199 protein-coding genes and 2 rRNA genes (2 of these 201 cut by a window edge) are annotated in these 229626 nt (G+C 67.6%); 102 read left to right on the top strand and 99 right to left on the bottom strand.

Annotated features, from left to right (window positions below; translation table 11 throughout):
- The 4 genes from JL100_RS07880 to JL100_RS07895 all read left to right on the top strand — a co-directional run.
- A 23S ribosomal RNA gene (locus tag JL100_RS07880) occupies positions 1–1695 on the top strand; it begins 1048 nt to the left of the window's first position.
- Between the two features lie 130 nt (positions 1696–1825).
- A 5S ribosomal RNA gene (gene rrf, locus JL100_RS07885) occupies positions 1826–1940 on the top strand.
- 189 nt (positions 1941–2129) lie between these two features.
- A complete protein-coding gene (locus JL100_RS07890) occupies positions 2130–2669 on the top strand; it encodes a TRAP transporter small permease subunit (protein WP_228421130.1) in 540 nt (179 codons plus the stop codon).
- A 52-nt stretch (positions 2670–2721) separates the two neighbouring features.
- Positions 2722–4074 carry a TRAP transporter large permease gene (locus JL100_RS07895; RefSeq protein ID WP_202682603.1) on the top strand — a complete coding sequence of 451 codons (1353 nt, stop codon included), beginning with the start codon at positions 2722–2724 and terminating at the stop codon, positions 4072–4074.
- Between the two features lie 13 nt (positions 4075–4087).
- On the opposite strand, the gene JL100_RS07900 is transcribed toward JL100_RS07895, so the two are convergent.
- From JL100_RS07900 to JL100_RS07940, 9 genes are all read right to left on the bottom strand, one after another.
- On the bottom strand, positions 4088–5428 hold the full coding sequence (locus JL100_RS07900; protein ID WP_202682582.1) for an ABC transporter permease: 1341 nt from the start codon (positions 5426–5428) through the stop codon (positions 4088–4090).
- The gene (locus tag JL100_RS07905; protein ID WP_228421131.1) at positions 5425–6108 is read right to left on the bottom strand and encodes an ABC transporter ATP-binding protein; all 684 of its coding nucleotides are present in this window, start codon (positions 6106–6108) and stop codon (positions 5425–5427) included. The genes JL100_RS07900 and JL100_RS07905 overlap by 4 nt, the downstream gene beginning before the upstream one ends.
- Positions 6105–7451, bottom strand: coding sequence for an efflux RND transporter periplasmic adaptor subunit (locus JL100_RS07910; RefSeq protein ID WP_202682581.1), 1347 nt, complete (start codon positions 7449–7451; stop codon positions 6105–6107). Before JL100_RS07910 ends, JL100_RS07905 begins: the two co-directional genes overlap by 4 nt.
- A gap of 82 nt (positions 7452–7533) precedes the next feature.
- Positions 7534–8298, bottom strand: coding sequence for an arginyltransferase (locus JL100_RS07915; RefSeq protein ID WP_202682580.1), 765 nt, complete (start codon positions 8296–8298; stop codon positions 7534–7536).
- A 10-nt stretch (positions 8299–8308) separates the two neighbouring features.
- Positions 8309–9283 carry an alpha-E domain-containing protein gene (locus JL100_RS07920; RefSeq protein WP_202682579.1) on the bottom strand — a complete coding sequence of 325 codons (975 nt, stop codon included), beginning with the start codon at positions 9281–9283 and terminating at the stop codon, positions 8309–8311.
- Complete coding sequence (locus tag JL100_RS07925) at positions 9276–10733, bottom strand: circularly permuted type 2 ATP-grasp protein (protein WP_202682578.1); 1458 nt, start codon at positions 10731–10733, stop codon at positions 9276–9278. Before JL100_RS07925 ends, JL100_RS07920 begins: the two co-directional genes overlap by 8 nt.
- A 379-nt stretch (positions 10734–11112) precedes the next feature.
- On the bottom strand, positions 11113–11433 hold the full coding sequence (trxA, locus tag JL100_RS07930) for a thioredoxin TrxA (protein ID WP_158044606.1): 321 nt from the start codon (positions 11431–11433) through the stop codon (positions 11113–11115).
- Positions 11434–11659: 226 nt separating this feature from the next.
- Positions 11660–12376, bottom strand: a complete 717-nt coding sequence (locus JL100_RS07935) for a terminase small subunit (RefSeq protein ID WP_202682577.1) — start codon at positions 12374–12376, stop codon at positions 11660–11662.
- A gap of 440 nt (positions 12377–12816) precedes the next feature.
- Positions 12817–13410: a hypothetical protein gene (locus JL100_RS07940; protein WP_202682576.1), complete on the bottom strand. Its 594-nt coding sequence runs from the start codon at positions 13408–13410 to the stop codon at positions 12817–12819.
- Positions 13411–16639: 3229 nt separating this feature from the next.
- Here JL100_RS07940 and JL100_RS07945 point away from each other — a divergent pair.
- Positions 16640–17419, top strand: a complete 780-nt coding sequence (locus JL100_RS07945) for a hypothetical protein (RefSeq protein WP_202682575.1) — start codon at positions 16640–16642, stop codon at positions 17417–17419.
- 284 nt (positions 17420–17703) lie between these two features.
- On the opposite strand, the gene addA is transcribed toward JL100_RS07945, so the two are convergent.
- From addA to tsaE, 5 genes are all read right to left on the bottom strand, one after another.
- Positions 17704–21174 carry a double-strand break repair helicase AddA gene (gene addA / locus JL100_RS07950; RefSeq protein ID WP_202682574.1) on the bottom strand — a complete coding sequence of 1157 codons (3471 nt, stop codon included), beginning with the start codon at positions 21172–21174 and terminating at the stop codon, positions 17704–17706.
- A 157-nt stretch (positions 21175–21331) separates the two neighbouring features.
- The gene (gene addB, locus JL100_RS07955; protein ID WP_202682573.1) at positions 21332–24322 is read right to left on the bottom strand and encodes a double-strand break repair protein AddB; all 2991 of its coding nucleotides are present in this window, start codon (positions 24320–24322) and stop codon (positions 21332–21334) included.
- Positions 24323–24427: 105 nt separating this feature from the next.
- Complete coding sequence (locus tag JL100_RS07960) at positions 24428–25156, bottom strand: nucleotidyltransferase family protein (protein WP_202682572.1); 729 nt, start codon at positions 25154–25156, stop codon at positions 24428–24430.
- The gene (locus JL100_RS07965) at positions 25156–26208 is read right to left on the bottom strand and encodes an aminoglycoside phosphotransferase family protein (protein WP_228421132.1); all 1053 of its coding nucleotides are present in this window, start codon (positions 26206–26208) and stop codon (positions 25156–25158) included. The genes JL100_RS07960 and JL100_RS07965 overlap by 1 nt, the downstream gene beginning before the upstream one ends.
- Positions 26205–26687 carry a tRNA (adenosine(37)-N6)-threonylcarbamoyltransferase complex ATPase subunit type 1 TsaE gene (gene tsaE / locus JL100_RS07970; RefSeq protein ID WP_202682600.1) on the bottom strand — a complete coding sequence of 161 codons (483 nt, stop codon included), beginning with the start codon at positions 26685–26687 and terminating at the stop codon, positions 26205–26207. Before tsaE ends, JL100_RS07965 begins: the two co-directional genes overlap by 4 nt.
- A gap of 118 nt (positions 26688–26805) precedes the next feature.
- Here tsaE and JL100_RS07975 point away from each other — a divergent pair, with 118 nt between their 5' ends.
- Together JL100_RS07975 and JL100_RS07980 are read left to right on the top strand one after the other, a co-directional pair.
- Positions 26806–27828: an NAD(P)/FAD-dependent oxidoreductase gene (locus JL100_RS07975; RefSeq protein WP_202682571.1), complete on the top strand. Its 1023-nt coding sequence runs from the start codon at positions 26806–26808 to the stop codon at positions 27826–27828.
- A 64-nt stretch (positions 27829–27892) separates the two neighbouring features.
- Entirely contained in the window at positions 27893–28054 is a 162-nt protein-coding gene (locus JL100_RS07980) for a hypothetical protein (RefSeq protein ID WP_202682570.1), read from the top strand.
- A 21-nt stretch (positions 28055–28075) separates the two neighbouring features.
- Here JL100_RS07980 and JL100_RS07985 read toward each other — a convergent pair whose 3' ends face one another.
- The 12 genes from JL100_RS07985 to purD all read right to left on the bottom strand — a co-directional run bounded on the left by JL100_RS07985 (position 28076) and on the right by purD (position 42160).
- Complete coding sequence (locus JL100_RS07985) at positions 28076–29587, bottom strand: AMP nucleosidase (protein WP_202682599.1); 1512 nt, start codon at positions 29585–29587, stop codon at positions 28076–28078.
- Positions 29588–29594: 7 nt separating this feature from the next.
- Positions 29595–30752, bottom strand: coding sequence for a signal recognition particle-docking protein FtsY (ftsY, locus tag JL100_RS07990; protein WP_202682569.1), 1158 nt, complete (start codon positions 30750–30752; stop codon positions 29595–29597).
- Entirely contained in the window at positions 30746–32005 is a 1260-nt protein-coding gene (gene mtaB / locus JL100_RS07995) for a tRNA (N(6)-L-threonylcarbamoyladenosine(37)-C(2))-methylthiotransferase MtaB (RefSeq protein ID WP_202682568.1), read from the bottom strand. The genes ftsY and mtaB overlap by 7 nt, the downstream gene beginning before the upstream one ends.
- Positions 32002–32850 carry a diaminopimelate epimerase gene (gene dapF, locus JL100_RS08000; protein ID WP_202682567.1) on the bottom strand — a complete coding sequence of 283 codons (849 nt, stop codon included), beginning with the start codon at positions 32848–32850 and terminating at the stop codon, positions 32002–32004. The genes mtaB and dapF overlap by 4 nt, the downstream gene beginning before the upstream one ends.
- A 90-nt stretch (positions 32851–32940) precedes the next feature.
- The gene (locus JL100_RS08005) at positions 32941–34623 is read right to left on the bottom strand and encodes a methyl-accepting chemotaxis protein (protein ID WP_202682566.1); all 1683 of its coding nucleotides are present in this window, start codon (positions 34621–34623) and stop codon (positions 32941–32943) included.
- Positions 34624–34747: 124 nt separating this feature from the next.
- Positions 34748–35587, bottom strand: a complete 840-nt coding sequence (locus JL100_RS08010) for a DUF4344 domain-containing metallopeptidase (protein ID WP_202682565.1) — start codon at positions 35585–35587, stop codon at positions 34748–34750.
- A gap of 80 nt (positions 35588–35667) precedes the next feature.
- Positions 35668–36471, bottom strand: coding sequence for an undecaprenyl-diphosphate phosphatase (locus JL100_RS08015; protein WP_202682564.1), 804 nt, complete (start codon positions 36469–36471; stop codon positions 35668–35670).
- A gap of 71 nt (positions 36472–36542) precedes the next feature.
- A complete protein-coding gene (locus JL100_RS08020) occupies positions 36543–36947 on the bottom strand; it encodes a GtrA family protein (protein WP_202682563.1) in 405 nt (134 codons plus the stop codon).
- Positions 36944–38014, bottom strand: a complete 1071-nt coding sequence (locus JL100_RS08025) for a glycosyltransferase family 2 protein (RefSeq protein ID WP_211113125.1) — start codon at positions 38012–38014, stop codon at positions 36944–36946. The genes JL100_RS08020 and JL100_RS08025 overlap by 4 nt, the downstream gene beginning before the upstream one ends.
- A gap of 23 nt (positions 38015–38037) precedes the next feature.
- Positions 38038–39690, bottom strand: a complete 1653-nt coding sequence (locus JL100_RS08030) for a hypothetical protein (RefSeq protein WP_202682562.1) — start codon at positions 39688–39690, stop codon at positions 38038–38040.
- Positions 39691–39799: 109 nt separating this feature from the next.
- On the bottom strand, positions 39800–40759 hold the full coding sequence (locus JL100_RS08035) for an Rpn family recombination-promoting nuclease/putative transposase (RefSeq protein ID WP_202682561.1): 960 nt from the start codon (positions 40757–40759) through the stop codon (positions 39800–39802).
- A 111-nt stretch (positions 40760–40870) separates the two neighbouring features.
- On the bottom strand, positions 40871–42160 hold the full coding sequence (purD, locus tag JL100_RS08040; protein WP_202682560.1) for a phosphoribosylamine--glycine ligase: 1290 nt from the start codon (positions 42158–42160) through the stop codon (positions 40871–40873).
- A gap of 173 nt (positions 42161–42333) precedes the next feature.
- Here purD and xseA point away from each other — a divergent pair, with 173 nt between their 5' ends.
- On the top strand, positions 42334–43905 hold the full coding sequence (gene xseA / locus JL100_RS08045; RefSeq protein WP_202682559.1) for an exodeoxyribonuclease VII large subunit: 1572 nt from the start codon (positions 42334–42336) through the stop codon (positions 43903–43905).
- Positions 43906–43947: 42 nt separating this feature from the next.
- Here xseA and JL100_RS08050 read toward each other — a convergent pair whose 3' ends face one another.
- From JL100_RS08050 to JL100_RS08070, 5 genes are all read right to left on the bottom strand, one after another.
- The gene (locus JL100_RS08050) at positions 43948–44838 is read right to left on the bottom strand and encodes an LpxL/LpxP family acyltransferase (RefSeq protein WP_202682558.1); all 891 of its coding nucleotides are present in this window, start codon (positions 44836–44838) and stop codon (positions 43948–43950) included.
- Positions 44828–45829, bottom strand: coding sequence for a tetraacyldisaccharide 4'-kinase (gene lpxK, locus JL100_RS08055; protein ID WP_202682597.1), 1002 nt, complete (start codon positions 45827–45829; stop codon positions 44828–44830). Before lpxK ends, JL100_RS08050 begins: the two co-directional genes overlap by 11 nt.
- Positions 45826–47109 (bottom strand): 3-deoxy-D-manno-octulosonic acid transferase, encoded by a 1284-nt coding sequence (locus JL100_RS08060; RefSeq protein WP_202682557.1) that lies wholly within the window; start codon positions 47107–47109, stop codon positions 45826–45828. Before JL100_RS08060 ends, lpxK begins: the two co-directional genes overlap by 4 nt.
- A gap of 78 nt (positions 47110–47187) precedes the next feature.
- The gene (locus tag JL100_RS08065) at positions 47188–48210 is read right to left on the bottom strand and encodes a glycosyltransferase family 4 protein (RefSeq protein ID WP_228421133.1); all 1023 of its coding nucleotides are present in this window, start codon (positions 48208–48210) and stop codon (positions 47188–47190) included.
- Entirely contained in the window at positions 48207–49001 is a 795-nt protein-coding gene (locus JL100_RS08070; protein ID WP_228421134.1) for a UDP-2,3-diacylglucosamine diphosphatase, read from the bottom strand. The genes JL100_RS08065 and JL100_RS08070 overlap by 4 nt, the downstream gene beginning before the upstream one ends.
- 325 nt (positions 49002–49326) lie before the next feature.
- Here JL100_RS08070 and hppD point away from each other — a divergent pair, with 325 nt between their 5' ends.
- The 3 genes from hppD to JL100_RS08085 all read left to right on the top strand — a co-directional run bounded on the left by hppD (position 49327) and on the right by JL100_RS08085 (position 52694).
- Positions 49327–50406 (top strand): 4-hydroxyphenylpyruvate dioxygenase, encoded by a 1080-nt coding sequence (gene hppD, locus JL100_RS08075; RefSeq protein ID WP_202682555.1) that lies wholly within the window; start codon positions 49327–49329, stop codon positions 50404–50406.
- A 273-nt stretch (positions 50407–50679) separates the two neighbouring features.
- A complete protein-coding gene (locus JL100_RS08080; RefSeq protein WP_202682554.1) occupies positions 50680–52311 on the top strand; it encodes a sensor histidine kinase in 1632 nt (543 codons plus the stop codon).
- Complete coding sequence (locus tag JL100_RS08085; protein WP_202682553.1) at positions 52308–52694, top strand: response regulator; 387 nt, start codon at positions 52308–52310, stop codon at positions 52692–52694. Before JL100_RS08080 ends, JL100_RS08085 begins: the two co-directional genes overlap by 4 nt.
- Before the next feature lie 21 nt (positions 52695–52715).
- On the opposite strand, the gene JL100_RS08090 is transcribed toward JL100_RS08085, so the two are convergent.
- A complete protein-coding gene (locus tag JL100_RS08090; protein WP_202682552.1) occupies positions 52716–53552 on the bottom strand; it encodes a polyphosphate kinase 2 family protein in 837 nt (278 codons plus the stop codon).
- 197 nt (positions 53553–53749) lie between these two features.
- Between JL100_RS08090 and JL100_RS08095 the strand changes: the two genes are divergently transcribed.
- The 3 genes from JL100_RS08095 to JL100_RS08105 all read left to right on the top strand — a co-directional run bounded on the left by JL100_RS08095 (position 53750) and on the right by JL100_RS08105 (position 60177).
- Positions 53750–57106, top strand: a complete 3357-nt coding sequence (locus JL100_RS08095) for a maltotransferase domain-containing protein (RefSeq protein WP_228421135.1) — start codon at positions 53750–53752, stop codon at positions 57104–57106.
- Between the two features lie 152 nt (positions 57107–57258).
- A complete protein-coding gene (locus JL100_RS08100) occupies positions 57259–59388 on the top strand; it encodes a bacteriohemerythrin (protein ID WP_202682551.1) in 2130 nt (709 codons plus the stop codon).
- Positions 59389–59565: 177 nt separating this feature from the next.
- Complete coding sequence (locus tag JL100_RS08105; RefSeq protein ID WP_202682550.1) at positions 59566–60177, top strand: DedA family protein; 612 nt, start codon at positions 59566–59568, stop codon at positions 60175–60177.
- Between the two features lie 392 nt (positions 60178–60569).
- Here the strand turns inward: JL100_RS08105 and JL100_RS08110 are convergent, their stop codons facing one another.
- Positions 60570–61202 (bottom strand): TIGR02466 family protein, encoded by a 633-nt coding sequence (locus JL100_RS08110; protein ID WP_202682549.1) that lies wholly within the window; start codon positions 61200–61202, stop codon positions 60570–60572.
- A 249-nt stretch (positions 61203–61451) separates the two neighbouring features.
- Between JL100_RS08110 and lepA the strand changes: the two genes are divergently transcribed.
- Positions 61452–63254, top strand: a complete 1803-nt coding sequence (gene lepA / locus JL100_RS08115) for a translation elongation factor 4 (RefSeq protein ID WP_202682548.1) — start codon at positions 61452–61454, stop codon at positions 63252–63254.
- Positions 63255–63404: 150 nt separating this feature from the next.
- Here lepA and JL100_RS08120 read toward each other — a convergent pair whose 3' ends face one another.
- From JL100_RS08120 to JL100_RS08145, 6 genes are all read right to left on the bottom strand, one after another.
- Complete coding sequence (locus tag JL100_RS08120) at positions 63405–64385, bottom strand: quinone oxidoreductase family protein (RefSeq protein WP_202682547.1); 981 nt, start codon at positions 64383–64385, stop codon at positions 63405–63407.
- Positions 64386–64418: 33 nt separating this feature from the next.
- Positions 64419–64838, bottom strand: a complete 420-nt coding sequence (locus tag JL100_RS08125) for an RES family NAD+ phosphorylase (protein WP_202682546.1) — start codon at positions 64836–64838, stop codon at positions 64419–64421.
- Positions 64838–65269, bottom strand: coding sequence for a type II RES/Xre toxin-antitoxin system antitoxin (gene parS / locus JL100_RS08130; RefSeq protein WP_202682545.1), 432 nt, complete (start codon positions 65267–65269; stop codon positions 64838–64840). Before parS ends, JL100_RS08125 begins: the two co-directional genes overlap by 1 nt.
- Before the next feature lie 82 nt (positions 65270–65351).
- Positions 65352–65546, bottom strand: coding sequence for a hypothetical protein (locus JL100_RS08135; RefSeq protein ID WP_202682544.1), 195 nt, complete (start codon positions 65544–65546; stop codon positions 65352–65354).
- A 114-nt stretch (positions 65547–65660) separates the two neighbouring features.
- Complete coding sequence (locus tag JL100_RS08140) at positions 65661–67001, bottom strand: hypothetical protein (RefSeq protein ID WP_202682543.1); 1341 nt, start codon at positions 66999–67001, stop codon at positions 65661–65663.
- 113 nt (positions 67002–67114) lie between these two features.
- Entirely contained in the window at positions 67115–68026 is a 912-nt protein-coding gene (locus JL100_RS08145; protein WP_202682542.1) for an SDR family oxidoreductase, read from the bottom strand.
- A 50-nt stretch (positions 68027–68076) separates the two neighbouring features.
- On the opposite strand from JL100_RS08145, the gene JL100_RS08150 reads away from it, so the two are divergent.
- The gene (locus JL100_RS08150) at positions 68077–68904 is read left to right on the top strand and encodes a tetratricopeptide repeat protein (protein WP_202682541.1); all 828 of its coding nucleotides are present in this window, start codon (positions 68077–68079) and stop codon (positions 68902–68904) included.
- 200 nt (positions 68905–69104) lie between these two features.
- On the opposite strand, the gene JL100_RS08155 is transcribed toward JL100_RS08150, so the two are convergent.
- Entirely contained in the window at positions 69105–70175 is a 1071-nt protein-coding gene (locus JL100_RS08155) for an NAD-dependent epimerase/dehydratase family protein (protein WP_202682540.1), read from the bottom strand.
- A 49-nt stretch (positions 70176–70224) separates the two neighbouring features.
- Complete coding sequence (locus JL100_RS08160) at positions 70225–71439, bottom strand: glycosyltransferase (RefSeq protein ID WP_202682539.1); 1215 nt, start codon at positions 71437–71439, stop codon at positions 70225–70227.
- Positions 71440–71586: 147 nt separating this feature from the next.
- On the opposite strand from JL100_RS08160, the gene JL100_RS08165 reads away from it, so the two are divergent.
- The 6 genes from JL100_RS08165 to JL100_RS36490 all read left to right on the top strand — a co-directional run bounded on the left by JL100_RS08165 (position 71587) and on the right by JL100_RS36490 (position 76339).
- On the top strand, positions 71587–72648 hold the full coding sequence (locus JL100_RS08165) for an NAD-dependent epimerase/dehydratase family protein (protein ID WP_202682538.1): 1062 nt from the start codon (positions 71587–71589) through the stop codon (positions 72646–72648).
- Between the two features lie 107 nt (positions 72649–72755).
- Positions 72756–74102: a B12-binding domain-containing radical SAM protein gene (locus JL100_RS08170; protein WP_202682537.1), complete on the top strand. Its 1347-nt coding sequence runs from the start codon at positions 72756–72758 to the stop codon at positions 74100–74102.
- A 124-nt stretch (positions 74103–74226) separates the two neighbouring features.
- Positions 74227–75366, top strand: coding sequence for a cell division protein ZapE (gene zapE / locus JL100_RS08175; protein WP_202682536.1), 1140 nt, complete (start codon positions 74227–74229; stop codon positions 75364–75366).
- Positions 75367–75635: 269 nt separating this feature from the next.
- A complete protein-coding gene (locus tag JL100_RS08180) occupies positions 75636–75920 on the top strand; it encodes a hypothetical protein (RefSeq protein WP_202682535.1) in 285 nt (94 codons plus the stop codon).
- 9 nt (positions 75921–75929) lie between these two features.
- Positions 75930–76121, top strand: coding sequence for a PIN domain-containing protein (locus tag JL100_RS36485; RefSeq protein ID WP_202682534.1), 192 nt, complete (start codon positions 75930–75932; stop codon positions 76119–76121).
- Positions 76109–76339: a PIN domain-containing protein gene (locus JL100_RS36490; protein ID WP_202682533.1), complete on the top strand. Its 231-nt coding sequence runs from the start codon at positions 76109–76111 to the stop codon at positions 76337–76339. The genes JL100_RS36485 and JL100_RS36490 overlap by 13 nt, the downstream gene beginning before the upstream one ends.
- 63 nt (positions 76340–76402) lie before the next feature.
- On the opposite strand, the gene JL100_RS08190 is transcribed toward JL100_RS36490, so the two are convergent.
- Positions 76403–79393: a transglycosylase domain-containing protein gene (locus JL100_RS08190; RefSeq protein WP_202682532.1), complete on the bottom strand. Its 2991-nt coding sequence runs from the start codon at positions 79391–79393 to the stop codon at positions 76403–76405.
- 524 nt (positions 79394–79917) lie between these two features.
- A complete protein-coding gene (locus tag JL100_RS08195; RefSeq protein ID WP_202682531.1) occupies positions 79918–80802 on the bottom strand; it encodes a LysR family transcriptional regulator in 885 nt (294 codons plus the stop codon).
- A gap of 108 nt (positions 80803–80910) precedes the next feature.
- On the opposite strand from JL100_RS08195, the gene JL100_RS08200 reads away from it, so the two are divergent.
- From JL100_RS08200 to JL100_RS08220, 5 genes are all read left to right on the top strand, one after another.
- Positions 80911–82023 (top strand): alkene reductase, encoded by a 1113-nt coding sequence (locus JL100_RS08200; RefSeq protein ID WP_202682530.1) that lies wholly within the window; start codon positions 80911–80913, stop codon positions 82021–82023.
- A 105-nt stretch (positions 82024–82128) separates the two neighbouring features.
- Positions 82129–83250 carry a sulfotransferase family protein gene (locus tag JL100_RS08205; RefSeq protein WP_202682529.1) on the top strand — a complete coding sequence of 374 codons (1122 nt, stop codon included), beginning with the start codon at positions 82129–82131 and terminating at the stop codon, positions 83248–83250.
- Between the two features lie 115 nt (positions 83251–83365).
- Positions 83366–83866 carry a thioesterase family protein gene (locus JL100_RS08210; protein WP_202682528.1) on the top strand — a complete coding sequence of 167 codons (501 nt, stop codon included), beginning with the start codon at positions 83366–83368 and terminating at the stop codon, positions 83864–83866.
- 71 nt (positions 83867–83937) lie between these two features.
- Positions 83938–84435 carry a pentapeptide repeat-containing protein gene (locus JL100_RS08215; RefSeq protein ID WP_202682527.1) on the top strand — a complete coding sequence of 166 codons (498 nt, stop codon included), beginning with the start codon at positions 83938–83940 and terminating at the stop codon, positions 84433–84435.
- Positions 84436–84600: 165 nt separating this feature from the next.
- Entirely contained in the window at positions 84601–85560 is a 960-nt protein-coding gene (locus JL100_RS08220) for a diguanylate cyclase (RefSeq protein WP_228421136.1), read from the top strand.
- 196 nt (positions 85561–85756) lie between these two features.
- Here JL100_RS08220 and JL100_RS08225 read toward each other — a convergent pair whose 3' ends face one another.
- Entirely contained in the window at positions 85757–86113 is a 357-nt protein-coding gene (locus JL100_RS08225) for a hypothetical protein (RefSeq protein WP_158044652.1), read from the bottom strand.
- 177 nt (positions 86114–86290) lie between these two features.
- Between JL100_RS08225 and JL100_RS08230 the strand changes: the two genes are divergently transcribed.
- The 7 genes from JL100_RS08230 to JL100_RS08260 all read left to right on the top strand — a co-directional run bounded on the left by JL100_RS08230 (position 86291) and on the right by JL100_RS08260 (position 96948).
- The gene (locus JL100_RS08230; RefSeq protein WP_228421137.1) at positions 86291–89791 is read left to right on the top strand and encodes a UvrD-helicase domain-containing protein; all 3501 of its coding nucleotides are present in this window, start codon (positions 86291–86293) and stop codon (positions 89789–89791) included.
- A 127-nt stretch (positions 89792–89918) separates the two neighbouring features.
- On the top strand, positions 89919–91127 hold the full coding sequence (locus JL100_RS08235; RefSeq protein ID WP_202682525.1) for a hypothetical protein: 1209 nt from the start codon (positions 89919–89921) through the stop codon (positions 91125–91127).
- Between the two features lie 100 nt (positions 91128–91227).
- Positions 91228–92103, top strand: a complete 876-nt coding sequence (locus JL100_RS08240) for a 50S ribosomal protein L11 methyltransferase (RefSeq protein WP_202682524.1) — start codon at positions 91228–91230, stop codon at positions 92101–92103.
- A gap of 337 nt (positions 92104–92440) precedes the next feature.
- Complete coding sequence (locus tag JL100_RS08245; protein ID WP_228421324.1) at positions 92441–94270, top strand: aminopeptidase P family protein; 1830 nt, start codon at positions 92441–92443, stop codon at positions 94268–94270.
- Positions 94271–94545: 275 nt separating this feature from the next.
- Entirely contained in the window at positions 94546–94911 is a 366-nt protein-coding gene (locus JL100_RS08250; protein WP_037452520.1) for a chemotaxis response regulator CheY, read from the top strand.
- A 29-nt stretch (positions 94912–94940) separates the two neighbouring features.
- Entirely contained in the window at positions 94941–96035 is a 1095-nt protein-coding gene (locus tag JL100_RS08255) for a protein phosphatase CheZ (RefSeq protein ID WP_228421138.1), read from the top strand.
- A 142-nt stretch (positions 96036–96177) separates the two neighbouring features.
- Positions 96178–96948, top strand: a complete 771-nt coding sequence (locus JL100_RS08260) for a protein phosphatase CheZ (RefSeq protein WP_228421139.1) — start codon at positions 96178–96180, stop codon at positions 96946–96948.
- Between the two features lie 23 nt (positions 96949–96971).
- Here the strand turns inward: JL100_RS08260 and JL100_RS08265 are convergent, their stop codons facing one another.
- The 8 genes from JL100_RS08265 to JL100_RS08300 all read right to left on the bottom strand — a co-directional run bounded on the left by JL100_RS08265 (position 96972) and on the right by JL100_RS08300 (position 104890).
- Complete coding sequence (locus JL100_RS08265; RefSeq protein ID WP_202682521.1) at positions 96972–97223, bottom strand: DUF4351 domain-containing protein; 252 nt, start codon at positions 97221–97223, stop codon at positions 96972–96974.
- A gap of 130 nt (positions 97224–97353) precedes the next feature.
- Positions 97354–98343 (bottom strand): Rpn family recombination-promoting nuclease/putative transposase, encoded by a 990-nt coding sequence (locus JL100_RS08270; protein ID WP_202682520.1) that lies wholly within the window; start codon positions 98341–98343, stop codon positions 97354–97356.
- Positions 98344–98436: 93 nt separating this feature from the next.
- A complete protein-coding gene (gene urtE / locus JL100_RS08275; protein WP_202682519.1) occupies positions 98437–99132 on the bottom strand; it encodes an urea ABC transporter ATP-binding subunit UrtE in 696 nt (231 codons plus the stop codon).
- A gap of 4 nt (positions 99133–99136) precedes the next feature.
- Complete coding sequence (gene urtD / locus JL100_RS08280) at positions 99137–99958, bottom strand: urea ABC transporter ATP-binding protein UrtD (protein WP_202682518.1); 822 nt, start codon at positions 99956–99958, stop codon at positions 99137–99139.
- Entirely contained in the window at positions 99933–101093 is a 1161-nt protein-coding gene (gene urtC, locus JL100_RS08285) for an urea ABC transporter permease subunit UrtC (protein WP_202682517.1), read from the bottom strand. The genes urtD and urtC overlap by 26 nt, the downstream gene beginning before the upstream one ends.
- Before the next feature lie 4 nt (positions 101094–101097).
- Entirely contained in the window at positions 101098–102804 is a 1707-nt protein-coding gene (gene urtB / locus JL100_RS08290) for an urea ABC transporter permease subunit UrtB (protein WP_228421140.1), read from the bottom strand.
- An 85-nt stretch (positions 102805–102889) separates the two neighbouring features.
- Positions 102890–104188 (bottom strand): urea ABC transporter substrate-binding protein, encoded by a 1299-nt coding sequence (gene urtA, locus JL100_RS08295; protein WP_202682516.1) that lies wholly within the window; start codon positions 104186–104188, stop codon positions 102890–102892.
- Positions 104189–104461: 273 nt separating this feature from the next.
- The gene (locus JL100_RS08300) at positions 104462–104890 is read right to left on the bottom strand and encodes a CBS domain-containing protein (RefSeq protein WP_202682515.1); all 429 of its coding nucleotides are present in this window, start codon (positions 104888–104890) and stop codon (positions 104462–104464) included.
- A gap of 270 nt (positions 104891–105160) precedes the next feature.
- Between JL100_RS08300 and JL100_RS08305 the strand changes: the two genes are divergently transcribed.
- From JL100_RS08305 to JL100_RS08370, 13 genes are all read left to right on the top strand, one after another.
- Entirely contained in the window at positions 105161–105766 is a 606-nt protein-coding gene (locus tag JL100_RS08305) for a MotA/TolQ/ExbB proton channel family protein (RefSeq protein WP_228421141.1), read from the top strand.
- A complete protein-coding gene (locus tag JL100_RS08310) occupies positions 105750–106364 on the top strand; it encodes a hypothetical protein (RefSeq protein WP_202682514.1) in 615 nt (204 codons plus the stop codon). The genes JL100_RS08305 and JL100_RS08310 overlap by 17 nt, the downstream gene beginning before the upstream one ends.
- Before the next feature lie 57 nt (positions 106365–106421).
- Entirely contained in the window at positions 106422–106943 is a 522-nt protein-coding gene (locus tag JL100_RS08315) for a hypothetical protein (protein WP_202682513.1), read from the top strand.
- Between the two features lie 103 nt (positions 106944–107046).
- Positions 107047–108585 (top strand): ATP-binding protein, encoded by a 1539-nt coding sequence (locus JL100_RS08320; RefSeq protein WP_202682512.1) that lies wholly within the window; start codon positions 107047–107049, stop codon positions 108583–108585.
- Positions 108586–108723: 138 nt separating this feature from the next.
- Positions 108724–110316: an ABC transporter substrate-binding protein gene (locus tag JL100_RS08325; protein ID WP_202682511.1), complete on the top strand. Its 1593-nt coding sequence runs from the start codon at positions 108724–108726 to the stop codon at positions 110314–110316.
- A 77-nt stretch (positions 110317–110393) separates the two neighbouring features.
- On the top strand, positions 110394–111407 hold the full coding sequence (locus JL100_RS08330) for an ABC transporter permease subunit (protein ID WP_202682510.1): 1014 nt from the start codon (positions 110394–110396) through the stop codon (positions 111405–111407).
- A 3-nt stretch (positions 111408–111410) separates the two neighbouring features.
- Positions 111411–112322, top strand: a complete 912-nt coding sequence (dppC, locus tag JL100_RS08335; RefSeq protein WP_202682509.1) for a dipeptide ABC transporter permease DppC — start codon at positions 111411–111413, stop codon at positions 112320–112322.
- 9 nt (positions 112323–112331) lie between these two features.
- Positions 112332–113312: an ABC transporter ATP-binding protein gene (locus JL100_RS08340; RefSeq protein WP_202682508.1), complete on the top strand. Its 981-nt coding sequence runs from the start codon at positions 112332–112334 to the stop codon at positions 113310–113312.
- A complete protein-coding gene (locus JL100_RS08345; protein ID WP_202682507.1) occupies positions 113309–114325 on the top strand; it encodes a peptide ABC transporter ATP-binding protein in 1017 nt (338 codons plus the stop codon). Before JL100_RS08340 ends, JL100_RS08345 begins: the two co-directional genes overlap by 4 nt.
- A gap of 190 nt (positions 114326–114515) precedes the next feature.
- Positions 114516–115577 (top strand): serine hydrolase domain-containing protein, encoded by a 1062-nt coding sequence (locus JL100_RS08350; protein ID WP_202682506.1) that lies wholly within the window; start codon positions 114516–114518, stop codon positions 115575–115577.
- Between the two features lie 541 nt (positions 115578–116118).
- Positions 116119–117006: a hypothetical protein gene (locus JL100_RS36495; protein ID WP_202682604.1), complete on the top strand. Its 888-nt coding sequence runs from the start codon at positions 116119–116121 to the stop codon at positions 117004–117006.
- 92 nt (positions 117007–117098) lie between these two features.
- On the top strand, positions 117099–123944 hold the full coding sequence (locus tag JL100_RS08365) for an FG-GAP-like repeat-containing protein (RefSeq protein WP_202682505.1): 6846 nt from the start codon (positions 117099–117101) through the stop codon (positions 123942–123944).
- A gap of 2 nt (positions 123945–123946) precedes the next feature.
- Positions 123947–124489 (top strand): hypothetical protein, encoded by a 543-nt coding sequence (locus JL100_RS08370; RefSeq protein ID WP_202682504.1) that lies wholly within the window; start codon positions 123947–123949, stop codon positions 124487–124489.
- Positions 124490–124501: 12 nt separating this feature from the next.
- On the opposite strand, the gene JL100_RS08375 is transcribed toward JL100_RS08370, so the two are convergent.
- Positions 124502–124915, bottom strand: coding sequence for a hypothetical protein (locus JL100_RS08375; RefSeq protein WP_202682503.1), 414 nt, complete (start codon positions 124913–124915; stop codon positions 124502–124504).
- A gap of 154 nt (positions 124916–125069) precedes the next feature.
- Here JL100_RS08375 and JL100_RS08380 point away from each other — a divergent pair, with 154 nt between their 5' ends.
- Positions 125070–125555, top strand: a complete 486-nt coding sequence (locus tag JL100_RS08380; protein WP_202682502.1) for a YajQ family cyclic di-GMP-binding protein — start codon at positions 125070–125072, stop codon at positions 125553–125555.
- 21 nt (positions 125556–125576) lie between these two features.
- On the opposite strand, the gene JL100_RS08385 is transcribed toward JL100_RS08380, so the two are convergent.
- Positions 125577–126365 (bottom strand): metallophosphoesterase family protein, encoded by a 789-nt coding sequence (locus tag JL100_RS08385; protein WP_202682501.1) that lies wholly within the window; start codon positions 126363–126365, stop codon positions 125577–125579.
- Between the two features lie 224 nt (positions 126366–126589).
- Between JL100_RS08385 and JL100_RS08390 the strand changes: the two genes are divergently transcribed.
- Positions 126590–127504, top strand: a complete 915-nt coding sequence (locus tag JL100_RS08390) for a CHAD domain-containing protein (RefSeq protein WP_202682500.1) — start codon at positions 126590–126592, stop codon at positions 127502–127504.
- A 22-nt stretch (positions 127505–127526) separates the two neighbouring features.
- Here the strand turns inward: JL100_RS08390 and JL100_RS08395 are convergent, their stop codons facing one another.
- Positions 127527–128294, bottom strand: coding sequence for a DeoR/GlpR family DNA-binding transcription regulator (locus tag JL100_RS08395; protein WP_202682499.1), 768 nt, complete (start codon positions 128292–128294; stop codon positions 127527–127529).
- Positions 128291–128968, bottom strand: coding sequence for a TetR/AcrR family transcriptional regulator (locus JL100_RS08400; protein WP_228421142.1), 678 nt, complete (start codon positions 128966–128968; stop codon positions 128291–128293). The genes JL100_RS08395 and JL100_RS08400 overlap by 4 nt, the downstream gene beginning before the upstream one ends.
- A 192-nt stretch (positions 128969–129160) precedes the next feature.
- Here JL100_RS08400 and JL100_RS08405 point away from each other — a divergent pair, with 192 nt between their 5' ends.
- From JL100_RS08405 to JL100_RS08415, 3 genes are all read left to right on the top strand, one after another.
- Positions 129161–130528, top strand: coding sequence for an NAD(P)-dependent oxidoreductase (locus JL100_RS08405; RefSeq protein ID WP_228421143.1), 1368 nt, complete (start codon positions 129161–129163; stop codon positions 130526–130528).
- A 72-nt stretch (positions 130529–130600) separates the two neighbouring features.
- The gene (preA, locus tag JL100_RS08410) at positions 130601–131878 is read left to right on the top strand and encodes an NAD-dependent dihydropyrimidine dehydrogenase subunit PreA (RefSeq protein ID WP_202682497.1); all 1278 of its coding nucleotides are present in this window, start codon (positions 130601–130603) and stop codon (positions 131876–131878) included.
- A gap of 714 nt (positions 131879–132592) precedes the next feature.
- Entirely contained in the window at positions 132593–133120 is a 528-nt protein-coding gene (locus JL100_RS08415; protein ID WP_202682496.1) for a beta/gamma crystallin family protein, read from the top strand.
- Positions 133121–133232: 112 nt separating this feature from the next.
- On the opposite strand, the gene JL100_RS08420 is transcribed toward JL100_RS08415, so the two are convergent.
- Positions 133233–133907: a terminase small subunit gene (locus tag JL100_RS08420; protein ID WP_202682495.1), complete on the bottom strand. Its 675-nt coding sequence runs from the start codon at positions 133905–133907 to the stop codon at positions 133233–133235.
- A gap of 553 nt (positions 133908–134460) precedes the next feature.
- Here JL100_RS08420 and JL100_RS08425 point away from each other — a divergent pair.
- From JL100_RS08425 to JL100_RS08435, 3 genes are all read left to right on the top strand, one after another.
- Positions 134461–134697 (top strand): hypothetical protein, encoded by a 237-nt coding sequence (locus JL100_RS08425; protein ID WP_202682494.1) that lies wholly within the window; start codon positions 134461–134463, stop codon positions 134695–134697.
- A gap of 377 nt (positions 134698–135074) precedes the next feature.
- The gene (locus JL100_RS08430) at positions 135075–135809 is read left to right on the top strand and encodes a hypothetical protein (RefSeq protein WP_228421144.1); all 735 of its coding nucleotides are present in this window, start codon (positions 135075–135077) and stop codon (positions 135807–135809) included.
- Between the two features lie 73 nt (positions 135810–135882).
- The gene (locus JL100_RS08435) at positions 135883–136749 is read left to right on the top strand and encodes a hypothetical protein (RefSeq protein WP_202682492.1); all 867 of its coding nucleotides are present in this window, start codon (positions 135883–135885) and stop codon (positions 136747–136749) included.
- Between the two features lie 181 nt (positions 136750–136930).
- Here the strand turns inward: JL100_RS08435 and JL100_RS08440 are convergent, their stop codons facing one another.
- Both JL100_RS08440 and JL100_RS08445 read right to left on the bottom strand, forming a co-directional pair.
- Positions 136931–137173, bottom strand: a complete 243-nt coding sequence (locus JL100_RS08440; RefSeq protein ID WP_202682491.1) for an HD domain-containing protein — start codon at positions 137171–137173, stop codon at positions 136931–136933.
- A gap of 495 nt (positions 137174–137668) precedes the next feature.
- Positions 137669–138148, bottom strand: coding sequence for a flavin reductase family protein (locus tag JL100_RS08445; RefSeq protein ID WP_202682490.1), 480 nt, complete (start codon positions 138146–138148; stop codon positions 137669–137671).
- Between the two features lie 203 nt (positions 138149–138351).
- Here JL100_RS08445 and motA point away from each other — a divergent pair, with 203 nt between their 5' ends.
- Both motA and motB read left to right on the top strand, forming a co-directional pair.
- Positions 138352–139212: a flagellar motor stator protein MotA gene (motA, locus tag JL100_RS08450; RefSeq protein WP_202682489.1), complete on the top strand. Its 861-nt coding sequence runs from the start codon at positions 138352–138354 to the stop codon at positions 139210–139212.
- Between the two features lie 13 nt (positions 139213–139225).
- The gene (gene motB / locus JL100_RS08455) at positions 139226–140173 is read left to right on the top strand and encodes a flagellar motor protein MotB (protein ID WP_202682488.1); all 948 of its coding nucleotides are present in this window, start codon (positions 139226–139228) and stop codon (positions 140171–140173) included.
- A 27-nt stretch (positions 140174–140200) separates the two neighbouring features.
- On the opposite strand, the gene JL100_RS08460 is transcribed toward motB, so the two are convergent.
- Together JL100_RS08460 and JL100_RS08465 are read right to left on the bottom strand one after the other, a co-directional pair.
- Complete coding sequence (locus JL100_RS08460) at positions 140201–141448, bottom strand: cytochrome P450 (RefSeq protein ID WP_202682487.1); 1248 nt, start codon at positions 141446–141448, stop codon at positions 140201–140203.
- A 61-nt stretch (positions 141449–141509) separates the two neighbouring features.
- The gene (locus JL100_RS08465) at positions 141510–142436 is read right to left on the bottom strand and encodes a DMT family transporter (protein ID WP_202682486.1); all 927 of its coding nucleotides are present in this window, start codon (positions 142434–142436) and stop codon (positions 141510–141512) included.
- 158 nt (positions 142437–142594) lie between these two features.
- Here JL100_RS08465 and JL100_RS08470 point away from each other — a divergent pair, with 158 nt between their 5' ends.
- Both JL100_RS08470 and JL100_RS08475 read left to right on the top strand, forming a co-directional pair.
- Positions 142595–143770, top strand: a complete 1176-nt coding sequence (locus JL100_RS08470; RefSeq protein ID WP_202682485.1) for a hypothetical protein — start codon at positions 142595–142597, stop codon at positions 143768–143770.
- Between the two features lie 74 nt (positions 143771–143844).
- Entirely contained in the window at positions 143845–144066 is a 222-nt protein-coding gene (locus JL100_RS08475; protein ID WP_202682484.1) for a DUF2934 domain-containing protein, read from the top strand.
- On the opposite strand, the gene JL100_RS08480 is transcribed toward JL100_RS08475, so the two are convergent.
- The 5 genes from JL100_RS08480 to JL100_RS08500 form a co-directional block, all read right to left on the bottom strand.
- Positions 144026–144718, bottom strand: a complete 693-nt coding sequence (locus tag JL100_RS08480; RefSeq protein WP_202682483.1) for a Crp/Fnr family transcriptional regulator — start codon at positions 144716–144718, stop codon at positions 144026–144028. The genes JL100_RS08475 and JL100_RS08480 overlap by 41 nt on opposite strands.
- A 119-nt stretch (positions 144719–144837) precedes the next feature.
- Positions 144838–145110, bottom strand: a complete 273-nt coding sequence (locus JL100_RS08485) for a hypothetical protein (protein ID WP_202682482.1) — start codon at positions 145108–145110, stop codon at positions 144838–144840.
- A gap of 138 nt (positions 145111–145248) precedes the next feature.
- A complete protein-coding gene (locus tag JL100_RS08490) occupies positions 145249–146463 on the bottom strand; it encodes a threonine ammonia-lyase (protein ID WP_202682481.1) in 1215 nt (404 codons plus the stop codon).
- A gap of 42 nt (positions 146464–146505) precedes the next feature.
- Entirely contained in the window at positions 146506–148887 is a 2382-nt protein-coding gene (locus JL100_RS08495; protein ID WP_202682480.1) for a penicillin acylase family protein, read from the bottom strand.
- A gap of 16 nt (positions 148888–148903) precedes the next feature.
- The gene (locus tag JL100_RS08500) at positions 148904–150403 is read right to left on the bottom strand and encodes an aldehyde dehydrogenase family protein (protein WP_228421145.1); all 1500 of its coding nucleotides are present in this window, start codon (positions 150401–150403) and stop codon (positions 148904–148906) included.
- Between the two features lie 347 nt (positions 150404–150750).
- Between JL100_RS08500 and JL100_RS08505 the strand changes: the two genes are divergently transcribed.
- The 5 genes from JL100_RS08505 (at position 150751) to JL100_RS08525 (ending at position 155550) form a co-directional block, all read left to right on the top strand.
- Positions 150751–152001: a type III PLP-dependent enzyme domain-containing protein gene (locus JL100_RS08505; RefSeq protein WP_202682479.1), complete on the top strand. Its 1251-nt coding sequence runs from the start codon at positions 150751–150753 to the stop codon at positions 151999–152001.
- 94 nt (positions 152002–152095) lie between these two features.
- A complete protein-coding gene (locus JL100_RS08510) occupies positions 152096–153067 on the top strand; it encodes an Rpn family recombination-promoting nuclease/putative transposase (RefSeq protein WP_202682478.1) in 972 nt (323 codons plus the stop codon).
- 70 nt (positions 153068–153137) lie between these two features.
- Positions 153138–153992, top strand: a complete 855-nt coding sequence (locus tag JL100_RS08515) for an alpha/beta fold hydrolase (RefSeq protein WP_202682477.1) — start codon at positions 153138–153140, stop codon at positions 153990–153992.
- Between the two features lie 15 nt (positions 153993–154007).
- Positions 154008–154469 carry a hypothetical protein gene (locus tag JL100_RS08520; protein WP_202682476.1) on the top strand — a complete coding sequence of 154 codons (462 nt, stop codon included), beginning with the start codon at positions 154008–154010 and terminating at the stop codon, positions 154467–154469.
- Positions 154470–154512: 43 nt separating this feature from the next.
- Positions 154513–155550 carry a YheT family hydrolase gene (locus JL100_RS08525; protein WP_228421326.1) on the top strand — a complete coding sequence of 346 codons (1038 nt, stop codon included), beginning with the start codon at positions 154513–154515 and terminating at the stop codon, positions 155548–155550.
- On the opposite strand, the gene JL100_RS08530 is transcribed toward JL100_RS08525, so the two are convergent.
- Both JL100_RS08530 and JL100_RS08535 read right to left on the bottom strand, forming a co-directional pair.
- Positions 155525–156079 carry a hypothetical protein gene (locus JL100_RS08530; RefSeq protein WP_202682475.1) on the bottom strand — a complete coding sequence of 185 codons (555 nt, stop codon included), beginning with the start codon at positions 156077–156079 and terminating at the stop codon, positions 155525–155527. The genes JL100_RS08525 and JL100_RS08530 overlap by 26 nt on opposite strands.
- 58 nt (positions 156080–156137) lie before the next feature.
- Complete coding sequence (locus tag JL100_RS08535; protein ID WP_202682474.1) at positions 156138–156554, bottom strand: GFA family protein; 417 nt, start codon at positions 156552–156554, stop codon at positions 156138–156140.
- 131 nt (positions 156555–156685) lie between these two features.
- Between JL100_RS08535 and ypfJ the strand changes: the two genes are divergently transcribed.
- Positions 156686–157606: a KPN_02809 family neutral zinc metallopeptidase gene (ypfJ, locus tag JL100_RS08540; RefSeq protein WP_202682473.1), complete on the top strand. Its 921-nt coding sequence runs from the start codon at positions 156686–156688 to the stop codon at positions 157604–157606.
- A 110-nt stretch (positions 157607–157716) separates the two neighbouring features.
- Here the strand turns inward: ypfJ and JL100_RS08545 are convergent, their stop codons facing one another.
- The 3 genes from JL100_RS08545 to erpA form a co-directional block, all read right to left on the bottom strand.
- Positions 157717–158490 carry an exodeoxyribonuclease III gene (locus JL100_RS08545; protein ID WP_202682472.1) on the bottom strand — a complete coding sequence of 258 codons (774 nt, stop codon included), beginning with the start codon at positions 158488–158490 and terminating at the stop codon, positions 157717–157719.
- 463 nt (positions 158491–158953) lie between these two features.
- Positions 158954–159133 (bottom strand): antitoxin MazE-like protein, encoded by a 180-nt coding sequence (locus JL100_RS36790; protein WP_407696968.1) that lies wholly within the window; start codon positions 159131–159133, stop codon positions 158954–158956.
- The gene (gene erpA, locus JL100_RS08550; RefSeq protein WP_202682470.1) at positions 159133–159522 is read right to left on the bottom strand and encodes an iron-sulfur cluster insertion protein ErpA; all 390 of its coding nucleotides are present in this window, start codon (positions 159520–159522) and stop codon (positions 159133–159135) included. The genes JL100_RS36790 and erpA overlap by 1 nt, the downstream gene beginning before the upstream one ends.
- 196 nt (positions 159523–159718) lie before the next feature.
- Here erpA and JL100_RS08555 point away from each other — a divergent pair, with 196 nt between their 5' ends.
- Genes JL100_RS08555 through scpB form a run of 7 tightly spaced genes read left to right on the top strand, consistent with a single transcriptional unit; the run spans position 159719 to position 166810 of the window.
- Positions 159719–160930, top strand: coding sequence for a deoxyguanosinetriphosphate triphosphohydrolase (locus JL100_RS08555; RefSeq protein WP_202682469.1), 1212 nt, complete (start codon positions 159719–159721; stop codon positions 160928–160930).
- Positions 160930–162687 carry an arginine--tRNA ligase gene (gene argS, locus JL100_RS08560; RefSeq protein WP_202682468.1) on the top strand — a complete coding sequence of 586 codons (1758 nt, stop codon included), beginning with the start codon at positions 160930–160932 and terminating at the stop codon, positions 162685–162687. The genes JL100_RS08555 and argS overlap by 1 nt, the downstream gene beginning before the upstream one ends.
- Entirely contained in the window at positions 162684–163724 is a 1041-nt protein-coding gene (locus tag JL100_RS36500; RefSeq protein WP_267133606.1) for an SPOR domain-containing protein, read from the top strand. The genes argS and JL100_RS36500 overlap by 4 nt, the downstream gene beginning before the upstream one ends.
- A complete protein-coding gene (gene nagZ / locus JL100_RS08570) occupies positions 163711–164784 on the top strand; it encodes a beta-N-acetylhexosaminidase (RefSeq protein WP_202682467.1) in 1074 nt (357 codons plus the stop codon). Before JL100_RS36500 ends, nagZ begins: the two co-directional genes overlap by 14 nt.
- Positions 164784–165470, top strand: coding sequence for a site-2 protease family protein (locus JL100_RS08575; RefSeq protein WP_202682466.1), 687 nt, complete (start codon positions 164784–164786; stop codon positions 165468–165470). The genes nagZ and JL100_RS08575 overlap by 1 nt, the downstream gene beginning before the upstream one ends.
- A gap of 6 nt (positions 165471–165476) precedes the next feature.
- Positions 165477–166235: a segregation and condensation protein A gene (locus tag JL100_RS08580; RefSeq protein WP_202682465.1), complete on the top strand. Its 759-nt coding sequence runs from the start codon at positions 165477–165479 to the stop codon at positions 166233–166235.
- On the top strand, positions 166232–166810 hold the full coding sequence (scpB, locus tag JL100_RS08585; RefSeq protein ID WP_202682464.1) for an SMC-Scp complex subunit ScpB: 579 nt from the start codon (positions 166232–166234) through the stop codon (positions 166808–166810). The genes JL100_RS08580 and scpB overlap by 4 nt, the downstream gene beginning before the upstream one ends.
- Positions 166811–166941: 131 nt before the next feature.
- On the opposite strand, the gene JL100_RS08590 is transcribed toward scpB, so the two are convergent.
- The 6 genes from JL100_RS08590 to JL100_RS08615 all read right to left on the bottom strand — a co-directional run bounded on the left by JL100_RS08590 (position 166942) and on the right by JL100_RS08615 (position 174085).
- The gene (locus tag JL100_RS08590) at positions 166942–168003 is read right to left on the bottom strand and encodes a zinc-binding metallopeptidase family protein (RefSeq protein WP_202682463.1); all 1062 of its coding nucleotides are present in this window, start codon (positions 168001–168003) and stop codon (positions 166942–166944) included.
- 133 nt (positions 168004–168136) lie between these two features.
- Positions 168137–168919 (bottom strand): heme ABC transporter ATP-binding protein, encoded by a 783-nt coding sequence (locus JL100_RS08595; protein ID WP_202682462.1) that lies wholly within the window; start codon positions 168917–168919, stop codon positions 168137–168139.
- Positions 168916–169965 carry a FecCD family ABC transporter permease gene (locus JL100_RS08600; RefSeq protein ID WP_202682461.1) on the bottom strand — a complete coding sequence of 350 codons (1050 nt, stop codon included), beginning with the start codon at positions 169963–169965 and terminating at the stop codon, positions 168916–168918. Before JL100_RS08600 ends, JL100_RS08595 begins: the two co-directional genes overlap by 4 nt.
- Positions 169962–170840 (bottom strand): heme/hemin ABC transporter substrate-binding protein, encoded by an 879-nt coding sequence (locus tag JL100_RS08605; RefSeq protein ID WP_202682460.1) that lies wholly within the window; start codon positions 170838–170840, stop codon positions 169962–169964. Before JL100_RS08605 ends, JL100_RS08600 begins: the two co-directional genes overlap by 4 nt.
- Positions 170837–171937, bottom strand: a complete 1101-nt coding sequence (locus JL100_RS08610; RefSeq protein WP_202682459.1) for a hemin-degrading factor — start codon at positions 171935–171937, stop codon at positions 170837–170839. The genes JL100_RS08605 and JL100_RS08610 overlap by 4 nt, the downstream gene beginning before the upstream one ends.
- 3 nt (positions 171938–171940) lie before the next feature.
- Positions 171941–174085, bottom strand: a complete 2145-nt coding sequence (locus JL100_RS08615; RefSeq protein ID WP_202682458.1) for a TonB-dependent hemoglobin/transferrin/lactoferrin family receptor — start codon at positions 174083–174085, stop codon at positions 171941–171943.
- 424 nt (positions 174086–174509) lie between these two features.
- Here JL100_RS08615 and JL100_RS08620 point away from each other — a divergent pair, with 424 nt between their 5' ends.
- Both JL100_RS08620 and JL100_RS08625 read left to right on the top strand, forming a co-directional pair.
- A complete protein-coding gene (locus JL100_RS08620) occupies positions 174510–175913 on the top strand; it encodes a dicarboxylate/amino acid:cation symporter (RefSeq protein ID WP_202682457.1) in 1404 nt (467 codons plus the stop codon).
- 72 nt (positions 175914–175985) lie between these two features.
- Positions 175986–177332, top strand: a complete 1347-nt coding sequence (locus JL100_RS08625) for a sigma-54-dependent transcriptional regulator (RefSeq protein ID WP_228421146.1) — start codon at positions 175986–175988, stop codon at positions 177330–177332.
- 151 nt (positions 177333–177483) lie between these two features.
- Here JL100_RS08625 and folB read toward each other — a convergent pair whose 3' ends face one another.
- The 5 genes from folB to JL100_RS08650 form a co-directional block, all read right to left on the bottom strand.
- Positions 177484–177897: a dihydroneopterin aldolase gene (gene folB, locus JL100_RS08630; RefSeq protein ID WP_202682456.1), complete on the bottom strand. Its 414-nt coding sequence runs from the start codon at positions 177895–177897 to the stop codon at positions 177484–177486.
- A 66-nt stretch (positions 177898–177963) separates the two neighbouring features.
- The gene (locus JL100_RS08635) at positions 177964–179049 is read right to left on the bottom strand and encodes a site-specific DNA-methyltransferase (protein WP_202682586.1); all 1086 of its coding nucleotides are present in this window, start codon (positions 179047–179049) and stop codon (positions 177964–177966) included.
- Positions 179050–179159: 110 nt separating this feature from the next.
- On the bottom strand, positions 179160–179819 hold the full coding sequence (locus tag JL100_RS08640) for a ribonuclease HII (protein WP_202682455.1): 660 nt from the start codon (positions 179817–179819) through the stop codon (positions 179160–179162).
- Positions 179819–180133 (bottom strand): nucleotidyltransferase family protein, encoded by a 315-nt coding sequence (locus JL100_RS08645; protein WP_202682454.1) that lies wholly within the window; start codon positions 180131–180133, stop codon positions 179819–179821. The genes JL100_RS08640 and JL100_RS08645 overlap by 1 nt, the downstream gene beginning before the upstream one ends.
- A complete protein-coding gene (locus tag JL100_RS08650) occupies positions 180130–180561 on the bottom strand; it encodes an HI0074 family nucleotidyltransferase substrate-binding subunit (protein WP_202682453.1) in 432 nt (143 codons plus the stop codon). The genes JL100_RS08645 and JL100_RS08650 overlap by 4 nt, the downstream gene beginning before the upstream one ends.
- A 234-nt stretch (positions 180562–180795) precedes the next feature.
- Here JL100_RS08650 and JL100_RS08655 point away from each other — a divergent pair, with 234 nt between their 5' ends.
- Together JL100_RS08655 and JL100_RS08660 are read left to right on the top strand one after the other, a co-directional pair.
- Positions 180796–181875 (top strand): PA0069 family radical SAM protein, encoded by a 1080-nt coding sequence (locus JL100_RS08655; RefSeq protein WP_202682585.1) that lies wholly within the window; start codon positions 180796–180798, stop codon positions 181873–181875.
- Between the two features lie 124 nt (positions 181876–181999).
- A complete protein-coding gene (locus tag JL100_RS08660; protein ID WP_202682452.1) occupies positions 182000–182305 on the top strand; it encodes an addiction module antidote protein in 306 nt (101 codons plus the stop codon).
- Positions 182306–182510: 205 nt separating this feature from the next.
- Here the strand turns inward: JL100_RS08660 and JL100_RS08665 are convergent, their stop codons facing one another.
- The 4 genes from JL100_RS08665 to JL100_RS08680 form a co-directional block, all read right to left on the bottom strand.
- On the bottom strand, positions 182511–183461 hold the full coding sequence (locus tag JL100_RS08665) for an aminoglycoside phosphotransferase family protein (RefSeq protein WP_202682451.1): 951 nt from the start codon (positions 183459–183461) through the stop codon (positions 182511–182513).
- A 7-nt stretch (positions 183462–183468) separates the two neighbouring features.
- Positions 183469–184017: a molybdenum cofactor biosynthesis protein B gene (gene moaB / locus JL100_RS08670; protein WP_202682450.1), complete on the bottom strand. Its 549-nt coding sequence runs from the start codon at positions 184015–184017 to the stop codon at positions 183469–183471.
- Positions 184004–185680 (bottom strand): lytic transglycosylase domain-containing protein, encoded by a 1677-nt coding sequence (locus tag JL100_RS08675; protein WP_202682449.1) that lies wholly within the window; start codon positions 185678–185680, stop codon positions 184004–184006. The genes moaB and JL100_RS08675 overlap by 14 nt, the downstream gene beginning before the upstream one ends.
- Positions 185681–185973: 293 nt before the next feature.
- Positions 185974–186819, bottom strand: a complete 846-nt coding sequence (locus JL100_RS08680; RefSeq protein ID WP_202682448.1) for a uracil-DNA glycosylase — start codon at positions 186817–186819, stop codon at positions 185974–185976.
- A 193-nt stretch (positions 186820–187012) separates the two neighbouring features.
- Between JL100_RS08680 and JL100_RS08685 the strand changes: the two genes are divergently transcribed.
- On the top strand, positions 187013–188647 hold the full coding sequence (locus JL100_RS08685) for an electron transfer flavoprotein-ubiquinone oxidoreductase (RefSeq protein WP_202682447.1): 1635 nt from the start codon (positions 187013–187015) through the stop codon (positions 188645–188647).
- Between the two features lie 15 nt (positions 188648–188662).
- Here the strand turns inward: JL100_RS08685 and JL100_RS08690 are convergent, their stop codons facing one another.
- Positions 188663–189682 carry a serine hydrolase domain-containing protein gene (locus tag JL100_RS08690; protein ID WP_228421147.1) on the bottom strand — a complete coding sequence of 340 codons (1020 nt, stop codon included), beginning with the start codon at positions 189680–189682 and terminating at the stop codon, positions 188663–188665.
- 95 nt (positions 189683–189777) lie between these two features.
- Between JL100_RS08690 and JL100_RS08695 the strand changes: the two genes are divergently transcribed.
- The gene (locus tag JL100_RS08695; protein ID WP_228421148.1) at positions 189778–191001 is read left to right on the top strand and encodes an adenylate/guanylate cyclase domain-containing protein; all 1224 of its coding nucleotides are present in this window, start codon (positions 189778–189780) and stop codon (positions 190999–191001) included.
- 80 nt (positions 191002–191081) lie between these two features.
- On the opposite strand, the gene JL100_RS08700 is transcribed toward JL100_RS08695, so the two are convergent.
- Positions 191082–192431 (bottom strand): IS1380 family transposase, encoded by a 1350-nt coding sequence (locus tag JL100_RS08700; RefSeq protein ID WP_228421149.1) that lies wholly within the window; start codon positions 192429–192431, stop codon positions 191082–191084.
- Between the two features lie 394 nt (positions 192432–192825).
- Complete coding sequence (locus JL100_RS08705; RefSeq protein WP_202685731.1) at positions 192826–194619, bottom strand: acyl-CoA dehydrogenase; 1794 nt, start codon at positions 194617–194619, stop codon at positions 192826–192828.
- Between the two features lie 184 nt (positions 194620–194803).
- Between JL100_RS08705 and JL100_RS08710 the strand changes: the two genes are divergently transcribed.
- Positions 194804–195724, top strand: coding sequence for a transglycosylase SLT domain-containing protein (locus JL100_RS08710; RefSeq protein WP_202685730.1), 921 nt, complete (start codon positions 194804–194806; stop codon positions 195722–195724).
- 37 nt (positions 195725–195761) lie between these two features.
- A complete protein-coding gene (locus JL100_RS08715) occupies positions 195762–196100 on the top strand; it encodes a DUF1491 family protein (RefSeq protein ID WP_202685729.1) in 339 nt (112 codons plus the stop codon).
- Positions 196101–196122: 22 nt separating this feature from the next.
- Here the strand turns inward: JL100_RS08715 and JL100_RS08720 are convergent, their stop codons facing one another.
- Positions 196123–196434, bottom strand: a complete 312-nt coding sequence (locus tag JL100_RS08720; RefSeq protein ID WP_202685728.1) for a hypothetical protein — start codon at positions 196432–196434, stop codon at positions 196123–196125.
- Between the two features lie 670 nt (positions 196435–197104).
- Here JL100_RS08720 and JL100_RS08725 point away from each other — a divergent pair.
- The 4 genes from JL100_RS08725 (at position 197105) to JL100_RS08740 (ending at position 201870) form a co-directional block, all read left to right on the top strand.
- Positions 197105–197818 carry a glycosyltransferase family 2 protein gene (locus tag JL100_RS08725; protein ID WP_202685727.1) on the top strand — a complete coding sequence of 238 codons (714 nt, stop codon included), beginning with the start codon at positions 197105–197107 and terminating at the stop codon, positions 197816–197818.
- Positions 197815–198288: a GtrA family protein gene (locus tag JL100_RS08730; RefSeq protein ID WP_202685726.1), complete on the top strand. Its 474-nt coding sequence runs from the start codon at positions 197815–197817 to the stop codon at positions 198286–198288. The genes JL100_RS08725 and JL100_RS08730 overlap by 4 nt, the downstream gene beginning before the upstream one ends.
- A gap of 365 nt (positions 198289–198653) precedes the next feature.
- Positions 198654–200012, top strand: a complete 1359-nt coding sequence (gene tnpC / locus JL100_RS08735; RefSeq protein WP_202685838.1) for an IS66 family transposase — start codon at positions 198654–198656, stop codon at positions 200010–200012.
- Positions 200013–200034: 22 nt separating this feature from the next.
- The gene (locus JL100_RS08740) at positions 200035–201870 is read left to right on the top strand and encodes a hypothetical protein (RefSeq protein ID WP_228421150.1); all 1836 of its coding nucleotides are present in this window, start codon (positions 200035–200037) and stop codon (positions 201868–201870) included.
- An 89-nt stretch (positions 201871–201959) separates the two neighbouring features.
- Here the strand turns inward: JL100_RS08740 and JL100_RS08745 are convergent, their stop codons facing one another.
- Entirely contained in the window at positions 201960–203372 is a 1413-nt protein-coding gene (locus tag JL100_RS08745) for an FAD-binding oxidoreductase (protein ID WP_202683474.1), read from the bottom strand.
- 7 nt (positions 203373–203379) lie between these two features.
- The gene (locus JL100_RS08750) at positions 203380–204447 is read right to left on the bottom strand and encodes an L-threonylcarbamoyladenylate synthase (RefSeq protein ID WP_202683473.1); all 1068 of its coding nucleotides are present in this window, start codon (positions 204445–204447) and stop codon (positions 203380–203382) included.
- A gap of 148 nt (positions 204448–204595) precedes the next feature.
- On the opposite strand from JL100_RS08750, the gene parA reads away from it, so the two are divergent.
- Entirely contained in the window at positions 204596–205234 is a 639-nt protein-coding gene (gene parA / locus JL100_RS08755; RefSeq protein ID WP_202683472.1) for a ParA family partition ATPase, read from the top strand.
- Positions 205235–205244: 10 nt separating this feature from the next.
- Here the strand turns inward: parA and JL100_RS08760 are convergent, their stop codons facing one another.
- Entirely contained in the window at positions 205245–205709 is a 465-nt protein-coding gene (locus tag JL100_RS08760) for a peroxiredoxin (protein ID WP_202683471.1), read from the bottom strand.
- 179 nt (positions 205710–205888) lie between these two features.
- Here JL100_RS08760 and JL100_RS08765 point away from each other — a divergent pair, with 179 nt between their 5' ends.
- Genes JL100_RS08765 through JL100_RS08775 form a run of 3 tightly spaced genes read left to right on the top strand, consistent with a single transcriptional unit; the run spans position 205889 to position 209760 of the window.
- Positions 205889–206542 carry a (2Fe-2S)-binding protein gene (locus tag JL100_RS08765; RefSeq protein ID WP_202683470.1) on the top strand — a complete coding sequence of 218 codons (654 nt, stop codon included), beginning with the start codon at positions 205889–205891 and terminating at the stop codon, positions 206540–206542.
- Position 206543: 1 nt separating this feature from the next.
- Entirely contained in the window at positions 206544–207536 is a 993-nt protein-coding gene (locus tag JL100_RS08770; protein WP_202683469.1) for an FAD binding domain-containing protein, read from the top strand.
- 1 nt (position 207537) lies between these two features.
- Positions 207538–209760 (top strand): xanthine dehydrogenase family protein molybdopterin-binding subunit, encoded by a 2223-nt coding sequence (locus tag JL100_RS08775; RefSeq protein ID WP_202683468.1) that lies wholly within the window; start codon positions 207538–207540, stop codon positions 209758–209760.
- Between the two features lie 109 nt (positions 209761–209869).
- On the opposite strand, the gene JL100_RS08780 is transcribed toward JL100_RS08775, so the two are convergent.
- The 3 genes from JL100_RS08780 to JL100_RS08790 form a co-directional block, all read right to left on the bottom strand.
- The gene (locus JL100_RS08780; RefSeq protein ID WP_228421151.1) at positions 209870–210214 is read right to left on the bottom strand and encodes an HVO_A0114 family putative DNA-binding protein; all 345 of its coding nucleotides are present in this window, start codon (positions 210212–210214) and stop codon (positions 209870–209872) included.
- A 365-nt stretch (positions 210215–210579) separates the two neighbouring features.
- Positions 210580–210774, bottom strand: coding sequence for a hypothetical protein (locus tag JL100_RS08785; RefSeq protein WP_202683466.1), 195 nt, complete (start codon positions 210772–210774; stop codon positions 210580–210582).
- Between the two features lie 91 nt (positions 210775–210865).
- The gene (locus JL100_RS08790) at positions 210866–212317 is read right to left on the bottom strand and encodes a magnesium transporter (protein WP_202683465.1); all 1452 of its coding nucleotides are present in this window, start codon (positions 212315–212317) and stop codon (positions 210866–210868) included.
- 432 nt (positions 212318–212749) lie between these two features.
- Between JL100_RS08790 and chlG the strand changes: the two genes are divergently transcribed.
- The 8 genes from chlG to JL100_RS08830 all read left to right on the top strand — a co-directional run bounded on the left by chlG (position 212750) and on the right by JL100_RS08830 (position 220964).
- Positions 212750–213634, top strand: coding sequence for a chlorophyll synthase ChlG (gene chlG, locus JL100_RS08795; protein ID WP_202683464.1), 885 nt, complete (start codon positions 212750–212752; stop codon positions 213632–213634).
- Entirely contained in the window at positions 213631–214842 is a 1212-nt protein-coding gene (locus JL100_RS08800) for a geranylgeranyl diphosphate reductase (RefSeq protein ID WP_202683463.1), read from the top strand. Before chlG ends, JL100_RS08800 begins: the two co-directional genes overlap by 4 nt.
- A 67-nt stretch (positions 214843–214909) precedes the next feature.
- On the top strand, positions 214910–216010 hold the full coding sequence (gene bchI / locus JL100_RS08805) for a magnesium chelatase ATPase subunit I (RefSeq protein WP_202683462.1): 1101 nt from the start codon (positions 214910–214912) through the stop codon (positions 216008–216010).
- A complete protein-coding gene (locus JL100_RS08810) occupies positions 216007–217758 on the top strand; it encodes a magnesium chelatase subunit D (RefSeq protein WP_202683461.1) in 1752 nt (583 codons plus the stop codon). Before bchI ends, JL100_RS08810 begins: the two co-directional genes overlap by 4 nt.
- Positions 217755–218615 carry an alpha/beta fold hydrolase BchO gene (gene bchO, locus JL100_RS08815; RefSeq protein ID WP_202683460.1) on the top strand — a complete coding sequence of 287 codons (861 nt, stop codon included), beginning with the start codon at positions 217755–217757 and terminating at the stop codon, positions 218613–218615. The genes JL100_RS08810 and bchO overlap by 4 nt, the downstream gene beginning before the upstream one ends.
- A gap of 140 nt (positions 218616–218755) precedes the next feature.
- Positions 218756–219655, top strand: coding sequence for an alpha/beta fold hydrolase (locus JL100_RS08820; protein ID WP_202683459.1), 900 nt, complete (start codon positions 218756–218758; stop codon positions 219653–219655).
- A 34-nt stretch (positions 219656–219689) separates the two neighbouring features.
- On the top strand, positions 219690–220733 hold the full coding sequence (locus JL100_RS08825) for a hypothetical protein (RefSeq protein WP_202683458.1): 1044 nt from the start codon (positions 219690–219692) through the stop codon (positions 220731–220733).
- Between the two features lie 84 nt (positions 220734–220817).
- A complete protein-coding gene (locus JL100_RS08830) occupies positions 220818–220964 on the top strand; it encodes a hypothetical protein (protein WP_202683457.1) in 147 nt (48 codons plus the stop codon).
- A 10-nt stretch (positions 220965–220974) separates the two neighbouring features.
- On the opposite strand, the gene JL100_RS08835 is transcribed toward JL100_RS08830, so the two are convergent.
- On the bottom strand, positions 220975–221358 hold the full coding sequence (locus tag JL100_RS08835) for a hypothetical protein (protein ID WP_228421464.1): 384 nt from the start codon (positions 221356–221358) through the stop codon (positions 220975–220977).
- 194 nt (positions 221359–221552) lie between these two features.
- Between JL100_RS08835 and JL100_RS08840 the strand changes: the two genes are divergently transcribed.
- The 5 genes from JL100_RS08840 to JL100_RS08860 all read left to right on the top strand — a co-directional run bounded on the left by JL100_RS08840 (position 221553) and on the right by JL100_RS08860 (position 226535).
- Positions 221553–221981, top strand: a complete 429-nt coding sequence (locus JL100_RS08840) for a DUF2231 domain-containing protein (protein ID WP_202683456.1) — start codon at positions 221553–221555, stop codon at positions 221979–221981.
- Positions 221978–223321, top strand: a complete 1344-nt coding sequence (locus tag JL100_RS08845) for a PQQ-dependent sugar dehydrogenase (protein WP_202683455.1) — start codon at positions 221978–221980, stop codon at positions 223319–223321. Before JL100_RS08840 ends, JL100_RS08845 begins: the two co-directional genes overlap by 4 nt.
- Before the next feature lie 245 nt (positions 223322–223566).
- A complete protein-coding gene (locus JL100_RS08850) occupies positions 223567–225069 on the top strand; it encodes a phytoene desaturase (RefSeq protein ID WP_228421152.1) in 1503 nt (500 codons plus the stop codon).
- A gap of 67 nt (positions 225070–225136) precedes the next feature.
- Positions 225137–226111 (top strand): phytoene/squalene synthase family protein, encoded by a 975-nt coding sequence (locus JL100_RS08855; protein ID WP_228421153.1) that lies wholly within the window; start codon positions 225137–225139, stop codon positions 226109–226111.
- Positions 226112–226361: 250 nt separating this feature from the next.
- Positions 226362–226535: a hypothetical protein gene (locus JL100_RS08860; RefSeq protein WP_202683452.1), complete on the top strand. Its 174-nt coding sequence runs from the start codon at positions 226362–226364 to the stop codon at positions 226533–226535.
- Positions 226536–226730: 195 nt separating this feature from the next.
- Here the strand turns inward: JL100_RS08860 and JL100_RS08865 are convergent, their stop codons facing one another.
- Positions 226731–227570 carry a carotenoid 1,2-hydratase gene (locus JL100_RS08865; protein ID WP_228421154.1) on the bottom strand — a complete coding sequence of 280 codons (840 nt, stop codon included), beginning with the start codon at positions 227568–227570 and terminating at the stop codon, positions 226731–226733.
- Positions 227571–227596: 26 nt separating this feature from the next.
- Positions 227597–229153, bottom strand: coding sequence for a 1-hydroxycarotenoid 3,4-desaturase CrtD (gene crtD, locus JL100_RS08870; RefSeq protein WP_202683451.1), 1557 nt, complete (start codon positions 229151–229153; stop codon positions 227597–227599).
- 125 nt (positions 229154–229278) lie between these two features.
- On the opposite strand from crtD, the gene JL100_RS08875 reads away from it, so the two are divergent.
- A protein-coding gene (locus JL100_RS08875; protein WP_202683450.1) for a polyprenyl synthetase family protein crosses the window boundary here: on the top strand, positions 229279–229626 show its beginning. The gene runs 522 nt beyond the window's last position; only the first 348 of its 870 coding nucleotides appear in the window; its start codon is at positions 229279–229281; the stop codon falls past the right edge of the window.

Here is a 229626-nt window from a genome sequence, read left to right on the forward strand (position 1 = left end):
TAGAAGCAGCCATCCTTTAAAGAAAGCGTAATAGCTCACTGGTCTAGACAAGCCGGCCTGCGCCGAAAATGTACCGGGGCTCAAGCCACCCACCGAAGCTGCGGGTGCACGCAAGTGCGCGGTAGCGGAGCGTTGCCTAGGCCGATGAAGGGCACCCGTGAGGTTGCCTGGAGGTATGGCAAGTGAGAATGCTGACATGAGTAGCGACAAAGAGTGTGAGAAACACTCTCGCCGGAAGTCCAAGGGTTCCTGCGCACGGTTAATCCGCGCAGGGTGAGCCGGCCCCTAAGGCGAGGCCGAAAGGCGTAGTCGATGGGAACCTGGTTAATATTCCAGGGCCTGGCAGAGGTGACGAATCCCGAAGTGCGTACGGCCTTATCGGATTGGCCGTGCGCTGGAGGGGTTCCTGGAAACAGCCCTGCCGACAAGACCGTACCCGAAACCGACACAGGTGGACAGGTAGAGTATACCCAGGCGCTTGAGAGAATGGTGTTGAAGGAACTCGGCAAATTACCCTCGTAACTTCGGGAGAAGAGGGCCCCGTTCCTGCGCAAGCAGGGGCGGGGGGCACAGACCAGGGGGTGGCGACTGTTTACTAAAAACACAGGGCTCTGCGAAGTCTCGCATGACGACGTATAGGGTCTGACGCCTGCCCGGTGCCGGAAGGTTAAAGGGAGGGGTGCAAGCTCCGAACTGAAGCCCCGGTAAACGGCGGCCGTAACTATAACGGTCCTAAGGTAGCGAAATTCCTTGTCGGGTAAGTTCCGACCTGCACGAATGGCGTAACGACTTCCCCGCTGTCTCCAACACCAACTCAGCGAAATTGAATTCTCCGTGAAGATGCGGAGTACCCGCGGTCAGACGGAAAGACCCCGTGCACCTTTACTCCAGCTTTGCAGTGGTGCCAGGGTTCCCATGTGTAGGATAGGTGGGAGGCTTTGAAGCCAGGGCGCCAGCTCCGGTGGAGCCATCCTTGAAATACCACCCTTGGGATCTCTGGCATCTAACCGCGCTCCCTGAACCGGGAGCCGGGACCCTGCATGGCGGGGAGTTTGACTGGGGCGGTCGCCTCCCAAAGAGTAACGGAGGCGCGCGAAGGTTGGCTCAGAGCGGTCGGAAATCGCTCGACGAGTGCAATGGCATAAGCCAGCCTGACTGCGAGACCGACAAGTCGAGCAGAGACGAAAGTCGGCCATAGTGATCCGGTGGTCCCGCGTGGAAGGGCCATCGCTCAACGGATAAAAGGTACGCCGGGGATAACAGGCTGATCTCCCCCAAGAGTCCACATCGACGGGGAGGTTTGGCACCTCGATGTCGGCTCATCACATCCTGGGGCTGGAGCAGGTCCCAAGGGTTCGGCTGTTCGCCGATTAAAGTGGTACGTGAGCTGGGTTTAGAACGTCGTGAGACAGTTCGGTCCCTATCTGCCGTGGGTGTCGGAGTGCTGAGAGGCGCTGTCCCTAGTACGAGAGGACCGGGATGGACGCACCTCTGGTGTACCGGTTGTGGCGCCAGCCGCATCGCCGGGTAGCTAAGTGCGGACGGGATAACCGCTGAAAGCATCTAAGCGGGAAACCCCCCTCAAAACAAGCACTCCCCGAGAGCCGGGATAGACCATCCCGTCGATAGGAGGCGTGTGGAAGCGCGGCAACGCGTGAAGCTAAGCCTTACTAATCGCTCGATCGGCTTGATCCCTCGAGCCCCCTCCGGACGCCATGCGCAGCGGCAAGGCCGCAAGCGGCGGTCCACGAGAAACAATGCATCACTTCCGTCCAAGGTCACTTGAACTCATCCTCGACAGCCCGGCGCCCCTGCGCCTGGCCGACCTGGTGGTCATAGCGAGGGGCCCGCACCCGATCCCATCCCGAACTCGGCCGTGAAAACCCTCCGCGCCAATGGTACTACGTCTCAAGACGTGGGAGAGTAGGTCGCCGCCAGGTCCGCCAGTCGCAGACGCCCAGGGCAACACGATAGATCCAATACGATACGATCCAAACGACAAAGGGCGGGAAGCTTCAGGCTTCCCGCCCTTTTTGTCTGGTCATGCACCCTGCGTTCCGCTACCACCACGGCCAAACCGTTCAACATCATGATGGGGGAGGGCGCGTTTGTCGGCGCTGGCTTTCTTTGTGCGCGTAGTCAATCAGCTCAACGAATGGGTCGGGCGGGCGGTGTCGTGGCTCACCCTGGGCGTCGTGCTGGTCTGCTTCTCGGTTGTCGTACTCCGGTATGTCTTCAACATCGGCTTCATCTGGATGCAGGACATGTACGTCTGGCTCCATGCGGCCGCCTTCACCCTCGGCGCCGGCTACGCTCTCCTCCACGACCACCATGTCCGGGTCGATATCCTCTACCGGCCGGCCGGCGAGCGCTACAAGGCCTGGCTGAACCTGCTCGGCGTCCTCGTGCTCCTGCTCCCCTTCGTGACGCTCCTGGTCTATTGGGGCTGGGGTTACGTGATCCGCTCCTGGGAATTGCAGGAGCGCTCGCAGAATGTCGGCGGCATGCCGGGCCTCTTCATCGTCAAGAGCTGCCTGATCGGCTTCGCGGTGCTGGTCGGCTTGCAGGGGCTGTCCATGGCGGCCCGGAGCGTCCTGATCCTCACCGGCAACGCGGCGCTGCTGCCGGCCAGGGATCTGCCGCCCGCCGAAAACCTGGAAGGGGCGTGATCCCGTGGAGTCCCTCGACCCTGTCCTGATCGGCGAGATCCTCAGCGTCGCCATGTTCTTCGGCGTCATCGGCATCCTGCTGCTGGGTTTCCCCGTCGCCTTCACCCTGGCCGGAACCTCGCTGATCATCGCCGGCATCGGCTGGCTGCTGGACGCCTTCAATCCGGCGCTGTTCGGCACCCTGGCGTCGCGCTATGTCGGCGCCATGACCAACGAGGTGCTGGTCGCGGTGCCGCTGTTCGTTTTCATGGGCGTGATGCTCGAACGCTCCCGGATCGCCGAGCAGCTTCTGGTCACCATGGCGCAGCTGTTCGGCAGCCTGCGGGGAGGGCTCGGGCTGTCGGTCATCATGGTCGGCGCCCTCCTGGCCGCCTCGACCGGCATCGTCGGCGCTACCGTCGTGACCATGGGCCTGCTCAGCCTGCCGGCGATGCTGCGGGCCGGCTACGACCCGAAGCTGGCCTGCGGCATCATCTGCGCGTCCGGCACCCTCGGGCAGATCATTCCCCCCTCGACCGTCCTGATCTTCATGGGCGACATCCTTCAGGGGGCGAACGCCCAGGCCCAAATGGCGCTCGGCAACTTCGCGCCCAATCCAGTCTCGGTCGGCGACCTGTTCGTCGGGGCCTTCATCCCGGGCTTCATCCTGGTCGGCCTCTACATGGGGTGGACCATCCTCCTCGCGGTCGTGCGGCCCAAATCCGCCCCCGCCATGGTGATGTCGGCCGACGACCGGCGCGACCTGCCGAGGAACGTGGCCGTGGCGCTGATCCCGGCGCTGGCATTGATCGTGGCGGTGCTCGGATCGATCCTGGCCGGGATCGCCACGCCGACGGAGTCGGCGTCGGTCGGCGCGGTCGGCGCCATGCTCCTCGCCGCGGCGCGCCGGCAGTTCAGCTACGCGATCCTGCGCCACTGCATGATGGCGACCATGCAAATCACCTCGATGGTGTTCGTCATCCTGTTCGGCGCGTCCATGTTCGCCCTGGTCTTTCGGACGCTGGGAGGGGACGCCCTGCTGGAGGAGTTCTTGACGGCCCTGCCGGGCGGGGCCACCGGGGCGATGCTGTTCGTGATGGGGCTGATGTTCGTCCTGGGCTTCATCCTGGACACCTTCGAGATCATCTTCATCGTCATGCCGCTGACGGCGCCGATCCTGCTCCAGATGGGAGTCGATCCGGTCTGGCTCGGGGTCATGGTCGGCATCAACCTCCAGACCAGCTTCCTGACCCCGCCGGTGGGCTTCTCGCTGTTCTACCTGCGGAGCGTCGCGCCGCCATCGGTGGCGACGGGCCAGATCTATCGAGGCGTCATCCCGTTCGTCCTGCTCCAGATGGCCGGGCTGGCCCTGGTATGGTGGTTCCCGCAGCTTGCCACTTGGCTGCCCGGCATCGTCTTCGACTAGGAAGGAAGGTCGGTCAGACCCGGCGCAGGGCCACGATCGGGTCCAGCTTCGAGGCCTGCCACGCCGGATAGAGGCCGAAGATCACCCCGATCGCGCCGGCGCCCAGGAAGGCGCCGAGCGCGGTCAGCGGATCGACCGCCGGCCCGATCTCGGTCAGGGCATCGACCGCCAGGATCCCGCCGAAGCCCAGCAGCACGCCGAGCAAGCCGCTGACCAGCGCCAGCGCCGCGGCCTCGATCAGGAACTGGGACAGGATGTCGCGCCGGCCGGCGCCGACCGCCAGCCGCAGGCCGATCTCCGCGGTGCGCTCGGTGACGGACACCAGCATGATGTTCATGATGCCGATGCCGGCGATCAGAAGCGACAGCGCCGCGATTCCGATCAGCAGCACCGTGAGCATCCGGGCGGAGGCGGCGCGGGCTTCCGCCACTTCCGACAGGTTCCGGATGTCGAAATCGTCGGGCTCGTCGGGCATCAGGCCATGCCGCTGGCGCAGCAGCTCGCGCACCTCGGCGGTGGTCGCCTTCAGGCTCGCGGTGTCCCGGGCCTGGATCATCAGCGAGTTGACCGCCCCGGCGAACACCACCGACGGGTTGGCCTTCAGCCGCTCGACCTTTTGGAAACCGCTGGTCCCGGTGCCGTCGAACCGCTTCTTGCCGGTGATGGCGCTGACCGCCTGGACCTTGGGCGCCGGCTTGTTGTTCAGTCGCAGCCGCGCCGTCGTCAGGGGAACATAGACGACGTCGTCCTGGTCCCAGCCCTGGGCCGACTGGCCCTTGAGCCCCAGCACCCCGATCACCTGGAACGGCACGTTGCGCAGCCGGATCACCTGGCCGACCGGGTTCTCCCCCGGATCGAACAGCCGGGCCGCCACGGTCTGGCCGAGCAGCGCCACCTTGGCGACCGTCGCGTCGTCCTCCTCCGTGATGGGCCGCCCGGAAATCACCGGCCAGGAGCGGACGTCCAGGTAGCCGGCCGAGATGCCGTGCATGCGGGACCAGGAGTTCCTGTTGCCGTTGATCGACTGGCCGCTGCCCCACCACATGGCGCCGACTTCCCGCACCGACGGGATCTCGGCGCGGATCGCGACGCCGTCGTCCTCCGTCAGGAGCACGTTGGAATCGCCGCTCAGCCGGACGCCACCGGGGCCGATCCGCTGTCCGGGAACCACCATGATCAGGTTGGCGCCCAGGTTCTGGATCTGGGCGATCACCTTCTCCTGGGTGGCGGTGCCGATCGCCACCATCAGGATCACCGCGGCGATGCCGACGGCGATGCCGGTCATGGTCAGGATGCTGCGAAGCCGGTGCAGCCAGAGGGCGCGGATCGCCGTCCGGAGGGCCATCATGTTCATGAAGCGCTGTCCTCGATGACCTGCCCGTCGCGGAAGGCGATGCGCCGCGTCGCATGGTCCGCCACCCCGCGGTCGTGGGTGACCAGCACGATGGTGCGCCCCTCCTCGTTGAGCGACCGGAACAGCGCCAGGATCTCCTCCCCCGTGGCCTGGTCCAGCGCGCCGGTCGGCTCGTCGGCCAGCAGGATGCGCGGGTCGTTGACCAGCGACCGGGCGATGGCCACGCGCTGCTGCTGCCCGCCGGACAGCTCGGCCGGCCGGTGGTGCGCGCGCTCGGCCAGCCCCACGGCGGCGAGATGGCGGAGCGCCCGTTCCCGGCGCTCCCGCTTGCCCACATCCGTATAGGTGAGCGGCAACTCGACGTTCTCCAGCGCGGTGTGGGTCGGGAGTAGGTGAAAGCTCTGGAAGACGAAGCCCAGCTTGCCGTTGCGGATGCGGGCGCGCCGCGCCTCGGACAGGCTGCCGACCTCGTCCCCGTCGAGCCGGTAGTGCCCGTCGCTGGGGGTGTCCAGGCAGCCCAGGATGTTCATGAAGGTGGACTTGCCGGAGCCGGACGGCCCCATCACCGCGACATACTCCCCGGCCCCGATCGCCAGGCTGACGCCGCGGAGCGCGTGGACGGTCTGGCCGGCCATGCTGTAGGTCTTGGCCAGGTCGATGGTCTCCAGGAGCGGGCTCACGTGCCCGCCCCGGCGCGGCGGCCGACCACGACCTGCTGGCCCTCGCTGAGGTCGCCGCCGGTGATCTGGGTGAAGCCCAGGTCGGCGATCCCGGTGGAGACCGGCACGGCGGTGAAGGTGCCGGCCTTGTCGAGCACATAGACCTCCCCCCGGTTGGCCGGTTTCGGAACGCGAGGCTCCGTAGCCGGCGCTTGGCGGGGCGTGGGTTCCGCCGGGGCGGGCCGGAAGCGGAGCGCCGCGGAAGGAACCCGCAGCGCGTCCCGCTGCTCCGTCACCCTGATATCGACGGTGGCGGTCATGCCGGGATAGAGCTGGAGCGCGTCGTTGGACGCGGTGATGATCACCACGTAGGTCACGACGTTCTGGATCACCTGCGGCGCCTTGCGGACCTGGGACACCTCGCCCTCGAACCGCTGGCCGGGGAAGGCGGAGACCGTGAAGCCCACGGACTGGCCGGGCTGGACCGCGCCGATATCGGCCTCGTCCACGAAGGTCTCGACCTGGAGCCGGCGCAGGTCGCGGGCGATGGTGTAGAGCACCGGCGCCTCCAGGCTGGCGGCGACGGTCTGGCCGACATCCACGTTCCGTTCGATCACGACGCCGTCGATCGGCGAGCGGATCGTCGTCCGATCCAGGTCCACCCGGGCCTGGGCCAGCGCCGCCTCCCGCTGAGCCAGGGTCGCCCGGGCGACCAGCACCTCCGCCTCGGCCTCGCCGACCGAGGCGTCGGCCCCCTGGATCACGGTCGCCTGGGCCAGTTCCTCCGCCTCGGCCGCGGCGAGCGCCGCCCGGGCCTGGTCGAGGGCGCTGGCCGCGCGCTCCCGCTCCGCCACCGCGACGAAATCGGCGCGGCCCGAGGCGAAGGCGCGCTGCCGGTCCCGCCCGGCCTGGTCGGCGACCGACCGCGCGCTCAGCACCTTGGCCTTCAGCACCTGCTCGGTCGCCCGCGCGTTCTCCGCCTCCGCGCGGGCGCGGGCCAGCTTGGCGGTGGCCGCCGCGATGCCGGAGGCCGCGACGTCCCGTTCGGCGGTCGCTTCCGCGACTTCGGCGGCGAAGCCCGCGGGGTCGATCTGGGCGACCGTCTGGTCCCGGACCACCGTCGAGTTGAAATCCGCGTTGAGCGACTGTATGCGGCCCGACACGGCGGACCCGACCTGGACCAGCCCCACGGCGTTCAGGGTGCCGGTCGCCGAGATGGTCCTGACGATGGTCCCGCGATCGACCGTCGCCAGCTCCACGTCGGGAATGTCGTGCCGGTCCTCGTCAAGGGCCGCATAGCCGCCGACCGCCCCGGCCAGGACGGCGGCGCCGACGGCTATCCACACTACGACGGCACGTCCCACGCTCTCTTCCTCCGCCTGTTCAGGAGAGCATTATCCTGAAAGAACATGGCGTTGGCATGGCGGTGTCAAGGTATCGGGCCGGTCAAGGTGTCGCGGTCGCGGGCGCCTGGGTCAGGTCATCGAGTCCGAGGCGGAACCAGCCATCCGGCCCCAGTGCCTCCAGAGGTTGGAAGCGCGCCTTGTACGCCATCTTGCGGCTGTTGCGGATCCAGTAGCCGAGATAGACGTACGGGATGCCTTCGCCCAGCGACTGGGCAACCAGCGACAGGATCATGAAGGTCCCGAGGCTGCGCTTCTCCTGGTCGGCGTCGTAGAAGCTGTAGACCGCCGACAACCCGTCGCGCAGCCGGTCGGTCAGGATCGCGCCGACCAGCCGGTCGCGCCGGTCGCGGACCTCGAACAGGCAGGTCTCGGCGCGGCCCTCGTCCACCATGGCGCTGTAATCGCCCAGGCTCATCCGAGCCATGTCGCTGTCGCCGTGGCGTGACGACTGGTAGGCATGGAACAGCCGGAACTGCTCGTGCGTGGCGATCGCCGGCACCTCCGCGACGCTGAGGTCGGCATTGGCCTTCAGGATCTTGCGCATGCTGCGGCCGGGCTGGAAATCCGCCACGGGGATGCGGACCGGCACGCAGGCCGAACAGCCGGGGCAGACCGGCCGGTACACGATATCGTGGCTGCGCCGGAACCCGGCGCGGGACAGGGTCGAGTTGACTTCCGACGCGTAGGGGGTGCTGAGACGGGTGAACAGCTTCCGTTCGACCCGGCCGGGCAGGTAGGGGCACGGCATCGGGCCTGAACGGAAGAACTGCTGCAACGGCCGCGGAGGCGGCGGAATGACGGACATCGCTCCTGACCTATTGCTCCGCCATCGCCTCGGCCGGAACCGCGCCGAAGTAGGCCTTGCTGATTTCCGACGTCACGGCGTTCAGATGCAACTGCAACCAGTCCAGATACTCGTGCAGGCCGGTCCTGATCACGTCTTCCACCGTCCGGGAATGGAGCGCGGCCTGGACCTCGTCGACCCGTTCCATCGCCACGCTGCCCCCCTTCAACATATACCGCGATTTCAGCCTGACCAGCAATCCGTCGATCTGACGGACGCAGGTGGTGACCGACCGGGGGAAGCTCTCGTTGTAGAGCATGAAGCCGGCCACGGCCGCCGGGGTCATGCCGCGCGGGTAGACCCGGCGGAAGGCGTGGTAACCCGCCGCCGAGCGGAGCACCGCGTTCCACTGGCTGACGTCCAGGGCGGATCCGACGTCGTCGGAGACCGGCAGGAGGGTGTGGTACTTGATGTCGAGCAGGCGGGTGGTCTGGTCGGCGCGCTCCAGGTACTTGCCGAGCTGGTAGAAGTACCAGCCCTGGTCCCGGTAGAACGTGCCCTCGGTGATGCCGGTATGGGCCTGGCACGCCTCCTTCACCATGCTGCACAGCCGGGTCAGGTTGTGCGGCGCTATGTCGGACGGGCCGAGCGCCAGCAGCCGGTTGTAGAACACATTGATCTGCGTCCACATCTCCGTGCTGATCAGCGGCCGCAGGGTGCGGGCGTTCTCCCGCGCGGACCGCACCGCCGACACGATCGAGGTCGGGTTCTGCGTGTCGAGCACGTAGAAATTGACGACGTTCTGGGCCGTCGCGGACTGGTACCGGGCCAGGAAGCGCTTCTCGTCGGCGTTGAGCTGGACGATCGACATCCAGTTCTTGGCGCCGCGGGTATCGCGCGAGAAGGTTTCGTGGACGTCGAGGATGCGGGCGAGATTCTCGGCGCGCTCCATGTAGCGCGCCATCCAGAAAATGCACTCCGCGTAGCGGGCAAGCAGACTACTCAAGGACCCACGTGTCTTTCGACCCGCCCCCCTGCGAGGAGTTGACGATCAGCGTGCCCTTGCGGAGGGCGACGCGGGAGAGGCCGCCGGGAAGCACCCAGGTGCTGCGCCCGGTGATGGCGAACGGCCGGAGATCGACGTGCCGCGGCTCGACGCCGTCCTCCACCAGGGTCGGGCAGACCGACAGGGGGATCATCGGCTGGCTGATATAGTTGGCGGGATCCGCCAGCAGCTTGGCCCGGCAATCCTCCAGCTCCGCCTTGGTGGCGCGCGGCCCGATGGTGATGCCGTAGCCGCCGGCCTCGCCGACCGGCTTGACCACCAGCTCGGACAGCCTGTCCAGGGTCAGCGCCAGTCCTTCAGGCTCCCGGCAGATGTTCGTCTCGACGTTGGGGATGATCGCGTCCTGGTCCAGGTAATACTTGATCATGCGCGGGACGTAGCAATAGACCGCCTTGTCGTCCGCCACGCCGGTGCCGATCGCGTTGGCCAGGGTCACGTTGCCCTTGCGGTAGGCCTCCATGATGCCGGGCACGCCCAGGTGGCTGTCGGGCCGGAAGGCGAGGGGGTCGAGGAAGGCGTCGTCGACCCGGCGGTAGATGGTGTCCACCCGCGCCAGCCCGTTGGTCGTCTTCATGTAGACCCGGTCGTCGCGAACAACGAGGTCACGCCCTTCGACCAGCGGCACGCCCATCTCGCGCGCCAGGAAGATATGCTCGAAATAGGCCGAGTTGTACGAGCCCGGCGACAGCAGCACGACCTGGGGGTCCTGGATGTCGGCCGGCGCCACCTCGCACATGGCATCCAGCAGCTTGACGCCGTAATTGTCCACCGGCCGGATGCCGATGTCGCTGACCAGGTCGGGGAACGCGCGCATCATCATGTGCCGGTTCTCGACCACGTAGGACACGCCCGACGGCACGCGGGCATTGTCCTCCAGCACGCGGAAGATGCCCTGGCCGTCGCGCACCAGATCGACGCCCATGATGTGGACATAGGTATTGAACGGCACGTCGATGCCGATCATCTGCGGCCGGAAGTTCTGGTTGCCGGTGACCAGGTCGGCCGGGATGATCCCGTCCTTCAGGATCTTCTGGTCATGGTAGATGTCGTGGAGGAACAGGTTCAGCGCCGTGACGCGCTGGATGACGCCGGCTTCCACCGCGGCCCATTCCCGGGCCGAGATCACGCGCGGAATCACGTCGAAAGGCAGGATCCGGTCCACGGCGTCCTGGTCGGAATAGACCAGGAAGGTGATTCCGAGGTTGTAAAGCTCCCGCTCGGCATCCTTGGCCCGGCGCTGGAGGTCCGCGAAATCGAAACTGGAGAGACGCCCCCGGATCGCCGACGTATGCTCGGCCGGACTTCCCGGTCCGCCGAACAGCTCATCGAAGAATCCACCTGGGTCGTAGTTCGCGAGTAAGTCCGTGGGGACGGTACCGGATGGGTTCACGCTTGTTCCTCGGGGCTTGGACGCACGCAACGGGTGAAAGGCCCGCAGCCGAGCTGTTGTTCCCCGATTATGACCCGATTTTTTTCATATTGACCAGAGTTTCTAAACGGATTCTGCGACGCAGCAAAAGTGCCGCAACCAGCATCGGGAAATGCTGGGCGGGGCGGGCACAAGGTCGGCAGATGAAACCAAGCGCCCGCGCAAGAGAATGCACAGGAAATGTGCAAGACAAAAGAATGTGGCGCCGGGAGTGCGGAACCGGGCGGCGCCGCTCCGAACGGTCCGAGTCGGGGAACCTCGTCCGGCCCGCCAGCCTCGGCTTCCCGCGCCGGCGGTTCGGCGGCCGGCGGGGAAAGCCTCGGGGCGGGCCTGGATCGGTCTAGAGGACCGAGTCGACCCACTGGTACAGGGCGCCCTTCGGCAGGGCGCCGATCTTGGTGGCGGCGACCTTGCCGTCCTTGAACAGCATCAGCGTGGGAATGCCGCGCACGCCGAACTGGCCGGGGGTCTTGGGATTCTCGTCGATGTTCAGCTTGGCGACGGTGATCTTCTCGCCGTATTCGGTGGCCAGATCCTCCAGGGCGGGAGCGATCATCTTGCAGGGTCCGCACCATTCAGCCCAGAAATCGACCAGAACCGGGCCGGGCGCCTTGAGGACGTCAGACTCGAAGCTGGCGTCGGTGATCTTGGTGGTGCTCATGTTACCTCATCTTCGTCAATGGTGCGGCGGCCAGGACATCCGGCAGGGATGGTGGCGGCACCCTCGTCTTCGTTGAAATGTAGGGGTGCCCCGTGCCCCGGGTCAAGCAGCGGGGCGTTCCCCATTTCCGCATGTGTGGAATGCCCTGCCGGCGTGACGATTGTCACTGTGAAAATTCGCCGGGCGGGATTTCGTGCGGCTGGTCTCCTCCTCCGTCGGCGCGGGGTCACCGCGGAGCGGCGGCCGACACCCGGAAGGGCGGCACCGGCGCCGACGGGGCCGACAGAGAGGTGGAGCCGAACAGGGCGGTGGAGCCGAACGGGGCGCCCGTGGCGGGGGAGGTCACTATCGAACGGGCCGAAAGGTCACTATTCCGCCGGGGCGACGGCTTGGCGGCGGGCACGGGGCGGAACGGCACGGCGGCGCCGTTCGGCTTGGGCGGCGTCGGCGCGGACGGCTGGGCCGCCGGCTCCGCCGGGGCGGCGTGGCCGGCCTCTTCTTCCTCCGGGGGGCAGTCGTGGTTCTCCAGGTCGGCGTCGGGGTGGGGCCTGTCGCCGAGATAGTGGTGCGGGATGCGCTTGTCCTGGACCACGCCGCGGAGCTTGGTCCACAGATCGACGGCGCGCAGGGACAGCCCGATGCTCTTCCGCTCCACCGCCTCGTACATGATCGTCTTGACCAGGGCGGCCGCCTCGTCCAGGTCAGCCTGATGGCCGGCCCAGCGGTCGGCGCTGAGCTGGCCGACGCGGACCCGGATCTCCGGCTGGCCCATCAGGACGGCGCCACGCTGCTTGGCCCCTTTGGGCGAGTACCCCGCCCGCCGCGCCGCCTCGGCCGCGCCGACGCCGCAGGCCATGGCGCGGCAGAAGGCTTCCTGGCGGGGCGGCAGGATGATCACGGGCGGAGCGGAGGCGGCGGAGGTCGGGGGCTGCTGGTCGAGCATGGCTGGAGCGCCTTGGCCGGATGGGAACAATACGAGAACATTAGCTTTGATTCGCCGCTGATGCAAGGGATGGGGAGGGGGCGCGTCCCGCGCACCATGGCGGCGGCGGGGCGCCGGCCCTCGGCGTGGTTCCCGCTGACGTGGCGCTGAACCCCCTCACCCCGACCCTCTCCCCCAAGGGGGCGAGGGGGCGCCGCGTGGGAACCGTGCGCCGGATGTTCAAAGCCGTTCAGGACAGGCCGGAACCGGCCTGTCGAAAGCGATCCCGGCGCGCAAAGCTCCCTCGCCCCCATTGGGGGAGAGGGTTGGGGTGAGGGGGCGGGCGGATACCCGTGCAGGCCGTCCCCAGCGCGGCCAAATGTCGGCGCGGAGGTCGCTGCTCCCGGCGGCGGGGAGACTGCCGCCGGGAGCGTCGAGGCGGTCCCCGGAGGGACCCGGACTCAGGCGTTGGCGGCGGTCCCGTCGGGGGCGGTCAGCAGCGCCATGAGTTCGCGCCCGATGCTGGCCCTCTCCTTATTCAACCGGTCGATTTCCCGGTTGAAGGGGGTGAGGCCGGCGCGGTCCAACCAGTCCTTCTGACGGGCCTTGCGCTTCTTGTAGGCAGCGAGGCGGGCCTTGAACTGCCGCGTCAACTCCTCCCGGTTCTCGGGATTCAGGGTGACGGCCCGCAGGCGGTGTTCCTCCAGGTCGGCCTGCGAGAAGCGCGGCGGCATGTCGAGCGGCAGTCCGAGTTGCCTTATCTCCTCCGCCGTCCATTCCGGCCGGCCGACCTGCGGCTTGCCGCCGGACGGACCGCTCCGGTACATGGCCGGCACCGCCCTGTAAGCGGCGGCCCGGGTGGCTTCGGCATCGCGGAGCCGGAGACCGACGGCGCGGTACCGTTCCAGCACGGCGAACACGCCGGCCGGGAACGCCGCCGGCGCCGATCCGGGCGTGAGCCCCGCCGACGCCAGGGTGACCGGGGCCGCCGTGGCGACGGAGAACAAGAAACGACGCGAAACCGCGCCGGGTATGGTAAGGCTGCTTTCAGCCATGATGTGGTCCTCATAGTGTGCATCGTGGTCAGGCCGGGGCGGGGAGGTGCGAACTCTCCGGACCGGCCGCCCTGCCGCGATTGCGGAAGGTGGCGGGAGACTGGACCGAATACGGGCGCAGGTCAAGGCGATAGGCTGATTTCGGGAGTAACCCGGCGGGGATGCGCGGAGTGTGGTGTGTCGAGACAGCATTTGATCGCTTTTGTCGTCTTCGGTAGCGATCCATGGTCTGTTTCGGCTTGTCAAAGCGGTATTCAAAACCGGCATTCAAAATCGTCTTGACAGACTATCGGTTGTGGTGCGTACTGCCGTCTCGCTTGCGAGCGGTTCGATGCCGCCAAAAACCCCGGACCCGCTCGCAAGCCGCCAAGTGCTTGATATGGCACGCGGATCTTTGACATTGTGAAACGCATGCGGTGGAAAAACGCCGCTCCGGAACCCCCTCTCGCGACCCGCTCGAAATGGCGGCGACTCTGGTAGTGATATCAGTGGGTTATGGCGGGGGGGCTCTCCCGGGCAGAAATGCCTGGGCCTCATTGAAACCGTGCAGCCTTGTTCGCTTCTTTCTGTTCCGCCGATAGGGCCTCTCCCAGGCAGAAATGCCTGGGCGTCATTGAATCAAGACGAGATTGCCTCCGCGCATCATGACGGTTCCGATCCTCTCCCAGGCAGAAATGCCTGGGCCTCATTGAAACTTGGATTCAAGTTAGGTTTGGGTTCTGGTTCAGTTCTCTCCCGGGCAGAAATGCCTGGGCCTCATTGAAACAAAAAGAACAGTACGCCAGCGGCGGCGCATTGGCCCCTCTCCCGGGCAGAAATGCCTGGGCCTCATTGAAACGCCGCCTTCAGCACGAAATAATCGTGCAGCATTGGATCTCTCCCGGGCAGAAATGCCTGGGCCTCATTGAAACAGCATTCCGCCGATGTTGCGATGATCCATGACGATTCGGACTCTCCCGGGCAGAAATGCCTGGGCCTCATTGAAACAGCAGGTGGTCGATGTCGTCCATGACGATCAGCCGAGGCGCCCTCTCCCGGGCAAAAATGCCTGGGCCTCATTGAAACATCTGCGGAGTGATCGACGCCGAACTGGTGTGCTTGACTCTCCCAGGCAGAAATGCCTGGGCCTCATTGAGACACGCGCTGGCGGATCAGCAGCTTTCGGTGGGCGGGGCTCTCCCTGGCAGAAAGGACGGGACGGGGACCGAGCCAGCGCTGTGCCCGATCAGGTCGATCCGGCCGGGGGAGCCGGGACGACATCTGATCGCTTTTGTCGTCTTCGATAGCGATCCGTGGTCTGTGTCGGCTTGTCAAAGCGGTATTCAAAATCGTCTTGACAGACTATCGGTTGTGGTGCGTACTGCCGTCTCGCTTGCGAGCGGTTCGATACCGCCAAAAACCCCGGACCCGTTCGCAAGCCGCCAAGTGCTTGATATGGCACGCGGATCTTTGACATTGTGAAACTCATGCGGTCGAAAAACGCCGCTCCGGAACCCCCTCTCGCGACCCGCTCGAAATGGCGGCGAATCTGGTAGTGATATCAGTGGGTTATGGCAGGGGGCCTCTCCCGGGCAGAAATGCCTGGGCCTCATTGAAACGGCGTTGTCCTCGGCGGTCTTGAGCCAGACCTGTTGTCTCTCCCGGGCAGAAATGCCTGGGCCTTATTGAAACAACTCGTCCAGGGTCACGGGGGCGCCGTCGTCGTCGCTCTCCCGGGTAGAAATGCCTGGGCCTCATTGAAACGCATCGCGCCGGGCGCGCGCTTCGGAGTGGTGACCGCTCTCCCGGGTAGAAATGCCTGGGCCTCATTGAAACGCATCGCGCCGGGCGCGCGCTTCGGAGTGGTGACCGCTCTCCCGGGTAGAAATGCCTGGGCCTCATTGAAACCAGACGCGATAGTCCTCGACCGGATGATCGGTGACCACACTCTCCCAGGCAGAAATGCCTGGGCCTCATTGAAACTGTGTGCGTCCGAACCATGCCATAGCAGGTTTTAGCTTAGGCTCTCCCGGGCAGAAATGCCTGGGCCTCATTGAAACACGGCGCTGTCGGAAAGCTGTTCGGTGGTCATGACATGCTCTCCCGGGCAGAAATGCCTGGGCCTCATTGAAACACTGTCGCAAAGGGCATGCAGATGTCCGTGCTGGCCGACTCTCTCGGGCAGAAATGCCTGGGCCTCATTGAAACCACTTGACCATGTCGTCCACGACCTCCGGGAAGGGGGGCTCTCCCGGGCAGAAATGCCTGGGCCTCATTGAAACACCCACCATTCACACCATGGCCGCGGTATCACTGCAACGACCTCTCCCGGGCAGAAATGCCTGGGCCTCATTGAAACAGGTGCAGCGGCCGGGGCGCCTTGTGGAGCGGGTCCGGGGCTCTCCCGGGCAGAAATGCCCGGGCCTCATTGAAACCGGTCGGGCGAAAGCCAGATGCCGCCGTGGGTCTGGGTGGCTCTCCCAGGCAGAAATGCCTGGGCCTAATTGAAACGCGATCATCGGGAAAAAGTGCAGAACCTCGGAGTCCATCTCTCTCCCAGGCAGTAGAGCGAAGCGGCACCCGACAGTAACGCGCCTGCTTTGTCGGGTGCCGCTTCGCTCCACCCGGCCGACGGGGGTACGGGACATTCGTTTTGGTTGTGGGCGGGATTGGTGAGCGTCTGTGTGCGAGCTAGCGTTTTGGAGTTTGCGCGTGGATGCCCGGATCAAGTCCGGGCATGAAGGGAGGGGGTGTTTTCGGCCTGGGGTCAGCGCTTCCGGACGTGGGGCGATTATCGTGTCGGGCGGCCAAGGGGCCGGGTGGGCTTGGGCCGCGTGTTCGCGTGCGGATTGGGCAAGCGTTCAAGGTGCCGCTTGCATGCAGAGGGTGAGCCCGAGCATGGCGGAGGTTGTCGTTAGTCTCGCAGTTCCCGGCCGCGCTCGACGTCGCCGGAGTCGCGCAAGGTGGCTTGGGCTGATCGGGCGCGCGACGATCAAGATCGCCGACGAAGATCTGACGTTTCAGCTTCAATACACGGAAATCAAAGGGCGCAGGACCACGCCTTTGAAAAGAATAGGCTGGCCGAACAGCCACGAGCATAGCAACAAAGGCGTTGGACCTCTTAAGCTTCGCGGGAGGACAACTTACCCTTTGCAGCCCTGTTCCAGGATTCCGGATCTTTCGAGGGGTTATTGACTTTTGCTGGCGACAGAATGAACATCATGAACATGGAGCTGGTAAGTTCACCAGCATGGCCATCCGCATTGGCATTGACACCATGAACGAGGAACGCAAGAACCTGGAGGCGGTCGCCGCGGAAGTCGCAATGCAGCTCGCGACCTCGCTGGCGCGCAGAGACGGCGTGTGCATCAAAACGCCCGTGATGTACCCGAGCGGAACATCCGTGCTCGTGCAGATCGTGGAAGAACAAGGCGGCTTCGTCGTCACGGACTTCGGAGGCGGTGCCGATGAGGCTGACCTGATGGGCGGCCAGACGGTTTATGCAAAGCACGCCGCTTCCCTGGCGAAGAGAACCGGACTCTATTTCGACGACCATTCCTTTTTCACCATGAGGGTGACGCGGGAACAGTTACCGGGGGCGGTGATAACCATAGCCAACTGCGCCCAGCGTGCAGTTCACATCACGGCCCTTAAGCTGGCAGAGCGCCGGGTGGTCGAGGTCGAGGATCGCCTGTATGACCGACTGGTGGGTGTCTTCTCTCGGCCGAAGGTGGTGCGTCACGCCGAACTGGTGGGTAGTTCCGCGACATCTTGGCATGTCGCCGCCCTTGTCGTGAGCGACAGCGACAAAAGAGTGGCGTTCGATCCCGTCAAGAACCATCACGCATCGGTCGCATCGTCGGTGACGAAGTTCATGGATCTCGCTCCCCTGGAATTCGCCCCATCGCTGGTTGCCGTTGTTCAGAAAAAGCATGTGATGGGGACTTACATCAACTTGCTTTCGGCGGCGGCGACAAGCGTAATCGAGGAAGGCGCGCCGGATCATCTTCTGAGGCGGCTGGCCGCGTAGGCTTGGTGAAAGCATTTTCTTGCCCGACCTCCGGGGCTTCGTTTCGCCGCTGATGCAAGGAATAGGGAGGGTGCGCGTCCCGCGCACCTTGGGCGGCGGGACGCCGCCCCTCCGCAGGGTTTCCGCTGACGTGGCGTCCGGACCCCCTCACCCTGGCCCTCTCCCCCAAGGGGGCGAGGGGATCTTGTGTGGGCAGGTTGACGACGGTCGTGGCGAGCGGGGCTCCCTCGCCCCCTTTGGGGGAGAGGGTCGGGGTGAGGGGGCGGGCGGAAGGGTTCCGTGGGTCAGGGGGCGTGGGCGTCCAACAGGGCTTCCGAGAGTTCCATCAGGCGGGGGCCGTCGGTCCACAGAAGGACGCAGCGGACGGGGCGGTCGGGGTAGATCGCGGCGATCGCGGCGCGGTAGGCGGCCATCTGGCGCAGATAGACGGGCGAGACCTGGGATTCCACCAGGGGCGGCGGGCGGTTGGTCTTGTAGTCCACGATCCAGACCTCTCTGTCGGTCACCAGCAGGCGGTCGATCTGGCCGGACAGGGCGCGGCTGGAGACGAGGCCGACCACCGGCACCTCCGCCCGGCTGCCGGGGCCGAACAGGGGGGCGAAGGTGGGGTCGGACAGGACGGCCAGGGTTTCCGCCGTGATCAGCTCCTGTCCCTCGGCCGTCAGGTTGTGGGCCGGGCGGGCGAGGAAGCGGCGGCAGGCGGCTTCGCGCAAGGCGGGGTCCAGGTCGGGCAGGGTCTGGAGCAGGCGGTGGATCAGGGTGCCGCGCAGGAAGCGGGCGCCGTCGTCGTTGCCCAGGGGGGAGCGGACGGCGGGTTCGGCCTCCTCCGGGCGGGAGGGGGTCAGCGGGCGGGACGGGGTCGGCTCCTCCGGGGCGGTGGCGCGCGCCCACTGGGGCAGGGGGGCCGCGTCCAGGGCGAGGTCGTCGTCCCGGTGGTCGTCCTTGGCCGGCACGGTCTGCGGGCCGCGCAGGCGCCAGCCCTCGCCGGACCAGCCGTCCTGGGGGGAGATCGCGGTGAAGTCGAAGGCGCGGGGCTCGCCGATCCCGCGCATCGCCTCTTCGGCCAGCCGGTACCAGCAGGCCTCGGCCGGGTCGCTCTTGCCCTGCCAGCCGCAGATATACAGCCGGTCCTCGGCCCGGGTCAGGGCGACGTAGAGCAGGCGGCGGTACTCCTGGTCGCGCTTCTGGTCGGCGGCGGCGCGGGCCTGGGCGCACATGCCGTCCTCCAGCGCCCGGCGGGGGGCGAACAGGGGCACGCCGTCGGCGCTGTCCGGCCACAGGATGCGGGGGCTCTGCCTTGGCACGCCCATGCTGTCGGGCAGGAAGACGATGGGCGCCTGCAAGCCCTTGGAGCCGTGGACCGTCATGATGCGGACGCGGTCGCCGCCCTGTTCCAGCTCGCGCTTGATCTCCGCCTCGCTGGCGTCGAGCCAGTGCAGGAATGCCTGGAGCGAGGGCGGGTGGCTACGCTCGAACGCCAGGCAGGCGGTCAGGAACTCGTCCAGCGGGTCCTGGGCGTCGGGTCCCAGCCGCTTCAGGATGGCGCGCCGGCCGCTGACCGGGTCGGCCGGGCAGGGCGCGTTGAGCACGCGGGCGAACAGCTCGAACGGTCGGATGAAGTCGGTCTCGTTCTGGAGGGCGCGCAGATAGTCGCGGGCCGGGCGGAACAGCAGGTCGGCCTCGGCGCGCTTGCGCAAGGCCTCCCACAGGTGGCCGCGCCGGCCGTGGGCGATGTCGAAGAGCTGTTCCTCGGTCAGGCCGATCAGGGGGCTCTTCAGGACGGTGGCGAGCGTCAGGTCGTCTTCCGGAAGAAGCAGGAAGCCGGCGAGCGCCATCAGGTCCATGATGCTGAGCTGCTGGGTCAGCACCATGCGGTCCACGCCGGCGACCGGCACCTCGCGCTCCTTCAGGGCGCGCACCAGCTCCTCCACGAAGCCGGTGCGGCGGCGGACCAGAACCATCACGTCGCCGGGCCGGATCGCCCGGCCGCGCGCCGGCAGGTCCTCGCCCCGGGCCAGCCAGTCGCGGATCGTGTCGGCGATCACGGCGGCCAGGCGGGCGGGCGGGCTGTCGGTGCGCTGCCGGGTCAGCGGCGGCTCCCATGGGGCCGGCGCCTCCTGCTCGCGCGGGGCCACGGGCGGCCACAGCTCGACCAGTCCGGCATGGCCGCGCCGGAAGGCGACGTGGCGGATCGTGGTCGCCGTCTCGAAGGCCACGCCGTCGCGGGCGGTCTGGAGCGAGAAGACGGCGTCCACCGCGTCCAGCACGGCGGCGGTCGAGCGGAAGGAGATTTCCAGGTCGATCTTCTCCCAGCGGCCCGCGGCGATCCGCACCCGCTCCTGGAAATGGGAGCGCATGCGGGTGAACTCGGCCGGGTCGGCGCGCTGGAAGCTGTAGATCGACTGCTTCTCGTCGCCCACGGCGAACAGGGTGCGGACGCGGTCCGATCCGGCGGCGTTGGCGAAGAACTCCTCCGCCAGGGCGGCGACCACCTGCCACTGCTCCGGGTTGGTGTCCTGGGCCTCGTCGATCAGGATATGGTCGAGGCCGCCGTCCAGCTTGAACAGCACCCACGGCGCCACGCCGGGCCGGGTCAGCAGGTGCTGGGCCGCCAGGATCAGGTCGTCGTAGTCGAGCCGGGAGCGATCCTCCTTGAGGCGGGCGTAGGTCTCGATCAGGGCTTCGGCGAGCACCAGCAGGGCGGCGGTGGAGTTGGCGACTCCGGCCGACTTGACCCGGTCCAGCACCTCGCACAGCCGCTCCGCCTCGGCCACGAGGGCGGCCAGGGCGGCGGGGTTGGCGGTGGCGGGCTTCTTGGTCAGCAGGGTCTTGCGGGGGGCGCCCTCGTTGGTGAGGAAATGCTTGACGTAGTCGCGGAAGCGATCGACGCGGTCCTCCGCGGCGTCCAGCCAGGATTGGACCGCGATGCCGCGCTCCTGGTCGGTGCCGCTGCCGCCGGACAGGGCGCGGCAGGCATCGCGCAGGCTCGGCACGTCGAGGATGTCGTCGCGGCAGGCCCGTTGCAGGATCGCCGCCTCGTCGGCGCCGGGGGGGACCTTGAGGTAGGCGAAGACCTCGGCGATGGTGGCGTCCAGCCCGCCGTGGCGGTCGATGATGCGGCGGATGCGTCCGCGCTCCATCGCGATGGATTTCAGGATGTCGCCGAAATCGTCCTGCTGGATCTCGTTGGTCAGGCGGGCCAGGGCCTTGCCGAGGTCGCTGTCAGGCTCGAACCGGGAGCGCGCCAGGACGGTGTCGCGGGCGGCGGCCAGCAGCTCGTCGGCGGTGCGCTCGTCCATCACGTCGAACTGGGGCGCCAGGTCGGCTTCCAGGGGGAAGCGGCGCAGCAGCGACTGGCAGAAGGCGTGGATCGTCTGGATCTTCATGCCGCCGGGGCAGTCCACCACCTGGGCGAACAGCCGGCGGGCGCGGGTGCGCATGTCGGCGTCGGGCCGGGCGCCGGTCAGGTCGGCCAGGCGGTCCTCCAGCCGGGCGTCGGTCAGGGTCGCCCACTGGGCCAGCGTGTTGTTGATGCGGATCGACATCTCCGCGGCGGCGGCCTTGGTGAAGGTCAGGCACAGGATGCGGGCCGGCTGGGTGCCGGCCAGCATCAGCCGCAGCACGCGGTCGGTCAGCACCTTGGTCTTGCCGGTGCCGGCGGACGCGCCGACCCAGACCGAGCATTCCGGATCGGACGCCAGCCGCTGCTTGACGTTGGGGTCCATCGGGCGGGAGGGGAGTTCGACGACGTTCATGGGCTGGTGCTCATGCCGGGGGCGGTGAATATCGACGGTCGGCGCCGACGAGGGAAACCGGGGTCAGACCAACATTTCCCCGGAAGGTTGGCGGATCGAAAAGTCGGTGGAAAATGGTGGGCTGACCCCGGCTTCCCGGCTCTGGTTGCCATCGCTGTCACTCCACGGGTTCGCCGCCGCCGGCGGACCATTCCTGGACGCGGGCCAGGTGGCCGTAGTCGGTGTAGCGGGGCGCCCAGGCGGGCCGGGGGCGCGAGCGGTAAGGGGTCGCCGGATCGTCGAAGGTGCGGATCAGGTCGAGCAGGCCGGCGCGGGCCTGTTCGGCCAGCAGGGCGAGGTCGCCCTTGACGGGGATCTCGGCGCCGGCCGGGTCGCCGCCCGACAGCTTCCAGAAGGCGAGGTCGCCGACGGGGGCGGCGTCCACCGTCTCGAACCCGCCGGCCGCCGCCATGACGGCTTCCAGCGGCAGCTGCGGCGCGAAGCCCAGGGCGACCTCCAGGTTCGATGGGGGCGTGCCGGTCTTGTAGTCGATGATGGCGAGGCCGCCGTCGGGCAGCTTGTCGATGCGGTCGGCCTTGGCGCGCAAGGTGAAGGGGCCGGCGGGGCCTTCCAGCTCCAGCTTGCCCTTCACCTCGGTCGTCAGGGGGCGGACCGTGCGGCGGCGCTCCGTCTCGAACTGGACGAACCAGGCGGCGACCCGTTCGAAACGCGGCCACCAGAAAGCCCAGACCTCGGGCTGGCTCAGCAGCTTGCCGAAGGCGTCGCGGCCGAACTCGGTCAGCTTCTCCACGGCGGCGTTGGGCAAGGCGCCGGGATAGGCCTTGGTGAAGGCGTCCAGCGCCTGGTGGATGAACTGGCCGCGCTCGGATGCCCCAGGATCGGCGGCGATCGGCTCCAGCGCCTCCAGCTTCAGGATGCGGCGGGCGTAGATCGCGTAGGGATCGCGCATCCAGGTCTCGATCTCGGTGACCGACAGGCTGCGCGGGCGGGCGGAGAGCGGCGGGCGCGGCTCGGGCGCCGGCAGCGGGAGGACGGCGTCGGGCCGGTCGAGCTGGTCCACCCAGGACAGCCACTGCTCCGACTCCATATCGACGATGCCGTTCAGGTCGAGGCCGCGCAGCACGGTGTCGAGCCGCAGCAGCCAGCGCGACGGCACGGTCGGCGTGCCGTCCACCCGTTCGGCGCGGGACAGGACGACCCGGGCGCCGCCCGCGGCCTGGACGAAATCATGGGCGGCGACGCCGACCTGGCGCTCCGGCACCGGCAGGCCGAAGGCCTTGCGCATCGGCCGCGACAGCCAGGGGTCGGAGGTGGCGTCGGGCGGCCAGGTGCCCTCGTTGAGGCCGCCGAGGATCATCACGTCGGCGTGCTGGAGCCGGGCTTCGAGCAGGCCCAGGATGCTGAGGCGCGGGTGCCGGCCGTAGCGGGGGCGGACCACGTGGGCCGCCATCAGGGCTTCCAGGAAGGCCGGGTACTGGGAGGCCGAGATCGGCGGGAAGTCGCCGGCCGCCTGGCGCAGCTCGTTGACGAAGCCGGCCGCCGCCTCGCCGTCCTCGTGCCGCCACAGCCGGTCGGGGCCTGAGAGGTCGTCGCTGGCGGCCAGCCGTTCGGCGAAGGCGACGTGCAGGGTCAGCCACTCGGCCGGGGGCTGCGGGTCGGGCGCCGCCATGGCGTCGAAGAAGGGGGCGGCCATGGCGTGCAGGTGCTCGACATACTGGACCAGCTCGCTCCGAGTGTCGCCGCCACGGTCGAAGCGGTTGTTCTCGGCCTCGTCCAGGGCGGCAAGGAGGCCGCGGAAGCCGGGCGCCGGGCGGGGGCCGCGCAGGACGGCGCGTTCCAGGTCGCGGGCCTGGGTGCGGAACCACAGCGGGTTGAGCCCGCCGCCCGCCAGCGGGTGCTTGAGCACGGCCAGGAGCGGCAGCGGGTCGGCCCGCTCGACCGCGCAGGCGGCGGTCAGGCGCAGGTAGGTGCCGACGGCGGTGTCGGCCAGCGGCCGGCCGCCGGAATCGTCCACCGCGATGTTCCAGCGCTCCAGCGCGGTGGCGACCCGGCGGGCGAGGTTGCGGTCGGGCGTCACCAGGGCGGCGGTTCGGTCGGGGATTTCCAGCGTCTGGCGCATCATCAGGGCGATGACGGCGGCTTCCTCCTGGGAGGTCGGGCAGTCGATCCGGGTGATGTCCCGGAGCGCCGTTTCGTCGATGCCGTCGAGCGCCCGCCAGGCCTCGGTCGTCGCGGCGGGGCGCATCGTCTCGCTGAGCAGGCGGGTGCGCGCCGGGTTGCCGGGGGTCAGCGGACAGTCCCAAGGCTCGACCCGGTCGCGCGGCAGGTCGAGCTTCCGGAGCAGGCTGGCCATGCCGTGCTGGGGGTGGCCGTCGTCGGAGGCCGCCGCGTCCCAGCTCGTCTCGTCCATGTCGGTGTCGAGGCCGGGAAGGACGACGCAGCCGTTGGGCATGGTCGCGACGACGGCCAGAAGCTCGGCGGTCGCCGGGATGGTGCCGGTGGAGCCGGCGGCGATCACCGGGCCGGGGGGCGGGTTGGCCCGCCACGCCTCGGCCTGGGCCTTGAGGACGAGGTTGCGCCGCTCGGCGGCGTCGATGGCGCCTTCCAGCTCCAGGATGGTCGGCCAGACATGGGTCAGGATCTTCAGGAATTCCAGCGTGACCTGCCAGTGCTGGGCGTATTCCTCCGGCACCAGCCCTTCGAGGCGGTCGAACGGCACGCCCTCGGTCTGCACCTGGTCGAGCAGCCGGGCGAGGTCGGCGGCGAGCCGGGCCGCCTGGTCGGCGGTGATGGTCTTGCCGTCCTTCCTGAGGATGGCCTGGGCCAGGAGGAGCTGGCGGCGCAGGCTGGTCAGGGCGGGAGGCAGGTCGAGCGCGCCGGCGAGGCCGGGGATCTCCTCGATCGCGAGGCTCAGCTCGTCCGCGTCGATGTCGCCGAGCGGGCTCATGCGCGGCAGGAGCTGGGGCGCGCCGCCGGACAGGCGGAGGAAGGCTTCGCGCAGGGTCCGGCAGGCGCGCCGGGTCGGCAGCAGCACGGTGTAGCCGGCGAGCGCCAGCGGACCGCCGCCGGCTTCCACGCGGGCGAGGATGCCGGTCGCCAGGGCATCGACGAACGGCACGCCCGAGGGGATGGTGAAGACTTGCGCCATGGGTCCGGGGCCTGTGGGTTCCTGGTGCGTCGGATGGATCGCCTAGCCGGGAAACCCTACTATAGGTGGGGAGCGGAACGCAAATCTTTCCAAGATATGGTATTGTCAGGACTCGCTGTGGGCCGGCCGGACTTCCAGGCGCTCGTCCACCTCGGCGATGCTTTCCGGGGTGCCGACGTGGAACCACAGGCCGTCGTGGCGCATCCCGTAGAGCCGCTCGCTTTCCAGCAGCCGGTCCCAGACCAGGTTGGTCGAGAAGGCGCCCGAGGGCACGTCGGCGAACAGTTCCGGCTTGAGGATCTGGACGCCGGCGAAGACGAAGGGGGCGATCTCGCCGCTGCGGCGACGGGTCAGGCGGCCCAAGGGGTCCATGTGGAAGTCTCCCTTGCCCTCGTAGCCGACGGCGGCCACGGCGGGGTGGAGCAGCAGCAGGGCGTCCATGGTCTCCGGGTTCCAGGCGCGGGTCAGGCGGTCGATCGCGGGAGTCGGGCCGTCCAGCCACAGGATGTCGGCATTGACCGACAGGAACGGGTCGGCGCCGAGCAGCGGCAGCGCCTGCCGGATGCCGCCGCCGGTCTCCAGCAGGTCCGCCTCGGGCGACAGGATGATGCGGGGGGACGTGCGGTCCGCCAGGTGGTCCGCGATCATCTCGCCCTTGTAGTGGGTGTTCACGACGGCGGTCCCGATACCGGCGGCGGCGATGCGGTCCAGCGCGTGGTCGAGCAGGGGCTTCCCCACCACGGAGATCAGCGGCTTGGGCCGTTCCAGGGTCAGCGGCCGCATGCGCAGGCCGAGCCCGGCGGCCAGCACCATGGCGTGGGTCAGGGTCGTCATTATTCGGGTGCTTTCGAAATGTCGGTGGACGGAATGTCGGTGGGCGGGTTGAAAAGGGGAGCCCGGACAGGGGGCGGCAGGGTGCGGTCGAACCAGTCGCGCACGGGCGCCAGGGCGGGGTGCCGGAGCTTGGCTTCCAGAAGGCGCCAGACGCGGGGCAGGTGGCGCAGGTAATCGGAGCGGCCGTCGCGGAGATGCAGCCGGGCGAAGACCGCCACGATCCGGGTGTGCCGGACGGCGCCCAGCACGGCGTAGGAGCGCCGGAAGGCGGCGCGGTCGAGGTCGGGGAAGGCGTCCAGGTAATGGTCCAGCATGGCGGCTGCCAGGGCGGCCGGGACGTCGCGCCGGGCATCCTCCAGCAACGACACGAGGTCGTAGCTGGTCGGTCCCAGGCCGGCGTTCTGGAAGTCCAGCAGCCCGCAGGCGTATGCGCCGGGGCGGCCGTCGAGCCGCATCAGGTTGTCCACATGGTAGTCGCGGTGCATCAGCGACGTGCCGAATCCTACCGCGTCGGGGACGGCGGACCACCAGGCCCGCTCCAGGTCGGCGCGCTCCTCGGCGGTGGCGGCGCGGCCCAGGGCGGCCGGGATATAGACGTCGGCCAGCAGCATCACCTGCTCGATGAACAGGGCGGCGTCGTAACGGGGCAGGGCGACGGCGGACGCTTGGGCGGGGTCGAAGCGCCGGTGCAACTCGATGATCGCATCCACCGCCAGGCGGTAGAGGTCCGCCGGGTCGGCGCCCCGGTCCATCAGGCGGGTGAAGGTCGCGTCGCCGAAATCCTCGATCAGCAGCAGGCCGGCGTCCGGCTGTTCGGCGACGATGCCGGGAGCCGAGAGGCCGAGGCCGCGCAGCAGGCCGGAGATCGCGACGAAGGGGATCACGTCCTCCGCCGGGTTGGGCGAGTCCATCAGCAGGACGCTGTCGGTCCCGCGGTGGAGGCGGACGTAACGGCGGGCCGAGGCGTCGCCGGCCAGGGGCGTGCGGCCGGCATCGCCCCAGCCGTGCGCGGCCAGGAAGCCGGCGATGGCGTCTTCGCGGGAAGGGGTCACGGCTGTTCCAGGCCCTTGAGGCGGTCGGCCCAGCCGCCGTGGCCGGTCAGGGCGGCGCTGCGCGCGGTCTCGACGGGGCCGAAGGACAGGGCGATGTCGAGGCGTTCCGGCGGCAGCAGCGATCCCAGGCGGTCGGGCCACTCGACCAGGGCGATGCCGCCGGCCCGGACCTCGTCCCAGCCCAGCTCGATCACCTCGTCGGGGCCGCCCAGGCGGTAGAGGTCGAAATGCCAGACGGGGGCGGCCGGCGTGTCGTAGGTCTGGACCAGGGTGAAGGTCGGGCTCGGCACCTCGTCGTCGGGGTCGCCCAGGGACTGGATCAGCGCCCGGGCGAAGGCGGTCTTGCCGGCGCCCAGGTCGCCGCGGAGCGCCACCATGTCGCCGGCGCGGAGCAGGGTTCCGACGCGGCGCGCGAGGTCCGCGGTGGCGGCTTCGTCCCGGAGGTTGACGGTGATGGCCTGCTGGCGCGGTGCGGTCATGGTCGTGAGCTTGCTTCCCTGTGCCTGCCCCTGCGGAAGCGGGGGTTTGATCATGCCCGGAAATCCGCTAATGAGGGGCTGGCGGTGCCACACTCTTCCTAGCTTTTCCGGAGTCCCCATGTCGAGCCCCGAGCAGCATACCGATGTCGCCATCATAGGTGCCGGTCCCGTTGGTCTGTTCGCCATCTTCGAATGCGGCATGCTTCGCATGAAATGCCATGTGATCGACGCCCTCGACATGGTCGGCGGGCAGTGCGCGGCGCTCTACCCGGAGAAGCCCATTTACGACATTCCCGGTTACCCTTCCATTGACGCAGCCGACCTGATCGACCGGCTGAGCGAACAATGCGCCTCCTTCGGGCCGGTCTTCCACCTGGGCCAGCAGGTCACCGGGCTGACCCCGGCGGAGGGCGGACGGTGGCTGGTGGAGACCTCGACCGGCACGCGGATCAACGCCCGCGCCGTGATCGTCGCGGCCGGCGTCGGCGCCTTCGGCCCCAACCGGCCGCCGCTGGACGGGCTGGAGCAGTTCGAGGGCACGTCGGTCCATTACCTGGTGCGGCGGCGCATGGACTATGCCGGCAAGCGGGTGGTGATCGCCGGCGGCGGCGATTCCGCGGTGGACTGGGCGATCAGCCTGGCCGAGGTCGCGGAGAGGATCATGGTGGTGCATCGCCGTCCCAAGTTCCGCGCCGCCCCGGAAAGCGTCGCCCGGATGGAGCAGCTGACCCGGGAAGGCCGGATCGAGATGGTGGTGCCCTACCAGCTCTCCGGCCTGGAAGGAGCCGACGGCCATCTGACCGGCGTGCGGGTCGCGACCCTGGACGGCGAGGAGAAGGTGCTGGACGCCGACGTGCTGCTGCCGTTCTTCGGGCTCGCCATGAACCTGGGGCCGATCGCCGAGTGGGGACTGGACCTGGAGAAGCACCATATCCGGATCGATCAGGCAACCTGCGCCACCAGCGCGCCGGGCATCTTCGCGATCGGCGACATCGCGACATATCCGGGCAAGCTGAAGCTGATCCTGACCGGCTTCGCGGAAGCGGCGTCGGCAGCCCATTCGGCCTTCCCGCTGGTCCATCCGGGCGAAGTGCTGCACTTCGAGTATTCGACCACCAAGGGGGTGCCGGGGACGGCTTGATGGAGGGGGGGACGAAACCCTTGGCTGCTTAAGCTGTTGTCCTACCACGCACTGGAGGATGACCATGAAACAGCCGCATACCGAACAGACGGTCAAGCACACCGAAGACCAGCAGAACACCGGCAACCACCATAAGCCGGACGCTCCCGACGCCGGCGGACCCGACAAGTTCGGCGGCACCCGCAAGGGTGCGGAGAACGTCGAGTCCGAGGGCGGGAAGAAGTAATCTTCCCGCTTACTGGCCCGCTTACTGGAAAGCTGCCTCCGCGAAGCTGCGGAGCTTCCGCGAGTGCAGCTTTTCCAGACCGTTCCTGCGCAGCAGTTCCATCGCCAGCACGCCGATCTTCAGGTGCTGGTCCACCTGGTTCCGGTAGAAATTGTTCGCCATGCCCGGCAGCTTCAGCTCGCCGTGCAACGGCTTGTCGGAGACGCAGAGCAGCGTCCCGTAGGGCACCCGGAAGCGGAAGCCGTTGGCCGCGATGGTGGCGCTCTCCATGTCCAGCGCGATCGCGCGGCTTTGGCTGAAGCGCTGGACCATCTCGCTGTGGTCCCGCAGCTCCCAATTCCTGTTGTCGATCGTCGCGACCGTTCCGGTCCGCATCACCCTTTTCAAGTCATAGCCGGTCAGGCCGGTGATCTGCCCGACCGCCGCCTCCAGGGCCAGCTGCACCTCGGCCAGGGGCGGGACCGGAACCCAGATCGGCAGGTCGGCGTCCAGCACGTGGTCCTCGCGCACATAGCCGTGGGCCAGGACATAGTCGCCCAGCCGCTGGGTGTTGCGCAGGCCGGCGCAGTGGCCCAGCATGATCCAGGCGTGCGGGCGCAGCACGGCGATGTGGTCGGTGATCGTCTTGGCGTTGCTGGGGCCGACGCCGATATTGATCATGGTGATCCCGGAGCCGTCCGGGCGCTTCAGGTGGTAGGCCGGCATCTGGGGCAGGCGCCCGACGCGGGTCCCCTGCGGGTCGGCGGGACCCAGGTTCTGGTTCGGGATGACGAAGTCGCCCGGCTCGACGAAGGCGGTGTATTGGCGGCGGTAGGCCTGCTGCTCCGGATCGTCGGTCGGCGACATCACCTCCATGCCGAGGCGGATGAATTCGTCGATATAGAACTGGTAATTGGTGAACAGGACGAAGTTCTGGAAATGATCCGGCGCCGTCGCGGTATAGTGCTTCAGCCGGTGCAGCGAATAATCGACCCGCGGTCCGGTGAACAGCGCCAGCGGCTCCGGCTCGTCGGCCGCCAGCCGGTGGGTTCCGTTGACGATGCTGTCGTCCATCTGGGACAGGTCGGGCAGGTCGAAGCTGTCACGCATCCGGCCCAGGCGTTCAGGGGTCAGGTCGCCCTCGACGTGCAGCCCTTCGGGAAAGGCGAAATGGACGGGGATCGGCTGCCGGCTGACGCCCACCTCCAGCACCACGTCGTGGTTGCGGCGCAGCAGTTCGAACTGCTCCAGGTAATAATGGTGGAACAGGTCGGGGCGGGTCAGCGTCGTGGCATAGGTGCCGGGACCGGCGACGAAGCCGTAGGACAGGCGGGTATCGACCCGCGCGCTGGTCTCGGTATGGACGCGCAGGAACGGGTAGCAGGCATGGACGCGCTGCTGCATCTCCTCGCCCTTGGCGAAACGGCCGAAGCAGTCGCGCAGGTAGGCGGTGTTCGCCTCGTAGATCTCGCGCACCCGCTCGACCGCCGCGGCGGGGTCGGTGAAGTGCTCCGCCGCGAAGGGAAGGCCGATATGGCTGTACGAGTTCTGCATCGTCACCTCACGCTTCCAGGCCCATCAGGGAGCGGGCGAAGGAGCCCGCCTCGAACGGCCGCATGTCTTCGATTCCCTCGCCGACGCCGATATAGTGGACCGGCAGCTTATACTTCTCCGCCAGGGCCACCAGCACGCCGCCGCGCGCCGAGCCGTCCAGCTTGGTAAGGATTAGCCCGTTCACGCTGACCATCTCGCGGAACACCTCGACCTGGGAGTGCGCGTTCTGGCCGGTCGTGGCGTCGAGCACCAGAAGGACGGAGTGCGGCGTCTCCGGATCGATCTTCTTGACGACGCGGATGATCTTCTGGAGCTCGGCCATCAGGTTGGCCTTGTTCTGGAGCCGTCCCGCCGTGTCGATCAGCAGCACGTCGGACTTCTCCCGCCGCGCCCGCTCCAGCGCGTCGAAGGCGAGGCCGGCGGCGTCGGCGCCGGTCTCCTTCGCGATCACGGGGCAGCCCGACCGTTCGCCCCAGACCTGGAGCTGCTGGACGGCCGCGGCGCGGAAAGTGTCGCCGGCGGCGATGATGACCGACTTGCCCTCCTGGCGGAACTGCTTGGCCATCTTGCCGATCGTCGTGGTCTTGCCGGCGCCGTTGACGCCTACCACCAGGATCACGTGAGGCTTGGCGGCGGCGTCGATCTCCAGCGGTTCGGCGACCGGTTCCAGGATCTGGGCGATGCTGGCCGCCAGGGTGCGCCGGACCTCGTCGGGCGAGACCTCCTTGCCGAAGCGGGTGCGCGCCAGCTCGGCGGTCACCTTGGCCGCCGTCACCGGGCCGAGGTCGGCGGTGATCAGCAGCTCCTCCAGTTCCTCCAGCGCCTCGTCGTCGAGCTTGCGCTTGGTGAAGATGCCGGTGATGCCGTCGGTCAGCTTGGTGGTGGACTTGGTCAGCCCCTCGCGCAGGCGCGACAGCCAGCCCTTGCGGGCGGGCTGCTCGGGTTCGGCGGCCGGCTCGGGAGCGGGGGCGAGCGCCGTGACGGGCTCCGGCTCTGGTTCAGGCTCCGGGACCGGTTCCGGCTCGGGTTCCGGCTCGACCTCGGCGACGGGTTCCGGCTCGGGCTGGGGCTCGGGTTCCGGCGGGGTGTCGAACACCTTGGGTCCGACATCCTCGGTCTTGGTCTCGGCCGGCTCCTGCTTGTTGCGGCGCCAGAATTTCAGCATGAGGTGCTCCGCTCGATCCGGCCGACCAGATGCTCTCCGTCGACGCCGATTATGGCGGTGCGCACGATGGTGCCGGGTTCGACCGGCTGGTCCAGGCGCACTTCGGCGAATTGCTCGGTCCGGCCGATGGTTTCCTTTTCCGCCAGGACGGCGGCGTGGGTTCCGATGCGGCCGGCCAGGAAACGGCCGACGGCGCGCGCCCCGGCATCGCGCAGGCGGGCGGCGCGTTCCCTGCGCAGGCCGCCGTCGACCTGCGGCATCTTCGCGGCCGGCGTGCCGGGCCGGGGGGAGTAGGGGAAGATGTGAAGCCAGGTCAGGCCGCAGTCGTCCACGGCGCGCAGCGTGTTCTCGAACATCTCGTCGGTCTCGGTCGGGAAACCGGCGATCAGGTCGGCGCCGAACACCATGTCCGGCCGCAGGTCGCGGGCGCGGCGGCAGAACTCGATCGCGTCGCCGCGCAGGTGGCGCCGCTTCATCCGCTTCAGCACCATGTCGTCGCCGGCCTGGAGGCTGACATGGAGGTGCGGCATAAGGCGAGGCTCCTCCGCGATCAGGCGCCAGAGGTCGCCGTCGATCTCCACCGGGTCGAGCGAGGACAGGCGCAGGCGCTTCAGGTCCGGTACCTGGGCCAGCAGCCGGCGGATCATCTGGCCCAGCGTCGGGCTGCCGGGCAGGTCGGGGCCGTAGGAGGTGATGTCCACCCCGGTCAGGACTACCTCGTTATAGCCGGACTGGACCAGCAGCCGGACCTGCCGGACCACCTCGCCGATCGGAACGGACCGCGAGTTGCCCCGGCCATAGGGGATGATGCAGAAGGTGCAGCGGTGGTCGCAGCCGTTCTGGACCTGGACGAAGGCGCGCGCCCGGCCTTCCAGCCCGCCGATCAGGTGGCCGGCGGTCTCGGTAACCGACATGATGTCGTTGACCAGCACGCGCTCGGTCGGCGCGGTCAGGCCGAAGCTCTCCGGCTTCAGCTTCTCCTCGTTGCCGAGCACCTGGTCCACCTCGGGCATCGCCGCGTACTTGGCCGGGTCGATCTGGGCGGCGCAGCCGGTCACGATGATGCGGGCGTCCGGCCGCTCGCGGCGCATCTTGCGGATCGCCTGTCGGGCCTGGCGCTCGGCCTCGGAGGTGACGGCGCAGGTGTTGAAGATGACCGTGTCGGTCATGCCGGCGGCCGAGGCGTTCTCGCGCATCACCTCGGACTCGTAGGTGTTCAGCCGGCAGCCGAACGTGACGATATCGGCGCTCATGCTTCCACCAGATCCGGGGCCACCAGGTCTGGCGCCAGTTGCCCGGTGAAGCTGGTAGCGACCGGTCCGGTCATCAGGACGTGGCCGTCTTCCCGCCACTCGATGATCAGGCTGCCGCCGTCGAGGATCACTTCGGCGCGGCGCTCGGTCAGGCCGCGGCGGACGGCGGCGACCTGCACGGCGCAGGCGCCCGAGCCGCAGGCCCGGGTGATGCCGGCGCTCCGTTCCCAGACCCGCATGCGGATCCGGGTCGGAGAGAGGACCTGGGCGAACTCGATGTTGGCCTTCCGGGGAAAGGTGGGGTGGTGTTCCAGCCGGGGGCCGACGCTTTCGAGCGGCACCGCCGCGACGTCGTCCACGAAAAAGACCGCGTGCGGGTTGCCCATGCTCACCGCGACCGGCCCGGCGTAGCCGCCCTCGGAAACATCGAGCCTCAGCGTGTCGGCGGGACCGGCCAGGGGAATGTCGCTCCAGTCGAGCCGCGCCGGCCCCATGTCCACGGTGACCATGCCGCCCTCGGCGGCGGCGGAGGGCAGAAGCCCCGCGATCGTCTCGACCACCGCGCTGGACTGCCCCGTTTCCCGCATCAGGAGATGGGCGACGCAGCGCGTCGCGTTGCCGCAGGCGCCGGCCTCGCTGCCGTCGGGATTGCGGATGCGCATGAAGGCGGTGGCGCCGGAGGTCTTCGGCGGCTCGATCACGATGAACTGGTCGCAGCCCACGCCCGTGCGCCGGTCCGCGATGGCGCGGGCCTGCACTTCGTTCAGGGACAAGTTGCCGCCGCGGGCGTCGATGACGACGAAGTCGTTGCCGAGCCCGTGCATTTTCAGGAACGGGATGGTCATGGTGCGCCGTTATATGGCGATCGCTGCCCTCAAGTCCATGGCCGCAGACCTGATCGGCGGCAGGCGGGGGCTTGACGCCCCCGACCGCGCTTACCCCGCGCGGACCTTGTGCATGAAGGTCCCGACCTCGCGGTTGAGGGATTCCGACTGTTTGGAGAGTTGCCCCGCCTCGGACAGGACTTGGCTGGCGGCCCGGCTCGCCTCGTGGGCGGCTTCGGAAACGCCGGCGATGTTTTCCGAGACTTCCTGGGTTCCGCGGGCGGCCTGCTCGACGTTGCGGGCGATCTCATCGGTGGCGGCACGCTGTTGCTCCACTGCCGAGGCGATGGCGGTGGAGGCGTCGCTGACTGCGGCGATGGTCGCCGCGATGTCCTGGATGGCCGAGACCGCCTGCCCCGTGGCGCCTTGGACCGAGGAGATCTGGCTGGCGATCTCCTCCGTCGCCTTGGCGGTCTGGTTGGCAAGGTTCTTGACCTCGGACGCTACGATGGCGAAGCCCTTGCCCGCCTCGCCCGCGCGGGCCGCCTCGATCGTCGCATTCAGCGCCAGCAGGTTGGTCTGGCTGGCGATGTCGTTGATCAGGCTGACCACTTCCCCGATCTTGTTGGCGGCGTCCGACAGGCCGGCGACGATCGAGTTGGTGCGTTCGGCCTTCGCCACGGCCTCGCGGGTGGTACCGGTCGCCTGGGCGACCTGCCGGCCGATCTCGGCGATGGAGGAGGAAAGCTCCTCCGCCGCGGAGGCGACGGTCTGGACGTTGCCCGAAGCTTCCTCGGCGGCGGCCGCCGCCGCGGCGGACTGGCGGGTCGCCTGCTCCGCGCAGGCGGACATGGAACTGGCCGTCGCGGTCATCTCGGTCGCGGCGGAGGCGACATGCTCGACCACCGCTTCCACATGGGATTCGAAATCGTCGGCAAGCGCCATGATCTGCCGCTTGCGCTCCGCCTCCGCGGCGGCCTTGGCGGATTCCTGCTCGGCGCGCAGACGCTCGACGGCCAGACCGTTCTCCTTGAAGAACTCCACGGCCTTGGCCATCCGGCCGATCTCGTTGGTGCGGTCCGCGTAGGGGACGGCTGCGCCGTAATCCTGCCGTGCCAGCCGTTCCATCGTGTCGCGGAGGCGTCCGATCTGTCCGCTGACGTTGCGGGTGATCGCCAGCGCGATGGCGACGCCGACGGCCACCATGACGGCGAGCGCCCCGAGGATCAGCGTCCAGGCCTCGTTCCCGGTCGTCTCCGCGGCGGCGGCGGCGGCGGCGGCGCGCGTGCGGGCGGCCTCGGTCAGGCTCTCCATCCGCTCGCCGATCAGCCTGACCTGCTCGGCGCCGATGGTGCGGGTGATCTCGGAGGCTTCGGCGCGGTTGCCGGCCTTCATGGCGGCGATCAGGCGCGCCCGGATCGGCTGCCAGTCCCGAACCGATTTCAGCGCGGCTTCCACGTCGGTCCGGTCGCCGAGATAGCGTTCCTGGACCAGGGCCATCGCCGCGAGGACGCGCTTTTCCTGGAGGTCCACCGCCGCGACGGCGGTGTCGATCGCGGCCGCGTCGGGAGCCAGCGCCACGTCCTTCATGGAGCGGTGCATGGCGATGATGCCTGCGTTCGCCTCCAGCGCCGCGGTCGAGACCGCGAAAGAGTTGTGATAGAGCCGCGTCGTGAGGCCGGTGACGGTCTCGAGCTGGTTCAGGGCGAGCAGGCCGAGCAGACACGCCAGCGCCAGGACCGCCGAGAATCCTGCCAGAAGGCGGGTCAGAAGGCTGCTGTTGCTGAGTGTCATGGTCTTTCCCCCGGTTATCGGCCTTTAAGCGGCTTGGTATGGATTGAGGAGCGTGCCGCCCTCCTTTCCGGATTGCGATGATCCATATCAAAAGTAGTAGTTTGCCCAAGCGCCGTTACGTCGGCTAGCGCCTGGAGATATCCCGCAGAATCAGTTCGTTATAGAACGCGACGAGTTCGTAGCAGACGGATACGGCAGCGGCGCCACTGTCGTAGAAGGCGTTGGCACTGCTCCCGCCGCATGCATGGAATCGGACATGCAGGTCGCGCGGCAGTTTGAACCCGGTCCCGATATCGCGGGCGACGGCTTCGATGAGGCCCGACTCGTGCAACAGGGATGCGACATAGTCCTGGCCGGCCGCCGGCGGCTCGAAATCGAGCGTCACGGCGCTTCGCCTGTCGGCACGGGCCTCCGCGGGAAGCAGGTGCGGGGCCAGCAGGCGGCTCCAGCTGGCGCGGGCCTGCTGGTAGTCCCCGGCGCAGGAGGCGCGCCGGTCGGAGGGCAGGTTGACGCTGTCGGCCAGTTCGGCGAAGCCCGCGGGATCGCTGCCGTACATCAGGCAGACGACGGAGTAGAACCGCTGCATGTCGAGCGAGTGCTCACCCCACCAGGACGGCTCGGCATTGCCGGCCTCCTGCTGCCAGAGATTGCCGAGGTACCAGCCGTCGGCCGCGGCTACGATCAACTCGTCCATCACCGGGTCCGGCTCGTCCGGGATCATCATGATGCTGGCGAGGTTGTCGGCGGCGTCCTCCTCGTGCCCCAGCACGGGCAGGCCCAGCAGGTCGATCAGGGCATGGCCCAGTTCGTGGTACAGGATGAAAAGGGTATTGCCGAGGACGAACAGGTCGGCTTCCCGGCGCTCCTCCGCCGTGACCTGGCGGGCGGCGGCGGGGAGGGTGAAGGACAGGATGACGGCGATACACGCAACCAGGCGGCGGAAGCCGCCCCGCACCCCCATCATGTCCGGACCTCCCCAGGGGATGGATTCCCCATACTCCGCCCGGAAGTATTACGTGGAGGCCCGGCTTTACTCAAGCATTCTCAGCGCATCGACAGGATCGCCAGCATCGCGGTGCCCACCGCGATGCGGTACCAGCCGAACGGGGTGAAGCCGTAGCGGCTGACGAAGGCGACCAGGCTCCTGACCACGAGAAGTCCGGCCAGGAACGCGGCGACGAACCCGATCGCGATCACCACCGAACCATCGGACGTCAGGGTGCTGTAGTTCTTGTAGGTGTCGTAGACCACGGCGCCCGCCATGGTCGGGATCGCCAGGAAGAACGAGAACTCGGCGGCCGTCCTGCGCTCGACGCCCATCAGCAGCGAACCCAGGATCGTGGCGCCGGAACGCGAGACGCCCGGGATCATGGCAAGGGTCTGGACGAAGCCGATGCCGAGCGCCAGCTTCGGCGAGAACGCCTCGACCTCGAAATGGCGCGGCTCGGGCAGGTTCCGTTCGATCACGAGGATCGCGATGCCGCCGACGATCAGCGCCACGGAAACCACGTAGGGCGAGAACAGCACGCTCTTGATGAAGCCGTGGGCGAACACGCCGATCACGGCGGCCGGCAGGAACGCCAGCAGGATGGCGATCACGAAGCGGCGCGAGGCGGCGTTGGTCGGCAGCGTCACGGCGATGTGCCAGAGCCGCTGGAAATAGATGACGCACACCGCGAGGATGGCGCCGAGTTGGATGACCACCTCGAACAGGCGTCCGGGCGGCCCCTGGAATCCCAGCAGGTCGCCGATCAGGATCAGGTGGCCGGTGGAGGAAACGGGGATGAACTCGGTCAAGCCTTCGACCACGCCCATCACCAGGGCGCTTATCAGGGTACTGTCGTCCATGATTCTCGCAGATCCGTGTCAGGCCGGCCGGAAGATGCCGGCGTGACCGCGCACCTCCGGGGGGAGGGGCGTCACGCGCGGCGGAATACCAGCTTCTTGGAGGCGGTGAAATTGAAAAAGAGCCCCGACAGGGACCCGGCCGCCACGGCGAGGGCGGGATGGGCGGCGAAGGGATCGCCCGACGCCACCAGCGCCGCGTACACCCCGTAGTTCACGGCACCGCCCAGGGCGTTGACCGCGACGAAGCGGGCCCACTGGTGGTGGATCTTGCCGGCATGGGCGCCCGTGAAGGTGAAGGCGCGGTTGAGCGCCCACGTGGTCGTCGCCGCCGCCAGGTACGAGACCACCCGCGACGCGTAGAGGCCTAGGCCGCTGATATCCAGGCACAGGTACAGGACCGCGATGTCGACCAGCAGCCCGACCACCCCGACGATGCCGAAGCGGATGAATTCCGCCCGGAACAGCCTTCGGATCATCGCCTGTCCTTCGAGTCGCGCGCCGGGTCGCGGACGCCGGGGGCGGGGATCCTGAGATACTGCATGCGCTTGATCTCGCGCCGGCCGCGGGTCACCGTTTCCAGGATGAGGCCGCAGGTCAGGCTGAGGAACCCCAGCAGCATCAGCCCGGTGGACAGGACCGCCGTCGGCAGCCGCGGCACCAGGCCGGTCTGCATGTAGGTCGCCACCACCGGCCAGGCGAGCACGATCGCCAGGAAAGCCAGGAACCCCGCGAGCACGCTGAAGAACTGGAGAGGGCGTTCCTCCTTCACCAGCACCATGATCAGCTTCAGGATGCGAAAGCCATCGTAATAGGTCCGCAGCTTGCTGGCCGAGCCCGGCGGGCGGTCCTTGTAGGGGGTGGCCACGTCGGACATGGGCATGCGGAGTTCAAGCGCATGGACCGTCAGTTCCGTCTCGATCTCGAAACCGCCGCTGAGGGCCGGAAAGCTCTTGACGAATCGTCGCGAGAATACCCGGTAGCCCGACAGCATGTCGGCGACCCGGTTGCCGAAGATCTTCGCCACGATGCCGGTCAGCATCATGTTGCCGAAGCGGTGGCCGGGACGGTAGGCGGCGGCGATGTCGGTCACCCGCGCGCCGTTCACCATGTCGAGCTGTTGACTGACCAGCTTGGCGACCAGGGCCGGCGCGCTGGGCGCATGGTAAGTGTCGTCGCCGTCGACCAGGACATAGACGTCCGCCTCGATGTCGGCGAACATCCGACGGACCACGTTGCCCTTGCCCTGGAGAGGCTCGGTGCGGACGATGGCGCCCGCTTCGCGCGCCAGCTCGACCGTGCGGTCCTTGGAGTTGTTGTCGTAGACATAGATGGCGGCGTCCGGCAGCGCTGCGCGGAAGTCGCGGACCACCGAGGTGATCGACGCTTCCTCGTTGTAGCACGGGATCAGGACGGCGATCTCCAGCCCCGTCGGGCCGGGTGAGGCCGCCTCAAGCGAGCCGCTGTCCGGAACGGCCACGGCGACGGGGGAGCGCTTGGCTGCCGTGCCGCGATCTTGGCTGGCGTCGGAGAACTGGTTTATCAATTGTCACCTGATGACGAAGTAATTCACTGTCGATCCACCGTCGGCCGCCGGACCGCGCAGAAACTGTGCGGTTCGCCCAGGTTGTTGTGGATCACCTGGCAGCTTTCCCAATCGAGCGTCAATCCGTAGAACTCTGCGGCGTCGGCCGCAATGTCGGTATCGGGGACTGTCGCGATCATAAAGAAATCTCCGCGATGGTCCACCACCCTACGCCGAAGCACTTCAGAATAACCGTTATCGGTCGAATCGGGCTGGACGAAATTGCTCTGCAACCTCACGAAGGGGATTTGCGGCGGAAACGAGGGGATCAGGTGGCCGACCGGCTGGTACCCGCCGATCAGCACCATCGTCCGGTCCGGATCGGGGATCTCGGGCATGTCGAATTCCACGACATTGCTTGTCCAGGCTGACCGCCCCCAGGTCCCCCAGACGGTCGTCGCCTGGAGAACGGCCAGCACCGAAGCCATCACGGATATCCGCACGGTGCGGGACAGCGGCAGCACTCCGAGCGCCAGGACGATGCAGAGGGGAGCCAGCATCTCGAGCGGGACCGCATATCGGTAGATGCAGAACATCCAGGCCCAGGCCGCGTAGGAAAGCGCCGCCACCGTCAGCAGCCAGCGGGTGATGCCGGGCCGGGAGATGGAGCGGGACGCGCCGGGACGCCGGGACGCCGGGGCAGCCAGGATGCCTGCCAGTGCCGCCGCCGGGAGCAGTACGTAGAGCGTCAGGATCCGGTGGTCACGGAATTCGATCTCGCCCGCGACCTGCGAATCGGCGCTGATCCTGAACGGGAGTATCAGCCTTTCCCAGGCCGACTTCGGCTGGTAAGCAAGGTCCTTGTAGTCGCTGATGGCGCCCAGCGGCGATTTGAAGAGGTTGTTGTAGTAGGGGTGCAGGGGATTGCCGTGGGTCTCCCACAGGAACCACATCCAGTGCCCGGACAGCAGCGCCACCGCCGCGACGATGCCCAGGCCGCAGGCGACCGACAGCAGCAGCCGGCGGCCCGGAGCGGCAGGAGCGGCCAGGAAGCCGAAACAGACGCCGATGCAGTAGATCACCGAGGGCTGCTTGAGGCCCATGGCGGAGCCGACCATCAGGCCGGATACGAAAGCGAGCCAGAAAGCCGCCCGCCGGGAGCCGGCGAACAGGCGGTCCTGCATCCGGGCGATCAGCGCCAAGGCTCCCAGGAAGCCCAGGCCGACGGTGCTGTCATGGAAAGTGGTGCCGAGCTGCGCCACGCTCCCGCCGCCCAGCACGCCGACCAGCGCTATGGCGCCGGCGGCCCAGACCTTCCGCACCGGATCATCTATCAGGAGAACGGTCCGGGCGATGGCGAACAGCAGGACGAAGTTGAGGCTCTGGACGAAGGCCAGCACGCCGTAGGCGACCGGGGCGGGGACCGCGCTGCCGAGCAGGAAGAAGGGGATGTCGAGCGTCGGGTTATAGAAGCTCGGCGTCTGAGCCGGCACGACGTCGAAGAAGAAGCGCCCGTTGAGGAAGCTGTAGGGATTGTACCAATGGTAATTCCGCAGGTCCCAGTTGGCGTCCTGACCCAGGGCGACGTTGAGCAGGACGAGGCCGATAGGGACGGCGCACGCCAGCGCCAGGGCCGTCAGCCTTGCCGTCCGGTCCCCCGCGGAACGGGCCGGCGTGATCGGGATCAAAAGCGTCAAGGGAACCGGCATGGGATGGTTGGGCCCTGACGGGCGATGGCGTCTAGTTACCCGCCGGTCGCCGCGCGATCAAGGCTTGGCGGCCGGATGGACCGCTTTCCGCCGGAGCTCAGCCGGGATCGATATCCGGAAAGACGTCGGCGAGCTTCCTGGCTTCCATCAGGCGGTCCATGTAGGTGTCGAGTTGATCCATGGTCGCCGAGGCGATCAGGTCATCGACCTCTGCCGGCAGGTCGCCGAACCGGCGCCTGAGTTGCCGAGACAGCATGTCCGCTCTGCCCTCGGCCCTGCCTTCGGCTCGCAGTTCGCGCTCCCAGATCTTGATCCGCTCCGACAACATGCCTTGAACCTCCCCAAGTCCCGACGGAACCGCCATCGGTCCGTCTCCGCCAACCAGCGCCGTCACGGCCTGCGCCACCACCTCGCCGAAGGCCAGCTTCAGCGAGTCGTGGTCCGCATGCTGCCGGAACCAGCCGATCACCTCGCCGACCAGTCCGGGCAGCTCGGCGGGCCGGGTGCAGGTCTCGATCCGGAAGAGCAGCGCCACCAGGCCGTCCCTCCGGGCGAGGTCCTCGGCGCCGAGCCTGCCCTCGTCGATGAGATGATAGCGGATGCCCGGCTGCCAAGGCCAGAGCGCCGCGTCCGGCGCCAGTCCCATCAGGCCGGCGGTGTCCAGCGGCGCGTTCCACGGGGCCTCGCCGTTGTAGAGCACCACCGGCAGCACCGGCGGCAGGGGCGAGCCGGGCGGCAGCTTCAGCTCCCGGATGAGCTGCTGCCACAGCAGGCCGACATAGACCATGACCCGGATCGCCATCCACCAGTCGGAGCGCGACTGGAACTCCAGCATCAGGTAAATGTGGACGACTTCGCCGGACAGGGTCGGCACCCGCCAGATCAGGTCGCCCTCGCGCCGGCGGCCGTCGCTGGCGTGGAACTTGGCGTTGACCCGCTCCATCCGGGTGAAGTCCAGCCCGGCGGCGACATCCTCCGGCACGAAGCCGCGGATCAGCTGCTCGACCATCAGCGGGTGGGAGAAGAGGCGGTGGTAAAGGCTGTCGGAGGCAGGCATCGGGGCGGGTATCCCGTGGGATGAAATCGCCCCTTCTCTGCATGCACCCGCAACCGTCGGCAAGCGACCGGCGATGCCCGCGACCCTATGCCCCGGGGAGCAAGGAGCGACTCACCCCCGCCCGACCGCGCGCCAGCCGATGTCGCGGCGGCAGAAGCCTTCCGGCCAGCTGATCCTGTCCACCGCCTCGTAGGCCAAGCCCTGGGCTTCGCGCACCGTCGGGGCGATGGATGTCACGCCAAGCACCCGGCCACCGTCGGCCAGGACATGGCCGTCTTCCGACAGGACGGTGCCGGCATGGAAGACGGTGACGTCGGGCAGGGCACCGGCCTCGTCCAGCCCGTGGATCTCGGTCCGGCGGACATAGTCGCCGGGATAGCCCTTGGCGGCCATGACGACGCACAGGGCCGTGTCGTCGTACCAGCGCAGCTGGAAATTCTTGAGGACGCCGTCGCGCGACGCGATCAGGGCCGGCAGCACGTCCGACATCATCCGTTTCATCAGCACCTGGGTTTCCGGGTCGCCGAACCGGGTGTTGTATTCCAAAAGCTTCGGCGCCGGCCCCTGCGGCGTGTCCACGATCATCAGGCCGGCATAGAGGACGCCCTTGAACGGCCGGCCCTCGGCCGCCATGCCGCGCACGGTGGGCTCGATAATCTCCCGCATGACGCGCGATTCCAGCGCCGGGGTCATCACCGGCGCCGGGGAATAGGCGCCCATGCCGCCGGTGTTGGGGCCGGTGTCGCCGTCGAACGCCGCCTTGTGGTCCTGGGCCGAGACCAGGGGCAGGGCGGTGGAACCGTCGACCAGGGCGAAGAAGCTGGCTTCCTCGCCCGCCAGGAACTCCTCGATCACCAGTTCGGCACCGGCGTTGCCGAAGCGCGACTCGATCATCGCCTCGTCGACCGCGGCCAAGGCCTCCTCGACGGTGCGGGCGATGGTCACGCCCTTGCCGGCCGCCAGCCCGTCGGCCTTGACGACGATCGGAGCGCCCCGTTCGCGGACGAAGGCGTGCGCCGACTCGGCATCGGTGAAACGGCCATAGGCGGCGGTGGGGATGCCGTACTTGGCGCAGAGATCCTTCATGAAGCCCTTGGAGCCTTCGAGCGCCGCGGCGGCGGCGGTCGGGCCGAACGCCTTGATGCCCGCGGCCTCCAGTCGGTCCACCAGACCCAGCACCAGCGGCTGCTCCGGCCCGACCACGACGAAGTCGATGGCGTTCTCCATGGCGAATCGCACCAGGCCGTCCAGATCGTCCGCCTTGATCGCCACGCACTCGGCTTCCCGCGTGATGCCCGCGTTGCCGGGCGCGCAATACAGCTTGTCGCAGAGAGGGGACGCCGCGATCGCCCAACAGAGCGCGTGCTCGCGTCCACCCGAGCCGACCACCAGTACCTTCATGCCTCTTGTCCTCTACGACGTCCTTTTGAAACCCTGATCCCAGGGCGTGCTTTTGGAGCCCTGATTCCAGAGCGTACTTTTGAAGCCCTGATTCCAGGGCGGGGGCCTTACGGCCTTGTTGAGAAGGCGAAGGCTTGTATCATGCCGACGCCATGACACAAGACCAACCCCTAATGGATCGCGAACCCGCCCCCAGCCGCCCCGGCTCGAACCTTGCCGAGTTCACCGTGACAGAATTGTCGCGGGCGCTGAAGCGCACGGTCGAGGAGTCCTTCGGGTATGTGCGCGTCCGGGGCGAGGTTTCCCAGCCCAAGCGGCACGGCTCCGGCCACGTCTACCTGCGCCTGAAGGACGAGACGTCGGTCATCGAATCGGTCTGCTGGCGCGGCACCGCCGCCAAGCTGGCGGTCCGTCCCGAGGAGGGGATGGAGGTCATCTGCACCGGCCGCCTGACGACATATCCCGGCCGGTCGCAGTACCAGCTGGTCATCGAGACGATGGAACTGGCCGGCGAGGGGGCGCTGCTCAAGCTGCTGGAGGAGCGCAAGCGCCGGCTGGCCGCGGAGGGACTGTTCGATGCGGCGCGCAAGAGTCCACTGCCGTTCCTGCCGGGGGTGATCGGAGTCGTCACCTCTCCGACCGGAGCGGTGATCCGCGACATCCTGCACCGTCTGGCCGACCGGTTTCCGCGCCACGTGCTGCTGTGGCCGGTCGCGGTGCAGGGCGAAGGGGCCGCGGCCCAGGTCGCCGCCGCGATCCGGGGATTCAACGGGATCGCGCCGGGCGGGCCGGTGCCGCGACCCGACCTGATCATCGTGGCGCGCGGCGGCGGCTCGCTGGAAGACCTGATGGCCTTCAACGAGGAAATCGTGGTGCGTGCCGCGGCCGACAGCGCGATCCCGCTGATCTCCGCCGTCGGGCACGAGACCGACACCACGCTGATCGACTTCGCGTCGGACCGGCGGGCGCCGACCCCGACCGCCGCGGCCGAGATGGCCGTGCCCGTCCGGGCCGAGCTGATCGCCCAGGTGCTGGACTGCCAGCGCCGGCTGCACGGCGGCACCGGACGGATGATCCTGGAGCGGCGCAATCTGGTCGACGGTCTGGCGCGCGGCCTGGGCGATCCGCAGACGCTGCTGGAAGGCTGCGTCCAGCGGCTGGACGACCGTTGGGAGCGGCTCGGCATCGCGGTCGCCGGCACGATCGAGCGCCGGCGGACGCGGATCGCCGAACTGGGCGCGAAGCTGCGCCACCCGCGCGAGGTCATGACGGCGGCGCGCGGGCGCCTGCAATCGGAAGCGCGGGCGCTGGGCGCCGGCCTGCGCCATGTCGTCGCGGCGGAGGAAAGCCGCCTCGGCCGCGTCGCTTCGCGGCTGACGCTGCTGCCGATCCGCATCCGCGTCGGGGACGGCGGCCGGAGGCTTGCCGAGCTGGGCGAGCGTATGGATGCCGGGTATGGCCGGCTGGTCGCCGAGCGCATGAACCGCCTCAAGGCGGGTGCCGCTTTGCTGGAGAGCTATTCGTACCGCGGCATCCTGGAGCGCGGGTTCGCCCTGGTGACCGACGACGCCGAGCAGCCGGTCACCTCCGCGGGCGACGCGAAGGCCGGCATGCCGGTGACGCTGGAATTCCATGACGGCAAGGTCGATGCCGTCGTCGGCGGAGGCGGGCTGGCGCGCAGGGCGGAGTCGCCGAAGCAGCCGCGCAAGACGGAGGCGAAAGCCAAGCAGGGGTTGCTGTTCTGAGGACGTCCCGCCGCCGGCCCCCCCGGCGGCCCCGGGGCCGGTTCAGTCCGGCCAGCGCCGGTGGAGCCACAGCCACTGCTCGGGCCGGGCGCGGACCCACTCCTCCACCACGGCGTTGATCCTGGCCATCATGGCGCGGATATCGGCGTCGCGGTTGCCTGACTTCGGCACGTCCATCGGCGGAAAGACGGTCAGCCTGAACCTGGCGCCGCCCAGCCTTTCGGTCAGGACCGGGACGATCGGGCAGTCGAACCGCAGGGCGAGCTGGGCGATCGCCGGCGCGGTCATGGCGTCTCGCCCGAAGAACGGGACCGGAATGCCGTCGTTCATCTTCTGGTCGATCATCATGCAGACGCTGTCGCCGTCCCGCAGGGTCGCCATGATCTCGCGGGCGCCGGTGCGGCCCTTGGCGACGAAGCGGCTGCCGGTGACCGCGCGGACATGGTCGATGAGGCGGCCTACTGCCGGGTTGTTGGGGCGGCGGTAGACGGCCGTGATCGGCAGGCCGTTGCGGGTCGCCCCCATGGTGTTGAGTTCCCAATTCGCGAGGTGGGCGGAAAAGAACAGCGTGGGAGTCCTGGCCTTCGCCATCCGCAGGACGCTGTCCGCACCGATCATCTCGGTACGGCGCCAGACCTCGTCGAGGTGGGGATACTCGGCCATCACCCGGCCCAGATTGTCCCACATGCCGCGCAGGATCTCCTTCCGCCGTTCCGGCGTGGCGTCAGGCAGCGCGCGATCGATGTTGCGCAGGGCCTTGCGCGACGTACCCAGGCGCGGGCCGACGGTGCGGCCGATCCAGCCGCCCAGCGCCGAGGCGGCATCGAGCGGCAGGACCGCGAAGATGCCGTAGATGGCGTACAGGAGGGCCGCTTCGAGCGGATATCCCAGGTAGCGCCGGCGCAGCCGGGCAAAATTCGTTCTAGTGGCCATGGGGAGTCGCGGGCGGGATCGGGGAAGGGGCGTAGGAGGACAGAAGCCGGCCAAGCGCCGCCGGGTCGTCCCAGACGACCGAGACCGGCACCACCCGGACCATGGAGCGGGCGTCCGGCGGAAGCCGCACCGCGTCCTTCGCGGTGGTGACCAGGGAGGCGCCGAGTCCGGCGGCATGTTCGACCAGGCGCATGACCTCGTCCGGAAGATAGGGATGATGGTCGGCGAAAGCGACCCTGCCGACCAGATGCGCTCCCATGTCGCCGAGCGTTTCGAAGAACTTGGCCGGCCTGCCGATGCCGGCGAACGCGACCACCCGCTGTCCGCGCAGGGCCCTCGCGGTGGCGGGGTCGGGCGTCAGGCGGGCTTGGAGAACCGGCAGGCGGTCGCCGATCCGCTGCGCCACCCCGGCGGTGTCGCGGCCCAGCACGACCACCGCGTCGGCTCTCGCCAGGCCGACGTCGACCGGCTCCCGCAGGGGGCCGGCCGGAATCGTGTGGCCGTTGCCGAAACCGGCGCCGCCATCGACCACCAGGATCGACAGGTCTTTCCCCAGCCGGGCGTTCTGGAAGCCATCGTCCATGACGATGGCCTCGGCTCCGGCCCCGGCGGCGCTCCGGGCGCCGGCGACGCGGTCACGGGCCACCCAGGTCGGGCGCGCCTGGGCCAGCAGAAGCGCCTCGTCGCCGACCGCGGCGGCGTCGTGGCTGGCGGGATCGACCAGGACGGGACCCTTCTCCCGCCCGCCGTAGCCGCGCGTCAGGAAATGGACGCCGCGGGAACCGAGGGCGGCGGCAACAGCCAGCGCCACCGGCGTCTTGCCGGCACCGCCGGCCACCAGGTTGCCCACGCAGATCACCGGAACCCCGGGGTGCTCCGGCCGGGCCGACGCCCGGCGGACCCGACCGATCGCGGCGAACAGGCGGCCGGCGGGCGACAGCAGGCGCGCCGCCGCACCGGGCGGAGCGTACCAGAAGGCCGGGGTCTTCAGGGGCATGGCGCGATGCCCGCGGCGGACAGGCTCGGGCCGAGGGCGTCCAGCATGGAATCGACCACCCGCCGGTTCCGCTCGGCGACGGCGCCTGCGGCCTCGGCCAGCCGCGACCGTTCGGCGTCGTCGGTCAGCAGCCGGCCGACTTCCCGGGTCAGCTCCGCGCCGTCCCGGACGGCCACGGCGGCCTGGCCGGCCTGGAGCTGTGCCGCCACCTCGGAGAAGTTCGTCATGTGGGGGCCATGGATCACGGCGCAGCCGAGCTGGGCCGGCTCGACCGGGTTGTGGCCGCCGATCGGCACCAGCGAACCGCCGACGCAGACGACGGGCGCCAACCGGAAGAACAGGCCCAGCTCGCCGACGGTGTCGGCGACATAGACCTCGTGCTCCGGGCCGGGCAGGCCGCCGGCGGAGCGGAATGCCGACGCGAGGCCGCGATCGTCCAGCAGGGCGGAGACTTCGCCGCCCCGCTGGGGATGGCGCGGCACGATCACGGTGAGCAGGCCGGGCAGGCGGTCGCGCAGGGCGGCGTGGACATCGGCCGCGATGGCCTCTTCCCCGGGATGGCTGCTTGCCAGCAGCCACAGCGGACGGTCGCCGAAGGCCTGGCGCAGGACGGCCAGCGCCGCGGGATCGGCCGGCAGGGGTTCCGCCGAGAATTTCAGGTTGCCGACGCAGCGCACGTCGCGGGCGCCCAGCCTGCGCAGCCGGTCGGCCTCCAGTTCGGTCTGGGCGAGGCAGAGGCCGAAGGTCCGCAGCAGGGGCCGGATGAAGCCCGGCACCCGGCTCCAGTTGCGAAACGAACCGGCGGACATGCGGGCATTGACCAGGACCGCGGGAATGCGGCGCCGCCCGATCTCGCACAGCAGGTTCGGCCAGATCTCGGACTCGATCCAGAGCGCAAGGTCGGGCCGCCAGTGGTCCAGGAAGCGCCGGACATAGGGCATCCTGTCCACCGGCACATACTGGTGGATCGCCCGGGTGGGCAGGCGCCGCGCCATCAGCTCGGCCGAGGTGACGGTACCGGTCGTCACGAGCACGGAGAGATCCGGATAGCGTTCCAGCAGACGGTTGATCAGGACCAGGACCGACAGGGATTCGCCGACGCTCGCGGCGTGGAACCAGGCGAGCCGTCCGGAGGGACGATGCGCGGAGGCGCAGCCCAGGCGTTCCGGACCCCGGGCCGGATCTTCCTTTCCTGCTGCACGGCGGCGGGCGAGATACAGCCGTATCGCGGGCCCGCCGATTTCCGTCAGCCCGCGATAGATCGTCTGCAACATCTGAGAACGGTGACCAGTCCGGCGTGAAAAAGCGCGGAACCTTACCACGATCGTCGGGGACGGCTAAGGCTTTTCGACTTACGACTGTACCAATCGGTCCGAACAGCTCAAGGGCTTGAGGTTGTTGAGGAATTGTTCGGCCGAGGCGCGCCAGGACCAGGTCAGCGCATGCGCGCGGCAGCGTTCCGCAGGAATGGCGAGGGCGCGACTGACGGCTTTGCCCAGATCCTCGTCCAGGCATCCGACCTCCGCGCCGTCCACCACGTCGAGCGGTCCCGGCACCGGAAAGGCCGCGACCGGCACGCCCGAGGCCAGCGCTTCGAGCAGGACGAGACCGAAAGTGTCGGTCCTGGACGGGAATACGAAGACGTCGGCCGCGGCATAATACTGCGCCAGTTCCTCTCCATGGCGCGCTCCCGCGAACTTCACCCCCGGATAGCGCCGGCGGTACTCTTCCAGCTGCGGGCCGTCGCCGACGACGTACTTGGTGCCGGGAAGATCCAGCTTGAGGAAGGCCTCCAGGTTCTTCTCCACCGCGACGCGGCCGACATACAGGGTGATCGGCCGCGGATCGGCCAGGAAGTCCTTGTCCCGCGGCCGGAACAGATCGGTATCGACGCCGCGAGACCAGCGTCGGATGTTGCGGAAGCCGCGGGCCTTGAGGGCGTCCTCGATCGACTGCGTCGCGACCATGACAGCGGCGGCCGGGGCATGGAAGCGCCGGACGACCGCATAGCTCAGGGACAGCGGCACCGGGGCGCGGTCGCGGACATATTCCGGGAAGCGGGTGTGGTAGGCGGTGGTGAAGGGAATGTCGTGCTTCAGGCAGTAGCTTCTGGCGGCGAACCCCAGCGGCCCCTCGGTCGCGATGTGGATGGCGCCGGGGTTGCTGGCCTCGATCATGCGGGCGAGCTTCCGCCCGGCGCCGAGCGCCAGCCGGATCTCCGGGTAGCTGGGCAGCGGAACGGTGCGGAAGCGGTCCGGCCCTATGATTTCGACGGTATGGCCGAGTTTCTCCAGTTCTTCCCGAATGGTCGTCAGGGTGCGGACGACCCCGTTGACCTGCGGGTACCAGGCATCCGAAACGATCAGTATCTTCACGCTGCCGCCCTGGCTGAGACCTTGACTGGCAGCAAGCGACGTGAAGCCGCCCAGTTTATGATTTCCAGCTCGCCGCTCTCGTGCTCGACGAGAGCCGTGCAGGATTCGACCCAATCTCCGTCGTTGCAATAGAGCACCCCCTCCATGGGACGCATTTCGGCGCTGTGGATATGCCCGCAGATGACGCCGTCGACGTTGCGGCGGCGCGCCTCCTCGGCCAGCGCCGTCTCGTAGTCGCCGATATACTCCACCGCGTTCTTGACGCGGTGCTTCAGATAAGCCGAGAGGGACCAGTATGTGAAGCCCAGCTTTCGGCGCACATAGTTGAACCAGGTGTTGATCCCGAGCAGGGCCGTGTAGGCGCCGTCGCCCAGGTGGGCGAGCCATTTGGCGTATTTGACGACGGCGTCGAACTGGTCGCCGTGGATCACCAGGAGCCGCCGGCCGTCGGCCGTGGTGTGGACCGCGTCCTCGACCACGGCGACCCCGCCGAAGTTCAGTCCGATGTACTCCCGGAACGCCTCGTCATGGTTGCCCGGGATGTAGAAGACCTTGGCGCCCTTGCGCGCGCGTCGCAGGAGCTTCTGGACCACGTCGTTATGGGCCTGGGGCCAGTACCAGCTCCGTTTGAGGCGCCAGCCGTCGACGATGTCGCCGACCAGATAAAGGTACTCGGACTCGTGGCAGCGGAGGAAATCCAGAAGAAGGTCGGCCTGGCACCCGCGGGTTCCCAGGTGAACGTCCGAGATCCAGATGCTTCGATAGTGCCGCACACCAATGTCTGGCTGCATGCGCCGGCTCCTCTAGGGCTTGCGAAGTCGGCGCCGATATACATCTAAATAGAAGGTGCTGACAATGCTTCGGTGGATTGCAAGTTCCTGCGCAATGCAATCTTATTATTTTTGTAATCCTGGCGACTTTGCAGTGTAACAATTCGGAAATACTGCATAATTCTATAAATTCTTCTGGGTCTTGTTGTCGCAGGTAACCGGGCTCACCCTCAATCTCCCGGCAGGCTCCGGCTCCGCGGATTTCGGGCTGCGCGCGAAGATCCGCGTCCCATATGGATATGCAGGTCGTTTTCGCTTTGCCTGTGAACAAACGCGGGAGGAAACCATGCCGAAGTCCGACGGCCGGATCACCGACCAGAACCCGATGGGCACCGACGGGTTCGAGTTCGTCGAGTACACCGCTCCGGACACCAAGGAACTGGGCGCCCTGTTCGAGCGTATGGGCTTCACCGCCGTGGCGCGGCACCGTTCCAAGGACGTGACCCTGTACCGGCAGGGGGGAGTGAACTTCGTCGTCAACGCGGAGCCGGACAGCTTCGCCCAGGCCTTCGCCCGGGTCCACGGCCCCAGCGTCTGCGCGATCGCGTTCCGCGTCGCCGACGCGGCCCATGCCTACAAGAGGGCGACCGAACTGGGCGCCAAGGGCGTGGCGGGCACCGCCGGGCCGATGGAACTGAACATTCCGGCGATCCAGGGCATCGGCGGCAGCCTGATCTACCTGGTGGACCGCTACGGCGACCGCAGCATCTACGACGTCGATTTCGAGTTCGCCGAGGGGGCCGAAAGCGCGCCGAAGGGGCTCGGGCTCAGTTCGATCGACCACCTGACCCACAACGTGCATCGCGGGCGGATGAACGAGTGGTCGGACTTCTATACGAAGCTGTTCAATTTCCGGGAGATCCGCTACTTCGACATCGAGGGCAAGCTGACGGGGTTGAAGTCCAAGGCCATGACCAGCCCCTGCGGCAAGATCCGGATCCCGATCAACGAATCGTCCGACGACAAGTCGCAGATCGAGGAATATCTCCGGGCCTACAAGGGCGAGGGCATCCAGCACATCGCGCTGGCGACGGACGACATCTACGAGACTGTCGAACTGGCCCGCAGCCGGGGCGTCGAGTTCCTGGCGCCGCCCCCCGACACCTATTACGAGATGCTGGCGGAGCGGCTGCCGGGGCACGGCGAGGATGTGGAGCGCCTGAAGCGGGACCACCTGCTGATCGACGGCGCGCCCGGCGGCGGCCTGCTGCTCCAGATCTTCACCAACACGGTGATCGGCCCGATCTTCTTCGAGGTGATCCAGCGCAAGGGCGACGAGGGGTTCGGCGAGGGCAATTTCCGGGCCTTGTTCGAGAGCATCGAGCGCGACCAGATCCGCCGCGGAGTGCTTCAGGAAGACGGGTGAGGCGTCCAACCGATGCCGGTTGGCTTGGCCTAAGCGCACCGCCGCGATCAGCGCGTCGGTTCGGGGCGGTGCGCAGCGTTCCCGGACCTGGTCCAGGCTCTCCCGCGCATAGCCGGACAGGACCAAGCCGAGCGGGGCGCGGTCTCCGGCCGGGTTTGCCATAGCCCCGCTTGCCATGGATGGCCCGGCTTGCCATAGGATGATCAGCCAGGCTTCGACCGCTGCGCCGGTCGAGTCCGGCGGTCCTGCAAGGAACGGGAAAGGCATGCCGATTTGACGGACTTGGCGCGGGAAGGAACCGCGGACGCCGGAGGCGGGGAAGCCTTCCTGGGCGAGTTCATCCGTGTCATAGCGCTGACGATCCTGCCGGTGCTGCTGTTCGCGATCGTGGTCGCCGTGATTCTCACCGATCGCCAGCAGAGGCTGGTCCTGGAGATGCTGGAAAGCCGGGCCGCCGCCGCCGCCATGGAACTGGACGGCATCTTCACCAGCCAGATAGCGCTGCTGACGACGCTTGCCGGGTCGCGCTCCCTCGACGACGCCGATCTTTCCAGCTTCTATGTCGAGGCACAGCGCGCGGCGCGGACCCAGCCGGACTGGTTCACGATAATCCTGTCGGATCCGGCGAACGGCCAGCAACGCCTGAACCTGTTGCGGCCCCTGGGCGCGGCGCTTCCGGTATTCCCCGATCTCGACAGCCATGAGCAGGTGGTGCGGACCGGCAAGCCGATGATCGTCGCCCGCCCCACCGCCCTGGGTCCCGTTTCCGGCCGGCCCGTGTTCGGCATCAGGGTCCCGGTCCTGCGGGACGGCCGCGTGATCCACGTCCTCAGCGCCGCGCTCAAGCCGGAAACCGTCATGCGGGCCTTGCAGCGGCTCGAACTGCCTCCCGGCTGGGGCGGGGTCATCCTCGACGACAAGCGGACCGTCGTCGCGTGCGCAGGCTGCCCCGAGAGCAGCATCGGCCGTCCTGCCCTGCCCGCGGTCAGGGAGCACATCGACGAGGCGCAGGCCGGGGTCGGCGTGCTGACCACGCTGTCCGGGGTGAAGTCGTACTTCGCGATCGGCCGGGCGCGGGCATCGGGCTGGATCGTCGGCGCCCGGGTGCCGACGTCGGACATGACCGCCCTGTGGCTGGGGGAGCTTTGGATCGTCGGGCTCGCGGGCCTGATCAGCATCGTCGTGGCGTTCGGCGCGGTGGCGCGGCTCACCCGCCGCCGCCGCGAGGAGCATGGGGTGCTCGAAGCCCGGGTGCGCGAGCGGACGGTCGCCCTCGAGCTTTCACTGGCGCAGCGCGACCTGCTCCTCCGGGAGGTCTACCACCGCGTCAAGAACAATCTCCAGGTCGTGGACAGCCTGATGGGCTTCCATGCGTCGCGTTTGAAGGATGCCGAGGGCCGGAACGCCTTGGAGGGGCTTCGGCTGCTGGTGCATGCGCTGGCGCTGGTTCATCAGCGGCTGATGGAGTCCGAGGACCTGGCGCGGTTCGACATCCGTCCCCTGCTGGAGGAACTCGGTGCGAGCCTGGAGGCTTCCACCGGCGCCGCCGAGCGCGGCATCCGGGTCTCCGTCGAGGCGGATCCCCTGGAAACGTCGCTTGATTTCGCGATCCCCCTGGGGTTGCTGATGACCGAACTGGCCGCCCGCGCGTTGAGGCACGGCTACCCGGCCGGTTGGAAGGGCGTGGTGACGATTTCCTTCCGCGCCGGTTCTTCCAATGATGCCGCCCTGACCGTGGCCGACGACGGCAGTGCGGACGGGCATCGATCCGCCATCCGCTCCGACACCGTCGGGTCGAAGATAATCCGGGCCCTGGTCGCACAACTCGAGGGAGAGATACAGGTCATGCATGAATACGGCACCAGGGTGACCGTCACGGTCCCGAACACCGGAGTTCCGGGATGACGGGACATGGCGGATGCGTGCTGGTCGTCGACGACGAGATGCTGATCGCGCTGTCGCTGACCGACACCATGGAAAAGATGGGATTCGACGTCTGCGGCACCGCGGCCACCGCCCGGCGGGCGATCGAGCTTGCGGACGCCCATCGGCCGATCCTGATCCTCATGGACGTGCGGCTGAAGGGCGAGGAGGATGGCGTGGACGCCGCCATCGCGATCCACCGGCGCCAGACCATACCGGTGATCTTCATCACCGGCTCGCGCGAGCAGGCGACCATCGACCGCATCCACCGGGATCACCCGTCCGGCCTCCTGATCAAGCCGGTCCTGCCCCACCAGTTGAAGGCTGCTGTGGAAAAGGTGCTGGGTCCCCTGAGCGTGCCGTAAGCCTTCGTCCGGCTTCGGCTTCTACGCCTCCTTCAAGCCGCTGAAATGGACGCCGAGCATCTCGGCGGCCGCGTCGAGCACGGCGGGGTCGACCGGCGGCGGCGCGATGTTGACGTCCTTGCGCAGGGCCTGGGTGATGATCTCCAGCGAAGCGACGCGCGCGTGCCACTTGCTGTTGGCCGCGATGGCGTGCCAGGGGGCGGCCACCGTCGAGGTCTTGTCGAACATGTCCTCGGCAGCACCCATATAGTCGTCCCACCGCGCGCGGTTGCGCAGGTCCTCCTCGGTCAGCTTCCAGCGCTTGTAAGGATTGGTCAGCCGCTCCCGGAAGCGGTCGAGCTGTTCTTCCTGCGTGATGTGGAAGAACAGCTTCACGATCCGCACCCCGTCGTCCAGCAGCAGGCGCTCGAACTCGTTGATCTCGTCGTAGGCGCGCTTCCATTCCTGGGGCTTGGCGAAGTCCTGCACCCGCTCGACCAGCACCCTGCCGTACCAGGAGCGGTCGAAGATCGCGAAGGTGCCGGGTCCCGGCAGGCGCTGCCAGAAGCGCCACAGGTAATGCTGGCCGATCTCCTCCTGCTTCGGGGCGCCGATCGGCCAGACATGGCATCCCCGAGGGTCGAGCGGCTCGGTGATCCTGCGGATGGCGCCGCCCTTGCCGGCGGCGTCCCAACCCTCGAACACCAGCACGGCCCGCCGCTTCTCGTGCCAATAGGTCTGCTGGATGTGGAGCAGTTCGGTCTGAAGGGCGTCGAGCCGCTTCTCGTAGGTCGACTTGTCGGTGAAACGGTCGCCGTCCTGGACCAGCTTGTCCAAGCGGATCTTCGACTTGTCGGGCTTGATCTCGGTACGGCTCATCGCGGTCGTCTCTTCTGCGGCGTGAAGGGGGTGGAGGAGCTTCTGCGGAACTCAACGCGTGGAACCTAAGTTCGGTCGCATCGGTTTAATCCGCAACCGGCGGGCAGGGGGCAGGCGGCCGGAGCGTGGAACCACGCCGGGGCCGGTATCACCGCCTGAAGCTACCCGCGAAAATTCAACGTTGCGAGGATGGGCTAGTGACTCTCGGACCACGCATCTACAATCTCTTCCCGCTGCTGGTCGGCTCAGTCCACGATTGGTCCGGGCATCTGGCGCGCATCGCTGGAATGCAGTTCGACTGGGTCTTCCTCAACCCCATCCACTACCCGGGGTTTTCCGGCAGCCTCTACGCGGTCAAGGATCCGTACCGGCTGCACGACCGCTTCCAGGGTGGCGCTTCGGAACACCCCGACGACCTGATCCGTGGCTTCTGCAGGAACGCGCAGGAGAAGGGCCTGCGGGTGATGCTGGACCTGGTGGTCAACCACACCGCCAAGGACGCCGTCCTGGCCGAGCAGCATCCCGATTGGTACCGACGGGAGGCCGACGGCAGCCTCTACAGCCCTCGCGCGGTCGATCCGGTGGATCCCGCCAACGTCACGATCTGGGGCGACCTGGCGGAACTGGACTACGAGAACGAACAGGCCCGCGCCGGGCTGGTCGAGTACTGGGCCAACTATGTGCGCCACCATGTCGGCCTGGGCGTCAAGGGCTTCCGCTGCGACGCCGCGTACCAGGTTCCGGCACCGGTCTGGCGGGCGCTGATCGACGCCGCCCACGAGGTGGACGGCGAGGTCGAATTCTACGCCGAGACCCTGGGCTGCACGATCGAGCAGGTCGATGCGCTGGGCGACGCCGGGTTCGATTATCTGTTCAACAGCTCCAAATGGTGGGACTTCCAGGCGCCCTGGCTGCTCGACCAGTATAACCAGTTCCGCCACATCGCGCCGTCGGTGGCATTTCCCGAGAGCCACGACACCGAGCGGATGGCCGCCGACGTGGGCAGCCAGGACCGGGAGCGGCTGGCCGCTCACCTGAAGATGCGCTACCTGTTCTCGGCCTGCTTCTCGTCGGGCGTGATGATGCCGATCGGCTACGAATACGGCTTCACGCGCAAGATGGACGTGGTCACGACCACGCCGGAGGACTGGGAGGAGCCGAAGGTCGACATCAGCCAGTTCGTCGCCGACGTGAACGCCATGCGGGCCGCGACGCCGGCCTTCAACGTCGAAGGCCCGCAGTTCCGCATCACCGCCCCGCACAGCCCGCTGGTCGGCCTGTGCCGCAAGGGCGCCGGCGACGTCGAGGACTGCGCCATAGTCCTGATCAATCCCGACGAGAACCGGTCCCACACCATCGATCCCGGCCCCCTGCTGGCGGAGACCGGGGGCCGGTTCGACGGGTTCCGGGACGTGACGCCGCAATGCTCGCCCCAGCTCTTCCGGCCCGGCGAGCCGATCGTGCTGGCCCCCCTGGAGATGAGGGTGTTCCGCGGCAATCCGGAAGCCCGCGCCAAGGCCTCGGACGGCGTGGACAGCGCCGAGCGCAAGGAAGCGTCGGGGCGGCTGCTGGAAAGCCTGGCCGCCGACCGCATCGCGATCGAAGGGGTCTATCCCGAACTGGACGGCGGCCGCTTCGCGATCAAGCGCGAGGTCGGCGACGTGCTGGAGGTCTGGGCCGACGTCTTCACCGACGGGCACGAGAAGATCAACGCCTGCCTGAAGTACCGCGTCCAGGGCGACGACGCCTGGCAGGAGGAGCCGCTGGTCTTCTTCGACAACGACCGCTGGACCGGCCGGATTCCGCTGACCCGGAACGGCCGCTACCGGTACACGGTGGAGGCGTGGCGCGACCTGTTCGAGACCTGGCGGGGCGACTTCATCAAGAAGCGCGACGCGGGCCAGGTGATGGCGCTGGAGCTGATCGAGGGGCGGGAACTGGTCGAGCGGGCGGCCGCCAAGGCCACCGGCCCCGACCGCGAGGTCATGGAGACCACGCTGAACCGGCTGGCCCACGGCGGGGAGGGCGGCGGACGGGCCGACGACGAGTTGGCCACCCGGCTGCTGCTGTCGGACGACCTGCACATCGCGATGTGCAGGTCCGGCGAGCGCACGAACCGGTCGCGCTACAAGAGCGAGCTGGAATGCTTCGTCGATCGCACCGCTGCGCGCTACGCCGCCTGGTACGAGCTGTTCCCGCGCTCCATGAGCGACGATCCCAACCGGCACGGCACCTTCGACGACGTCATCAAGAAGCTGCCCTATGTACGCGACATGGGCTTCGACGTGCTGTACTTCCCGCCGATCCACCCGATCGGACGCACCTTCCGCAAGGGCAAGAACAACACGCTCGACGCCGGCGAGGAGGATGTCGGAAGTCCCTATGCGATCGGCTCCGAGGAAGGCGGCCACGACGCGCTCCACGCGGAATTGGGAAGCTTCGAGGATTTCGAGCGGCTGGTGAAGGCGGCCGATGCCCACGGGCTGGAGATCGCCATCGACTTCGCGATCCAGTGCTCGCCCGACCATCCCTGGATCAAGCAGCATCCGGACTGGTTCGACTGGCGCCCCGACGGCACCATCAAGTACGCCGAGAACCCGCCCAAGAAGTACCAGGACATCGTCAACGTCCATTTCTATCGCGGCGCCATGCCCGACATCTGGTACGCGCTGCGCGACATCGTGCTGTTCTGGGCGGACCGGGGCGTCAAGATCTTCCGGGTGGACAACCCCCACACCAAGCCGCTGCCGTTCTGGGAATGGATGATCCGCGAGGTCCAGGACCGATATCCCGACGCGCTGTTCCTGGCCGAGGCCTTCACCAAGCCGAAGATGATGAAGCGGCTGGCCAAGGTGGGTTTCACCCAGAGCTATTCGTACTTCACCTGGCGCAACCACAAGCAGGAGATCACGGACTATCTGGTCGAGCTGACCTCGCTTGAGCCCAAGGAGTACATGCGCGCCAACTTCTTCGCCAACACGCCGGACATCAATCCGCCGATCCTGCAGACCGGCGGCCCGGCGGCATTCAAGATGCGTGCCGTCCTGGCGTCGACCCTGTCCAGCGTCTACGGCCTCTACAGCGGCTACGAGCTGTGCGAAGGCGCACCGATCCCGGGCAAGGAGGAGTACCTGAACTCCGAGAAGTACGAGATCAAGGCGTGGGACTGGAACCGGCCGGGCAATATCCGGAGCTATATCACCCGGATCAACAAGATCCGGCGGGAGAACCCGGCGCTGCACGAGTACGACAACCTGCGCTTCTACAACGCCTTCGACGACAATATCCTGTATTACGGCAAGATGACGCCGAACAAAGACAACTTCATCCTGGTCGCCGCCAACCTGGACCCGCACAATGCCCATGGAGCGACCATCGAAGTCCCGCTGTGGGAACTGGGCCTGCCGGACAGCGCCCATGTGGAGGTCGAGGATCTGTTCACCGGCGGTCGCTTCTTCTGGTACGGCAAGCTCCAGCAGATCCATCTGGACCCGCACCAGAATCCCTGCGGAATCTGGCGGATCATCCCCCCGGGACTCGGCTTGCGGCCATAGGCCCTGGTCGCCGCCCGGAACCGGCTGCGACAATTTGCCCACGGCATCATCCGTCGATCCGGACTTTCAAATGTAATTTTTTAAATCGGTGATGCCCAGGATCTTGCCGGACGCGACCATCGCGCGTCCGGCAAGGCTTTGGGGAATCAGTGATGTCCGTTCGGTTGGGATTGCCGCAAGTCAGGCTTCAGGGCCGCCTCCTGGCTCTGGTTCTCCTGGCATCCGCCGGCATGATCGTCATCGGCGTCATCGCGCTGGTCAATCTCCGGTCCGAGATGCTGCATGACCGCGTGATGAAGGCGCGCGACCTCGTGGATGCCGCCGCCAACATCGCGGTCACCCATGCGGAGATGGCCGCCAAGGGCGCCATGCCGCTGGACGCCGCCAAGCGGGCGGCGGTCGACGCGATCGCCATGCTGCGCTACGAGACCACCAACTATTTCTGGATCAACGATCTCGACGGCATCCTGATCGGCCATCCGACCCTGCCGGAGCGGATCGGCCGAAGCGTTCTGGACATCAGGGACGCCGACGGCATGGCGATGTTCGAGGCGTTCAACCGCATCGCGCGTGAGCAGGGCAGCGGCTTCGCGCGGTACCGCTGGACGAAACCCGGCGAAACGGACCCGTTGCCGAAAATTTCGTATGTGAAACGGATCGCCGGGTGGGACTGGGTCGTCGGAACCGGGATCTATGTGGACGACGTCGATCAGGTCTTCCGGCGCAAGGCGCTTTTTCTCGCCGGAATCTTCGCGGCCGTGCTGACGGTGGTGCTGGCCGGGGCGGCGCTGGTCACGCGATCGATCGTCCGCCCTCTCTCCGGCCTGCGGCTGGTGATGACCCGGCTGTCCGAAGGCGCCATCGACGTCGCGGTGCCGGCCACCGGACGGGTGGACGAGATCGGCGACATGGCCCGGACCGTGGAGGTGTTCAAGGACGGGCTGATCCAGGCGCGCATGCTGTCCGAAGCCCAGGAGAGCCAGCGGCTGGAGAAGGAAAGCAAGCAGCGGCGGTTGGAGGGGTTCATCCGGGAATTCGAGCTGACCGTGGTCAGCGTCCTGGACGGCCTCGCCGCCGCCGACCAGGCCATGCGCGCCAACGCCCGACGGATGGCGGACGGCGCGCGGGAAACCCAGGCCCAGGTCGCGACCGTCTCCGCGTCGTCCGGGGAGGCGCTGGCCAGCGTCCAGACCGTAGCCGCCGCGGCGGAGGAGCTGAGCGGCTCCATCCACGAGATATCGCGGCAGGCGGTGCAGGCGTCGGCGATGGCGGTGACGGCCGTGAGGGAGACCGCGGTGACCAGCGACGCGATCCGTCTGCTGGAGGAGAAGGTCGGCGGGATCGGCGCGGTCGTGCAGCTGATCGCCGAGATCGCCGGGCAGACCAACCTGCTGGCGCTGAATGCGACGATCGAGGCCGCGCGCGCCGGCGAGGCCGGCAAGGGCTTCGCCATCGTGGCCTCGGAAGTGAAGGCGCTGGCCACCCAGACCGCCCGGGCGACCGAAGAGATCACCCGCCGGATCGCGGAGATCCAGGGCGGCACCCACGCCTCGGCGGAAGCCATCGCGGCGATAGTGCAGGTCAACCGCGACATGAGCGGGGTTGCCGCGGCGATCTCGACCGCCGTGGAGCAGCAGCACTCGGCCACGCAGGAGATCGCGCGGAACGCGGACCAGGGGGCCGCGGGGGCAGCGGGCGTGGCCGAGGCGATCGCCCTCGTCGAGCAGGCGGCGACGGAGTCGGCGAGCGCCACCGAGGAACTGCACCGGACCGCCGAGGCGCTCGGGGAATATGCCGAAGTGCTGAAGCGCAAGGTCGACGGCTTCCTGAAGCAGGTCCGCTTCGAGGAGGACGAGGTCGGCACACTGGTCGAGTGGGGAACCGACCTGGAGTTCGGAATCCCCCGCATCGACGCCGAGCACAGGAAGCTGCTGGATCTCGCCAACCGGGTCTATGCAAGCGTGAAGCGCGGAGAGGATCCGCAGGTCCTTTCGAGCGCTTTCGGCGAACTGCGCTCCTACGCCTCCGAGCATTTCAGCGAGGAGGAGGAGTTCATGATCCGCATCGGGTATCCCGAGGCGGAAGAGCATCGCCGGCAACACCGGATGTTCATCGCCCGCCTCGACGCCCTGGCCGAGACCTACCGCAAGGGCGCCGAGATCCGGGGCATCGATGTCGTCGGCCTGCTGGGCGGATGGTGGCAGACCCACATCAAGGGGGCCGACGGGGCGGTGGCGCGCTTCGCCGCGGAGCGGCGGCCTGATATGAGGCGGGCTGCCTGACGCCGTCCGCATCCGCCTATCGGGGGTTCCCCGGATAATCCCGATGGTGCAGTCCGATGGTGCAGTGCGACCGGACGGACACATTGATCCAGATGTCACCAACGCGGTATGCATCCGCTGCGATTCCGGATAGAGTGGGTCCAACACATAAGAATCGGCCTGTCCCAGGAGCGCGCGGTGGATATTCTGGAAACCATCAAGGATTATGGTAACTATTACTATGCCGTTGTTTTTGCATGGACATTTCTCGAAGGTGAAACCTTCGTCATTTTCTCCGGCGTGGCTGCGCGCGAAGGCATCCTGGACCTGCCCACGCTGATCGGTTTCGCCTGGGCGGGCAGCTTCCTCGGGGACCAGCTCTACTTCCTGATCGGCAGGCGTTACGGGGCGAGGCTGCTGCTGCGCTTCCCCCGGTGGAAGCCGGGCGTGGACCATGCGCTGAGCCTGCTCAAGCGGTACAGCACCGGCTTCATCCTCAGCTTCCGCTTCATCTACGGCGTGCGCAACTTCAGCTCCTTCGCCATGGGCATGAGCGGGCTGGCGTGGTCGCGCTTCGCCTTCCTCAACTTCATCGCCGCCGGCGTCTGGGCCGTGTGCTTCGCCGGGGCCGGCTATCTGGCCGGCATGGCGCTCCAGCACGTGCTGGGCGACCTGGCGACCGGGTTCGGCCTGCTGATGCTGGCCGCGTTCCTGATCGCGATCCTGGTGCTGTACAAGATGTCGCGGAAGCGGCCCGCTCCGCCGGAGCCGACGGTGTCGGCCCGGAACGTGCCGGCCCAGGCGGAGTGAGAGGCGGAAAGACCCTCGTTCATCGTTGATGGAACGGCGGTGACGCGGCGACGCCCCGGGTCAGGCCCTGGCTTGTTATACTTTTTTCGCGGTTCAAGTATAACAAGACGGGGACGGCCGATGGAACGACTGCCCTTCGCCCTTCAGACGGCCATGCCGACCTGCTCGACCAGGCCAGGAAGGATATCATTTAGGCAGGACTGTTGCTCGATGTCCTGTGCGAAGACCGGCCCCATGACATTGGTTTTGATTGATTTATCGTAGGTCGGCCTCGGCCGAAGGCCGACCTACCGCACTTCTCCGCTCCGCAAGACTTATCAGGGCCATCGTGCAGCACTATTACCGGGAAGACCTCTGCGAGCGCGGACTCCGGGCCGGCAGCCGGCGATCGGTCAGTCGTCGACGCGGATCATGGCGTTGAAGGCGATGGAGATCCGCTCCGCCGGGCCGTGGTAGGGGTGGACATAGTGGTTCAGCCAGCCGGGGAACAGCAGCATCAGCCCGTTCTCGGGCTTGATCGTCAGGCTGGGCAGCATCGAGAATTTGGGGTGGTGGAAGGCGGTCGGGAAGCTGCGGGGATCGACGAACTCGATGCAGCCGTTCTCCGGCCAGTCGCCCTCCATCTGGTCGACGTCGATATAGTAGACGCCGCTCCAGTGCGATTTCGAGTGGTTGTGCAGCTTCGTGTAGCCGCCGTTCGGGATGATGTTGCCCCACATCTCGCCGTTCACGAAGCACTTGGCCGGGTCGAGCTGCTGGCCGAAATAGGTCTGGGTAACGGCGATCACGGCCTTGGCCACCTGGCCCTTCAGCCGGTTCAGCGCGGGATGATCCTGCTCGAAAAGGTCCTTCCGGCCCTGCCAGCCCCGGACGGCCGACATGTGCTTGTCGGGCGTGGCATCGCGCTCCTTCCGAAGGTACGCCGCGAGGTCGGCGTTCATCGCGGCATGGTCGCGGATGCGCGCCTTGAACAGCGGCGTTCCGAAACAATACATCACCGCTTCGTTCAGCTTGATAGACTGCATGCGGATACCTTTCGCCTTTCGTTGCGGGGATCGGTCGCGGATCCCCGATACGGGACGCGATACGGAAGGGAGGCCGGGCCGCGAGCCGCCTCCGCGTGCCGGTCACGTGGTTAACACCTGATAACATGGTTAACACAGCGGGGGCCTGGACAGAATTGCCCGTCGCCACGACGATCGACATGTCTCCGTTGCGCGGACCGTGCCACGGCCCTATGGTGCTGCCCTGATCTTCAGGTTTTTGGCGCAGGCATGTCCGAGCTCAAGCATATCCGTAACTTCGCCATCATCGCCCATATCGATCACGGCAAATCCACCCTGGCAGACCGGATGATCCAGATGTGCGGCGGCCTGGACTCGCGGGAGATGCGCGAGCAGGTGCTGGACAGCATGGACATCGAGCGGGAGCGCGGAATCACCATCAAGGCGCAGACCGTGCGCCTGCTCTATACCGCCAAGGACGGCGAGCAGTACCAGCTGAACCTGATGGACACCCCCGGCCACGTCGACTTCGCCTACGAGGTCAGCCGGTCGCTGGCGGCCTGCGAGGGGTCGATCCTGGTGGTGGACGCCAGCCAGGGCGTCGAGGCGCAGACGCTCGCCAACGTCTATCAGGCGATCGACAACAACCACGAGATCATCCCCGTCCTGAACAAGATCGACCTTCCCGCCGCCGAGCCGGACCGGGTGAAGGAGCAGATCGAGGACGTGATCGGCCTGGACGCGTCCGACGCCGTGATGATTTCCGCCAAGACCGGCCTCGGCATTCCCGACGTGCTGGAGGCGATCGTCCAGCGGCTGCCGCCGCCGAAGGGCGAACCCGACGGCCCGGTCAAGGCGCTGCTGGTCGACAGCTGGTACGACCCGTACTTGGGCGTCGTCATCCTGGTGCGCGTGGTGGACGGCCAGCTCAAGGTCGGCATGAAGATGCGCATGATGGCGAGCGGCGCCGCGCGCGAGATCGACCGCGTCGGCGTCTTCACGCCCAAGGCGCTGCTGACCGGCGTGCTGAATCCCGGCGAGATGGGCTTCATCACCGCCGGCATGAAGGACATCACCGAGACCAAGGTCGGCGACACCATCACCGACGACCGCCGGCCCGCGACCGAGATGCTGGCCGGCTTCAAGCCGTCCGTGCCGGTGGTGTTCTGCGGCCTGTTCCCGACCGATGCCGCCCAGTTCGAGCACCTGCGCGACAGCCTGGGCAAGCTGGCGCTGAACGACGCGAGCTTCCATTTCGAGGCGGAGACCTCGGCGGCGCTGGGCTTCGGCTTCCGCTGCGGCTTCCTGGGCCTGCTGCACCTGGAGATCATCCAGGAGCGGCTGGAGCGCGAGTTCGACCTGGACCTGATCACCACGGCGCCGTCGGTGGTCTACAAGATCCACATGAACGACGGCAGCGTCCTGGACCTGCACAATCCGGCCGACATGCCCGACCCGGTGCGGATCACCAAGATCGAGGAACCCTGGATCAAGGCGACCATCATGCTGCCGGACGAGTATCTGGGCAGCGTGCTCCAGCTCTGCACCGACCGGCGCGGCGAGCAGATCGAGCTGACCTATGCCGGCAGCCGCGCCATGATGGTCTACCGCCTGCCGCTGAACGAGGTCGTGTTCGACTTCTACGACCGGCTGAAGAGCATCAGCCGCGGCTACGCCAGCTTCGATTACCAGTGGGACCAGTACCGCGAGGGCGATCTGGTCAAGCTGTCGATCATGGTCAACGCCGAGCCGGTGGATGCCCTCAGCACCATCGTCCACCGGGCGGCGGCCGAGAAGCGCGGGCGCGCGCTGTGCGAACGTCTGAAGGAGCTGATTCCCCGGCAGATGTTCAAGATCGCGGTCCAGGCCGCCATCGGCAGCCGGGTCATCGCGCGCGAGACCATCAGCGCGATGCGCAAGGACGTCCTTGCCAAGTGCTACGGCGGCGACATCAGCCGCAAGCGCAAGCTGCTGGACAAGCAGAAGGAAGGCAAGAAGCGGATGCGCCAGTTCGGCCAGGTGGAGATCCCGCAGAGCGCCTTCATCGCCGCGCTCAAGATGAACGACGGCTGATACGGTTTCCGGATGATCAGCATGATCATCCGGAAACCGAAAACCCGACAGATCAATGCCATAGGCATTGATTGAATGGGTCATACCGAAATCGTTTCAACGGTTTCGGTATGAGAGACCGCCCCCGGCTGGACCGGGGGCGTTTTTCGATCAGGGCAGGAGCAGGATCGCGCCCGTGGTGGCGCGGGACTCCGCGGCCTTGTGCGCCTCCGCCGCCTCGGCGAGAGCGAAGCGGTGGCCGATCTCCACCTTGACCATCCCGGCGGCGATCGCTTCGAACAGGTCGGCCGCATTGGCCCGGAAGGTCGCCGGGTCGGCATTGTGCGGAAAGACCGACGGCCGGGTCAGGAACAGGTTCCCCTTCTTGTTCAGAAGCTCCGGCTCGATCGCGGGGGCGGGGCCGGAGGCCGCGCCATAGACCACGACCAGCCCGAACGGAGCGGCGCAGTCGAGCGACTTGAGGAAAGTGTCGCGGCCCACCGAGTCATAGACGACCCGGGCCTTGCGCCCGCCGGTCTCCCCCAGCAGCCTTTCCGGCCAGTCCGGATTCGTATAGTCCAACGCCACGTCACAGCCGGCGGCCCGCGCGACCGCGCATTTCTCCGGCGAGCCGGCCGTGCCGACCACATATGCTCCCAGCGCCTTGGCCCAGCGGGTCAGGATCTGCCCGACGCCGCCCGCCGCGGCATGGACCAGCACCAGGTCGCCGGCCTGCACGGCGTGGGTCTTCTTCAGCAAGTACTGGGCGGTCAGGCCCTTGAACAGTAGGGATGCCGCCTGCTCGTCGGTGACTTCGTCGGGAATCCTCACCAGTTTCGCAGCCGGAACGTTCCGGATGTCGGCATAGGCGCCCAGCCCGGCGTTCATGTAGGCGACCCGGTCGCCCACCTGGAGGTCTGCGACCTCCGGCCCGACCGCCTCGACCACGCCGGCGGCCTCGTGGCCCAGGCCGGTCGGCAGCGGGAGGGGGTAGACGCCCTTGCGCTGGTACACGTCGATATAGTTGAAGCCGACCGCGGTCTGCCGGACCTGAGCCTCGCCGGGGCCCGGCGGCGGCAGATCGGCTGTTTCGAGGCGCATCGCGTCGGGCGATCCGAACTCCGTGATGCGGATCATGCGGGCGGTGGTCATGGGATGCTCCGTGGTTCCGTGGGTGTCCGCCGGTCAGGCGAAGGGGCGCCAGGGCCTCTGGCAGGCGATGCGGGCGTGGCGCGCATCGCGGTGGCGCGGGTTGATCAGGATATTGTGGCTTTCCGGCAGGATGGCCGAGGGGACGCGGAGCAGGGCGGAGCGCCCTTCCGACAGCCACCGGTCGCCGAAGGCCCGGCAGGCCTCGCGATCGTCCAGGTGCGGCGCGTCCTCGAATCCGAGATAGTTGGTGTCGATGCCCAGCAGGACGTAGTCGTCCGGCACCAGGGAGAAATCCAGGTCCAGGTTAGCGCGCAGTTCGAGCGCCGCGAGCGCCGCATCCATGGCGGCATAGACCACCGGTGTCCGCGGCGACGTCCACCGTCCGCCGAGAAGCTCGGCGCCGGCGCCGGACAGGTCGGCGAAGGGCAGGCGGGTCAGGCGCCAGACTCGCATCAGGCGGCCAGACCGTGGGCGATGCGGCCGAGCAGGTGTTCGACCAGCCGCGCCCCCTCCTCGGTATCGAGAAGATCCAGGGGCGCCTCGTCCTCCAGGGCCTTGGACGGCCGGCGCAACCAGGTCAGCGCCTTCTCCCGGGAGCGGAAGGTCTCCGTCGCGTCCGCTATGATCCGGGCGATCCGGATCACCCGGCCGGACTGCTCGGGGGTCAGGCACTTCTTGCGCCGCCGTTCGGCCAGGGCCTTGGGCGATGCGACGATGCGATCCACCTCGGCCTGGCTGATCACCTGCTGCTCAAGCAGGTGGTCGATCACGTCCACCGGCAGGCCGTCGCGAACCAGACGCGCGATGTCCAGGTCACTTGCAAGCGTGCGGCCAGTGGTCTTTTCACCCCCCACGAGGGCGATCACCTGAGCGGCGCTGATCATACCTCAACCTTTCGGCCGACAGCCATGTGGCGCGGCGGCCCGAAAGCTTAAGGTGAAAATCCGAACCCATCAAGGGGAGGCGTCATGCCGACGCGGGAACCACGCGGAAGTAGGTGCGGTCGGCGGTGCCGGCGCTGCCGAGCCTGGACTGCAGGTCCTTGGCGACGATCTCTCCGGCGACCTGGCTGGGCAATTCAAGGATCCTGTGGTCCATGGTGCCGTGCCCGCCGGACGTTCCGAGTATCAGGAAGACGGGTCGTGACGTTTCTTTTTGCATGGCATTTCCTCCTTACTGAGAATCCAGCTTAATGCATGTTCGTGACGTTTTGAATTTTACCGATCGGTTTAATGCCGTGCGGCATTCTGCCGCTAAAGAGATTACGAATTAGTTTTAATGTGTACAGCGTTCCGCCAGCAGATCATTCCAATCATACCGGACCATGTTCGCCGGCACCTCGGCCGGCGGGCCGATGCGGGGACCGCCCAGATAGGTCGCCCCGGCGGCAGCTGCGGCCCGGGCCTGCCCGATGGACCGGATGCCGACGATGGCCACGCGCGTGCCCGTCTGCTCGAGCGCGCGGCAGGTCCGGTCGAAATTGCCGGAGAACCCGGGACAGGAGCCTCCGGAAAGATCGAAGCTGACGCCGTGCACCCCGCATTCCCGGGCATGGACGATGCCGTGGGCCTGCGGATCGGCCGCCAGCAGGATCGAGCGGCAGAAGGGGCGCAGCATGCCGGCGAGATCGAGCAGCCGGGTCCGCGAGATGTCGCCGGGCACGCCGTACATCTCCAGTACCAGGAAGCGCCGTATCATCGCGTCGGTGCCGTTCAGCAGGTCCAGGATGCCGGTCCGGGTACGGCTGCTGCTGAGGCTTTCGAAATGCACCGGCGCATTGACGAAGACGCTGAACCGGTTGGCCAGCAGGTCGTCCAGGTCGGCGAGCGCATGCCCCAGGGTCATGCGGTCCAGCTCGGCGAAGCGCTGGGCCCCGCCGTCGCCGCCGAGCACCGCGTAGCCTTCCGCCGGCGGACCCGCGGCCGACTGCGCTACCGGCATGCAGCACCATGTCGACAGCACGTTATGGCGCCTGTCCAGCACCGGGCGGTACTGCCAGTCGAGGTGCGTGGCGCGGCCGGGGCGGTTCAGCCCGAGCGAGGGGTTCGGCTGCACGGCGAGCGGGCCGAGGCCGGTGGCCATGTCACCCAGGATATCCTGAACCGCCCGCTCCTCGAACACGACGCTGCCGTCCACCCGCCCGACCGCCGACCGGATCACGATCCCGTCGAGATCCTCGTCCCCGAGGAAATGCCCGTAGAGGGACTGGGCGATGGCGACCGACTTCAGCCGGGCCGCCTCCGGGCCGAGATGCGCGAAGGCGATCAGGTAGTCGAGCGCGCCGTAGCGGCAGAACACGTCGTCCGGTGCCAGGTGCTGGGAAATCACCTTCGATGCCAGGAGATGGATGCTGTCCTGGAGCCGGGGCCACCGGTCGCCCAGCCGCGCCCGGATCGGTTCGAGGCCGATCAGGTGGATCCGGCCGGCGGTCGCCTTGGGATTGCCCTCCAGCAGGCGCGCCAGTTCCGCCGCGAAGTCCGCAGGAGAGGCGCAGTCCGCCGGAGCCGTCGATGCGGCGGGCGCGGCCGGGGCAGGGCGAGGGGCCCGGTGCTCTTCCTCCGCCAGGAGGCTGTAGAGACCAGTGGTTATCCTGCCGATGATTTCGCTCGCGGCCATGTCGCGGCCTCCCGGATCTGCATGGCCATCCGGTCGGATGCCCATGGACTCCATCTGCGGCATCACGACGCGGATTGTTAGTATGCTTCCGTATGGAGGCGGAACGCTTGCGGTCAGTCCGCCGTATGTCCCTCCTGCCGCAGCTGGTCGCGCAGCGCCGGGCGGTAGTCCGGGTATTTCAGCGTGACGCCCAGCTCGTCCTTGATCCGGTCGTTGCGCACCTTCTTGTTGTCCGCATAGAAGCTGGCCGCCATGGGGGACAGCTCGGCCTGGTCGAACGGCACCAGCGGCGGCGGCTCGACGCCCAGCAGCTCGCAGGCGAAGGCCGTGACCTCGTGCCCGGGGGCCGGATTGTCGTCGCACAGGTTATAGGCGGTACCGGGGTTGGGCCGGTCGATCGAGGCGCGCAGCGTCCGCGCGATATCGTCCACATGGATCCGGCTGAAGACCTGCCCCGGCTTGTCGATCCGGCGCGCCGTCCCGTTGCGCACGCTGTCGATGACGCTGCGGCCGGGACCGTAGATGCCGGCCAGGCGGAACAGGTGGACCGGCACCCCGTGGTCGCGCCACAGCCGGAGCCAGGACTGCTCGGCCGCGGCCCGCTGCTTCTGGCGACGGCCGGTCGGCTGGAGCGGCGTGGACTCGTCCACCCAGGCGCCGTCGTGGTCGCCGTAGACGCCTGTCGTGGACAGGTAGCCGACCCAGCGCAGTCCCGGCATCAGCGCCGCGATATCGGCCGCGTGGTGGTCGAGCACCGGGTCGCCGTCGGCATCGGGCGGCACGGCGGTCAGAAGATGGGTCGTTCCGGCGAGCGCCGCGGCGGGATCGTCCAGCGGCCGGCCGCGGTCGAACAGGTGCGTCTCGATGCCGTGCGCCGAATGGGCTGCCGTCTTGTCCGGACTGCGCGTCGTGCCGGCGATCCGCCAGCCTTCGGGCCCATGCTCGCGCCGTATGAGGTCGATGAAGGCCAGCGGGCTGAAACCCAGACCGAAGCAGAAGAGTCGGGGCGTTTGCGGTTGCTGCATGATGGTTGGCCTTGCGCTCGGAAACTCCAGGCCCGAACTTAAGGGCCACCATGACCAGATACAATGATCCCCCGAACCGCCCCGCCATCCGCCGCCTTCCGGCGCTGGCCGTGCTCGCGATCCTGGCGGCGGGTCCCGCCGCCGCTGCCGACCGCCAGGCCGTCGAGCATGCCCGCGAGGCGACCGCCTGCATGCAGCTGGCCGAGAAGAGGCCGGACGCGGCTTTCGACAGCGCCCTGACCTGGGAGGACCGCGGCGGCGGCGACATGGCGCGCCTGTGCCAGGCGATGGCGCTGTTCCACCAGGGTCAGTTCCAGGCCGCGGCGACGCGGCTGGAGGATCTCGTGCCGACCCTCGGCAAGGACACGCCCGAAGGAGCGTCGAGCCTGCTGGCCCGCGCCGGCTGGGCCTGGCTCCGGGCGGGGGACACGGCCAAGGCGGAAAGATCCTACACCCAGGCACTCGGCTACAGCCCGCGCGACCCCGAGCTGATGATCGACCGGGCCTTCGCCCGGGCCGAAGCCCAGCGCTACTGGGAAGCGATCGAGGACCTGAACCGGGCGATCGACCTGGCGCCGCGGCGCGCCGATGCCTATCTCTACCGCGCCGGGGCCTATCGGGCGTTGGGCAACGACAGCAAGGCCCTGGACGATGTCGGCATAGCCCTCCAGCTCGAACCATCCAATCCGGAAGCGCTGCTGCTGCGCGGCAATCTGCGCGCCGTGACCGGCAATGCGGACGGCGCCAGGTCCGACTGGACCACGGTCATGCGGATCGATCCCGACACCACCAGCGCCCGTGCCGCCGAGGACAACCTGAAGCGGCTCCGCGACAGTCAGGCGGCCCCGCCGGCCGCCGGCGCGCCGTCCGCGCGGTAGGGGGCGCGCCAGGGGCTCGGCACAGTGTTTTTGATCGATTTATCGTAGGTCGGCCCCGGCCGAAGGCCGACGCCGACAGCGTGGCCGGAGCGTCGACGCAGGGTGTCGGCGTTCGCCCTGTCGGGCGAAGGCCGACCTACGCAACTCCCCTACGCCGAACGTCATCAAAAACACTGTACAGGACCACCAGGGGGCGGGGCCTATGTGGCCGGAGCCTGCTCCCGGCAGCCCTCGAAGATGTCCTCCATGATCCGGCGCAGGTCGTAGCGCTGGCTCCAGCCGGGATAGTCGCGCCGGAACGCGCGGATGTCGCTGATCCACCAGATATGGTCGCCGATCCGGTTGTCGTCGCGGTAGGTGATGTCCATCGGCCGCCCGGTCAGCTCCTCGCAGATCGCTATGGCTTCCAGCATGGAGCAGTTGGAGTGGCGGCCGCCGCCCATGTTGTAGACGGCACCGGGGCGCGGCGCCTCGAACACGTGCCAGAACGCCGAGACCAGGTCGTGCGAGTGGATGTTGTCGCGCACCTGCTTGCCCTTGTAGCCGAACACGCTGTAGGGCTTGCCGGCGACCGCGCATTTCATCAGGTACGACAGGAAACCGTGGAGCTCAGCCCCGGAATGGCCGGGTCCGGTCAGGCAGCCGCCGCGGAAGACCGCCGTGCGCATCCCGAAATAGCGGCCGTATTCCTGCACCAGCACGTCGGCCGCGACCTTGGAGGCGCCGAACAGGCTGTGAAGGGTATGGTCGATGCTCATGGTTTCCGGGATGCCGTGTTCGGCCCAGGGATGGTCCGGCGACAGTTCCCAGCGGGTTTCCAGCTCGACCAGCGGCAGCGCGTTGGGCGTGTCGCCATAGACCTTGTTGGTGCTGGTGAAGATGAAGACGGCGTCGCCGCAGAACTTCCGCGTCGCCTCCAGCAGGTTCAGGGTGCCGTTGGCGTTGGTGGTGAAGTCGGTCACCGGCTCGCGGGCCGCCCAGTCGTGGGACGGCTGGGCCGCGGTGTGGACCACCGCCGCGATGTCCGCGCCGTACTGCTCGAAGATCGCCTCGATCGCTGCGGCGTCCCGGATGTCGACGGCATGGTGGCGGTAGGCCGGGATGTCGCGGGCCAGCCGCTCCAGGCTCCACCGCGTGCTCGCCCCGTCGCCGAAGAAATAGCGCCGCATGTCGTTGTCGATGCCGACGACATCCAGTCCCTTGGCGTGGAAGTAGCGGGTCGCTTCCGCGCCGATCAGGCCGGCCGACCCGGTCACGATGACGATCGCCATGGCCGCGTTCCTTCTGAGGGGTTTATGCCGAAAGTTATGGGGTGGCCGGTTAAGCGCCGGTTAGCGTCCGCTCGGCGTCGCGGCGGCGCCGGTCCTCCCGGACGCCGTCCAGCAGGCCGACCAGCCTGTCGCCCATCGCGCCGAGATGGTAGCCGTCGAGAACGGCCGCGTAGGCTCGTTCCGTCATGGCGCGGCGCAGGTCGCCGTCCAGGATCAGGGTCCCCATCCGCCGCATGTAGCCGGGGAGGTCGGACGCCAGCATGCCGCTCTCGCCGTCGCGGAGGATATGCGCCGCCTCGCCGACGGGGGTGCCGAGCACGGCCACCTTCATGGCCATGTATTCGAACATCTTGGTCGGGCTCTTGCAGTGGTTGAACGGGTTGTCGGCCAGGGGCAGCAGGCCGATGTCGCACCGGGCCAGCAGGGCGGGCGCCTCCGTCGGGGCGATGCGTTCCCGGAAGACCAAGTTCGGCAGGTCGCCCAGCCGGGCGGCCAGGGTGGCCTTGAACTCCGGCCAGAAATCGCCGAAGCCGATGATGGTCAGCCGGGCGAGATCGCGGATCGACGGCGGCAGCGCCGCGAAGGCGTCGACCGCCATGGTCACGTCGTCGACGATCTGCGGCCCCCAGATGTCGCCCAGCCAGATCAGTTCGACGGGATCGCCAGGCCCGCGCCCGGACCCTTCGCGCAGGCCGGCGTCGAACATCGACAGGTCCGTACCGGTCGGGACCAGTTCGCACCGCTCGTTGAACTGGCGGATGATCTCAACGAGCCGGCGGCTGGCGCAGACGCACAGGTCGGAGTTCTTGGCCATTTCCTTCGTTGCCGGGATCGGCCCGATGTTGGGCATGAGCCGCGTTATTCGAGGCAAGAAGGTCGAGTGGAAATCGAAATCGTCGTAGTCCAGGACGACCGGATTGCCGTTCGCGCCGGCGGCGAGCGCCACCGCGAGGCTGTGGTACGACACCTTCTGCATGTACAGGATTGCCGTCGGGTTCAGCATGAGGATGTCGGCCGCGAGGGCGACCAGCCGCAGCTTCTCCTGCTCGTCCATGCGATAGGCGGCGGAGCCCTGTCCCGACGCGCCGAGATGGTCGAAGAAGGACAGCACCTCGGCGTTCAGGCCGCGTTCCCGGCACGCCTTGGCGAAGGTGTAGGCGCGGATCCGGCTCGGCGCCAGGGTATAGCCGTCGGCCGCGACGAAGATGACGTCGGCTCGGTGGAATGCCTTGATCTGCGCCTGGGAGAAGCTGACTTCCTGCACGTCGGGCCATCCGCGGTCGGTCTATGACGATGGCCCTAGCTTTCGGGTAATCAGTTAAGATGACATTAGCTGAATTGCCTATTTCCGGCTTGACCTGAACGCGCAGTTGCGGCTTCCTGGGCCGGTCGAATTACCTCCGGTGGAGAGATGCGTATTCTGGTGACGGGTGGGGCCGGGTTCGTGGGGTCGAACCTCGCTTCCTTCTTCAAGCGGGACATGCCCGATGCCGATGTCGTGGCGCTCGACAATCTGCGCCGCCGCGGCAGCGAGCTGGCGCTTCCCCGGCTGAGGGCGGCCGGGGTCGAGTTCAGGCACGGCGACGTCCGCAATCCCGAGGATCTGGCCGAGGCCGGCGATTTCGACCTGATGCTGGAATGCTCGGCCGAGCCGTCGGTCCATGCGGGCTACGGCGCTTCGCCGGCCTATGTCGTCAACACGAACCTGGTGGGCACGGTCAACTGCCTGGAGGCGGTGCGCCGGTGCGGGGCCGCGCTGGTCTTCCTGTCCACCAGCAGGGTCTATCCGATCGCCGGGCTCCGGGGCCTGCCGCTTCAGGCGGTCGGCAAGCGGCTCGCGCCGGTCGCCGGGGCGGCGGGACCGGGCTGGTCGGAAGCCGGCATAACCACCGCCTTCCCGATGGCCGGCAGCCGGTCGATCTACGGAGCGACCAAGCTGGCGTCCGAGCTCCTGATCGAGGAGTACGGGGCGATGTACGGGCTGCGCGCGGTGGTCGACCGGTGCGGCGTGCTGACGGGTCCGTGGCAGATGGGCAAGGTGGACCAGGGCTTCATGGTGCTGTGGGCGGCCCGGCACCTGTTCGGCGGGGAGCTGGCCTACATGGGCTTCGGCGGGACCGGTGCGCAGGTGCGGGATATCCTGCACGTCGCCGACCTGTACGACCTGATCCGGCTGCAGGTGGACCGGATCGGCGAGCATGCCGGGCGGACCTACAATGTCGGGGGCGGGGCGGGGACGAGCGTTTCGCTGGCGGAACTGACGGACCTGTGCGTGCGCCGCTGCCAGCGCGTCGTCGAGATCGGCCGCGATCCGGAAACCCGCGCGGCCGACATCCCCTACTACGTCACGGACAATGCCGAGGTGACCGCCGCGACCGGCTGGAAGCCGACCCGCGGGGTGGAGGCGATCGTCGACGATATCTTCGGCTGGCTGGAGGCCCACAGCGCCGAGGTCCAGCCCATCCTGCGCTGAACCCGCTTGCAGCGCATTCGAGGCGTATTTAACCTTTCGTTATTCGTTACCTCCTACTTTTGGTCGATCCGGCATAGCGACCCATTGCCGCAGGAGGAGAAGCCCCCATGAAGGTCCTTTTCAGCAATCCGCCCTGGTGGCTGGAGCAGGTCACGGTCAGCCAGAACGGGACTTCCCGCGACATGTGCCTCGCGGGCATCCGCGCCGGGTCGCGCTGGCCGCACACGATCCACACCTATTCGACGCCGGACAATTTCGTCTTCGGCGGCTACCTGCCGTATCCGTTCTTCATGGGCTACGCCTCCACCTATGCCGCGCGGGCGACCGGGGCGGAGGTGGCGATGCGGGACAGCCTGGCGCTCCGCGAGAGCTATGCCAGCTATTTCAACCATCTGCGCGAAGCCGGCTACCGCTACATCTTCATCGAATCGGCCTCGCCGAGCTGGGACCATGACGGCCAGATCATCTTCGCGATCAAGAAGGTGGTGCCGGAGGCCCGGATCGTCGTGACCGGCCCGATCTCCTCCAAGGGCAAGGAGATCATGGAGAATTTCCCGGTCCATGCGGTGATCAAGGGCGAGTACGAGAAGGGATCGGTGAGGGTCCTCGAAGGGGAGGAGGGCGTGATCGAGCACGACCTGCTGACCCTGGAGGAGATGAACAACGCCCCGTTCCCCTATTACGACGAGGTGATCGCCCACCGCTACTGGGACGACAACCCGCGCGGCCAGACGGCGCCCCACGCCCAGGTCTGGTCGAGCCGGGGCTGCCCCTTCAAGTGCATCTTCTGCGTCTGGCCGGCCACCATGACCGGCAACGATCCGGACGGTACCGCCAAGCGCACGGTGCGCCACTATTCGCCCGACTACATGGAGGCCTTCCTGTCCGAGCTGGTCGGCAAGTACGGCTACAGCTCGATCTATTTCGACGACGACACCTTCAACATCGGCAACGCCCACGTGCTGAAGATGTCGGAGGTCATGACAAGGATCGGCCTGCCCTGGTCGGCCATGTGCCGGGCCGACACCTCGCGTATGGAAAGCTGGAAGGTGATGCGGGATTCCGGCTGCTACGGGGTCAAGCTGGGTTTCGAATCCGGCAACCAGTGGGTCGTGGACAATATCGTCAACAAGCACCTGGACCTGGAATACGCGACCAAGGTGGTCCACGAGATCAAGCGGCTGGGCATGACCTGCCACGGCACCTTCACCTACGGCCTGCCGGGCGAGACCAAGGAGCAGATGCTGGACACCAAGCGGTTCCTCGCCTCGCTGCCGCTCGACACCTGGCAGGAGTCCGGCTGCGCCGCGATCGAGGGCACGCCCCTGTCCAACCTGGAGGAGGAGAAGGTCCAGAAGGTCTTCCCCGGCGCCGTCGCCGACGACAACTACGTGGTCGAGGCGGACGGCGCCAAGAAATGGCGCGAGCTGGCGTACAGTCTGGCGAACTCCTGAGCCGGGCGGGAAGGGACGCGGAAAAGCCGGGAATGGGGCCAGCGACCTCGAGTCGCTTTCGCCGGGCGATCGTTTCCGCTAGGTATGCGCGTCCCTTCCGGTTTCCAGGCCCTCGTCATCCGCCATGCCAAACGGCCCTCTCTCGCTCTACCGCTCCCGCCGGGGTACCGGCACCCTGAAGGCCGATGCCGCGCAGGAATACGCGGCCCAGAGGCTCCAGTCGCTGTACCAGGGCCTGAAGGACTACAAGCCCGCCATGGGCAAGGTCGGCTGGCGCGCTCGGTTCGGGCTGACGCGCCGGCCCGACCCGGCTCCGCAGGGGCTTTACATTTACGGCGACGTCGGCCGCGGCAAGTCCATGCTGATGGATCTGTTCTTCGAGACGGCGCCGGTGGAGCGGAAGCGCCGGGTCCATTTCCACGCCTTCATGATCGAGGTGCACGACCGCATGCACCGGCAGCGCCAGGCCTCGAAGGAGGAGGGCGGCTCCAACGGCAAGAGCGTGGACGAGACGATCCCCGACTTGGCGAAGGCGCTCGCCGACGAGGCGTGGCTGCTGTGCTTCGACGAGTTCCACGTCACCGACATCGCCGACGCCATGATCCTGGGGCGGCTGTTCACGGCGCTGTTCGACCTGGGCGTCGTGGTCGTGGCGACGTCGAACTGGCCGCCGGACGACCTCTACAAGGACGGGCTCCAGCGCGACCTGTTCCTGCCGTTCATCCGGCTTCTCAAGGAGAAGGTGGACATCGTCGAGCTCACGGGCCCGACCGACTACCGGCGGGACCGGTTCAAGGGCGCCAAGGTCTATTACTGCCCCCAGGGCCCGGCGACCGACCGGGCGCTGGCGGAGCTGTTCGACAGCCTGACCGAGGGCGCCGTCGCGGCCCATTGCAGCCTGACCACCCAGGGACGCAAGGTGGATGTCCCGAAGGCGGCCAAGGGCATCGCCTTCTTCAGCTTCCACGAGCTGTGCGCCCGGCCGCTCGGGTCGGCCGATTATCTCGCGATCGCGACCCATTTCCACACCGTCATCATCGACCGGGTGCCGAAAATGAAGGAGGCGCAGCGGAACGAGGCCAAGCGCTTCATGACGCTGATCGACGCCCTGTACGAGCACAAGGTCAAGACCATCATCGCCGCCGCCGGCCCGCCGGAAAGCCTGTACGGCGAGGGCACCCACGCCTTCGAGTTCCAGCGCACCGTCAGCCGCCTGATGGAGATGCAGGCGGAGGATTACCTGGCGCTGGACCACCTGACCTGATTGTTTCGGACTCCAATGGGCGGGTATCGTGTCCTTGTCTTACGAGGCAAGACCAGCACGGCCCGGATGCCCTGGAAACTTCGCAACCGCCGGCCTGACGGCGTCGATGTTGCCGACGTTCGGCATCGGCAAGGATCACCCTGTGGCGGGAGATTTACCGTGATCGCCCCTCCTGTATAAGGAACGGGAAAAGCGGGAAGGCACCGACTTGGAGATTTTCACCTGCGCGACTATAGTAAGGATGGGTCCACTTGCATGATGACCGCGCCATGAACCTGCCCGACACCACTCCAGTGACGATCGACACCAGTGTCGAGAACATCCGGGATGCCGTTATCCGGGCGGGTTTCCGGCCCGGCAGGCGCGTCCGGGTGTCAGTGGCGTACGCCGACACGAACGAGGTGCGGGAAGTTGAGAACAGGCGCCTTTCCGCGATTCTCGACAAGCACCCGCTTCCTCCGGAATTCCGGGACTTGACAGAGGAGCGGGCGGCGGAGATAGCGGACGAAGCAGTCGCGGAACGTCGAGCGGCCCGCCGACAGGCGGGTAAATAACTCCCACCCATGCGCATCGTCATCGACTGCAACGTCCTCGTGTCCGCCGCGTTGACGGATGGCGTGTGCCGATTGGCGATTGCCGAGGCGATCGGAAACCACGAGATTTTCCTGAGCGAGGAGATACTCGATGAGTATCGGGAGGTCGCCGACCGACCGAAGTTCCCTCCCCCCCCGTCCAAAGCCGCATGCATGCGCTGATCGAGAAAGTCGCGGCGCGGGCCTCCGTCGTACCTTTCGATCGTTCGGTCCCGACCCCGGACATCGCCGACGAGGACGACGCGGTATACGTGATCGTGGCGATAACGTCGCGTGCCGACGCCATCGTGACGGGCAATACCGCGCATTTCACGGCCCCATCCTATGGCCGGGCGCTTGTCGTATCCCCCCGCGAGTTTCTCGACATGGCGGGAGCTTAGAGTCGGCGTCCACCCAAGGTTTACCTAGGTCCGGACTTTCGGGTCTCGATAGCCGCCGCCCGGTCACTGCCCCCGATCGACCGTCTGCGTCGTCGTCGGCCGCTCCATCAAGGGCTGGATCACGGATGCCAGGGACTTCAGCAGCTGCGAGGGCAGGGCGCTGGTGAACTTGTAGCGGGCGGCTTCCGGTCCGGCGACGTGGGCGGTGATGGTGCCGAAGAAACGGTCGCCGATGAAGAACACGAAGGTCGCGGTTCGGGCCATGACCCGGTCGGCGTAGCGGTGGTCGCCGGTTCCGGTCTTGCCGCCGATGGGGAGCACCTGGCCGTCCGGGGCGGTGAAGGCGCCGCGCACGCGGCGCGCCGTGCCGTTCTCCACCACGTCCTGCAGGGCGCGGCGGACGGTCGCCGTGATCTCCGGTGCCAGCACCCGCTCGCCGGGTTTCTGGTCGAAGCCGAGGACTGCCTCATAAGGCGTTCCGGTCGCGAAATGAAGGCGTTCGACCCGCAGCGTCGGCACCCGGATGCCGTCGGACACGATGATTCCCATCAGGTCGGCCAGCGCGCCGGGACGGTCGGCCGAGCTGCCGATCGCGGTCGCGTAGGAGGGCGTCAGGCTGTCGAACGGATAGCCCAGCCGCTTCCAGGACTTGTGGATGCGCTGGAACGCCTCGGCTTCGAGCAGGATGCGGATGCGGGTGTCCTGGGCGTGCTTGCGGCTGGTCTTGAACAGCCAGGCATAGGTCTCCTGCCGCTCGTCGGCGCTGGCCTGGAGCACTTCGCTGCGCTTCGCCTCGGGGTGCTGCTGCAGATGCTCCACCAGCCAGAGCTGGAGCGGGTGGACACCGGTGATATAGCCCCGGTCGGCCAGGATCCACTTGTCCTTGGCATATTTGTCGAACAGCCGTTCCACCACCTGGTCGGTCAGCTCGCTCTTGGGCAGGCGGTCACGCATGAAGCGGGTGAACTCGGCGAGGCTGGCCTTGGGGCGTACCGACAGGAAGGCGGTCGCGAGGCGGTGGGGAACGGGACGCACCCGGGTCGCCAGGAGCGCCAGCGCCTCGTCCGGCGTCTTGCCGCGATAGTCCGTATAGAACCGGTTGAGGAAATGGCTGCCTTCCTTGTCGGCGAACTGCTCCAGGTAGGCTTGGCGCGCCGGGTTGGTCGGATCGGTCAGGAGCGTGCCGCCGGCATCCTCGGCGCCCTCGGCGACATAGTACTGCACGATGTCGCGCATCATGCGGATGAAGGGCAGGTTGATCGAGCTGCGCAGAGACTCGGTCACGGTCGGGATCGAGCTGTTGTCCTTGTCGTCGAAATTGACGAAGCTGTGGACGCCGCCGCCGGTGAAGAACCGCTCGCCGGGATTGGCCGAATAGCGCCGCTCCATGGCGGCGGCCAGCAACGTGCCGAGGCTGCGGTCGGCGGCATCCGACAGGTATGTGGAGACCCAGCGCGTCAGGTTGTCGGTCGCGTCCAGCGACACCGAGCGGAGCTGCTGGCGGGGCAGGTGGCCGTAGCGGCCATGCAGCTCCGAAATGATCTCCAGGTAGGTGATCAGCGTCCGCAGCTTGGCGGTCGAGCCCAGGTCGAGCTTGGCGCCCTCGTTGATGTCGAGCGGCCGGTCCAGGTTGTCGGCCTGGATGCGGACATAGTTGGCATTGGGTCCGCGCTCGTACAGCATGACGCTGTAGATCACCTTGTGCAGGTCGTTCTTGCCGGCGTCCAGCAGGCGGAAGCCCGCCATTCCGAGCGTTTCGATGAAGCCGGGCTCGTTCAGCCGGGACAGCACCTCCACCATGCGCTGCTGGGTCGGCCCGTCCAGGCTGGTTTCCGCCGTCAGGTCGTAGCGGTCGAGCTGGTACAGGCTGGGGACGTTCAGCATGCCGAGCAGCCGGGTCCGGATCGCGTTCGCCGCCTTCTGTTCCACGAACGAAACGGGCGGCGGAAGCGGCGCTTCGTTCCGGAACCGTAGCTTGATGCCGAGCGCCGCGTCGCGAAGGTCCGCCGAGATCGTGCCTTGGGACGCCAGCAGCCGCAGGTGGCTGTCGGCCAGCTCGTTCAGCGAGTTGCGGTCCGCGATCAGGTAATGGGTCGGCCGGCGCTGGGCCAGCAACAGGCTCAGCACCTGCTTGTAGACCTCCGCCTGCCGGAGCCGTTCCAGGCTGTTTCGGGGAGCCTGCTTCAGGATCGCGTTGGCGTCCTTGAAGTCGGTGCCGTACCAGGCCCACAGGCCGTCGCCCAGCCCGTTGACCTCGCCGAAGCCGAGGCGGGCGGTCAGCGGCGTGGAGTTCAGGTAGTCGACGACGATGCGCCGGCGGGCGAAGGTGGTGTCCTGGCCGTCCAGATAGGCCCGCACGCTGGCCGAGACCATCTGGCGCAGCTTCTCGGTCGCCCCCGAGGTCTGGCCGTCGGGCGAGTGGCGGTACTTCTCGATCTGGGTCGCCAGCGTGCTGCCGCCGGGGATGCGCATGCCGGGATTGAGCCACTGGGCCGGCAGCCCCAGGATGGCGAGGGCGAAGCGGTCCCACTCGACCGCGGGGTTCCGCTTCGGGTAGGTCGGGTCGAGCAACTCCCGGTTCTCGATGAAGAGCAGGGTGCCGACCACCAGGGGCGGCACGGAGTCGAAGTCGTCGTAGACCCGCTCGGGATAGCGGGCCGTGTAGAGGATCGACCCGTTGCGGTCCTTCAGGGTCAGGCCGGCGCGGGTCTTTTCGCGGAACACGGCGAAGCCGCCGTACTCGACGAAGTCGGCCAGTTCGGGCGAGGTCCGGGCCTGCTGCTCGATCCGGAAGCCGTTGCCGGTGAGCGCGTCGATCGCCTTCGGAATCTCGGTATAGCCGAGCCGCTCGTTGTAGGGACCCTGGGTCGGATACTTGACCAGGGTGCTGGCGCCCGGCTCGACCTGATAAGTCAGCTTCTCGCCGTACTTGGTCAGAACCCCCGCCTGAAGCCAGGAGGTCCGCATCTCCTGGTAGCCGACCCAGCCGGTGCCCGCGGCCGCCGCGACCAGCACCCCACAGATCAGCCAGCGCTCCCAACCGAAGCGACGCATCAAGACATGCCTTCCCGAAACAATATTGGCACCGGTCCGAAACGATCGCCGGATCGGCTTTATCAAAGGCTAGGCTGGCGTGGTTAACAAACTGTTTTCAGCGGTACTTCCACTTCCGAAAACGTCAGGTGTCCCCATTATGTGACACCTGATGGATGAGACTTCCGACCGGTCATCGGACGACTTCCGGAAGCTGGCAAATGGCATTTTAGATAAACCGACTCACTTCGTTGGACTCACCGCGAAAGCCCGAAGTCTCTTCGGCGGCACTCCCGGACAATACAGCCATAGAGTGCGAAGTTATGTGATTGCGTTCATACCCGAACCACCGAAGTTCGGGCATGATGGTCCTCAGTTGCCCGTCGGCAGCAAGCGGGAGCGATCTCAGATCAGCCGGGACCATGACCCGGCTTCTCCATCGGAGGAGACCCCGGATTGGACTTGGCTCCACCGTCCGTAGACACTGCCCTGGCCGCGGGCGGTGGAGCCTCGTCGATCAAGCGGCGCGACCGCGGACACTCCTGTCATAGTCCCGGTTTTCCCAGAACCGCCTCCAGCGCGGAAATGAAGGCGCGCACCTTGGGCGGCACCAGCCGGGCGCTCGGGTAGACGGCCCAGATGGAGATTTCCGTCGGGTTCAACGCCTCGAAATCGATCCGCACCAGGGTGCCGGAGGCCAATTCCGTCACGACGTCCCATCGGGACAGCAGGGCGATGCCCAGGCCGCCGATGCAGGCTTCGCGGACCGCCTCCACGCTGTTGCTGGCGAAGCGCCCCGAAACGCGTATTTCCCGCGCCTTCCCTCCGGCATCGAACGGCCAGGAACCGGTGCCGCTCAGCACCAGGCACTCGTGCTCGGCCAGCGATTCCACGGTGCGGGGGGTGCCGCGGCGCTCCAGGTATGACGGTGCCGCGCACAGCAGGCGCGTGTTCGGCGCCAGCCGGCGGGCGATCAGCGTGGATTCCCGCAGGCGCCCTATGCGGACGGCGACGTCGATCCCGGCGGCGACGATATCCACCACGCTGTCGGTCAGTTCCAGGTCGATGCGCAGGTCCGGGTTGGCGTCGAGCAGGCCGGGCACGATCGGCGCCACCACCTTCCGGCCGAACGAGGCCGGCGCCGTCACCCGAAGCAGGCCGCTGACGCCCTGCTCCGCCGGAGCGAGGCTGGCCCGCGCCGCCTCCGCTATCTCCAGCATGGCCTGGGCATGGGGCAGGAAGGTCTCTCCCTCGGCGGTGAGGGAAACCGACCGCGTAGTCCTGTGCATCAGGCGGACGCCGAGACGTTCCTCCAGCGCTGCGAGGCGCCGGCTGGCCACGGTCGGGGTGACGCCCAATCGGCGCGCGGCGCCGGACAGGCTGCCCGCCGCGACCGCCTGGACCAGGATCGAGAGTTCGTCCGTTTCCATTGATTATGTCGGATTCCGATAAGCCGGCTTGTCAGAATAGGGTGGTACAGCGGAATCCGCCACAGTGCCATGTCAGGGAGTGAATTCATCGCCTTGGGGAATCAAAGCATGTCAGTCGAATCCCTCTTCACGCCGGTCCGCGTGGGTCCCTTCACCCTGTCCCACCGCATCGTCATGCCGCCGCTGACCCGCATGCGGTCGCTTCAACCGGGCGACGTGCCGCAGCCGATGAACGCCCAGTATTACGCGCAGCGCGCCACCAAGGGCGGCCTGATCATCGCCGAGGCGACCGACGTGTCGGAACAGGCCCGGGGCTATCCCGGCGCTCCCGGCATCCATTCGGCCGAGCAGGTGCGGGGCTGGCGGCTGGTGACCGACGCCGTTCACGCCGAGGGCGGCGTGATCTTCCTCCAGGTCTGGCACACCGGCCGGATCTCGCACTCGTCCATGCAGCCGGGCGGCGCCCTGCCGGTGGCTCCGTCGGCGGTCGCCGCCGGCGGGACGCACATGACCAGGACCTTCGAGCCGGTCGCCTTCGAGACGCCCAGGCCGCTTCGGGAGGACGAACTTCCCGGCATCGTCGATGACTTCCGCCGCGCCGCGATCAATGCCCGGGAGGCCGGTTTCGACGGCATCGAGATCCATTCGGCCAACGGCTACCTGATCGACCAGTTCCTCCAGACCGGTACCAACCGCCGCGAGGACCGCTACGGGGGCTCCATCGAGAACCGCGCCCGCCTGCTGCTGGAGATCGTCGACGCCGTGAGTGCCGCCTGGAGTTCCGACCGGATCGGCGTGCGGCTGTCTCCCTGGGGCCGCTTCAACGACATGAGCGACGAGAACCCGGGCGCGCTGTTCGATCACGTCACCGCCGAACTGGGCAGCCGCAGCCTGGCCTACCTGCACCTGGTGGAGCCGCGGGCCGACCAGAACAGCGACACCAACGCGCTCGATCCCGACGCGCCGGACGCCTCGTCCCGCTTCAAGAAAAGCTTCGGCGGCACGATCATCGCGGCCGGCGGCTTCACGCGGGAGACGGCGCCCCAGGCCGTCGCGGAGGGCAAGGCCGACCTGGTGGCGTTCGGCCGCCTGTTCGTCGCCAACCCGGACCTGGTCGAGCGGCTGCGGCGCGGTGCTCCGCTCAACCGCTACGACCGCCCGACCTTCTACGGCGGCGACGCGCGCGGTTACATCGACTATCCGACGCTCGCGGAAGCCTGAGCGCGGACCGCTCGCCCCGAACGCAACGCCGGGGCGGTTCCGGCGGTTCTTCCTGATCCGGGCCGAGCGCCCGGATCAGGCAAGGACTCGTCGTCAAGGACCCCAATGGCCGGAACTGCTCCACCCCGCTGGTTTCATCCCCTGGTCGGCGCCGACCGCGCCACGCTCCGCTGGGCGCTGTCGGCGAACGGGCCGATATCGCCCGATCGCCGGGCCGCAGTCTGGGCGACGCGGCTTGGTGCCGCGTATCGTCGGCCGTTCGTGGCGCTGGAGAAGAGGAGGGTGCGCCGCCGCCTGACGGAGGCCCCGCCCATGGCGCCGCCGGTCTTCATCGTCGGGCACTGGCGCAGCGGCACGACCCACCTCTACAACGTCCTCAGCCGATCGCCCCAGTGGGGCTGGGTACCGCCCTTCGCCGCGGCGCTGCCGTGGGATTTCCTGGGCATCACCGGTCCGATCCGGACGATCCTGGAAGAGCACCTGCCGAGCGACCGGCTGATCGACAACATTCCCGTCACGCCCGACTCGCCGCAGGAAGACGAATTGCCGCTGGCCCTGATGACCAGCGTTTCCTATTATCACGGACTGTTCTTTCCGAGCCGGTTCGAGGAGCATTTCAACCGCGGCATCTTCTTCGACGGCTGCACGGAGGAGGAGATCGCGGAGTGGCGTGCCGCCTTCGGGTATTTCCTCAGCAAGGTGGCCCTGATCCGGCCGGGCCGCCCGTTGCTGCTGAAGAACCCGGTCCATTCCGCCCGCATTCCCCTGCTGCGCGCGATGTGGCCGGATGCCAAGTTCATCCATATCCACCGCAACCCGTTCGTGGTCTATCCCTCGACGCGCCGGACTTTCGCGACCCTGCTGAACAGTTTCGCGCTGCAGGACCCGACCCGGGTCGACCTTGACCGGATCGTGCTGGACCTCTATCCGCGGCTGATGGACAGGCTGCTGACGGATGCGGCGCAACTGCCCGAGTCCCAGTATGCCGAGATCCGCTTCGAGGATTTCGAGCGACAGCCGATCGCGGAATTGAAGCGGGTCTACGGCACGCTCGGACTGCCGGGCTGGCCCGAGGCGGAGCGGCATTTCCAGGTCTATCTCGACGGTATCCGAGGTTACGCCAAGAATCGCCACCGGTACCCGCCCGACGAGCTGGACCGGGTCGGCCGGCACTGGGGCGCCCTGATCGACCGCTGGGGCTACGCGCCGCCGGCCGGACAGGGGTAGCGATGGTCTGGAGACCCGATGATCCGAACGCCCGATGATCTGGACAAACGAGAAGGCGCATTTCCGGCCGGCCGGAGCTATCGTCCTGTTCCCTGAACATCATCGGGCGACCGCCATGACCGATTCCCTGCTTCGCCTCCATTCGGAAACCGTCCGGCCGGAATGGATCGACTACAACGGCCACATGAACGTCGCCTACTACGTGCTGGCGTTCGACCACGCGACCGACCGCCTGCTCGACCATGCGGGACTGGGGGCCGCCTATGTGAAGGCGGAAAACCGGTCGGTCTTCGTGCTGGAGATGCACGTGACCTATGAACGGGAGGTGAGGCAGGGCGACCCGCTGGCCTTCGCCACCCGCATCCTCGGCGTCGACGGGAAGCGGGTCCACCTGATGCATGCCATGCATCACGGGACGGAGGGATGGCTGGCGGCCACCAACGAACTGGTGCTGATGCATGTCGATCTGGCGGCCCGGCGTTCATGCCCCCTGCCGGATGCGGCGCGCCGCCTGCTGGACGAGGTCCGGACCGCCCAGTCCGGCCAGCCGGTGCCGCCGCAAGTCGGCCGCGTGATCGGCCTCGGGACGCGGAAGCCGGGCCGCCCATCCGAGTGAAATCGCCCGTACGATCGCCTTAATCCGAGATTAGTTTGGCTTCCGCGCTTGTGTGACCTATCTAGGGCATCATGAAGCGTACCATCTCCGCCGTGCTCGCGGCAGCCCTCCTCGCTATCTCCACCTCCAGCGCCTTTGCCGACTGCACCGACCCGGCGGCGCCGGAAGTCAATTGGCGGCGGTGCTATCTGGACGGCCGGGATCTCCGCAAGGTCAACTTGCAGGGTGCCATGCTGCGCGATGCAGGCTTCACGAGGACGAAGCTGGGCGATGCCAACCTGACCGGCGTGGATGCCTATCGCGCCAAGTTCTTCAGCGCCAACCTGGCCGGAGCCACCTTGGACGAGGCACGGCTGATCGAGGCCGATCTCACGCGGGCCATCCTGACCGGGGCCTCCCTGGTGAACGCCGACCTGCGCAACGCCCGCTTCATCGATGCCAACCTGCGCAACGTCAACTTGACGGGCGCCCGGCTGCAGGGGACGGAATTCCGCAACGCCGACCTGACCGGGGCGACCTGGGTGGACGGCAGGATCTGCGTCGAACCGTCCATCGGACAGTGCAACTGAGGTCGCATGCTCCCGGCAACTGAGGTCGCATGCTCCCGGCAATGGTATCGACGCTTGCAAGTTCCTAGCCCTTAGGTCATAGCCTACGACCTAAGTTCAGGTTCTGGCGGAGATGGCGGCATCATGGAGCAGGCGACCAACTGGGCTGACCAAGCGATGGCACGGATGGCTGCCGAATCGCTGCCGCCCACGCCTCAGCATTTCGCCATCTGGTACAGCTATTTCAGCGGCGATCTGCCGGACCTGACCCGCGCCCTGGACAAGCTGGCGGAGGACGGGCAGATCCTCACGGTCGAGCGCATGGCGGAACTCCACGGCAGGTTCTTCAGTTTCGACCACGAGAAGCAGGCCGTCCGCGAAGCGAGCGCCCGGATCCAGGGGGCGCTGGGTCATCTGCTGGATCTGCTGCGCGCGTCCGGCGCCGACAGTGACCGTTACGGCAAGGCGCTCCAGAATTTCGGCGAGCGCGTGGAAGTGCGGGAGCTGGAGCAGCTCAGCGCATTGGTCGATGCGATCGCCGCGGAAACGCAGCTGATGGCCGAGCATAACCGCAAGCTGCACAGCCAATTGCAGTCCTCCAGCAGCCAGATGGACGAGTTGCGCCGCAACCTGGACGTCGTCCGCCAGGAAGCGATCACCGACTCCCTGACCGGGCTGTTCAACCGGCGCCTGTTCGACGCATCCCTGGGCGAGGCCGTCGCCCGGGCGGCCCAGGCCGGTCGTCCGCTGAGCCTGCTGATGACCGACATCGACCATTTCAAGCGGTTCAACGACGCACACGGCCACACGATCGGGGACCATGTGCTGGCGCTGGTCGCGCGGACGGTCAAGGAGTCGATCCGGGCGACCGACACTGCGGTCCGTTACGGCGGCGAGGAATTCGCCGTGATCCTGCCCGACAGCCGGATGGCCGATGCGGTCAGGATCGGTGAGCAGATCCGGAAATCCGTCGCCTCCAAGAAGCTGGTCAACCGGTCGAAGAACGTGACGCTGGGCACCATCACCCTGTCGGTCGGCATTGCCCAGCTGGCCCGCGACGAGTCGCCGGCGGACCTGATCAAGCGGGCCGATACCGCTCTGTACGACGCCAAGCAATCCGGACGGAACCGGGTCGTGGCAAAGTAGGCGCGGGGCTAGGCGGCTGGTAGCTCGGCCTCGGCCGAAGGCCGACGCCGACAGCGTGGCCGGAGCGTCGATGCAGGGTGTCGGCGTTCGCCCTGACGGGCGAAGGCCGACCTACGGCACTTCTCTCCGCCGAACGTCATAAAAAACACTGTGCAGAACCACCAGGGCGCTTCCCCGAAAGGCGGCGGGGTGCCTGTCAGGCCGGCTTGCGGGGCTTGGCGCCGCGGTTGTTGATCGCTCCCAGCAGTCCGGTCGCCGGGGGCGCGCTGGGCCTGGGTGCTCGAAGCTTGGGCAGCTTCATGGTGCTGCTGGCTTCCAGGGCCGCGTCCGTGGCGTCGTCGGCGATCCGGCGCCGGACATCGGGTTCCAGGGTGGCGAAGGCACGCGACGCGAAATCCATGCCGATCTGGGACCGCGTCTGCTGGACCTGTCGCAACGCCTTGGAAACCAGGGTGCATTCCAGGGAAGTCATCCCGCTGAAACGATCCAGAACGTCGGCGAGGATCCCGATGGCTTGAATCGTATGGTCGTCATCGAGGCGCAAGGACGGCATGGGCGACTCCGGTCAACAATCCATAATCTTTTAACATGGGCCGCCGGGTCCGGTCGAGGGCAACCCACCCCTTTTGAGCGTTTGGCGTACGATTGTCATCGGGGCAGCTCCAGATCATGTCAGGAACCTTCAACAAGTCCTTAAACTCGGGACCGCCGGCGGAGTATAGTCCTGCCCATGTCCGATCCATTCCACTATGACGACCCGCTGAACGACGCCGTTCCGGCGGTCTCACCGGCGACGGCCCCGGCCGCGCAACGCTTTCCCTATTTCGACGGCCTGAACGAGGTTCAGCGCGAGGCGGTCGAGACGCTGGACGGTCCCGTGCTGGTCCTGGCCGGCGCCGGCACCGGCAAGACCCGCGTGCTGACGACACGGCTGGCCCACCTGTTGATGACCCGCCGGGCGTCGCCATTCCAGGTGCTGGCCGTGACCTTCACCAACAAGGCCGCGCGCGAGATGCGCGAGCGGGTCGGCGCGCTGATCGGCGCCCCGACCGAGGGCTGGTGGATGGGCACCTTCCACGCGCTCGCCGCGCGCATCCTGCGCCGGCATGCCGAGCTGGTGGGGCTGAAGAGCAACTTCACCATCCTGGACAGCGACGACCAGATCCGGCTGGTCAAGCAGCTGCTCAAGGCCGAGAACATCGACGACAAGAAGTGGCCGGCGCGCGCCGTGCTCAGCGTGATCGAGCGGTGGAAGGACCGGGCGCTGACGCCGGACAAGCTGAAGCCCCAGGATGGCGGCGACATGGCGGGCGGCCGCGTGGTCCAGCTCTACCGGACCTACCAGGACCGGCTGCAGAGCCTGAACGCCTGCGATTTCGGCGACCTGCTGCTGCACAACATCACCCTGTTCCAGGCAAACCCCGAGGTGCTGGCGGAATACCAGCAGCGCTTCCGCTACCTGCTGGTCGACGAGTACCAGGACACCAACGTCGCCCAATACCTCTGGCTGCGGCTTCTGGCCCAGAAGCACAAGAACATCTGCTGCGTCGGCGACGACGACCAGTGCCTAGCCGAAGGCACCCTGATCCGCATGGCGGACCATACCGAAAAGCGGATCGAGGATGTCGTGGTCGGCGACGCCGTTCTGTCCGCGCAGGGAGGCGGCATCTTCGCCCCGTCCTTCGTGGCCCGGACCTACCGGCGCGAGCAGACGGGCGACCTGGTGGAAATCGAGCTGGATGACGGTGCCCGGCTGGTCAGCACGCCGGAGCACCGGCACTTCTCCGGCTACCGGCTGGGTGCGGCCCCCCAGTTGTACTTCACTTACCTGATGCACAAGCGTGGATACGGATTCCGCCTGGGAACGTCGCAGACCTACACGCGCGGCCAAGTCGATCCGGTCCTGGGATACGAACTCCGATGCCGGCAGGAGCACGGGGACGCCGTCTGGATCGTCGCGACCCACGAGAGCGAGAACGAAGCCCGCTACCTTGAATACACGCTGTCCCTGGATTTCGGCATCCCGACATTCCCGTTCGTCGCCCGGGAGGGCGGATCGTCCAAGGGGCTGGTGCATGACCAGGCGATCCTCGACCGGCTGTTCCGCGACCGGCCGACGGAGGGGGCGGGCGACCGGCTCCTGGCGCGATACGGCCTGACGCGCGCATTTCCCCATTATCGTCCGCAGAGCCACTCCGGACGCCGCCGCAACGTGACCGTGACCCTGTGCGGAGAGCGGCGCGGGAGCAGCCCCCTGCACCGGATCTCCGTCATCGGCAGCGATGGAGACGATGCGGATCGCCTCCGGGCCATCGGCCTTTCCGTCCGGCCGGTGAAGAAAGGGAGCCCGGGCTGGCGGTACGAGAGCGCGATGGCCGATTTCGCGGCTCTCATGTCGATCGTGGACCAGATCCGGGATGCCTTCGACGGCGATGTGGCACTTGTCCAATTCGCCCGGTTCGGCAGCGGTATCGACGCGGCGGAGCAGGTGCCTGAAGCCGAGGTCGGGGATGTGCTGGTCGCCGAGCGCCCGGCGGTGCGGACGCGGGCCAGCCTGCCCATGCTGCCGGCAGGCTCGGTGCGTCCAGGCATGTCGATGTTCCGGGGCGACGGCGCGCTTGCCACAGTCCGGTCGATCCGGACCGTCCAGGGGCCGGCCACCGTTTACGACCTGGATATCACCCGCACGCATAACTTCGTCGCCAACGGGATCGTCACCCATAACTCCATCTATGGATGGAGAGGGGCGGAGGTCGGCAACATCCTGAGGTTCGAGAACGACTTCCCCGGCGCGAAGGTGATCCGGCTGGAGCAGAACTACCGTTCCACCGGCCACATCCTGGCCGCGGCGGCCGGCGTCATCTCGAACAACCAGGGACGTCTGGGCAAGACGCTGTGGACGCGGTCCGACCAGGGCGACCGCGTCAAGGTCCGGGCACTGTGGGACGGCGAGGAGGAGGCCCGCTGGATCGGCGAGGAGATCGAGGCGCTTCAGCGCGCCAAGGTGCCGCTGAGCCAGATCGCGGTCCTGGTCCGGGCCGGCTTCCAGACCCGCGAGTTCGAGGAGCGCTTCATCACGCTGGGCATGCCGTACCGCGTCATCGGCGGACCGCGCTTCTACGAGCGGCAGGAGATCCGCGACGCGATGGCCTATCTGCGCATCGTCGTCCAGCCGGACGACGACCTGGCGTTCGAGCGGATCATCAACGTGCCCAAGCGCGGCGTCGGCCCCGCGACCATCCAGCAGCTCTACCAGCTTGCCCGGGCGCGCGGCATGCCGCTGACCGAGGCGACATGGCAGCTTGTCCAGACCGACGAGCTGAAGCCGAAGATGCGGACGACGCTGCGCAACCTGATGACCGACTTCGACCGCTGGCGGACCCTCGGGGCCACCATTCCCCATACCGACCTGGCCCAGATGGTGCTGGACGAGTCGGGCTATACCGACATGTGGAAGGTGGACAAGACGCCGGAGGCGCCGGGCCGGCTGGAGAACCTGAAGGAACTGGTCGCCGCCATGGGCGAGTTCGAGAACCTCGCCGGGTTCATGGAGCATGTCAGCCTAGTCATGGACAATGCCGAGGCCAGCGGCACCGAGATGGTCAGCGTGATGACCCTGCACGGCGCCAAGGGGCTGGAGTTCGACTATGTCTTCCTGCCCGGATGGGAGGACGGCCTGTTCCCCAGCCAGCGCTCCATGGACGATACCGGCATCGCCGGACTGGAGGAGGAACGCAGGCTGGCCTATGTCGGGTTGACCCGCGCCCGGCGGCGCGCCCATGTCAGCCATGCCGCCAACCGGCGGATGCACGGCTCCTGGGTCACGGCGATCCCCTCGCGCTTCGTCGGCGAACTGCCCGAGCAGCACGTCGAGACCGATGCGGCACCCGGCCTGTCCGCGGCGCCGGCACCCGCCTTCGGCGGTGGAGGCGGGTTCGGGAGCGGCTTCGGCGGCGGCTACCGCGACTTCGGCGGTGGTTTCGCATCCAGGCCGCAGCGGCAGCCGCCAAGTCCCCGCACGGGTCCGGTGATCGAGGGCAGCGCCTTCGAGGTGTCGCCCCGGAAGCGGCCGGACCAGCCGCTGAAGCGCGGCATGCGGGTGTTTCACCAGAAGTTCGGCTATGGCACCGTGAAGGCGGTCGACGGCGACAAGCTGGAGATCGACTTCGAGCAGGCCGGCGTCAAGAAGGTGCTGGACAGCTTCGTCGTCCCCGCCGAGAAAGCCGGCTGAGGCGTTCGGCGGCCGAGCATGCGGCCGGCTTCCGTTAACGCTTCCGCAAATAAACCCGCTGTCCAATAGCCCGATCGGGATCACCGGTCGGGCACCTGCGGCCGATCATGTCTGGTGGGCGGGGTGGATGATCAAGAATCGCCAGATAACTTATGAGACCCTGGTCTGCCGGGAAGGACGCTGGCTCATCCACTGCATCGTTCCCGAGGAGGAGGACGCCATCTCCATCGGCCGCCACCTGCTGACGGAGCCCGGCATCGAGGAGTTCAAGGTCGTACGCAACCGGACCATGCTGTCCGGCTTCACCACCAAGCGGGAAATCCTCCACGAGGTCCGGCCGCCGGTGAAGGAAAAGGCCATGGTGGTCAAGGGCCGGATCGATCGCCCCGTGGTCTGCGAGCAGTTGGACGACATCTACGGCTTTCAGAGCCGGATGATCATGGGACGGCTGTTCCGCCTGTTCCTGGACAAATACCAGATCACCGCGTCCGAGCTGCTGCACAACTGGACCTATCTGCGCAAGCTGTCCGAGGCGGGCAACATGATCCATGCCGCGGTCCATCAGGTCGCGATGGCGCAGGCGAACGAATTCAACATCCCGGCTAAGGACCGGATCAAGCATGTCGAGGGCCTGGTCCACCAGGCGATGAACCGTTCCCGCGACTTCTACGCCGAGCGGCGCCGCCTGCCCCGGTTCGAGGTCGCCGACCTCGACCATGTCCGCCGGCGGATCCATGCCCGGTGCGGGCCGGAGAACTGGTCCTTCACGATGCTGTGCCTGCTGGCCCAGCACCTGATGGGCTACGGTTCTGTCGGCGGCAAGATGGAGATGCTGCTGGGCGTGATGACCGAGGATCTCGACCCGGAGTTGACCGCCCTGTTCGAGGGCGTCGTCGCCGATGCGCTGGTTACTTCAGACATGGTGAAGGACCTGATCGGCCCCCACGCCAACCTTGCCGAATCGCTCTGCGCCCTGGCCGACTTCCTGCACGGCCGCAGCGATCCCAAGCGGCTGAACCCCAATCTTGCAAAAATCGGCGGCCTTATCGCGCGCGGTGCCGGCGAGGGCTGCCGCCTCGTCCTGACGGAGCGGCTGATGGCCGAGCTGAAGCGCGACCATCCGCTCGACCGAAAATGCCCCGAGGCCGACGGCGCGCTCCTGGAAAGCGTGATCGAGCATCTGCGCGGTCCCGACGGCAAGCTGTTGGGCGGCGACGCCGCGGAGGCCGCCATTTCGGAACGGCTGGTCCGCCAGCGCCAGGCATTCCTGCGCGACCTGGGCATGGTGGAGGTCGCCGACCAGCTTCCGGGCAAGTGGAAGCCCAACGTAGTGTAGGCGCGGGGGTGCGAGGAGCGGATAGCCGGCGGGGCGCCTTGCGCCCGCCCCGGCCATCGACCATAAACGCGGCTTCCCTCAACGCCGGGTTTTCCGTGTCATGACCATTCCCGATCTCTGGCGCATCGCGCTCACCGTGCCCGAAAACCTGGTGGACTTCTTCGCCGACGCCGTGGGTGACCACGCGGTCTCCGTTTCGACCTTCGAGGTCGAAGAGGGGGTGAGCTGGCTGGTCGAGGCGATTTCCCACGGGGAGCCTGACCGGGCCTGGCTGACGGCCCGGATCGCCGTCCTGGCCGAGGCGATGGGGATTCCGGAACCCGGGATGGTGATCGAACCGGTCCCCCAACTCGACTGGCTCACCCGGTCGTACAAGAGCTTTCCGCCGATCCGCGCCGGGCGCTGCTTCATCTACGGTTCGCATCATGAAGGCGGGGTGCCGCCGTCGGCGGTCGGGCTGCTGGTCGACGCGGCGACGGCCTTCGGCTCCGGCGAGCATGCGACGACCTACGGCTGCCTGGTGGCGCTGGACCGGTTGTCCAGGCATTTTCCGGTCGGTCGGGCGCTCGACATGGGCTGCGGGTCGGGCATCCTGGCGCTCGCGATCGCCAAGCTCTGGCATGTCCCGGTCGTGGCGTCGGACATCGACGCTGAATCCGTCCGCGTCACCCGGCTGAACGCCAAACGCAACCGGGTGTCGGCCCTGGTCCGGGCGGTCGGCGGCAACGGGTACAAGGTGGACGCGGTCCGGCGGGGCCGTCCCTACGACCTGATCGCCAGCAACATCCTGGCCCGGCCGCTGGCCCGCATGGCGCCCGACCTGCGGCGCGCCCTGCGGCCCGGCGGCTACGCGGTGCTGTCGGGGCTGCTCGACCGGCACGAGAACTGGGTTCTCGCCGCCCACCGGTCCCAGGGCTTGCGGCTGGTCGGCCGGATTCCGGTCGGCGAGTGGCGGACCCTCGTGCTCCGCGGCTGAGGCACGTCCGGGAAGTCCCGCTTTTCAACGGTATTCGTTCTTGCGCGGCGGGGAAGGGGGTTCTAGCCTTCCGTACGACAGGCAGTTTCGGCAACCAGAGGAAGGTTCTCCCGTGGAGGGCAGTGCTACGGCTTCGGGCGAGTATGGCGGAGACGGTTCCCTTGAACGGCTGCTCAAGCAGGCCGGGCTTGGCTGGTCGACGTCGGAGATCAGGTCCCTGGTCGCCGGGGTCGCCGCGGCACCGACGGGGACGGACCCGGACGCCTGGCTCGAATTGCTGGGAGGAGCGCGCCTTCCGGCTCCCCTGGTCACCGAGTTGAAAGCGCTGCGGGCCGCGATGGCCGCGGAACGGCATTCCCGTCTGGCTGTAGTCCCGAACCACGCGGCCCGGGTCACGGCGCTGCGGACCGAGTTGGCCAGGCGTGGGCTGTCGGGGTTCGTGGTTCCCCGGTCCGACGAACACCAGGGTGAATATGTTCCGGCCCGCGCCGAGCGGCTTGCCTGGATCTCCGGGTTCACCGGCTCCGCCGGGCTGGCCGTCGTGCTGCTCGACCAGGCCGCCATCTTCGTCGACGGGCGCTACACCCTCCAGGTCCAGGCGGAGGTCTCGCCCGCGCTGTTCCAATACAAACACCTGACCGAGGATCCCCATCCCGAATGGATCGCCGCGGCGCTGCCCCGGGGCGGCCGCCTTGGATATGATCCCTGGTTGCACACGGTCGGCTGGGTCGAGCGCCTGCGCGCCGCGGTGGGGCGCGTCGGCGGAGACCTGCTGGCCTGCCCGGACAATCCCGTCGATGCGGTTTGGCCCGACCAGCCGCCGGCACCCCTCGCTCCCGTGGTGCCCCACGACCTGCGTTTCGCCGGAAAGCCGGCGGCGGAGAAGCAGGCCGACGTGGCGATGGTCCTGAAACAGGCGGGGCACGCGGCGGCGGTGCTGACGCAGCCCGACTCGATAGCCTGGCTTCTCAACATCCGGGGCGGCGACGTCCCGCACACGCCGCTCCCGCTGTCCTTCGCGATCATCGACGACGAGGGCGCCACGGATCTCTTCGTCGACCGCCGCAAGCTGGTGCCCGGTCTGGAGGCGCATCTGGGCAACCGCGTTGCGATTCGCGATCCGGACGAGTTCGGCCCGGCTCTCGACCGCTTCGGCGGGATGGCCGGCGCGAAGGTGAGGGTCGATCCGGCCTCCGCCGCCGCCTGGATCTTCGACCGGCTGCTGCTGGCCAACGCGAAGGTGGAGCGCGACTCCGATCCCGTCATGCTGCCGAAGGCGCGCAAGAACGAGGTCGAGCTGGCGGGCGCCCGCGCGGCCCACGCGCGCGACGCCGTCGCGGTCACCCGCTTCCTGGCATGGCTCGCCTCGGCCGGTCCCACGGGCGAGGTGGGAGAGATCGCGGCCGCGGCCAAGCTGCTCGACCTGAGGCGCGGGGGAGACCTGTTCCGCGACCTCAGCTTCGAGACGATCTCCGGATACGGGCCCAACGGCGCCATCGTCCACTACAGGGTATCCCCCAGGACCGAGCGGCGCCTCGCCCCCGGCAGCCTGTACCTGATCGACAGCGGCGCGCAGTACCTGGACGGCACCACCGACATCACCCGGACGGTCGCGATCGGCGAGCCGACCCCCGAGATGCGGGAGCGCTTCACGCTCGTGCTGAAGGGGCACATCGCCATCGCGACGGCCCGCTTCCCCAAGGGCACGACCGGCTCCCAGCTCGACGGCCTCGCCCGCCACGCCTTGTGGCAGAAGGGACTCGATTTCGACCATGGTACCGGCCATGGAGTCGGCAGCTATCTTGGCGTCCACGAGGGGCCGCAGAGGATCTCCAAGGTCGGCAACACGGTCGCGCTGGAGCCGGGCATGATCCTGTCCAACGAGCCCGGCTATTACCGGACCGGTGTCTACGGCATCAGGATCGAGAACCTTGTCGCGGTCCAGCCCTGCACCGACCTGGAGGGCGCGGAGCGGCCCATGCTGTCTTTCGAGACGCTCACCCTGGCCCCGATCGACCTGTCGCTGGTCGAGCCGGCCTTGCTGACCTCGACGGAGATCGCTTGGCTCAACGCCTATCACGCGCGGGTTCGCGAGTCCCTGGTGCCGCAACTGGATCCGGCGACCGCCGCTTGGCTGATCCAGGCGACGGATCCCCTCATGGATTGAACGGCGGCCTCCCGCCGTGTCCGGTCCCCCTATGCGGGCCGGGTCGGCAGTTAGGCATATCCGCGTCGGTTTAAACGCAATATTTACGCTCGCACAGCATGGTGGACGCTGCAGCATTCGGCCGTAGCCGTCGGGTCGCATGCTGCCGCGAATTTTTCGAATGGCGGCGTCCGGATCGGCGGAGTCCGGGCGCTGCTGATGGAATGGGCGGGTCGCGGCGACCGGACGGATCGCGTGGCACGGCCATCGTCAACGGATGTATTTTGGAGCACACCATGAAGATCCTTGTGGTCGATGATTATGCAACCATGCGGCGTATCGTTCGTAACCTGCTGACCCAGATCGGCTATTCCGATATCGAGGAAGCGGGCGACGGCGTCACCGCGCTCGCCAAGCTGCGCGAGAGCAAGTTCGGCCTGGTGATCTCCGACTGGAACATGGAGCCGATGACGGGTCTTCAGCTTCTCAAGGAGATCCGCGCCGACAACAAGCTGAACGGCACGCCCTTCATCATGGTCACCGCCGAGAGCAAGACCGAGAACGTCGTTGCCGCCAAGGAAGCCGGCGTCAACAACTACATCGTCAAGCCCTTCAACGCCGACACGCTGAAGCAGAAGATCCAGTCCGTCATCGGTGGGTGACGGGTACGGGGGCGGTGGTGGACAAGCTGGTGCAGCTCACCGAAGACGAGTTCGAGCATATCGAGGATACCGTCGCGCGCACCGCGAAGGGTCGTGCCTTTCTGCGGCGCTACGCCCAGCGTGCTCAGGGCGGCGTGGCGGACGATATCCGGATCATGCTCGAACAGATGCGGTGCCTGCTGACCCATGGCGTCCCGATCTCCGGCGGAGCGTCGCATCTCGAGGTGCTGCGGCGCGAACTGCTGGAGATGGCCGGCTCGATCGAAAAGGCCCGCCGCGAAGTCGCGGCGCTCCAGCCCCCGGACAGCGGCAACAACAAGATCCTGTCGGCGACGAACGAGTTGGACGCCATCGTCTCGGCGACCGAGCGCGCGTCGTTCGACATCCTCAATTCCGCCGAACGCCTGATGGACCTGGGCGCCAAGCTGCGCAAGGGCGGTGCCGATCCGGATCTCTGCACCGAGGTCGAGTCGGAGGTGATGAACATCTTCACCGCCTGCTCCTTCCAGGATCTGACCGGGCAGCGTACGAGCAAGGTGGTGAACGCCTTGCGTTATATCGAGCAGCGCGTCAACGCGATGATCGCGATCTGGGGCGTGGAGGGCGTGAAGCCCGCCGACGAGGTGCCCGACGTCTTCGTCGACAAGCGTCCCGATGCGCATCTGCTGAACGGCCCGGCCTTGGACGGGCAGGGCGTCAGCCAGTCGGACGTGGACGCCCTGTTCGCCGATCCGCCGCCCGCACCGGCTCCGCCGCCGAAGCCCGCCAAGGCGGCGGCGCCGGTTCCGGCGCCATCTCCGCCGGCCCCGGTTCCGCAGCCATCTCCGCCGCCCCGGGCCGCCGCTCCCGCTCCGCCGAAAGCCCCCCGCAAGGCGGAAAAGGCTCCGCCGAAGCCGAAAGCCGCGGCCAAGCCGGCTCCGCCGCCCGTCGAAAAGGTGACCAGCCCGCCGCCGCCTCCGCCTCCGGCGCTGGAACCGGTGCCTGTCGTAGCGGCGCCTCCTCCTCCCCCACCGCCGCCACCTCCTCCTCCTCCGACGCCACCGCCGGCTCCACCCCCGCCAGCTGCGGCACCCGCGCCCAAGGCGGCGCTGGATCAGTCCGCGATCGACGCCCTGTTCGGCTGAGAGCGCGTCACGAGGCGAACATACCGGATTGTGCGGGTTCAATCGATTTTAACGAAATGCCCGTAATCTGATCGCCGGGCGCCACAGATCATGGTCCCTGGCGCTACGCCGCGGACAATCGGAATTGGAAGAGGGGCAGGGAATGATGGTCGATACTACCGGGCGAAGCGCGCGCAAGCCTTTCATGGCCGAATTGCAGCAAGCCCGGCGGGCTGTGTCGCCCGGTTCCTCGCAGGCGGAGCCGGCGGGCTTTATCGCTCCTCTCTCGCCGGATGCGAGCCTGCCCGCCGGTCCGATTTCGGTCGAGGTCGACCATACCCCCGTCCTTCGATCAATCGCGGAGCTTCATGCGAAGTTCGACCGATTCATGAGCAGCGACCGGACCGACATCGAGCAGATCCAGGTGGAGATCGCCGATATTTCCGGCCGGATCAAGGCGACCAAGGCGGAAATGGCCGCACTCCGCCATCCTCTCGCCAGCGAGGACAAGTTTCAGCAGGCATCGGAGGAGCTGAGCGCAGTGGTCAGCGCCACGGAGGCGGCGACCAACACGATCATCTCCTGCACGGAGGAGATCGAGGAGATCGTCCATGAACTGAGGGCGCAGCTGCCCGACGGCTATCAGTCGAGCCGCGTCAACGACATGAACGAGATGATCGTCCGCATCTTCGAAGCCTGCAATTTCCAGGATCTGACGGGCCAGCGCATCACCAAGGTCGTCCGCGCACTCTCCTTCATCGAGGAGCGGGTGGATGCCATGATGGGCGTCTGGCACAAGCGCGAGTTCGAGACCATGCCGCTGCCCCCCGGTATCGCCGCCAAGGACGGCGACCTGGAACTCCATGGGCCGAACAAGGTGGATCCCAACAAGGGCATGATCAGCCAAGCGGATATCGACGCGCTGTTCGGGTGATCCCTGGAGCAGTCAGCAGCCCGTCAGTTGTTCCTGCGCGGCGCGAAGACCGCTTCCAAGCTCGCTGCGTCGAGGATACGGTCGGCCCACAGGTTCAGATCGTCGTCGGATGCCTTGAGCACGCGCTGAAGAGTGGTCTCCGGCAAGTTTCCGAAGCGTCGGCGGAGTTGGCGCAGCAGGATCTCGGCTTTGCCTTCTGCTTTTCCCTCCGCCTTGCCCTCCGCATGGCCCTCGGTCTTTCCCTGGACCCTGCCGATCTGGATGCCTTCGGCCATCCACTGTTCCGACGCGATGGACATGCTCCTCTCCTCCTGGCCCGGCAGGATCTCTCCGAGCATCCCGCTCAGCAGTCTTCGAAATCCGCTACACTGCAGAAGCTATCAACATTGGCGGAGCAGCCGTCCGTCAATTGGTTCTGCGCGGCGCGAAGACCTCCTCCAGGTTCGACGCATCGAGGATGCGGTCGGCCCACAGGTTCAGATCGTCGTCGGATGCCTTGAGCACGTGCTGGACCGTGATCTCCGGCACGGTTCCAAAGCGGCGGCGAAGCTGGCGCAACAGGATCTCCGCCTTGCCCTCTGCCTTACCCTGGACTTTGCCGATCTGGATGCCTTCGGCCATCCACTGTTCCGACGCGATCGACATGACCCTCTCCTCCTGTCCCGGCAGGATTTCTCCGAGCACCTCGCTCAGCAGCCCCGGCGGTATCTCGTTGGGCTCGGCGACAATGTAGCGCACGAGGGTTATCAAGTCATCGACGCTGAGGGCCGCCGCCGCACGGCCGAGCGTCAGCAGCTTGGTCCGCAGGTCGCCGCCGGCATCGCCATGTTTCAGGATCAGCAATCCTATCCGTAACGCCTTCTGGCGCGACAGGACGGCGTCGTCGATCCGGCCCAGGTCTGCGAGCGAGTATCTGAAATCCAGCACATGCGGCCGCAGCGCCTCGTCGTCGAAATCGAGCCCCTCGGCGAAGGTGAGCGGCACCTGCCACTCGGACCTTCCGTGATAGACTACCAGCGGCATGATCAGCGGCAGGCGCCGGTGCCCACCGTCCGCCGTCGTCCCCTCGTTCCGCAGCCACCATTCCCAGATCCGGACCATGTATACCAGGAGCTGCAGACCGATGCCGGGATCGGGCGAGGACTTGTGCTCGACCAGGACGAAGATGAAGGCGTGCCGGCCGTCCCGGGTGCTGACCCGGTACAGGCGGTCGGCCCGGTACTCCCGCAGTTCGCCATCGACGAACGAAGTGTTCACCAGCTCCGGCGCTTCCGGCCCGAGCCGCTCGGCGACCTCGGCCGGCAAGCGTTCCTTCAGCAGCGCGCCGGCGGCGCCCGGCTGGTCGAGCAGGAGCTTGAAAAACTGGTCATGGCGCCGGGTGATGCGAGCGGACATGGGCGGGGTGCGACCGTATGCGAAGGGGCTCTCCCCATACGCGCGGAGGGGCCCGGTCCGCAAGCGGGCCGGGCATCCCGCCCTGCGGCATCTTCACACCGTCAGGTACCGCCTCACTTCAGTTTCCACCATGCCGGCCTTTGGGCCGGCCAGCACCACCTCGCCGCGGTCCATCACCGCGAAATGGTCGGCCAGATCGCGGGCGAACTCGAAATACTGTTCGACCAGCAGGATCGCCATGTCGCCGCGGTCGCCCAGCTTCCGGATCACCGCCTCGATCAGCTTGATGATCGAGGGCTGTATGCCTTCAGTCGGCTCGTCCAGGATCATCAGGCGCGGGCGGGTGACCAGGGCGCGGGCGATGGCGAGCTGCTGCTGCTGCCCGCCCGACAGGTCGCCGCCGCGCCGGTTCAGCATGGTCTTCAAGACGGGGAACAGCTCGAAGATCTCGTCCGGGATGGTTCGGTCCTTGCGGGGCAGGGGGGCGAAGCCGGTCTGGAGGTTCTCCAGCACGGACAGCCTGGGAAAGATCTCGCGGCCCTGCGGCACATAGGCGATGCCGCGTCGGGCGCGGTCGTGCGGTGCCAGGCGGGCGATGTCCTGGCCTTCCCACAGGATCCGGCCATGGCGGATCGGCTCCAGCCCCAGCACCGCGCGCAGGAGGCTGGTCTTGCCGACGCCGTTGCGGCCGAGCAGGCAGGTGACCGCGCCCTTCGGAGCGTTCAGCCCGACCCGGCGCAGGATATGGCTGGCGCCGTAATAGAGGTCCACGTCTTCGACGGTCAGCATGGTTTCAGCGCCCCAGATAGACTTCGATGACGCGATGGTCGGCCTGCACGGTGTCGATCGATCCTTCGGCCAGGACCGATCCCTCGTGCAGGACCGTCACCTTGGCGCCGAGCGCCCGAACGAACTCCATGTCGTGCTCGACCACCACGATGGAACGCTCCCGCGCGATGTCGAGCAGCAGGCGGGCGGTCGTCTCGGTCTCGTGGTCGGTCATGCCCGCGACGGGCTCGTCCAGCAGCAGGAGCTGGCCTTCCTGCATCAGCAGCATGCCGATTTCCAGCCACTGCTTCTGGCCGTGGCTGAGGGCGCCGGCCTTCTCGGTCCGCCGGTCGCCCAGCCCGATCACGCCCAGGATCTCGTCGATCCGGCGGGCCTGCCCCCCGGTCAGGTGGAAGAACAGGGTGGCGAAGGTGCCGCGGTCGGTCTTCAACGCGAGTTCCAGGTTCTCGAACACGGTCAGGTGCTCGAACACCGTGGGTTTCTGGAACTTGCGGCCGATGCCCAGGTTGGCGATGGCGGCCTCGTCCAGCCTTGTCAGGTCGACATTGCCGTTGAACAGCACGTCGCCGGTGTTCGGCTTGGTCTTGCCGGTGATGACGTCCATCATGGTCGTCTTGCCGGCGCCGTTCGGGCCGATGATGGTGCGCATCTCGCCTTTGTCGATCACCAGGCTCAGGCTGTTCAGTGCCTTGAAACCGTCGAAGCTGACCGACACGCCGTCCAGGTACAGGATGGACCCGGCCGGCTGGCGGGCGGTGCGGACCGGCGTCGCCTCGACCGGCAGGACCAGTTCAGCGGCGTCAGGCGCCGTGCTTGCTCGCAGCATTGCCGCCGACCTCCTTGGGTGCCGAAGTGGATTTGAGGGCGATCCTGTCCCTGACCTGGCCCGCCAGGCCGACGATGCCGCGCGGCAGGAACAGGGTGCAGACGATGAACAGGGCGCCCAGGAAGAACAGCCAGAATTCCGGCGCCGCGCCGGTGAAGAAGCTCTTGGCGCCGTTGACCGTGAAGGCGCCCAGGATGGCGCCGAACAGCGTGCCGCGCCCGCCGACCGCGACCCACACCGCGATCTCGATCGAGTTGCCGGGCGAGAACTCCGACGGGTTGATGATGCCGACCTGCGGCACGTACAGCGCCCCGGCGATGCCGGCCAGCATGGCGGATACGGTGAACACGAACAGCTTGGCGTTGGTCACCGAATAGCCCAGGAAACGCACCCGGCTCTCCGCGTCGCGGATCGCCATGAGCACCCGGCCCAGCTTGGACGTGACGATGAAGCGGCTGACCAGATAGCCCAGCGCCAGCACCAGGGCGGAGGCGACGTAGAGTCCGATCCGGGTGCCCCGGTCCTGGATGTTGTAGCCCAGGATCTCCTTGAAGTCGGTCAGGCCGTTGTTCCCGCCGAAGCCCATCTCGTTGCGGAAGAAGGCCAGCATCAGGGCGAACACCATCGCCTGGGTGATGATCGAGAAATAGACGCCGGTGATCCGGGACCGGAAGGTCAGCCAGCCCAGCGCGAAGGCCAGCAGGCCGGGCACCGCCATCACCATCAGCATGGCGAACCAGAACTGGTCGAAGCCCCACCAGTACCAGGGCAGCTCGCTCCAGTTCAGGAACACCATGAAGTCGGGAACCTCCGCGTTGCCGTAGACGCCGCGGTCGCCGATCTGGCGCATCAGGTACATGCCCATGCAGTAGCCGCCGAGCGCGAAGAACGCGCCGTGGCCCAGGCTGAGCGCCCCGGCATAGCCCCAGATCAGGTCCAGGCTGAGGGCGAGCAGGGCGAAGCAAAGATACTTGCCGAGCAGGCTCAGCATGTATGTCGGCACATGGAAGGGGCTCTCCGGCGGCAGCGCCAGGTTCAGCACCGGCACCAGCACGACGGTCAGCACCAGGAGGATCAGGAAGACCTGCCAGCCCCGGCGGGATTCCAGGGTCGCGAGACGCGACATCAGCAGCATGGCTTCAGGCCTCCGCGGCGCGGCCCTTGAGCGCGAACAGGCCGCGCGGGCGCTTCTGGATGAACAGGATGATGAAGACGAGGATCAGGATCTTGCCGAGCATGGCACCGGCATAGGGCTCCAGGAACTTGTTGAAGATGCCCAGCGTCATGGCGCCCGCCAGTACGCCCCACAGGCTGCCGACCCCACCGAACACGACCACCATGAAGCTGTCCACGATGTAGCCCTGGCCCAGGTTGGGGCTGACATTGCCGATCTGGCTGAGCGCTACTCCGGCCACCCCGGCAATGCCGGAGCCGAGGCCGAAGGTCAGGGCGTCGACCCAGCCGGTGCGGATGCCCATGGCCGACGCCATGTTCCGGTTCTGCGTCACCGCGCGCATCTGCAGGCCGAAGGGGGTGTAGCGCAGCAACGCCGCCAAGCCCGCCAGCACCGCGAAGGCGAACAGGATGATGGCGATGCGGTTGTAGGTCAGCACCATGCCGGGCATGGCTTCCCAGGCGCCCGTCATCCAGCCGGGATTGGAGACCTCCTTGTTCGGGGCGCCGAAGATCGCCCGGACCGCCTGCTGAAGCATCAGGCTGATGCCCCAGGTCGCCAGCAGCGTTTCCAGCGGCCTGCCGTACAGGAATCGGATGATGCCGCGCTCCATCACGACGCCGACGGCGCCCGCCACCAGGAACGCGGCCGGGATCGAGAGGATCAGGTAGAGGCCGAAGAAGTCGGCGGGGATCCATTCGCGGAACAACTGCTGCACCACCACCGTGGTGTAGGCGCCCAGCATGATCATCTCGCCGTGGGCCATGTTGATCACGCCCATCACGCCGAAGGTGATGGCGAGGCCGATCGCGGCGAGCAGCAGGACCGAGCCCAGGCTGATCCCCTGGAACAGGTTGAGCGCCAGTTCTGTCATAGCGAGGCGGCTGTCGATCCGGTCGAGCAGGTCGGCTGCGGCGGCGCGCACCCGGGCATCCGGTTCGGCGAAGGTGCCGTCGGCGTTGACGGCGGCCAGCGGAGTCACCAGGGCCCGCACCTCGGGCGTCAACCGCTGGGACAGGTCGTTGACCGCGGCCAGCCGCTCCGCCGCGTCGGGGCTGCCCAGGCTCATCTTGGCGAAGGTCAGCGCCATGGCGGCGCGAACGTCCTCGACCGTCTCCCGGTCCAGCGCCTCGCGAAGCAGCGCCGCCGCTTCGGGCGTGCGGTCCTTGGCCATGGTCTCGGCGGCGGCGAGCCGCTTGGCCGGATCCGGGTTGTTGATCTGGAGCCGGCCGATGGCGCCGGCCAGGGCGCTGCGTAGCGCGTTGTTCACGTTGATGCGGGTCAGGTCGCGGCTGGACGCGGTTCCCAGTGCCTCGCCGGTGACGGCGTCGGTCAGGGCGATGTCGCGTCCGGCGCTTCCGATCACCAGCCGGCCGTCGTCCTTGCGCGTATAGAGACGATTCTCCGACATGGCTTGCAGGACCGGCGTCGCGCGGTCGTCACCCAGCAGCGCCAGCGCTTCGATGGCCCCGACCTTCTCGGCGAATCCCGGGGCCGCCAGTCCCGCGACCGTGTCGCCATACTCGTCCGCCCAGGCGGATGGGGCGGCGAAGGCGCCGAGCGCGGTGCCGAAACCCGCGAGCCCGCAAACCACCAGGGCGGCCAGCATAACGGCATGAAGGCCGCGCAGGACCCGGGCGGCCGTCGCAAGGCATGAATTCAAAATGGTCAAGGAGCTTTCCCCCGGCGTGCGGCCCGCTATGGGCCAGATGGCCTTCCTCCGGAACGGGTCCGGAGGAAGGCCACGGGACGGGCTGTTACTTGGCGTAGGCGCTGAACTTGGGATCGGTGCAGTTGCCGCAGACCCAGGGGAAGGTCCAGTCGGCCGTCAGCTTGGCGGACTCGGGGATGTAGGGGCTCCAGGCGGCGCCCTTGATCGCCTCGTCGGTCTGCGACACGATCGAGAACTGTCCGTCGGCCTGGATCTCGCCGATCATCACCGGCTTGGACAGGTGATGGTTGGTGTTCATAACGACGTCGTAGCCGCTGGGGCTGCGCACCTTCTGGCCGTACATGGCTTGGCGGACGGCGTTCACATCAGTGGTGCCGGCCTGCAGGACGGCCTGGGTCCACATCTTGAAGCCGATATAGTGGGCTTCCATCGGGTCGTTGGTGACGCGCTTCTCGTTCTTGGTGAAACCGTGCCACTGCTTGATGAAGGCGGCGTTCTCCGGGGTGTCCACCGACATGAAGTAGTTCCAGGCGGCGAGGTGGCCGACCAGGTTGGACGTGTCGATGCCGGCCAGTTCCTCCTCGCCGACCGAGAAGGCCACCACCGGGATGTCGGTCGCCTTGATGCCCTGGTTGGCCAGTTCCTTGTAGAACGGCACGTTGGCGTCGCCGTTGATGGTCGAGACGACGGCGGTCTTCTTGCCGGCCGAAGCGAACTTCTTGATGTCGGCCACGATGGTCTGCCAGTCGGAATGGCCGAACGGCGTGTAGTTGATCATGATGTCGTCCTTGGCGACACCCTTGGAGATCAGGAACGCTTCGAGGATCTTGTTGGTGGTGCGCGGATAGACGTAGTCGGTGCCGGCCAGGACCCAGCGCTTGACCTCGCCGCCTTCGGGACCCATCAGGTACTCGACCGCCGGGATCGCCTGCTGGTTCGGCGCGGCACCGGTGTAGAACACGTTGCGCGAGGACTCCTCGCCCTCGTACTGGACGGGATAGAACAGCAGGCCGTTCTTCTCCTCGAAGACCGGGAGCACGGACTTGCGGCTGACCGAGGTCCAGCAGCCGAACACGGCGGCGACCTTGTCCTTCTCGATCAGCTCGCGCGCCTTCTCCGCGAACAGCGGCCAGTTGGAGGCGGGATCGACCACCACGGCCTCGACCGGCCGGCCCAGCAGGCCACCCTTCTTGTTGAGGTCGTCCACCATCATCATGATGGTGTCCTTCAGCGTCGTCTCGCTGATCGCCATCGTTCCCGACAGGGAGTGGAGCACGCCGACCTTGATGGGGTCCGCCGCCTGGGCCACCCCGGCAAGCAGTGCCGAAACCGCGACGGCGCAGCCCAGCGCCGCAGACTTGATGCCGCTTTTGAACAGTCCCATGCTCTCGCCTCTAACTTTTTCGTGTTTAAAGCCCGGCGGGGCATGAGCAATTTCGGGGCCAGAGAGGGTAGGGCGGAGCACACTACGGCATTGCTCGGCCGAAGGGCAGGTACGACGAAGGGGTTGCCTCCGTGCATTGCCCAAGATTTAGGCGGAAGTTTAAATTGGTGGCAAAGAATAATGGATTTATGCGATGAGCATGCAATTTTCAAAGCGTGAATGCGCGGCGGCGAAAGATCATGTCCTTCGCCGCCGCTTCGGTCGGGCACGAAGTCAGCCGTTGGACGGGGAACTGGAGATATCCTGAACCGTCTGCCCGACGACATCGTCGTCGTTCGTCCGGGCCGCGAGGTCGCCCAGCGAGACCACGCCGACGAGTCGCTTGTCACTGTTCAGCACGGGCAGCCGGCGAATGTCGTTCTCCGCCATCAGTTCCGCGGCCTCGCTGCTGTCCTGGTCTTCCATGCAGTAGACCAGCTTGTCGGACATGGCCTCCCGGACGCGGGTGACCTTGGGGTCGTGCCCTTCCGCCACCGCTCGGACGGTGATGTCGCGGTCCGTCAGGGTGCCGACCAGGCGGTCGTCCTCGCCGACCGGCAGGAAGCCGGTATCGACATCGCGCATTTTTTGGGCGGCGTCCCGTAGCAGAGTGTCGGGATGGACGAGTTCGACCTCCGTGGTCATGATGTCCCGGATCTTCATCGTCATCTCCTTTCAGGCCTGATGCCTCTGGTCTGCCGAGAACCGGACCCCCTCGGCGAAAGTTCCCGTTCGCCGCGCCCCCTTCCACATGCCGATCGGTCCCACCAAGGCCACAGGAACTTTCCCCGGGGCATTCCGTTGCACACCTGACGGTCCAGGTCGACTTTCCGATCGGGCGGACAGACCGCGGCATTCGAACCGCGAAGACCACTCCCGACTCCCCGAGAGACCGCGCCGTTGCCTCAGTTCCAATGATGGAAGGGGTTGCGCATGCACCACTGGCTGTTGTGGAGCCGGTTCGTCGCCTTGAACATGGTCGGCGTCGCCGGGCTATTTCTCGTCTGGGTGAATGGGTGGGTGGAGCGGGTGCTGGTGGCGGACAGCAGCCGGATCAGCGTACTTATCTTCCTGCTGTTCGTCGTGGGCCTCCTGGCCAGCGCCTGGCGCATCAACAAGGTGACCCAGGAACTCGACAATCTCCGCACCGGCAATACGCCGGTGTCCGAAGGCGGGCGGCTCGCGACATACCGCCGAGCCCTGGAAACCGGCGGGGCCAGCGCCACGCGCGCGCTCGAACTGCGACTCTTCTCCCGCATCGCCTTCATCCGGCACATCGCCAATGCCCTCGTTCTGCTCGGGCTGGTCGGCACGGTGGTCGGCTTCATCATGGCGCTGGGACAGGTGAACGCGGCCAACGCCAGCGACGTCAACGCCATCGGCGGCATCGTCGGCACCCTGATCGAAGGCATGGGGGTGGCACTCTACACCACCTTGGTCGGGTCCGTCCTCAACCTGTGGCTGGCGGCGAACTACCAGCTCCTGGCCACCGGCACGGCGAACCTCGCCGCCGCGTTGATCGATGCCGGCCATGCATGACCCATGGGATCCCGGAGACGACAGCGGAACGGTATTCCGAGACGTCATCCTGCTGGCCCTGGCGGGCTTCATGTTCGTCACCGTGCTGCTGCTTCCCCACATCAATCCCAAGGGCAAGGAATCGGAAGGCTCGACCGATCCGCCGGGCAACGTGATCGCCGAGCTGCGCTGGGACGACAAGCTGCGCACCGACGTCGACCTGTGGGTGCAGGCACCGGGAGACGTTCCGGTGGGATACTCCAACAAGAGTGGCCTGATCTTCAACCTGCTGCGCGACGATCTCGGCAGCCATGCCGACCCGACGGAAGTCAATTTCGAGACGTCGTTCAGCCGGGGCATTCCTCCGGGCGAGTATACGGTGAATGTCCACTTGTTCCGAAATCTGGAAAACACATACCCTATCAATGTGCGGGTCGTGGTGAGGGTAAAGTCCGACAACGAGGCCGGGGCGCGGCCCATTGCGGCGACAACTGTCAGGTTGGATCGTGAAGGTCAGGAACTGACCGCCTTCCGGTTCCGTTTGACTGAAAAAGGCGAACTAGTGCCCAACAGCCTGAACAGCGTCTTCAAACCGCTGCGTTCGGCCAAGACATTTTAAATAAAAGAGGCTTGCTTGAGACGCTGAACCGACATCCGACTTCGTCAGGAACCCGCCATGGAAAACTTGACCTACCTGTTCGTCTTCGTTGCTGCCGTCAGTTTGATGCTTGTCTTGGTAGCGCTGCGCTGGACCCATTCGCGCCTCGCAAGGGCGCTGATCCTGGCCCTCTTCGCCCTGCTTCTGCCCGCGGCCTATGCCGCCCCGGCTTCCCTGCTCGGACGGGCCAAGCCGGTCAGCCTCGAATGGCTCGGCGCCCACGTAAAGGAAGCCTCCATCCTCAGCGCGTCCTATGTGGAGGGCGAGGCCATCTACCTGACCCTCCAATGGGGCCAGGTCCCCAACCTCTATCGTATCCCCTGGGATCGCGATGCGGCGGAACAGCTCCAGCAGGCCATGCGGGACGCGCAGCGCGATGGCAGCACGGCGATGATGCGCCTGCCGTTCGAACCCAGCTGGGACAGGAACGAACCGAGGTTCTATGCGCTGCCCCAGCCCAAGATGCAGGAGAAGCAGGAACCCGGCGGCGGCGGTGGTGGTGGCGGGATCGAGTACCGGCGCCCCGGCCAAGCGGCCTGACCCGACGCTTTCCATCGGCATAATCCGATGCTGTGCATCCTCCGGATGCGTGCTAGGCTGATCCGGTTAGGACCGGCAACCAGCATCGTTCGATATCATGCAGATGGATTATGAGAGCGCCGCGGAGGCACCACCGCTCACTCGCCGAACGCTCGTCGGGTTGCTGGATCTGGCTGCCTATGTCATGGGAGCGCCTGCCGCCATTCTCTGCCTGGACGGCGCCGGTTCGCTCTCCGTGGCGGCCTGCGCCGGCATCGAGGAGGAGGCGGTGGAGGCGCTGGGTCCGGATCTGGCGGCACTCCGCGACCGCCTGGATGTCTCTGGCCTGCTGATCGGCCCGCAGCCGCTCGCCGGCGGGGCCGCCACGGGTCTGCAGGTGCTGGCCGGTGCCGCCATCGTCGGGCCGGACCGGGAAAGGTTGGGCAGCCTATGGCTCTGCGGGTCTTCCGGCAAGATCGACTCGGACCGGCGGGGGACGGAGGGCCTGCGCCGGATCGCCGGGCTGATCGGTACGGAGATCGCGGAGCAGGTCGCCATGGATGGACGGCTGGCGGCCGCCCGGGCGGAAGCGGAGCGGGCGACGCGGTCGAAGTCGCGGTTCCTGTCCGCAGCCAACCATGACCTGCGCCAGCCCTACCAGGCGATCCACCTGTTCCTGCACCTGCTGCAGACCAAGCTCTCCGATCCGGGCCAGCAGTCGCTGGTGACCCGCATCCAGGAAGCGGTGCAGTCGAGCGAAGTTCTTATGACGTCGTTGCTGGAATTGTCCACGCTCGACGCCGGGACCGTGCGTCCGGCCGTGGGCCGGATCGGTGTCGGCGAAATCCTCGAGAGGATGATCCGGGAGTTCGAGCCGGCAGCCCTGGCCAAGGGATTGCGGCTGCGCTACGTGCCATGCACCGCCGCCGTCGTCACGGACCCGGTGCTGCTGGAGCGGATGCTTCGGCATCTGATCGGCAACGCGGTCCGCTTCACGGCCAAGGGCAGCATCATGATCGGCTGCCGGCGGCGCGGCGACCGTCTCCGCGTCGAGGTCTGGGATACCGGTCCGGGCATCGCGGAAGACAAGAGGGCGGCCGTCTTCGAGGAGTTCGTCCAGATCGCAGCGGCCGGGCCGCGCGACCGGGGACGCGGGCTCGGCCTCGGGCTGGCGATCGTGGAGCGGACCGCCCGGCTGCTCGGCCACGGCATCGACGTCCGTTCGACGGTAGGCAGGGGATCCGTGTTCACGATCTCGATGCGCCGTGCCGGGCGTGGCGCCGATGCGGCGGCGGCGGGTCCGGTTTCGGTTCTGGTCATCGGCGGCGACCCCGTCCAGGTGACGGCGCTGCGGGTCATGCTGGAAAGCTGGAATTGTACGGTCACCACCGTGGCGGTGCCGGAGAAAGCCGGCGCCGCGGCGGATCTCGTGATCGCCGAGCTTCGGCCGGGGAGCGGCGGCAACGGCCTGGAAACGGTCGATCTGGTGCGCCGGCGCTCCGGGCGGGCGATCCCCGCCATCGTGGTTTCCGGCGACGGCGGGCCGGAGCGGGTGAAGCTGCTGGGAGATGCCGACGTCTCCGTGCTGCTGAGACCGTTCGGTCCGGACCATCTGAAAAGCGTGATGGAAGCCGCCCTGATGCGCCCGATCGGACCCCGGTGATCAATTGCGCGTGAAACAATCCATTAACATTGACAGTCACTCTCCCTGTAAGGCTATTCTGAGAACCATGACATCTCGGCGCGGGTAGTCGCGCTTGAAAGAGCTGTCCGAAGAAAAGACGCTTACAGGAGGCTTATAATGCATCAAGCACTGCGCGGGGCGGCCCTCGGGTTGGCTCTCGCGGCGGGCTTCGCTTCACCGCTCGCGGCAAAAACTCTGGTTTATTGCTCCGAAGGCAGCCCGGAGGGTTTCAATCCTGCGTTTTTCACCGCAGGCACGACATTTGATGCGACGTCGCGGCAGGTCTTCGACAAGCTCGTCCATTTCGAGCGCGGCACGACCAAGATCGTGCCCGGCTTGGCGGAATCCTGGGAGGTGTCCGAGGAGGGGCTGGAATACACCTTCAAGCTTCGCAAGGGCGTGAAGTTCCACACGTCCAAGTCGTTCAAGCCGACCCGGGATTTCACTGCCCAGGACGTGGTCTTCACGTTCGAGCGCCAGTGGAAGGCCGAGCACCCCTATCACACGGTGTCGGGCGGCGCGTACGAGTACTTCAACAGCATGGACATGCCCAAGCTGCTGAAGAGCATCGAGGCGGTGGACGACTATACCGTCAAGTTCACCCTCAACGAGCCCGAGGCGCCGTTCCTCGCCAACCTCGCGATGGATTTCGCGTCCATCCAGTCGGCCGAGTATGCCGACCAGATGGCCAAGGCCGGCACCCAGACCAAGGTCGATCAGGAGCCGGTCGGCACCGGACCGTTCCAGTTCGTGGGATACCAGAAGGACGCGGTCATCCGCTATCGGGCCAATCCTGACTACTGGGCGGGCAAGGCGCCGATCGACACGCTGGTGTTCTCGATCACGCCCGACGCCTCGGTCCGGTACGCCAAGCTGAAGGCCGGCGAGTGCCATGTCATGGCCTATCCGAACCCGGCCGACCTCGCCGCCATGAAGACCGACCCGGCCATCAACCTGATGTCGCAGGAAGGCCTGAACGTCGGCTACCTCGCCTTCAACACCGAGAAGGAGCCCTTCACCAACGTCAAGGTGCGGCAGGCGCTGAGCATGGCGGTCAACAAGGACGCCATTATCGAGGCGGTCTACCAGGGCGCCGGCAAGACCGCCAAGAACCCGATCCCGCCGACCATCTGGTCGTACAACGACGCCGTCGAGGACACCAAGTACGATCCGGAGGCGGCGCGCAAGCTGCTGGCCGAAGCCGGTTTCCCCAACGGCTTCGAGACCGACCTGTGGGCCATGCCGGTGCAGCGGCCGTACAACCCCAACGCCCGCCGCATGGCGGAGATGGTCCAGGCCGACTGGGCCAAGATCGGCGTCAAGGTCAAGATCGTCAGCTACGAGTGGGGCGAGTACCTGCGCCGCACCAAGGACGGCGAGCACCAGACCATGCTGATGGGCTGGACCGGCGACAACGGCGATCCCGACAACTTCCTGTACGTCCTTCTGGGCTGCGAGGCGGTCGGCAGCGCCAACCGCGCCCGCTTCTGCCATCAGCCGTTCAACGACCTGCTGATCAAGGCCAAGCGGACGCCCGACGTCGCGGAGCGCACGAAGTTCTATGAACAGGCCCAGGTCGTGTTCAAGGAACAGGCGCCGTGGGTGACTGTCGCCCACTCCGTCGTCTTCGAGCCGATCCGCAAGGAAGTGCAGAACTACAAGATCGATCCGTTCGGCGGCCACATTTTCTATGGCGTGGACCTGAACTAGACCCGATCGGAAGCTGAAGACCCCCCTGTCCGCCGGGCAGGGGGTGATCTCGCTATTCCGCAGACATAAAGCTGACCATGTTCCGATTCATTCTGACCCGGTTCAGCCTGATCATTCCGACATTCATCGGCGTGACCCTGCTGACCTTCGCGCTGATCCGGCTGGTCCCGGGCGACCCGGTCGAGCTGATGGCCGGCGAGCGCGGCATCTCTCCCGAACGCCACGCGGAGCTGCGGGCCGCCATGGGCTTGGACAAGCCCCTGATGGTCCAGTACGGCACCTACATCGCCGACGTGGTGCGCGGTGACCTCGGCCAGTCCGTCGTGACCCGCACGCCCGTCCTGGACGAGTTCCTGACCCTGTTCCCGGCGACCATCGAGCTGTCGGTCTGCGCCATCCTGTTCGCCATGGTGATCGGGCTGCCGCTGGGCATCATTGCCGCGGTCAAGCGCGGATCGGTGTTCGACCACAGCCTGATGGGAATCAGCCTGACCGGCTATTCCATGCCGATCTTCTGGTGGGCGCTGCTGCTGATCCTGCTGTTCTCGGTCAACCTGGGCTGGACGCCGGTGTCGGGCCGCATCTCCGTGATGTACTGGGTGGAGCCGGTGACCGGCTTCCTGCTGATCGACAGCCTGCTGTCGGAGGAGGAGGGCGCCTTCGCCTCGGCCCTGTCGCACCTTATCCTGCCCGCCATCGTGCTGGGCACGATCCCGCTCGCGGTGATCGCGCGCATGACGCGGTCGTCGATGCTGGAAGTGCTGGGAGAGGACTATATCCGCACGGCGCGGGCCAAGGGCCTGGCGCCGTTCCGGGTGATCGCCCAGCACGCCCTTCGAAACGCGCTGATTCCCGTGGTGACCGTCATCGGCCTCCAGGTCGGCGTGCTGTTCGCCGGCGCGATCCTGACCGAGACCATCTTCGCCTGGCCGGGCATCGGCAAGTGGCTGATCGAATCCGTGGCGAGGCGCGACTATCCCGTGCTCCAGGGCGGCGTGCTGCTGGTGGCCGCCGTGATCATGATCGTCAACCTGCTGGTCGACCTGACCTACGGCATCCTCAATCCGCGCATCCGCCACGGGGGGCACTGAGCCATGACCGTAGAGACCCAGATCGACGCGGCGGCACCCCCCGCGGCTCCGCGGCCACCGTCCCAGCTCTCCGAGTTCTGGCACTATTTCGCCCAGAACAAGGGCGCGGTCGCCGGGTTGGTGGTGATCGTCGTCGTGGCGCTGGCGGCCTTGCTGGCCGACCTGATCGCCCCCCATTCGCCGATCGCCCAGTACCGCGATGCCATTCTTCAGCCGCCGTTCTGGGCGGAGGGCGGATCCTGGCGGTTCCCCATGGGGACCGACGACGTTGGCCGTGATATCCTGTCCCGGATCATCTATGGCGCCCGGCTGTCGCTGCTGATCGGTGTCATCGTGGTGACCCTGTCGCTGGCGGTCGGCGTGCTCCTGGGGCTGATCGCCGGGTTCGCCCGCGGCGTCACCGACATCGCGATCATGCGCCTGTGCGACATCATGCTGGCCCTGCCGTCGCTGCTGCTCGCCATCGTGATCGTCGCGATCCTTGGCCCCAGCCTGACCAACGCGATGATCGCGATCAGCCTCGTCGTGCTGCCTCACTATACCCGCCTGACCCGCGCTGCCGTCATCACCGAGCTGTCGAAGGACTATGTCGTCGCCAGCAAGGTCAGCGGCGCCGGCGTGTTCCGGCAGATGTTCATCACGGTGCTGCCCAATTGCACGGCGCCGCTGATCGTGCAGGCAACGCTCGGCTTTTCCACCGCGATCCTGGACGCGGCGGCGCTGGGCTTCCTCGGCCTCGGGGCGCAGCCGCCGACGCCGGAGTGGGGCACCATGCTGGCGTCCGCCCGCGAGTTCGTCAGCCGCGCCTGGTGGGTGGTCACGTTCCCCGGCCTCGCCATCCTGATCACGGTGCTGGCCTTCAATCTGCTGGGCGACGGGCTGCGCGACGCCCTCGACCCGAAACTGAAGCGATAAGGGCACTCCATGCCTCTGCTTGATATCCGCAACCTGTCCGTCGAGTTCTCGACCCGCGCCGGCACGTTCCGGGCGGTCGACGGCATCGACCTGACGGTGGACGAGGGCGAAGTCCTCGGCATCGTCGGCGAGTCCGGCTCCGGCAAGAGCGTGACCTCGCTGGCCGTCATGGGCCTGATCGCCAACAATGGTCGCGTGGTCGCCGACAAGATGGAGTTCGACGGGCGCGACCTGCGCACCCTGACCGAACGCCAGCGCCGGAACCTGACCGGCAAGGACGTGGCCATGGTCTTCCAGGAGCCCATGTCCAGCCTCAACCCGTGCTTCACCATCGGCTTCCAGATCATGGAGAGCCTGAAGGTTCATGAGAGGATGGGCCGGGCGGAGCGCAAGCGCCGGGCGATCGAACTGCTGGAGCAGGTCGGCATACCGGCCCCGGAAAGCCGGCTGTCGTCGTTCCCCCACCAGCTTTCCGGGGGCATGAACCAGCGCGTGATGATCGCGATGGCGATCTCCTGCAATCCGCGGCTGCTGATCGCCGACGAGCCGACCACCGCGCTCGACGTGACGATCCAGAAGCAGATCCTGGACCTGTTGCTCGACCTCCAGAAGGACCGCGGCATGGCGCTGATCCTGATCACCCACGACATGGGCGTGGTCGCCGAGACCGCCCAGCGCGTCTCGGTGATGTATGCCGGCCAGGTGGTGGAGAACCGCTCGGCCCGCGACCTCTTCACCCATCCGCAGCACCCCTATACCGGGGCGCTGCTCGACGCGCTGCCGGAGCGGGCGATCGGCAAGCGTCGGCTGCCGACCATCCCCGGCGTCGTGCCGGGCATCGCCGACCGTCCGCGCGGCTGTCTGTTCAACCCGCGCTGCGCCTTCGTGCAGGAGAAGTGCCGGACCCACGCGGTCCCGCTGTTCCCGGACGAGAGCGGGACGGCCCGCTGCTTCTATCCGCTCCAGGTGACCGGCGGGGTGGCGGCATGACCGCGGCTCCGATCACGCCGGACTGGCCGGCGGCCCGCGCCCGGCGCGATACCGTGCTGGACGCGGTGGACCTGAAGAAGCATTACCGTCTGAAGCGCGGCCTGTTCCGCGCCGACGCGACGGTCAAGGCGGTGGACGGGGTCTCCTTCGCGCTCCAGACCGGCCGCACCCTGGCGGTGGTCGGCGAGTCCGGCTGCGGCAAGTCCACGCTGGCCCGCATGGTGACCCTGATCGACCCGCCCACGTCGGGCCAGCTGAAGTTCGACGGCAGCGACGTGACCGGGGTGAGCCGGGCGGAGGCCAAGGCGCTGCGCCGCAAGGTGCAGATGGTGTTCCAGAACCCCTACGGCTCTCTGAACCCGCGCAAGCGGATCGGCACGATCCTGGAGGAACCGCTGGTCATCAACACCGACTTAGGCCGGGCGGAGCGGCGCGAGCGGGCGTCGGCGATGATGGCGAAGGTGGGGCTTCGGCCCGACCAGTACGACCGCTATCCCCACATGTTTTCCGGCGGACAACGCCAGCGCATCGCCATCGCGCGGGCGCTCATGCTGAACCCGCGGGTGGTGGTGGCGGACGAGCCGGTATCGGCGCTCGACGTGTCGATCCAGGCCCAGGTGCTGAACCTGATGATGGATCTTCAGGAGGAGCTCGACCTCGCCTACCTGTTCATCAGCCACGACCTGAGCGTGGTGCGGCACATCGCCGACGACGTCATGGTGATGTATCTGGGCCGCCCGGTCGAGCACGGGCCGAAGGAAACCGTCTTCGCCCACCCGCGCCACCCCTACACGCGGGCCCTGATGGCGGCGACCCCCCGGGTCAACCCGGCGCTCCGCCAGGATATCCCGCCGCCCTCCGGCGAGCTGCCGTCGCCGATCAACCCGCCGTCGGGCTGCCCCTACCACAAGCGCTGCCCGCACATGAACCAGCGCTGCGCCGACGAGGTGCCGGCCCTCCGGGAAGTCGACGGCCGGCGGGTGGCCTGCCACTACGCGGAGCAGATGGAGTAGGGGTTCAGGGAACCGGCCAGCTTCGGAGTCGGATCCGAAGCTGGCTTCCTGATCGGGGCACGCCATTCGAACAGGTCCAAGACGCCGGTCGATCGCACGGGTGGCCGTGCGGTGCATGGACGAATCCGGCGAGGGCTTGCCGCGGAAGCCGTCCTTGGTCATGCTCGGCGCAAACGGGCCGGAGAGTGACATGCCGACGATGGATGCTTCAGCGCGGCAAGATCTGGGATTCGCTGAAGATCTGGACGAGCGGATAGACTTGGCCCGCCAAGCAGGCTGCCTTCCCAACGTGCATGGCATTGTCGCGGCGCGCGGCGGACGCATCGTCTGCGAACGCTATTGGCCCGGCCTCGACGATGCCCGCGGCCGCCCTCTTGGTATCGTGCGCTTCGGGCCGGAAACCCTGCACGACCTGCGCTCCATCACCAAGAGCATCGTCGGGCTCCTCTATGGTATCGCGCTCGCCGCAGGTCATGTTCCGCCGCCCGACGCCGTATTGATCGACCAGTTTCCCGAATTCCCGGACCTTGCCGGTGACCCGGAACGCCGGGCGCTGAGGGTCGAGCACGCCTTGACCATGACGCTCGGCCTTGAGTGGGATGAACTGACACTGTCCTACGCCGACCCGCGCAACAGCGAGATCGCCATGGACCGAGCCGCCGACCGCCACCGCTTCGTGCTGGAGCGGCCGGTCATCCATTCCCCGGGCGAATGCTGGACGTACAATGGAGGCGCCACGGCACTGCTGGCGCGGCTCATCGTCAAGGGAACAGGTCGTTCCCTGCCGGACTTCGCCCGCGAGTCGCTGTTCGAACCGTTGGGCATCGGCCGAGCCGAGTGGCACCGCAGCGCGTCCGGAGAGGTCTTCGCAGCGTCCGGACTGCGATTGGCCCTGCGTGACCTGGTTCGGATCGGCGTGATGCTCCTCGACGGCGGCCGCTGGCAGGAGCGCGGGGTCGTTCCGAAGGAATGGCTGAACTCCTCGTTCCGGCCCGCCGTCGGCCTGCCGGACGGCCGGCGCTACGGCTATCACTGGTATCTGGGCGCCGTTCCCATGGACGACGGCGCCGGTGGAATACGGTGGGAGGAGATGGTCAATGCCATCGGTTACGGCGGACAGCGCCTGTTCCTGTTGCCGCGGTTGGATCTGGTCGTGGCCGTCTTCGCCGGCAACTACGGCACCTCCGACCAGTGGCTCCCGCCGCTGACCGTCCTCCGCGACTTGGTGCTGCCGGCGATGCGCGTTCCCTGATCTTTCCTGCTGAATGCAGACCGTCAGATCCTCGAAGATGCTCCGGCTGCAGAGAGGTCGCCCCGGGGGCAGCGGCTAAGCTTGGGTCCCGTTCGGCCACCGGGGCACAACGGGCCTTCATCGCCGCCTTGCGCTGAAGCGGCCTGATCGATCGACGTGCCCCTGCTTCGTCTCGGGACCGATGAACAGCACCCTCTCCGTGGCCCGTGCCCGAAGCCGTTTCGCACGGAACGAAAGCGGACTGCCGATCCGGTTTTGAAAGCAGGTGCCCGCCCGGTGTCCTGAAGTATCAACACTGATGATGTACATTTGTATGCATGTGTTGTCTGATCTGTTTAAATATTAAGAATCCAGAAACAAAAAAACAGATTTTTTTCTTGTGTAAAAATTGAATCAGTTCATTCTGATTTGGCAATCAACCCTCAGAGAACGGCAGACATATTTGACGTTACTCGGTTATGCAGCAGCCTTTAAGGCTGTATGCACGGGTGATTTCTGCGCGCGTCAATCAATAAAACTCCAGCGGAAGGAACGATTTTCCATGGCATCGGACATTATAATCACCTCGACCCTGCCCCTCATCATCTCGTCTTCAGCGGTTGCCACGGCATACAACAACGTCACGCTGGAGGCCGGCGGCTACATCCTCATCAGCATTCCCTGCACTTTCTCGTGCAACACGCTGACCAAGGTCTATTCCGCCAGCGCCGCCGCCACGACCGGCGAGGAATACACCTCCCAGTACGACATCGTGGTCATTGGTGTGGACGGGGTCGATGGGGCCAACGGCGCCGCGGGTGCAGGCGGCGTCAACGGCTCGAACGGAGCCGGAGCTGCCTGCACCGGGGGTGGCTGCTCGGTCGACCATTTCGGCCGCGACGGGACCAACGGCGGCGACGGCAGCAACGGCAACCAAGCCACGAGCGGCGGCAACGGCGGCGATGCTCCGAACGTCACGCTGAACCTCGGCACCGTTTCCGGCTCGATCAGCGTCATCAATGTCGGGGGCCCCGGCGGCACCGGCGGCAACGGCGGCAATGGCGGCAACGGGGGTAACGGCGGCAATGGCGGCAACGGCAAGAAATGCTGCGCCGTCACGGCCCGTGGCGGCGACGGCGGCGACGGCGGCGACGGCGCGAACGGCGGGGCGGCCGGCAACGGCGGCAATGGCGGCAACGGTTCGCAGGTGACCATCACCTACACCCCCGCCGACGCCACCAGCACGGTCAATGGTTCGAACCAGGGCGGCCTCGCCGGTCATCAGGGTGTTCCCGGCGGCGTCGGCCAGGGGGGAGCCGCCGGCAGTGCGGGCAGCAAGGGCGGCAGCGCCGGCAGCCCCGGCAATCCCGGCACGTCGGTCGGCGCGTCCGGGATCGACGGCATGGCCGGGTCCGCCGGGCGGATGACCATCAACGGCAAGTCGGTCTGATCCTTGGGTGTCCCGGTCAGCGGGGCGGCGCCATCGGGGCCGCTCCGCGCCGCCGGCCGCTGCCACCCGATCTCCGCCCGCCGAGGTTCGCCATGGATACCCGCCACTCCCCTTGCTGCCGTCTGCGGACCCTGCTTCGGGGAATCGTCGCCACCCTTTGCCTCGCGGCGATGACCGGTCCCGGCGGTGCGCAGGTATCCGCCCCGGCGGCGTCCTACCAGCCGGCCGATGCGTTCGGCACCATCGACGCGACGTTCTCGGTCAGCCCCAACGGGTCGGGCGTCTACGCGATGCCCATCGAGGTGCCGCCCGGGACCAACGGCGTCGAGCCCAGCCTGACCCTGCGCTACGACAGCCAGGCGCCGGACGGGTTGCTCGGCGTGGGGTTCTCGCTCGACGGGCTTTCCCAGATCACCCGGTGCGCGGCCAACAGGGCCGTGGACGGTTATGACGGCGCCGTCAATATCGACTCGGACGACCGGTTCTGCCTCGACGGACAGAGGCTGATCAAGGTTTCGGGCGACGGCGAATATGGTGCCGCCGGTTCGGTCTACCAGACCCAGATGCAGAGCTGGACCCGGGTGACCGCCAACGGCACCTGCGGGACCGGTCCCTGCTCGTTCACGGCGGTGACCCGGCAGGGCTGGACCATGGGCTTCGGGACGACGCCGGATTCGGCCCTTCCGCTGTCGGGCAGGTCGGAGAAGTATTCCTGGCAGGTCGCGACGATCACCGATCTCAACGGCAACGCCATCGACTTCTTCTACACGCTCAATCAGAACACGAACCAGAGCTATCCCGACCGGATCGAGTACACGAGGAACGACTCCGCCGGTCGGCAGGCCCAGCGCAAGATCGTCTTCGGCTATCAGAACCGGTCCAGTTGGCCGAACAAGTACAAGGCCGGCTTGCTGTTCAAGACGGACAAGACCCTGACGACCATAACGACTGAAGTGTCCGGCGCGACCGTCCTGACCTACACCCTGTCCTACGGGACAGGAGCGACCGGGCGGCCGGTCGTCTCGCAGGTCCGGAAATGCTCGGGCTCGGGCGACTGCCTGCCGGCGACCGCGTTCTCGTGGTCGACCTCCGCCAACCAGGTGTCGTCCGCCAATACCCGCGCCAACGGACAGCTCAATTCGAACACGTTCTGCGCGGGCAGCGGCGGGCGGTGGTCATGGTCGGACTTCAACGGCGACGGCATGCTGGACGCGACCTGCGTCGATGCGTCGGGCGCCCAGTACGCGCTCGTCTCCGACGGCAGCTATCTCAAGACCCCGAACAGTCAGGCGAGCGGACTGCTCACTTCGGTCAAATGGTGTACCGGATCGCAGGACATCAGCGTCTGGCCCGACTTCAACGGCGACCAGATGGCGGACTCCGCCTGCATCGCCGCGGACGGTTCGGTCAGCGTGCTCAAATCGGACGGCAAGTACCTGTCCACGGTCAACAGCCAGGCCACCGGGCTGGTCCGGTCGCAGTGGTGCCCGGCTTCCTCCTGCCGGGCGATGGTCGGCAATTTCGACAATGACGGGCGCGCCGATTTCCTGTGCAGTTGCGACAGCGGCACCCAGATGGTGATGGTCAGCGACGGGAAATCGGTCTCGACGCCGAACGGCAATGCCAACGGCACCGTCCTGACCGGCTGGTGCGCCAATCCGGCATCGCACCGGCTGACCGCCGATTTCAATGATGACGGCAAGGCCGACCTGATCTGCGCGGCGCCGGGCGGGAACATCTCGGTCCAGGTCGCCAACTCGACCTCCACCGCATTGAAGAGCCCCAACAACGACGCCGCCGGAGCCGTCGTGTCGGGCTGGTGCGGCGGTTCGGGCCAGTCGCTTTCGACGGTGGACTTCAACCGCGACGGCAACGACGATCTTTATTGCCGGGGCACCGACGGCAGCCACAGGATACTTCTCTCCACCGCGACCACCGTGAAGCCTCCGGCCGGCGCGTCGGCCGACGGGCTGCTGCTGACCGGCTGGTGTGCCGGCAGCACCGCATCGGTGAGCTGGAACGATTTCAACGGCGACGGCCTGCCCGATCTCCTGTGCAGCGACCAGAGCGGCACTCAGTCGGTGAAGCTTTCCACCGGAACCCAACTCAAGGACGCCACCAATTCCTCCGGGGGAGTGGTCGCCACCGGCTATTGCTCGGGCGCCGGCTCGACCGGGGGACTGGGCGACTTCAACGGCGACGGGTACGCCGACCTGCTCTGCCGTCAGGACAGCGGCATCCAGTCGGCGATGGTGCGGAAGGCCCCGTTCAACGATCTGGTCACGGGGGTCACCAACGGCCTCGGCGGCGGCGTCGATATCGCCTACAGCCCGATCACGGACCCGAGCGTCTATACCCGCACCACCGCGACCGACTATCCGGACCTGACCGTCGAGAGCCAGCTCCAGGTCGTCAAGACCTACACGCGCCGCGACGGCCGGGGATGGTCGACGACCTACCGGAACGAATACACCAACCTGATGACCGACCTCGACCAGGGCCAGTGGCTCGGCTTCGAGACGCTCACGGTCATCGAGGAGGCCACCGGCCGCAAGATGACCAACCGGATGGCGCAGGAGTTTCCGCAACAGGGCTTCGTGACCCAGACCGACGGATACGATGGGTCGGGCGCGCTGTTTCAGACCACCGTCCATTCCCCGGTCACAATCGAGCCCTATCCCGGCGTCTACCAGGTCCTGAACCGGAAGACCGTCCGTACCTTCTACCAGGATGGCGGCGTGGCCTACACGACCGAGGACGACTACGAATACGACGGCTACGGCAACCTGGTCTTCCATGCCGGCCTCGGAGACCCGACGAGGGCCGAACAGGCGGTCTACGACTGCTCGACCTTCGAGAACGATCCCGCCGCTTGGCGGCTCGGATACCTGACCGCGACCAAGACCACCGGAAGCGAAAGCTCCTGCCGCGATTTCCTGGCGGCGGCCGAACCCGCCTGGACCGCCGGGGCCGACCTGAGCCTCGCGCGGATCGGCTACGACGCCCGCTACAACGTGACATCCCAGGCCGACTGGGACGACGTCAATGCCGTCTGGGTCACCTCGGCGATGACCTATGACGGCTTCGGCAACGTGATCACCACGACGGATCCGGCGGGCAACACGACCATCGTCACGTACGACGCCGATTACCAGACCTTCCCCGCGACCAGCACGTCCCCTCCGACCGCCAATGCCGGGCCGCTCGTCACGGCGACGGCCTACGATGCCGCGTTCGGTGTCCAGACCTCCATGACCGACCCCAACGGCAGGGTCTTCTCGGTCGTGCTGGACAGCCTCGGGCGGCAGGTGAAGTCCTATGGTCCCGACGAGAGCGGCGCCAGCTCCGATCCGGTGCAGTTGTCGGCGGTGTCCTTCAGCGAGGACGGGGACGGCATCTACACCGAGACGCGGCGGCGGCGCGACTGGTCCAACGGCGACACCGCCACCTGGGCGTGGCAGCGCGACTATATCGACGGGTTGAACCGGCCTACCCAGACCGTCCAGGGAGGCGAGACCACCGAAACGTCGATCGTCACCGGCACGCAGTACGACACCTCCGGCCGTCCGTACAAGGTGTCGCCGCCGCGTTTCCGGAACGCCGCTCCCAGTTGGGCGGAGGTCGAGTACGACAGCCTGAACCGGCCGATCCTGGAGACCCTGCCCGACGGGACCCGGACGGAAACCGCCTACGGCCAGGGCGGGCTTCTGGTGACGGTCACGGTCGGTGCCGGTACGCCCGACGCGCGGACGAGCCAGGCAACCCTCGACACGCGCAGCAACGTCCTGAAGCGGGTGGACCCCAATCAGGCGGTCACGACCAGCAGCTACGACCCGATCGGACGCATGACATCGACGACCGGGCCGGTCGGGAACGTCACGCGGAACAGCTATGACTCTCTCGGCCACCTGATCGCCCAGGCCGACGCCGATGCCGGCTCGCAGACCTGGACTTATGACGGTGCCGGCCGGATGGTCGGCTCGGTGGATGGTTCGGGCAATCGGACGACGCTTGTTTACGACAGCCTCGGCCGGATCACGTCGCGGGCCGTGGCGTCGGCCGACGGCGGGGCCACCGTCACCACCACGCTGGATTACGACCAGTCGGCGTCCGCCAACGGCAAGGGGCGGCTGACCACCGTGACGCGGCCGGACTCGGTCGAGACGTTCGGCTACTCGGATTACGGCCTCGTCGGTTCGGAAGTCCTGACCCTGGCGGGCTCGACCTTTTCCCTGGCGACGAGCTACGATCCGCTCGGCCAGCCGATCGACATGACCCACCCCGACGGATCGGTGACCCGCAACGCCTACGACATCCTTCAGCGGATATCGTCCGTGGCTTTCCGGGACGTCGGGGAGACCGCGTTCACGACCTATGGAAGCTATCCCGGCTACACCGCCCTGAACCAGCCGACGTCGATCGCCTACAACAATGGCCTGACGACGACCAACGCCTTCTATCCCTATGAAACGGGGATGGGCAGGCTCCAGAGCTTTTCGCTGGCTTCCGGCGGCGCGACGGACGCCTTCTCCGCCGACTTCACCTGGAACGCGTTCGGCCAGCTCACGCAAGTCGCCCGGAAGCGCGACGGTGCCACGACCGGGAGCACCGGCTATACCTACGAAGACACCGGCTGGCTCAGCCAAGCGGCGGGCTCCAGCGGCACCTTCGCCTTCTCCTACGACCTGGCCGGCAACATCGCGCTGAAGGACGGCGTGACCTATGCCCGCACGCCGAACACCAACAGGCTCGCCTCCGCCAGCAACGGGCTGACGGCCGCCTTCGACGGCAACGGTGCCATGACGGCGCGGGTTCTCGACAAGCAGGCATGGTGCTACCGGTACGATCCGGAGGCGAACCTGGCGACGGTCCTCAGCGGCCAGGCCGACGGCACGGCCGATGGCGCCTGCGCCGATACCTCCGGCTATTCGACCGTCGCGCAGGCGTCCTACGACGCGAGCGGACGCCGCCTGGTCAGGACCGATCCGGACGGGACGGTGAACCTCTACGTCTCCACCGATTTCGAGGAACTGCGCCGGGACGGGCAGGTCTACCAGACCCGCTACCTGGTTGGCCCGGAAGGCCGTTTCGCCGCCCTGACCCGGCAGGTCACGCCCGCGGAAGAGGCCGGCGCCGCGGCATCGGCCGGCGGCGGCTATCCGACGCCGGGGATCTATTTCACCTTCGGGGACCAGGTGGACAGCACCTTCCTGGTGACCGACGCCGCCGGCAAGGAGGTGGCGCAGGTCGGCTATCGGCCGTTCGGGACGATCGACCCGTCCGTCACCACCGGGGCCGACAATTTCCGCGTCAAGTTCGGCGGGAAGGAGCTGGACGAAAATACCGACCTGTACTACTTCCTCTCGCGTTACTACAGCGACGAGCTGGGGCAGTTCACCAAGCCCGATCCGGCGCGGCAGTTCTCCAGCCCCTATCTGTACGCCGCCAACGATCCGCAATCGCTGACCGATCCGGACGGGGAATTCGTCGAGCTGGTGGTGCTGGCGGTCGGCGTGGCGGCCGGGGCCTATTTCGGCGGCTCGGCTGCCGACCATAGCTACAATCCGGCGGACTGGAACTGGCACAGCGCCCGAACCTACGAGGGCCTGTTCGCCGGCGCCGCGATCGGAGCGGTCGGGGCCGAGGTCGGCGCCGCTTTCGCCGAGGCCGGGGTGGCTCCCGCGATCCTCGGCGGCATGCTGCTGGGCGGCACCGAGAACGCCGCCTATGCCGGGATCGCCAACGAACCGCCGGAGGGCATCGCCATGGCGGCCCTGACCGGCGCCGTGCTGGGCGGCGTGACCGAGGGGGTGTTGGCCGGGGGCGGCGCGATGATGGCGGAGGCCGGCAGCCGGATGGCCGGCCGCGGCTACTCCAGGCTCGAAAGCGCCGCCGACGTCGATGCTCCCGAGGGAGCCGCCTGGGAGGGGCAGGGACCCTGCGCCAGCTTCTCCGCGGGGACCCTGGTGGCCACCACGGAGGGCACCGTGCCGGTCGAGCAGATCCGGCCGGGAAGCTACGTGCTGTCCCGGGGCGCCGAGGGGGAGTCCGCCGAGCCCAGGCTCGTCCTGCGCACCTACCGGCGCATGGCGGACGACGCCGTCCGGTTCACGGCTGGGGATACCGTCATTCGGACCACCGCCCAGCATCCGTTCTGGGTGGAGGGCAAGGGCTGGACCGTGGCGGGGGCGCTCGCGGCCGGCGACGTCCTGGCGACCCTGGAGGCCGGCGGCGCCGCGGTCGAGCGGGTTGAAAAGGCGTCCGCCCCGGAGCCGGTCTACAACTTCGCCGTCAGCGGCAGCCAGTCCTACTTCGTTTCCGGCCTGAAGCTCTGGGCGCACAATGCGCCGTCGAAATCCTGTGCCGTGGCCGGAAAGCCGAAAGCCTTCAAGGCGGCCGGGAATGCGAAGCACACGGCAGGTGCCCCGGCCGCCACCGGCAACGGCCGGGGTTTGACCCTGGAAGCGCTTTCGGCGCCGAAGGCGAAGACCTACTTCAACGTCAAGACGGGCATCAAGGAGACGCTCTACCACGACTACGTATTGTCGGTGAGCAAGTCCAGCTACGGCGAGGCGGCCGAACACATGCGGCACTATATCGAGGTCCAGAAAGGCGTTCCGGTCTGGTCCGTCGAGCGCACCGGCGCGAAGGTCAGGAGGAAGTTCGCGCTGAAGGGCATTCCGACGAAGCCCAAGCTGGACCGTGACGAGATCCCGATGGCGATGTTCCAGCAGGGCGGCGGAAACGGCAGCTATCTCAGCTCGGTCCGGCACATCGACGTCAGTTCGAACAGGTCCCTGGGGTCGGCGATCGGCCATGCCCTGAAGGGGTTGCCGAACCAGACGCGCGTCCTGATCCGCATGGTGGCCTACCGGCGCCACCGCTCCGCCGCGGGGATGGCGGCGCCTCGTCCGCGCCGCCGGTTCCGGGCCGCCTGACCATGGGCGAATCGATGCCCGACGACGCGTCCGAAGCCGGCTGGGACGATCACCGGCGGGCGTTCGGCGACATGCTCGGCCTCGGCGGCCCCGTGCCGGACGCGGTCCTGCGGGCGGCGCTTTACGACGGGCCCTATGCCCAGCGCCTGTTCGCCGCCCGGAAGGGCGACCCGCGGCATCTGCGCAGGCTGCTAGACGATCCGCCGGAGGTCGAGGAGGTCGCGGCGAAGTCGCCCCAGGCGAGGCAGGCGAGGCTGGTCCGCCGGGCCGCCAACGCCCTGGCGCTATGGGCCAGCGACCTGTTCGCCACCGTGGACGACGATACGCTGCGGCGTCGGCGCGACGCCTGCGCCGCGTGCGAGCACGCCACCCGTCCGCCCGACCTGCTGGTCTACCGGCTGGCCGGCGGGCTGGAGCAGACGATCTGCGAGCTGTGCGGCTGCAACCTGATCCTGAAGACCCGCCTTCCGGAGGCAAGCTGCCCGGCGCTCCATCCGAACCGGCCCGGCCTTACCCGCTGGGAGGAGCCGATCGGCGGCGCCTGATCCGGCCCTGGGTCAGGCGGAGCGGCGGGCCTGTCGGCCGAGGCGGGCGTGGAGGTCGCGCAGGTACTTGGAATCCATGTCGGTGAACTCGCCCTCAGCGATGTCGGACTTGAAGTCCAGCAACTCCTGACGGGTGCCCGGCGACAGGGTGTCGTGGGACAGGAGCTCCTCGATCAGCGTCAGGTCGTCGGGATAGCCGCCGGGTCGCCGCACGGGGCCGATCTCCAGCGGGTCGTCGTCGGTGAAGGCGCCGTGATAGTCGTCACCGACGGCTCCCGGCGGCGGGACCAGCAGCTCGTTCCAGGTCATCCCGCTGTCCCGGACCCGCCGGTCGATCTCCCGCGCGCTCGCCAGGGCCTCGGCCTCGTCGGGATCGCCGAGGCGGTCGAGCAAGGCGATGAAGCTGTCGCGGTCGAGATGGGGCATTCCTGGTCTCCTCCCATAGGGGCCTGCCGGCGGCCATGTCGCTAGCATAGCTGTGATCCGCCGGCGGTCTTTCAACACTCCGTACAGTATGGTTTTGCCGTCCGGCGTGCTAGGGTCCGGTCCGATCCGCAAGCACAAGAATACGAGTGGGGCCATGCCGTCGTTCGATATCGTTTCCAAGACCGAGATTGCCGAAGTCGACAACGCCCTGGACGGGGTGACCCGCGAGATCGGCCAGCGCTACGACTTCAAGGGGTCGCACTGCTCGATCGAGCGCAAGGAGAACGAGCTGACCGTCCTGGCCGACGACGACCTGAAGCTGAAGCAGATGCACGAGCTGCTGGTCGTCCATTTCACCCGGCGCAAGCTGGATCCCGGCGCGCTCGACTACGGCAAGCCGGAGAAGGCGGCCGGCAACACGGTGCGCCAGGTGATCACGGTCAAGCAGGGGATCGACAAGGACCTCGCCAAGCAGATCACCAAGGCGATCAAGGACAGCAAGATGAAGGTCCAGGCCTCGATCCAGGGTGACGAGCTTCGCGTGAACGGCAAGAAGATCGACGACCTCCAGGCCGCCATCGCGCTGGTCAAGGGGCTGAAGATCGAGCAGCCGCTGCAATACATCAATTTCCGCGACTGAGCACCGCCGGCCCGGAGGGCGTCAGGTCGCCAGGAAGCGGCGGCGGTCGCCCTCCAGCACCAGGCAGGTGAGATGGCCGCTGGCATAGGCCCCGGTGTCGATGCCGATGCGGTTGTTGCGCACCTCCGGCAGGTCGGTGATGGTGTGCCCGTGGACCACGACCTTGCCGTGGTCGGCGGTCGAGTTCAGGAAATCGTCCCGGATCCACATCATGTCTTCCCTGTCCTGGCGGTTCAGCGGAACGCCCGGACGCACGCCGGCGTGGGTGAAGAAGTAATCGCCGATGGTCAGGCTGGGCCGCAGATGGTTCAGGAAGCTGACATGGGCGGGCGGGATCACGCGCCGCAGCTCCTGCTGGGCGAAGGAGATCCGCTCCTCCGGCGTCAGGCCGGAGGGGATCTGGATGCCGTAGCTGTGCAGCGTCGCCATGCCGCCGAACTTGAACCATCCCGGACCCGGCGCCGCATCGGTCAGGAATTCCTGGAAGGCGGCCTCGTGGTTGCCCCTGAGATGGACGGAGCCGAAGGTCGCCGGCGGGCCGCCGATCATCAGGTCGATCACCTGGCGGGAATGCAGGCCGCGGTCCACGTAGTCGCCGAGATAGACCAGATAGTTGACCGGCCCCGGCGAAGCCTTGGCGTCGTCGGTCACCATATCGAGCAGGCGCATCAGGAGATCCGCGCGGCCGTGGATGTCGCCGATCGCGTAGACGCGGATGCCCTTGGGCACCGTCGCCGCCACCTGCTCCACATCCTGGCGTTTGCGCAGAAAACTCAACACCACGTTGCTTGATCTTTCCGGTACGCTCATCAGTCCCCCTTCTGTCACAGAAATAAGCGCTCCGGCGCCCGTGTGCGAGGGGTATCGAAGGCGGTTGGGCAGCTTTGTCGAGGGGCGCCCGCGATCCCGGAAGCGTTACCGAGACCGTGCAATCCGATCGGGTCGACCGAGAGGAAGGAGACCTCCGCCTGTTGCTGCTTCGGTTCGACGCAGCAAAGTTCGGGCCACCCGCACGTATCGAGGAGAATCGAGGAATGGCGTACTGCTTCACGCCGGAAGAAACCGTGCCCGAGGGCGTCCGCCGCATCGCCCTGGAACAGATCGACAAGGCCGAGGCTGCCCTGACCGGAGGCAAGGAACGGCACAAGGCGGTGCACAATGCCCGCAAAGGGTGCAAGAAGATCCGCGCGCTGCTGCGGCTCGCCCGCGGCGGGCTGGGCAACGCCTATGCCCGGGAGAACGCCTGTTTCCGCGACGCCCAGCGCCGGCTGTCGGCGGTGCGCGACGCGTCGGTCATGGTCGAGGCCCTGGACAAGCTGGCGGGGCGGCAGGGCAGCGACGGCGCCGGCGGGTTCGCCCCTGTCCGGAACGTCCTGGTCGAGCGGTGCGAGCGCGCCTCGGCCGAGCACCTGGAGCAGGAGCGGACCACCGAGGAGGTCGCCGCCATGCTGCGCGAGGCGCGCGGGCGGGTCGAGACCTGGACCCTGCGGAGCCCCGGCTTCAAGGTGCTGAGGCCCGGCCTGCACAAGGTCTACCGCGACGGCGCGAAGCGCTTCGCGACGCTGGGCGAGGCGCCGACCGCCCATGACTTCCACGACTGGCGCAAGCAGGCCAAGTATCTTTCCTACGACCTTAAGTTGCTGACACCGGTGTGGCCGGGCACGGTCGGCGCCCTGGCCGGGGAGTTCGGGGAACTGGGCAGCCTGCTCGGCGACGAGCACGACTTGGCCGTGCTGCGCTGCATGCTGGAGGCCGACGAGCAGGCTTTCGGCGGCCCGACCCTGGTGCGGCCCCTGGCCGGGATGATCGAGCAGCGCCGGTCCGAGCTCCAGGCCGCCAGCCGGATGCTCGGCGCCAGGCTCTATCTCGACAGGCCCAAGGCCTTCATGGGCCGGATGGAAGCCTGGTGGGACATGTGGAAGGCGGAACCGGCCAGCCGCGCGGCCTGACGCCTAGATCCCCCCTGTTCCCTCATTCCCCCGCCGCGATATGCACCTCCACGTCGTGGGCCGCCAGCACGTCGGCCAGCGGGGCGGGGGGCGCCCGGTCGGTGAACAGGGCCGAGACCTCGCCGATATGGCCGAGGCGGACCATGGCGTTGCGGCCGAACTTGCTGTGGTCGGCGCACAGGAAGACGGTGCGGGCGTTGCGGACGATGGCCTGGGCGACCCTGACCTCCCGGTAGTCGAAGTCGAGCAGGGTGCCGTCCAGGTCGATGCCGCTGATCCCGATGATGCCGATATCGACCTTGAACTGGTTGATGAAGTCGATGGTCGCCTCGCCGATGATACCGCCGTCGCGGTTGCGCACCAGCCCGCCGGCGACCAGCACGTCCAGGTCGGTGCCGGCCGCCAGGAAGGCCGCCACGTTCAGGTTGTTGGTGATGACGCTGAGGTTCTTGTGGCCGACCAGCTCCTGGGCGACCGCCTCCGTCGTGGTGCCGATATTGATGAACAGCGAGACGCCTTCCGGCACGTGGCGCGACACCAGCCGGCCGATCGCCCGCTTGGCCTCCGACCCCTGGGCCTTGCGCTCCACATAGTCCACGTTGTGGGTGGTGGAGCGGGGGACGGCGCCGCCGTGGTGGCGCTCCAGCAAGCCCTGTTCGCAGAGCTGGTTGATGTCGCGCCGGATGGTCTGGGGCGTCACCTCGAACTGGCGCGACAGCCCGTCGATCGAGACGAAGCCCTGTCGCCCGGCGAGGTCGAGGATGCGCTGCTGGCGGGTGTCGCTCTTCACCGGGCCGCTCCTCCCGCCGAAGGGCCGCAGCCGATGCCGCAGCCGCGCAGCACGAAAGCGGTCACCTCGGAAGTCGCGTCCTCCCAGGCCGCGTCGCTCAGGCTCTCCACGTCCATGACCGCCCGGATCTGGACCGCGAAGTCGGCATAGGTCTGGGTCATGCCCCACAGCATGAAGAAGAGATGCCGGGGGTCGAGCGCCGCCATCCGCCCCTCCGCGATCCAGCCCGCGATGATCCGGGACTTCGCCTCCACCCGCTGCTTCAAATCGATCTCCAGATAGTCGGTCAGGAACGGCGCGCCGCTCAGCAGCTCGTTGGCGAACACCTTGGACGCCAGCGGCCGGTGCCTGGAATGGCGCATCTTGGCACGGACATACCCGGAAATCGCCTCCGCCGGGTCGCTTTCCGGACGGATCATGTCGGTGGCGTCCAGCCACAGCTCCAGGATGCCGGTCAGCACCGCCTGGTAGAGCTGTTCCTTGGTGCCGAAATAATAGTGCAGGTTGGCCTTGGGCAGCCCCGCCGCCTGGGCGATCTGCGCCATGGTGGCCCCGGCGAGCCCGGTCTCGGCGAAGACGCGCTCGGCCGCCTCCAGGATGCGCGTCTCGTTCTCCCGCCGGATGCGCCCGCGGGGAGGGGAGGTGGCGCCGGAAGCAGCCGTATTATTCATCATATCGCCCATCCGAGCATCATTCCGTCCCATAACTGATCATTTTTGAAACAAGTTGACCAAGCGGTCAATTTGTTTATAGCATCCATCCAAAGACGCCGACAAACGGCCCGGCGGGACCGAACCAACGGAACCGATCCCAGAAGAGGCCCGGCGGAAAGCAACGAAGCGACCAACGGAACAGGAGCAGGCGGGATGACGAGCGTGATGGACGTGCCGGCGGACATCGCTCCCGGGAGGCTGTCGCCGCGGGAGTACGAGGCCAACTTCGACGATGCCGCGCCGCCGCTGAGCCGCAAGCAGGCGCTGATCGAGGCGGCGCGCTGCTACTACTGCTATGACGCGCCCTGCATGGAGGCCTGCCCGACCGGCATCGACATCCCGAGCTTCATCAGGAAGATCGCCGGCGACAACCTCAAGGGCTCCGCCGTCACGATCCTGGAGGAGAACATCATGGGCGGCATGTGCGCCCGGGTGTGCCCGACCGAGATCCTGTGCGAGCAGGCCTGCGTCCGCACCGCGCAGGAGCACAAGCCGGTGGCGATCGGCGCGCTTCAGCGCCATGCGACGGACTGGCTGTTCGAGCGCGGCATCCAGCCGTTCGAGCGGGCGGCCCCGACCGGCCGCAAGGTCGCCGTGGTCGGCGCCGGCCCGGCCGGCCTGTCCTGCGCGCACCGGCTGGCGATGCACGGCCACGAGGTGACGGTGTTCGAGGCTCGGGAGAAGCCCGGCGGCCTGAACGAGTACGGCATCGCCGCCTACAAGGTGACCGACGGTTTCGCCGGGCGGGAGGTGGATTTCATCCTGTCGCTGGGCGGCATCACGATCGAGTACGGCAAGGCGCTGGGGCGCGACGTCACCCTGGCGGAGCTGCGGGCCGGCTTCGGCGCGGTGTTCCTGGGACTGGGCCACAACGCGGTCAACGCGCTTCGGATCGAGGGCGAGGAGCTGGAAGGGGTGGTCAACGCGGTGGATTTCATCGCGGCGCTGCGCCAGGCCCCGGACAAGTCGGCGCTGCCGGTCGGGCGCCGGATCGTCGTGATCGGCGGGGGCAACACCGCGATCGACGTGGCGACCCAGTCCAAGCGGCTGGGGGCGGAGGACGTCACGATCGTCTACCGGCGCGGCCCCGACGGCATGTCGGCGACGGGAGCCGAGCAGGAATGGGCGCAGACCAACGGCGTCCGGATCAAGCACTGGGCCCAGCCGCGCCGGGTGATCGGGGCGGGCGGCCGGGTCCGCGAGGTTGAGTTCGAATACACCGTCCTGGACGAGGCCGGACGCCTGGCCGGTACCGGGGAGCTGTTCCGCATCCCGGCCGACATGGTGTTCAAGGCGATCGGCCAATGCTTCGTGCCGGCGGCGGTCGGGGACGCCGATCTGGCGGAACTGCTGGAGTTCCGGCCCGACGGGCGGTTCGCGGTCAACGAGGACCGGCAGACCTCCCTGCCGACCGTGTTCGCCGGCGGCGACTGCGTGCCGGGGATCGACCTGACCGTGTCGGCGGTGCAGGACGGCAAGGTGGCGGCCGAAGCGATCCACCGCCTGCTGGTCGCGTCGTGAGGACCGGAATGGGCGGGACCGGCGCGACGGCCGGGACTGGAACGGGCGGTACAGGGAAGGGGAGATAGCGTCATGGCAAGTCTGGTCAGCAACTTCGTCGGCATCCGGTCGCCCAACCCGTTCTGGCTGGCCTCCGCGCCGCCGACGGACAAGGAATACAACGTCGTCCGCGCCTTCGAGGCGGGCTGGGGCGGCGTGGTGTGGAAGACGCTGGGGGAGGACCCGCCGGTCGTCAACGTGTCGTCGCGCTACGGCGCCTTCAGCTACAACGGTACCCGCGTCGCCGGCTTCAACAATATCGAGCTGATCACCGACCGGCCGCTGGAGGTCAACCTTCGGGAGATCAAGTCGGTCAAGCAGCGGTTCCCCGACCGGGCCATGGTCGTGTCGCTGATGGTCCCGTGCGAGGAGGAGAGCTGGAAGAACATCCTGCGCCGGGTCGAGGAGACCGGGGCCGACGGCATCGAGCTGAATTTCGGCTGCCCTCACGGCATGTCGGAGCGGGGCATGGGCTCGGCCGTGGGGCAGGTGCCGGAATATGTCGAGATGGTCACCCGCTGGTGCAAGCAGCACAGCCGCATGCCGGTGATCGTCAAGCTGACGCCCAACATCACCAATATCCTGGGCCCGGCGCGGGCGGCGAAGCGCGGCGGCGCCGACGCGGTGTCGCTGATCAATACCATCCAGTCCATCATGTCGGTGGACCTGGACGCGATGGCGCCGACCCCGACGGTGGACGGCAAGGGCACCCACGGCGGCTATTGCGGCCCGGCGGTCAAGCCGATCGCCATGCGCATGGTGGCCGACATCGCCCGCGACCCGGAATGCCAGGGGATGGCGATCAGCGGCATCGGCGGCATCTCCACCTGGCGGGACGCGGCGGAATTCATCAGCCTGGGGGCGAGCACGGTCCAGGTCTGCACCGCCGCGATGCACCACGGGTTCCGCATCGTCGAGGAGATGGCCGACGGGCTGGGCAACTGGATGGACGGCCGGGGCTTCGGGGAGGTCAAGGACTTCACCGGCATGGCGATCCCGAACTATGTCCACTGGGAGGACCTGAACCTCAACTACAAGATCGTCGCCCACATCGACCAGGACAGCTGCATCAAGTGCGGGTTGTGCCACATCGCCTGCGAGGACACCGCGCACCAGGCGATCGGCGCCCTGCGGGCAGCGGGCGCCCGGCGCTACGAGGTGATCGAGGAGGAATGCGTCGGCTGTAACCTGTGCATGCATGTCTGCCCGGTCGAGAACTGCATCACCATGGAGCGGCGCGACGAGGGCAAGCCCTTCCTGACCTGGAAGGACCATCCCAACAACCCGATGCGGCGGGAGGCGGCGGAGTAGGGCGGGCGGGCGCGCCGTAGACTCCCCCGGCCGACTCCCCCTGCCACGGCCGCGGATGTCATCATTCGTCATGATCGGGGCCGGTCCGTGCCGCGGGCCGGCCCTTGATGCGCCATGCGCCGCCTTGGGGCGCTGCCCGATCGGGTCGATCCGGCCGGGGAGCCGGGGCGGAGGTTGGGCCACGGCCCAACCTCCGCCCTGCATCGAACCGTAGGTTGGGCCGTGGCCCAACGCATCGCGGCGAGTGGAATGGCAGGCCGCATGGACCGGAACGGGTCAATCCGGTCGGAAACCGCTCCGGCCCGCCATCCGACCTGCGGTCCGAAAGGCGCAAACGCCCGAAATGGCCGCCGATGTCATCATCCGTCATGGTCCATCGCCATGTCGCGCGCCGGCTTGGAGCGCCCGGCTTGGAGTGAAAGGTCGGCTCCGAAGCGGCCCTGTCCGGGTGCATGTGGGCGGTCTCCGGTTGTTCGTCGGGTGTAATAGGTATTTTATCACAACAAGTTGAGGATATCAATCCATTCCGGGCTCCGGTGGGCACCGGTTGAGGATGCTGCTACGATTACTTTAAAGTATTGCTGATGTAAAATTTGAAATCAGACCGAATCATTTAGTTCATAATGCCAAAACTTTCTCTTAAATATGTAGGTGATAGATAGTATAAGGCTCTGATGAGCCAATATTATATGACAACACACAAGAGGATGTGACATGACCGGCTCTTCCAGCGGACAGATAAAGGTCTATCGGGATTTCAATATGCAGGGCCAATCCCTGGTGATCAACGATGCATGCCCGGATCTGCGTCCCACCGGCCTGAACGACCAGATCTCCAGCTTCGTCGTGGTTTCCGGTGCCTGGATCTTCTACCAGGACATCAACTATCAGTCCCAGGTCGGAAGGATCTACGGTCCCGGATCCTACCCGAACGTCGCCCAGGCCGGCCTGCCGAACGATCAGATCTCGTCCCTGAGATGCGTCAACCAGATCACGGTCTATCAAGACTTCAACATGCAGGGCAAATCCCTGTCGATCACCGATGCATGCCCGGATCTGCGTCCCACCGGCCTGAACGACCAGATCTCCAGCTTCGTCGTGGTTTCGGGAACCTGGACCTTCTACCAGGACATCAACTATCAAACCCGGGTCGGACGGACCTATGGTCCCGGCGTCTATCCGAACGTCGCCCAGGCCGGCCTGCCGAACGACCAGATCTCGTCCCTGAAGTCGTCCGTGTGATCGCAACGGGAGTTGCGCGGTGAACCGCGCCGCCCCGGCCACAGGGCGGCGCCGGCAGCCGGCGGGGGCGATGACGACCCTCCCCGAGGATGACCGTAAAGGTCATCCTCGGTCATCCCGTCGCGGCGGGAAGCGGCGGCCACTGGCGGCGCGGGAGCAGCCGGCCTTTGCGGTCGAAGTACGGCAGGGCCTGGCTGGCCCGGGAGAGCCGGCAGGCGATCTCCGGGTGGTGGTCCTCCAGGTAGGACATGCAGCGTAGCATCCGGCGCGCCACGGCGACGGCCGACTGGCTGTCCTCGTGGTCGTAATTCATCTCCTCGGGCGGCGGGGCCGGCTCGGGCGGCAGCTCGGGTTCCGGCTCCGGCGGCGCCGCGGGAACGTCGTCGTCGTCGAAGGCGGCGAGGGGCTTGCGGGAACCGGGCATGAGGTCGCGGAACCGGGCGATCCGATCGACGGCCCGCAGCACGGCGAAATGGTTCTGCTTCTCCAGGGCGTCCAGCATCACCCGCTTGAGCATGCCGACAAGTTCGTCCGTTTCCTCGCGCCGGCGGGACTCCTCGGCGTCGATCAGCTCCGCCACGCGCGCCGCGACGCGGGCATCCCGCATCAGCCGCGACCCGGCTTGGCGGGCACCGTCCCAGGCATAGCCGGAAAGCCGGGCAGCCGCCGCCAGGCTCCGGCCGGAGGCGACGTGGCGGGCGAAGGCTTCCTGGCGGTGGGGCAGGGGCAGGTCCGGGGCCAGATCCAGGTCCTGGTCCAGCTCAAGGTCTGCGGCGATATCGGACATGCGGCGCGCTCCGGGCGGATGGATGGCGTTTGATATAGGTATTTTATCTTATCGTCCCGAGGAGATCAATCCTTTACGCCGGGGCGGCTTGCTCAACCGCCGGTCGGGTGGAGCGCCTGATGGCGGAGGGGCGGCGTCCCGCCGCCCGTGGTGCGCGGGACGCGCACCCTCCAGCGTCGCGGGACGCTTCGCCGTTCCTGAGAGGGGTGGTCAGGGTAAGGAGGAGTTCTCGAAAACCGCGAGAGAAGCGCTTGGCTACCGATCGGAGGTAATCCTGCGCGGCGTGGGTGGCGCCGCTGGCGGTTGAAACGGAGACTGCGCCTAAACTTCTCATCAAGATTGACTTATGCGGGCTCCCGTCCCCGTTCCCGATCCGTCCCCGCGCGCCGGCTGAACCGCCGCGCCTGACCATATCCGGCTGAACGGCGGCGGCTTTCGCCGCGACCGTTTTCCCGTACCGGGACCCTGAACCGGGCCGCGCGGCAAGGAATGCCGGCGCCTGCCCGGTCCCGGCCCGTTCCGTACATCGCATCGGCGAAGGCAAGGACTCGACATGCGTCAGGACGACGACCCGAACGGGGCGGCGAAAGCCCGCTCCCGCCTGCTGGATACCGCCCTCGGCATCGTCGAGGTTCTCAGGGACCACCGCATCACCGTGACCGAGGCGGAGCCGACCGATGCCATGGTGGCGGCCGGCATGGCGGTGTCCGGCCTCGGCGCGGAGCAGGTCCGCGCGATCTTCAGGGCGATGCTCGCCGCCAACGCGCACCCGCCCGGCCGGACGCAGTAGGGCACCCGCCCGACCGGCCATCTGCCGCTCGACCACCTTCCCGCCGTCTGGCGCGAGGGCCGGAGCCGGCCTTGTATCCAGTCTGGATAATAGTCTTGCAGTCCTTGTATAAATTCCAACACGCGAGCTTCTGATCTTTTGAATTCGAAGAGCATGATGTTATCTGTTCGATGTAAAATGCCAGTATTTCACATTTGAATTCCATTGGATTGAGGTAGGTATCTGCAATGGAATATTCGTGATACAAAACTGTAGTAACATGCAATAATAATGAAATGAAATCAAAATTACTGAAATAAAACCGGTTTACTATTCTGAGTTCAGAAGATTTGATGTAATAAATTTGTGTCCGACCAAGTGGCGGATAACAAGCATACATGAGGATGATTATGGCTACCAGCTTCACGATGCAGTTCGACTTCACCCAGGACCCCGAATTGACGGTCTTGGCTCAGCTGCAGAAATTGAACTACTCCCTCGTGGCCTATCTCGGCGCCAGCGGCACCGGGCAGATCACGGTCGGCGTTCCGACCTGGTTCACCGTTCCGTATTCGGACGTTTTCGGCAAAGAGACCATCACCTACACGCCGTCCTATCAGGTCTATGTCTCCACCCAGTCCACGATCGCCCAGGGTACGGTGATCACCATGAATTCCCAGTCGCCCACCACCGGCCTCGGCCAGGGATTCACCTTCGGGCAGAACGGTTCGTGGTCCTACGGGCTGCCGGCCGGCACGGTCATTCCGCCCGATTCCGTCGGCCTGTTCAACGGCAACTCCCGCGAACTGACCTTCGGTCTCGCCGCCCCGGCCGCCCTCAACGGCGGCAACGCCGCGTTCACCCCTTTCTGCGCGTTCACCGTGCCGCCGCAGAACACCATCTTCATGACCCCCAACCAGACCGTGATGCTGGTCAACGCCATCACCGCCGTCTCCTCGGGCAGCGTGCAGGCGGTGATCGGGGCGCCCGGCGCCTCTTTCTCTTTCCTCGACTCGCCCCAGTATTTTCTCGACGTGACGCCGAACACCTATGCGATCACCAACGCGCCGAACACCGCGCCGGTGAAGCCGGTCAATTCGGGGGCCTCCATCTCGCAGGTCGTCAACTCCTGATCCTGCAATGAGCCCAGGGACCGCGGCCGCTCCGAGGTGCGGCCGCGGTCCGCTGCATAGCGGTACGTTCATCATGACTCACCGGCTTTTCCGGACGACCGTCCTCGTGCTGTGCCTGACCTGCGCCTTTGGTTGCAGCAGACGGGCGATAGACGCCATGGCCCCGGCTTCCGCCGCCGATCAGACAACCTTGAACCTGATCATCGAGGTCGATGCGGACTCGCGGCAGTTCCTTATCGACACCGGCCAGACGGTACTGATCACCGCTTCCGACCCGTCGCAGAACGATACGCTGCTGGTCGTGCAATCGTTCTCGCCGTTGGGCGATCAATCCCAGGTGGGGATCGGCACCTTGCCGACCCTGTTCATGTCGGTTGGCGCGACGGTCCCGTTCAGCACCGTCACCATGCAACTGACAAGCCCGGTCAGTTACGGCCAAGCCTATCTGTTCAACGGTGTATCAATCGTCAACGCCGGCCCCGGCATTCCCGGGACGGTAGGCATAGAATACGTCCCGATCCGCAGTGGCAACGCCGAGGTGAGCACCGGGCTGGCCCTTCCGATCAGCAATTCATCGGTCGATGACACCGCGAGCAATGCCGCTTTCGAGTCCTTCGACCTGCAACTTTACGAGAACCGACTTTTGCCGTCGCCGTCGGCCGTGGTCTATGTGCTGATCGGGCAGGGCATCAACACCGGCATGGCATTGCCGGCCTCTCTCCTGAAGCCGGCGCCGGGATCAGCTCCGGTGGCCGTCGCGCCTGCCAGCGCATCGGCGGCGGCGCAAGCCGGCCCGTCGCAGTCCCCCGGAGCCGCGCCGCTCGTGCCGCCGATCCAGTTAGGCCGGTACCTGTCGGTCGATCTGCTGTCGAATGCGCAGACGACCGTTCATTTCGACCGGACGATCAACGCCTTCGTCTATGGCGCCGACCCGGACTGAGCGACGCATCGGTGGGGTGGGCGGGGAGGCGGGAGGTGGGCGGCGTCTTGTGGGCGCGCGTCGGGGGCATCGGCGGAGTGGCCTTCCGTCGAAGGATCCGCATGCCCATGCCCCGCGGGGAGGTTGGACGAGGAGCGCAGGAACTGCCCGGCGGGAAACGATCGATACCGTCGATCAGGTATCAGGAGTTCCGGTAAAACACTCTGACCCCTTTGCCACGCTGACCCCTTTGCCACGTGCCGGCGTCGTGCAGGACGCCCATGGCCCGCGCCACCTGCCTGAAGCCGATCGGCGCCGCGAAGCCGGCGGCCAGGTTGCCGGCTTCGTTCAGGTGCGTCGCCAGCGGTTCCCAGTGGCGTTCGTCCGGGTTGGGCAGGGAGTGGGCGAAGGGAACCGGAGTGGGAGCGGGATCATGTGTGTCCATGGGAAACTCCGGGAGTGAGGTTGCAGGGAGGAAATTGACTCTGACCCCATTTTTCCCCACGGCTGGATCGATCTGATCGGGCACGGCTCCAGCCCACCATCCCGATATTGCCAGCCGTCACGCTCACTGCTTTCCGCCCTCGGCTGCCGGTGTGCCCCAGTCAGCATAGAAAGCCCGAGCCTCGGGTGAAGCGGCTGCGTACTCCGCCACCGTCCGGCTCTCCGCCCGCATCCGTTCCTTGCGGATCTTCCTGGCCTCTCTCTCGGCTATCTCGCGGAGATAGGTGGACAGGCCGATGCCACGCTCCCTGGCAGCGGCCTCAAGCACTTTCCGGGTGTCATCATCCAGGCGAACAGATATGGGAGATCGCATCCCAAACCTCCGGGTTGGCTTCGATAACGGTACTCTGAAGTGTGTGACCGGTAAGTGATGCATGCAAGCAACCGGCCTTGTCCACGTGCCGTGGCTCCCACGCCTTGGTTCCAGGAGTGATGCTCACTCCTCCAGGCGGGCGTAGTCGCCCTTGTAGTAGAGCAGGGGCTTGCCGTCCGGCAGGGATGACAGGCGTTTCACCCTGCCGACCAGGATGACGTGGTCGCCGCCGTCGTGGACGGATTCGGTGGTGCAGTCGAGGGAGGCGAGGCAGCCTTTCAGGATGGGGGAGCCGGTCTCCCACGCCTCCCACTCGACGCCGTCCCAGCGGTCGCCGATCGCGGTGGAGAAGCGGACGGAAAGGTCGCGCTGGGTCTCGGACAGCACGTTGACGGCGAACCGGCCGGAGGTGGTGAAGACGTCCAGGGCGTTGGACGAGCGGCCCAGGCAGAACAGCACCAGGGGCGGGTCCAGGGACACCGAGCTGAAGGAGTTGGCGGTCAGCCCGAACGTCTCCCCGGCGTCGCTCACCGTGGTGACCACGGTGATGCCGGTGGCGAAGCATCCAAGGGCGTTGCGGAACGCCCGCCGGTCGAAACTCATCGCGCTGGACTCATTGCCGTGGGCTCATGGACATGCCGCGTGCCGGCGTGCCGCGTGCTTCGGTATAGCAGGCGGGGACGGCGCGCAAGCCCCATGTATCCCGGCATTTCCTACTCCCGCACGGCCACTAAGGGCTTCTTAACGAAACTGAACGACCCTGTCGGCCGGGTTCCCTGGTCTCAACGCGGTGGCTGCTTCAGGACATGCTGTTCATCATCGGCTCCATCACCGTTCTGGCCTGCGTGCTGGGCGGCTACGCGGCCATGGGTGGGCATCTCGCCGTTCTGTGGCAGCCGTTCGAGGTCGTCATCATCGTGGGGGCGGCCATCGGCGCCTTCATCATCTCCAACCCGAAGACGGTGCTCGGCCGCTGCGGCAAGGCGATGGTCACGCTGCTGAAGGGGTCGCGCTACAACAAGGAAAGCTACCTGGAGCTGCTCAGCCTGCAATACCAGGTCTTCAAGATCGCCAAGACCCGCGGCCTCTTGGCGCTGGAGCAGCATATCGAGAAGCCCGAGGAAAGCTCGCTGTTCCAGCAGTTCCCCAAGTTCCACGGCGACCACCACGCCGTCGTCTTCCTGTGCGACTACCTGCGCCTGATGTCGCTGGGGTCGGACAATCCGCACGAGCTGGAAAACCTGATGGACGAGGAACTGGAGACCCACCACCAGGAGCACGCCCAGATCTCCGGCGCGATCCAGACCATGGCCGACGGCATGCCGGCGCTGGGCATCGTCGCGGCGGTGCTGGGCGTGATCAAGACCATGGGCTCGATCACCGAGCCGCCGGAGGTGCTGGGCAAGCTGATCGGCGGCGCGCTGGTCGGGACGTTCCTGGGCGTCTGGATCTCCTATGGGTTCCTCGCCCCGATCGCCAGCTCGCTGAAGGCGGTGTACGAGGCCGAGGCGAAGTATTTCCAGTGCATGAAGGCGGGACTGCTGGCCCACCTTCACGGCTACGCCCCCGCCGTCTCGGTGGAATACGCCCGCAAGGTCCTGCTGTCCGACATCCGCCCGACCTTCTACGAGGTCGAAGAGGCGACGTCGGCGCTGCCGCCGGCCTGAGCGGACGGACGCCATGGCGCCTCCCCCTTCCCAGTCGTCCGGCGGACAGCAGCCGGTCGTCATCATCAAGCGGAAGAAGAAGTCCCGCCACGACGCCCACCACGGCGGCGCCTGGAAGGTCGCCTACGCCGACTTCGTGACGGCGATGATGGCCTTCTTCCTGCTGCTCTGGCTGCTCAACGTCACCACGTCGGAACAGCGCCAGGGCATCGCCGACTATTTCAGCCCTGCCAGCGTGTCGCGCTCGACCAGCGGCAGCGGCGGCGTGCTGGGCGGCCTGACCATCACGGTTCCCGGCGCCATGATCTCGCCCGGATCACCCCTCAACGTCGCCCAGCCGACCCCCAGCCGGGCCGGGGAGTCCGACCGGGAGCCCGACCAGAACTCCGAGGAACTGTACGACCGCGCCGGGATGAGCGCCCGGCAGATCGAGGAACGCGCGCTGCGCGAGGAGATGGCGCGGCGCGAGCAGAAGCAGTTCGAGGAGGCGGAGAAGACCCTGCGCAAGGCGATCGAGGGCGTGCCGGAGCTGTCCCAGCTGGCCGACAGCCTGATGATCGAGCAGACACCCGAAGGGCTGCGCATCCAGATCGTCGATCAGGCGAACTATTCCATGTTCCCGCTCGGCAGCGCCCAGATGTACACGCCGACGCGCCAGCTCCTGGGGCTGGTGGCCCAGGCGGTCGGGCGCCTGCCGAACAGGCTGTCGATCAGCGGCCACACCGACGGGACCCGGTTTGCCCGCGGCGACGTCTACGGCAACTGGGAACTGTCCACCGACCGGGCCAACGCCAGCCGGCGCGCCCTGATCGCCGGCGGCATCGACGAGAGCCGGATCGAGACCGTCGTCGGCCGCGCCGACCGCGAGCACCTGTTCCAGGACGACCCCCAGTCGCCGCGCAACCGCCGCATCAGCATCGTCCTGCTGCGCGACGCCAAGCCGCCGCCGCCCCGGCGGTAGGGCGCGGCAGGCGGGGAAGGAGGGGCTTCAGGCCGCCGCCTTGATGCCGGTGATCACGAAGCCGCTGTTAGGCATGGTGGGCATGCGCGACAGCGGCACCTCCAGGTCCTGGCGCGGCACGTCGTAGCGCATCGCCGCGGTGAGCATCCGCACCGCCCGCTTGATCAGCTCGATCGTGATCCACTCCCCCGCGCAGCGGTGGTCGAGCTCGAAGCTGCCGCCGCCCTGGGGGATGAAGTTGAATGGGCCGCCGTCCCAGCCGACGAACCGCTCGGGATCGAACCGGCCGGGGTCCTTCCAGGTCCGGGCGTCGTGGTTGGTGCCGTACAGGTCGAGCAGCACCCAGTCGCCCGGCCCGAAACGGTGCCCGCGCCACTCGAAAGGCTCCATCACCCGGCCGCCGACCAGGGGGAAGAAGGGATAGAAGCGGCGCACCTCCTGGACGAACATCTCCAGGTAACGGTCGTCGACGGCGGCCTGGCCGCGCGTTTCGGGATACTGGTGAAGCGCCAGGGCCGCGAAGGTGACGAAGCGGTGGACGGCGACCGTCGGCCGCAGGATGTTGAGCAACTCCACCGCCGCCACGTCCGGTGGGAGCCGGCCGCCGTCCCCGCCCCGGAACCGGGCGACGACGTCCAGCACGGTTCCCTGGGTCACCGGCAGGTCGCCGCTCCGGACCCGCTCGACCAGGTCCCGCGCCCATGCCTCCGTCCGGCGGCGCAGCATCAGGCCCCGCCAGTTGCGCGGACCCACGGCGCCGGCGCCGTCTACCATGGCGCCGAATTCGCGCGTCCGCTCCGGGAGTTCGGAACCGTCCAGCGGCACGCCGGCCCAATCGCAGACCGCCCGGCACAGCACGCCCTGGACCTCGTCATGGAGCACGACCCGGTCCATGGCTTCCCAGGCGGGCAGCCGGGCGCGCCACGCCGCCTCCAGCGAGTCGCCCATCCGCTTGACCGCGTCGGGCGTCATCAGCGACATGAACATGCGCTTGCGGTCGTGGTGGGCCGTGCCGTCCAGCGTCTGGACGCTGCCCTTGTCCTGGAGCAGCATCAGCGTCGGCCTGGGGATGGCCCGCTTCCGGGTGAAACGGCCCGGACGATAGAACTCCCGCGCCGCCTCCGGACCGCTCATGCAGACGGCCGGGCGGAGCATCAGGCGGGTCGCGAAGATGTCCGACCCGTGGCGCCGGCACCGGTTGGGGATGAACAGATAGCCTTCCTTCAGCAGGGACAACGTGCTGTCCGGGGCCTTGTCGCGGGGAATGTCCGGCATCGAATCTCCGTGGGTTCGCAGTGGTGCTCCCCCCGGTCAACCGGCCGCCGCCGCGACCGTTTCACCTGCCGGCGCCTTGGGGGGCGGGGGAAGGGGCGGGCGCGGCGGTCCCCAGGTAGATTCCCGGCAGGATCAGCGCGATCCCGGCGAGATGGTACGGCCGGGGCTGCTCTCCCAGCAGCAGCCAGGCCAGCCCCGCGATATAGACCGGGACCAGGTACATCAGCAGCCCGGTCCGGCTCGGCCCGACCATCGCCACCAGCTTGCCGTAGAGCAGATAGGCGCCGATGCCCGGCACCAGCGCCAGGAAGACCCAGATGCCGACGGTCCGCGCGTCGAACAGCGCCCGCTCGCCCAGCGCCGCCTCGATCCCCAGGAACGGCACCAGCACCAGCACCCCGCCCAGCGTGATCGCGGTGAACCTGACCGTCAGGTCCAGGCGCGACGGCCGGTGCTTGAGCAGCACCGAATAGAGCGCCCATCCCAGGGTCGCCAGCACGGTCCAGAGGTCGCCTGCGGTGAAGGACAGGCTCGCCAGCGTTCCCGGATCGCCGCGCGTGACGATCGCCAGCACCCCGGCGAGGCACAGCGCGATGCCGGCCGCCTGCCGGACCGATACCCGCTCGCCCCAGAAGATCCGGCCGAACACCACGATCAGGATCGGCGTGGTCGAATAGATCAGGCCGATATTGGTCGCCGTGGTGGTTACCCCGGCCAGATAGACCGGCGGCCCGCAGACCCCCATGCCCAGCGCCCCCAGCAGCAGCAGCGTCGGCCATTCCGCCGCCACCGCCGACCGGTGGCGCCACAGCCCGCCCGCCGTGAAGGGAAGCAGCAGCAGCGCCGTCAGCAGCCACCGCCCGAAGGCGAGCGCCACCGGCGGAACGCTCCCCTCCACCCAGCGGGCCGCGAGCATGTTGCTCGACATCAGCAGCGGCGCGAACAGCAGCAGGACATAGGCCAGCCGCAGCGGCGAACGATCCCCCATCAGCCCGCTCCGGTTCCGGACAACCGGGGCGAGCATGACATTATGACGCGGAGCATGACCAGGCTTTACCTCCCCAAGGTTACTCCGCTTTAGCGAAGCTCGTCTAATTTGGCATTACAAAACAGATACTTGCACGCATTGATATGCACGAGGTCGCGATGCCACACCGTAAGAAGCTTCCCAAAGTCTATGACGCCGTCGGCCCCCGCGAGGCTTCGCCCAAGCAGGTCCTGGGGAATTTCGCGGTCGCGCTCGGCGGGCTCGCCGGCAACAACGCCCACGGCGCCGGCGTGATCGAGGCGCTTTACCGCTGCGGCAAGAAACCCAGGCTGATCTCGTGCACCTCCGGCCAGATCCGTTTCACCTACGCCTACCTGCGCGGACTGACCCCCGGGTCGGAGGTGAACCCCTATAGCATGCTGCAACGGCATTTCAATTCGGCCCAGCCGTTCAAGGACATGACCGACGTCAACCTGAACTACAAGCTGATGACCTGGCCGATCCAGCAGATCCGCCCCTCGGTGCCGGAGTTCTCGGCCGACATGATGGGCAACCTGACCCGGTCGATGAAGCAGTTCCTCGCCAACCCGCGCGATTTCTCGGTCTGGCGCGAGATGTACCGGATGATGCCGGCGCGGACGCTGGTGTCCCAGGACACCCTGTTCGACCCGGACGTGTTCTCCGACATCGCCGGCCTGTTCAACGCCGACACGGGACCGGACGGGCACGGCATCGGCGTGATGTTCAACGCCTATGATTTCGTCAAGGGCGAGGAATATGTCTTCATGAACCGGACGGCGGCCGAGCTGACCGGCCACGCTTACGGCGCCGGGAGCGACAGCCGGCCCTGGATCAAGTATCAGGCGATCACCGAGGAGGCGGTGCGCAACGCCCTGCGCCTCTACGAGTACGGCTTCCACGAGGAGGGCGACCTGCTCGACGGCGCCTATTTCAGGGGCCTTATCCTCAGCGAGATCCCCAACAAGGGCAACGGGATCGACACCATCGTGGTCGGCCGCCCGCTGGCGTCGTGCTGGCTGGGCGACGCGCCGTCGAGCCTGATCGAACTGCGCGACATGCAGACGGAAGTGAACTTCCTGGGCAGCTATCTTGGCGAGAAAGGCCAGATCGAGCTGATCAACCAATTGCTCCGGACCGGTCACCCGGTGGCTCCCCCCGCCAAGGCGACGCCGATCACCATCCTGGAGGTGGAGATGGACCGCCAGCGCGGCTGGTGGGAATATGTCCTGGAGGACGAGGCGGTCTTCAACAGCGCCTTCCACCGCACCCGGTCCGAGATCTGCCCCCGGCTGGAGCTGCCCATGGCGGCATGACCGTCCGCCAAGCGGATCATTCCTTCCGCCGCGCGTGTTTCAATGGGAAGCGCTCGGCAGGAGGAATGAACGCCATGGACACCGATGACCGCGAGGAGCGGGTGCGGCAGCGCGCCCACGAGATCTGGATGCGCGAGGGTCGCCCGGAGGGCCGGCGGGACCGGCACTGGCAGGAGGCGAAGGACGAGATCGAGGTGGAGGAGGGCGGCTCCCTCTCCGCCGTCGGCGAGGAGGACCCGGAGCCGATCGCGGTCCCTAGTTTTCCGGCCCGAGACGCTGGAAATCGTCGCGGATGATCCGGTAGCAGTCGCAGGCGACGTCCTCCAGCCCGGCCGGGTCGAGTATCGTGATGTGCCCGCGCGTATAGCGGATGAAGCCCGCCTTCTGCAGAAGGTTCGCGGTGACGGTCACGCCGGCCCGCCGCACGCCGAGCATGATGGCGAGGTATTCCTGCGTCAGCGGGAAATCGTCGCCGACCCGGTCGCGGGTCATCAGCAGCCAGCGGGCGCACCGCTCGTCGATGGTGTGGAGACGGTTGCAGGCCGCGGTCTGGCCCACCTGGTTGAAGTGCCCCTGGGCGAAACGCAGGAGCTTGGCGCGGAGCGTGTCGCTGCGGCGGAGCGCCGTCCTCAGCGCCTGCGCCGGCATCCGCCAGCCGTCGCCCGGGATCTGGATGTCGCATTGCATGGGCATCCTGTCGGATTCCATCAGGACGGGCGTGCCGACCATCCCCTCGTTGCCGATCGTTCCCACCTCGACCGCGCTGCCGTCCGGCAGGATGTTGATCAGCGACGCGCATCCCCGCTCGATGAAGAAGACGTGGGTGATCACTTCGTCGGGATGGACGACGGTCAGCTTGTGCGGAAGGGGGACGGCTTCGAGATGAGGCCGGACCAGCGCCTCCTCGTCCGGCGTGAGAAGCTTCAGGATGTAGTTGCGGCTTTCCACGGTGCTGCCTCCGGAACGGAATAAGGAAAACCCTCGCTTTCCCAACAGGCAACACGGCGGATCGGGGCAAAATCAGAATGGCCGGCGGCGATATCGGTCTTTTTAAGGTGCCGCCCGGCTCAGTCCGCCATCTCCCATTCCGGTTCGGGCGACTTTACCGGCTCCTTGGCGGGCGGGGGCAGAATACTCTCCGAGCGCAGCAGCCGGCGCTCGCTTTCCTCCAGGGATTTCCGGCTCGCCTCAAGCCGGGCGCGGCATTCCTCGACACGCGGTCCGCATGCCCGGCGCGCCGTGTCCGCGGCGACCTTGGCCCTTGCGCAGGCCGCATGGGCCTGCTGCACCGCCCTGGCGATCGTGCAGGCCAGAAACTGCTTGGAAATACGGATAGACACTGCCGGATCCTGGTCCCCTGGGTTCGTCGCGCCGCGAATCGGCGAGGCGCGACGATGCCCGGTCGGCCCGGGGCCGTCTGTACCATCCCGTACGGACCTGGAGGATCCATGGCCTGCGGCCACCCAGGGCATGGCCGATCACGACACGTCGTCCATCAGCTCCGCGGGATAACCCGCCTCGCGCAGTTTCGCGATGATGGCGTCGACATGGGCGGGGTCTCGGGTTTCCAGCACCACGTCGATGTCGGCCATCTTGACCGGCACGTTGTGGAACAGGCGCTGGTGGTAGACCTCCACGATGTTGCCCCCGGCGTCGCCCAGGAACTGGGCCACCTTGGCGAGCGCGCCGGGCGCGTCGCTGAGGCCGATGCGCAGCCTCACGACCCGGCGCTGGCGCACCAGCCCGCGCATCAGGATCGAGGCGAGCACGCGGGCGTCGATGTTGCCGCCGCAGATCACGGTGCCGACAGTCCGGCCCCTGAACCGGGCGGGATCGTCGAGCAGGGCCGCGACGCCGGCGGCGCCGGCTCCCTCGACCACCAGCTTCTGTTCGGTGATCAGGGTGTAGATCGCCCGTTCCAGGCATTCCTCGCCGACCAGGACGATGTCGTCGACCAGGTCGCGGACGATGGCGCGGGTGAGCTGGCCGGGCGCCTTGACGGCGATGCCCTCCGCGATGGTGGCGCCGGAGCAGGTGACGGGTTCCCCCGCCAGGGTCTGCTTCATGGAGGGATACAGTTCGGCCTCGACGCCGATCACCTCGATGCCGGGCTTCAGCGCCTTGGCGGCCGTGGCGATGCCGGCGATCAGGCCGCCGCCGCCGATCGGCACGACGAGGATGTCGAGATCGGGAACGGCGTCCAGCATCTCCAGCGCAACGGTGCCCTGGCCGGCGATGATCAGCGGGTCGTCGTAGGGATGCACGAAGGTCAGGCCGTCGCGGGCGGCGATGCCGTGGGCGAAGGCCTCGGCATCGCTGAGGGTCTCGCCGTGTAGCAGGACGCGGGCGCCGTAGGCCTCCGTCCGCTCGACCTTGGTGAAGGGCGTCTGCGCCGGCATCACGATGGTGGCGGGGATGCCCAGCCGGGTCGCGTGATAGGCAACGCCCTGGGCATGGTTGCCGGCCGACATGGCGATGACGCCCTGGCGCGCCGCGGCCTCGTCCAGGCTGCGCAGCTTGGCCAGGGCGCCGCGCTCCTTGAAGGAGCCGGTGTGGTGCAGGCTTTCCAGCTTCAGGAACAGGCGGGTGCCGGTCTGCTCCGACAGGCGCCGGGCCGCGACGGTCGGCGTGACCGGAAGCTCGCCGGCCAGGATCGCCGCCGCGCGTCGGATGTCGTCGAGGGCGATGGGCATGGGCGGCGGCTCCGGCTTCGGGCGGGTTCGGGGTGAGAGGATTCAGGGCGGGGGGACGAGGGTCAGGCGGCCGAGGCCGTCGGCCGCGATCGCGTCCAGCGAACCGCCGATGGTGAAATGCTCCCCGTCGCGCCAGCGTTCCACCAGGTCGCCGTAATGGGGCGACAGCGGATTGCCCGACTGCCCGGTGGCGATCATGAAGCGGGAGTTCTGCGGGTCGGACATGTCGTAGACCGCCCGATAGCCGGCGCCGTGGATGTGGGCGAACGGCGTTTCGTCGTTGCGGATCGCGCTGCCGCCGCGATTGACGGTCTGGTTGCCGCCGTCGGTCTCGATCCCGATGTCGAACAGGTCCCCCAGCACCGGGACCCGGCCGAGCACCTGGTGGCCGAGCGGCGCCCGGTGCTCCAGGCCCCAGCGCCACGCGGCGGGGTCGTCGCCGTGGCGTTCGGCCAGTTCCGCCAGGGTCCGGTCGAGGGCGGCGGCCAGGATGTCGGGGCAGGTCTCCGTCCTGTCAGGGGTGCCGACGTCGTCGCACCAGCGCGGCGCGGCGCGGAGCATGTGGATGACCAGCCGGGGCGAGGAGGACCGGACGTCGCCGAACAGCTCGCCCAGCTCGTCGGCGTAGAGCGCCCGGTGCAGGTCGCGCAGCCACCATTCGAAGATCAGCGGCTCGGGCCGGTCGCGGGTCAGGGTGCCGTCCCAGGCGCGCAGCAGATCGAGCGCGGTCCGGGCCTGGGGCGAGGAAGGTTCGATCCGCAGCATCTCCGGCAGGAGCTCCAGCGCCGCGACGGAGACGTTGTCCATCAGCAGGGCTTCCGCCGCGTCCACGTCGTGGCGTTGGCCCGAGGCGAGGACCTGCTCGATCCGGGCGGCGCGGTACCAGTCTTCCCAGCGGTTGGTCAGGAAATGCGGATAATCCGGGCCGACGATGCGGTTGTTGGCGTTGACGATCCGCCCGGCCGGCGGGTTGAACGACTGCGGCATCCGATCGAACGGGACGGCGCCGGTCCAGCCATACTCGTCGGTCCAGCCGGGCACCGGCAGGCTGCCGTCGCCCTTGCGGCGGATCGGCACCAGTCCGGGGGTGTAGAAGCCGATATTGCCCTGGATGTCGGCGTAGACGATGTTCTGGAGCGGCGCCTGGAAGTGCCGGAGCGCCGCCTTGAAGCCCTCCCAGTCGGGCGCGCGGGCGAGGCGGTAGAGCGCTTCCGGCGTCGTGTCGCGGTCGCTGAGGCCGGTGAAGGCCAGGGCGACGACATGGCCCTCGGGAGCGGCGCCGAGGGCTTCCGGGTCGATGTCGGACAGCACGGGGCCGTGCCGGGTGGTGCGGACGGTCAGCATCTCGTCCGGCGCGTCCTTGACCCGGATGGTCTCCTCGCGCCGGATGAAGGGTTCGGGGCCGTCGGGCGTCAGGTACCGCGAAGGATCGGCGGGGTCGAGCCGTTCGACGAAGAGATCCTGGACGTCGCCGCCGGTGGTGGTGAAGCCCCAGGAGATGCGGTCGTTGCGGCCGAGCAGGTGGAACGGCACGCCGGGCACCGTGGCGCCGGTGACCGAGAAGCCGGGCGCCTCGATCCGGGCCAGGTACCAGAGGATCGGGGCGCCGAGCTGGAGGTGAGGGTCGTTGGCCAGGACGGGCAGGCCGGTGCCGGTCCGCCCGCCCGCGACCACCCATTCGTTCGACGCGGTCGCCGGGCCGAGCGGCGGCGGCAGGGCGGCGGCCAGCCGGCCGAAGTCCAGGTCGGGCAGGCCGGCGGTCAGGGTGACCGGGGCCGAGGGGGGATAGTCGGGATACAGGTCGCGGATGCGCTCGGGCGGCAGGCGCTGCATCATCCGGGCGCGCAGCAGTTCCTCGGTGTAGTTGCCGCTGAGCTGGAGCGCCATCAGCTTGCCCCAGACGATGCTGTCGGCCGGGCGCCAGGGTTCCGGCGCGTAGCGGAGGACCTGGAACTCGATCGGGAGGGGGCCGCTCCGGTCGTCGAGCCAGGCGTTGACCCCGGCGGCGTAGGATTCCAGCGCCAGCCGCACCTCCGGCGCCAGGGCACGGACGCTGGCCTCGGCGTCGCGGTAGAATCCCAGGGTCCGCATCAGCTTGTCATAGCGCAGGCCGCCGGCCCCGATCAGTTCGGACAGCCGGCCGGCGCCGATCCGGCGGTTCAGGTCCATCTGCCACAGCCGGTCCTGGGCATGGACGTAGCCCAGGGCGAAATAGGCGTCCTCCTGGGTCTGCGCGAAGATGTGGGGGACCGCGTTGGCGTCGCGCGCGATCTCCACCGTCGACACGAGGCCGGGCAGCGCCACGGTGCCTTCCAGGTCGGGCAGGCCGGAGCGGAGCCACAGCCAGGCCGCCGGAACGCCGAGCAGCGGGACGGCGACGACGATCGCCAGGATTGCCAGGACCGTCCGCCGTAACCGCCGCATCGCCGCCTTCCCCGTCTCAGCCCATGTTCAGGATGATCGTCTTCTTGTGGGTGAAATGTTCCAGCATGGCCTCCAGGGAAGCCTCCTTGCCGAGTCCGGAATGCTTCACGCCGCCGTAGCTGAGGCCGGGCTGGACCACGAGGTTCTGGTTGACCTGGACGAAGCCGGCTTCCAGCCGCTGGGTGGCGTCCAGCGCGGTGCGCAGGTCGCGGGTCCAGATGGTGGCGGCAAGCCCGTACTCGCTGTCGTTGGCCTGCTCGATCGCGCTGTCGTAGTCGGTGAAGCGGATGATGCAGGTGACCGGGCCGAAGATCTCCTCCCGCGCCAGCCGGCTGTCGTTGCCGAGGCCGGTGAAGATCACCGGGCGGACGAACAGGCCCTTGGCGAGCCTGGGGTCGTCCGGCATGGCCGAGCAGGCGTGCGCGGTGGCTCCGGACGTGCCGGTGCCGAGCTCGATGTAGGAGTTCACCTTCTCGAACTGCTGGGGCGAGACGATGGTGCCGATGTCGGTGGCCTCGTCCAGCGGGTCGCCCATCTTCATGGCGTCGACGCGGGCCTTCAGGCGGCTGACGAACTCGTCATGGACGCTGTCATGGACGAAGATGCGGCTGGCCGCCGTGCAGCTCTGCCCCTGGCGGGTGAAGCGCATGCCGGCGACGGCGCCGTCGATCGCCTTGTCCAGGTCGGCGTCGCCCATCACGATCATGGGGCTCTTGCCGCCCAGCTCCAGCGTGACCGGGATCAGCTTCTCGGCCGCCGCCCGGTAGATGATCTTGCCGGTCTCGACAGAGCCGGTGAAGGTGACCTTGCCGACCTTGGGGTGGGCGACCAGCGGTCCGCCGCATTCCGGCCCCTGGCCGGACAGGATGTTGAAGACGCCCTTGGGCAGGATCGTGTTCATGATCTGGCAGGTGCGCAGCACGGCGAGCGGCGCCTCCTCCGCCGACTTGACCACCACCGTGTTGCCCGCGACCAGCGCCGGCGCGATCTTCAGCGCCATCAGCATCATCGGGACGTTCCACGGGATGATGGCGCCGATCACGCCGATCGGGTCGCGCTGGGTGACGGTCAGCATCTTCGGATTGAAGGGAACGGATTCGCCCTTAAGCTCCGAGCCCAGGCCGCCGTAGAAGATGAAGGCGTCGGCCAGCACGCCGGATTCGACCCGGCTCTCGGTGCGCAGCGCCTTGCCGGTCTCCAGCGCCACCAGGCGGGCCAGCTCCTCGGCATGCTCGGTCAGGCGGCGGCCGCATTCGGTGACAAGGCGGCCGCGCTCGCGGGCGGTCAGCTTCGACCAGGGCTTCTGCGCGGCGTGGGCCGATTGGACCGCGATGTCCACGTCGGTCGCCTCGCCCTCCGCCGCGTCCGCGATGGTTTCGCCGGTGGCGGGATTGACCACGGCGAATGTCTTGCCGGAACGCGCGGGCACCAGTTCCCCGTCGATCAGCAGCTTGCCCGACAGCTCCCGCGCCAGCGCGTGCGGGTCCAGGGTGAGGGTGAGGGTTTGCGGTGCCACGATCGATCCTCCTGATTTTCTTGGCCTTGGCCGTGCCTTCGCCGGATCGGGCATCCGGTCGGCGGGGTGGCGTCCTTGTAGCACCCGGCGGGCCTCACGGAAACGGCTGCATTGCAGCATGGCGATCCCGGCTGTCAAGCCATGCCTGCACCGAAGAGAAGCGGCAACCCCTGTTTAAAATGAAGTATAAATGCAGGGAAGTGACATCGTTAACTGAGTCTTTACCCTGGAAAAATCATAAAGCGATCAATATCGCTCCCGTGGCGGGCGAGGCAGGTGACGGTCGGCTCTTTCCGTCATCGACAGTGCATTTTCCCAGTACATCTTGAATGATGGAACAAGCGCCCATGTCTTTGCCCTTCACCGCTCCCCTTGCCGCGCATGAGCACGCCACCCATGAGCATACGGCTTACGAGGATGCGGCCGCCATGGTCGCGGCGCTTCGGCCGGAACAGCCGGTCTATTGCATCCGCCCGCACGTCCTGAGGGAAGCGGCCCGGCACTTCGTCGAGACGTTCCCCGGCAAGGTCCTTTATGCGGTCAAATGCAACGCGGAGCCGGCGTTCCTGGACGCCCTGTACGAGGGCGGCATCCGCCACTTCGACACCGCGTCGCTGCCGGAGATCGCGGTCGTCGCCGAGCGCTTCGCCGACACCACCTCCTATTTCATGCATCCGGTCAAGCAGCGGGGCGGCATCCGCGCGGCCTATGGTCGGCACGGCGTCCGGCATTTCGTGGTGGACCATGCCGACGAACTCGCCAAGGTGCTGGCCGAGACGGGCGGGGCCAGCGACATGGTGATCGTGGTCCGGCTGGCGACGGCGCGCGGCGCCGCGGTCTACGATCTCGGCGGCAAGTTCGGGACGTCCCCGGCGCAGGCCGCGGCGTTGCTCAGGCAGGCCCACGGGGCGGGGTGCCGGGTCGGCCTGTCGTTCCATGTCGGCTCGCAGTGCCTGACGCCCGGTTCCTACACGGCGGCGCTGCGGCTCGCGGCGCACACGCTCGACCTCGCCGGGGTGCCGCTGAGCGTGATCGACGTGGGCGGCGGCTTTCCCGTCGCTTATGTCGGCCTGCACCCGCCGCCGCTGGAGGACTATGTCGCCGCGATCCGGGCCGGGCTGGCCGGGATGGAGCTTCCGGTGGGGTGCGAACTGTGGTGCGAGCCCGGCCGGGCGCTGGTCGCCGCCGGCGCGTCGCTGGTGGTCCGCGTCGAGCTACGGCGCGACAATTTCCTGTACATCAACGACGGCGTCTACGGCAGCCTGTCCGACCTGAAATATGCCGGGCTGCGCTTTCCCATGCGCGTGCTGCGGCCCGTCGGGGACCGGGTCGAGGTGCTTGAGCATGACCTGGGGGAGTTCAGCCTGTTCGGGCCGACCTGCGACGCGGTCGACGTGATGGAAGGCCCGTACCGGCTGGCGGCCGACGTGCGGGAGGGCGACTACATCGAGATCGGGCAGGCCGGAGCCTATACGCTGGAACTGCGCACCGACTTCAACGGCTTCTGCCCCGACCGCTTCGTGGAGGTCGGCGACGGCGCCTTCCTGCCGACGGCCGAGATGGAGCCGGCCCCGTTCCTGAGCGCCGCCGCCGAGTAGGGCGGCGGCAGGGCCGGCATCATGCCGCATGGGCGGGCAGACGGAAAACGGGTTCCATCCGCCGCCCGCCTCCTGCCATGGTATGCGCCACCCGATGTCCGCCGTCCACGATTCGCTGTTCCGCGCCCTGATCGACGATCCGGTGCGGGCCGGCGTCCTGATCCGCGATTTTCTGCCACCTGACATCGTTGCGCGGCTGGCCGACGAGTCGCCGACGCTGCTGGACGGCACCTTCGTCGATCCGGAGCTGAACCCGAGCCAGAGCGACAGGCTGTTCAGCGTCGCGCTGCGCGCCGGCGGGTTCGCGCTGCTCTACATCCTAATCGAGCACAAGAGCTTTCCCGACCCCTTCACGCCGATCCAGGTGCTGCGGTACCGGGCGGAAATCTGGCGCCGCTTCGCCGAGGCGGCCGGCCGGGGCAAGCTTCGGCTGCCGCCGATCATCCCGATGGTGTTCTACCATGGCAGGGGACCGTGGAACGTGCCGACGTCGATAACGTCCTGCCTGGATGCCGACGAGGACCTGAAGCAGATGCCGGCAGACATGGGGTACATCCTGTGCGACCTCGGTCCGATCCCCGACGCCGAGCTGTCGTCCGACGATGAGGTCCGTGCCGGGCTGCTGGCGCTCAAGCACGTGTTCCGCCCCGGCGATCCGGAGGCGCTGCTGGCGGAGATCCTGTCCGCGCTGCGCAGCGGAACGACCTTTGAGGAGCAATTGATCCGCTATATGATCCTGATGTACCCGGCCATCACGGCGGATCTGCTGTCCAGGGTGGCGCGTCGGGTCAATCCGGACCGGGAGGGGGAATTGGTTTCGCTCGCTGCACAGGAATGGCTCCGCCAGGGCGAGGAGAAGGGGATCGCCATCGGCGTGGAGAAGGGCTTCGCCAAGGGCAAGGCCGACACGATCCTGATGTTTCTTGAGTCGCGGTTCGGACCGGTTCCGCCCGAGGTGGAGGATCGCGTCCGCAGGGCCGAGCCGGAGGAAATGGACCGCCTGTTCCGCCGGGCCATGACGGCGTCCTCGCTCGACGAACTGTCCGCCGGCAAACCTCGGCACTGACACGCACCCGCGTGCGTGAGGCATCGCGGCGGCGTTGGAACGGCGGCGCCGGTGTGCTACGTTTTTATGTATGCACGCTTATCGAGAAAAGAGCCTTCGCGGGCTGAACGTCGCCGGCTTTCACCGGATCAACTACACCGAGTGGGGACCGGAGCGTTCCGACCGGACGGTCGTCTGCGTCCACGGGCTGACCCGCAACTCCCACGACTTCGACTGGGTGGCGCCGGTGCTGGCGGCGCAGGGCTTCCGGGTGGTCTGCCCCGACGTCGCGGGACGCGGGCGGAGCGGGTGGCTGCCGGTTGCGGCGTCCTATGGCTTTCCCCAGTACCTCGCCGACATGACGGCGCTGGTCGCCCGGCTGGACGTGGAGAGGGTGGACTGGGTCGGGACCTCGATGGGAGGCATCATCGGGATGATGCTGGCGGCCCAGCACGACACGCCGGTGGCGCGGCTGGTGGTCAACGATGTCGGGGCCTTCATCCCGGGGACGGCGCTGCAGGCGATCAATGCCTATGTGTCGGAGCATCCGGCGTTCGACGATGTCGCCGATGTCGAGAGGGAACTGCGGGCGCGGCTGACCGGCTATGCGCCGGTGACCGACGCGCAGTGGCGCCGGCTCGCCGAGGTGGAGGCGCGGCGCGGCGACGACGGCAGGCTGAGGCTCGGCTACGATCCCGCCATCGGCGCCGCCATGGCGGCGGCGGGGCCGGCCAAGGATGTCGATCTCTGGCCGCTCTATGACCGCATCGCCTGCCCGACGCTGCTCCTGCGCGGCGCCGAGAGCGCGTTGCTGACGGCGGACACGGCCCGCGAGATGACGGTGCGCGGCCCGCGCGCTAAGCTGGTGGAATTCGCCGGCGTCGGGCATGCTCCGCCGCTCATGTCGGACGACCAGATCGCGGCTGTCCGCGATTTCCTCGTCTGAGGGACGGGAGCACCCATGACAGCATTTCCGATACCGAGGCCGGCGCAATCGGCCTGCGAGGGCTTCGACGACGACCAGACCCGCCTTTTCGACAGCCTGGTTGAAATTCTGGCCGAAGAGCCGACATGGAAGCAGCGCCGCGCGGTGTTCTTCCAGATCATCGAGCGGCTGCGCAAGGCCTTCGACCGGAACCGGCAGGACCCGGACAGCCGCGGCGACATTCCGTTCATCGCCGTGCTGCCGCTCCATATCGGCGCCATCCTGGAAAAATTGGGCGAAGAGGAGATGATGTCGGTCGATCAGGCGGCATTCTACCTCCTGTCGATCCATCCCGAGCACCAGCAGGCGGCCGACCAATGGATTCAGGGCGACAAGGCCAACCTGAAAGCCATGATGAAGTTCATCGACACCAACCCCTTCTATGCCGCACTGCACCGCTCCTATGAACAGTATTCCTCCGAACCCGACGACCGCTGAACCCGCGGTGGAAACCCGCGGCGGGACCGAGCCCGTGGACCTGATGTCCGCGGTGGCCGCGACTCCGTTCGACTTCCCGTCCTTCTCGCCGCGTGCTCCCTGGTGGGGCGCCGACCTCCAGACCGTGCGCAGCGTGCTGATGCGGCAGCGCTACCGGCCGGAGGACCACCCGCAGAAGCTGATGCGCTTCCGCATGCCGGACGCCACGGGCGACGTGCTCCATGCGACGTTGAACCGGCCGGAGGAGCCGGCGGGAAACCTGCCGCTGGCCGTCCTGGTCCATGGGCTGACCGGCTGCGTCGAGAGCCACTACATGCGCGCCACGGCAGCCGTCCTGCTGCGCCGGGGCATGAGGGTGCTGCGCGTCAACCTGCGCGGGGCGGGACCGTCGCGCCCGTTCTGCCAGGAGCAGTACCACGCCGGCCGGACGGAGGACCTGCGGAGCGTGCTGGCGCAGATCCCCGAGCCGCTGACCCGGTCGGGCATCGTGCTGGTCGGCTACTCGCTGGGCGCCAACGTGACGCTGAAGCTGCTGGGCGAGGGGACGCCCGCCGGGGTGGTCGCCGCCGCGGCGGTGTCGGCGCCGATCGACCTGGCCGAGACCAGCCGGCGCATGATGAGCCGTCGCAACTTCTTCTATCATCGCCGGGTCGTCGCCCGCATGAAGGAGGAAGTGCTGGGCATGCCGATCCCGGAGCACTACAAGGCGGCCGTCCGCGAGGTGCGCAACTGCCACGAGTTCGACGACCGCTTCACCGCGCCGCGGAACGGCTGGCGCAGCGCCGACGAATACCACCAGGTGAATTCCGCCGTCCGGTTCATGGGCGGCATCAAGGTGCCGACGCTGGTCATCCACGCGCTGGACGACCCCTGGATCCCGGCCGACGCCTATCTCGGCTTCGACTGGAGCTCCAACCCGAAGCTGACTCCGCTGCTGCCGCGCGGCGGCGGCCATGTCGGGTTCCACGGCGCGGGTGCCGATCCGTGGCACGACCAGTGCCTGCTCAAGTTCCTGGAGGCGGTCGTCGGCCCGATCGGCGAGGCGACGGTCCCGCTCAGCGCCGCCGCCCGGGCTGGCTGAAGTCGGGCTGGCTGAAGTCGGGCAGGCTGGGCGCCCGGGCGACCAGACCCTCGACCATCCCGAGCGCAAGCTCCAACGCTTCCAGCAGGCCGGCGGCCTGGAGCGCCGCGTGCTCCGGCTGCGCGGTCACCCGGTCGCGGACTTCCGACAGGGTCCGCAGTTCCGGCAGGAACAGCTCGCGGGCGCCCAGCGGCAGGGCGTTGGATTTCTCCATCAGGGCATAGAAGCGGGTGCTGGTCCGGACCAGCATGACGAGGACGGCGGCGTCGAGCCGCCTGAACTGCTCCCGCAGCTCCTCCGCCTGGTCATCCTCCATGCGGCCCAGCCGCTCCTCGATCAGGGCGATCAGCGCCTGGACTTCGTCCACCTTGGCCCGGAAACGGAAATAGGCGGTGTACGAGTCGCGGCTGGCTTCGCCGTGGGCCCGGTCGGCGAGCGAAGCGGCCTCTTTCGCCTGCTTCTCCAGCGCCGACAGCATCAAGGCGATCTCGCGCCGATCCGGAGCCTTCCTGATGAAGTGTCGCCTCAACTGAACAGATCCCGAATTGCCGACGCCGGACTGCATGCACCAGTCGGTATAGGAGCTTTCAATACGGGGTGAAATCGCTGCCGCCTTCGGCATACCGTGGCAAATCAGCGCTCACGTCCAGGGCCGGAACGGCGCCGCCGCACCAGACATGGTACTGCGGCTTGACCGCGCCCGGATCGTCGAGGGTCGCCAGGGTCACGTCGATGTTTTCGGGGCCTTCGGTATAGTGGAAGGTGAGCTGGGAACCGCAGGTCGGACAGAACCGCCGGATCCCCTTGGGCGAGGATCGGTACTCGGCGGGCTCGCCGCCGGTGAAGCGGAAATCCGGAGTCCGCCAGGTTCCCCAGGCGACCGCGGGCGCGCCGCTCGCGCGGCGGCAGAGGCTGCAGTGGCAGAACCCCGCTCCCTCCGCCGTGAGTTCGCCGTCGATACGGTAGCGCACGGCGCCGCACAGGCACCCTCCCGTCAAGACCATCGCTTCCTCCGTCAATCCGGCTCGGCGTCGCCGAAAATTATCACCCTTCGGGCGTTGAACCCTTTTTGCCCCTTGGGTCGTTCTTCTTCAACGTTCTTGACCGGTCATTCAATCATGTGGGGGGAAATCGGATGCAGTGGCGTGGGCGCCGGCAGAGTGACAATATCGAGGACCGGCGCGGCACGGGTCCGGTGTCCGGGTCGGGCCTGCCGGGCGGGATGCTCGGCGGCCGGGGGATGCGGCGCGGCGGCTTCGGCCTCGTGGGGACGGTGGTGATCCTTCTGCTCGGGCTCGTGTTCGGCTTCGATCCCAGTTTCCTGCTGAACGGTGGCTCCGGCGGAGGACCCGGCGGAGGCTATGTCGAGGCGCCGCAGCCGCGCATGGGGACGGCTCCGGGACCGAGGTCGGGCGGCGACCAGGATCTCGCCGACTTCGTCAGCGTCGTGCTGGCGGAGACGGAAGACGTCTGGGGCGACATCTTCGCCCAGTCCGGCCGGCGCTACGAGGAGCCGGTGCTGGTGCTGTTCAGCGGGGCGGTCCAGTCGGCCTGCGGCTTCGCCCAGGCGGCCATGGGGCCGTTCTACTGCCCGGCCGACCGCAAGCTCTATATCGACCTGAGCTTCTACCGGGACCTGCGCACCCGGATGGGAGCGCCGGGCGACTTCGCCCAGGCCTATGTGGTCGCCCACGAGGTCGGGCACCATGTCCAGAACCTGCTGGGCGTCTCCGGCGACGTGCAGGCGGCCCAGCGTCAGTCGTCGCGCGGCGACGCCAACGCGCTGTCGGTCCGCCTGGAGCTCCAGGCCGACTGCTTCGCCGGCATCTGGGCCTTCCACCTGGCCCAGCAGGGGCAGATCCTGGAGCCGGGCGACATCGACGAGGCGCTGAACGCTGCCAGTGCCGTCGGCGACGACCGCCTGCAGGAGCGGGCGACCGGCAGGGTCACGCCCGACTCGTTCACCCACGGCAGCTCGGCCCAGCGGGTCGAGTGGTTCCGCCGCGGGCTTGAGTCGGGAGCTCCGACCTCGTGCGACACCTTCCAGGAGGGGTGACCGGAGGGGCCGTAGGTCGGGTAAAGCGAAGCGGCACCCGACATCGACGCGCCTGTTTGTCGGCTGCCGCTTCGCTCTAGCCGACCTACGGTTGAGGCATCTTTCCGGCTTCAGTCCGCCAGTTCCAGGACGACCGGGGTGTGGTCCGACGCTTTCTCCTCGCCGCGCGGGCCGCGGTCGATCCGGCAATCGGCGAGGCGGTCGGCCGCCTGGGGCGACAGCAGGAAATGGTCGATGCGGATGCCCTGGTCGCGCGGCCAGCGGCCGGCCTGATAGTCCCAGAAGGTATAGGCGCGGGGTTCGTCGGGATGCACCGCGCGGAAGGCCTCGGTCAGACCCAGGTTGAGCAGGGCGCGGAACTGGGCGCGGGTCTCGGGGCGGAACAGGGCGTCGGTTTCCCACGCCTGCGGGTCGTAGACGTCCTCGGGGGCGGGGATGACGTTGTAGTCTCCCCCCAGCACGAAGGGCTGCTCGGTCTTGAGCAGTTCCGCCGCGTGACGGCGCAGGCGTTCCATCCAACGGAGCTTGTACGGGTACTTCTCGGTCCCGACGGGATTGCCGTTGGGCAGGTAGAGCGAGGCGATGCGGACGCCGGCCACGGTGGCTTCGACATAGCGGCCCTGGGTGTCCTCGGAATCGCCGGGCAGGTGGTCCAGCACGTCCTCGGCCGGCTGCTTCGACAGCAATGCCACGCCGTTGTAGCTCTTCTGCCCGACGACGGCGCAGCGATAGCCCAGCGCCTCGAAATCCTGCTTGGGGAAGGAGGCGGTCTCGCACTTGATCTCCTGGAACAGGACGACGTCGGGGGCCGCGCGCTCCAGCCACGCCAGCACGTTGGGCAAGCGGGCTTTCACGGAGTTGACGTTCCAGGTGGCGATTTTCATGGGCGAGTTTTCCTTGGTGATCCTTGCCTTGGTAATAGGGGCAAAAGGCCGGGCGATGAAGCGGCCTTGAGCAGCGAATGCAGCCTGCCGTTCCATTCGTCGCGATGCGTCGGGCCACGGCCCAACCTACGGTTCGATGCAGGGCGGAGGTGATGCGGGCCGTCGATCGTAGGTTGGGCCGAGGCCCAACGCATCGGCCCGGCTGCCCCGGCCGGATCGACCTGATCGGGCACAGCTGTAACTCGCTCCCCGCCCGGCCTTTTGCCCCTGTTACGGCATGGCGCCCGAATTTCTACGGTGCTGGTGATTTTCCAACTTTACCGTAGAAAATGTTTAAAAACAATGCACTGACTGTTCCCGAAGGTCCTGCTTCGCTCGTCGGCCAAGGCCGACCTACGGCGAACCGGACGGCACCAGCGTGCCGGAACCTATCCGAGGACTTCGGACGCCTGCCCGCGCTTCATCATGTCCAGTCGCCCAGGTCGGCATTCGCTTCGATGAAGTCGAGGGCATCAGCTTGCTCTGGCGCTCCCCTGAGCAAGGCGGCCTGCCGCCGCGCTTCTTCCCGGAAGCCTGGCAAGGTCGGTTCGGGGAGCGAAGCCCTGAGCAGATCCAGGCCTTCGGGTCGGCCGCCGGACCGCATCACACCGCGAAGGACGAGCCGCAGCCGCACGAGGCGGTGGCGTTGGGGTTCTTGATCTGGAAGCTGGCGCCCATCAGGTCCTCGACGAAGTCGATGATCGAGCCGTTCAGCAGGTCGAGGGAGACGTCGTCGGTCACGACCGAGGTTCCCAGGTGCTCGAACACGTGGTCGTCCTCGTTGACGGTCTTGTCGAAGCCGAAGCCGTACTGGAAGCCCGAGCAGCCGCCGCCGGATACCGTGACGCGGAGCATCAGGGCGTCGTCGCCTTCCATTTGGCGGAGCACGGCGACCCGCCTGGCTGCGCTGTCGGAGATGGACAGGGACCGTCCACCCGGAGCGACGGCGGCGGCTGAGTCGGTCTGCGGTGTGTCGAGCGCCGTGTCGGTCATGGTCTTCTCCTTGGGTTCCGCGCGTTCTCCGCGGGAGGTCGGTCGAAAGCGGGCCTGAAAAATGCCCATGTCGGGGAGTTACGTTTGACCCTATGTAAGCAGACCAAGTCGTCTCTTCAAAGGGCCGGCGACACGGCAGGTCAATAGGTCGCGATGGTGATTGAAATATGAACCGCACTATCGGTAGTGTCCGGGCATGATCGCCGATCAATCCCTTCTCCGGAACGCCGAACCGGGACCGGCCGCCTATGCGTGCCGACCGGAGCTTACCCGCGGCCGGCTGAAGCCCGAGCCGGAGAGCCCGACGCGGTCGGTATTCCAGCGCGACCGCGACCGCATCATCCATTCCGGCGCGTTCCGCAAGCTGAAATACAAGACGCAGGTCTTCGTCTACCACGAGGGCGACTATTACCGCACCCGCCTGACCCACAGCCTGGAGGTCGCCCAGATCGCCCGCTCGGTCAGCCGCACCCTGGGCCTGAACGAGGATCTGGCGGAGGCGGTGGCGCTCGCCCACGACCTTGGCCACACCTGCTTCGGCCATGCCGGGGAGGAGGCGCTGAACGAGGCCATGAAGCCCTATGGCGGCTTCAGCCACAACGACCAGACGCTGCGTATCCTGACCCGGCTGGAGCGCCGCTACGCCGAGTTCGACGGGCTGAACCTGACCTGGGAGACGCTGGAGGGCGTGGTCAAGCACAACGGCCCGCTGCTGCCCGAGCTTCCCGGCCATACCCTGCCGACGACGATCCGCGAGTTCCAGCAGGAGCTGGACCTGGAACTGGGCACCAATCCCGGCATGGAGGCGCAGGTCGCGGCGCTGGCGGACGACATCGCCTACAACAACCACGACATCGACGACGGGGTGCGGGCCGGCCTGTTCACGCTGGAGGAGATCGCGGAGCTGCCGCTTCTGGGCGGCATCATCCGGGGCCTGCATGATCGCTATCCGGGCCTGGACCGGACGCGGCTGGTCCACGAGACGATCCGGCGCATGATCGACCACATGGTGACCGACCTGATCGCCGAGACCCGGCGGCGGATCGCCGAGGTCAGGCCGTGCTCCGCCGCCGAGGTGCGCTCGGCGCCCCGCGCCATGGTCGCCTTCAGCGACGGGATGCGCGAGCATGATCGGGTCTTGCGCGGATTCCTGAAACAGCGCATGTACCGGCATTACAAAGTGAACCGCGTCACCAGCAAGACGCGGCGCGTGGTCTCCGAGCTGTTCTCGCTGTTCATGGCCGAGCCGGAATGCCTTCCGACGGAGTGGCAGGCCGACCTGGCCGCGTTGGGCGGCAACGACGAAAGATCGCGCGCCCGGCTGGTGGCCGATTATATTGCAGGCATGACCGATCGCTTCGCCCTGGCGGAGTACGAGCGGATGTTCGACATGGAATCCAAGACCTGATGAATCTGTTCAACGAGTTCGCCAAAGACCTTCGCGTCATCCTGGATGACCTCGCGGCACGCGGGCAGCTTCCGGGCGGGCTCGACCTGTCCAAGGTGACGGTGGAGCCGCCGCGCGACGCCTCCCACGGCGACCTGTCCACCAACGCCGCCCTGGTCCTGGCCAAGCAGGCAGGATTGAAGCCGCGCGAGATCGCGGACATGCTGGTGGAGCGGCTGAAGGGCTTGGCCGACGTCGTCTCGGTCGAGATCGCGGGACCCGGCTTCGTGAACCTGCGCCTGTCCGACGACACCTGGCGCCAGCGGGTCGGCGACATCCTGGTGGCGGGCGTCACCTACGGCAACAGCAGCGTGGGCGCCGGATCGGCGGTCAATGTCGAGTATGTCTCGGCCAACCCGACCGGCCCGCTGCACGCGGCCCACGCGCGCGGCGCGGTGGTCGGCGACGCGCTGGCGTCCCTGCTGGAGAAGGCGGGCTACACCGTCACCCGCGAATACTACATCAACGACGCCGGAGCGCAGGTCGAGGTGCTGGGCCGCTCGACCTACCTGCGCTACCGGGAGGCGCTGGGCGAGACGGTCGAGATCCCGGCCGGCATGTATCCCGGCGAGTACCTGAAGGACGTCGGCGCCGAGCTGGCCGAACGGGACGGGCCGAAATGGCTCGACGCTCCCGAATCGGAATGGCTGCCCGCCGTGCGCGACTTCGCGATCGAGCGGATCCTGGCCGGGATCAAGGACGACCTGGACGCGCTCGGCGTGCGCCGCCAGGTCTTCTCGTCCGAGCGGAACCTGATCGCCAGCGGCGCGGTGGAGGACGCCTACCAGTCGCTGGTCGACCAGGGGCTGATCTATACCGGCGTGCTGGAGCCGCCCAAGGGCAAGAAGCCCGAGGACTGGGAGCCGCGCCCACAGACGCTGTTCCGCGCCACCCAGTTCGGCGACGACGTGGACCGTCCGCTGAAGAAGTCGGACGGGAGCTGGACCTATTTCGCCAACGACATCGCCTACCATCTGGACAAGTTCCGCCGGGGCAGCCCGATCCTGATCGATGTGCTGGGCGCCGACCATGGCGGCTACGTCAAGCGGATGCAGGCGGCGACCACGGCGGTGACCGGCGGGCAGGGCTCCCTGGATGCCAAGATCTGCCAGCTGGTCCACCTGCTCCAGAACGGCGAGCCGGTCAAGATGTCGAAGCGCGCGGGCACCTTCGTGACCCTGCGCGACGTGATCGACCAGGTCGGCCGCGACGTGGTCCGCTTCATCATGCTGACCCGGCGCAACGACCAGACGCTGGAGTTCGACTTCGCCAAGGTGACCGAGCAGTCCAAGGACAACCCGGTCTTCTATGTCCAGTATGCCCATGCCCGCTGCTGCTCCGTGCTGCGTCACGCCAAGGAAGCCGATCCGGCGCGCAGCCTGAGTTCCGACGACTTGGCGGCGACGGCCAACCTGTCCCGGCTGGAGGCGCCCGAGGAGCTGGCGCTGGTCAAGCTGATGGCGAACTGGCCGCGCATCGTGGAGTCGGCGGCGCAAGCCCACGAGGCGCACCGCGTCGCGTTCTATCTCTACGACCTCGCGGCGGCCTTCCACGGATTGTGGAACAAGGGCAAGGACGACACGACCATGCGTTTCCTGCTCGATGAAGACCCTGAGCTGACCACCGCCCGGCTGGCGCTGATCAAGGCGGTGTCGATCGTGATCGCATCCGGTCTGGGTGTGATGGGAGTGGAGCCTGTCGAGGAACTGCGCGGATGAGCCAGTACGATCGCCGAGACCCCTACGGCCGGGACGACCATGGCCCGGAGGGCGATGGCCGGGACGAATATGCCGCGGGCGACGGTCCCGACGCCGAGGATGCCCGGTACATGCCCCGCGACCTGCGGGTGGAGCCGCGGGTCTACCAGCGCGGCTCCTACCGGCCCAACCCGGACGCCCAGCCCGCGCGGGGCCGGCGCCGGCTGCTGGCGCCGATCCTGGCCGGCGTGGGGCTGGTGCTGTTCTTCGCCATCGTCTGGCTGACCTATACCGGCGGCCAGGACGGCGCCACCGACGGCGGCATGCCGCTGATCAAGGCCGACGGGTCCCCGGTCAAGATGCGCCCGGACCAGCCCGGCGGCATGGCCGTGCCGCACCAGGACAAGCTGATCTACGACCGGCTGAAGGCCGAGACCGGCAATACGGAGACCGCGGCGGTCGAACGGCTGCTGCCCCCGCCGGAATCGCCGCTGCCGCGCCCCGAACCCCCGCAGGCGGCGCCGGAGCCGGTCCCGCAGCTTCCGCCGGCCGCGACTGGCGCGCCGGTGCCGCTGTCCCAGGACATGGCGGCGTCGGAGCAGCCGGGTCTGGTCGAGGACGAGGGGCCGGCGGAGGAAGTCCCGCCCGCCGCGATCCCGGCGCCTCCGCCGCCCGTGGCCGCCGCTCCGGCACCGCCGCCGGCGCCGGCTCCCGCGGCGCGTCCGGTGCCGCTTGCTCCGCCGCCGGCACCCCCGCAGACGGCGGCCCTGCCGCCGCCGGCAGCGCCGGCGCCCGCGGCATCTTCGGGCGGGGGCGGCTTCCGTCTCCAGATCGCCTCGGTGAAATCCGAGGAAGGCGCGCGGGCCGAGTTCCAGCGGCTCCAGCGCCGCCATCCCGAGATCCTGGGAGGGCTGGGCGTCAACTATGTCCGGGCCGACCTGGGCGCCAAGGGGATCTATTACCGGGTGCAGGCCGGGCCGGTGGACGAGGCCCGCGCCTCGTCGATCTGTTCGTCGCTGAAGGCCCAGAGCGTCGGGTGCATAATTGTCCGCCAGTAAGTCCGTTCTCTCCGGGAAGCGTCCCGCCGCCGTCGTCTATGGCTGTGCCGGCCTGAGCCTGAGCGAGGAGGAACGGGAGTTCTTCCGCCTCGCCGATCCGTTCGGCTTCATCCTGTTCCGCCGCAACTGCCAGTCCCGCGATCAGGTCCGCGCCCTGGTCGCGGAGTTGCGCGCCTCGGTCGGCCGGGCCGACGCGCCGGTGCTGATCGACCAGGAGGGCGGCCGGGTCGCGCGCATGCGCCCGCCGGAATGGGCTGCCCATCCGGCGGCCCGGCGGATCGGCGACCTGGCGGTCGGCGACCCGGAGGCGGGGGCCGAGGCCGCGTGGCTCAACGCGCGGCTGCTGGCCGCGATGCTTCACGAGGTCGGCATCACGGTCGATTGCGCGCCGGTGTGCGACGTGCCGGTGGACGGCTCGCACGACGTGATCGGTGACCGGGCCTTCTCGGACGATCCGGAACTGGTCGCGAGCCTGGCCCGGATCTCCTGCACCGGGCTGCTGGACGGCGGCGTGCTGCCGGTGATCAAGCACCTGCCGGGCCATGGCCGGGCGCTGTGCGACAGCCACCTGGAGCAGCCGCTGGTCGAGGCGGGCCGGGCGGAGCTGGCGCGCAGCGACTTCCTGCCGTTCGAGGTGGTGTCGGACATGCCGCTGGGCATGGTCGCCCACGTGGTCTACCGGGAGTTGGACCCGGTCGACCCCGCGAGCACGTCGCGCATCGTCATCCAGTCGGTGATCCGGGAGCAGATCGGCTTCGACGGGCTGCTGTTCTGCGACGACCTGTCGATGGAGGCCCTGGCCGGCACCGTCGCGGAGCGCGCCGTGGCGGTCCTGGAGGCCGGCTGCGACGTGGTCCTGCACTGCAACGGCAGGCTGGAGGAGATGCGCGACCTGCTGGGCGTGGTGCCGCCGCTGACCGACGCCGCCGCCGTCCGGTGGGAGCGGGCGCTGACCTTCCTGAAGCCGCCGGGGCGGGGCGACGTGGATGCCATGCGCGAGCGGCTGGACGGGCTGCTGGAGGGCGATGCCCTGGATCCCGGCGCGGACCTGGTGGCCTGATGCCGGATATCGGGCAGTTCCTGTTCGACGCGTCGGTCTGGGTGATCCCGGTCATCGTGGCGATCACCTTCCACGAGGCGGCCCACGGCTATGTCGCGTGGAAGCTGGGCGACGACACGGCGAAGGTGCTGGGGCGGGTGACCTTCAACCCGCTGCGCCATGTCGATCCTTTCGGCACGGTGGTGCTGCCCGCGATCATGTATTTCACCACCTCGTTCCTGTTCGGCTGGGCCAAGCCGGTTCCGGTCAATTTCAGGCGGCTGCGCAACCCGCGCTACGGCATGGTGCTGGTGGCGCTGGCGGGGCCGGCGATCAACATCGTCCTGGCCTTCTTCTCCGCCTGGGCGCTGCGCTGGGTCGGGCTGCTGCCGGACGAGGCCCTGCTGTGGGTCCAGCAGAGCCTGGTGATCGCGGTCCAGATCAACGTGATCCTGGCGGTCTTCAACATGATCCCGCTGCCGCCGCTGGACGGCGGCCGGGTCGCGGTCGGGCTGCTGCCGCGCCAGCTCGCGATGCCGATCGCCCGGATCGAGCCCTATGGGCTGTTCATCCTGATCGGCGTGCTGTTCATCCTGCCGCTGATCGGGACCCAGCTCGGCTATAACCTCAGCGTGCTGCCCTGGCTGCTGGGGCCGCCGGTCGAGTATGTCATCCGGCTGCTCGGCCTGGTGACCGGGCACGGCTGACGCCCCATGGCCGACCAAGCGATCCTGGAAGCGGAAGGGCAGCTCGTCCTCGACCTCGACGGGTACGAGGGGCCGATCGACGTGCTGCTGACCCTGGCCCGCGACCAGAAGGTGGACCTGACCCGGATCTCCATCCTTCAGCTCGCCGACCAGTACCTGGAGTTCGTCGCCGAGGCGCGGCGCATCCGGCTGGAGCTGGCGGCCGATTATCTGGTCATGGCGGCGTGGCTGGCCTACCTCAAGTCCCGGCTGCTGCTGCCCGAGCAGGACGAGGAGGAGCCGAGCGGCGAGGACCTTGCCCAGGCGCTGGCCTTCCAACTCCAGCGGCTGGAGGCGATGCAGGAAGCGGGCGCCAAGCTGCTCGACCGGCCCCGGCTGGGGCGCGACGTGTTCGCGCGCGGCGCGCCGGAGGGCATCCGGATCGTCACCCGGTCGATCTTCGACCTGTCGCTCTACGACTTGCTGAGGGCCTATACCGAGCACAAGCGGCGCGAGGAGTTCGGCACCTGGCGCATCCAGCCGACCGAGCTCTATTCGCTGGAGGACGCGCTGAAGCACCTGTCGGAGATGCTGGGCCGGCTGCCGGACTGGACGGACCTCGCCAATTTCGTGCCGGGGGCGGGCGGCGACACGCTGCTGAGCCGGTCGGCCCTGGCCGCCCATTTCGTCGCCAGCCTGGAGCTGACCAAGGCCGGCAAGTTGGAGCTTCGGCAGGAAGGCGTGTTCTCGCCCATTTATCTGCGCCGCGTGCGGTCGCCTTCATGAGTCCGCAGCTCCGATTGCTGGAGGCCCTGCTGTTCGCCTCGGCCGAACCCTTGGACGCCCGCAGCCTGGCGGTCCGGCTGGGGCAGGGCACCGACGTGGACGCGCTGCTGGGCGAACTGGCGGCGCATTACGCCGAGCGGGGCATCAACTTGGTGTGCATCGGCGGACGCTGGTCTTTCCGGACGGCTCCGGATCTGGCCGAGAAGCTGCGGGTGGATGCCGAGGTGCAGCGGAAGCTGTCGCGGGCGACCGTCGAGACGCTGGCGATCATTGCCTACCACCAGCCGGTGACCCGCGCCGAGATCGAGAGCATCCGCGGCGTCGCGACCAGCAAGGGCACGCTGGACATCCTGATGGAGGCGGGCTGGATCCGTCCCGGCAAGCGGCGCGAGACGCCGGGCCGGCCGCTGACCTGGATCACGACCGACGGCTTCCTCGACCATTTCGGCCTGGAGAGCCTGCGCGATTTGCCGAACCTGGAGGACCTGAAGGCTTCGGGCCTGCTGGACTCCCGGCCGGTGCTGGCAGCGGTTGGCAACGGCGATGCCCTGCCGGGGCGGGAAGAGGAGGGATAACGACCGTTGACATCGCCGACGGGGGTTATCGGGGTCAGACCACCATTTCCCACCAGCTTTCCTGAATGGCAGCTTTCAGGGGAAATGGTGGTCTGACCCCGATAACCCGGTTCCGGCCGATAGTCTGTCGTTCAGTGCGTCAGGTCGTGCATATAGCCCAGCTTCGCGATCACCGCCGGGGACAGGATGAACGGGTAGAGGTCGGGCTGACCCATGCTGCGGTTGAGGGCGTTGACGGCGTAGGTCAGGGGCAGCCAGTTGTCGATCAGGTCGTCGATGTCCTTCGCCTTGTGCGGATCGAAGTCCACTTCGGCCTGAAGCTCGTGGCCCAGGCGGATCCTGGGGCGGATCTTCATGCCGAAGGAGCGCGCCGTCTCCAGCGTGTCGACGATGTGCAGGTAGTGCGCCCAGGTCTCGGCGAAGTCTTCCCACGGGTGGGCCGTCGCGTAGGTGCTGACGAAGTTCTCCTGCCAGTCGGCCGGGGCGCCGGTGTTGTAGTGGGTCTGGAGCGCCTGCCCGTAGTCCGCCCGCTCGTCGCCGAACATCTCGCGGAACTTGGCGAGGCTTTCCTCGCCCGCGTCGCGGACCAGCTTGTCCCAGAAGTAATGGCCGACTTCGTGGCGGAAATGGCCGAGCAGAGTCCGGTAGGGCTCCTGCATCTGGGTGCGGCGCTTCTCGCGCTCGGCGTCGTCGGCCTCGGCGACGTTGATGGTGATCAGGCCGTTGTCGTGGCCGGTCAGCACCGTGGTCACGTTGCCGTCGGCGTCCACCTGGTCGGACAGGAAATCGAACGCGAGGCCGCCCTCCGGGTCGTCGGTCCGGTTCTTCATCGGCAGCTTCAGCTTCAGCATCGTGTAGAACAGGTGGTGCTTGGCCATCTCCAGCTTGCGCCAGCGCGCCATGTTCTCCGCGTCGGAAATGTCCGGGATGGTCCGGTTATGACGGCAGGCGGCGCAGTGCGGCTCGGCGGAATCGGCGGGGAGGAGCCAGTTGCAGGCATCCACCTCGGCGTTCAGGCAGAACTTGTACAAGGTGCCGGGGGCGCCCAGCGCGCGCCAGGCCTCGCCTTCCGGCTCCAGCGCCGTCACCTTGTTGACTTCCGGAACATAGCCCAGCCGATGGCCGCAGCTCTCGCACACCGTATTTTCGAAATAGAGCGGCTGGCCGCAGCTCTCGCATTCAAACAGCTTCATGTCACTTTCGCCTTGCCGGAAGATGCCCGCCTTCAGTCGCCCAGCAACGCTCTGGAACGCGCAGTGTTCCAAGAAATGGCAGCCATGCTTCGAAGAGATGGCCGGTCGGTCGACAATACTGCGCAATAAAGATTTAGACGGCGGGAACGATCAGCGGCCGATCCTGGTCGGCCCGCCGAGACACCAGCACGGGATGGTCGAAGGCGGCGGTCAGGCATTCCGGAGTCATCACGGTCCAGGGGGCGCCGGCCGTCAGGACGCGGCCGTCGCGCATCAGGACGACGGTGTCGGCATGGACGGCGGCGAGGTTGGGGTCGTGCAGCACCGCCATGACCGCCCAGCCCCGGCGGGCCAAGCCATGGGCCAGCCCGAGAAGCTGGGCCTGGTGGCGGATGTCCAGGCTGGAAGTCGGCTCGTCCAGGATCAGGTAGCGGGGAGAAGGGTCGGCGCCGTCGTCCAGCTGGGCCAGCACGCGGGCGAACTGGACCCGCTGTTGCTCGCCGCCGGACAGGGACGGGTAGGAGCGCTTGGCGAGGTGCAGCGCGTCGGCCGCGAGCAAGGCCCTCTCGACCGCCTTCAGGCTTTCGGTCCGGGTCGCGCGGGTCCGGTGCGGCGCCCGGCCCAGCATCGCCACCTCGCCCACGCCGAGGGGGAAGGACAGGGTGACCGACTGGGACAGCACGGCGCGCCGGCGCGCCAGCTCTTCCGGCTCCCACTCCCCCAGCGGGCGGCCGTCGAGCGTGACGGTGCCGGCGTCGGGCGCGGCCTCGCCCGACAGCAGCCGGACCAGCGACGACTTGCCGGCGCCGTTCGGCCCGAGCACCGCCGTCAGCGTCCCGGGGCGGAGATCCAGGGAGACCCGGTCCACCAGCACCCGGCCGCGGCGCCTGAGCGTCGCGTCGGTCGCCCGGATCATGACAGGGTCTCCCGCCGTCGGCGGATCAGCAGCCAGAGGAAGAACGGCCCGCCGATCAGGGCGGTCACCAGGCCGATCGGCAGCTCGGCCGGCGCCATGACGGTGCGCGCGACGATGTCGGCGAACAGGACCAGGGTGCCGCCGAGCAGGGCCGAGGCCGTCAGCAGCAGCCGGTGCCCGGCCCCGGCGACTAGGCGGACAAGATGCGGCACGACCAGCCCGACGAAGCCGATCACCCCGGCGACCGCGACGCTGGCGCCGACCGCCGCGGCGCAGACGATCACGATCCCGGTCTTGGCCGGCTCGACCCGGAAGCCCATCAGCGCCGCTTCCCGCTCGCCCAGCAGCAGGGCGTCCAGCACGCCGGCCCAGCGCCCGGCGGCCAGAACGGCGCCCAGGGCGAACGGTGCCAGGGCGAGGACCACCGGCCAGGCGGCCCCGCCCAGCGAGCCCATGGTCCAGAAGGTGATGTCGCGCATCTGCCGGTCGTCGCTGCCGAAGACCAGGTAGCCGGTCCCCGCCGAGGCGATGGCGTTGACAGCGATGCCGGCCAGAAGCAGCGTGGCGATGTCGGTCCTGCCGTCGCCGCGCGCGACCCGCTGGACCGCCAGGATAGTGAGGAGGCTGCCGGCGAAGGCTGCGGCCGGCAGGGCGAAGGGGCCGGCCAGCCCCGCGACCGCGGCCGGGACGCCCAGCACGATCACCGCGACCGCGGCCAGGGCGGCACCGCCGGAGATCCCGATCAGCGCCGGATCGGCGAGGGGGTTGCGGAACAGCCCCTGCATCATGGCGCCGCTGACCGCCAGGGCCGCGCCGACGCCGAACCCCAGCAGCGTGCGCGGCAGCCGGAGCTGAAGCACGATCGCGGCGTCCCGGGGGGCGACGTCGCCCCCGAAGAGCGCCGCGAGCACGGTTCCGGGCGACAGGGCGGAGGCGCCGATGGCGAGGCTCGCCACCGCGGCGGCGCAGGCCAGCGCCGCCAGCAGCGCCAGCACGCCCGGTTGCGCGAGGCCGGCCCGATCGTCACGCACCGGCAGGCTGGTCACGACCGGTCCGCCGGCGGCTTCGGGAACGCGTCGGCCCGGTCGGGGTGCAGCGCCCGGGCGAGATCGGCGGCGGCGCGGGGAAGGCGGGGGCCGAAACCCAGCAGGTAGAGGGTGTCCATCGCGACCAGGCGGCCGTGCCGTGCCGCCGGGGTCCCGGCGAACTGGGGCATCGCCAGGATCGCCTCGCGCCCGCCGGCGGCCTCCACCGCGTCGGACGGCAGCAGCAGCACGTCGGGAGCCGCCGCCAGGATCGCTTCGCCCGAGGCGGGTTTGTAGCCCTCGTATCCCTCCATGGCGTTGACCCCTCCCGCCAGCCGGATCATGGCGTCGGCGGCGGTGTCCTGTCCGGCCGCCGTCGGGGCGCCCCGGCCCAGGCCCATCAGGAAAAGGACGCGCGGGCGATCGGGAATCTCGGCGACGACGGCGCTGACCGCCTCCACTCCCTCGGTGATGTCACGGGCCATGGCTTCAGCCTCCTCCTGCCGGTCCAGGAACGATCCGACCGCGCGGACCTTCTCCGCGACGCCCTCCACGGTCGGCCGGTCGGGGACCATCCGGGAGGCAATGCCCAGGCTTCGGATCTGGTCGATCACCGGGGGCGGGCCGGCATTGTCGCTCAGCAGCACCAGGTCGGGGTGGAGCGCCGCGACGCCTTCGGCGGACAGCGCCCGCATGTACCCGACCTGGGGCAGCGCCCGCATGGCCGGCGGGTGCTGGCTGGTGCTGTCGACGGCGACCAGGGAATCGCCCAGGCCCAGCTCGTTGACGATCTCGGTGATGGCGCCGCCGACCGAGACGATCCGCGCGGGCGGTTCGGCGGCGGCGGCGATCGACGCCAGCACCAGGGAGAATGCCACCGGCAGCCATGTCGTCATGGCGCCGGCTCCAGCGTGGCGAGGCCGGCGACCAGCGCGCGCCAGCCTTCCAGTTCGGGTTCGGAGGGCTTGCGGCGGCCGAACAGGAAGGCGATGGTCTCCCCGGCGCCGTCGAAAAGCTCCAGCGAGGTGACGATGCCGTCGGCCGTAGGCTTCCGCACCACCCAGGCGGTGGCGATGCGGTCCTCCCGGAGATGCAGGTTGAAGCCGGGGTCCAGCACGTTCAGCCAGGGGCCCATGGCCTTGACCCGGTGGACCGGTCCGGTATGGATTTCGATGCAGCCCCGGTTGCCGACGAACACCATGATTGGCAGGCCGCTGCCGGCCGCGGACCCCAGCACCGTCGAGAACGCCGACGCCGCGACTGGGCGCGCGCGGCCCGGTCCCGCCAGCCGCAGCGCCTGGACTCGGCCCAGCCCGAAGCGGCGCAGCAGGCCGAAGAACTCGTGGGTATCCTCCAACGCGTCCCAGCCGGCATGGAAGCCCGCAAGGTCGATCCGTTCGTCCTCGGTCGGGGCGGCGGGACCCGCGGGCGGCTCGGCGTCGAAGGCGGTGGTCTGGTCGTCGGTCCTCCGTGCGGCCACCAGCCGGTCGAAGGACTCGCGGTCGCTGTTCTCGGTCAGGTAGATCTTGTGGACCGCGGTGCCGGTGCCGTCGAAGACCTGCAGGCTGAGGCGCGCGTTGCCGTGGCTGTCCTCCCGGACCATGAACAGGTGGCGCCAGTGGTTGAAGAACAGGCGCAGGTCGATGTCCGGGTCGAGCACCAGACCCATGGCCGGCCCGCAGTCGATGTTGCGGTAGGTCCCCGTCTTCTCGATGACAGCATGCTCGTTGCGGGTCAGCGCCATGACCGGGCCAAGCGTGCCGACCCCTTCCAGGAAGGTGCCCCAGTCGCCGGGGCGCAGGCGCAGGCTGATCCGGCCGCAGCCGCTGGCGACCAAGGCCGCTTCCGGCACTTCCAGTTCGAGTGCCGCGTCGCGGGCGCGGATGCCGGGGCGGTCCTTGCGCAGCACCTGCCAGCAGTCCCAGAGCAGGTCGTTGGCGGGAAGCGGCAGGCCGGGCAGGGCCTTCAGGTCGGATCGGATGTCGGGACTCATGGCTCACCACTTCACGATGGCATTGACCGCGATGGTGCGGCCGGGTTGGGCATAGCGTTCGATGCTCGTGGAGGTCCGGCTCTGGCCGGTGACGTCCTGGGGATTCCAGTAGCGCTGGTCGGTCAGGTTGAAGAGGCCGGCGTTGACCGTGAAGTTCGGCGTCACGTCCCAATAGGCCATCAGGTCCACCACCGTGGAGGAGGGCGGCTGGAAGAACCCCTCGTCGCTGACCCGCGACTTGCGCGCCGTGTAGGTCGTCGCCAGTTCGGCGCCCCAGGAATCCGCCGGATGGTCGTAGCGGATGCCGCCGACCAGCTTCAGGGGATCGACGCTGTCCACAGGGCGGCCGGTCTCCTCGTCCTCGCCCCGGGCGTAGCCCAGGCTGCCCAGCAGGGTGAAGCCGGCGCCCACCGCCCAGTCGCCGCGCGCCTCGGCGCCCCAGATCTTCACCCGCTCCAGGTTTTGGGCCTGGAAGAGCTGGAGCCCGCCGCTGGTCCCGACCACGACCTGCTCGATGAAGTCGCGGTAGCGGTTGTAGAAGCCGCTGACGCTGAAGGCGGCGGTCCCCAGGTCGCCGCGCAGGCCGGCCTCGAAGCCGTCGCTGGTCTCCGGCTCCAGGTCGGGGTTGGGCAGGACCGCGTAGCCGAAGGCCGCGTTGGTGAAGCCGATATTGGCGTCGTCGTAGGGCGGGCTGCGGAAGCCCCGGGCATACTGGCCGAACAGGGTGAAGCGGTCGTCCAGGCGGTATGTGGCGCCCAGCTTCGGCGACACCGCCGTCTCGGTCACCGTGCCGATCTGGAGCGCGCCGGGATTGAGGTTGCGGTAGGCCTGGTCCGGATCGGGGTCGAGCCGGTAATGGTCCACCCGGACGCCGGGGATCACGGAGAGCCGGCCGATCCCGATCTCGTCCTGGACATAGGCGCCGGCCAGCAGGGTCGTGCTGTCGGGGAAGGTCTTGTTGGGGAACAGCTCGCCGCCGATGAAGCGGGTGACGGCGCCGGTCACCAGGTTGGTCTCGGTCCGCTCGCGCGGGCGGGAGGTGTCGGAATAGTCGATGTCGATGCCGTAGGTGAAGGTGTTCGCCGTCCCCGCGATCTCGGCCCGGCTGACCAGCTGGACGTCCAGGCCCCAGATGTCCTGCTCGAACTCCTGGTCGGTGATGCGCAGCCGCTGCTGCCCCGCGGTCAGGCGGCGCTGGGTGCTGTCCTCGCTGCGGCCGACCCGCTGCCAGGAGAGCTGCCAGTCGATCTCGTCGATGAATCCCACCGGCGCGTCGTGCGCGTGGTCCAGGCTGAGGCGGTAGCGGTCGGTGGTGTCGCGGCCCAGGCTGTCGAGCACCGTCGCCGAGCGTTCCGATCGGATGTCCGTCCAGGTCACGGCCTTCCGAAGCTCGCCGGTCAGCTTCAGCGTGTCGTGGTCGCCGGCGTTCCAGACCAGCTTGCCCAGCAGGTTGTTGGAGAAATAGTCCTGGGGATTCGCTTCCGCCCGGCCGTTGGTCTCGACCTCCCGCCCGTCGCGCCGCGTGGCGACCAGGCTGCCCTCCAGGCTGCCGGCGCGGCCGGCCAGGGTCGCGGTGGTCGCGAGGCTGTTGTCGGCACCGTCATAGGCGGTCTTGGCGCTGGCGAAGACGTCGCGGCCGAATTCCGCCAGGTAATCCGCCGGGTCCTTGGTGATGTAGGCGACCACGCCGCCGATCGCGTCGCTGCCGTAGAGCGACGAGGCCGGGCCGCGCACGATCTCCACCCGCTTGACCGTGTCCAGGTCCACATAGTCCCGGTTGAAGGTCGGGCTGGTCGCTGGGAAGTCCGGCAGCCGCGCGCCGTCCACCTGGACCAGCACCCGGTTCCCGCCGATGCCGCGGATCGTGTAGTTGGTCAGGCCCGAGCGGGACGGGTCGCTGCCGATCGACACGCCCGGCTCGTAGCGCAGCAGGTCGCGCGGGTTGGAGACCAGCCGCCGGTCGATCTCCGCGCCGGTGATGACGGAGACGGTGCCGGGCACCTCGTCCACCGGCCGCTCGCCGCGGGTCGCCGTCACGGTCACCGGGTCGAGCCGCAGCACGGAGGCGGGCGGGTCCGCCGCCGGGTCCGGCGCGGCTTCCTGGGCGAGGGCGCCCACGGCGCCGAGAGCGACGATGCTGGTGGACATCAGGAACGTGCGGCTGAGACGGGCACCATGACCCGTCGATCCGATGCTAATGAAATTAGGAATCAGTCGCAAATGGAAAGTCTCCGGGCTGGAGTCGGCGGGGCTGGGTGCCTTCAACTGATAATGAGAATCGTTCTCATTAACAAGCGTCAATTCGGGCTAAATCGTGTCCGCGCTTTCCGGGTTCCCAGCCAGTCCGGGGCGCCGCCGTGCCGAAATCCGGAAAGCCGGTTGCGCCGCCTCCCGCCGGCCGCAGCATGATGTTTTCAATATCAACGACTTAGGCTCAGGTCCCGGAATGTCCGCTGCCTGGCACGGAACCTGCTGAACAGCCCTCCAGTTGCACTGCCGCTCGACACGAAGAATGCCCGGCTTCCCAGGTGGGAAGGGACGGCAAAAGCGGTTCAGTCAAGGGAGAAGCACCATGCAGGCCACCGGAAGCGCGGCTGTGACCGCGCCTGTCCCCCACAAGAAGATTTATCACCACCTCTATTTCCAGGTGCTGTGCGCCATCGTGATCGGCGTGCTGGTCGGGTATTTCTATCCCGAGTTCGGCGCCAGCCTGAAATGGCTGGGCGACCTGTTCATCAAGCTGATCAAGATGCTGATCGCCCCGATCATCTTCTGCACCGTCGTCCACGGCATCGCCAGCATGGAGGACATGAAGAAGGTCGGCCGGGTCGGCGTGAAGGCGCTGATCTATTTCGAGGTCATGACCACCCTGGCGCTGATCATCGGCCTGGTCGTCGTCAACCTGTGGCAGCCCGGCGCCGGCATGAACGTCGACGTCAACTCGCTCGACACAAAGTCGATCGCGGCCTACACCTCGAAGGCGGCCGAGCAGGGCACCATCGAGTACATCATGCACATCGTGCCGAGCACGGTGGTCGGCGCCTTCGCCGAGGGCGAAATCCTCCAGGTGCTGTTCTTCGCGCTGCTGTTCGGCTTCGCGCTGTTCGCGCTCGGCGAGAAGGGCAAGCCGCTGCTGGGCATCATCGACCAGTCGGCCCACGTCTTCTTCAAGATCGTCGGCATCGTGATGAAGGTGGCCCCGATCGGCGCGTTCGGCGCCATGGCCTTCACCATCGGCAAGTACGGCGTCGGCTCGCTGCTGTCGCTGGGCCAGCTGATGCTGGCCTTCTACGCCACCTGCCTGCTGTTCATCTTCCTGGTACTGGGCACGGTGGCGCGGCTGGCCGGCTTCAGCATCGTCAAGTTCATCAAGTACATCAAGGAAGAGCTGCTGATCGTCCTCGGCACCTCCTCTTCCGAATCCGTCCTGCCGCGCATGATCGCCAAGATGGAGCTGCTGGGCTGCGAGAAGTCGGTGGTCGGGCTGGTGATCCCGACCGGCTATTCGTTCAACCTGGACGGCACCTGCATCTACCTGACCATGGCGGCGATCTTCCTGGCCCAGGCGACCGGCACCGACCTGTCGCTCAGCCAGGAGATCGGCATCATCGCCGTGCTGCTGCTGACATCGAAAGGGGCGGCCGGCGTGACGGGCAGCGGCTTCATCGTGCTGGCGGCGACGCTGGCCTCGGTCGGTACCATCCCGGTCGCCAGCATCGCGCTGATCCTGGGCGTCGACCGCTTCATGTCCGAGGCCCGTGCCCTGACCAACCTGATCGGCAACGGCGTCGCCACCGTGGTGGTCGCCCGCTGGGAGGGAGCATTGGATGTGGAGCGCATGAACCGCCACCTGAACAACGAGACCGACGAGGAAGCCGACAGCCCCGAATCCGTCCTGGTGACGGAGGAGGAGAGCGCCGGCATCGGCAGTGGGCACATCGGAACCGGGCAGGGCGCCGGCGCCCGGGCCTATTGATCTTCGCCTTGCCGATACGGTCCTGCTGACGCAGAGTCCTTCGGCGCCAGACCGGCGCCGAAGGAGCGAGCCTTGCAGGACACCCTGACCGTGCTGCTGGTCGAGGACGACACCGCGGTCCGCGCGGCCAGCATCCAGACGTTCCAGCTCGCCGGCATCGAGGCCAAGGGCTTCGGTGCCGCCGAGCCGGTCCGCGACATGATCCACCCCGATTTTCCCGGCGTCATCGTCACCGACGTGCGCCTTCCCGGCATGAACGGCTTGGCGCTGCTGGACCACGCCATGCGGGTCGATCCCAAGCTGCCGGTGGTGCTGATCACCGGCCACGGCGACATCGCCATGGCGGTGGACGCCATGCGGGTCGGGGCCTACGACTTCATCGAGAAACCTTTCCCGACCGACCGTCTGGTCAATTCGGTCCAGCGCGCCCTGGAACGCCGCGCCCTGACGCTGGAAGTGGAGACGCTGCGCCGCAAGCTGTCCGACCGGGAGGGGATCGACTCCATCCTGCTCGGCCAGTCCCCGGCCATCCAGGAGGTCCGGCGGGTGATCCTCCAGGTCGCCGACACCGCCGCCGACGTGCTGATCCTGGGCGAGACCGGCACCGGCAAGGAGCTGGTCGCTCGCTGTCTGCACCAGTTCTCCCGCCGCCGCGAGGCGAACTTCGTCGCGATCAATTGCGGCGCCATGCCGGAGACCATGTTCGAGAGCGAGATTTTCGGCCACGAGTCCGGCGCCTTCACCGGCGCCAGCCGCCAGCGCATCGGCCGGCTGGAACATGCCGATGGCGGCACGCTGCTGCTGGACGAGATCGAGTCCATGCCGCTGGCGCTCCAGGTCAAGCTGCTGCGGGCCTTGCAGGAACGTGTGGTGGAACGGCTGGGATCGAACCGGGAGATCCCGATCGACATCCGCATCGTCGCCGCGACGAAGGAGGACCTGTCGGAGCTGAGCCGGCAGCAGCGGTTCCGCAGCGACCTCTATTACCGGCTGAACGTGATCTCGGTGACCCTGCCGCCCCTGCGCGAGCGCCGCGAGGACGTGCCGCTGCTGTTCGAGCATTTCGTGCTCCAGGCCGCGGCCCGGTGCCGGCGCGAGGCGCCCGTGCTGTCGAGCGCGCAGCGCCGGCAGCTGATGGCCTACGCATGGCCCGGCAACGTGCGGGAACTGCGGAACGTCGCCGACCGGTTCGTGCTGGGCGTCCACGGCAGCCCACTCGACCTGGTGGGCGACGCCGCCTCGGCCGAGCCGCCGTCCTTCGCGGAGCAGGTGGACGCCTTCGAGCGGGCCGTCATCTCCGAAGCCATGGCCCGCCACCAGGGCAACATTGGCGCCGTCAGCGACAGCCTGAAGCTGCCCAGGAAGACGCTCTACGACCGCCTGAAGCGCCTGAACCTCCCGATCGAGACGTTCCGGTGACGTCAGGTCGATCAACGTGACAAAGCCGTAGGTCGGCCTCGGCCGAAGGCCGACAGCGTGGCCGGAGCGTCGATGCGGGGCGTCGGCGTTCGCCCTGCGGGCGAAGGCCGACCTACGGCAGCCCGCACTCCGGAGTGTTTAAAGTCACCGATCAGGCCTGCCGACGCTCGATCTCGACGCCGATGCTGGCGGCCTCGGCGAAGACGTCCAGCTTCTCGACGCGGACGGTCGCCACGCGCACCCGGCGGTCGATCAGCAGGCGGTCGGCGATGCGCTCGGCCAGCGTCTCGCACAGGTTGACGTGCCCCGCGGCGACGATCTCCTTCACCGTCGCGACCATGGTGTCGTAGGACACCACGTCGGGCAGGTGGTCGCGCGACGGGCCGGGTCGCAGCTCCACCTGGAGGTTGAGGTTGACGCGGATCCGCTGGGGCTTGCCCCGCTCGTGCTCGTACGCGCCGATCATCGCGTCCAGCACGAGGTCACGGATGAAGACACGGGTGAGCGCCCGCTCGGCGGAGGGGCGCGCCACCGGGGCGACGACTTGTGCGAAAAGCTTGTTCATGGCGCGCTGATTTACCATTCCGCCCCCTCTAAGCCAAGCGTCGGCGATGAAACAATAAAGGGTGGATCAGCAATGCAGCTCTGCGAGAACTTTCTGGCGGAGCATGTCGATTGGCCGCTGCTCTCCGTTGCCGGTCTCGAAGTGCCAGAAAGTCCAGCCGTTGCACGCCGGAAGTCCCTGCATCGCGGCGCCCACCTGATGGATCGACCCGCAATGGTTGCCCAGATGGTTGGTGCCGATCAGCATGCCGTCGGCCCGGACATGGGCGGTATGGATGCGCCGCTGGTCGAACAGCGTCGCCCCGGGATTGAGCAGTCCGCGCTCGACCAGCCAGCCGAACGGCACGCGCGGCGCCTGTCGCTTGGTCGGGGCGTACAGCAGTTCCTTGTCCGGAGCCTCCTGCACGGCGGCGATCCGGGCGTTGGCGACCTGGGCGTACTGATGCTCGCGCTCGATGCCGATCCAGGACCGGCCCAGCCGCTTCGCCACGGCCCCGGTCGTGCCGGTGCCGAAAAACGGGTCCAGCACCACGTCGCCCGGCTCGGTCGAGGCCATGATGCAGCGGTAGAGCAGGGCTTCCGGCTTCTGGGTCGGGTGGGCCTTGTTGCCGTCGGCGTCCTTCAGCCGCTCCTGGCCGGTGCACAGCGGGAAAAGCCAGTCGCTGCGCATCTGGAGATCGTCGTTGAGGCTCTTCATCGCCTCGTAGGAGAAATGGTAGCGCGCCTCCTTGGACTTGGCGGCCCAGATCAGCGTCTCGTGCGCGTTGGTGAAGCGGCGGCCCCGGAAGTTGGGCATCGGGTTGGTCTTGCGCCAGATGATGTCGTTGAGCAGCCAGAAGCCCAGGTCCTGGAGCGCCGCGCCGACGCGGAAGATGTTGTGGTAGCTGCCGATCACCCACAGGCAGCCGTCGTCCTTCAGCGCGTGCCGGGCGCCTGCCAGCCAGTCGCGGGTGAACCGGTCGTAGGTCGCGAGGTCCGCGAACTTGTCCCAGTCCTCCTCCACCCCGTCGACGCGGGAATGGTTCGGGCGGAGCAGGTCGCCCCCCAGTTGCAGGTTATAGGGAGGGTCGGCGAACACCATGTCGACCGAGCCGGCCGGCAGGCCGTTCATGACGGTGACGCAATCGCCGACCAGGATGCGGTTCTGGTGCATGGGGATCACGGTGGAAGGCGCCTTGGCGGGGGGCCTGCGGAGGGCCTTGGGGGAGGAAAGTGCTTGACTCATTCGCGCAACATGAGTCGAGCGCGAATCCGCGTCAATCCTTATTTCTTGAACTCGGAGTCGGGACTCGCTTTCTTGGTACCCTGAGTCGCCAATGCCACCTTCACCGGACCGAAGCTGCGCCGGTGGTGGGGCGTGACTCCCAATGAAATCAGGGCCTTGCGGTGTTCCGCCGTCGGATAGCCGGCGTTTCGCTCCCAACCGTATCCGGGATGGGTCCGGGCGAGGGCGGCCATGATCCGGTCCCGTTCGACCTTGGCGACGACCGACGCGGCGGCGATCGACAGCGACGCGGCGTCGCCGCCGACGATGGTCCGCACGGGGCAGGCCAGATCCGGCGCCTTGTTGCCGTCCACCAGCGCCACGCCGGGCCGGACGCCAAGCGCCTCGACCGCCCGCTTCATGGCGAGCAGGCTCGCGCGGAGGATGTTGAGCCGGTCGATCTCGGCCACGTCGGCGATGCCGATCGCCACCGTCGCGGAGGCGCGGATCAGCGGCGCCAATTCCTCCCGCACGCCGGGCTTCAGCAGCTTGCTGTCGTTGACCAGGGCGGCCAGGGCGGGGGGCAGGCCTTCCGGCGGCAGGATCGCGGCGGCCGCCACGACCGGCCCGGCGAGCGGCCCGCGCCCGACTTCGTCCACGCCGCAGACGATGGTTCCGGTGCCGTAGCCGGCGGCGATCTCGTGAGTCAGGTCAGGCATCACGGCTTCATCGACAACGGCACCTTGTCCCGGTCGATGATTGTCCGGAAGTTTTCGCCGACCCTGTGCATATCCACGAAATCCACCCGGTAGGGCAGGTCCGACTCCTCGAACCCGTCCGCCAGGACGGTGCTTTCCCGGACCGACAGGGGGCGCCCGGCGTCGATGGCGAGGTCAAGGTCGGAACTGCGTTTCGTTCTCCCGGTCGCGCGCGAGCCGAAGACATGGACTTCGGTCTGGGCGGGTAACACCGATGCCAGGATATCCCGGACAGTCTCGAGATCCTTCGGGCGGATGTCGATCGAAGGTGTCATGGCGTCTGGTTCTGCCGTCTCTCGATCTCATTCAGAAGAAATCTGGCTTCCTTGAGGAAATCCGGAATGCCATCGAAGACATCCTGGGCTTTGAACTCATCATAGGTATGGCTGGTTGTGCCGCGCTGCTTGCGGAACATCCTCCATTCAGATAGCTCGGCTTGCAGAAGGCCCGCCTCGTAGCCGCGACGTATCAGGTCGTTGAAGCTCATTTCTTCGACGCTGGCTGGGTTGGGTTCGGTTTCCTCAAGGTAGCGCTTCAATGTCTTGTACGATAGCTCGTAAGTGAACTCGAAAGCCTGGATCGCGGCTGCCCGCAGATGCAACGCCAGTCTCGGGGTGTCCTTCGCAAGGTCGGAACGGCAGAACTCCAACGCTTCGTCGGTCTGAGCGATTGCAAGCCTGAGCGACGTGAGATCCAGTGCCATTGCTTTCCACCAATCCAAGAGCTTCTGACCGGCCGTCACTTTGCGCCATGGTCACCGCGCCTGCGGCAGAGAAGGTGCGAGATCCGGGCCATGCAAGTCAATTTCGAATGACGCGATCACAAATCAGCCCGGAGAGGTCCACCGGGGGAGGCCATGGCTTCATTCCTGCGAACAGCCGGGTCTGTCGAGAATGTTCCCTTTACGTTCCCGCCGGGCCTGTTTATCGTCGGTGCCATGGACGAGGTCACGCGCAGGGCTCTCAAGGGGCGGGGGGCGATCAGCAACGAGAGCTCGCGCTTCGAGCGGGAGCGGCGCGTGCTGGTGGACGACGGCTGGACGGCGGACGGCGGCGAGGATCCGCCGCCGGTCCGGACCACCGTCCTGGACGACCGCGCCCGCAGCGTCATCGCCCGCAACAACTCGCCGGACATCCCGTTCGAGCAGTCGGTGAATCCCTATCGCGGCTGCGAGCACGCCTGCATCTATTGCTTCGCCCGTCCGACCCACGCCTATCTGGGGCTGTCGCCGGGGCTGGATTTCGAGACGCGCCTGTTCCGCAAGCGGGACGCGGCCGAGCTGCTGGCGCGGGAGCTTCGCGCGAAATCCTATGTCTGCCGGCCGCTGGCGATCGGCGCCAACACCGACCCGTACCAGCCGATCGAGCGGGAGGAGCGCATTACCCGCTCGGTGCTGGAGGTCTGCCGGGACTTCAACCAGCCGGTCTGCATCATCACCAAGTCGGCGCTGGTGACCCGCGACCTGGACATCCTGGCCCCGATGGCGGCGAAGCGGCTGGCGAGCGTCGCGGTGTCGGTCACCACGCTCGACCGGAACCTCGCCCGCCGGATGGAGCCGCGCGCCGCGACGCCGCCCCGGCGGCTGGAGGCGATCCGGGAACTGACGGCGGCGGGCGTGCCCGTCTCCGTCCTCGCCAGCCCGATGATCCCCGCCCTCAACGACCACGAGCTGGAAGCGATCCTGGAGGCCGGCGCCGAGGCCGGGGCCGCCGGCGGCAGCTATATCCTGCTGCGGCTGCCGCTGGAGATAAAGGATCTGTTCGAGGAATGGCTGCGCGAGCACGTCCCCGACCGGGCCGACCGCGTGCTGAGCCTGATCCGGCAGGCGCGGGCCGGCGGTCTCTACCAGTCCGAGTTCGGCACCCGCATGACCGGCACCGGCCCGATCGCCGAGCTGTTGTCCCGCCGCTTCAAGCTGGCCTGCCGGCGGCTGGGCCTGGATGGCCGGCGCTGGGACCTGGACTGCGAACTGTTCAGGCCGCCGCCCGCGCGGGGGGACCAATTGCCGCTGCTGTGAGGGCTGTCGGTATGGGCCATCATTGCGGATACTTGATCATTGGGCAGTGATAGTCTGTTCCCTATAGAGGACAGCAATGGATTGATTCAAATCCGTCTGGCCCGGGAGCTCTGAGGGATCACGCATGTCCAAGATCGAAACCCGTCCATGGGACATCGTAGACAGCCTCACCAACGAGGATCGTATCGCTGCATACCTGGAAGCTGTTCTGGAGGACGGCGATCCGGAACTTGTCGCGGCAGCGCTCGGCGATATCGCGCGGGCGAAAGGCATGACGGACATAGCGCGCAGCACCGGGCTGGGGCGACAGAGCCTGTACAAGGCCCTGGCGCCGGGCGGCAATCCGGAGTTCGCAACCGTGCTGAAGGTGATCCGCTCGCTCGGATTGCGCCTCACCGTCACCGTGGACCCTGAAGGTCCAGGGACCTGACACGGTGCATTCCCGTCCTATGGAACACGACCTCCAGACCCCTCAACAGCTCCATTGTAGGTCGGCCCCGGCCGAAGGCCGAAGGCCGACGCCGACACCATGGCCGGAGCGTTGATGCAGGATGTCGGCGTTCGCCCTGCGGGCGAAGGCCGACCTACGGCGAACCGGTCAAGGCATTAGTGGGCGGTGCCGGGAACGGCCCAGGTCAAAGGCTATCACGCACCCGCCCGATCGTCGCCGGGTCGAAGAAGTCTTCGATCCGCTCCCGCACGTGGGCGACGGTGCGCGGGTCGATGCCGGCGCCGAAGGCGGTCGAACCTTCCACCTTCCAGCGGGCCATCCAGGACAGGGTGCGCAGCCAGACCAGACGGCGGGCGATGCCGAACCAGGGACGCACCGCCTCGGCCATTCCGGGCGGCACGGCTTCGCTCCAGGCGGCGTAAAACCGGCCGGTGTCTTCCGGCGACAGAACCGCCGCGACGTCCGGGTCCCAGGTGGTCGAGGTGTAGAGACTGGCGTGCGCCAGGTCGATCGCGGGAAGCCCGTCGGTCGCCTTCTCCAGGTCCACGAACCAGGCCTTTCCCTGCCCGTCGATCAGGAAGTTGCCGGGATGGGTGTCGGTGCCGACCAAGGTTATGGGGGGCTCCGGGGTCGTCGGCAGGGTGCGGACCCACGCCAGCTCGGCGTCGAGGTGGGCCAGGGTCTCCCGCGCCAGCCCGGCGCGGGCGAAGCAGGGTGCCTGACGCTCGATCACCTGTATGGTGGCGCGGATCGGGTTGGCCGTGGGTTCGGCCGGCAGGGCGTGGAGGGAGGCCAGCGCGCGGGCGATGGCCGGCATGTCGTCGGGCAGGCGGGGCGGGCGGCCGGCGATCTTCTCGACCAGAAGGGCGCCCATGGGAAGGTCCGCGCCGGGTTCCAGGACACCGATCAGCCGAGGCGTGTGGCCGCCCGGGGCGGCGCGCGTGAAGGCCGTCGCCTGGTGGCGAAGGTTGGCGGCGGGGTCGAGGCCGATCTGGCTCCAGCGCGGCACCCGGGCCAGCACGCCGTCCGGCAGGCGCAGATGCGCGTGGGCCATGCCCTTGGGCGGCAGCGGCACCGGGTCGGCGTCCAGCCCAAGCCGGCGGCGAAGCGCGGCCGGGAGATGCCGGTCAGGCATGGAGCCTTCAGGCACCGGCGGGCTTCATGTGCTCCATCAGGCGGGGCATCAGCTCCACGAGATTGCAGGGCCGGTGCCGGTTGTCGAGCTGGAACTTCAGGATGCCGTCCCAGGCGTCGCGGCAGGCGCTGGGCGAGCCGGGCAGGGCGAACAGGTAGGTCCCGCCGGTCACTCCGCCGGTCGCCCGGCTCTGGATCGTCGAGGTGCCGACCTTCTCGTAGCTGATCATGCGGAACAGCTCGCCGAAGCCGGGGATCTCCTTGTCGTAGATCGCGTGGAACGCCTCGGGCGTCACGTCCCGACCGGTCACGCCGGTGCCGCCGGTCGAGATCACCACGTCGATGCCGGGATCGGCGATCCAGGACTGGACCTGTGCGATGATCGCGGGGATGTCGTCCTTGACGATGGCGCGGGCGGCAAGACGGTGGCCGTCGGCGGTCAGGCGCTCCACCAGGGTGTTGCCCGACTTGTCGTCGGCCTCCACCCGCGTGTCCGACACGGTCAGGACCGCGATATTGACCGCGAGGAAGGGCCGGGAGTCGTCAATCTTTGCCATCGGAAGCCACCTGCTGAACTGCCTTCGGCGTGGGAACCTCGCCGTCCACAGCCATATAAACCGGCCACCGGCCGCCCGCAATGGCCTCCAGGGACGGCAGCGGCCGGCCCAGGCGCTGGCTGTAGATCCAGTAATTGGTCAGCACCTGCTCGACGAAGGTGCGCGTCTCGCGGACCGGCAGGCTCTCGATGAACAGCAGCGGGTCCTTGATCCGGGACAGTCTGCGCCGCCAGCGCTGGAGGTTCCCCGGGCCGGCGTTATAGGCGGCGACGGTCAGGATCAGGTTGTCCCCGATCCCCTTCTGGTCCATCAGATAGCGCACATAGTGCTGGCCCAGGGTCAGGTTGACTTCCGGCTCGTACAGGTCCGGCTTGCCCCGGGGGGAGTTCAGCTGGATGGAATCCAGTATGTCGGGCGTCAGCTTGTCGGCGACATAGCTGGCGGTGTTGGGCATCAGCTGCATGAGGCCCCTGGCACCGGCGCCGCTCCGCGCGTCCGGCTCGAACCGGCTTTCCTGACGCATCAGGGCGAACAGCAGCGCGCGGTCCACGGTGAAGCCTCCGCGCGGTTCCCACGGGGGCAGGGGATAGAGCGCCGAGTCGTAGGCCGTTCCGTCCGAGTCGGTCAGCACGCTGCCGAGCCGCATGGCGAGCGACGGCATCCCGGCCATGTCGGCCAGGGCGACCAGCGCCTCTTCCAGCGTCGCGTTGCCGCGCGCCTCGATGCGGCGCAGTTCCTGCTCGGCGCTCTCGCGCCGGCCGGCCTGGACCAGGGCGATGGCGCGCCGGCCGGCCGGATGCTCGGCCAGGACGCGGACGTGGCGCCGCGTCAGGATCGGCACCCGCAGGCCGGCGTCGGAGATGTTGCCGAGGGCTTGCCTGGCGATCAGGCCGTAGAAGGTCCGGGGATGCTTCGCCGCCTCGCCCAGCCATCTGGCGGCCTCGTCGGCGCGCCGGGCGCGCTGGTGAGCCCGGGCGGCCCAGTAGGCGCCGGCCGAACGGTCCCAGGGGGATGCCGAGTCGGACTGGGCGAAGGCCTGGAAGTGCCGGGCGGCCTTGTCGTCCTGCCCGATCCGCCAGGCCGCGATGCCGGCGCTCCAGCTTCCCGCGCCGGACGCGGGGGACGCCGGTTCCGGCTTGGGAGGAGCGGCCACGGCCGCCGACGCGGCGACCGTCACGGCACCGGCCGGCAGAACGGGGCCGTCCCCCGCCGCCTTGGCGGCCTGGATCGGGGCCTGGACCGCTTCTCCGCGGCGCGGGACGGCGGCCTGGAGTCCGCGGTCGGAAGCATAGGCGCCGTTCTGCCCGGCGGGGAGGGAGGCAGCCACGCCGCGCGGGGCCGGCGGCTTGCGCTCGCCCCGGGCCATGCGGCGCAGGGCCAGCTGATAGACCTTGTCGGCGCCGGCATGGTCGGCGAACCGCTCCAGCCAGCCGCGAAGCTCGTGGTAGGTGGCCTTGTAGGAGGGATGCATCAGCCGCTGGTACTCGACATGGCCGATCAGGCGCATGTCGGTCACCTGGCCGACCAGCCTGTCGGCGGCGTCCCAGTCGCCGGCATCCTGAAGCTCGAAGATCCGGCGGTAGCGCGCCGCTTCCTGCACCGTAAGCTGCGAATCGTGGGCGGTGGCGCGGGTCTGCCGGCTGGGTACGACCGGGGCCTCCACCGACCACGGGGCCGACGACTCGTCAGTTTTGTAAGCGGTATCCCGGTCGCGCGCTGAAGCCTGACCGGCACCCGGAAAAGGGGGCAGGACCAGGACGGCAAGGCACAGGAAGGCACCGCTGAGGAGGCGTGAGCGCAGGCACCGATTGGTTAAACCTGCGTTAACAGTCTTCCCGGACATGAGGGACAAATACCGGATGTTTTCCGGAGCCACAAGCTTCCTTGTGGCTCCCGGTCCCGCATACCCCCGTCATCCCGCCGGGGCGGGGGCGGCAGGCCAATGATTCCAATCCGCTAGGTCACCAGAAATTTTTTCTTGAAAGCCACCAGGTCGCGCCAGGCGTCGCGCTTCATGGCCGGCTGCCGCAGCAGGAAGGCCGGGTGGTAGGTGGGGAGGACGGGAATCGATCTGGCGCCGGCCGAGGGGGTGAACTCGAACCAGCGGCCGCGCAGCCGCATGATGCCGTCGGTCCGGTTCAGCAGGGCGCTCGCCGAGGTGCCGCCCAGCAGCATCAGCCCTTCGGGCGCCACCAGCTCCACGTGCCGCTCGACGAAGGGCAGGCAGGTCTGGATCTCGTTGGGGTTGGGCTTGCGGTTGCCGGGCGGGCGCCAGGGCAGGATGTTGGTGATGTAGACCTGGGTCCGGTCGAGCCCGATGCAGGCCAGCATCTGGTCCAGCAGCTTGCCGCTCTTGCCGACGAAGGGACGCCCCTGGCGATCCTCGTCCTCGCCCGGCGCCTCGCCGATCAGCATCAGCCGCGCCTTGGGATTGCCGTCGGCGAACACCAGGTTGGTGGCGGTCGTCTTCAGCGCGCATCCCTCGAACGCCGCCATGGCGGCGCGCAGCGCGTCGAGGTCGCCGGCTTCGGCCGCCATGGCGCGCGCCGTGGCGCCCGCCGCGGGCGTGCCGAGCAGGGGCTGCTGGACCGGGCGCGCACCGGCCGCCGGGGCCGTGCGCGGGGGCAGGGTGCGGCCGCCGGTTCCGGAACCGGCCCCCTGCCGCGCCTGTCCGGGTGCTGCGGCAGCCGGCGCCGGCGCCGCGCGCGCGACGACCTTCGTCCAGTCCGTCGGAATGTCCGCGATCGCCTCGTCCACGCCGACATCCAGGTGCCAGCGCAGCAGAGCGACGATATCGCGCATGTCAGATTCGCTCAAAACTCACCTTGGGCGGCGCTCATTCATGGTTTGACCCTAGCACCGAACCTATGTTCTTTCATCGACCCGAAACGGAAGACCGGAACTAGAGATAGGCAGCCAGAGCCGGATTCGGAGATGCCGTGGCGAGGGCATGGTCGATTGAACCGGTTCACAGGGCTGGGTAGGGGAAGGAACCATGGAACGCGAGGTAATGGAATACGATGTCGTGATCGTCGGAGCCGGGCCATCGGGCCTGAGCGCCGCGATCCGGCTGAAACAGCTCGCCGCCGAGCAGGAACACGAGGTATCGGTCTGCATCCTGGAGAAGGGCTCCGAGGTCGGCGCCCACCTGCTCTCCGGGGCGGTCCTGGAGCCGCGGGCGCTGGACGAGCTGATCCCGGACTGGAAGGACAAGGGGGCACCGCTCAATACGCCGGCCACGGAGGATTACTTCCTCCACCTGACGGAGAAGCGCTCCCGCCGGCTGAAGACGCCGCCGCAGATGAACAACCACGGCAACTATATCATCAGCCTGGGCGAGTTCGGACGCTGGCTGGCGGCCCAGGCCGAGGAGCTGGGCGTCGAGATCTATCCCGGATTCGCCGCCGCCGAGGTGCTGTACCGCGAGGACGGCTCGGTCAAGGGTGTGGCGACCGGCGACATGGGGATCGGCAAGGACGGCGAGAAGACCGACGCCTACACGCCGGGCATGGAGCTGCACGCCCGCCAGACCCTGTTCGCCGAGGGCTGCCGCGGCTCGCTGGCCAAGGGGCTGATGGAGCGCTTCGAGCTGCGCCGGGACTGCGACCCGCAGACCTACGGCATCGGCATCAAGGAGCTGTGGGAGATCGACCCGGCGAAGCACAAGGCCGGGCTGGTGGTCCACACCATCGGCTGGCCGATGGACGAGAAGACCTACGGCGGCTCGTGGATGTACCACATGGCCGACAACCAGGTCTCCATCGGCTTCGTCATCGGGCTGGACTACGAGAACCCTCATCTGTCGCCGTTCGACGAGTTCCAGCGCTTCAAGCTGCACCCCGACATCCGCAAGTACCTGGAGGGCGGGCGGCGGATCTCCTACGGCGCCCGGGCGCTCAGCGAGGGGGGCTTCCAGTCGATCCCGAAGCTGACCTTCCCAGGCGGCTGCCTGATCGGCGACAGCGCCGGGTTCCTGAACGTGCCGAAGATCAAGGGCAACCACACCGCCATGAAGAGCGGCATGGTGTGCGCCGAGGCGGTGTTCGACCTGCTGAGGTCCGAGGCCGGCGAGGTCGAGGCGGCGGCATATCCGGAGCGGCTGAAGGAAAGCTGGCTGTGGGAGGAGCTGTACCATGTCCGCAACATCCGGCCGTCGTTCCGGCGCGGGCTGTGGGGCGGCATCGCGTACTCGGCGTTCGACACCTTCGTGATGCGGGGCAAGGCGCCGTGGACGTTCCACAACCACGCCGACCATCTCCAGCTCAAGAAGGCGAGCGAGATGCCGAAGATCCAGTACCCCAAGCCCGACGGGGTGCTGACCTTCGACCGGCTGTCGTCGGTGTTCATCTCCAACACCAACCATGAGGAAAACCAGCCGGCGCACCTGACGCTGAAGGACCCGACGATCCCGATCCGGATCAACCTGCCGGACTACGACGCGCCGGAGCAGCGCTACTGCCCGGCGGGGGTGTACGAGATCGTGCGGGACGACTCCGGCGCCAACCCCAGGCTCCAGATCAACGCGCAGAACTGCGTCCACTGCAAGACCTGCGACATCAAGGACCCGACCCAGAACATCAACTGGGTCGTCCCCGAGGGCGGTGGCGGACCGAACTATCCGAATATGTAGGCCGCCGGTACCGGATCAGGGGAACCGGGCGGACGCGGCCACGGCCATGGTCTCGGCTTGGCCGACGTCCTCCCCGTCAGTGATCACGCAGATGGTCAGCGGCTGCCGCTTGCCCTTGAAGTGGAAGACGGCCGGGCTGCATCCGGGGCCGCCGCCGGTGTGCCCTGCCGCGCCGGAACCGCCGGGGGCCAGTTCGACCATCAGCCCCAATCCGTAGCCCGGTTCGATCCAGGGCCGGCCCTGGATCGGATCGGCGACCCGCCGGGCCGCCGTCATCCGATCCAGCAGAGGAGGGGAAAGCAGCGCGCCGGCCATGATGCGGTGGAGCAGGCATGCCGCGGCGTCCGGAGTCGCGGCGGCGACGCCGTGCGACACCCAGCCGGGATGATAGCGGGCGGCGACCGGCACCGGTGGCCCGCCGTTCCCGAGATAGCGGCTCGGCCCCAGGTTCAGTCCCTCCAGGTCGGCCCGGGTGACGGGCACGAAGGCGTCGGCCACTCCCAGCGGCCCGAAGACGAGGTCCTCCAGCATGGCGCCGAAGCCCAGACCGGTTTCCCGGCACAGGATCCGGCGGACCAGCATGTATCCGATATTGGAATAGGCCCAGCCCCGGCCGGGCTCGAACAGCAGCCGCCCGGCGCCCGTCCGGTCCCAGAACTCGTCATCGGTCCAGGGTTCCTGCCCGGCCCTCACAGCCGCATGGTATGCGGGAATGCCGCCATAGTCGGTCAGCCCGGCACCGTGGTGGAGAAGCTGGCGCAGCGTGATCCGGCCGGCGATCGACCCCGGCACGGCGGGCTCCTCCAGGGGGTGATCGGGATCGAGCCGCCCCCTGTCCACCAGGCGGAGCGCCGCCGCGGCCATCAGCGTCTTCGTGAAGCTGTAGAGCAGGTACCGGCCGGACTTCCCCGCGACGGTGCCGTCCCGTCCGACCCGTCCGGACCATCGGTCGGCACCGTGGATGATCGCCACGCCGGCCCGGCCTACGCCTGTGACGAACCGGGACGATATCTCCCTCAGGGCTGCTTCCATCATTCGGGGACTATTGCCGCTCGGCCCCAGTGCTACAAGATGGAAGGCGGGCCGGCCTCTTCTTCGGCCGGTTGAGCGCGTTGACGACGGGAGCGGGGATGGAAGACCGGCTGATACTGGAGATTTCCGAATGGGTCGCCGAGGCCGGGCTCGCCGGAGCCTCGGAAACCGAACTGGTCGATGGGTTCTGCCGCCGGCTGGTCGAGTACGGCGTCCCGCTGACGCGGGTCGTGGCCCTGATCGATACCCTCCATCCCGTCCTGGAAGCCCGCACCTTCCATTGGCACCGGATGAAGAACGAGACCACGGCATCGGAGTACGCCCGCTCGGTGGCCCGCGAGAACGAGGACAAGTGGCTGAAAAGCCCGTTCCATTACTTGATGGAGAGCGGCGGGAAGTCCCTGCGCTGCCGGTTCATCGACGGCGACTGCCCGGCCGACTGCTTCCCCGTGATGGGCGAATTGCGGGACGAGGGGATCACGGACTATCTGGCGGTCAGCACCATGTTCGGCAAGCCGATCACGATCGGGATGATGGACAGCCTGGTGTCGTCCTGGTCGACCGACGGGCCTGACGGTTTCGACGAAACCCACATCACGATCATGGAGCGCAGCCTGCCGTTCCTGGCGCTGGCGATCCGCGACGTGTCGGTGGGGCGCATCGCCGAGACGCTGGTCGAAACCTACCTGGGCCGCGACGCCGGCCGGCGCGTGCTGGGCGGCTATATCGAGCGCGGCGTGACCGAGCGGATGAGCGCCGTGCTGTGGTTCAGCGACCTCCAGGGCTTCACCCGGATCACCGACACCGTCGATCCGGAGCAGGTGATCCCGTTGCTGAACGATTATGCCGATGCGATCGTCTCCTCGATCCACGACCACCAGGGGCAGGTGATGAAGTTCATGGGCGACGGCATCATGGCGATCTTCAGCGGCGCGGAGGACGGCGAGCTGTGCAACCGATCGCTCGACGCCGCCGAGGAGGCCCGCCGCCGGGTCGCCGCGTTGAACAAGCGGCGCAAGGCCGAAGGACTGCCGTGGACGCGCTTCTACTTGGGCCTCAATGTCGGCGAGGTGTTCTACGGCAATATCGGCAGCGAGGACCGGCTGGACTTCACCGTGATCGGCCCTGCGGTCAACGAGGTCGCCCGGATCGCCGCCATGTGCCGGTCCCTGGACCAGGACGTGCTGCTGTCCTCCGCCTTCGCCAACTCCGCCGAGACCTGCGCCGCCCGGCTAGCCGCATTAATGCACCAGGCCGGAAAGCGCTCTGAAGTTCTCTGCCTTTCTTCAACTTTTAGCTGTTCAGGCAAGGGTTGGCCGTAACGCCGATTGGGCGGCGCTGCAATGGTGAGAGGTCTTGAGGTTGGCGGGTTGGGCGGAACAGGGGCACTCGGCCCCGGCGTTCAGGTGACGAGTCGGGGAACCCGCTCCAGGAGCAGGCGCAGGACAGTTTGCTCCGGGCAGGCGGTAGGCAGGTGGACGAGGATTTGCCGCCTGGTCTCGACGATCCGGGCCGCCAGTTTGATCAAACGCAGGCGCAACGAGTCGAACTGGGCGACTCGCCAGCGCGACCGGCGCGGCATCAGGGCGCGCATCGACCACAGCAACCAGTAGGCGCCGGCATGCAGAAACAGCCGGAACTGGTTGGCGGTGGCCTTGTGGCAGGAGGTGCGGTCGGCGCACAGATGCGCCTTCCAGCTCTTTATGTGATTTTCCGCCTGGCCGCGGGCGCAATAGAGTTTCTCATAGAGCCACCGCCCCCGGCCGTGGCGCAGGCTGGTGACGATGAAGCGGGTGTCCGGGCCCTGCGGCCCGACTTCAACGCGCGCAATGATCCGCTCGGTCCGGCTCCAGCTTCCGGCGGCGTCGTAGAATTCCTTGAAGCGCCGGACCTTGGCGGTCCCGGGACCGGCGGCGAACCGGGCGGCGGTGCTGGCCTCCAGGTCGAGGATATGCCGCCGCAGCGTGCTGGTTGGCGCCAGGCCGAGCACATAGTCCAGGCGGTTGGCCCGGCACCAGTTCAGAACCTCGGGGCAGCAGTAATGACTGTCGGCGCGCAGCAGGATCTCGACCTGCGGCCAGTTGGCCCGGATCTGCCGCACGATCCGACGCAGGTGCGCCCGGATCTCAGTGCCTTTGGGTCGCCTGGCCGGACGCAGGATGGCGGTGACGAAGCGCCCGTGCTCGTCGAAAACGACGATCGGCTGGAAGCCGTACTCGTCGTAATGGCCATTGAACAGACGCAGTTGCTGCTCGCCGTGAACGGCATCGAAGGTGTCATCAATATCCAGCACGATCCGCTTTGGGACCTGCCGGAACCCGGCGCAGTAGAAATCGACCAGAGCGCGGCCCATGCGCAGCAGGGCGCGGGTATCGGGCAGGTTCTCCAGGCGCGAGATGGTGGACTGCGAGCACAGGCCAGCATCGTCCGGCAGGCGGTCGAGCGCCAGCTTGAACGCCGGATCCCGGCGCAGGCTGTCGGCGTCGTTGCCGTCCTCGTAGCCGGCCGCGATCATAAGCAGGCGGAAGCGGATGATCTCCGCCAGTCCATGAACGATCCGCCCGGGCGTCCGGGGGTCTTCCAGGCACGCCGCAAGCCGGTCGGCAATCCCGAGCCGCTTCTCGATCTCCCGCAGGCCCAGCACGCCGGCATCGGAGGACAGCCGCCCGCCATCGAAGCGGGCGACCACGGGCTTGCCGGCGACAGGTGACAGGCCGGGCAGCGATGGGGTAAGTTCAACTGTGGCGGGCATAGCAATCCGGATCCGGTGGGATGGGTGTCAGCAGCCGAATCCTAAGCTAGATCAGGGCTTTACGCTATGCCTGCCAGCCCTCGTGCATAATTGCGGCTAGTATCGGTCGGCCGCTACGCGCTGCGCGGCGTCGGCCGCCCGCAGGAACTGTTCACCCTCGACCCGGAGGCGGTGGCGGGCGGCACGGGAACCTGCGCCTTGCAAAGATGATGGGCCTGCCTTGTTCGAAGCCGGCATGGAATGAAGGAAATTGGCCACAGATTACGGCGATATCCTCAGATGATCCGGTTCGCATCTTTGTCCATCGCCGTAATCTGTGGCAAAACCCTGAGTTACGCTTGCGTCGCTCCCGCTGGAGCGGTGCCCGATCAGCTTGACCCGGTCGGAAACCGCTCTAGAACTGGTCCTCCGACAGCGCCATCACTGTGCGGTGGCCCTCTGTGATGGGGGTCAGCAGGCTGACCGCCTGGGGCAGGAACTGGTCGGCGAAGAAGCGGGCGGTGATCAGCTTGGCGTCCAGGAAGCGCTGGTCGGCGTCCGGGTCGGTCTGGCCCTGCTGGGCGGCCATCGCGGCCCTGGCCATCAGGAACCCGCCGGTGGTGATGCCGAACATGCGCAGATAGCTGGCGGCCCCGGCCGCCGCGGCCTGGGGAATGCGCTTGCCGTGCTCGACAAGCCAGGCCGTCGCCTTCTCCAGCGCGTCCACCGCCTTGCCCAGGCCGATGGAGATCGCCGCCATGTCGTCGCCCGGCAGGTGCTTCAGCGCCTCCACCGTCTCGCGCATCTCGGCGAACAGCACGCCGGCGGCGGCACCGCCGTCCCGGATCACCTTGCGGAACACAAGGTCGTTGGCCTGGATGCCGTTGGTGCCTTCGTAGATCGGGGTGATCCGGGCGTCGCGCAGGTGCTGGGCGGCGCCGGTCTCCTCGATGAAGCCCATGCCGCCATGGATCTGGATGCCGATCGAGGCGTTCTCAACGCCCAGGTCGGTGCACCAGGCCTTGACCACGGGGGTCAGCAGGTCGGCCATGGCCTGGCCCTTGGCGGCCTCCGCGGGGTCGGCGTGCTTCTTCGCGATGTCGAGGGCGGCCACCGCGTAATAGGTCAGGGCCCGCGCGGCTTCGGTCTGCGAGCGCATGGTCATCAGCATGCGGCGGACGTCGGGGTGCCGGATGATCGACACCGGCTCGCCCTTGGCATCGGTCATGTCGCGGCTCTGCACCCGCGTGCGGGCATAGTCGCGGGCCTGCTGGTAGGCCCGTTCGGAAATCGCGACGCCCTGGAGGCCGACGCCCATGCGGGCGTTGTTCATCATGGTGAACATGTACTCGATGCCGCGGTTCTCCTCGCCGACCAGGTAGCCGATCGCCCCGTCGTTGTCGCCGAACGCCATTACCGCAGTAGGGCTGGCATGGATGCCCAGCTTGTGCTCCAGGCTGACGCAGCGCAGATCGTTGCGGTCGCCCAGCGAGCCGTCGGGATTGACCAGGAACTTCGGCACGACGAACAGCGAGATGCCCTTGATGCCGGGAGGCGCGTCGTTCAGCCGAGCCAGCACCATGTGGATGATGTTCCCGGTGAAATCATGCTCGCCGTAGGTGATGTAGATCTTCTGGCCGGAGATGCGGTAATGGCCGTCCTCGCGCACCGCCCGGGTCCGGATCGCGGCGAGGTCGCTGCCCGCCTGCGGTTCGGTCAGGTTCATGGTGCCGGTCCATTCGCCCGAGATCAGCTTGCCGAGATAGATATCCTTCAGCTCGTCGCTGCCGTGCTCGGTCAGCGCCTCGACGGCGCCCTGGTTCAGCATGGGGCACAGGGCGAACGACATGTTGGCGGCCTGCCACATCTCCTGCACCGCCATGGCGAGGGTCCAGGGAAGGCCCTGGCCGCCGTGATCGGGATCGAACGGCACGCTGTTCCAGCCGCCCTCCTGGTATTGGCGGTACGCCTCCTTGAAGCCCTTGGGCGTGCGGACGACGCCGTTCTCCAGCACGGCCCCTTCCTGGTCGCCGGAGAAGTTGATCGGCGCCAGCACGTTGGAAGCCAGCTTGCCGGCTTCGTCGAGGATCGCGTCGACCATGTCGGGCGTCGCATCGGCATAGCCGGGTAGGCTGGTGATGCGGTCCATGCCGACCACCTCGTTCAGCACGAAGCGCATGTCCTGGATGGGGGCGGAGTAAGGGATCATGGTAGGCGGGGTCCTCCCGAGACCGTGTGCTTTGATCGAGGGTACCGGCGGTTCCGGCGGCATCTCCGGGGAAGATAGCGCGGGCGCATGCAGCTTGCGAGCCTTGCGACATGGTAACGCGACACCCGCGCTGCTGGCACGGGGATTGCTGGATGGAGCGCAGAACCCGTTGGTAGAGGCCGCCATGTCCAACCCTGCAAACCTGATGCGCGCATCCGATCCCCAGCAATACCGCGCCGCGGCGGGGGCCGCCCCCCAGGCGATCCAGGCGGCGGTGCGCCAGGCGAGCGACCGGACGGGGGTAGATTTTTCCTACCTCATGGCAAAAGCTGCCCAGGAAAGCAGTTTCGACCCGGACGCCAAGGCGGCGACCAGCAGCGCCACCGGGCTTTATCAGTTCATCGAGAGCACCTGGCTGAACATGGTCGAGCAGCATGGCGCGAAGTACGGGCTGGGTCGGGAGGCGGCCCGGGTCCAGCGGCGGTCCGATGGCACCCCCTACGTGCAGGATCCGCAGGCGCGGCGCGATATCCTGGATCTGCGGAAGGATCCGAAGGTGTCGTCTTACCTGGCGGCGGAGTTCGCCCGCGACAACCAGACGCAGCTTGAACAGACCGTCGGGGGCCGGATCGGGGCCACCGAACTCTACATGGCCCATTTCCTGGGCGCCGGCGGAGCGTCGAGGTTCCTGAACGGCATGCGCCAGAACCCCGACCAGCCGGCCGCCGCCCTGCTGCCCGAGGCGGCGGCGGCCAACCGCGGCGTGTTCTACGACAAGTCCGGCAAGGCGCTGTCGGTCGGCCAGATCTACGACCGGTTCGCCGCGAAGTTCGACGGGATGGAAGGCTCCTCCGCGGCGGCGTCGGCCGGCGCCATCGGCACGCCGTCCAGCCGCTCCGCCTGGAGCAGCGACGGAGGGTTCCGCTCGCCCTTCGGCAGGGCCGCGGCGCCGAACGCGGAGCCGACGTCGCTGTTCACCGTCATGGTGCTGTCCCAGCTCGGCACGCCCAAGGAGGATGGGACCGCCGCCGACGGGTCGAAGGACGGCCAACGGGGAGCTGCCAGGGCGATCAGCGCGCCGATGCCTGGGTTGGGCGCGGTCTGAAGTGGCGTCCGGCCCTCCCGCAGGGTAGGGTGGCCGGATGGACGATGATCGCATTCCCACCGAACTCTGGGTCAGGGCGCATGTGCGCCGCTGCATCGCGGAGGCGATTCCCGCCGTCATCGCGCGCAAGGGCTCCCCTTACGGCGGCCTCGTCATGCTGAAGCTGAACCAGCTGGAGCATGGCTGCCGGGTGCTGACCCAGACGCGCGACATGGACGGCAAGACCGCGTGGCTGGCCGCCAAGGAGAACGCCCTGATGCCGGAGACCGACGCCGACGCCTATATCGAGCGCGCGGTCAAGCGCGACCCGGACCTGTGGGTGATCGAGATCGAGGACCGGGCCGGCCGCCATCCTTTCGAGGGAAAGGTGCTCTGACCGGCCGTGCCTGGACCTGCGGTCAGGGGCGGTATTGGGGGATCGGCGCGTCCGAGACGCCGGCTCCGCCCGTGCCGATCGGGCCGGAGCGGCTGCGGCCGGTGACGAAGTCGGAGGAACGGCCGGTGTCTCGATCGCTGGTGCCGCCGCCCGAGCCGCCGGTCCCCATCTGGCTGTTCGGGCCGGAATAGCCTGCCCCGCCGGGACCCAGCGTGTTCGTCGTGCTCGACGGCGTCGGACCGCCGCCCCGGTTGCCGCCCCAGCCCAGGTTCTCGCAGGCGGCCAGGGACAGGAGGGCCAGACCGGCAACGGCAGCTCTCATACAACGCGGCATGGCGCCCTCCGCTTCAAAGCGATCATTTCAGTTGGATAGTCAACAATCGGTGGCGGGTTTCGTCACCGGATCCAGGCGGGTGCGGCCCTTTTTCGCGTTGGAGGAGGTTGACGGGCATCGTCGTACCCTATCTCCCGGTACAGGACTCAACACGGAGGGCTTCGATACGATGCGCATCCTCGCAGGTTCCGGCACGAAGTACTCTCCCACCAGGGACAATTTAACGCATCTGCCGTCCCGGCCCCCGAAACTCGTTGTAAGTCCCCTCGAATGACGATATTCAGCCATTCGGATTAATCAATAAGAGATATGACCTTGGGGCTATGTAGGGGATCGCTGCTGCCGGAAGCAACGGGCTGACCGAACGTGGCAGCACCAGTATGTGAATTGGAAACCCTCTTCGGAGATCCACCGAAGTCGCTGATGCTTCGAGCCTTGAGAATTCAAGGGCTTTCGCAGGTCAGCGCCTGTCGGACGTTTCCTGTCGGAGAGAAGTCTGACACCCCGCATCGGTGCTCCGTCCAAAGTGTCGTCCAAGGACGCGGCCTTATGATGAAGTGTTGATCAGTACAACCTCTTTCTTCGATGACCTGCTCATCGAAAGTAAAGATCGTAATAATATAAAATATTATTGGAACTCGAACCAAATCAGCGAGACGCAGAGTCGGCCATGATCAATAAAGATAACTATACCTTGTCGGTTATCATTCCCTGCTATAATGAGATCAGAACGATTCGGACCATTATAGACCGAGTGAGGAAAGCTGACGTCAAGAACATTGAAATAATCGTTGTTGATGATTGTTCGGTCGATGGAACCGCAGCGCTGCTTCGGTCCGAACTTGCGTCTCTCGTCAGCAAGGTGGCGTACCACGACAAGAACCAGGGGAAGGGGGCGGCCCTTCGTACCGGTTTCGCTTTGGCTTCCGGTGACATCGTGCTGATCCAGGATGCCGATCTGGAATACGATCCGCGGGAATACCCCCGTTTGATCGCGCCGATCCTCGATCAGGGCGCGGACGTGGTCTACGGTTCCCGCTTCATCGGAGGAGAGGCCCACCGGGTAGTCTATTTCTGGCACATGGTCGCAAACCGGATACTGACCTTATTTTCCAACGTCACGACCAACATCAACCTGACCGACATGGAAACCTGCTACAAGGTTTTCCGAAGAGAAGTCATCCAGTCCGTCAAGATAGAAGAGAACAGATTCGGATTTGAACCGGAAATTACCGCCAAGCTCGCTCGTCGCGGATATGTTTTCTACGAAGTTGGAATCTCCTATTTTGGAAGAACCTATGAGGAGGGAAAGAAGATTGGTCTGAAGGATGCCTTCAGGGCTATTTATGCAATAACTAAATACGCTTTTCTGGTTAAAGCATGAATAACCTGATTGCCCTAATCCAGCGTTACGCCGCCAGTTTCATGGTCTATTTCTTCATCGGTGCACTCTCCGCCCTGGTGGAGTGGGGTGTTTTTTTTACGGCATATTACTTCGGGAAGTTGCATTATATTGGCGCATCAATTTGCGGTTTCATGCTCGCCACATATATCAATTATCTCTTGTCATCGCATCTGGGATTCAGGAGGCGCATGAGTTCCGTGCGCAACGAATTGGCCATGGTCTATCTGGTGAGTCTTGCGGGGTTGCTCATTAATATTTCGTTTATGATAGTAATCGTCGAACTCACAGGATTATCCATCGCGATCGGAAAGGTCGGCGGAACCGGACTTGCGTTTGTCTGGAATTTCCTGGCGCGTCAGTTCTGCATATTCGATAAAAATCCCCGATGGACGTTCAACTCGCTACCCAAAAGAAACCCCGCCGTCTCCGAGGCTTTGAAGAATCTTTAGTTGCGCTTCTTGTATTCTGCACGCGGTAAGGTCTCTTCAATATGAGTTATTCGCTATCCAAAAATTTACCGATATCGCGAGGACTCGGTGTTCGGACAGCATGTCTGCTCGGTTTGGTGCTGTTCTGGGTCATCGGAGCGGCGGTGTTCTTCCGGCATCAGATAATTTCCGAGTTCAGTGTAATATCAGGAAACCTCGGCGATGCGAGGTTGATTATATTTATACATGAGCATTGGTTTCAATTTTTCATTGGAGAGAAGCCGTTCCTGGAACCGGGTATATTCTTTCCAGAGCCCGGCGTGTGATTGCTCACGGGGTTGGCGAAAAGGGTTGCGCTGCGGCTTGGAATATGAGTCAAGGATGGGATGGAGAAACCGCCGCGTTACCGTCTGAGTGAGGCTGAGAAGGACGCCCTGCTGGTCGAGCAGGCGGCGCTGATCGAGCGTCTGGCGGCGCGGGTTGCCGAACTGGAAGCGCTGATCGGGAAGCCGCGGAAGACGTCGGCCAATTCGCACATTCCGCCGTCGCAGGACGGCCCCGGCGGTGCGTCGCGTACGGCGGACGCCAAGCGCCGGCGCAAGCCGCGGCCGTCGCGCCCCGGAGTATCGCGCCCGCTGGCCGACGATCCGGACCGGACCGAGCGCCGCCTGGTCGAGGGCTGCCCGCATTGCGGGACGGCGGTGCCCGAGAGCGCCCAGCGGTGCCGGCACCGCTACGACCACATCGACCTTCCGGTGATCCGCCCGGTGGTGACGCGGGTCGAGCTGTTCGGCGGCCGGTGCGGCGATTGCGGGCGGCGCTACCGGGCCGCCCCGCCCGCCGCCATGCCGCCGGGCACCCCGTTCGGACCGGGCATCCGGGCACTGCTGGCCTATCTGCACCACAGCCATCATGTCGGCTTCGAGCGGCTGTCGCGGATGCTGGAGGAGTTGTTCGGACTGACGATCTCAGAGGGCGCCATCGCCAATGCGTTGCGCCGCATGGGCACGGCGTTCGACACGGCCTGCGCGGCGATCAAGGCCAAACTCCTGGGGGCTTCCGTCATCGCCTCGGACGAGACCACGACGCGGGTCAACGGCGTGATCCACTGGCAATGGGTGTTCCATTCCGGGCAAGCCGTGCTGCACACCATCGCCCCCAGCCGCGCCCGGGCGGTGGCCGCCGGGATCCTGGGCGGGCATCGGCCCGAGGTCTGGATCTCCGACCGCTACGCCGGGCAGCAGGAACTGGGACGGGTCCACCAGGTCTGCCTGGCCCACGTTCTCAGGGACGTGCAGTACGCCATCGACTGCGGCGACACCATGGTCGCACCCAGGATCCGCGATCACCTGCTCTGGGCCATCCGCGTCGGCAAACGAAGACCGGGCCTGAAGGACAGCACGCTTGCCGCCTACGCCGCAAAGGCCGAGCGCGGCCTCGATGCCCTGGTCGGTACCCCCGCCGCCCATCCGGCCGGACGCGAGTTGCAGCGGCTGGTCAAGGCATGGCGCGGCAAGTTCTTCGTCTTCCTCGCCGACCGCCGCGTGCCGCCGACCAACAACGCCAGCGAGCAGGAAATTCGCCCGTCCGTGGTCTTCCGCAAGGTCACCAACGGCTTCCGATCCGACTGGGGACCCGGCATCCACGCCGGGTATCGATCCGTGACAGGAACGGCGCGTCGGCAAGGTCAATCCGCCTGGACCGCCGTACGCCACCTCGTCGGTGGAACCTTCGCCGTCACCTGACGGCTCGCGATCCGCCAACCCCGTGAGCAATTACCCCGGCGTCATGGGTTACACCGACATTTTATTCCTAAACCAGCTCTTTTATGTACCTTTTCGCCTGTTGGGTGCCGACCAGTTCATGGCTTTTCAGGCGACGTTGATCGCGACGACCGTGGTGGGGTACGTTTCTTTTTATGTCCTTTTACGAAATTTCTTAAATGTATCGTACATACTGTCCTGCGCTTTCGCAACGATGTTCGCCTTTTCCAACATCAGCTATCTGAAGGCAGGCCACCCACAGCTTTACGCGATATATTTCGTGCCCGTTCTTATAATGGCACTGTTGTCGGCTTTAGATACAAAGCAAAGAAGTATGCCAATGGCATGTGCGTATGCCGCATTCTCCGGGTGCTTGTGGGCATCGTTGTTGTTTACGTCGTTTTACGTAGGTTGGTTTTTCATTGTAGTCGTCTTTTTTTTCCTTGCGTTATCTCCCCTCGTCGATCGTGAGGTTGTGATCCTGCTACTCAGAGCGAGGGCGCAGATCGCCTCGTTCGTCGTAGCATTCCTGCTGGCCATGGTGCCGTTCGTCGTGACTTACCTTCCCGCTCTCAGCGCCGGTCGGAAACGCAGCTACACGGAGAACCTCAATTTTACAGGAGAGCTGAGCGATCTGATCAACGTCGGCGAGGGCAACCTTGTCTGGGGAAACATCCTCAAGAACCTGCCCGGCTATCCGGTGGAGCGCTTGGTCAACAGCGAAGCGGCTCTCGGAGTGGCGCCGTTCCTCGCCGCGACCCTGGTCGTTGGCGTTTTCCTTGTCTGGCGGAACCTTCCTGTCGGACAGTCGCGACATGCCGGACGGTCAAGGCTGATCATCATGATGGCCCTGACATTCGCCGTCCTGACCGTCATCAGCGTTCAAGTGGACGGCTATTCCCTCTGGTGGCTGGTATGGAAGTTTCTTCCAGGGGGCTCGGCCATTCGCGTCCCCTTCCGTTTGCAAATCCTGAGCAACATGATCGCAATGATCACCGTGGCCTTGATATTGCAAAACTGGTACGAACGATTTCGGGCCGCAGGAAGCTGGCACGGCGGTCCTCTCCTCCTGGGCGTGATGATGCCGGTCTTCCTGGCGGAGCAAGTGAACCTGACGCTGAATTCGGGAGTCCAGCGGAGGGATGAGCTCGCGGAGCTTGCCGCTGTCCCGCAACCCTTGTCGGACTGTCGCGTTTTCTATGTGATTCATGAGGGTAGCCCCCGGCCGTCGTGGGCTGTGCAGATCGATGCCATGCTCATATCCCAGAAAATCGGCGTCCCCACGGCAAATGGTTATAGTGGTTGGATACCACTGCACTGGGACGCCATCGACCCGAAGGGGCCGGGATATGTGCAGAGCATGGACAATTGGCTGGGAATCAACGGGCTTGCGGCGGATGCCTGTGTCTACGATCTGGTTGCCAAGGTCTGGACGACCCATTCAGCCGTCCGCATGCAGCGGACGCAAGCGCTCTCTCCTTCTGCGCTGAAGGATCTGACGCTCTCGGTGGCATCCCTCCAACTCGGCACCGGCACCGCGACATTGACCGTAGGCCTGACCAACGGGTCGAACGAATGGGCTTTCAGGAGATCCGCCAATCCCCTTCGCCTGTCCTGGCGAATGGCGTCGGGCTTGGCGCCGGATGAGCCGGGGTGGAATACCCGGATCGACGTGCCGGCGAATGTCGGTCCCGGACAAAGCATCGTCGTACCCGTCGCGTTTCCTTGGGACGGCAGGGCCAAACAGATAGAACTGTCACTTGTCGTCGAGGGACGGTACTGGGCGCATGATTTCGGCACGGCGCCCCTTGTCGTATCGCTGCCGGCCAATGGCGATTGAACCACGCCGATGCTTACGGCTGTTAGATTCTCCATCATGGTTGGCCACCGTAGGCCGTAGCCCGGTCTGCGGCGGCCGCACCGATATCCTCACAGCACCTTGCCGGGGTTCATCAGCCCCTTCGGGTCCAGCGCCGCCTTGACCTTGCGCATCATGTCCATCTCGACCGGCGACTTGACGCGCTTCAGCTCCTCGCGCTTGAAGGTGCCGATGCCGTGTTCGGCGCTGATCGAGCCGTCCATGCGCAGCACGATGTCGTGGACGACGGTGTTCAGCTTGTCCCACTGGGCAAGGTAAGCCTCCGTATCGGCCCCTTCCGGCTGGGTCACGTTGAAGTGGATGTTGCCGTCGCCGACATGGCCGAAAGGCACGGGCCGCGCGCCGGGGATGGTCCGCCCGACCGCCTCGGTCGCCTCCCGGATGAAGGTGCCGACACAGGACACCGGGATCGAGATGTCGTGCTTGATCGAGCCGCCCGCGTATTTCTGGGCCTCGACGATCGCCTCGCGGATGAACCAGAGCTGCTTGGCCTGGGTCTCGCTGGACGCCAGCACCGCGTCCATGACCAGTCCGGCCTCCATGGCTTCGCCCAGGGTCGCCTCGATCGTGTCGCGGAAGGCGTCGCCGCCGCTGCCGGTCGCGAACTCCAGCAGGACATACCAGGCGTGGCTCTCCTCCAGCGGATCGATCGTGCCGGCCACATGCTTCAGGGCGAAGTCGATCGCGATGCGCGGCATGAGCTCGAAGGCGCTCAGCGCGTCGCCGCTGGCCGACCGCAGGCTGGCCAGCAGCTCGATCGCGGCGTCCGGGTCGCGGACGGCGAGGAAGCCGGTCTCCACCTGCTTGGGCCGGGGGAACAGCTTCAGCACCGCGGCGGTGACGATCCCCAGCGTGCCTTCCGCCCCGATGAACAGGTGCTTCAGGTCGTAGCCGGTGTTGTTCTTGCGCAGCCGCCGCATGCCATCCCAGACCTGCCCGTCCGGCATCACGACCTCCAGCCCCAGCACGAGGTCGCGCATGTTGCCGTAGCGCAGCGTCATGGTGCCGCCGGCGTTGGACGAGATGTTGCCGCCGATCTGGCAGGTGCCTTCGGCGCCCAGGCTGAGCGGGAACAGCCGGTCCACCTCGGCCGCGGCCTCCTGGATCGCCTGGAGGACGCAGCCGGCCTCCACCGTGATGGTGTAGTTCAGCGGGTCGACGTCCCGCACCTTGTTCATCCGCGACAGGCTGACCAGGACCTCGCTGCCGTCCTCCGACGGGATCGAGCCGCCGACCAGGCTGGTGTTGCCGCCCTGGGGCACGATCGGCACGCCGGCCTCGTGGCAGGCCTTCACCACCTCGGACAGTTCAAGGGTGGTGGCGGGACGCAGCACCAGCGGCGTCGTTCCGCGGTATCGGCCGCGCCATTCCGCGACATAGGGCTCCATGTCGCCGGGGGCGTCGATATGGCCGGCCGGGCCGACGATGCTGCGGAGACGGTCGAGGAAGGCTGCGTCGATCATGGCTTTGTCAGTCTTGTGTCGGCGTTTCGGAAGGGAAGGGTGCTGGCCCGCGGGGAGCCGCGGCCCGGCGCAGGCGGTCGTTGATCGCGGCACCCAGCCCCTGCTCGGGGACCGGCATGACGGCGATCGCGGCATGCTCAGGCCGGTCGAGGGCGCGCAGCATGGCGAACAGGTTGGCCGCGGCCTCGTGCAGGTCGCCCTGCGGGCTCAGGTTCAGGCGCGTGGCGCCGCCGCGGATGAAGGTGTCGGGGCCGAAGGCGAGCAGGGCCTCGTCCGGGGCGGCGCCGTTCGCCCCCAGCCGGACCGGCCGGCCCGGGGCGTAGTGGCTGGCGAGCTGGCCGGGCGATTTCGGCGCCGCCGGATCGCCCGCCGCCTCCGCCTGCGCCTCCGTCTGCGAGGGGCGCAGGACCGGCATACCCAGCAGCGCCTCCAGATCCTCGGCGGTCACGCCCCCGGGGCGCAGCAGCACCGGCGCCTCCGCGGTCAGGTCGAGCACAGTCGATTCGACGCCCACCGCGCAGCGGCCGGCGGACAGGATCAGGCCGACGCGGGCGCCCAGGCTCTCCGCCACGTGCAGCGGCGTGGTCGGGCTGACGGCGCCCGACCGGTTGGCGCTGGGCGCCGCCACCGGCACCCCCGCCGCCTTGAGGAGAGCGCGGGCGACCGGATGGGCCGGGAAGCGGACCGCGACGCTGTCCAGGCCGGCGCTGACCAGCAGCGACAGCGGGCTGTCCGGCCGGCGCGGCAGGACCAGCGTCAGCGGGCCGGGCCACAGGGTCTCGGCCAGCCGCTCGGCACGCGCGTCGAACCGGACGATCGCCTCGGCCGAGTCCTGGTCGGGGACGTGGACGATCAGCGGGTTGAAGCGCGGCCGCCCCTTGGCCTCGAAGATCCGGGCGACGGCGCGGTCATCGGTCGCATCGGCGCCCAACCCGTAGACAGTCTCGGTCGGAAACGCCACAAGCTCCCCGGCGCGCAGCAGGCCGGCCGCGCGCGCGATGTTGGCGTCGCTGGGCGGGACCAGCTCGGGCGTTCTCTGCGGGCTGTCTCTCTGCGGGCTGTCTGTGCTGTTCATGGTCATCGTTTTAAAGTGTTGTCGCGGTGCGCGAAAGCCAAACACCGCCCTTGGCGTGTTACCGATGTGGATGCACTATGCCGTTGCTGCGGCGGTCGGGGCACTTTTTCAATGACAATCGGCGGCATAGCCGATGAGCGGAGCAGGCATGGCGGGCAAGATCTACACCGTGGCACAACAGAAGGGGGGCGCCGGAAAGACGACCCTGGCGGCCCATCTGGCGATCGCCTGGTCCGAGGTGGACCTGCGCGTCGCGGTGGTCGACATCGATCCCCAGGGGAGCCTGACGCGCTGGTTCCAGACCCGGCAGCAAGCGATGAACGGGAATGTCGGCCTTCAGCATGTGCAGATCAACGGCTGGCGCACCCAGCGCGAGGTCGAGCGGCTGGCCCAGGAGAACGACATCGTCGTGATCGACAGTCCGCCGCACGCCGAGACCGAGGCCCGCATCGCGGTGCGTTCCGCCAACCTCGTCATCGTGCCCGTCCAGCCCAGCCCGATGGACATGTGGGCGACCCAGCCGACGCTGGACCTGGCGCGGTCCGAGAACGTGCCGGTCCTGTTGGTGATCAACCGGGTGCCGCCGCGCGCCAAGCTGGCCGACGACCTGATCGAGCGGATCAAGGGCATGGGCGCCGACGTCGCCCACACCCAGATCGGTAACCGCGTCCAGTTCGCCGCGGCCCTGTTCGAAGGCCGCAGCGTCACCGAGTCGGCCCGCAAGACCCGCGCCGCCGAGGAGATCCAGGAACTGGCGGCGGAGATCCTGAAGCGGGGCAAGCGCTAGGCCCGGGTGCTCAGAGCGCCTTCGCCGCCTTCAGCACCTCGTCGGCGTGGCCGTCGACCTTGACCTTCCGCCAGGCGCCGCGGACCACGCCGTCGCCGTCGATCAGGAAGGTCGAGCGCTCGATGCCCATGTATTTCTTGCCGTACATGCTCTTCTCCTTCCACACGTCGTATTTCTCGGCGGTGTCGGAGCCCTGGTCGGACGCCAGGACGAAGGGCAGCTCGTACTTCTTCTTGAACTTGTCGTGACTGGCGACGCTGTCCTTGGACACGCCGATCACGACGGCGTCGATGCCGGTGAAGTCGGGCAGGCTGTCGCGGAAGCCGCAGGCCTGCTTGGTGCATCCGCTGGTGTCGTCCTTCGGATAAAAATACAGCACGACCTTCTTGCCGCGCAGGGCCGACAGGCTGACCTCGCCGCCGCCGTCGGTCGGCATGGTGAAGTCGGGAGCGGGGGTACCTACCTCGACGCTCATGGGATGCTCCTCAACTGTTTTTGGGCAAATTGAATCGATCGGGTGCGATCTTGGGTGCGCCGGCGCGGAAGTCAAACGGGGAGTGACAAAACCGGGTTTCGAACTGTTCTAAACGGAATCCGGCCGCAGGGGGCTCTCCCGCCGGCGGCCGCAGGCTTCCCCGAACAGACGGGATCCCCATGACGAACAAACATCAGGGCGCGGGGCATCAAGGCGCGGGCACGGACCAGTCCGGCACCCTCAACCGGCGTGGCTTCTTCGGCGTGGGGGCCGGCGCCGCCGCCCTTCCGCTGGTCGCCAGCGCCGCCGCAGACCCGGCCCTGGCCCAGGCCGCCGCCCCGCCGCCGGACCCGAGGGCACCCGTGTCCGTCACGCTGAGGCTGAACGGCCGGGACCACCGCCTGTCGGTGGACAGCCGCGCCTCCCTGCTCGACACCTTGCGCGACCAGGTCGGGCTGACCGGCACCAAGAAGGGGTGCGACCACGGCCAGTGCGGCGCCTGCACGGTGCTGATGAACGGCTCCCCGGTGCTGTCCTGCATGACCCTGGCCGTCATGGCCGAAGGCAACCCGATCACCACGGTCGAGGGGCTGGCGAGTTCCAACGGCGACCTGCATCCCATGCAGCAGGCCTTCATCGACCACGACGCTTTCCAGTGCGGCTACTGTACGCCCGGTCAGATCCTGTCGGCCATCGGCTGCGTCAACGAGGGATATGCCGACGGCGATGCCGACATCCGGGAATACATGAGCGGCAATCTGTGCCGGTGCGCGGCTTATCCGAATATCGTCGCGGCGGTCAGGCAGGCCAGGTCCGAGATGAAGGGAGCCTGAGATGCGGCCATTCCTGTATGAACGCGCGGACAGCCCGGAGCGGGCCGTCAGGAGCGCCGGCGACGCCGGAGTCCAGTTCATCGCGGGCGGCACGACGCTGACCGACCTGATGAAGATCGACGTGATGCGGCCGGAGCGGCTGGTCGACATCAACCCGTTGGGCGGCGGCCGCGCCGGCCGGATCGAGGAGACCGAGCGCGGCATCCGGTTCGGCGCGCTGGTCCGCATGGCCCAGGCGGAGGCGCATCCCGCCGTCCGCGGGCGCTATCCGGTGATCGCCGACAGCCTGAAACTGGCGGCCAGCCAGCAGCTCCGCACCATGGCGAGCCTCGGCGGCAACGTCCTGCAGCGGACCCGGTGCGAGTATTTCCGCGAGGTCTCCTGGGCCTGCAACAAGCGGGCGCCGGGATCCGGCTGCTCCGCGATCGGCGGGGTCAACCGGCAGCATGCGGTGCTCGGCACCAGCGACGCCTGCATCGCCTCATATCCGGGCGACTTCGCCCAGGCCCTGGTGGCGCTCGACGCCGTGGTCGAGACCGCCGGGCCGCAGGGCGGGCGCCGGATCGCTTTCGCCGACCTGCACCGCCGGCCGGAAGGCACTCCCGATGTGGAAACCGTGCTGATGCCCGGGGAGCTGATCACCGCGATCGAAGTGCCGGCCGGTCCCTGGACCCGCCGGTCCCGCTACGTCAAGGTGCGCGACCGCGATTCCTACGCCTTCGCGCTGGCCTCGGCCGCGGTCGCCCTGGACCTTGACGGCGAAACAGTGCGTGAGGTGCGCATCGCGCTGGGCGGGATCGCCAGCGTGCCCTGGCGGGCGCGGGAGGCGGAGGAAGCCTTGCGCGGCAAGCGGCTCGACGAGGCCTCCGCCCTGGCCGCCGCCGAGGCCGCCCTGGCGGGGGCGCGGACCTTCGAGCACAACGCCTTCAAGGTCCCGCTCGCGAAACAGACGCTGGTCCGGGCGCTGCTCGAAACCCAGGCGATGGAGGTCTGACATGAGCCCGACCTATTCCCAGGCGGCACCCGAGCCGAAGCGGAACATGGGGGAGCCGGCGCCGCGCCTGGACGCGCGGCTGAAGGTGACCGGAGAGGCCCGCTACGCCGCCGACTTCCCGATCAACAACCTGGCCCACGGCGTGCTGGTCACCAGCGCCATCGCGCGCGGCCGGATCACCAGCCTCGACCTGGAAGAGGCCCGGGCGGTGCCCGGCGTGATCGAGATCCTGACCCACGAGAACACCGGCGATGCCGTCAAGCCGTTGCCCTTCGGCAGCGGGGCGGCGACATCGATCCAGCCGCTGGCCGATCCGAAGGTCTGGCACGACGGGCAGATCATCGCCCTTGTGCTGGCCGACAGCTTCGAGGCGGCGCGCGAGGCCGCCTACAAGGTCCGGGCCGGGTACGCCGCCGAGCAGCCTTCCGCCGGGTTCGACGCCGCCGGGGCGGAGACGGTCCCGGCGCTGGGCAACGCCAAGAGCCACAGCGAGGACCCGTCCGTCGGCGATGCGGAAGCCGCGCTACGCGGCGCCGCCACGGTGATCGAGGTCGATTACGCGACGCCGACCCAGCACCACAATGCGATCGAGCTGTTCTCCACCACCTGCGTCTGGAACGGCGAGCAGTTGACCGTGTACGAGCCCAGCCAGGCCGTCTACGGCTTCCGTGGCATGGTCGCCAAGCAGCTCGGCATAGACCAGGCGAATGTCCGCGTCGTCAGCCCCTATGTCGGCGGCGCCTTCGGGTCCAAGGGACCGATGACGCCGCGGACCGGCCTGATCGCCTTGGCGGCCCGGCGGATCGGCCGGCCGGTGCGCTGCGTCGTGACCCGCGGCCAGGGCTATACCACCGCGACCTATCGGGCGGAGACCCGGCACAGGATCCGCATGGGCGCCGGGCCGGACGGGCGGATCGCCGCCTTCACCCATGACGGCTGGGAGGTCACCTCCCGGCCCGACGCCTATGTTGTCGGCGGCACCGACTCCACCGCCCGGCTCTACGGTTACGGTGCCGTGGCGACCAAGGTCCACATGGTCAAGGCGGACCGCAACACGCCGGGCTATATGCGCTCCCCGCCGGAGGTGCCTTACATCTACGCGCTGGAAAGCGCCATGGACGAGCTGGCGGTCGCGCTGAAGATGGACCCCGTGGAGCTCCGCCGCGTCAACGACACGATGAAGGAGCCGATCAAGGGCTATCCCTATACCAGCCGGGGCCTGATGGAATGCTTCGACCGGGCCGCCGAGGCGTTCGGCTGGTCGAGCCGCGATCCCGCCGTGGGCTCCATGCGGGAGGGGGACTGGCTGATCGGCATGGGCTGCGCCGCCGCCCTTTATCCGACCAACCTGGGGGCCGCGACCGCGCGCGTCCGGCTGTCGGCCGACGGGACGGTCAGGGTCCAGACGGCGGCGCACGAGATCGGCAACGGCGCCTATACCGTGATCGGGCAGATGGCGGCCGAGCGGCTGGGCGTCGATCTTGCCGCCGTGACGGTCGAGCTGGGCGACACCGACCTGCCGCCGGCCCCGGTCGCCGGCGGGTCCAACACGACGGCCAGCGTCTGCTCCACCGTGCTGAAGGCGTGCGACGCGATCCGGGAGAAGCTGTTCCGGGCGGTCGGCAAGCCGGACGAGGGATCCGTGCGGGACGTGCTGGAGGGGATGCCGACCGGCGCGATCGAGGAGTACGCGGAGTGGATCCCGCCCGGCGCCCCGCAGGACGCGATCCGCAAGCTCTACCAGGGCGCCAGCACGCTGCGCGGCGGCTCCCAGGGCGAGAAGATGATGTATGCCTTCGGCGCGGAGTTCGTGGAGGTCCGCATCCACGCCCGCACCCGCGAGATCCGCGTGCCCAGGATCACCGGGGCCTTCACCGCCGGCCGCATCATGAACACCCGGACGGCGCACAGCCAGCTCATGGGCGGGATGATCTGGGGCATCGGCTCGGCGCTGCACGAGAAGACCGACATCGACCGGCGCCATGCCCGCTACATCAACAAGGACATCGCCGAGTACCTGGTGCCGGTCAACGCCGACATCGCGAAGGTCGAGGTGATCATGATCCCGGAGGAGGACAGGGAGGTCAACCCGGCGGGCATCAAGGGCCTGGGCGAGCTCGGCAATGTCGGGACCGCGTCGGCCATCGCCAACGCGGTCTACCATGCGACCGGCAAGCGCGTCCGCGACCTGCCGATCCGGATCGAAGACCTGCTGGAGGCGTAGCGGGGCAGCGGAGGCTGGGGGGAACCCGCATGGAAATCCATCGCCCCCCCCCCCCTCGGCCGACGCACCCATTCGCGATTGATTTCATGGCCCTCGCGCCGCCGCCGGGTCACGCCGCCTTGGTCAGCATGAAATCGACATGAACGGCGTCGTAAGGGAAGACGACTCGGCCATCGGCGGTACGGTCGAGAATACCGGCGTTGAGCAGCGCCTGCACATCTCCATGCACCGCCTTGACATCGCGGCCGACGCGCCGGGCTGCCTCGCGGATCGTCATGGCACCCTCGCCGGTCATCGACTTCAGCAGTTCCCAGCGCTTACGGGTCAAGGTCCGCCATAGGAGTTCGACTGACTCGAACGAGATATGGGCATCTTGCCGTTCACCACCGAACGCCGCCAAGGCCCGCCGCGTCACGTCTTCGCGGGAAGCGATCGAGAGTGTCACGGTGTTCATGCAAGCCTCCATTGATCCACATCGAACCAGAAATCGTTGCAGCCTCTGACCCGCTCCGCGATTTTGAGCGACCAAGCCTTGGCCATTCAAGTTGATTTAGGCGTGACGCCCGGAGCTACACTCGGGCGAAGACGGTCGGGAAGTCGCGAGCACCATGCACGATGCGAACGATTTCGTTCGTCGCGGGATCGAAAGCGCTCCTGTAGCTCCCCGTCTTCGTGAAGCTCAGCGGCCTCTTCCGAAAGCCGGTAGGCCGCTCAACGTCCCATTCCGGGATTCGCACCACGGCGAGCGGCCAGGAAGGTCGCCTGTAGCTCCCCGTCTTCGTGAAGCTCAGCGGCCTCTTCCGAAAGCCGGTAGGCCGCTCAACGTCCCATTCCGGGATTCGCACCACGGCGAGCGGCCAGGAAGGTCGCTATCTCCTGCCGCAAGGTGCCGCCTGAAACCACCCGCCCGGCATCAAGTGAGTCCAACCCCTCATCGAGTTCGACCGACAGCCGGCTGATTTCCGCGTCGGCCGGGCTCCTGTTCGAATTGCCGGCGCGTGAAACCTTCGGCATGGTGTCCGATCCTCCGATACTCTGCCATCAGAGTAACACGTGATGTGAACGAAAGGCGGAGGCCGCGTCGGACGGACGCGGCGCCCGCGCGTCAGAAGCCGACGAACTCGGCCCGGGCGCCGCAGTCCCTGATGCTGTCCGCGATGCCGAGCGCCCATTCCTTGGAGTACCAGTAGATGATCCGCTGGGACCGGTTGGCCATCATCTGGGACTCCTGCTCGGGAGTGCGGTTGCTCACCAGCGATTGGTTGAAGAGCGTGGTCAGGCAGGTCTGGGCTTGGCTGTCTCCGGGATTCCAGGTGGCCTTGACATAGTAACGGTCCCCGTTGGACGAGGCCGTGGGGACGAGCAGTTGCGGCTGCGCCGTGATGCGGGCCGCGTCGAGCCGGGGCATCTGCACGCGGGCCAGCACGCGCAGGGCCAGGGGCGGTTCCACGCGGGCCAGGATCGCCGCGGCGCGGTCGGGCTCGTCCGCCATCCGCGAGACCGCCGCGACCAGCGCGGATTCCACCTCCGTCGGGGACAGCAGGCGCCTCGTCTTGCTGGCAAGCTCCGGATCGCTATGGCGCGCGAGGTCCAGCAGCGTGACGATCAGGGGTTCGGGGTCGGAGATGGAGTCGTAGACCTCCATCCGGGTGGCCGGCGGCAACTTGGCCAAGGTTTCTATAGCATTTATCTTGCTGGGGACCGACGATCTCTCGACCTGCAATATCTTGATCTCGGGAACGACCGAGCTTGCCGCCGGCGCGCCGCTCCGCTCCAGCTGAAGCGGTCCCGGCGTGCATCGGACGATGTTCTGGAACACGTTGTCGGTGCAGTACGGATCGCCGGAGTTGGGTGCCGGCGCGATGTTCCCCGACTTTCCAAGTTCATTGAAAATGCGGGTCCTGCCCAGCTTCTCGCTCGGGAACTCCTCCCCGGAGCTCATCTGGGCCAGTGCGCTTGAGACCAGGTTGAAATCCGGCCCAGAAGCGTCAGCGAGGCTTTGCAATGAGTAGCTGTCGCCTTCCGCATCGTAATGGATCTGATAGCGGAGATTCTTTTCGGGCACATAAGGGATGCGGAAGGTCCGGTACTTCTTTTCCTCGTTCTTGAAGTACTCGAGTTCGAAGCTGTGATCCGGCCCGAAGGACCCGTCGCTGACCACCACGAAGTGAAGGTCGCGCCTTTGAGGGGCGTCGGGAACCGGGCCGGGCTTGTCCAGGGATCGGACATAGAGATCGTGGTTCACGACGAACTCGTGAGGTGCCACGTTGACGACGCTGAATTGGTAGACCTTCCGCTGCGGCTGATCCATCCACCAGAAATACGAAGCGAAGAAGATGAGGCTGATACCGCAGATCCAGACGGCGCCATGGATGGCAAGGTAAATTCGCGTCTGCCATTGGTCGGGATTGGGCGAACTCCTCGCGGTCTCGAGCTGGTTATGGCTCTTGTTGGTCAGCAAGAACAGGACGATGACCGAGAAAGCGAACACGCCGTAGCGGAAGGTGAGGGAAACGATTTCCTGGAACGAGGGCATTGCCATGACAGGGTCGCTCATCGTCGCCTCCTTACCGTCTCGTCAGCAATAGGACGCATGAGAAAAGACATGCTAAGGCATGAGGGAAGAATCCATGCATCTCTAGAAAGTATATTACTCGTCTTCTCAACCTCGCCGCCCGGCGGCATGCGGAGCCAATGATTGTTTAGCATAGGGCAATCCAGTGACTCAAACCGATTTGAATACAAGCCTTCGGTCCTGGTTTGAAAACCTATGGCACCGTGTAGAAAGTTCGGAAGAAGAGGTAAATATTTACGGATAGTAATGCATTCACATGTATTCTGCTCCCGGGAAGAGAGCGGCGGCCGGCTTTCGCCTCCAGGCTCCGGCGCGGCGATGGCGCGGTGAAGGAGCCGCCGTAAGGCGACGACGCACCAAAATTCCTGTCAGTTTTGATTGACACAGAAAAGTGTAAACCATCATACTCCGGGCATGGCATACCCGACCCCCTCCGCCGTCCTGGAACTGCTCAAGCCCATCACGTGGTTCGCCCCCATGTGGGCCTATGGCTGCGGGGTGGTTTCGTCCGGGGTGCCGGCGGCGGACCGATGGCCGCTGGTGATCGCCGGCGTCATCCTCGCCGGACCCCTCATCTGCGCCACCAGCCAAGCGGTCAACGACTGGTACGACCGCGACGTGGACGCGATCAACGAACCGAACCGGCCGATCCCTTCGGGCCGGCTGCCGGGGCGGTGGGGGTTCTACATCGCGCTGGGCTGGACCGTCCTGTCGCTGCTGGTCGCCAGCGCGCTGGGGCCGTGGGGGATGGGGGCCGCCGTGGTCGGGCTGGCGCTCGCCTGGGCCTACAGCGCGCCGCCGATCCGGCTGAAGCGGAACGGCTGGTGGGGAAACGCGGCGGTCGGGGCCTGCTACGAGGGACTACCCTGGTTCACCGGGGCGGCGGTCATGATGGCGGCCCGGCCGGACTGGCGGATCCTGGCGCTGGCCGGGCTCTACAGCGTCGGTGCCCACGGCATCATGACGCTCAACGATTTCAAGTCGGTCGAGGGCGACCGGCGGATGGGCATCGCGTCACTCCCCGCCAGCCTCGGCGTCGAGCGGGCGGCGCGGCTGGCCTGCGCCGTGATGGTCGTGCCGCAGGTCGCGGTGGTGGCGATGCTGGCGCTGTGGCAGCGCCCGGTCCATGCCGCCGTCGTGGCGCTGCTGCTGGGCGTCCAGATCTTCCTGATGGTCCGGCTGCTGGAAAGCCCGCGCGAGCGGGCTCCCTGGTACAACGCCACGGGGACCAGCCTCTATGTCATCGGCATGCTGGTGGGCGCCTTCGCGCTGCGCCAGGCCTTCCCGGAGGTCCCATGAATCACCAGAACGTGACTGACAAGATCTACGACGCGGTGGTGGTCGGCGGCGGGCCGGCCGGGGCGACGGCGGCCGAGGACCTGGCGCGGCTCGGCCGCTCCGTTCTGCTGCTGGACAAGGCGGGGAGGATCAAGCCGTGCGGCGGCGCCATCCCGCCCCGGCTGATCCGGGAGTTCGGGATCCCGGACTACCTGCTGGTCGCCCGGGCGCGGTCGGCGCGCATGATCTCGCCGTCGGAACGGCGGGTGGACATGCTGATCGAAGGCGGCTTCGTCGGCATGGTCGACCGCGAGGTGTTCGACGAATATCTGCGCGACCGCGCGGCGCTGGCCGGGGCCGAGCGGCGCACCGGCAGCTTCACCGCCATCACGCGCGACCGGGGCGGCGTCGCCACGGTCCATTACAAGACCGGCGACGACAAGACCGGCGACGGATCGGGAACGGTCCGGACCCGGGCCGTGATCGGCGCCGACGGCGCCATCTCCGCCGTGGCCCGGCAGGAGGTCCCCGGCTCCGACCGGATGCAATGCGTCTTCGCCTACCATGAGATCGTGAAGTCGCCCCGCGCCGGTGCCGCCGATTTCGACGGGTCGCGTTGCGACGTCTACTACCAGGGGCAACTGTCGCCGGACTTCTACGCCTGGATCTTTCCCCACGGCGATACGACCAGCATCGGCACCGGCTCCGCGCACAAGGGCTTCGCCCTGCGCCGGTCGGTCGGCGAGCTGCGCGCCGCCACGGGGCTGGACGGCGTCGAGACGGTCCGCCGGGAAGGGGCGCCGATCCCCATGAAGCCGCTGAAGCGCTGGGACAACGGCCGCGACGTGGTGCTGGCCGGCGACGCCGCCGGGGTCGTGGCGCCGGCCTCGGGCGAGGGCATCTACTACGCCATGGCGGGCGGGCGCTTCGCGGCGGAAGCGGTCGAGACCTTCCTTTCGACCGGAGACGCGAGGTCGCTGGCCGGTGCCCGCAAGCGGTTCATGAAGGCCCATGGCAGGGTCTTCTGGATCCTCGGGATGATGCAGCATTTCTGGTACAGCAGCGACAAGCGGCGGGAGCGCTTCGTCGGCATCTGCCGCGATCCCGACGTCCAGAAGCTGACCTGGGACGCCTACATGAACAAGGAACTGGTGCGCGCCAAGCCGGCCGCGCATGTGCGGATCTTCTTCAAGGACCTGGCGCATCTGCTGGGCGTCGTCCGACCATAGCGAACAGCCTGCACGGCTTTCAGTACCTCGGCTTTCAGTATCAGGGCATTCAGTCCGGGAGTTGACCATGGCCTCTGTCGCGCTCGTCCATCCCGTCGCGGAAGCCCCGGCCGTGCCGCGGGCGGTGCCGGAACGCCAATCCTCGCGCCCGCTGTTCCCGTTCTCCGCGATCGTCGGGCAGGAGGAGATGAAGCTGGCCCTGCTCGCCGCCGCGGTCGATCCCAGCCTGGGCGGCGTGATGGTGTTCGGCGACCGCGGCACCGGCAAGTCCACCGCCGTCCGCGCGCTGGCGGCGTTGCTGCCGCCGATGCGGGCGGTGGCTGGCTGCGCCTACAATTGCGACCCCGCGCATCCGGCCTCGCTCTGCGCCGAGTGCAGGGCCGCCAGCACCACCGGCTCGCTGAAAAGCAGGCGGGTGCCGGTCCCCGTGGTCGACCTGCCGCTGGGCGCCACCGAGGACCGGGTGGTCGGCGCGCTCGACCTGGAGCGGGCGCTGACCCGGGGCGAGAAGCGCTTCGAGCCGGGCCTGCTGGCCCGCGCCCACCGGGGTTTCCTGTATATCGACGAGGTCAACCTGCTGGAAGACCATCTGGTGGACCTGCTGCTCGACGTGGCGGCGTCCGGCGAGAACGTGGTCGAGCGCGAGGGGCTGAGCGTGCGCCATCCCGCCCGCTTCGTGCTGGTCGGCAGCGGCAACCCGGAGGAGGGCGAGCTTCGGCCCCAGCTTCTCGACCGCTTCGGCCTGTCGGTGGAGGTGAAGACCCCCACCGACCTTGCCGAACGGATCGACGTGGTGCGCCGGCGCGACGTCTTCGAGCGCGACCCCGCCGGCTTCATCGCCAAGTGGAAGCGGGAGGAAACCCGCCTCCGCCGGAGCATCGAGGCGGCCCGGATCCGGCTGCCGCTGGTCCAGGTGCCCGACGCGGCGATCGAACGGGCGGCCCGGCTGTGCATGGCGCTTGGCGCCGACGGGCTGCGCGGCGAGCTGACCCTGGTCCGGGCGGCCCGCGCCGTCGCCGCCCTGGAGGGTGCCGGCGAAGTGCTGGACCGGCACCTCCGCCAAGTGGCATTGCCGGCGCTGCGGCATCGTCTTCGGCGCAATCCGCTGGACGAGGCGGGATCGACCGCGCGGGTCGAGCGCGCCGTCGCCGACCTGTTCGGCGCATGACCGGCTGGGAGGACGCCGCCGCGGCCGCGGCGCTCTTCGCGGTCGATCCGGCCGGCTTCGGCGGAGTTACCGTCCGGGCCGCCGCCGGACCCGTGCGCGACCGCTGGCTGGACCTGCTGCGCGGGCTGCTGGATGACGTGGCGCCCTTCCTCCGCGTGCCCTGCCATGTCACCGACGACCGCCTGCTGGGCGGCCTGGACCTCGCGGCGACCCTGCGCGCCGGGCGGCCCGTGGTCGAGCAGGGCATCCTGGCGCGGTCCGACGGGGGAATAGTCCTGCTGGCGATGGCCGAGCGTCTGCCGCCGGCCATGGCGGCCCGGCTGGCCGCCGTCCTCGACCGGGGCGAGGTCCGGCTTGAGCGCGACGGCTTCGCCCGGAACATCGACGCCCGCTTCGGGCTGGTCGCCCTGGACGAGGGCGATGCGGAGGAAAGGCCGGCGGCGGTGCTGACCGAGCGGCTCGCCTTTCACCTGGATCTCGGCGCCATCGCCGTCGGCCAGGCCGGGGCTCCGTTCCGCACCGTCGCCGAAATCGCCGAAGCCCGTGGGCGCTTCGCGCGGGTGAGGGCATCGGACGAGGTCCTGGAGGCGCTGTGCGGCACGGCGGCGGCCCTGGGGATCGGCTCGATCCGCGCACCCTTGCAAGCCCTCGCCGCCGCGCGGGCCGCCGCCGCCCTGGAGGGCCGGACCGAAGTCGGCGAGGCCGACGCCGCGCTGGCGGCCCGGCTGGTCCTGGCTCCGCGCGCGACCTGCCTGCCGGCGCCGCCGGAACAGGAACCGGAGCCGGAACGATCTCAGGAACCGGAAAAGGACTCTGACCCCAATTCCGGGAACCAGGAGGAGCCTCTGGAGGATGTGGTGCTGGAGGCGGCGCGGGCAGCCATACCGGAAGACCTCCTCAAGCGATTGGGAAGCCTCGCCAATGCCGGCCGCCGTGCCCAGCCTGCCGGCAAGGCTGGCGCCGTCGCCCAGGCCGCGGGCGGGCGCCCGGCCGGCGTCCGTCGCGGCCCCGCCCGGTCGGGAGCGCGGCTCAATGTCATCGAGACCCTGCGGGCGGCGGCACCCTGGCAGCGTCTGCGCGCCGATACCCCCGATTCCGTTTCCGGGACGGTTTCCGGGACCGCCCCGCGCATCCAGGTCAGGCCGGAGGATTTCCGGATCGCCCGGTTGAAGCGGCGGAGCCGGACCACGACCATCTTCGTGGTGGACGCCTCCGGCTCGTCGGCCTTTCACCGCCTGGCGGAGGCCAAGGGCGCCGTCGAGCTGCTGCTGGCCGACTGCTATGTCCGGCGCGACGAAGTCGCCCTGGTGGCCTTCCGCGGCAGGACCGCCGAACTGCTGCTGCCGCCGACCCGGTCGCTGGCGCGCGCGAAGCGCTGCCTCGCGGCGCTGCCGGGGGGAGGCGGAACGCCGCTGGCGGCCGGGATCTACGCCGCCTCGGCCCTGGCCGACGCCGTGACGCGCCGCGGCGGAACGCCCGCGCTGGTTCTGCTGACCGACGGCCGCGCCAACATCTGCCGCGACGGCTCGACGGGGCGTGCCGCCGCCGAAGGAGACGCGCTGAGCGCCGCCCGACAAGTCGCCGCCGCCGGTCTGCGGGCCCTGCTGGTCGATACCTCCGCCCATCCCGAGCCGGCGGCCCGCCGGATCGCCGACGGCATGCGGGCTCCCTATCTCCCGCTGCCCAGGGCCGACGCAGCCGCGATTTCCCGCGCCGTCCGGATGGCGGCACCGCAGCCCGCTTCATGAGGCGGCCGGCCTGGGAGCGGGAAGGGCGCGGCTGGCCCCACCGCGAGACCAGCAGTTTCGTCACCGCCGGCGGCCTGCGCTGGCACGTCCAGCGCATGGGCGAGGGTCCCGTCATCCTGCTGCTCCACGGCACCGGCGCCGCCACCCATTCCTGGCGCGGCCTGATGCCGCTTCTGGCCCGGGACTTCACCGTGGTGGCCCCCGACCTGCCGGGCCACGGCTTCACCGACCCCTTGCCGGGCCACCGCCTGTCGCTTCCGGGCATGGCGCGGGCGGTCGCGGCCCTGCTCGACGCCCTCCAGGTCTCGCCGGAGGCCGCGGCCGGCCATTCCGCCGGCGCCGCCATCCTGGCCCGCATGGCGCTCGACCACTTGATCCGCCCGCGCGTGATCGTCGCGCTGAACGGGGCCTTCCTGCCGTTCCGAGGGGCCGCCGGACACCTGTTCATGCCGCTGGCGAAGCTGCTGGTCCTCAACCCGCTGGCGCCCCGGGTCTTCTCCTGGACCGCCGACGCGCGCGCGGTCGAACGGCTGATCCGAAACACCGGCTCGGTCCCGGACCGGGCCGGGATGGAATTCTACGGCCGGCTGATCCGCTGCCCGGGACACGTGTCGGCGGCGCTGGGCATGATGGCGAACTGGGACCTGCATCCCCTGGTCCGCGACCTGCGCCGGCTGGAGGCGAAGCTGGTGCTGGCAGTCTCCTCCGGCGATACCGCGGTTCCGCCGGAACAGGCGGAGCGGGTGCGCGGCCTGCTGCCTTCGGCGGTGATCGACACGCTCGGGCGCCTGGGCCATCTGGCGCACGAGGAACGGCCCGATCTGGCGGCCGACCTGATCCTGCGCCATATCCGCTGAGGCCCGGTCCGCTGAGGGCCGGTCCGCTGAGGTCCGGTCCGCTGAGGGTAGGCGAGGCACCTTTTCACCCCCAAGGTGTTGATCCGCTGGCGAGCAATCGAGAAGAGTGCTCTCCTGGAGCACGACGGCAGGAGTCCTTGATGATGCGCGCCCCAACCCTTCCTCCCGCGCTCGCCGGCGACCTGCGGGAGACCAGCCGGCGCGCGGGGCGTCTGGCCTACTATGTGGCCGGAGACGGTCCGCCGCTGCTGCTGGTCCACAGCATCAACGCGGCCGCCTCCGCCTACGAGGTGAAGCCGGTCTTCGAGCGCATGGTGGCGCACCGCCGCGTCTACGCGGTCGATCTGCCCGGCTACGGCCATTCGGACCGCTCGGACCGCTCCTACGAAATCCGCCTGTTCACCGACGCGATCCACGACATGCTGGACGTGATCGCGGAGGATACGGGGTCCGATCCGGTCGATGCGCTGGCGCTGTCGCTCTCGTCAGAGTTCCTGGCCCGTGCCGCCGTCGAGCGGCCGGAGCGCATCCGCACGCTCGCCTTCATCACCCCGACCGGCTTCAGCAAGGGATCGGCCAAGGCCCATGGCGGGATCAGGACCAAGGCCTCGCGCGAGGTGCCGGGAGTCTACCGCTTCGTCAGCTTCCCGCTGTGGGGGGCGAAGCTGTACGACCTGCTGGTGAGCCGGCGGAGCATCCGGTACTTCCTGGAGCGGACCTGGGGTTCCAAGAACGTCGACGACGGCATGGTCGATTACGACTACATCACCGCGCACCAGCCGGGCGCCCGCTTCGCGCCGTTCGCCTTCCTGTCGGGACGGCTGTTCAGCCGGGACGTGCGGGACCTCTATGCGCGGCTGTCCGTGCCGGTCTGGATGCCCCACGGCACACGGGGCGACTTCAGGGATTTCAGCGGCGTGGACTGGCTGAAGGACAAGCCCAACTGGCGTCCGCAGCCGTTCGACGCCGGGGCGCTGGTCCATTACGAGTGGCCCGAGGAGTTCGTGTCCTCATATCTGGACTTTCTTGGCCAAGGATGACGGCGATGGACAAGGATGGGGTGACGGTTTGGAGTTGAGTTCGGTAAGGGCGTTGAAGGCCGAGGTTTCCGCGGACATCCTGGGGCCGCTTCTGAGGGAGGCGCGGGAGGCCCGCAGCTTCGGGCTGGCCGCCGGTCCGATCCGGCGGGCGGTGAAGCCGGAGCGGGGCGTCGCCCTCGGCATCGCCCGGGGACCCGGCCCGGACCAGTACCGTCTCGCGGTCCGTCTCCAGCGCCGCACCTTCGAGGATGACGGCGATCTGCGGCGCAGGCTCGAATCCGCGGCGCACAGCGAGGTGGATATCCGCTATGTCGGGCGCATCGCCAAGCGGACCACGGCCGATACTGCCGTCCACGGCCCCATGCTGCCCTGGTTCCGCCTGCGCCAGAGGCCGCTGCTGATCGGCTGTTCGGTCGGCCACCATGCCGTCACCGCCGGCAGCCTGGGCGGATTCTTCAGGCACCGCGAGACCGGGCGGACCGTCCTGCTCAGCAACAACCACGTGCTGGCGAACGAGGACCTGGCCAAGGCGGGCGACGCCGTGCTCCAGCCCGGGCGGTTCGACGGCGGGCGCCGGTTCAAGGACCGGATCGGCACGCTGGCCGGCACCGTCCCGATGAAGACCGAGGGTTCCAACCTTATGGACGCGGCATGCGCCGTAATGGCCGAAGGCGTCCCCTTCGATCCCCGGGCGGTGACCGGCTTCGGCGTGGTGCGCGGGCTGCGAAACCGGCCGATCGAACCGGGCGACGAGGTCTTCAAGATCGGCCGGACCACCGGGCTGACCCGCGGCGTGGTGACCGCCATCGAGCTGGACGACGTTGTGGTCGATTACGACAGGGGCCAGATCCGCTTCGACCGGCAGATCGAGATCGAGGGAGCTGGCGACGGCGCGTTCAGCAGCGGCGGCGACAGCGGCGCGCTGATTCTCGACCGCGAGGGCGACGCCTGCGCGCTGCTCTTCGCCGGCAGCGACCACGGCGGAAGCAACGGCAAGGGTGTCACGAATGCCAATGATTTAACCCTTGTCATGGAAACTCTGAATTTGGAACTGGCGCTCGAACAGCTTATTGCTTAAATTGAAACCATGTCTAACGTGTCGATAGACCAGGCGAGACGGGTAAAACCGAAAGCGGGCGAAGCCGCCCGCCGATGCGGAACCGTGACCGGCGTCGGCATAACAAAAGTCGGCGACTCCTACGCCGTCAAGGTCAACCTGTGCGAGCCGGTGCCGAAGGCATCGCTTCCGGACGCGATCGACGGCGTGACGGTGGTCTACGAGGTCCTGGGCAGGACAGCGGCGCGGTAGCGGCGCCATTCTACGGCCCTCCGGATCGAAGGCCATTCGAAAGATCCAGCGAAAATTGCCGGCTTCGGGCTGAAACAATTCCGCTCGATGCACGATCGCAACGATTGCAGATTGATCCGACGGATTTCCAGAACTCCTTGATGGTGTGGACGCCGATGTGGCGCGGATGGGCCTTCAGCTTGGCGAAGGCCATTTCGATCGGGTTGAGCTCCAGGCTGTAAGGCGGCAGGAAGAGAAACCAAGCGCCCGATCGCGGGGTCGGGGCGAGTTGGGTTTCCACGAAGGTCTCGAACAGGGTGCGGTTCATCGCTCCGGTGATCATCCAGGGGCCGGCGATGTGCCAGGCATAAGCTTCTATCGCCCGACATACCGGATCCCAACAACGTTCCGCCATTACACAGCCTCAGCCGAAGGGCCTCCGCCAAAGCCGGGTAGCTGCCCGGAACAAGGTTCGTGCGCTCGCGTTTTGTAAACTGCGTTCAGTACGTGTTTCGGGCGCTGGTTCGGTTGGCCTCGTATTCGGGCTTTCCCTGATGCATCTCGCTCGGTGCATCGGCGCATAGTCTGGTCGGGCAAGGAGAAGACGCTGTGGCTGTTGCTTATGATGAAAGACCGGCAAGGGCGATCCAGCCCTTTCATGCGGTGCTGCTCGCCGCCACTATCCCGCTGTTCCTGGGTGGCCTGCTCAGCGACATTGCCTACACCTCGACTTACCAGATCCAGTGGAGCAACTTCGCCTCCTGGCTGATTGCGGGCGGCGTGGCTTTCACCGGTTTCGCGCTCCTGTGGGCTTTCATCGACTTGATCCGCGCAGACCGGCGCCGAGGGCGGCCTCTCATCTACTTTCTCCTGCTGCTTGCCACTTTCGGGCTCGGCCTCATCAACTCGTTCGTCCATGCGCGCGACGCTTGGGGAACGATGCCGGAAGGACTCATCCTTTCGGCGATCGTTACCGTGCTCGCCATTCTGGCGACTTGGCTTGGCTTCTCCAGCCTTCGCGTGGGAGGGATGAAATGAAATATTCCAGCTTGCTGGCCGCGACCGCGCTCACGGCCCTGCTGACCGCCTGCGATGGCGATCCGGCCCCGCCGGAGTACGGCTCCAATCCACAGCTCCCGGAGCAACAGCGCGGGCTGCTTCCCAGCATGAACATCGCCGAACCCGCACTGTGGGGCGATCGGCGACCGGTCGTGCCGGAAGGCTATACCATCACACCCATCGCCACCGACCTCGGCATTCCGCGCCAGACCCTCGTCCTGCCCAACGGCGATATCCTCGTTGCCGAAGGAAGGGGTGGCTCGGCGCCGGCGCTACGGCCGAAGGACATCATCGCGGGCGTCATCAAGGCCAAGGGAACGACTTCGGTCGAGAGCGGCAATCGCTTGACCTTGCTGCGGGACGGCGACGGCGACGGCGTCTACGAAGAACGCACCGTCTTTGCCGACAATCTGAACGCGCCCTATGGCCTCGCGCTGGCCAACGATCAGCTTTACGTTGCCAATCAGGATGCCCTGGTGCGGTTCTCCTACCGCGAGGGGCAGACCCAAGCCGACGGACCGCCGGTCAAGGTCACCGACCTGCCATCGGAAATCAATCATCACTGGACGAAGGCGTTGACGGCCAGTCCTGACGGACGCTTCCTCTATGTCGGCATCGGTTCCAACAGCAACATCACGGAACGCGGGATGGCTGCCGAGGTTGATCGTGCGATGGTGTGGCAAGTGGATGCCCAGACGGGCGCGCACAAGCCCTACGCCACCGGCCTCCGCAATCCTACCGCCCTCGCCATCCAGCCGGGATCGGGCGAGCTATGGGCGGTGGTGAACGAACGCGACGAGCTTGGCCCGAACCTTGTCCCGGATTACCTCACGTCGGTCCGCGAAGGCGGCTTCTACGGCTGGCCCTACAGCTATTGGGGCCAGAACGTGGATCCGCGCGTTCGGCCGCAGGATCCGCAGAAGGTCGCCTCGGCGATCAAGCCCGACTATAGCCTGGGATCGCATGTCGCCGCGCTCGGCGTTGCCTTCTCCACTCCCGCGATGGGCGACCAGTTCGCCGACGGCGTGTTCGTCGGGGAACATGGCAGTTGGAACAGAAGCGTTCCCAGCGGATACAAGGTGATCTTCGTACCGTTCCGCGACGGTCGCCCCGCCGGTCCTCCGACGGAGTTCGTGACCGGGTTCTACGGCGAGGACGGCAAGACCTACGGTCGGCCTGTCGGCGTCACGGTTGATCCGGAGGGCGCCCTGATCGTCGCCGACGACCTTTCGAACACGATCTGGCGCGTAACCCCTTCAAACCCATCCCCCGCTGCCCAGGCGCCTCTGCGCGGCAATGGCGCAGACAGGCAGGGATGACCGATTTGGCCGGTGGAGGGTGACCGGCATCGTCAGGTTGGCGCCGAGCCGCAGGCTCGTGCGCCAAATCTGAAGCACTCATATCGTTGCTGGTAAGCTGCGGGGCGACAGCACGCCCCGAGGCGCGCCGGATTGTGCGCAACAGCGTTCGGGCGGTGACGGGTGCCCATCGCCTTTCATCCGTGACCGAACCTGAGCCCTATCCAGAGTGTCAACTTCGTGTTACGCTTCGGCGTATGAACAAGATGACACGCGACATCCCTGTTCCACCCCATGCCGTCGTCATCGGCAGCGGATTCGGCGGGTTGGCCGCCGCGGTCCGGCTGGGAGCGCGCGGCTACAGGGTCACGGTCCTGGAACGGCTCGATGCGCCGGGGGGACGGGCTTACGTCTACCGGCAGGACGGTTTCACGTTCGACGCCGGTCCCACCATCGTGACCGCCCCGTTCCTGCTGGAGGAGCTTTGGCAGCTCTGCGGGAAGCGGCTTTCCGACGACGTGGAACTGCGGGCGATCTCGCCCTTCTACCGCATCCGGTTCGACGACGGCCAGGTGTTCGAGTATTCCGGCGACGACGCCGCGATGCGGGCGGAGGTGGCGAAGTTCTCGCCCGCCGATGTCCCGGGCTACGAGAGCTTCCTGAAGGCCAGCGAGGCGCGCTTCAGGATCGGCTTCGAGCAGTTGGGCGACGTGCCGTTCAGCAGCTGGACGGACATGGCGCGGGTGCTTCCCGATCTGGTCCGGCTGGCGGGCCATCGCTCGGTCTATGACCTGGTCTGCCGGCACGTGCGAGATACCAGGCTCCGCACCGTGCTGAGCTTCCATCCCCTGCTGGTCGGCGGCAATCCCTTTGCCACCACCTCGATCTACAGCCTGATCGCCTTCCTGGAGCGGCGCTGGGGCGTCCATTTCGCCATGGGCGGCACGGGGCGACTGGTCCGCGGCCTGGTCGGCCTGATCGAGGGGCAGGGCGGCGTGGTCCGCTGCAATGCCGAGGTCGCCCGGATCACCGTCCGCGACGGCCGCGCCACGGGTGTCAGGCTGGCATCCGGCGAGGAGATCGCCGCCGACATCGTCGTGTCCAACGCCGACAGCGCCTGGACCTACCGCCACTTGATCGCGCCGGAGGCCCGCAAGCGCTGGACCGACCGCCGGATCGACCGCGCCCGCTATTCCATGAGCCTGTTCGTCTGGTACTTCGGCACCCGCCGTCGCTACGAGGATGTCGCCCACCATACGATCCTGCTCGGCCCGCGCTACCGCGACCTGCTGGACGACATCTTCCGGCGGAAGGTGCTGGCGCCCGACTTCAGCCTCTACCTGCACCGGCCGACCGCGACCGACCCGTCGCTCGCCCCCGACGGCTGCGACGCCTTCTACGTGCTGTCCCCCGTTCCCCACCTGGACAGCGGCACCCGCTGGGACGAGACGGCGGAGACTTACCGCCGCGCCATCGAGCGCCACCTGGCCGAAACGCTGCTGCCCGGCCTCAAGGATCAGATCGTCACGTCCCGCATGCTGACGCCCCAGGATTTCCAGGACCGCCTGCTCTCGGTGCGCGGCGCCGCCTTCGGGCTGGAGCCGGTGCTGACACAGAGCGCCTGGTTCCGTCCGCACAACAGGAGCGAGGATATCGAGCGGCTGTATCTGGTCGGAGCCGGGACCCATCCCGGCGCCGGACTGCCGGGCGTGCTGTCGTCGGCCCGCGTCCTGGACAAAGTGGTGCCGCATGCGGCCGTCCTGGCCTAGCGTCTCCGCTCGCCCCGGGACCGGGCCGGCCACGGCGGCCGATTTCGCGGCTTGCCGCCGGCTGCTCATGAACGCTTCGCGGACCTTCCACGCCGCCTCGCTCCTGCTGCCGTCCAGGGTGCGCCAGCCGGCCTCCGCCCTCTACGCCTTCTGCCGTCTGGCCGACGACGCGGCCGACCTGGCCGACGACGGCGACGCGGCCCTCGATCGGATGCGCCTGCGGCTGGACCGGGCCTATGCGGGCCGCCCGCTGGACCACGCGGTGGACAGGGCCTTCGCCGACGTGGTCGACCGTTTCGCCATCCCGCGCACCCTGCCGGAAGCGCTGTTCGAAGGGTTCGAATGGGATCTGGCCGGCCGGCGCTACGCCGATCTCGGGGAGCTGAACGCCTATGCCGCCCGCGTCGCCGGGACCGTCGGCGCCATGATGGCCGTGCTGATGGGGGTCCGGAATTCCGACGTCGTCGCCCGCGCCTGCGACCTGGGCATGGCGATGCAGTTGTCGAACATCGCGCGCGACGTCGGCGAGGACGCGCGGGCGGGCCGCCTCTACCTGCCGCTGGACTGGCTGCGGGACGCGGGGTTGGACCCCGACGCCTGGATGGCCGATCCGGTGTTCAGCCCGGAATTGGGCGACGTGGTCCGCCGGCTGCTCGCCGCGGCCGACGAATTCTATCGCCACGCGGACTCCGGCATCGCCCGCCTGCCGCCGGCGTGCCGCCCCGGCATCCAGGCAGCCCGCCACCTCTATGCGGAGATCGGGCGCGAGGTGGAGCGGGCCGACGGGGACTCGGTTTCCCGCCGGGCCGTCGTCCCGGCCCGTCGCAAGGCCCTGCTGCTGGCTCGGGCCTCGGCCGCCGCCCTGTCCGGCGCCAGCGGGGGCGAGGGCTTCCGGAGCGCCGAGGAGTCCCGGTTCCTGGTCGAGGCCGTGACCGCCACGGCGGAGCGCGAGGAGGTCCGGGACGATCCTGTCGTGTGGCTGCTCCTCCTGTTCGAACGCCTGGAGCGTGGCCAGCGCGTGGCGCTGAAGCGCCAGGGCTGACCGGCGGTGTCCACGGGATGGTTCGCGCTGGCGGAGATGTTGCTTGTGTTCGGCGGTGTCCTCGGCTGGGCGATCTACCAGATCGTCTCGGTCAGCCGGGCATCCAGGGACGATCCCAAGCCGCCGAAGCGAAGTGATCCGCAGCGAAAGGATAATGACAAGTCATTATGAATCTAAGGAGTCGGAACTAACCGTCGGTGCCTCCGGTTTCCAAGCGATTGCCAAGCAGACGAACCTGAGGAGACGGGAAATGGAAGATGGCAGCGATGGTGGCCTGATCTGGGCACTTGCCGGCATGACACTGGTGATTGTTCTCATTGTCGTGGTTTATCAGTTCGTTAGAACCAAACGGAAGCAACATAAACTGGGCGAGGACGGTCCCGGCAGCAACGTCCGCATGCCGGGCGAGGATCGCCGACACTAGAGCTATGCGCGCGATCAGGTTGATCCGCCCGGGGCAGCCGGACCGATGCGTTGGGCCGCGGCCCAACCGACGATCGACGGTCCGCACCACCTCCACCCTGCATCAAGCCGTGGGTTGGGCCGTGGCCCAACGCATCGCAAAACGTCAGCCGAAAGCCGATGCAGGGTGTCGGCGATCGGCATCGGCGCGGGAGCGTCAGGGCAGGCGCGGCATCCGGAAGGGCAGCAGCGCCTGGACCCAGGGCATGCGGAACCGGTCGAGCGACAGGCTCTCATGGACGGCCGTCGCCGGCCGGGATCCGATGCTGGTTTCCAGGACCGAGCGCGCGTAGAACGGCGCGTCCACCAGCGTCTCCCGGACCGTCACCGCGTGGCCCGGATCGGCGCGGGTTGCGCGTGGGATGCGCCACCATTTCGTGGCCGGCAGCCGGGCCGGCGGCAACGGATCGTCCATCTCCACCGCGCCCGCCGGGTCGATCCGCAGGGACAGCGCCAGCGGAGGCGCGGCGCGGCGGTCCACGTTGTACAGGATCGCGGCGCCGTCCCCCAGGTCGGCCCGGCACCAGTCCCACTGGCTGAAGGCGTCTTCCAGCGCCTCGTCGCCCGCGTTGGTGTCGAGATACCCGGTGCCGGTCCAGCGCAGGCCGGGCCGGTCGAGGTCCACCTCCACCCGGGAGCGGGGAGAGATCGGCCACCAGCGGTGCCGGCCCGAGGCGTCCAGGGTGAAGGACCGTTCCGTCAGGGCGTGGGGGTGGACCCGGATGGTGCCGCTGACCCGGGACGGCACCGGCATGGTGGTCTCGTCGAGGCGGATGGTCAGCACCGTGCCGTCCCAGTCGAGCGAACTGGGACCGATGGCGAGCGAACGCTGGTCGCGGCGCAGGCGGCTCCGGCCGCGCTCCGTCATGCACCAGCGGTTGCCGCCGGCTCCCGTCAGGACGACGTTGACCGAGCAGTGGTTCAGCGGGTCGCCCCGGCCGCGGCGGCGCGCCCAGGCGTAATAGGGCGAGAAGACGCTGCCGATGAAGGCGATCACCGTGAGGCCGTGTTTCCCGTCGTCGCTCAGCGCGTCGACGTACCACCAGGAATAGCCGTCGCGGGTGACCGGCCGGTCGAAGCGGAGCGTCGCGAACCCAGGTCGCGCAGCACCGCCCGAGCCGCCATCCGGCCGGACAAGGCCACCATCGGCACTCCCGGACCCGGATGGATGCTGCCGCCCGCCAGGTAGAGGCCGGGCATCCTGCTGCGTGCCGTCGGCCGGCTGAACGAGGCCTTCCAGCCGTGCGACGCCGGTCCGTAGAGCGCTCCCCCCGTCGCCGGGAAGAGTCGGTTCCAGTCCCGGGGCGTCGTCACCACGGTGTGCTCCGGCGAGGTCCGCAGGCGCAGGCCGCAGCGTTCCAGGATGCCGAATGTGCTGTTCGCGCATTGCTCGATCTCCGTCGGGTCGAAGGGGTGGGTGTCGCCGGTCGGCGGGGCGTTGACCAGGCAGAACAGGCGCTCGGAGCCGCCGGGCGGCGCGCCGCTTCCGGCATCCCGGTCCTGCGCGCAGACATAGACGGTCGGCGAACGGGGCAGGCGGGAGCGGCCGAAGATGTCGTCGAATTCCGCGGCATAGTCGTCTGAGAAGAAGACCGTGTGCCGCGACAGCGGAAACCCCTCGGTCTCGGCCAGGAGGCTCCAGGTCACGGCGGACAGCGACCGCTGCGCCGGATCGGCGGGCGGGACGGCCCGTGCCGCAGCGGTTCCCAGGAAGCCGCCGGCCAGCGCGCCGGAGTCGGCGTTGACGACGACCGAGTCGGCCTCGATCCGCTCGCCGGTGGCGAGCGTGACGCCTGAAGCCCGCCCGCCGGCCGTATCGATCGTCCGGACCTCGGCTCCGTAGCGGAAAACGGCACCGTGCCGTTCGGCCAGCCGTGCCAGCGCCTCCGCCAGCCGCGCCATGCCGCCTTCGACCAGCCAAACCCCGTCCTGTTCCACATGGGCTACCAGCATCAGCGTGGCCGGCGCCAGGAAGGGGGAGGAGCCGCAATATGTCGCGTAACGCCCGAACAGCTGGCGCAGGCGCGGGTCGTGGAAATAGTCGCCCAGCGCCTTCCACAGGGTGTCGAACGGCCGGATGCGCCAGAGGTCGCCCAGGCCCCGCAACCCCACCGATCCGACCAGGCCCTTGACGCTGGGCTCCGCGCTGCGGACGAACGAGTCCTGGAGCGTGCGCCAGGTCCGCCCGGCCTCGGCCTGGAACCGGCGGAACCCTTCGGCCTCGCGGGCTCCCGCGAAGGCGCGGATCGCGTCGGCCGACCGCTCCGGGTCGGCGAACAGGTCGAGCCGCGAGCCGTCGGTCCAGGCGTGGCGCGCCAGGATCTCCGCCGGCTTCAGCGTGACATGCCGGTGCAGGTCGTCCCCGGCGTCGGCGAAGATCTCCTCGAAGATGCGGGGCAGGGTGAAGACGGTCGGCCCTGCGTCCAGGCGGGCGTCGCCGACGGCGACCTCCCGCATCTTGCCGCCGGGATGGTCCGCCTTCTCCAGGACCGTCACGTCCATGCCCCGGCTCGCCAGCGTCAGGGCGGCGGTCAGGCCGCCGATGCCGGCGCCGACGACGACGATGCGGTTTCCGAACAATGTCTCCGGCCTCTCCTGCTTGACATGAAGAATGTCGTTGAACCTGACTACTGCTCGTGTCAACAATATATGACAGTAACGCGCGACAATCTACCCTTACAACGATGCGCGGCGGGAGGTTGCCCATGGATGTCGTCATGCGGATCGAACAGACCCTGGACGGGGCCTTGAGCGAGGCGGAGGCATCCGGCGCTCCGCCCAGGCTGGCGGCGGCGATGCGGCACGCCGTGTTTCCCGGCGGCGCCCGGATCCGGCCCCGCCTGTGCTTCGCGGTGGCCCGGGCCTGCGGCGCGGAGGAGTTCTCGACCGCCGCCGCAGCTGCCGCCGCGATCGAGCTTTTGCATTGCGCATCGCTGGTCCACGACGATCTGCCCTGCTTCGACGACGCGCCGGTGCGGCGCGGCAAGCCTTCCGTCCACCGGGCCTTCGGCGAACCCTTGGCGGTGCTCGCCGGCGACGCGCTGATCGTGCTG

The sequence above is a fragment of the Skermanella mucosa genome (assembly GCF_016765655.2).
GTDB lineage: Bacteria > Pseudomonadota > Alphaproteobacteria > Azospirillales > Azospirillaceae > Skermanella > Skermanella mucosa.

What these genes read in the sequence shown, in the direction of transcription:
- JL100_RS08230 (WP_228421137.1), top strand. Translation starts at nt 86,291, where the DNA reads ATGTCCGATCCATTCCACTATGACGACCCGCTGAACGACGCCGTTCCG.
- bchI (WP_202683462.1), top strand. Translation starts at nt 214,910, where the DNA reads ATGGCCTCTGTCGCGCTCGTCCATCCCGTCGCGGAAGCCCCGGCCGTG.
- folB (WP_202682456.1), bottom strand. Translation starts at nt 177,897, where the DNA reads ATGAACAAGCTTTTCGCACAAGTCGTCGCCCCGGTGGCGCGCCCCTCC.
- JL100_RS08700 (WP_228421149.1), bottom strand. Translation starts at nt 192,431, where the DNA reads ATGCCCGCCACAGTTGAACTTACCCCATCGCTGCCCGGCCTGTCACCT.
- JL100_RS08590 (WP_202682463.1), bottom strand. Translation starts at nt 168,003, where the DNA reads ATGAAGCTGTTTGAATGCGAGAGCTGCGGCCAGCCGCTCTATTTCGAA.
- JL100_RS08015 (WP_202682564.1), bottom strand. Translation starts at nt 36,471, where the DNA reads ATGGACGACAGTACCCTGATAAGCGCCCTGGTGATGGGCGTGGTCGAA.
- moaB (WP_202682450.1), bottom strand. Translation starts at nt 184,017, where the DNA reads ATGGCAAAGATTGACGACTCCCGGCCCTTCCTCGCGGTCAATATCGCG.
- JL100_RS08340 (WP_202682508.1), top strand. Translation starts at nt 112,332, where the DNA reads ATGCCTCTGCTTGATATCCGCAACCTGTCCGTCGAGTTCTCGACCCGC.
- JL100_RS08310 (WP_202682514.1), top strand. Translation starts at nt 105,750, where the DNA reads ATGCCGGCCATGCATGACCCATGGGATCCCGGAGACGACAGCGGAACG.
- JL100_RS08580 (WP_202682465.1), top strand. Translation starts at nt 165,477, where the DNA reads ATGGCCGACCAAGCGATCCTGGAAGCGGAAGGGCAGCTCGTCCTCGAC.
- JL100_RS08790 (WP_202683465.1), bottom strand. Translation starts at nt 212,317, where the DNA reads ATGAGCGACCCTGTCATGGCAATGCCCTCGTTCCAGGAAATCGTTTCC.
- JL100_RS08515 (WP_202682477.1), top strand. Translation starts at nt 153,138, where the DNA reads ATGCACGCTTATCGAGAAAAGAGCCTTCGCGGGCTGAACGTCGCCGGC.
- JL100_RS08210 (WP_202682528.1), top strand. Translation starts at nt 83,366, where the DNA reads ATGACCGATTCCCTGCTTCGCCTCCATTCGGAAACCGTCCGGCCGGAA.
- JL100_RS08200 (WP_202682530.1), top strand. Translation starts at nt 80,911, where the DNA reads ATGTCAGTCGAATCCCTCTTCACGCCGGTCCGCGTGGGTCCCTTCACC.
- JL100_RS08745 (WP_202683474.1), bottom strand. Translation starts at nt 203,372, where the DNA reads ATGATCGACGCAGCCTTCCTCGACCGTCTCCGCAGCATCGTCGGCCCG.
- trxA (WP_158044606.1), bottom strand. Translation starts at nt 11,433, where the DNA reads ATGAGCACCACCAAGATCACCGACGCCAGCTTCGAGTCTGACGTCCTC.
- JL100_RS08685 (WP_202682447.1), top strand. Translation starts at nt 187,013, where the DNA reads ATGGAACGCGAGGTAATGGAATACGATGTCGTGATCGTCGGAGCCGGG.
- JL100_RS08145 (WP_202682542.1), bottom strand. Translation starts at nt 68,026, where the DNA reads ATGCAGCAACCGCAAACGCCCCGACTCTTCTGCTTCGGTCTGGGTTTC.
- ftsY (WP_202682569.1), bottom strand. Translation starts at nt 30,752, where the DNA reads ATGCTGAAATTCTGGCGCCGCAACAAGCAGGAGCCGGCCGAGACCAAG.
- JL100_RS08215 (WP_202682527.1), top strand. Translation starts at nt 83,938, where the DNA reads ATGAAGCGTACCATCTCCGCCGTGCTCGCGGCAGCCCTCCTCGCTATC.
- scpB (WP_202682464.1), top strand. Translation starts at nt 166,232, where the DNA reads ATGAGTCCGCAGCTCCGATTGCTGGAGGCCCTGCTGTTCGCCTCGGCC.
- ypfJ (WP_202682473.1), top strand. Translation starts at nt 156,686, where the DNA reads ATGCAGTGGCGTGGGCGCCGGCAGAGTGACAATATCGAGGACCGGCGC.
- JL100_RS08110 (WP_202682549.1), bottom strand. Translation starts at nt 61,202, where the DNA reads ATGCAGTCTATCAAGCTGAACGAAGCGGTGATGTATTGTTTCGGAACG.
- JL100_RS08810 (WP_202683461.1), top strand. Translation starts at nt 216,007, where the DNA reads ATGACCGGCTGGGAGGACGCCGCCGCGGCCGCGGCGCTCTTCGCGGTC.
- JL100_RS08615 (WP_202682458.1), bottom strand. Translation starts at nt 174,085, where the DNA reads ATGTCCACCAGCATCGTCGCTCTCGGCGCCGTGGGCGCCCTCGCCCAG.
- JL100_RS08260 (WP_228421139.1), top strand. Translation starts at nt 96,178, where the DNA reads ATGATGGTCGATACTACCGGGCGAAGCGCGCGCAAGCCTTTCATGGCC.
- lepA (WP_202682548.1), top strand. Translation starts at nt 61,452, where the DNA reads ATGTCCGAGCTCAAGCATATCCGTAACTTCGCCATCATCGCCCATATC.
- JL100_RS08460 (WP_202682487.1), bottom strand. Translation starts at nt 141,448, where the DNA reads ATGCCGGACATTCCCCGCGACAAGGCCCCGGACAGCACGTTGTCCCTG.
- JL100_RS08375 (WP_202682503.1), bottom strand. Translation starts at nt 124,915, where the DNA reads ATGCCCCATCTCGACCGCGACAGCTTCATCGCCTTGCTCGACCGCCTC.
- JL100_RS08315 (WP_202682513.1), top strand. Translation starts at nt 106,422, where the DNA reads ATGGAAAACTTGACCTACCTGTTCGTCTTCGTTGCTGCCGTCAGTTTG.
- erpA (WP_202682470.1), bottom strand. Translation starts at nt 159,522, where the DNA reads ATGACCGACACGGCGCTCGACACACCGCAGACCGACTCAGCCGCCGCC.
- JL100_RS08265 (WP_202682521.1), bottom strand. Translation starts at nt 97,223, where the DNA reads ATGGCCGAAGGCATCCAGATCGGCAGGGTCCAGGGAAAGACCGAGGGC.
- JL100_RS08235 (WP_202682525.1), top strand. Translation starts at nt 89,919, where the DNA reads ATGATCAAGAATCGCCAGATAACTTATGAGACCCTGGTCTGCCGGGAA.
- JL100_RS08400 (WP_228421142.1), bottom strand. Translation starts at nt 128,968, where the DNA reads ATGATGAATAATACGGCTGCTTCCGGCGCCACCTCCCCTCCCCGCGGG.
- JL100_RS08665 (WP_202682451.1), bottom strand. Translation starts at nt 183,461, where the DNA reads ATGCCTGACCGGCATCTCCCGGCCGCGCTTCGCCGCCGGCTTGGGCTG.
- JL100_RS08465 (WP_202682486.1), bottom strand. Translation starts at nt 142,436, where the DNA reads ATGGGGGATCGTTCGCCGCTGCGGCTGGCCTATGTCCTGCTGCTGTTC.
- addB (WP_202682573.1), bottom strand. Translation starts at nt 24,322, where the DNA reads ATGGCGCAAGTCTTCACCATCCCCTCGGGCGTGCCGTTCGTCGATGCC.
- JL100_RS08575 (WP_202682466.1), top strand. Translation starts at nt 164,784, where the DNA reads ATGCCGGATATCGGGCAGTTCCTGTTCGACGCGTCGGTCTGGGTGATC.
- JL100_RS08445 (WP_202682490.1), bottom strand. Translation starts at nt 138,148, where the DNA reads ATGAGTTTCGACCGGCGGGCGTTCCGCAACGCCCTTGGATGCTTCGCC.
- bchO (WP_202683460.1), top strand. Translation starts at nt 217,755, where the DNA reads ATGAGGCGGCCGGCCTGGGAGCGGGAAGGGCGCGGCTGGCCCCACCGC.
- JL100_RS08430 (WP_228421144.1), top strand. Translation starts at nt 135,075, where the DNA reads ATGAGGATGATTATGGCTACCAGCTTCACGATGCAGTTCGACTTCACC.
- JL100_RS08135 (WP_202682544.1), bottom strand. Translation starts at nt 65,546, where the DNA reads ATGCAAAAAGAAACGTCACGACCCGTCTTCCTGATACTCGGAACGTCC.
- JL100_RS08435 (WP_202682492.1), top strand. Translation starts at nt 135,883, where the DNA reads ATGACTCACCGGCTTTTCCGGACGACCGTCCTCGTGCTGTGCCTGACC.
- JL100_RS08425 (WP_202682494.1), top strand. Translation starts at nt 134,461, where the DNA reads ATGCGTCAGGACGACGACCCGAACGGGGCGGCGAAAGCCCGCTCCCGC.
- JL100_RS08835 (WP_228421464.1), bottom strand. Translation starts at nt 221,358, where the DNA reads ATGGCGGAACGTTGTTGGGATCCGGTATGTCGGGCGATAGAAGCTTAT.
- motB (WP_202682488.1), top strand. Translation starts at nt 139,226, where the DNA reads ATGGCGCCTCCCCCTTCCCAGTCGTCCGGCGGACAGCAGCCGGTCGTC.
- JL100_RS07895 (WP_202682603.1), top strand. Translation starts at nt 2,722, where the DNA reads ATGTTCTTCGGCGTCATCGGCATCCTGCTGCTGGGTTTCCCCGTCGCC.
- JL100_RS08720 (WP_202685728.1), bottom strand. Translation starts at nt 196,434, where the DNA reads ATGCCGCGTTGTATGAGAGCTGCCGTTGCCGGTCTGGCCCTCCTGTCC.
- JL100_RS08715 (WP_202685729.1), top strand. Translation starts at nt 195,762, where the DNA reads ATGGACGATGATCGCATTCCCACCGAACTCTGGGTCAGGGCGCATGTG.
- JL100_RS08490 (WP_202682481.1), bottom strand. Translation starts at nt 146,463, where the DNA reads ATGCCCATCGCCCTCGACGACATCCGACGCGCGGCGGCGATCCTGGCC.
- JL100_RS07900 (WP_202682582.1), bottom strand. Translation starts at nt 5,428, where the DNA reads ATGAACATGATGGCCCTCCGGACGGCGATCCGCGCCCTCTGGCTGCAC.
- JL100_RS08195 (WP_202682531.1), bottom strand. Translation starts at nt 80,802, where the DNA reads ATGGAAACGGACGAACTCTCGATCCTGGTCCAGGCGGTCGCGGCGGGC.
- JL100_RS08775 (WP_202683468.1), top strand. Translation starts at nt 207,538, where the DNA reads ATGAGCCCGACCTATTCCCAGGCGGCACCCGAGCCGAAGCGGAACATG.
- JL100_RS08690 (WP_228421147.1), bottom strand. Translation starts at nt 189,682, where the DNA reads ATGATGGAAGCAGCCCTGAGGGAGATATCGTCCCGGTTCGTCACAGGC.
- JL100_RS08520 (WP_202682476.1), top strand. Translation starts at nt 154,008, where the DNA reads ATGACAGCATTTCCGATACCGAGGCCGGCGCAATCGGCCTGCGAGGGC.
- JL100_RS08785 (WP_202683466.1), bottom strand. Translation starts at nt 210,774, where the DNA reads ATGCCGAAGGTTTCACGCGCCGGCAATTCGAACAGGAGCCCGGCCGAC.
- JL100_RS08505 (WP_202682479.1), top strand. Translation starts at nt 150,751, where the DNA reads ATGTCTTTGCCCTTCACCGCTCCCCTTGCCGCGCATGAGCACGCCACC.
- JL100_RS08325 (WP_202682511.1), top strand. Translation starts at nt 108,724, where the DNA reads ATGCATCAAGCACTGCGCGGGGCGGCCCTCGGGTTGGCTCTCGCGGCG.
- JL100_RS08695 (WP_228421148.1), top strand. Translation starts at nt 189,778, where the DNA reads ATGGAAGACCGGCTGATACTGGAGATTTCCGAATGGGTCGCCGAGGCC.
- JL100_RS08620 (WP_202682457.1), top strand. Translation starts at nt 174,510, where the DNA reads ATGCAGGCCACCGGAAGCGCGGCTGTGACCGCGCCTGTCCCCCACAAG.
- JL100_RS08510 (WP_202682478.1), top strand. Translation starts at nt 152,096, where the DNA reads ATGTCCGCCGTCCACGATTCGCTGTTCCGCGCCCTGATCGACGATCCG.
- JL100_RS08035 (WP_202682561.1), bottom strand. Translation starts at nt 40,759, where the DNA reads ATGCCTGCCTCCGACAGCCTTTACCACCGCCTCTTCTCCCACCCGCTG.
- JL100_RS08300 (WP_202682515.1), bottom strand. Translation starts at nt 104,890, where the DNA reads ATGAAGATCCGGGACATCATGACCACGGAGGTCGAACTCGTCCATCCC.
- JL100_RS08595 (WP_202682462.1), bottom strand. Translation starts at nt 168,919, where the DNA reads ATGATCCGGGCGACCGACGCGACGCTCAGGCGCCGCGGCCGGGTGCTG.
- JL100_RS08180 (WP_202682535.1), top strand. Translation starts at nt 75,636, where the DNA reads ATGAACCTGCCCGACACCACTCCAGTGACGATCGACACCAGTGTCGAG.
- JL100_RS08725 (WP_202685727.1), top strand. Translation starts at nt 197,105, where the DNA reads ATGATCAATAAAGATAACTATACCTTGTCGGTTATCATTCCCTGCTAT.
- JL100_RS08470 (WP_202682485.1), top strand. Translation starts at nt 142,595, where the DNA reads ATGCCACACCGTAAGAAGCTTCCCAAAGTCTATGACGCCGTCGGCCCC.
- JL100_RS08845 (WP_202683455.1), top strand. Translation starts at nt 221,978, where the DNA reads ATGAAATATTCCAGCTTGCTGGCCGCGACCGCGCTCACGGCCCTGCTG.
- JL100_RS08010 (WP_202682565.1), bottom strand. Translation starts at nt 35,587, where the DNA reads ATGATGGGGGTGCGGGGCGGCTTCCGCCGCCTGGTTGCGTGTATCGCC.
- dapF (WP_202682567.1), bottom strand. Translation starts at nt 32,850, where the DNA reads ATGACCATCCCGTTCCTGAAAATGCACGGGCTCGGCAACGACTTCGTC.
- tnpC (WP_202685838.1), top strand. Translation starts at nt 198,654, where the DNA reads ATGGAGAAACCGCCGCGTTACCGTCTGAGTGAGGCTGAGAAGGACGCC.
- JL100_RS07945 (WP_202682575.1), top strand. Translation starts at nt 16,640, where the DNA reads ATGGCCATCCGCATTGGCATTGACACCATGAACGAGGAACGCAAGAAC.
- JL100_RS08650 (WP_202682453.1), bottom strand. Translation starts at nt 180,561, where the DNA reads ATGGCACTGGATCTCACGTCGCTCAGGCTTGCAATCGCTCAGACCGAC.
- JL100_RS08495 (WP_202682480.1), bottom strand. Translation starts at nt 148,887, where the DNA reads ATGCGGCGGTTACGGCGGACGGTCCTGGCAATCCTGGCGATCGTCGTC.
- JL100_RS08170 (WP_202682537.1), top strand. Translation starts at nt 72,756, where the DNA reads ATGAAGGTCCTTTTCAGCAATCCGCCCTGGTGGCTGGAGCAGGTCACG.
- purD (WP_202682560.1), bottom strand. Translation starts at nt 42,160, where the DNA reads ATGAAGGTACTGGTGGTCGGCTCGGGTGGACGCGAGCACGCGCTCTGT.
- JL100_RS07935 (WP_202682577.1), bottom strand. Translation starts at nt 12,376, where the DNA reads ATGCTCGACCAGCAGCCCCCGACCTCCGCCGCCTCCGCTCCGCCCGTG.
- zapE (WP_202682536.1), top strand. Translation starts at nt 74,227, where the DNA reads ATGCCAAACGGCCCTCTCTCGCTCTACCGCTCCCGCCGGGGTACCGGC.
- mtaB (WP_202682568.1), bottom strand. Translation starts at nt 32,005, where the DNA reads ATGAGCGCCGATATCGTCACGTTCGGCTGCCGGCTGAACACCTACGAG.
- JL100_RS08800 (WP_202683463.1), top strand. Translation starts at nt 213,631, where the DNA reads ATGAATCACCAGAACGTGACTGACAAGATCTACGACGCGGTGGTGGTC.
- JL100_RS08370 (WP_202682504.1), top strand. Translation starts at nt 123,947, where the DNA reads ATGGGCGAATCGATGCCCGACGACGCGTCCGAAGCCGGCTGGGACGAT.
- JL100_RS08090 (WP_202682552.1), bottom strand. Translation starts at nt 53,552, where the DNA reads ATGAGCCGTACCGAGATCAAGCCCGACAAGTCGAAGATCCGCTTGGAC.
- JL100_RS08770 (WP_202683469.1), top strand. Translation starts at nt 206,544, where the DNA reads ATGCGGCCATTCCTGTATGAACGCGCGGACAGCCCGGAGCGGGCCGTC.
- parS (WP_202682545.1), bottom strand. Translation starts at nt 65,269, where the DNA reads ATGATCAGCGCCGCTCAGGTGATCGCCCTCGTGGGGGGTGAAAAGACC.
- JL100_RS08005 (WP_202682566.1), bottom strand. Translation starts at nt 34,623, where the DNA reads ATGACACTCAGCAACAGCAGCCTTCTGACCCGCCTTCTGGCAGGATTC.
- chlG (WP_202683464.1), top strand. Translation starts at nt 212,750, where the DNA reads ATGGCATACCCGACCCCCTCCGCCGTCCTGGAACTGCTCAAGCCCATC.
- JL100_RS08270 (WP_202682520.1), bottom strand. Translation starts at nt 98,343, where the DNA reads ATGTCCGCTCGCATCACCCGGCGCCATGACCAGTTTTTCAAGCTCCTG.
- JL100_RS08250 (WP_037452520.1), top strand. Translation starts at nt 94,546, where the DNA reads ATGAAGATCCTTGTGGTCGATGATTATGCAACCATGCGGCGTATCGTT.
- JL100_RS08605 (WP_202682460.1), bottom strand. Translation starts at nt 170,840, where the DNA reads ATGACGACATGGCTGCCGGTGGCATTCTCCCTGGTGCTGGCGTCGATC.
- JL100_RS08330 (WP_202682510.1), top strand. Translation starts at nt 110,394, where the DNA reads ATGTTCCGATTCATTCTGACCCGGTTCAGCCTGATCATTCCGACATTC.
- addA (WP_202682574.1), bottom strand. Translation starts at nt 21,174, where the DNA reads ATGAACGTCGTCGAACTCCCCTCCCGCCCGATGGACCCCAACGTCAAG.
- JL100_RS08380 (WP_202682502.1), top strand. Translation starts at nt 125,070, where the DNA reads ATGCCGTCGTTCGATATCGTTTCCAAGACCGAGATTGCCGAAGTCGAC.
- JL100_RS08610 (WP_202682459.1), bottom strand. Translation starts at nt 171,937, where the DNA reads ATGAGTCCCGACATCCGATCCGACCTGAAGGCCCTGCCCGGCCTGCCG.
- JL100_RS08440 (WP_202682491.1), bottom strand. Translation starts at nt 137,173, where the DNA reads ATGGACACACATGATCCCGCTCCCACTCCGGTTCCCTTCGCCCACTCC.
- JL100_RS08730 (WP_202685726.1), top strand. Translation starts at nt 197,815, where the DNA reads ATGAATAACCTGATTGCCCTAATCCAGCGTTACGCCGCCAGTTTCATG.
- JL100_RS08710 (WP_202685730.1), top strand. Translation starts at nt 194,804, where the DNA reads ATGTCCAACCCTGCAAACCTGATGCGCGCATCCGATCCCCAGCAATAC.
- JL100_RS08050 (WP_202682558.1), bottom strand. Translation starts at nt 44,838, where the DNA reads ATGGCCACTAGAACGAATTTTGCCCGGCTGCGCCGGCGCTACCTGGGA.
- hppD (WP_202682555.1), top strand. Translation starts at nt 49,327, where the DNA reads ATGCCGAAGTCCGACGGCCGGATCACCGACCAGAACCCGATGGGCACC.
- JL100_RS07980 (WP_202682570.1), top strand. Translation starts at nt 27,893, where the DNA reads ATGAAACAGCCGCATACCGAACAGACGGTCAAGCACACCGAAGACCAG.
- argS (WP_202682468.1), top strand. Translation starts at nt 160,930, where the DNA reads ATGAATCTGTTCAACGAGTTCGCCAAAGACCTTCGCGTCATCCTGGAT.
- JL100_RS08855 (WP_228421153.1), top strand. Translation starts at nt 225,137, where the DNA reads ATGAACGCTTCGCGGACCTTCCACGCCGCCTCGCTCCTGCTGCCGTCC.
- JL100_RS08085 (WP_202682553.1), top strand. Translation starts at nt 52,308, where the DNA reads ATGACGGGACATGGCGGATGCGTGCTGGTCGTCGACGACGAGATGCTG.
- JL100_RS08860 (WP_202683452.1), top strand. Translation starts at nt 226,362, where the DNA reads ATGGAAGATGGCAGCGATGGTGGCCTGATCTGGGCACTTGCCGGCATG.
- JL100_RS08205 (WP_202682529.1), top strand. Translation starts at nt 82,129, where the DNA reads ATGGCCGGAACTGCTCCACCCCGCTGGTTTCATCCCCTGGTCGGCGCC.
- JL100_RS08645 (WP_202682454.1), bottom strand. Translation starts at nt 180,133, where the DNA reads ATGACACCTTCGATCGACATCCGCCCGAAGGATCTCGAGACTGTCCGG.
- parA (WP_202683472.1), top strand. Translation starts at nt 204,596, where the DNA reads ATGGCGGGCAAGATCTACACCGTGGCACAACAGAAGGGGGGCGCCGGA.
- JL100_RS08125 (WP_202682546.1), bottom strand. Translation starts at nt 64,838, where the DNA reads ATGCGAGTCTGGCGCCTGACCCGCCTGCCCTTCGCCGACCTGTCCGGC.
- JL100_RS08415 (WP_202682496.1), top strand. Translation starts at nt 132,593, where the DNA reads ATGACCGGCTCTTCCAGCGGACAGATAAAGGTCTATCGGGATTTCAAT.
- JL100_RS08155 (WP_202682540.1), bottom strand. Translation starts at nt 70,175, where the DNA reads ATGGCGATCGTCATCGTGACCGGGTCGGCCGGCCTGATCGGCGCGGAA.
- urtE (WP_202682519.1), bottom strand. Translation starts at nt 99,132, where the DNA reads ATGCTGACCGTCGAAGACGTGGACCTCTATTACGGCGCCAGCCATATC.
- JL100_RS08240 (WP_202682524.1), top strand. Translation starts at nt 91,228, where the DNA reads ATGACCATTCCCGATCTCTGGCGCATCGCGCTCACCGTGCCCGAAAAC.
- JL100_RS08345 (WP_202682507.1), top strand. Translation starts at nt 113,309, where the DNA reads ATGACCGCGGCTCCGATCACGCCGGACTGGCCGGCGGCCCGCGCCCGG.
- JL100_RS08705 (WP_202685731.1), bottom strand. Translation starts at nt 194,619, where the DNA reads ATGATCCCTTACTCCGCCCCCATCCAGGACATGCGCTTCGTGCTGAAC.
- JL100_RS08660 (WP_202682452.1), top strand. Translation starts at nt 182,000, where the DNA reads ATGTCCAAGATCGAAACCCGTCCATGGGACATCGTAGACAGCCTCACC.
- JL100_RS08225 (WP_158044652.1), bottom strand. Translation starts at nt 86,113, where the DNA reads ATGCCGTCCTTGCGCCTCGATGACGACCATACGATTCAAGCCATCGGG.
- JL100_RS08525 (WP_228421326.1), top strand. Translation starts at nt 154,513, where the DNA reads ATGTCCGCGGTGGCCGCGACTCCGTTCGACTTCCCGTCCTTCTCGCCG.
- motA (WP_202682489.1), top strand. Translation starts at nt 138,352, where the DNA reads ATGCTGTTCATCATCGGCTCCATCACCGTTCTGGCCTGCGTGCTGGGC.
- JL100_RS36495 (WP_202682604.1), top strand. Translation starts at nt 116,119, where the DNA reads ATGGCATCGGACATTATAATCACCTCGACCCTGCCCCTCATCATCTCG.
- JL100_RS08165 (WP_202682538.1), top strand. Translation starts at nt 71,587, where the DNA reads ATGCGTATTCTGGTGACGGGTGGGGCCGGGTTCGTGGGGTCGAACCTC.
- JL100_RS08760 (WP_202683471.1), bottom strand. Translation starts at nt 205,709, where the DNA reads ATGAGCGTCGAGGTAGGTACCCCCGCTCCCGACTTCACCATGCCGACC.
- JL100_RS08640 (WP_202682455.1), bottom strand. Translation starts at nt 179,819, where the DNA reads ATGCCTGACCTGACTCACGAGATCGCCGCCGGCTACGGCACCGGAACC.
- JL100_RS08140 (WP_202682543.1), bottom strand. Translation starts at nt 67,001, where the DNA reads ATGGCCGCGAGCGAAATCATCGGCAGGATAACCACTGGTCTCTACAGC.
- JL100_RS07915 (WP_202682580.1), bottom strand. Translation starts at nt 8,298, where the DNA reads ATGTCCGTCATTCCGCCGCCTCCGCGGCCGTTGCAGCAGTTCTTCCGT.
- JL100_RS08475 (WP_202682484.1), top strand. Translation starts at nt 143,845, where the DNA reads ATGGACACCGATGACCGCGAGGAGCGGGTGCGGCAGCGCGCCCACGAG.
- JL100_RS08120 (WP_202682547.1), bottom strand. Translation starts at nt 64,385, where the DNA reads ATGACCACCGCCCGCATGATCCGCATCACGGAGTTCGGATCGCCCGAC.
- urtD (WP_202682518.1), bottom strand. Translation starts at nt 99,958, where the DNA reads ATGCTGCGAGCAAGCACGGCGCCTGACGCCGCTGAACTGGTCCTGCCG.
- JL100_RS08390 (WP_202682500.1), top strand. Translation starts at nt 126,590, where the DNA reads ATGGCGTACTGCTTCACGCCGGAAGAAACCGTGCCCGAGGGCGTCCGC.
- JL100_RS08385 (WP_202682501.1), bottom strand. Translation starts at nt 126,365, where the DNA reads ATGAGCGTACCGGAAAGATCAAGCAACGTGGTGTTGAGTTTTCTGCGC.
- JL100_RS08765 (WP_202683470.1), top strand. Translation starts at nt 205,889, where the DNA reads ATGACGAACAAACATCAGGGCGCGGGGCATCAAGGCGCGGGCACGGAC.
- urtA (WP_202682516.1), bottom strand. Translation starts at nt 104,188, where the DNA reads ATGGGACTGTTCAAAAGCGGCATCAAGTCTGCGGCGCTGGGCTGCGCC.
- JL100_RS08850 (WP_228421152.1), top strand. Translation starts at nt 223,567, where the DNA reads ATGACACGCGACATCCCTGTTCCACCCCATGCCGTCGTCATCGGCAGC.
- JL100_RS08100 (WP_202682551.1), top strand. Translation starts at nt 57,259, where the DNA reads ATGTCCGTTCGGTTGGGATTGCCGCAAGTCAGGCTTCAGGGCCGCCTC.
- JL100_RS08220 (WP_228421136.1), top strand. Translation starts at nt 84,601, where the DNA reads ATGGCTGCCGAATCGCTGCCGCCCACGCCTCAGCATTTCGCCATCTGG.
- JL100_RS08150 (WP_202682541.1), top strand. Translation starts at nt 68,077, where the DNA reads ATGACCAGATACAATGATCCCCCGAACCGCCCCGCCATCCGCCGCCTT.
- JL100_RS08060 (WP_202682557.1), bottom strand. Translation starts at nt 47,109, where the DNA reads ATGTTGCAGACGATCTATCGCGGGCTGACGGAAATCGGCGGGCCCGCG.
- JL100_RS08545 (WP_202682472.1), bottom strand. Translation starts at nt 158,490, where the DNA reads ATGAAAATCGCCACCTGGAACGTCAACTCCGTGAAAGCCCGCTTGCCC.
- JL100_RS07975 (WP_202682571.1), top strand. Translation starts at nt 26,806, where the DNA reads ATGTCGAGCCCCGAGCAGCATACCGATGTCGCCATCATAGGTGCCGGT.
- JL100_RS08555 (WP_202682469.1), top strand. Translation starts at nt 159,719, where the DNA reads ATGATCGCCGATCAATCCCTTCTCCGGAACGCCGAACCGGGACCGGCC.
- JL100_RS08655 (WP_202682585.1), top strand. Translation starts at nt 180,796, where the DNA reads ATGGACGAGGTCACGCGCAGGGCTCTCAAGGGGCGGGGGGCGATCAGC.
- JL100_RS08635 (WP_202682586.1), bottom strand. Translation starts at nt 179,049, where the DNA reads ATGCACCAGAACCGCATCCTGGTCGGCGATTGCGTCACCGTCATGAAC.
- JL100_RS07985 (WP_202682599.1), bottom strand. Translation starts at nt 29,587, where the DNA reads ATGCAGAACTCGTACAGCCATATCGGCCTTCCCTTCGCGGCGGAGCAC.
- JL100_RS08070 (WP_228421134.1), bottom strand. Translation starts at nt 49,001, where the DNA reads ATGCAGCCAGACATTGGTGTGCGGCACTATCGAAGCATCTGGATCTCG.
- dppC (WP_202682509.1), top strand. Translation starts at nt 111,411, where the DNA reads ATGACCGTAGAGACCCAGATCGACGCGGCGGCACCCCCCGCGGCTCCG.
- JL100_RS08680 (WP_202682448.1), bottom strand. Translation starts at nt 186,819, where the DNA reads ATGCGCGATATCGTCGCTCTGCTGCGCTGGCACCTGGATGTCGGCGTG.
- preA (WP_202682497.1), top strand. Translation starts at nt 130,601, where the DNA reads ATGGCAAGTCTGGTCAGCAACTTCGTCGGCATCCGGTCGCCCAACCCG.
- JL100_RS08305 (WP_228421141.1), top strand. Translation starts at nt 105,161, where the DNA reads ATGCACCACTGGCTGTTGTGGAGCCGGTTCGTCGCCTTGAACATGGTC.
- JL100_RS08245 (WP_228421324.1), top strand. Translation starts at nt 92,441, where the DNA reads ATGGCCGCGGAACGGCATTCCCGTCTGGCTGTAGTCCCGAACCACGCG.
- xseA (WP_202682559.1), top strand. Translation starts at nt 42,334, where the DNA reads ATGGATCGCGAACCCGCCCCCAGCCGCCCCGGCTCGAACCTTGCCGAG.
- JL100_RS08420 (WP_202682495.1), bottom strand. Translation starts at nt 133,907, where the DNA reads ATGTCCGATATCGCCGCAGACCTTGAGCTGGACCAGGACCTGGATCTG.
- tsaE (WP_202682600.1), bottom strand. Translation starts at nt 26,687, where the DNA reads ATGACCGCACCGCGCCAGCAGGCCATCACCGTCAACCTCCGGGACGAA.
- JL100_RS36490 (WP_202682533.1), top strand. Translation starts at nt 76,109, where the DNA reads ATGCATGCGCTGATCGAGAAAGTCGCGGCGCGGGCCTCCGTCGTACCT.
- urtC (WP_202682517.1), bottom strand. Translation starts at nt 101,093, where the DNA reads ATGCTGCTGATGTCGCGTCTCGCGACCCTGGAATCCCGCCGGGGCTGG.
- JL100_RS08020 (WP_202682563.1), bottom strand. Translation starts at nt 36,947, where the DNA reads ATGATCCGAAGGCTGTTCCGGGCGGAATTCATCCGCTTCGGCATCGTC.
- JL100_RS36500 (WP_267133606.1), top strand. Translation starts at nt 162,684, where the DNA reads ATGAGCCAGTACGATCGCCGAGACCCCTACGGCCGGGACGACCATGGC.
- JL100_RS08365 (WP_202682505.1), top strand. Translation starts at nt 117,099, where the DNA reads ATGGATACCCGCCACTCCCCTTGCTGCCGTCTGCGGACCCTGCTTCGG.
- JL100_RS36485 (WP_202682534.1), top strand. Translation starts at nt 75,930, where the DNA reads ATGCGCATCGTCATCGACTGCAACGTCCTCGTGTCCGCCGCGTTGACG.
- JL100_RS08535 (WP_202682474.1), bottom strand. Translation starts at nt 156,554, where the DNA reads ATGGTCTTGACGGGAGGGTGCCTGTGCGGCGCCGTGCGCTACCGTATC.
- JL100_RS08320 (WP_202682512.1), top strand. Translation starts at nt 107,047, where the DNA reads ATGGATTATGAGAGCGCCGCGGAGGCACCACCGCTCACTCGCCGAACG.
- JL100_RS07960 (WP_202682572.1), bottom strand. Translation starts at nt 25,156, where the DNA reads ATGACGACCCTGACCCACGCCATGGTGCTGGCCGCCGGGCTCGGCCTG.
- JL100_RS08820 (WP_202683459.1), top strand. Translation starts at nt 218,756, where the DNA reads ATGATGCGCGCCCCAACCCTTCCTCCCGCGCTCGCCGGCGACCTGCGG.
- JL100_RS07940 (WP_202682576.1), bottom strand. Translation starts at nt 13,410, where the DNA reads ATGGCTGAAAGCAGCCTTACCATACCCGGCGCGGTTTCGCGTCGTTTC.
- JL100_RS08350 (WP_202682506.1), top strand. Translation starts at nt 114,516, where the DNA reads ATGCCGACGATGGATGCTTCAGCGCGGCAAGATCTGGGATTCGCTGAA.
- JL100_RS08750 (WP_202683473.1), bottom strand. Translation starts at nt 204,447, where the DNA reads ATGAACAGCACAGACAGCCCGCAGAGAGACAGCCCGCAGAGAACGCCC.
- JL100_RS36790 (WP_407696968.1), bottom strand. Translation starts at nt 159,133, where the DNA reads ATGCGGTCCGGCGGCCGACCCGAAGGCCTGGATCTGCTCAGGGCTTCG.
- JL100_RS08190 (WP_202682532.1), bottom strand. Translation starts at nt 79,393, where the DNA reads ATGCGTCGCTTCGGTTGGGAGCGCTGGCTGATCTGTGGGGTGCTGGTC.
- JL100_RS08405 (WP_228421143.1), top strand. Translation starts at nt 129,161, where the DNA reads ATGACGAGCGTGATGGACGTGCCGGCGGACATCGCTCCCGGGAGGCTG.
- JL100_RS08780 (WP_228421151.1), bottom strand. Translation starts at nt 210,214, where the DNA reads ATGAACACCGTGACACTCTCGATCGCTTCCCGCGAAGACGTGACGCGG.